This window comes from Clostridium ganghwense, assembly GCF_026735165.1.
In the GTDB taxonomy this organism is placed as follows: Bacteria; Bacillota; Clostridia; order Clostridiales; family Clostridiaceae; genus Clostridium_H; species Clostridium_H ganghwense.
This window is the reverse complement of record NZ_JAPQES010000005.1, coordinates 112,829-343,514: the sequence shown is the minus strand read 5'-3', so window position 1 is coordinate 343,514 and position 230,686 is coordinate 112,829. Positions and strand designations below refer to the sequence as shown.

The window sequence follows — 230,686 nt, the reverse complement described above, 5'->3', positions numbered from 1 at the left end:
AATTCAATTTTTTATAGGGAATGATAAATAAATTATCATTCCTTTAATTTTTCAAAAAATGAATAATCACAGCACTGATATTGCAAAAAAACTTTACTGTGGTTTGGTATATGTGATATAATGTTGTATATTTATGGTGCGTTATTAATAATAATGCTAATTTTGAAAAATACACTTTATAAAATTTCATGAAGCGTATAAAGACTAATATTAACAGCATCAATTGTATATTTAAATTAATATAAGTTTTTGATAAGTATAATAAAAAAATTTATATAAACACTAAATTTTATAGGGGGCTGAATGATAAATGGGATCAAATATTGTAGAAAAGATTTTAAAAGAACATTTAGTTATTGGAGAAATGAATAGGGGAAGTGAAATAGGAATTAGAATAGATCAAACTTTAACTCAAGATTCAACTGGAACAATGGCATATCTTCAGTTTGAAGCTCTTGGAGTGGATAAAGTTAAAACAAAAAAATCTGTTGCTTATATAGATCACAATATGCTTCAAACAGGACCAGAAAATGCAGATGATCATAAATATATCCAAACAGTTGCTAAAAAACATGGAATTTATTTTTCAAAGCCAGGTAATGGAATATGCCATCAAGTACATTTAGAAAGAGTTGGAGTACCAGGGCAAACTCTTGTTGGTTCTGACAGTCATACACCAACAGGTGGTGGAATAGGAATGCTTGCTATTGGTGCTGGTGGATTAGATGTAGCTGTAGCTATGGGAGGCGGAGAGTATTATATAAAATGTCCAGAAGTAGTAAAGGTTAATTTAACTGGAAGGTTAAATCCATGGGTTACTGCGAAGGATATAATACTTGAACTTCTAAGACGTCTTTCTGTAAAAGGTGGAGTAAATAAAGTATTTGAATATGCAGGAGAAGGAGTTAAAACATTATCTGTTCCAGAGAGAGCAACAATTACAAATATGGGAGCAGAACTTGGAGCTACAACTTCAATATTCCCAAGTGACGAAGTGACAAGAGCATTTTTAAAAGCACAAAATAGAGAAGAAAATTTTGTAGAGTTAAAAGCTGATGAAGATGCTGAATATGATCAAATAGTAGAAATTAATTTAAGTGAATTAGAACCATTAGTTGCTTGTCCACATAGTCCTGATAATGTAGTTAAAGTATCAGAATTGAAAGGAGTAAAGGTTGATCAAGTAACAATAGGAAGCTGTACTAATTCATCTTATGTAGATATGATGAAAGTTGCTGGGATTTTAGAAGGACATACAGTACATGAAGATGTATCACTAGTAATTGGGCCAGGTTCTAAACAGGTGTTAAATATGATTGCAGAAAATGGGGCGTTATCAAAAATGATTGCATCTGGAGCTAGAATAATTGAAAGTGGATGTGGACCATGTATAGGCATGGGGCAATCACCAGCAAATAATGCAGTATCACTTAGAACAATAAACAGAAATTTTGAAGGAAGATGCGGAACAGTATCAGCAGGAGTTTATCTAGTAAGTCCTGAGATTGCTGCAGTTTCTGCGTTAAAAGGATATATAACTGATCCAAGAGAATTTGGCAAAGGTGTTGAGGTTAAAATGCCTGAAAAATTCTTGATTAATGATAATTTAATTGCAAAACCAGCAGAAAATGGGGAAGATGTAGAAGTGGTTAGAGGTCCTAATATAAAACCATTCCCTAAAGCAGAAGAGTTAAAAGATACAGTAATGGGCAAAGTATTAATAAAGGTTGAGGATAATATAACTACAGATCACATAATGCCGTCAAATGCAAAATTATTACCATTTAGATCAAATATACCTTATTTATCAGAGTATTGTTTAACTCCTTGCAACCCAGAGTTCCCTAAGAGAGCTAATGAAAATGATGGAGGATTTATTTTAGGAGGAGAAAACTATGGTCAAGGTTCAAGTAGAGAGCATGCAGCATTAGTACCTCTTTATCTTGGAATAAAAGCTGTATTCGCAAAATCTTTTGCAAGAATTCATATGGCTAATCTTATAAACAATGGAATAATGCCATTAGTTTTTGAAAATTCTAATGATTATGATGATATAGATGAATTTGATGATATCGTAATAAATGATGCAATTAGTAGTATTGAAACAGGAAAATTTGTAATTGAAAATAAAACTAAAGAAAAGAGTTATTCAATGAAATTAGAAGTTTCAGAAAGACAAAAGGATATGATAATAAAAGGTGGACTTATTAATTCTATTAAAAATAAATAAGAATAAATTCAAGGGTTTTATTAAAAAAAGGGGGATAACAAAATGACTTATAATATTACACTAATACCTGGAGATGGAATAGGACCAGAAGTTATGGAAGCTACAAAGGAAGTTATAGATGCAAGTGGTGTTGAAATTAATTGGGAAGTAGTTGAAGCTGGGGCAAAGGTTGTTGAGGAATATGGAACACCTCTTCCTGATTATGTTATAGATAGTATTAAGAAAAATAAAATTGCGATTAAAGGACCAGTTACAACACCTGTTGGAAAAGGGTTTAGAAGTGTTAATGTAGGTCTTAGACAAGCGCTTAATCTTTATGCAAATGTAAGACCAGTAAAAACATATGAAGGAGTTCCTTCTAGATATGAGAATGTAGATTTAATTATAGTTAGAGAAAATACAGAAGGATTATACGCAGGAATTGAACATAATGTAGGAGCGGAAGCAGCTGAAAGCATAAAGGTGATAACTAAGAAAGCTAGTGATAGAATAGTTGAATTCGCTTTTAATCTTTCTGAAAAACAAGGAAGAAAAAAAGTTACTGCAGTGCACAAGGCAAATATTATGAAATTATCTGATGGGCTTTTCTTAAGATGTGCCAGAGAATCTGCAGAAAAACATAAGAGTGTTGAATTTTCAGATATGATAGTAGATGCTATGAGTATGAGACTTGTTCAAGGCCCAGAAAAATATGATGTACTTGTAATGCCTAATTTGTATGGAGATATATTATCTGATATGGCTTCAGGGTTAGTAGGAGGACTTGGCGTAGTGCCAGGTGCTAATATAGGAGATGATATGGCAGTTTTTGAAGCTGTTCATGGTTCAGCTCCTGATATTGCAGGACAAAATATAGCAAATCCAACAGCTGCAATTTTAAGTGGGGTTATGATGCTTAAGCATTTAGGGGAATATGAAGCAGCAAAAAAAATTGATAATGCAGTAGCTGAAGTTTTAAAGGAAGGCAAGATTGTAACATCTGATCTTGGGGGAAGTGCTAAGACTATGGAGTTCGCACAAGAAGTAATAAGTAAGATGAATGATTAATATTATAAAATTTGTTGAGATAAAAAAACCGAAAAACCGTATTTTCGGTTTTTTTTGTTTTGCAGAGAAAATTATGTAAATATATAAATTATTTTACATAAAATACTATAAATTCAACGAAAATGCGTTATAATTTAAATAGGAAGTATAATTAATATATGCAAATAAAGCATATTTGAAAAAGCTAATGGCTAGATAAGAGGAGGAAGACAGATGAAAAAATTTTTGAATAACCTGTCAATAAAAATTAAAATACGTACTATTCCGTTAATAATTATATTTATAATTATTACTCTAATTTCAGGGTTATCTGTAGGTATAGCTAAATCTAAGTTAGTTAAGCAAATGAAATTAGATGGATTAAACTTAGCAAAACAGGTAGCACATGAAATAGAAAAAAATAGTATGGCAGTGGATACTATTAATGAGGCCATAGAAGATAAAGTAAGAACTTTAGGAAGTTTTCTTACTAGTAGATCCCAAGAAGAGATAAATAATGATTATTTAGAGCAGATTGCAAAATATTTTAAAGTAGATGAAATAAATATTACAGATTCTAGTGGTAAAGTAATCTACTCTAATTTACAAAGTAGTATAGACGCGGTTTTTGGAAGTGATCATATATCATATCCTGTTTTGACAGGTAAGAAAAATGAGCTTATGGAGAATATAAGAAAATCTAGGGAAACAGATGATTATTATAAATACGGGTATATTGCAACAGAAAGCGGAGGGATGATACAGATAGGAATACTTGCCAACAAGGTAAATGAATTAAAAGCAAGTTTAAGTGTTGAAAAGTTAATAGATGGTTTGGTAAAAGATTCAAATATAGTTTATGCATATTTTGCAGATACAAATTCTAAAATTACAGCAGCTAGTGTTAAAGAAAGAATAGGAACAGTTTTGAAAGGTGAAGGAATAGAAGAGGTTGTTAAACAAAAGAAAATATATACTAATATATATGATTATAAAGAAAAAAATATAAAAGTATATGATGTTTTGGTTCCTGTTTATAAAAATAATGAACATGTAGGAGTAATAGCTATAGGATTATCTATGGAAAATGTATATAAAGCTGTAAATACAATTATAATTGTGTCAGTAATTTTAGCAGTCATTTCTTTTATAATTGTATTGATAATACTTTTATCTATATCAAAAAATATCATCAATCCATTATCGAAACTTGTTTATCTGGCTAAAAAGGTGGCAAAGGGTGAGTTTGATAATGATATATATATAAAATCAAAAGATGAGATAGGAGTACTTTCTTCTAGTTTTAAAGATATGTCAGAAAGTTTAAGAGATACTATAGGAAGCATAAAAGCACAAGCTGTAAAAACAGAGAATATGTCATCAAGCTTAACAGGTAATGCACAACAAATGACATCAGCAACTAACGAAGTAGCTAATGCAATACAAGATGTAACAAGAGGTGCGTCGGGACAGGCAGATGATTTAGTAGAAGTAGTAAATCATATAGAAAATTTAGGAGATCAGATTGAAAATATACAGGATAAATTATTAATTGTAAAAAATAGTTCAGATGAAACAAAAAATAAAGCTAATATAGGAAAAGAACAAATAGATATACTTTCAAAATCTATTGAAGAAGTTAAAGAAGCTTTTGAAATATCAGTACATAAATTAAATAATTTAAATTCAAGTGTATCTCAAATTGGAAATATAACGGATGTTATAAATGAAATATCGGAAAAAACTAATCTTCTTGCACTTAATGCAGCAATAGAGGCAGCAAGAGCTGGAGAAGCAGGTAAAGGATTTGCAGTAGTATCAGATGAAATTAAAAAACTTGCTGAACAATCAAAAGAATCAACAGAAGATATACAGAAATTAGTTCAGTCTATAAGCAGTGAAACAGGGGAGGTAATAAATAATTCAAATGAAGTTGATAATTTAGTTCAAACTCAAGTTAACATAGTTAAAAATACTGTACAAGCTTTTGAAGAGATATTAAAATCAATAACTGAAATATTACCTCATATTGATGATACTTATGTGTTGTTAAATAATACTATAAAATCAAAAGATTTAGTTTCAAATAAAGTAGAAACAGTATCATCTATTGCTGAAGAAACTTTTGCATCTTCTCAAGAAATTTCAGCTTCGTCAGAAGAAATGTTAACAAATACAGGGGAAGTATCCACATTTGCATTGCAACTTAATGAGGTAGCAGCTGAGCTTAAAAATGAAGTAAATAAATTTAAAATATAAATAATTATATACTATATAAGAGTAATTCTTGTATAAATATTTTGAGCTTGTTAGGCATAAAAAATGCCTACAAGCTCTTTTTATATAAATTTTTAAGTAGGTAAGATATGGTAAAGAGGTAATTTTTATAAAAATTATGTATAATTATAAAAATATATTGCATAAATATAAAGTGTGTTGTATAATCATTATATCGCAAGGGGGCATTAAATATATAAAATATCAAATATTATTCAGAAGGGGAAGGGTGAATAAATATGAAAAAAATATCAGTCATTTTATTGAGTGTTACTATAGGGGCTACTTTACTTGTAGGATGTGGAAGTAATAAAGCTCAAAATAAAGAAGGAAATAAACAAAGTGTGAATTCATTAGAAAAAGTTAAACAAGGAGGAAAATTAAAAATAGGTTTAGATGATTCATACCCTCCAATGGAATTTAGAGATAAAAAAAATAATCTTGTTGGGTTTGATATAGACTTTGCGAATGAAATAGGTAAAAAATTAGGAGTTGAAGTAGAGTTTGCACCAACAGAATGGAAGGGCATACTTTTAGCACTTCAATCTGGCAAATTTGATGCTATAATCTCAGGATTAAGTATTACAGAAGAAAGAAAGAAATCTATAGCATTTTCAGAGGCATATGTTATGGGAGGACAGGTTATTGCAATTAAAAAAGGAAATGATTCAATAAAGAAATTAGATGATTTAAAAGGAAAAGTACTTGCATGTCAAATGGGTTCAACAGGTCATAAAGCAGCAGAAAAGATGGATGAATTAAAGGAAGTAAAACCTTATGACAAAATAACTGAAGCATTTACTGAATTGTCAATAGGTAGAATTGATGCAGTAATAATGGATGCGCAAGTTGGGGGATATTACTTGGCTAAAAATCCAGGAAAGTTTGAAGTGTTGGAACAAAAAGTAAGTGAAGAACCTATGGGTATTGGATTTAAAAAAGAAGATAAAGAATTAAAAGAGGCGATACAAAAAGCTATTGATGAGTTAAAAGAAGATGGAACTTTATCTAAGCTTTCAGTAAAATGGTTTGGATTTGACGCATATAAAAAATAAATTTAAATTGTAAAAATTTAATATAAAATAATAAAGCCCTTGTATTGCAAGATACAAGGGTACAGTTTTAAAAAATATAAAGAGTACGTCAGGGGGAAGAGAATTTGGATACTAATATTTTAAAGGATATGTTTCCAATATTACTTAAAGGAAGCATGATAACTATAGAACTTACAGTAATATCAGTAGTTTTAGGAAGTATAATAGGTATTTTTGTATCACTGTTGAAATTAAGTAAAAATAAAATTGTAGTTGGAATTGCCTCTCTTTATACATGGTTGTTTAGGGGAACTCCTATGCTTTTGCAATTATTTGTATTTTATTATGGATTACCTTTCGTAGGGGTTGAATTGAGTCCTATGCAAGCAGCTATACTTGGATTGAGTTTAAATTCAGGAGCATATATGGCGGAAATTATAAGAGGGGGTATACTCTCTATAGATAAGGGGCAGTTTGAAGCTTGTAATGCTTTGGGATTTAATTATATGCAGACTATGAGAAGAGTAATTTTGCCGCAAACATTTAAAAATATTATTCCTCCAGTAGGAAATGAATTTATAACAATGCTTAAGGATACATCTTTAGTTTCGGTAATAGCTATGAGCGAGCTTATGCGAACAGCACAGCTGCAGCTATCTGCAACAGCTAGACCGGTAGAAGCGTTATTTATAGCGGGAGTTTTATATCTTTTTATGACAACTATATTTACAACTGTTTTTGGTGGGTTTGAGAAAAAATTATCAGTATATTAATAGGGAGGTTTAGTATGAATATGATGGAAACTAAAAATTTAACTAAAAAGTTCGGAAGCCTTACGGTTTTTGAAAATTTAAATATAAAAGTTAAAAAAGGAGAGGTTTTAGTAATTATAGGACCATCAGGATCAGGTAAAAGTACCTTTTTAAGATGCTTAAATCATCTTGAAGTACCTGAGAGTGGAGAAGTTTTAGTTGAAGGTGAAAAACTTAATATAAAAAATAAAAAGCACATGAGAGAGATAATTGAAAAAATGGGGATGGTTTTTCAAAATTTTAACTTATTTCCCCATATGACAGTTGAGGAAAATATTATGGAAGCTCCTATTACAGTAAAAAAAGAAAGTAAGAATATAGTATTAAAAAGAGCTGAGAAACTCTTAAAGAAAGTAGGATTAGAAGATAAAAAAGATTACTATCCATCTAAACTTTCAGGTGGACAAAAGCAGAGGGTGGCTATTGCAAGAGCACTTGCTATGAATCCAGATATAATGCTATTCGATGAGCCAACATCTGCATTAGATCCTGAACTTGTTGGAGAAGTTTTGAATGTAATGAAAGAACTTGCTGAGGAAGGCATGACAATGGTAGTAGTTACTCATGAGATGGGATTTGCAAAGGAAGTTGCTGATAGAGTTATTTTTATGGATGGGGGTAAAATTGTTGAAGAAGGACCTCCAGGATATATATTTAGTAATCCAAAAGAAGAGAGAACAAAAATGTTCTTGAAAAAGGTGTTGAAGTAACAAAAAACTTTGTATATTTATAAATGTATATTGCATAAATATAAATAATGATGTATAATAATTACATGGAAATTTTCCAAAAGTTATCAATAAATATACGTAATGCAGTGGAAATAATGATGTTTACAAGCTGCAAACGATAAAAAGATTAATAAATATACATAAAGTGTTTAAAAATAACTTCAAGGAAAATAAATAAAAATTTAGTATATATAGGGAAGGGGTTTTATAAATGAAAGATAAAGTTGTTTTAGCATATTCAGGAGGATTAGATACATCAATAATAATTCCATGGTTGAAGGAAAATTATGATTTAGATGTTATTGCTTGTTGCATAAATGTAGGGCAGGATGATGACTTTTCTGAAATAGAAGTAAAAGCATTGAAATCCGGATCAGAAAAAGTATATGTTGAGGATTTAACTTCAGAATTTATAGAGAATTATGTTTTCAAGGGTGTTAAAGCAAATGCTGTGTATGAGGGGAAATATTTGTTAGGAACATCCTTTGCAAGACCACTTATGGCTAAAAAACTTGTGGAAGTAGCACATGAAGAAGGAGCAAAATATATATGTCATGGATGTACAGGAAAAGGAAATGATCAAGTGCGTTTTGAAGTGGGAATAGCTTCAATTGATCCTTCAATAAAAATAATTGCTCCTTGGAGAATATGGGATATAAAATCAAGAGAAGATGCTATAGATTATGCTAATGCTAATGGAATTGAAGTACCAGTTACAAAGGAAAAGATATATTCTAGAGATAAAAATATATGGCATGTAAGCCATGAAGGTGGAGATTTAGAGGATTTAAAAAATGAGCATAAGCAGGATATGTACCTTATGGTTACTCCTCCGGAAAAAGCTAAGGATGAAGTTACTTATGTAGAAATTTACTTTGAAAAAGGTGTAGCTAAGAAGATTGATGGAAAAGAACTAAGTTCAGTGGAAATAATTACAACATTAAATAAACTTGGTGCTGAAAATGGTATTGGAGTTATAGATTTATTAGAGAATAGACTTGTAGGAATGAAGTCAAGAGGAGTTTATGAAACACCAGGAGGAACTATTTTATATGAAGCGCATAAGGAACTTGAGCACTTAACTCTGGATAAAGATACTTTCCAGTATAAACAGGGTATAGCACAAAAATATGGTGAATTAGTTTACGATGGTTTATGGTTTACTACACTTAAGGATTCCTTAGATGCTTTTATAGATAAAACTCAAGAAAATGTAACAGGTACTGTAAAGTTAAAACTTTATAAGGGAAATATTATGGTAGCAGGTATGGAATCACCATATGCTTTATATGATGAAGGAATATCATCCTTTGGAGCAAGTGAATTGTATGATCACAAGGATGCAGAAGGATTTATCAAGTTATTCGGACTTCCAAGTAAGATCAACGCTATGATTAATAAAGGAAAATATTAATAAAAGTTCATGTGCTAGTTAATTATAAATACATAAATATTAACTAGCACACTCTGTTTATTTACTGTAAATAATAAATCAATGTAATTTAAAAGATAAATGTTGGAGGAATTTGATATGAAGCTTTGGGGAGGAAGATTTAAAAATACAGAAAGTAAGCTTATGGAGGATTTTAATAGTTCTTTAAGCTTTGATAAAACTTTGTATTACGAAGATATAGTAGGAAGTATTGCACATGTTAAAATGTTATCTAAGTGCAGTATTTTAACCGAAGAAGAAAAGGAAACAATAATAAATGGATTAAATGAAATTCTTTCAGATATAGAAAGTGGCCAGTTGAAAGTTGAAGGGGATTATGAAGATATACACAGCTTTATGGAAGTAAACCTTATAAAAAAGGTTGGAGAAGTTGGCAAAAAGCTTCATACAGCAAGAAGTAGAAATGATCAAGTAGCAGTAGATATGAGATTATATTCAAAAGCTAAAGCTAAAGAAATAGTAAAAAAAATGGATATACTTTTGGAAACTATTAAAAAGCTTGCAGATGAAAATCATGTTATGATGCCTGGATATACTCACCTTCAAAGAGCACAGGTTGTAACTTTTACTCATCATATGATGGCATACTATAGCATGTTTAAAAGAGATAAACACAGATTGTTAAATGCTGTTGAAATTATGGATGAAAGTCCGTTAGGATGTTGTGCATTAGCTGGTACAACTTACAATACAGATAGAGAATTTACAGCTAAGGAATTGGGTTTTAAAAAACCAGTAGACAATTTTATGGATGGGGTAAGTGATAGAGATTATTTATTAGAGCTTATTTCAGATTTTTCTATAATAATGATGCATCTTAGCAGGTTAAGTGAAGAAATTATCATATGGAATAGTAAGGAATTTGACTTTATATATATAAGTGATGAATTTTCTACGGGCAGCAGCATAATGCCTCAAAAGAAAAATCCAGATGCAGCAGAACTTATAAGAGGAAAAACAGGAAGAGTTTATGGAGATCTTATAGGACTTCTTACTACTATGAAAGGTCTTGCACTTACATATAACAAAGATATGCAGGAAGATAAGGAACCTTTCTTTGATGCAAGTGATACAGTTTTAAAATGTTTAAAGATTATGAATGGAATGTTGGGAACTTTAAAAGTTAAGAAAGAAAATATGTATAAAGCAGTAAAAAAAGGTTTCTTAAATGCTACTGAAGGAGCGGATTATCTTGTAAACAAAGGAATGCCTTTTAGAGATGCACATGGTGTTATAGGAGCAATTGTTTTATACTGTGAAGAAAATGATAAAGCAATAGAAGACTTAAGCTTAGAAGAGCTTAAAAAGTTTAGTGATTTATTTGATGAAGATGTTTATGATTTTATTGATTATGAGAATACATTAAAAAGAGGAATAAAAAAATTATTATAAAATAATTCTTGACTATGTATAAATATTAATGTAAACTTGTAAACAAGTGAATATTTAAGTCGAAGATAGAGGCGCGGTCTTTAAGAGTACTGTTGTTGAGGTAAGCACAATGATGCAGCAGAAAAGGAAATACCGCCGAAGCGTATAACTGATGCTTTAAAGTTGTACAGCTGGGCTTGTATAGAATATATGCAAGACTGCCACAAATATTTTATTTGTGGAGGGCTATTAGTCAAACTTATTAAATACTTAATTTATAGTGTTTTTTAAGCCTTGGGTGAGAGCTCAAGGCTTTTATTTGTGTACTGATAATTATTTTTCTTCCACTTCAATTCACTTAATTGAATTCATATTAATAATTAGGGGGAAAACAAAATGAGAAAAAGAAGAACTTTAGTTGCCACATTAATGTTGATGGCCATTTTAATCTTAGGGTGTACTACAGCATTGGCGGTAGATCCAGAAGTAGCGAAAGCTAATGCAGATAAATTTGGTATTTGGACATTATTACCACCATTAATAGCAATTATTTTAGCATTCATAACTAAGAATGTAGTATTGTCACTTTTTATAGGAGTATTTTCAGGAACATTTTTATTAGCGTTGACTGGACACAATGTTTTATATGCAGTATGTCATGGTTTTTTAAATATAATAGATCATTTATTAGGTTCACTTGCAGATCCTTGGAATGCAGGTATTATACTTCAATGTTTAACCATTGGTGGACTTATAGCATTGATTACAAAAATGGGAGGTGCTAAGGCTGTAGCTGAAGCACTAGCTAAAAAAGCTAAATCACCAACAAGTTCTCAAATAATTACATGGCTTTTAGGGCTTTTTGTATTCTTTGATGATTATGCAAATTCACTTATAGTTGGACCTATAATGAGACCAATTTCTGATAAAATGAAAATATCAAGAGAAAAATTAGCTTTTGTAATAGATGCTACGGCAGCGCCTATAGCAGGTATAGCGGTTATTTCAACTTGGGTTGGATATGAACTTAGCTTAATAAAAGAAGGATATGAATCAATAGGTCAAAGTGTTAGTGCTTACAATGTATTTCTTGAAACAATTCCTTATAGATTTTACAACATATTAATTCTTTTATTTATAGTATTTACAGCATTATTTTTAAGAGAATTTGGTCCTATGCTTAAAGCTGAAAGAAGAGCAAGAACTACAGGGAAACTTTTAAGAGATGGTGCAAAACCTATGGCTTCAGATGAAGGTGAAGAATTTGAACCAAAAGCAGAAACAGTATTAAGAGTTAGCAATGCAGTAATTCCAATTCTAGTTTTAATAGTAGGTGCATTTTTAGGATTCTATTATAATGGATACAATGCTATAATGGGCGGAGAAGATAAAGCTTTAATTGCATTACTTCAAGATTCACCAGTTTCTTTTGCAGCAATAAGAGAGACTTTTGGAGCATCAGATGCTAGTATAGTTTTATTCCAAGCAGCACTATTTGCAAGTATAGTAGCAATGGTTATGGGAGCAAGTCAAAAAATATTCACTTTAGGGGAAGCTATAGATATATGGGTAAATGGGATGAAGTCATTAATCATTACAGGAGTTATATTACTTCTTGCTTGGTCATTAAGTGGTGTAATTAAAGAACTTGGAACAGCAAAATTCTTAGTATCTGTATTATCAGGTAATTTACCACCATTTATATTACCATCAATTATATTTATACTAGCTTCAATAATTTCATTTGCAACTGGTACTTCTTATGGAACAATGGGAATACTAATGCCACTTACAATTCCACTTGCATTTGCATTAAACCCAGCAAGTCATTCATATATGATTGGAGCTATAAGTGCGGTACTTACAGGAGCAATATTTGGAGACCATTGTTCACCAATTTCAGATACTACAATATTATCATCAATGGGATCAGCTTGTGACCATATAGATCATGTGAAAACTCAATTGTACTATGCTTTAGTTGTTGCAGCGGTAGCTATTTTAGGAGGATATATACCAGTAGGTTTAGGAGCACCTATATACTTAGTGCTTCCGATAGATATAGTTCTTATAGGACTTATAGTTAGATTTGTAGGAAAACCAATAGAAACAGAAGAAGCTTTTGGGAAAAACACTGCTAAAGAAGCAATGTAAAAAATGCAACATAAGTTATTAGTAACTTATGTTGCATTTTTATTTTATTTTGATTTTAATATTTCAAAAACTTGATTTACATCTTTGTCGCCTCTTCCAGATAGGTTTACAATTATAATTTCATCTTTAGAACATTGTTTAGCTAATTTAGTAGCATAAGCAACTGCGTGAGAACTTTCTAGTGCAGGAATAATTCCTTCTGTTCTAGATAACTCTTCAAAAGCGATCAATGCTTCTTCATCAGTTATTGATACATATTTAGCTCTTTTAGTATCTTTATAAAAAGAGTGTTCTGGACCTACACCAGGATAATCTAATCCAGCAGAAATAGAGTATACAGGTAGTGGTTCACCTTTTTTATCTTGCAGAACATAAGATTTAAATCCGTGTAGTATTCCAGGTTTACCAAGACTCAAAGTAGCAGCATGCATACCTGTTTCAATACCTTTTCCAGCAGGCTCAACTCCTATGAATTTTACTTCTTCATTATCGTAAAAAGGAGCAAATAATCCAATTGAGTTACTTCCACCACCAACAGCGGCTACAAGATAGTCAGGTAAGATGCCTTCAGCCTCAAGAACTTGTTCTTTTGCCTCAGTACCAATAATAGATTGAAAATAATTTACCATAGCTGGATAAGGGTCAGGACCAACAGCTGAACCTAACATATAATAAGTATGTTCATAATTCTCCATTAAATCTTTTAAAGCTTCGTCTACAGCTTCTTTTAAAGTTTTCATTCCATGTTTAACAGGAACAACTTTTGCTCCTAAAAGTTCCATTCTAAAAACATTAAGAGCCTGTCTTCTAGTATCTTCTTCTCCCATGTATATAATACATTCCATATCAAATAGGGAACAAACTGTAGCAGTAGCAACACCATGTTGACCTGCACCAGTTTCTGCGATAATTCTTTTTTTGTCTAGTCTTTTAGCCAATAATACTTGCCCCATGGTATTATTAATTTTGTGTGCTCCTGTATGATTTAGATCTTCTCTTTTAAGATAGATTTTTGCTCCACTCAGTTTTTGTGTTAATTTTTCAGCAAAATACAATGGAGAAGGTCTTCCAATAAAGTTTTTATAATAATAGTTTAATTGTTCTATGAATTCAGGATCATCTTTGCATTTATAAAATTCCTTTTTTACTTCATCTAAAATTTTGTTTAAATTATCAGGAACATAACGTCCTCCAAATTCGCCATAAAAACCTGTTCTGTTTTCTGACATAATAATTACCCCCTTGAATAATAATTAAAATTTAATAATTGTTATTTTGAAGCATTTATATCATTAAAAACCTTAACGTTTGAATATTTAAATGATACTTTTATAGCATTGAAAATTATAGCTGCAGCAAATGTGTTTATTAAAGTTGCAGGAAGTACTATACCTACATACAATGTAAATAAAGAACCAGGCAGACCTACTAAAACAGAAGCAGAGATTAAAAAAACAAGTCCGCTAATTAATGTTCCAGTTACAGTAAGTATAATAATTTTAATTTGACTTGTTAGTTTCTTTGATAAAATTTTTGTAAGAAAGTATATACAGTTAGCAGTTATAAATTTATCAATTACGTTAGGAATTTGTCCACCAGGGAAGCCGGTTGTAACAGCAGATAAAATACCACATACAATACCTGTTGTTAATGCAGTTTTATAATCATCATTTAAAAGTATAATTATAAATAGCATAGCTAATGAAAAATCTGGTTTCATACCCAAAAGTAATGGGGGCGTTATTTGGTGTAAAATAAATCCTACAGCTATAAGAAGCGAGTTAATAATAGTTCTTTTTAAATTCATAATAAGATTCCTCCTAATATTTGTTTTCTGTGTTAAATAAATTTTGTTTATAGACCAACCAGATAAATCTTCATTTCATATCATATTAACTCACCTCCTTAGAAATTTTTTGTATAAAAAAAACTCCACCCTAAATATTAGGGCGAAGTTATATTCGCGGTACCACCTAAATTATATTTAAATAATATGTAAAACATACAAGTTAGTATATATTTTATATATTATTTAAACACATCTTTTTCAGATACTAACATATCCTATCGCTGTAACGTGCGAAACACGGTAAATACTACTTTCTAAAACAAAATTTAGATTTCGGTTTACATCTAACAGGTCCATTCACTAAAGGATATCGTATTGAGATTCCACCATCCTCAACTCTCTGTAACTTAAAGCCAATAGCTACTCTTCCTGATCAACGATTTTTAGTATGCGTATTAATATAATTCATTTTAATATACTAAACTAATAAAGTCAAGGGAAAATAGAAAAACACCAAACAATTTTATTGCTTGGTGTTTTTGTGAATTATTTAACTTCACCAGTTTCTCTGTTTTTACCTAAGAAAGAAATAGCGTATAAGCCAGCAATACCTACTAAAGCGTAAACTATTCTGGTTAATGTTGACATGTCACCGAATAAAGCAGCAACAAGATCAAATCTAAAGAAGCCAATTAATCCCCAGTTTATAGCTCCTATAATAACTAAGATAAGTGCAGTACCATCTAATGCCTTCATAAAGTTATTACATCTCCTTTTAAATGATTTTTACAGAGTTATTATTTGCAATTTTAAAAAAAATATTAGTAAAAATATTAATAAAATATAAAAAAATTATATACAATGTAAAAAAACGAAAGATAGTATAAAGGATACTATCTTTCGCTTTTTCAAAATTTCATAAATTTTATAATTGAATATTTCTTTCAATTGGTTGTGATAAAGATATAAAGGTGTCTGTTCTTTGGATTTCAGGAATAATTTGAATCTTATTCATTAATAAGTCTTGAAGATCAGAAATACTTTTACATATAACCTTCATAAATATTGAATATTCACCTGTGGTATAGTGTAATTCTACTACCTCTTTTATCTTATCTAACTGACTTAAAACGTGAGTGAATGAAGAAGCTTTATCTAAGAATATTCCTATAAAACAGCATACATCATATCCTAATTTTGTATTGTCTAAAATAAGTTTAGTACCTTGAATTATACCCATATCCTCCATTTTTTTCATCCTGACATGGATAGTACCTCCACTTACGTGACATTTTCTTGCTATTTCTAGATATGGAGTTCTAGAATCCTTTATTAATATTTCCAAAATTTGAATATCTAAATCATCAAGTCCATTTATTTTTAAATTCATAGAAATCACCTCAGAAGATATAATATTTAATAACATTATAACAGAAGTTTTAACAGTTTATCAAAATCTTTGGCAAACAAATATACATAAATTAATGAAAAATAGCATTTTTACAAAACTAATAAAAAACAGGCAGAAATATTGAGAAAAATTCAAAATAATTGCTAAGGATTATTAATTTAATAATATAATAAAAAACTTCAGTAGTTATTGTTTATTTAAAAGCAAATTACCTATAAAGGAATTTATCGATAATTATTAAAAAGAAATTTTAAAATTTAAGCGTTATAACACGCAAACATCCTAAATTGTACATTATCAAATGACAATTGTCAATTGATAACATAGTTAACATTAAGTATAGAAACAAAAATGAATTTATTTTGAAAATATATGTATTAAACTTGATATATATATATAAATAAATGTATAATAAAATAATAGATAATTAGACAAAAGGAGGAAACAAGATGGCTGCATTTTTCAAAGCATTTTTACCAATGCTATTAATGGTTATCATCATTTTAATAGTGTACAATGTACTTAAAATTTACGTATTAGAAAAAATAAAAATAAATAAGTGGATAGTCCTTACTATAGCTCTTGTAGTATTACTTGTACCTAGTTTTGTATGGCCTCAAATAGCAAAAAGTTTTTGGTATTACATACAAACAGCTGTGTTTTTAATATTATTCTTATGGTTTATGGATTTGGCAGGATTGTCTAGAAAATCAACTCCTAATAATGGAAAGGATTCTATGATTAGAAGTAAAGCAAAGCCTAGTAGACTTAACAAGAACAATGATATGGAAATAATAAATAAAGGAAAGAAAAAGAAAAAAAAATAATTTGTTTACAAAACAGCAAAGCATTAAATGTTTTGCTGTTTTTTTAGGGGGGATTAATATGTTTGATACTCACGTACACACTGAATTTTCTACAGATTCTATAATGAAAATTGAAGATCTAATTAAAAAGTCTCAAAATTATAATTTGGGAGTTATAATTACTGATCATATGGATTTGAATTATTATAATAAAGACGAATTTAGATTTGATGTAGAAGATTATTTTGAAAAGTACTCTGCTTATAGGAATGAAAAAATTCTTCTTGGTGTAGAAATAGGTATGTGTGATAAGTATTTAGAAGAATATAAAAATATGTGTACTAAATTTCCTTTTGATTATGTTATAGGATCTGTTCATGATATGTATGATATAGATTTGTATTATGGAGATGAATTGTATAAAACTAAAAGTAAAAAACAACTTTATGAAGAGTATTTTAATTGTATGGTAAAATCTATAAATACTCATTCATTTATAGATAGCTTAGGACACATAGATTATATTTCAAGATATGCACAATATGAAGATAGCGAGATTTATTATGAAGAATATAAAGATTTTATAGATGAGGTACTAAAAACATTAATAGATAAAGGCATATGCATAGAGTTAAATAGCAGGAGGTTGAGTAATAAAAAAGCTGTATATAATCTTATTGAAATTTACAAAAGATTTAGTGAATTGGGAGGTAAGTATATAACTTTAGGCTCGGATGCTCATGATAAAGATAATATTGGTAAATATTTTCATATAGCTAGTAATATAGTTGAGCAGTGTAATCTAAAAACAGTGTATTTTAAAAATAGAAAAATGAAGTTTGTTAAATAAGTTTTTAAAATAGGAGTGTATGTATAAGTGTATATATACACTCCTAAAATATTTTTAAATTAAGGGCTTGTGAAAAACGGGGAAGAAATACCGTAGAGACCGTTTTTATGAGTTATTTTAATAACATACCATTTATTTTTCTCAAATGGTATACATAAATCCCATTTAACCTTAGTTTTCTCAGAAAATTTTTTCGATTTCAAAACTGTAGCTTCATTAGATATAAGTTCAATTTTATTTATAGGATTATTTTTATCTATAGCTTTTAGGTTGAAAATTATATTTTTATTTAATGGTAGTATGCTGCCCATCATGTAATTGTTAGCTTTAACAGTAAGTTTTAGTGTTCTAGTTTCTGTGGAGTAAGTTCGTCTGTTTTTTAGTGCATCTATAAAATCCTTTTCCTTTAATGATTTAGCTATTACTACAGTTAAATTATTACTATCTCCCCAATTTGCTCTATGATTATCTTGTCCATTTATTGCGCCTAAATGCCAACCTTTATCCAATAATTTATAATAATATTTTTCTCCATTTAGATATTTATTAGGTGGAGATCCGTTACCAACTTCAATAAAGTTAATATATTTATCTAATTGTGCATTATAATTAAAAGATTCTATATATTTATGAGGATGATTAATAGAAACTATAGGACTATCTTCTCTATTTAACCAGTAAGTAAACTCGTCAAAATTTTTAATTTTATACTTTAAATAATTTTTGCTTCCTATTATATTAAAATGTCCATAGTGATTAGAAGAAACTTCAAATCCCCTAAGCGCTAGAAAGTTATTGCTTTTTTTAGTGAAAGTTATTGCTTCTTTTTTTGTAAGTCCCCATTTAGATTCTTTAGACTTATTTCCTTTAGAGTGTTTTGATAGACTGCTAGAGTGATCTGTTATGATTAAAAAATTTAAAGCTTTATCAAAGGCATATTTAAAAGCTTCTGATGGAGTTCCTTTCCCTGTGGAATAAGAAGTATGGGCGTGTGGAATTCCATAATAAAAATTATATTTTAAATTATTTTTTTCAACATAAAAAGACCATTTTATTTTATTAACATTTCCGTTATTATCAGTAGTAGTAACTTTAACATAGTGATCTCCCGAACGAAGTTTTTTAGTTGGAATATAGCTGATTTTATTTCCTGTAATGGAATAATGGACTTTTTTACCGTCTAAATACATTTTAATTTTGGATAAATCGGAAGTTCTAGTACTAATTAATATTATTGATATTTCAGAAATTGGATTAGTGATTGATGAATTGTTTTTAGGTGTTAAAATAGAAAGCGTTTTAATCATTTTAGATTCCCCTTATATTGAAAATTCTCCTAATATTTATAATATTAAATTAAGTTCTAATAGTGTATCTTTTGAAAATAAATAAAATATATTATATAGTATGATATAATTTAACTATAATCATTTAGGACTTGTTATAAGGGGGGGACTATGATGAGACTTGAGTTCCTGCGAAATTTAAAGGGGGACGAAATTTTAGCTAAGGACATTTTGAACGGTAATGGAGAGGTCTTGCTTAAGGCTGGATATAAATTGAATAGTGGAGTAATAGCTAAGCTTAGAAAATGTGGTATATTTATTCTATATATTGAGGATGAAAGATTTTCTGATATTTCAATAGAAAATGATATGATTAAACAAAAAAAAGCTATTTTGAAACAAATGCCTAAATTATTTAATACATTGATAGATGGTCATAAATTTGCTGCAAAACAATCTATAGATATAATTGAAAAGCTTATAGATGAAATTATAAGTCTAAAAAGTATAAATGATAATTTGTATGAATTTAAGATTTATGATAACTACACATATATCCACTGTGTAGATACGGGTATAATGTCTGTATACTTAGGAGCATACTTGAAACTTAATAATTCGGAACTCAAGGAGTTAGGGTTAGCTGCTGTTTTACATGATATTGGTAAAATGAGAGTACCTAACGAAATAATAAATAAAACCACCAAGCTTATAAAAGAAGAATTTGAAGAAATAAAGAAACATCCTATATACGGTAAAGAAATTTTATCTAAAACTAATGTGGTTTCAGAAAAAATAATACATGGAGTTGTACAGCATCATGAAAGAATTGATGGTAAGGGTTATCCCTATGGACTTTTGGAACATGAGATTTCAGATTATGCAAAAATTATTACGGTAAGTGATGTTTTTACTGCAATAACTGCAGATAGAAGTTATAGAAAAAAAATTAATCCAAAAGAAGCCTATGAACTTATCTTAGGTGGAATGGGAACAAGATTTGATCAAAATGTGATTGAAGCTTTTAAAAAAAGTTTTGCTATTTATCCTTTGGGGTGTTGTGTAAAATTGTCAAACGGAGTAGAAGGATATGTAGTAAGGCAAAATAAAAATTTGCCAGATAGACCAGTAATAAGAGTTGTTTATGATAGCGTTACGAAGCAGTCAATACAATTTTATGAAATTGATTTAATGAAACATTTAACTTTAACAATTGAAGGTGTAGTATAATAATAGAGATAAAATTATTAATATTGGAGGAATGAATTTGAAGGTAAAAGAAGTTATGGCTACAGAAATTCTAAAATTTTCACCTACTACAACTATGAATGAAGCAAGTGATTTATTTGTTTCTAGTATCATTGATAGTGCTCCTGTTATTGATGAAGATAATAGAGTAATAGGAATAGTTACTAAAGATGATATGTTAAAAGCTTTCATGAATAATACGATCAAATCAGACTCTCCAATATCAGAAGTATGCACTAAAGATGTAATTACTGTATGTGAAAATGAATATATAAAAAACATAGATATATCTCAAAACACAAATATTCCTGTAATCAAAGAAAATGGGGAGTTAATAGGTATGCTTCCTAAGCTAAAACTTAATAAAGAACTAGCTTGTATTAAAATCAGACAAAGTAATGGCATTAAAAATTGTGAACTAACTTGTTTACAGCTAGATTCTATAATTGAATCGTCTTATGATGGAATATATATTACGGATGGAAAGGCTAATACATTAAGAATAAATAAATCTTATGAAGAAATAACTGGTTTAAAAAGAGAAGATATGCTAGGGAAAAACATGAAAGATTTAGAAAAAAAAGGATATATTTCCAAATCTGCTACTTTATTAGTTTTAGAAAGAGGCAAAAGTGTTACTATACAGCAAAAATATAAAAGTGGAAGAAAAGTAATGATATCTAGTAATCCCATATTTAATAAGAAGGGAGAAATTTCTTTAGTAGTAACTAATGTTAGAGATGTTACTGCCTTAATTGAATTGGAAGAACAACTTGAAAAAAATAAAGAACTTACAGAAAAATATTATTATGAACTAGAGCAAATGAGAGTTAAACTTTTAAATACAGCAGATATTGTAGCAGAAGATCACCATATGCTTGAAACAATAAAACTTGCAAATAGAGTTTCTAAGGTAGATACTACTGTGCTGATTTTAGGTGAGACTGGAGTAGGAAAAGAAGAAATTTCAAAATATATTCATAAAAATAGCAATAGAAAAAATAAGCAGTTTTTAGAAATAAATTGTGGAGCTATTCCTCATACTCTTATTGAAGCAGAGCTTTTTGGCTATGAAAAAGGTGCATTTACTGGTGCAAATAAGGATGGGAAAATGGGGCTATTTGAAGTAGCTGATGGAGGAACTTTGTTTTTAGATGAGATAGGAGAATTACCTTTAGACATGCAAGTTAAACTACTTAGAGTATTACAAAAAAATGAAATAACAAGAATAGGTGGAGTAAAACCTATAAAAATTGATGTCAGGATTTTAGCAGCAACAAATCGTAATTTAGAGGAAATGGTGAGGGAAAAGACTTTTAGGGAAGATTTATATTACAGGTTAAATGTTGTACCTATAGTAATTCCGCCTTTAAGAGAGAGAAAACAGGATATCATGCCTTTAATTAAATATTTTTTATCTCAGTTTAATAAGAAGTATGGTCTTAATGATTATTTTGATTCTAATGTGTTAAAGTGTTTCTATGAATACAACTGGCCAGGTAATGTTAGAGAACTTAAAAATATTGTAGAAAGACTTGTGATAATTAGTGATAAAGAAAAAATTACACTACAGGATTTACCTAGCAAGTATCTATCTTCATATAGTGGTGTGGAAATTTCTTCTCAAGATGATATAATTCCTTTAAAAGAGGGTGTTGAAAGACTGGAACAAAGACTTATTAAAAAATCTTTTGATAAATATGGTAATGTAAGGGATGCAGCAAAAGCTTTGTGTATAGATCCTTCAACTTTTGTTAGAAAAAGAAAGCGATATTCTGAAAAATATAAACAAAAACAATAGAAATTTTACAATGGCATGTTTATTGCTTGTAAAAAATATTGAATATTAGTAATAAATAGGAGGAATAAATATGAGTAACTTAGAAAAATTAAACAAAATAATTTGTGATGCTTTTGGTATTAGAGAGGTAGAAAGTATAAAGGATGAACATGGTCCAGATGAGATAGAAGGATGGGATTCTATGGCACATGTTGAATTAGTAACTCAACTTGAAGAGACTTTTGAGATAGCTATGGAAGTAATTGATGTATCAAGAATGTATACTATAGGAGATATTAAGAAAATACTTGTAAAGTATGATGTTGAACTATGATTTTCACGGATTATGTTTTTGAATTTTCATCTAAACTAGAGAAAACTGCTGTAATAGACAAAAGAGAAATTAGTTATAAAGAAGTATATAATGACATAAAGAATATAGCGAGTATACTTAAATATAAGAAATTCTCAAAAAAAGATAGTGTACTTCTCGTTTCTGAAAATTCATGTTTTTCCATTCAATGTTATTTTGGCATTATGAAAAATGGAAGTGTATGTATACCGGTAAATCCTTCTGTAAGCAGCGAGGAGATAAAGTATATTGCAGATATATTGAATATAAAATTAGTGTTTGCTCAAAAAAAATATAAAAAGAAAATAGAAGAGGTTCTTTCAAAAGAAGTAGAAATTTATACAGAAAATGAAGTGTATGATTTCATAAGTAGCTGTGATAATAACTGTTATGATAATGAAGTAAAAGCTGAATCTATAAGTGGAAATGATACAGCAGTAATGATCTTTACTTCTGGATCTACTTCAAAGCCTAAGGGAGTAATGCTAACTCATAACAATTTAATCCATAATACAGATTCTATAATAAAATATTTATCTCTTACTGAAGAAGATAGAGTAGAAGTGGTATTACCGTTTTATTACTGCTATGGTACTTCACTTTTACATACACACTTTAGGGTTGGAGGAAGTCTTGTGTTAAATAACCGATTTATGTTTCCTCAAACGGTAATAGAAGATATAAATAAATACAAATGTACAAGCTTTGCTGGAGTTCCAAGTACATATCAAATATTATTAAGAATGACTAATATGAAAGATACTAAATTTCCTTCTCTTAGATATATAACACAGGCTGGAGGAAAATTAGCAAATACATTTATAAAAGACCTTAAGGGAATTTTGAAAAGTACTGATATATATATAATGTATGGACAGACAGAAGCTACTGCTAGGCTGTCGTATCTTCCGCCGCATCTTATTGAAGAAAAAATAGGATCCATAGGAAAAGGAATTCCAGGTACTGAACTTAAAGTGTTAAATAAAGAAGGACTTCCTGTAAAAACTGGAGAAATAGGCGAAGTTGTGGCAAAAGGAAAAAATATAATGAAAGGCTATTTCAATAGTAAAGAAGAAACAGATGCAGTTTTAAAAAATGGTTATCTTTATACTGGGGATCTTGCTACTGTAGATAAAGACGAGTATATATATATAGTATCAAGAGAAAAAAATATTATAAAAAGTGGAGGAAATAGGACAAGTCCTAAAGAAATTGAAGATGTAATTGTTCAAATTCCACAAGTTGTTGAGTGTGCTGTTATTGGAGTATACGATGATATTTTAGGAGAAGCTGTTAAAGCTTTTGTAGTTCTCAAGGATAATAATACAAATATAGATGCTAAATTTATAAAGAGTTTTTGTAAAGAAAGACTTGCATCTTATAAAGTTCCGCAACATATAGAGTTTTTAAAAGGACTTCCTAAAAATTCTTCAGGCAAGGTTTTAATCCAAAAGCTTAAGGAAATGGAAAAAAATAAGTCTGGGAAATAGGTGAATTTAATGGAAAATTTTAATTTGGTAGATGATATTATATTAGGAGATCAATTTAAAAGAGAGAAAAGGGAAAAGGAAAAGATGCTTGTTGAAGCTATAAAACCTCAATTGAAAGAAAATGTGAAAAATTTAAATGTGAAGAGTTTATATGCTAAGGCAGGTATTAACATTGATGAAATAGAACGATTGGAACAAGTGCCATTTATACCTGTAACTATGTTTAAATATTTTGAACTTAAGACTTGTCGTGATGAAGATGTTGTTAGAGTTCTTAATTCAAGTGCTACAACAACAGGTATGCCTAGTAAAATATATTTAGATAAAAAAACTTCTATGCGCCAATCACAAGGATTAATATCTATATTAAAGAATTTTTTAGGCACCAAAAGAAGATCTATGCTAGTAATTGATAGTGATGATATTAATAAAAAAACTTCAACTATAAGTGCAAGAGGGGCTGCGGTAAGAGGTGTGAGTAGTTTTGCTAACAAAATAGTTTATGTTATGGACAAATATGAAGATGAGCTTAAAGTGAATATAGACAGACTTCGTGAATTTGAAGAGAAATATAAAGATAAAGAAGTTTTGGTTTATGGATTTACTTATATAGTATGGTCTAAATTTATTAAGGTTTTAAAGGAAAAAGGTATAAAGTTGAATATGCCCAATCTTAAACTTCTGCATAGTGGTGGATGGAAAAAGCTAACCTCAGAAAAAGTCGATAAAGATGAGTTTTCAAGAACAGTGGCAGAAGTTTTTAATACAAGTCCTAGCAATATAATAGATTTTTATGGAATGGTAGAACAGGTTGGTGTAGTGTTTATAGACTGTGAGTGTGGGTATAAGCATGTACCTGATTTTGCAGAAGTCATAATAAGAGATATGCTGACCTTAGAAGAAGTATCGGTAGGAGAGTCTGGGCTTATAGAAGTCATGAGTACTTTAGCTTCTAGTTATCCATCACAAGCTATTTTAACGGAAGATATTGGTGAACTAGTTGGAATAGATGATTGTAAGTGTGGAAGAAAAGGAAAATATTTTAAGTTTAAATCTAGAGTAGAAAAGGCAGAAGTAAGAGGATGTGGAGATACTTTTGCTGAAAGGGAGAATGGAAGATGATTAAGTGCTATACGCTAGATGGAGAATTTTATAAAGAAGAAATATGTTTTGGTAATTTCCACGAAATAAAGAATAGGTTGAAAAGTAATAGTCAATTTATATCTTCAATGCCTGTAGAAGCTATTGTACTTATTATGAACGAGTATAGCAAAAAACTTTCTTTAAATAAAGAAGCTTTAAGTATTGAAGGAGTACCTTTTTTATCTTTTTATTTGAAAAAAAATAATGTAAAAAAGTTGATTAGGCTAAATTTAGGTAATGAAGAATATTTAGATAATTTTTTAGAAGTAGAAGAAGGAAAATATATGAAAGCACAGCCTAGAGGGGTAGTGTGTCATTGGGTAGCTGGCAATGTAGCAACACTTGCCATATACTCAGCTTTTCAAGGATTACTGTGCAAAAATGCAAATCTTCTTCGTATTCCTAAAAAAAGTATACATGAAGTTATGAAGCTTTTGAGGCTTTTAGATAATATTGATGTTGACTATAAAGGGAATGTTTATTCATCTAAAAGTTTATTGAAGAATATATCAATTATATACTTTGATAGTAAAGATATAAAGTTAAATTCTTCTATGTCTCTAGAGGCTGATGCTAGAGTTGTATGGGGTGGGAAACAGGCTGTAGATGCTATTACAGCTTTACCTAAAAAAACTACATGTAAGGATTTGATATTTGGTCCAAAGTATTCTTTTTCGGTTTTTGATAAATCAGCTATTGAAAGTTGCGATATTGAAAGATATTTAGAAAATTTAGTGTCGGATATAATTGCTTTTGATCAAAAAGCATGTTCTTCACCACAAGTATTATTTATTGAAAGAAGTTGCATGTCACTTGAAGAAATAGGATGTAAATTAGCTAATAGTTTTGAAAAAATAAGTAAAAGATATCCTAATAATAATATAGAACAGTATATAGCTGCTAAAATTATAAATAAAAGAGGAGAGTATGGTTTAAGTCTTGAAAAAACTTTATATAGTAGTAAAGGGCTTGATTTCACAATTCTTATAGATAGAGAAGTTAAATTAGAAGAACCTGTTCAAGGAAGAACTATATTTTTGAAGGAAGTTGAGAGTATATTTGAAGTTACAAAATTAATTACATCTAAAATTCAATGTATTGGTGTAGCTTCAAAAGATAAAGAGAAGATTTTAAAATTTGCAGATGGGGTTACAAAACTAGGAGTTGACAGAGTAACGCAAATAGGATTTATGAATTTTTATGATTTTCCTTGGGACGGAAGTTTAGTGTTAAGTGAACTTGTTAGATGGTGTTCTTTGAATATTAAAGGGATGATATCTTAAGAGAAATTTAAAGAATAAATAAAAATCTTATATAAAATGATCAGTATGTATTGTAAAGTATATGATAATAATTTAAAATAATAATAAGGCGTTGCAAAAATGAAACGTGTTGCATTTTTGCAAACAAATGATGAAATACAAGCTAAAACAAACGTTGATAATAGAAAATGTTAAAAAATTATCAAAGTTTGTTGCTAAAATGCAACAAAAGGCTTCGTGAAACCTTAAAAGAGGAAAAATACTGCGGCAAAGAAGTATTTTATTTATTAAATAGTGAATTCTTAAACAATAGGAATGTTTGCTGTAAGTGGTTTTAAAAAAGTTAGAGTTGTATTAGAAATATATTTTCATAATACAGAAAAAAAATTAAAAAACGCTGAGAATGTTACTATGCAGTAAGTTGTAGAAATATTGGTGTGGTAATAATAAAAAAAATTGCAATGTTATGTTATTATAGGTGTAGATAAATATGAAGCTTGAATAAAAGACAGAATTAAATAATTATTTTTTGAAAAGATGTTTTGGCATAATAATTGCTGATATATAAGTATAAGGAATAAAAACAATTAAACAAAAGAAATATTTATTACGGAGGGAATGGTAAAAATGGCACTAATGACAGGAGAACAATATGTAGAAAGTCTTAGAAAACTTAATCTAAATGTCTACATGTTTGGAGAAAAAATAGAAAACGTGGTAGACCATCCAATACTTCGTCCATCACTTAACTCAGTTAAGATGACTTATGATTTAGCTGAAATGGAAGAATATGAAGATTTAATGACAGCAACTTCACACTTAAGTGGAGAAAAAGTTAATCGTTTCACAAACATTCATCAAAACACTGAGGATTTAGTTAAAAAAGTAAAAATGCAAAGATTACTTGGACAAAAAACAGCAGCTTGTTTCCAAAGATGTGTTGGTATGGATGCATTCAACTCTGAATACAGCACAACTTACGAAATAGACAAAGCTTATGGTACAAACTATCATGAAAGATTTAAGAAATTCTTAGAGTATGTACAAGCTAATGACTTAACAGTAGATGGAGCTATGACTGATCCAAAAGGAGATAGAGGATTATCACCAAGCAAACAAGCAGATCCAGATTTATATCTTCGTGTTGTAGAAAGAAGAGAAGATGGTGTTGTAGTTAGAGGAGCTAAAGCTCACCAAACAGGTATAACTAACTCACATGAAATCTTAGTAATGCCTACTATAGCTATGAGACCAGAAGATAAAGATTATGCTATATCTTTCTCAGTTCCAACAGATACTGAAGGAATAGTTATCATAATGGGACGTCAATCTTGTGATACAAGAAAGAGCGAAGAAGGAGCAGACATAGATGTAGGTAACTACAACTTTGGTGGACAAGAAGCTTTAGTTGTATTCGACGATGTATTCGTACCAAATGAAAGAATCTTCTTAGATGGAGAAACAGAATTTGCAGGAATGCTTGTTGAAAGATTTGCAGGATATCACAGACAAAGCTACGGCGGATGTAAAGTTGGAGTTGGTGATGTATTAATAGGAGCTTCTGCATTAGCAGCAGATTACAATGGAGCTGCAAGAGCATCACACTTAAAAGATAAATTAATAGAAATGACTCACTTAAATGAAACTTTATATGCTTGCGGAATAGCATGTTCAGCAGAAGGACATAAAACAGAATCAGGAAACTACTTAATAGATTTATTACTTGCAAATGTATGTAAACAGAATGTTACAAGATTCCCATATGAAATAGCAAGACTTGCTGAAGATATAGCTGGTGGATTAATGGTAACAATGCCAGCAGAAAAAGACTTCAGAGATGAAAAAATAGGACATTATGTAGATAAATATCTAGTAGGTGTTGCATCAGTGTCTACAGAAAATCGTATGAGAGTTTTAAGATTAATAGAAAACTTAACTTTAGGAACAGCAGCAGTTGGTTACAGAACAGAATCAATGCATGGAGCAGGATCACCACAAGCTCAAAGAATTATGATAGCAAGACAAGGAAACTTAGCTCATAAGAAAAAACTTGCTAAAGCAATTGCTAGAATAGAAGAGTAAAAAATATAACAACCTTATAAATTTATAACAAACTTACAAAAAACTTATACAAATTTACAACAAACTTATAACAAACAAACTTACAATAAACTTAAATTCCACAATATAAAACTAAAAGGGTGGTTATCACACCACCCTTTCTATAAGAATGGGGTGAAATTATGTTTGAAAAGGTAGAAAAAGTTCTCGAAGCAAAAGTAAGACCGGTTTTGGCAAAGCATTATGGAAATATAGAACTTATAAAAGTAGAAGATGGAATCGTTAAAGTTAAGCTTTTAGGACAATGTAGTGGATGTCCATCAGCCAAATATACTATTGAAGAAATCGTAGAAACTTCGTTGAAAGAGGAAATACCAGAAGTGAAAAAAGTAGTTTTGATACATGAAACAAGTGAAGAACTTATTGATATGGCTAGAAAAATTTTAAAGAAAAATTAATTGCAAGGTGATTGAAGTGAAAATAGGTGTTAAATACTGTGGAGGATGTAATCCTAGATATGATAGAGCGGAATTAGTTTCGCAGTTAAGAAAAGAGTTTAACAAAAAACATGAAATAGTATCGGCACAAGAAGGAATTATTTATGATTTAATTATTATCTTATGTGGTTGTACAAGCTGTTGTGCTGAACATGAGAAAATTCAAGCTAAATACGAAAAAATTGTCATTTCATCTGAAATGGATTATATAAAAATTACAAATACTATTGCAAAATATATGATTTAGAATAATAACAAAGAGGCGGAAGTTGTTTACAAAGCAGTTATGAGTAAGGCTGAATATGTAAAACCAGGAATTGAAAAACATTTCCGTCACAATGCTATTTTGCAAGAAATGCAACATATTATAGTATATGTGGTTGCTAAGATTAAAAACATTAAAAGATAAAGGGAAGAGCATTAATAAATATTGCTTATCCAAATTTTAAAATCAAGCCTTATAAAATAGTGAGAAACGAGATTTGATGCAGGGTTTCAAGAAAAATAAGGTTTTTTATTTACTTACAAATGTTAAAAAGTTAACAAGAATGTTAAAATAATAGCAAATAACTATATGAATTTTGAAAAAATTATGATATAATAATAGTATAGCAACAAAAAGGAGAAAATTTTGGCAAAAAATACGTCAAAATTATGGTAAACATGAGAAAATATAAAAAAAAGGAGAAGGAGAGATATGATTAAATTTGATGTAATTGCATGGCTTACTAACCCATTTATTTTAATGTTTGTAGCCGTTTTCACAGGACTACTATTTGGGAAAATAAAGTTTGGTAAGTTCAATTTTGGAGTTTCAGGAACACTTTTCACTGGTCTTATAATTGGTTGGTGGGTATACGGTTATGGAAATAAAATTGTATCAGCAGGTAAGGATGCACAAGGATTTAAAGTTGCAAAAAAGATGATGGATTCAGGTATTGTTTCTAAAGATTTCTTTATATTATTTTTGGTATTATTTGTTGCGGCTGTTGGTCTTTTAGCTGCAAAAGATATGGGAACAGTTTTAAAGAAATATGGAGCTAAATTTGTTATATTAGGATTTTTAATTACATTATTTGGAGCAGCAGGTACATATGGAATGACACATTTAAGTAAAGGATCAAGTCCATACGAAGTATCAGGAGTTTATACAGGAGCACTTACAAGTTCACCAGGACTTGCAGCGGCTTTAGAAACAGCTAAAGGTCATGCAGCAGATCGTGTTGAAAAATTTGATGAAATGACAGATGCAGAAAAAGATAAATTTTTTAGAATATTAGATCCTTCAGGAAAAATTAACAACGGAAACACTAAAGAACTTACACCAGAATTAAAAGAAAAGTTTATAGCAGCTGCTGAAGGTGGCGTTGGTGTAGGACATGCTATTGGTTATCCTTTTGGAGTTTTGATTGTTATACTTTCAGTTAACTTCTTCCCTAAAATATTTGGAATAGATGTTGAAGAAGAACAAAGGAAATTTAATGAAGAAATGAAAGCAGCTAGACAAGAAGCTGGTGGAAAAGAAATAAAGGAAGTAGCATTTGATTTAACAGCTTTTGCAGTAGCTTGTTTCTTGGGATATACAGTAGGAAAAGTGAAAATACCTATGGGACCACTAGGAGATTTTAGTTTAGGTTCTACAGGGGGAGTTTTATTAGGGTCATTAGTACTTGGACATATAGGAAAAATAGGACCATTAACTTTCAGAATGAATAATAAAATTCTTGGAGTAGTCAGACAACTTTCACTAGCATTTTTCCTTGCTATAGTAGGACTTAGATATGGATTTAAAGTGTTTGATGCATTACTTGGTTCAGGTGCTTATTTAGCATTAGTATCATTAGTAGTTGGAATTGTTGGAATGCTTCTAGGATTCCTTGTTGGAAAATATGTATTCAAGATAAACTGGATAATGTTATCAGGAGCTATTTGCGGAGGAATGACATCAACACCAGGTCTTGGAGCAGCTATAGATGCAGTTGGTAGTGATGATCCAGCGGCAGGATATGGAGCAACTTATCCATTTGCATTATTAGGAATGGTTATCTTTACAATAATTCTACACAAATTGCCAATGTAGTACATTTTAGCTTGTTTTTTTCTACTAAGTTGTGTTAAAATATTAACGAGAAGAGATTTTTATAATTACATTATAATTCTAGTAAAGATATAATTTTAACAATAATTACTTAACAGGCAGTATTGTCTGTTAAGTATACTGAATAAGGAGTGGGGATAAGATGAGTAATGAAAGAATAAGAAACAAAGAATTACTTGGGAAAATAATGTCAGCTGAAGAAGCGAGTACTTTAATTAAAGATGGTATGGTAATAGGTGCTAGTGGATTTACTCCATCAGGCTACCCAAAAGCAGTTCCATTTGCTCTTGCTGAAAGAGTTAAGGCAACTGATGAAAAGATGAAGTTAACTTTATATTCAGGAGCATCTTTAGGACCAGAAGTAGATGGAGCATGGGCTGAAGCAGGAATTATTGCTAAAAGACTTCCATACCAAACAAATGGTACATTAAGAAAGGAAATAAATGCTGGTAATGTTGAATACCTAGACATGCATTTAAGTCATTCTACTCAATATGTAAGCTATGGTGTACTTCCAAAGGTAGATGTAGCTATAGTAGAAGCATTAGCTATAACAGAAGAGGGACATATCATTCCTACAACAGCAATAGGAAACACTCCTACTTTTATAAAAAGTGCTGAAAAAGTTATAGTAGAAATTAATACATCAAAACCAATGGCACTTGAAGGAATGGCAGATATATATATGACAGAAAATCCACCATATAGACAACCTATTCCAATAACTAAGCCAGATCAAAGAATAGGAACAACGTACATAGAATGTGGACTTGATAAAATAGCTGCAATTGTTGAAACTGATTTAAAAGATAAAGCAAGACCACTAACACCAACTGATGATGTTTCTAGAAAAATTTCAGAAAATATATTAAAATTCTTCAGAAAAGAAGTTGCTGAAGGAAGATTACCTAAGAATTTACTTCCATTACAATCAGGTGTAGGTAGTGTTGCTAACGCTGTACTTTATGGATTATGTGATTCAGAATTTGAAAATTTAACATGTTATACAGAAGTTGTACAAGATTCTATGTTAGAATTAGTAAGATGTGGAAAAGCTAATTTGCTTTCAACTACATCAATAAGTGCATCACCAGAAGGAACTGAAAAATTTATAGAAGAAATTGATTTCTTTAAAGATAAAATAATATTAAGACCTCAAGAAATAAGTAATAATCCAGAAGTAGCAAGAAGAATTGGAATTATAGCTATGAATACTGCATTAGAAATAGATATATATGGAAATGTTAACTCTACTCATGTAATGGGTTCAAAGATGATGAATGGTATAGGTGGTTCAGGAGACTTTGCTAGAAACGCGTCTATTACAATCTTTACAACAGCAGCTACTGCTAAAGGTGGAGATATATCATCAATAGTTCCAATGGTTTCACATGTTGATCATACTGAACACGATGTTATGGTTATTGTAACTGATCAAGGGGTTGCAGACTTAAGAGGATTAAGTCCAAAGGAAAGAGCACTAACTATAATAAATAACTGTGTTCATCCGGATTATAAACCTATGCTTTTAGATTACTATAATAGAGCAATGGAAAATGGAGCTAAACATACTCCTCACATATTGGATGAAGCTCTTTCATGGCACTCTAGATTCCAAAAAACAGGAAGTATGAAAATAGAAAAATAAAGTAAAATAGTTTATATGTATTTAAATAAATTTTAAATACTTAATATAAAATAAATGAATATAAAAACTTGGGAGGAATTGAAAATGGATAACAAAGAATTTATATTAGGTCTTGTAGAAAAGGCAAAAAAAGCTCAAGAGGAATTAGCAACATACACTCAAGAAGAGTTAGATGCTATAGTTAAAGTAATAGCTAAGACTGTTTATGATAATGCAGAAGAATTAGCTAAAATGGCTGTTGAAGAAACAAGAATGGGAGTATACGAAGATAAAGTTGGTAAAAATAGAGGAAAATCAAAAACTATTTGGAACAACTTAAAAGATAAAAAATCTGTTGGAATAATAGATAGAGATGAAGCAAAAGGACTTGTTATGGTTGCTAAACCAGTAGGAGTAGTAGGAGCAGTTACACCAACTACAAACCCAATAGTTACTCCAATGTGTAACTCAATGTTCGCATTAAAAGGTGGAAATGCTATAATCGTTGCACCACACCCAAGATCACAAAAATGTAGTGCATATACTGTAGATTTAATAATGAAAGCATTAAAAGACCAAGGCGTAAAATGTCCAGAAGATGCTATCCAAGTTATCAGAGAATCTTCAATAGAAAAAACTAACGAACTTATGAAAGCTGTAGACGTTGTAGTTGCAACAGGTGGTATGGGAGTTGTTAAAGCTGCTTACTCAAGCGGAAGACCTTCATACGGAGTTGGAGCTGGTAACGTACAAGTTGTAATCGATAGAGATGTAGATTTCGTAGATGCTACTGCTAAAATAATAGCTGGTAGAAAATTCGATAACGGTATAATCTGCTCAGGAGAACAAACTATAATAGCTCCTGCTGAAAAATATGATGAAGTTGTAGCTGCAGCTGTATCAAATGGTGCTTACTACATCGATGATGAAGCAACAGTTGATAAGTTCAGAAAAGTAATTTTTGTAGATGGACACATCAACAAAGATGTTGTTGGTCAATCAGTACAAAAAGTTGCTGAACTTGCTGGTGTAGAAGTTCCACAAGAAACAAAAGTTATCTTATTAAAAGCAAACGGAATTGGTGCTGAAGATGATCTTTGCAAAGAAAAAATGTGCCCAGTAATGGCTGCTTTCAAATATGATACATTTGAAGATGCTGTAAGAATAGCTCAAACTAACTTAGACTTAGAAGGAAAAGGACACTCAGCTGCTTTACACTCAAACAACCAAGAACACATTGATTATGCTGGAGTTAACTTAACTGTAAGTAGATTAGTTGTAAATGCACCATCATCAACAACTGCTGGTGGATCATTAACTAACGGATTTGCTCCAACAACTACTTTAGGATGCGGAACTTGGGGTAACAATGCAATTTCAGAAAACTTCGATTACAAACACTTAATAAACGTTTCAAGAATTGGAATGGTTATTAAAGATGCTAAGGTTCCAACTGACGAAGAAATCTGGGCTTAATTAAAAGCTAAAAGTCAAATATATAAATATAAGCCGCTTTTAAAGCGGCTTATAAATGTAAATAAGAATAATTTAATTATTTGTTAATATCTAAGGAGGCCTTGGTATGAGATTACTAAAAATACAACCAGAACTTCATAAGTTTAATACATTTGTTGAGTTTGCTAAAGAATTTAACATAGGTGAAGGGGATTTTGTACTTACAAACGAATTCCTTTACACACCATTCATGAAAGAATTAGAGCTTAAAGCTGATTTCATGTTCCAAGAAAAATTTGGTTTTGGTGAACCATCAGACGAAATGATTAATGCTATAATGGCTGAAATAAGAGGAAAAGATTATAAGAGAATAATTGCTATAGGTGGAGGAAGTATTATAGATATTTCTAAACTATTAGTATTAAAAGATTCAGGAAACTGTGTTGATTTCTTTGAAAAAACTGTACCATTAGTAAAAGAAAAAGAACTTATAATAGTTCCTACAACTTGTGGAACTGGTAGTGAAGTTACAAATATTTCTATAGCAGAAATAAAATCAAAACACACAAAAATGGGTCTTGCTGTAGATGAATTATTACCAGAACATGCAGTATTAATACCAGAATTAGTAAAAGGACTTCCATTTAAGTTCTTTGTAACAAGTTCAGTAGATGCATTAATTCACGCTATTGAATCTTATGTATCACCTAAGTCTAATCCATATACTGAATTATTCAGTGTAAAAGCTATAGAGCTTATAATTAAAGGATATATGGATGTAGTAGAAAAAGGTGAAGAATACAGAACAGAAATCATAGAGGATTTTGTAATCGGAAGTAACTATGCAGGTGTTGCTTTTGGTAATACTGGTGTTGGAGCTGTTCATGCACTTTCATATCCATTAGGTGGAGTTTATCATGTTCCTCATGGTGAAGCAAACTATCAATTCTTTGTTGAAGTATTCAAGACTTACAACAAGAAGAATCCTGATGGAAAAATAAAAGAAATAAATAAAGTATTAGCTGATATCTTAGGTGTAGGAGAAGAAGGAGATGTATATGCTGAACTTGCAAACCTTCTTGATAAGTTATTAGCAAGAAAGCCTCTTAAAGAATATGGAATGAAAGAAGAAGAAATAGAAGCATTTACAGATAGTGTTATAGCTGGTCAACAAAGACTTCTAGTTAACAACTACGTTCCTTTCACAAGAGAAGATATTCTTAATGTGTACAAAAACTTATTTTAATAAGTTATAGATATTTTGTAGGTATTATTTAAAATTTAATAAAAGCAAGAAGCTTTGAAAAAAGCTCCTTGCTTTTATTTTATTAATTGATATTATATATAATATAAATATATTTAAAAGAAGGTGAAATATATGTTTGATAATAGTTTTATATACAAGAGACATAGTGTTAGAAAATTTAAAGATACTAAAGTACCTATGGAACATATAGAAGAGATAATAAAAGCAGGTTCATTTGCACCATCAGGTAAGAATATGCAAAACTGGCATTTCGTTGTTATTAATAATAAAGAATTAATTGAAAAAATAGCTAAAACTGTAGAAGAAAAAAATAAAGCTATAGCAGATAAGATTTTAGATGAAAATGTTAAGGAAAAATTCACTAAAGGAATTAGATACCAACTTGCATTTAAAAACGCTCCAACTGTAATTTTGGTTTATACAGGTAAATACATACCAACTGGTTATAATGAATTAAAGTTAGCCGGAGCACCACAGGAAGAATTAGAGGCTCTTTTAGCTACAGCTTCAGGAGTGCAAGGTGTATCTGCAGCTATAGAAAATATCATGCTTACATCTGCTAATATGGGATACGGAACATGCTGGATAACTGGTCCTGTTTATGCAGCAAAAGAAATAAGTGAAACAATAGGATTTAAAAAAGAAGGATACTCACTTATGGCCTTAACACCACTTGGTGTTCCTTTAGATGCTGAAGTGAAAAGCCCACCAAGAAAACCAGTAGAAGAAATAATGACTGTAATTGAATAGATTTTAGTAATAAAAAAACACATGTTTGAAACATGTGTTTTTTTATTATCAAAAATTACATAGCACCATCTAGGTATATTTTGATAGGGTATTTAATGGTTTCATAAAAATATTAAAAAATATTTTGGAATAAATCTCTTAACCTTTATTATATTTTATGTTTATCATCGCTACAAAAGCACATTTAAGCTATTTGTATATATTATAAACTAAAGTTTCCATGTAGAAAAATGTAGTGTTGTAAAAGTACAACACGTTGTATTTCTGCAACAGAATGTCTGAATATAGGAACTGTAAAGGATTGAATGTTAAAAAAATATCAATTCTTGTTGCTAAAATGCAACAAAACTTATTGAATTGAAAAATTTTCCTAATAAGTAAAAATAAATATCAATGATATAAAATATATAAAAACATACCTATAATATAACTCAATGCATAAAAAATACAATTTAATATACAATATTCTATAAAAAGAAAAAAATGGCATGACATATGCTTCATATAAAAGCGAAACAATACATATAAAAGAAAGGAATGGTAAAAATGGCATTAATGACAGGAGAACAATATGTAGAAAGTCTTAGAAAACTTAATCTAAATGTTTATATGTTTGGAGAAAAGATTGAAAATGTAGTAGATCATCCTATAATTCGTCCATCACTTAACTCAGTTAAGATGACTTATGATTTAGCTCAAATGGAAGAATATAAAGATTTAATGACAGCAACTTCACACTTAAGTGGGGAGAAAGTTAATCGTTTTACTCACCTTCATCAAAACACAGAAGACTTAGTTAAAAAAGTAAAAATGCAAAGATTGTGTGGACAAAAAACAGCAGCTTGTTTCCAAAGATGTGTTGGTATGGATGCATTTAATTCTGAATACAGTACAACTTATGAAATAGACAAAGCTTATGGTACAAACTATCATGAAAGATTTAAGAAATTCATGGAATATGTACAAGAAAATGATTTAACAGTAGATGGAGCTATGACTGACCCAAAAGGAGATAGAGGATTATCACCAAGCAAGCAAGAAGATCCAGATTTATATCTTCATGTTGTAGAAAGAAGAGAAGATGGTGTTGTAGTTAGAGGAGCTAAAGCTCACCAAACAGGTATAACTAACTCACATGAAGTTTTAGTAATGCCTACTATAGCTATGAGACCAGAAGATAAAGATTATGCTATATCTTTCTCAGTTCCAACAGATACTGAAGGAATAATTATGATAATGGGACGTCAATCTTGTGACACAAGAAAGAGTGAAGATGGAGCAAATATAGATGTAGGTAACCACAACTTTGGTGGACACGAAGCTTTAGTTGTATTTGACAATGTATTTGTACCAAATGAAAGAATCTTCTTAAATGGGGAAACAGAGTTTGCGGGAATGCTTGTTGAAAGATTTGCAGGATATCACAGACAAAGTTACGGTGGATGTAAAGTTGGAGTTGGTGATGTATTAATAGGTGCTGCTGCATTAGCTGCAGAGTATAATGGAGCTGCTAAAGCATCACACTTAAAAGATAAATTAATAGAAATGACTCACTTAAATGAAACTTTATATGCTTGTGGAATAGCATGTTCAGCAGAAGGATATAAAACACAATCAGGAAACTACTTAATAGATTTATTACTTGCAAATGTATGTAAACAAAATGTTACAAGATTCCCATACGAAATAGCAAGACTTGCTGAAGATATAGCTGGTGGATTAATGGTAACAATGCCATCAGAAAAAGACTTTAGAAGTGAAAAAGTAGGACATTATGTAGAAAAATACTTAAAAGGTGTTGCATCAGTATCTACAGAAAATCGTATGAGAGTTTTAAGATTAATAGAAAACTTAACTTTAGGAACAGCAGCAGTTGGTTACAGAACAGAATCAATGCACGGAGCAGGATCACCACAAGCTCAAAGAATTATGATAGCAAGACAAGGAAACTTAGCTCATAAGAAAAAACTTGCTAAAGCAATTGCTAGAATAGAAGAGTAGAAAAAAATATATAACAAGCTTATGAATTTATAACAAATTTACAAATAATTTATAACAAATTTATAGAAAATTTGAAAATAGATAACAAAGCTTACCGTTGATTAAGTAATAAAATTTAATTTATACAACATTAATTGGATAGGTGGCTATTATGCCACCTATTTTTATAAAAAATAGGTAAGATTATTAAATAATATAATAGGGAAGGAGAAAGAAAATGGATTGGAGAGAATTATATAATAGTAAGAGAGTTACCGCTAAAGAAGCAGTGACTAAAATAAAATCAGAAGATAGAGTAGTAGTGGGACATGCTTGTGCTGAACCAGTAACACTTATAAATGCTATGGTTGAAAATAAGGAAAACTACTCTGATGTTGAAATTGTTCATATGGTAGCTATGGGTGGTGCTGAATACGCAAAACCAGGAATGGAAAAATATTTCCGTCACAATGCTATTTTTGTAGGAGGAAGTACAAGAGAAGCAGTTAATGCAGGAAGAGCAGATTTTACAACTTGTTTCTTTCATGAAGTTCCTAAATTATTTAGACAAGGGTATATGCCAGTAGATGTTGCGCTTATTCAAGTCAGTTCACCAGATGAACATGGTAACTGCAGCATAGGTGTATCTGCAGATTATACAAAACCAGCAGCAGAGTGTGCTAAATTAGTAATTGCTGAAGTTAATGATAAAATGCCAAGAACACTGGGGGATTCTTTTATTCATATTTCAGAAATAGATTACATAGTAGAATCTTCGCATCCTTTAATAGAATTACAACCACCAAAAATAGGTGAAGTTGAAAAAGCAATAGGAGAACATTGTGCATCATTAGTAGAAGATGGTTCCACACTACAATTAGGAATTGGAGCTATTCCAGATGCAGTACTTTTATTTTTAAAGGATAAAAAAGATTTAGGAATACACTCAGAAATGATTTCAGATGGAGTAGTTGAGTTAGTTGAAGCTGGAGTTATAACAAATAAGGAAAAAACACTACATCCAGGAAAAATAGTTGTAACTTTTCTTATGGGAACAAAAAGATTATATGATTTTGTAGATAATAATCCAATGGTAGAAATGTATCCAGTAGATTATGTAAATGATCCTGTAGTTATTTCAAAAAATAGTAAGTTAATTTCAATAAATTCATGTGTCCAAGTTGACTTAATGGGTCAAGTGTGCTCGGAAAGTGTAGGAAGTAAACAAATCAGCGGAGTTGGAGGACAAGTAGACTTTGTAAGAGGAGCAACAATGTGCAAAGATGGTAAGTCAATAATAGCAATACCTTCAACAGCAGCAAGAGGAAAAGTATCAAGAATTGTTCCATTATTGGATGAAGGAGCAGTAGTTACAACATCAAGAAATGATGTTGATTATATTGTAACAGAATATGGAATTGCTCAACTTAAAGGAAAGACATTAAAAGACAGAGGAAGAGCTTTAATAAATATTGCTCACCCAGATTTTAGACCACAACTTATAGAAGAATGGGAAGAAAGATTTAAAGAAAAATTTTAAGCTATATGAAAGTTTTTACTAGTATATGTTAATTTATTAACAATATATAGGAGCAAATATAATCTCAGATATAGAATATGACATTTATTTGCTCTTATTAAATCTAGAATAATAAAGACGTAGGAGGAAGAAGTATGGCTATTAAAAGAGAATATGGAAAAGAACAACCATATATACCAGCAGGACCTTTTAAAATTCGTATTCCATTTGTTCACTATAAAATAGAATGGGCAGATTATCTGCAAGGATTACTTATGTGTGCTGTTTGTTTAGGAGCTATTCCTATGCTGCAAGAATATCTTGGAATGCCTTTTGAAATAGCTATGGCTATAGTGCTTTTAAATGGTGTATTTTATTGTGCACATGTATTTTTAGGTGATCCAGTAATTCCAGGATGGGTTACTCCAGCTATACCACTTCTTATGCTACATATAAGTCAATTTCCAGTTGGAGTAGAAAGAATGCATGCTTTAATTGCATTTGAGTTATTATTAGGTATTTTAGCAATATTTTTAGGCATTACAGGGTTAGGTAAAAAAATGGTTTCAATAGTTCCTAATGCTATGCAGTCAGGTATTATATTAGGGGCAGGAATTGCAGCAATAAATGTTATATTTGTTAAAGGGGCACGTTTTGATAAGTTTCCTATATCAATTATTATTTGTGTAGGTTTAGGATTTTACCTATTATTTTCTAATCATTTTAAGAGCATAAGATCCAATAATAAATTTTTAAGGATAGTATCAGATTTAGGTATTTTGCCAGTTATTTTATTAGCTGTTATAGTTGCTCCGTTAATAGGGGAAACACCTTGGCCTAATGTTCAATGGGGTATAACAAAGCCAGATTTTATTACATTATGGAAAGAATGGACTATATTTGGAATAGGATTTCCACCAGTAAGTATGTTTATAAAGTCAATTCCTATGGTACTATCAGCATATATAGTGCTATTTGGAGATATGATTCAGGCTAGTGCTTTGATTGAAGATGCTTCAAAATCAAGACCGGATGAAAAAATAGACTATAATGCAAATAGAACTCATCTTATTTTTGGATTACGTAATTCTATTATGTCAATTATAGGACCAGACTTAACTATGTGTGGACCGCTTTGGGCAGCTATGCAAGTTGTTATATGTGAAAGATACAAAAAAGGAAGAGAGGCTATGGATAGTATAAATGGTGGTGCAGCCTCTTTCCGTTTTGGAACATTAACAGGATATCTTTTATTACCAATAGTTACGCTTTGTAAACCAATTTTAGGAATTGCTCTTGCTTGTACAATGCTTATTCAAGGATATGTTTCGGTAAGAGTAGGAGTTATGAAGGCACGTACATTTAATGATTTAGGTATTGCAGGTATTATGGCTGCAGTTCTTGCAACTAGAGGAGCAGCTTGGGGACTTGCAGCAGGAATAGTACTTTGTGTATTAATACAATTAGGAAATAAACCACAATATGACAATTACATTTTTGAACAACCAGAAGGGTTAGAACAAACCGCTGCAGAGGTGGAATAGGTTTATATGAATATTAGAATAAAAGAATAATAAAAATAGAATATAGTATGAAATTATAATTTAAATCATTAATAAGCTCTATGTTAAAACATAGGGCTTATTAATGTACAAAAATAACTCTACAATCTGTTGCAAATTCGCAATGTGTTGTATTTTTGCAATAAATTATTGCTATTTTACATATTACTGGAGGTTACAAGAAAAACTGCGAAAAATATCAAAAATTGTTGCATAAATGCAATGAAATTTATTAATTTTAAGGTTTTTACTTGAAGATAATTTTGGTATAATTAATATATGTTAAAAAATAAACATAGAATCTAAGAGAAAATTATCAAAATTTTAGGTATTATAGAAAAATCACTAATAATTTATACATTGTTTAAAATAATGATGAATTGGCATGATTTTTGCTTGAAATGAAAAAGAGAAACCTATTATGAAGGGAATGGTAAAAGTGGCACTAATGACAGGAGAACAATATGTAGAAAGTCTTAGAAAACTTAATCTAAATGTTTATATGTTTGGAGAAAAAATAGAAAACGTGGTAGACCATCCAATACTTCGTCCATCACTTAACTCAGTTAAGATGACTTATGATTTAGCTGAAATGGAAGAATATGAAGATTTAATGACAGCAACTTCACACTTAAGTGGAGAAAAAGTTAATCGTTTCACAAACATTCATCAAAACACTGAGGATTTAGTTAAAAAAGTAAAAATGCAAAGATTACTTGGACAAAAAACAGCAGCTTGTTTCCAAAGATGTGTTGGTATGGATGCATTCAACTCTGAATACAGCACAACTTACGAAATAGACAAAGCTTATGGTACAAACTATCATGAAAGATTTAAGAAATTCTTAGAGTATGTACAAGCTAATGACTTAACAGTAGATGGAGCTATGACTGATCCAAAAGGAGATAGAGGATTATCACCAAGCAAACAAGCAGATCCAGATTTATATCTTCGTGTTGTAGAAAGAAGAGAAGATGGTGTTGTAGTTAGAGGAGCTAAAGCTCACCAAACAGGTATAACTAACTCACATGAAATCTTAGTAATGCCTACTATAGCTATGAGACCAGAAGATAAAGATTATGCTATATCTTTCTCAGTTCCAACAGATACTGAAGGAATAGTTATCATAATGGGACGTCAATCTTGTGATACAAGAAAGAGCGAAGAAGGAGCAGACATAGATGTAGGTAACTACAACTTTGGTGGACAAGAAGCTTTAGTTGTATTCGACGATGTATTCGTACCAAATGAAAGAATCTTCTTAGATGGAGAAACAGAATTTGCAGGAATGCTTGTTGAAAGATTTGCAGGATATCACAGACAAAGCTACGGCGGATGTAAAGTTGGAGTTGGTGATGTATTAATAGGAGCTTCTGCATTAGCAGCAGATTACAATGGAGCTGCAAGAGCATCACACTTAAAAGATAAATTAATAGAAATGACTCACTTAAATGAAACTTTATATGCTTGCGGAATAGCATGTTCAGCAGAAGGACATAAAACAGAATCAGGAAACTACTTAATAGATTTATTACTTGCAAATGTATGTAAACAGAATGTTACAAGATTCCCATATGAAATAGCAAGACTTGCTGAAGATATAGCTGGTGGATTAATGGTAACAATGCCAGCAGAAAAAGACTTCAGAGATGAAAAAATAGGACATTATGTAGATAAATATCTAGTAGGTGTTGCATCAGTGTCTACAGAAAATCGTATGAGAGTTTTAAGATTAATAGAAAACTTAACTTTAGGAACAGCAGCAGTTGGTTACAGAACAGAATCAATGCATGGAGCAGGATCACCACAAGCTCAAAGAATTATGATAGCAAGACAAGGAAACTTAGCTCATAAGAAAAAGCTTGCTAAAGCAATTGCTAGAATAGAAGAATAAATTAAACAAATATATGTATTCAAAAGGGTGGTTTAAAATCACCCTTTTATAAAATAGATATAATTTATTTATAGATCATATAACAAAGGAGGAAAAATTAATGAATTGGAGAGAACTTTATAAAAGTAAAATAGTTACTGCTGAAGAAGCTGTATCAAAAATAAAGTCAGGTAACAGGGTAGTAACAGGTCATGCGTGTGCAGAGCCAATAACACTTATAAATGCTATGTTAGAAAACAAAGAAAATTATACTGACGTTGAAATTGTTCATATGGTAGCTATGAGTGGTGCTGAATATGCAAAACCAGGAATGGAAAAGCATTTCCGTCACAATGCTATTTTTGTAGGAGGAAGTACAAGAGAAGCAGTTAATGCAGGAAGAGCAGATTTTACAACATGTTTCTTCCATGAAGTACCAAAGTTATTCAAACAAGGATATATGCCCATAGATGTAGCTCTTGTACAAGTAAGTGCTCCAGATGAACATGGTAACTGCAGTTTAGGTGTATCAATAGATTATACAAAACCAGGAGCTGAGTGTGCAAAAATAGTAATAGCAGAAGTAAATGATCAAATGCCAAGAACAATGGGGAATTCATTCATCCATGTTTCGGAAATAGATTACGTAGTAGAATCTTCACATCCAATAATAGAATTACAACCACCTAAAATAGGTGATGTTGAAAAAGCTATAGGAGAACATTGTGCATCATTAGTAGAAGATGGTTCTACACTACAATTAGGAATTGGAGCTATTCCAGATGCAGTACTTTTATTCCTAAAGGATAAGAAGGATTTAGGAATACATTCAGAAATGATATCTGATGGTGTTGTTGAGCTTGTTGAAGCTGGAGTTATAACAAATAAGAATAAGACATTAAATCCAGGGAAAATGATAGTAACATTCCTTATGGGAACAAAGAGACTTTATGATTTCGTAAATAACAACCCAACGGTAGAAATGCATCCAGTTGATTATGTAAATGATCCTGTAGTTATTTCTCAAAACAATAAATTAATTTCAATAAACTCATGTGTTCAAGTTGACTTAATGGGTCAAGTGTGCTCAGAGAGTGTAGGAAGCAAGCAAATTAGTGGAGTTGGAGGACAAGTAGACTTCGTAAGAGGAGCAACTATGTGCAAGGATGGTAAGTCAATAATAGCAATGCCTTCAACAGCAGCAAGAGGAAAAGTATCAAGAATTGTTCTTCAATTAGACGAAGGTGCGGTAGTTACAACAACAAGAAATGATGTAGATTACATTATTACAGAATATGGAATTGCTCAACTTAAAGGTAAAACATTAAAAGATAGAGCAAGAGAACTAATAAATATTGCTCATCCAAATTTCAGAGAAGAACTTGTAAAACAATTTGAAGAAAAATTCAAATGTAAGTTTTAGAACATATAAATAAGGTAACAGCATAATTAAGTGGAATACAAAGTTTGTATTCCACTTTTAATATACAAAATAAATAAAGAAAATTAGAAATTAATGTAAAATAAATTGAAAAATAAAATCAAATATGGTAAAATATGCATAATGCAAAGAAGTTAATTATAATAAAAATAATAACTTCTTTTTTTTGAGGGATATTGTTAAAAGGTTAACATATATTTGAAATTTATAATTTTACAAGGGGGATTTAGTTATGAGATTATTAAAATTACAGCCAGATGTTTACAAATTTGATTCATTTAAAGAATTTGCAGAAGAATTTAAAATAGGTAAAGGTGATTTGTTATTTACTCATGAATTTATTTATCAAGAGTTTATAAAGCAGCTTAATTTAGAAGCAGAAGTTTTATTCCAAGAAAAATATGGTACAGGGGAACCATCAGATGAGATGATAAATGCTATTTTTGAGGATGTAAACAAGTTAGAATTCAATAGAATTATTGCTGTAGGGGGAGGATCAGTAGTAGATATAGCAAAATTATTTGTATTAAAAGATGCAAAAGATGTACTAGAATTGTTTGAAAAAAGAGTTCCTCTTATAAAAGAAAAAGAACTTATTATTATTCCTACAACTTGTGGAACAGGAAGTGAAGTAACAAATATATCTATGACATCAATAAAAGCAAAGAAAACAAAAATGGGATTAGCAGTAGATGAGCTATATGCTGATTATGCTGTATTAATACCAGAACTTGTAAAAGGATTACCATATTCATTCTTTGTTACAAGTTCTATAGATGCATTAGTTCATGCTGTTGAATCATATGTTTCACCAAAATCAAATCCAGTTACAGAAATGTTTGGAGTAAAAGCTATGGAATTAATATTAAGTGGATATAAACAAATTCTTGAACATGGAAGAGACTACAGAACACAAATAATAGAAGATTTTGTTGTAGCTAGTAACTATGCTGGAATAGCTTTTGGAAATACAGGAGTAGGTGCAGTACATGCTATTTCTTATCCAATAAGCGGAATTTATCATGTTCCTCATGGTGAAGCTAACTACTTATTCTTTACAGAAGTGTTTAAGAATTATCAAAGAAAAAATCCTGAAGGAAAAATTAAAGAGTTAAATAAGATATTAGCTGGAATATTAAAAGTAGACCAAGAAGATGTATATGATGAAATAACAAGCATATTAGATAAATTACTTTCAGTAAAACCTTTAAGAGAATATGGAATGAAAGAAGAAGAAAAGAGAGCATTTGCAAAGAGCGTAATTGAAAATCAACAAAGATTACTTGTAAATAACTATGTTTCACTTTCAGAAGAAGAAATCTTTAGTATATATGAAAATTTATTTTAAAAATAGTAATAACCCCAAACCTAATTTAAGTTTGGGGTTATTACTATTTTTGTGTTAACTGCATCCAGTAGTTGATCCGCAATCTAAACATATTTTACATGTACCGTTTCTTACCATTCTTGTACTTGAACAAGTAGGACATATACTATCATATAAACGTTCGCCTATAGTTTTTTGTGATTGTGGTGGTGAATCAATAGCAATACTTTCATTAATATGATTATATTTATCAGGTTTAATTTGACATCTTGAAAAATCATCTAATTCTATATCAATTATTTTACTTATTAAATCTGAAATTGAAGTAACAGATTTTATAAAAGGATGTTTTTTCACAAAACCGTAGGGTTCATATTTTTGTCCTCTAAGCATTTTTGATATATCTTCTGGTGGTACGTGATATTGAAGCATAACCGAGATAGATTTGGAAAGTGAGTTTAAAAGTCCTGTAATTATAGTTCCTTCTCTATCAGTAGTTATATATATTTCTGATATTTCTCCTTTATCATTCCTATTAACTGTTGTATAAATTTTAACATCTTCTATTTGAGCAGGATGTGTAGTACCACGTCGAATTCCTATAAGTTTATCACGTCTTGAATAATGATGTTTAGCTTGAAGTTCTTTTGCGTTTTGTAAAAGTTCATTATAAGTTAAATCTTCTAACTGAGTTTTTTGGTCTTCAGCCAGACTTATATTAAGTGGTTGACTTACTTTTGAGGAATCTCTATATAAAGATATACCTTTAACTCCGAGTTTCCAAGAGGAGAGTACTACATTTTTAAAGTCTTCTACAGTAGCAGATTTAGGTAGATTTACAGTTTTTGATACAGCTCCAGAGATAAGTGGAGTAATAGAAGCAACTAGTTTAACATGGCCCATTGGAGAGATAAATCTCATGCCGCTGCCACATCTATTTGCTGTATCAAAGATAGCCAAATGTTCTTTTTTTAGATGTGGAGCTCCTTCAATTTTTCCATCTATTATTTTTTCATATTCAAAACCATTTTCAGTGATAGTTTCTTTTCTCATAATATATTCTACAATATCTTTAATTTCTTCATTAGAGTAACCTAAATTTTGCAGTGAGACCTCTAAAACAGGATTAACTATAGTCATGAAGCTTCCTCCAGATAGTTTTTTATAAGTTACATGACTGAAGAAAGGTTCTATTGAGGTTGCACCACAGTCCATAGCTAAAGAAATAGTACCAGTTGGAGCAATAACAGATACTTGAGCATTTCTATAACCGTAATCTTTACCAGATTTTAATGCTTTATCCCATACTTCTTTAAGGGTATTACTTAATTTATCAAATTTATTAATTTCAAGCAAGTTATGATTTATTATTACTGGCTCATAATTTAAATTTTCATATGAAGTATTATCAGCACCAGCTGTTCGTGCATGGTTTCGTATTACTCTTAGCATATGTTCTTTGTTAATTTCGTATTTAGGAAAACAACCTATTTCAGCAGCCATCAATGATGAAATATAATATGAGTATCCTGTTAATATTCCAACTAAAGCAGATACTAGATTTCTTGCATGTTCTGAATCATAAGGATACCCAATTGACATTAATAGTGAGGCAAGATTAGAAATCCCTAAGCCTGTAGTTCTAAATAAATAGGTTTTTCTAGCTATATCTTCAGTAGGAAATTGTCCCCAATGTATTGAAGCCTCTAAGGCAAGTTGAATTAAACCAATTATATGGAGATAGCCATCTACATCAAATTCTTTTGTGTTTATGTCAAAAAATTTATATATATTAATAGATGCTAAATTACATGAAGTATCATCTAAAAATGCATATTCACCACAGGGATTTGTAGAGTTTATTCTGTTGTGAGAAGTATTGAAATTTCCATCTTCACCACATGGACAGGTATGCCAAGTGTTGAATATATCATCAAATTGAGGTGCAGGATCAGCACATTCCCAAGCAGCTTCATTAAATGTATTCCATAATTTTGAAACCTTTATAGATTTATTTATATTATTGCTAACTCTACCTTTAAGCTCAATAGTTTCATTGGGATTAATATTCAGATTTTCTACTTTTTTCATGAATTCATCAGAAAATCTTACTGAATTGTTTCCATTTTGACCCGATACAGTTTCATAGGCTTCTCCTTCAAAACTTGTGTCGTACCCCATCTTACCAAGGTTTCTTACCTTGTTTTCCTCCTTAGCTTTCCACGTTATAAAATCCATTATTTCAGGATGATCAATATCGAGACACAACATTTTTGCAGCTCTCCTTGTAGTTCCGCCTGATTTAATAGCTCCTGCATTTCTATCAAGTCCTTTTAAGAAACTCATAAGCCCTGAAGATACTCCACCACCTGAAAGAGGTTCACCAATAGCTCTTATAGTAGAAAAGTTTGTTCCAGTGCCAGAGCCACCTTTGAATAGTTTTGTTTCTGTGACATATTGTTCAGAAATAGAATGATCACCTAAAAGTTTATCTTGAATAGAAAGAATAAAACATGCTGATGCCTGAGTTCTAGAGTAACTATCATCACTTTCTACCACTTTTTTCTCCTTCTCATCGAAATAATAGCTGCCTTGTTTAGAACCTTTTATGTTGTAGGAAAGGGCAAGACCAGTATTAAACCATTGAGGAGAGTTTGGAGCATACATTTGATTTAGAAGTCCATATACCATTTCATCATAAAAAATTTTTGCATCTTCTTTAGTTTGTATCAACTTTTCATCTCTTAAAGCTTGAAGCCAAAAATTCACTAGTCTATGGGCAACCATTTTCATGCTATTTTCATATCCTACATTGTTTGGTACTCCTGATTTCCTAAAATATTTTGAGGCTATAATATCACAAGCATTTTGAGAATAACTTTCGGGAAATTCTAAATTTTTCATATCCACAAGTACTTTATTAGTTTTATAGTCTTTTAGTATTACATTAACTTTTTTCCAATTAAATAAATCATAAACAGTTTTAGAACTATCTTTTTCTAACTCTTTAGTATAATATCTTTTGAAGATACTTTTTATAGAATTCATATAAATCCTCCTGTACATAATACTATATATAGTGATAAAAAAAACTAAAAACACTATATATAGTATTATATAGCAATAAGGTGTTGTACACAAGAAATTTATTCAAAAAATTTCCAAAAAATAAAAAGAATATTTATGCATAGATAAGGATTTTTATTGACAGTAGTATTGTGGTATGTTAAAGTTACAGTGCTAAATTGCAAATACTAGATAGAGGGGAAAAAATATGGAAAAACAAGTACAACTGAAAAAGGAGATAGGATTATTAACTGCAACCGCTCTTGTAGCAGGTAATATGATTGGATCAGGAATATTTATGCTTCCAACCACTTTAGCATCTATTTCTGGTCCTGGGTCTATCATGATAGCATGGTTAATAACAGGATTAGGTTCAATTTTTATTGCCCTTTCATGTGCAAATTTAGGTTCTAAAATAAGTGAAAGTGGTGGACCTTACCAATATTCAAAGAGAGCCTTCGGGAATTTTATTGGATTTTTAGTTGCCTGGTTATATTGGAATGCTGCTTGTATAGGAAATGCTGCTATTATTACCACTCTTGTAAGTTATACTATCCCATTGATACCAATAATAGGAGAAAACTCTACAATTGCTTTTATATATGCTAGTAGTGTTTTATGGATATTTACTTTCATAAATATTTTAGGAGTAAAAAAAGCCGGCTTTGCACAAGCAGCTATAACTATATTTAAAATTGTATTATTTGGTTCATTTATTGTTATTGCAGCATGTAATTTCAATGTAGAATTTATTACTCCAGCATTTCCAGCGAGGAGAGGATTAGAAACTTTACCAGCTGTAGTGGCATGTACTATATGGGCATTTGTTGGTTTTGAATCTGCATCAGTTACTGCAGGAGAAATATCTAATCCTGAACGAAATGTAAAGTTAAGTACTATATTTGGAATATCTATAGCTGTTATTATGTATATGTTAATTAGCTTTTTTGCAATGGGAGCTATGCCGCAAGATCAATTAGTTAACAGTGCGGCTCCAATAGTAGACATTCTTTCTCAGTTTTTGGGAAAAGGTGTTACTAAAATAATAGTAATATCAATGATAATTTGTGTGTTTGGAAGTATAATTGGATGGCTTTTAAGTACTGCACGTATGTCTTTTGCTGCAGGAAAGGATAAGATATTTCCACAGATTTTTGCCAAAGTACATTCCCAATATAATACTCCTCATGCAAGTTTAATAATTAATGCAATATTTACTAATATTGTTTTACTAATGAGTTATTCAAAGTCCATGATATCAGCATTTAATTTTGTAATACTTTTAACAACTTTAGCATATTTGCCAGTTTATGCATTAACTTCTTTGGCAGATATTAAATTCAAAATTAAAGAATCAAATCTTAATAAATTTAGTATAATAAAAAGCTGTATAGTGCCATTTTTAGGGTTTAGTTATGCCATATGGGCAATTTCAGGGCTAAACAAAGAAGTTATTCTATATGGAATGCTTTTAGCTATAATTGGTATACCGTTTTATTTTTATTGCAAATGGAAAAATAATAAAGAAGAAACTAAGAAATTTATTGGTGCAGCATAAAAAATGTAAATTTGACAAAAAACATCTCAGTATGAGGTGTTTTTATTTTTTTATTAATGATATTGGGTTATAATGTATAATAGATATTATTTTGGAGGGTGAGATTTATGATGCATAAATTTAATAATAAATATCCTAATATACATGAAAAGACTTTCTTAGCAAGTAGTTCAGATATTATTGGAGATGTTATTTTAAATGAAGATTCAAGCGTTTGGTTTGGAGCTGTTTTAAGGGGAGATGATAATCAAATTATAGTCGGAAAGGGTGTTAATATACAAGATAATTGTAGTATTCATTCTGCTGAAAAATATCCAACTAAAATAGGAGATTATAGTAATATAGGTCACAATTGTGTAATTCATGCATGTAAAGTAGGTAAAGAGTGTTTAATTGGAATGGGAAGTATTATTTTAGATGGTGCTGAAATAGGAGATAATACGATAATAGGAGCAGGTAGTTTAGTGACTGGTGGTAAGAAAATACCATCTGGAGTTTTATGTGTAGGTTCACCAGCTAAGGTTATAAGAGAGCTTACTGAAGAAGAGAAGAAACATATAATGGATAATACTAATCATTACATAAATCTTGCTGATCAATATAAATAAAAAGTTGAAAAGAAGGAAATTATTTTTCCTTCTTTTTTATAAGTTTGGATATTTCATTAAATAATAGAGGCATTAAACTTAAAATAATTATCCACATCCAATCGTATGCATTAAGGAAATATACTTTAAAAACATTTCTTAATGCTGGAATAAATAATATTATATTTTGAAGCAATATACCTAATAAAATAGATATAACTAGAGCTCTATTAGTGAAAAATCCTATTTTAAATATTGACTTATCTTTACTTCTCATATTTAGGGAATGTACCAGTTCGCTTATGCTCATTACCATAAAAGCCATAGTTTGTGCATGCATTAATGAACCGGAATATTTGGTCATTCCTATTTGAAAAGCTATAAGAGTTAAAGCACCTATTAGTAAAGCATTTAATGCTAAATACATAACTGAGCCTGTAAATATATTTTCTTTAGGACTTCTAGGTTTTTCATCCATAACACTTTTATCCTTTGGATCAATTCCTAAGGCTAAAGCAGGTAGTGAATCTGTAACTAAGTTAATCCATAAAATGTGTATTGAACGTAGTGGAGATGACCAGCCTAAAAGTATTGCTATAAATATAGCTATTAATTCACCTAAATTACAAGAAAGTAAAAATAAAATTGATTTTTTTATATTGTTATATATGTTTCTACCCTCTTCAATAGCAGAGACTATAGTAGAAAAGTTATCATCAGTTAATATCATATCTGATGCACCTTTTGCAACATCTGTTCCTGTAATCCCCATAGCAACTCCTATATCTGCAATTTTTAGAGATGGCGCATCGTTTACTCCGTCACCAGTCATAGAAACTATATTCCCTTTAGATTTGAAAGCTTTAACTATTTTTACCTTATGTTCTGGAGAAACTCTAGCAAAAACTTTTAAGTTATCTATTTTTTTATTAAGTTCTTCTTGAGATATACCATCAAGATCTACACCAGATATAGTTTCATTTTCATCTTGAGTTATATCTAAAGATTTTGCAATAGCAAAGGCAGTTGCTTTATGATCTCCAGTTATCATTACTGTAGATATACCAGCTTTTTTACATTCTGCAATGGAATCCTTTACCTCCAATCTAGGTGGATCTATCATACCAACTAATCCTATCAAAGTTAAATTATTTTCTAAGTTATCTATTTCTACATGGGCATTTGAAACTTTTTTATATGCAGCACCAAGAACTCTAAGTGCTTCTTTAGACATAGAAGCAGCTGCATCTAAAAAGGAAGTTTTAATTTCTTGTGTAAGAGGTACAACTTTACCATTTAAATAAATATTGTCACATATTTTTATTAGATTATCTACTGCACCTTTAGTCATTACATAAAATTCATCATTATATTTATTCACAGTAGTCATTAATTTTCTATCTGAATCAAAAGGAACTTCATTTATACGTGAATGTATTTTCTCAAGTTCATCTTTAAAAAGGTTAAATTTAATACCAGCATCTAAAAGTGCTATTTCAGTAGGATCTCCTGTTTTATTATTTTCAGAATATGTGGCATCATTACATAAAATTAAATTTTCTATAAGTAATTTGTGGGTTAAGTTATTTATATCTAATTTTTCAATATTTCCGAGAAATTTATCAGCAAAAAATTTTGTTACAGTCATTTTATTTTGAGTTAATGTACCAGTTTTATCAGAACAAACTATATTTACAGAACCAAGAGTTTCTACTGCTGGTAGTTTTCTGATTATAGCATTTTCTTTTATCATTCTTTGTACACCTAAAGCAAGAACGATTGTTACAATAGCAGGTAAACCTTCTGGTACAGCAGCTACAGCTAGACTAATAGCAGTTAAGAACATTTCAAATAAATCTCTTTTTTGTAAAAGCCCTATTATGAATATAATAGCACATACACCTAAAGCTCCTATACCTAATATTTTTCCTAATTGTTCTAATTTTTTTTGAAGAGGAGTTAGTTCTTTTTTACTTTCTTTAAGAAGAGAAGCTACTTTACCTATTTCTGTATTCATACCTGTTGCAACCGCTACACCCACTCCACGTCCGTGACTCACTAAAGTAGACATAAAAGCCATATTTTTTTGATCACCTAAAGGTATATTTTTATCTTCTAGTATTAAGCTAGAAGATTTATCTACTGGTACTGATTCACCAGTGAGAGCTGATTCTTCTATTTTTAAATTAGCTGTTTCTATAAGTCGTAAATCACAAGGAATATACCTTCCAGCATCTATAATTATAATGTCACCAGGGACAATATCTTCTGAAGAAATTTCTGTAAGCTCACCATCTCTTTTAACTATAGCTTTAGGAGTTGAAAGAGTTTTTAAAGCTTCTAGAGAATGTTCTGCTTTAGATTCTTGAATAATACCAATTACAGCATTTAATACAATTACTACAGCTATAATAATTGCATCACTAGTTTCACCTACTAAGGCAGAAATTACTGCAGCGGCTACTAGTATATAAATTAAAACATCATTAATTTGTGCTATAAAAAGCTGTAAAAGGGTTTGTTTCTTTTGAGAAGCTAATTTATTATCACCAAATTTTTTCTTACGTTTTTCTAATTCTTCAGAGGATAAACCTTTTAAGGGGTCAGAATTCAAGTCTTTTAATGTATCTTGAATATTTTTAGAGTAAAACATATTAATCACCTCGCTTATAGTATTTTATATAATTATTATTGTTTATATTAGTTTTTTTATTAAATTATTATTAAAAAAATAAAAATAAAGTAAGTACTAAATTAGCACTTACTTTTTATATTAGTTATTCATAGATAGATTATGTTTACATGTTAATAGCATACAAAACTCTCAATCTTCCTTAAATCTACTCCAAAGTAAACCCAGTAAAATCCATTCCATCTCCAACCAGCAACAGATTTTTTCCCTACATAAGTAAGCCATGCCCAGAAGGATTTGCCATTTTTTAACCAAATATATACATACCTATATTTACAAGGTCTAATTGCACCAGGATCAACAGCTTTAAGTTCTGCGTCAGCTTTAGATTTCTTAGGCGTAGTAGTTGGTGGAGGAGCCATTGGAGGACCACTTTGTTGATTACCTATAGGAGGTGGCATAGGAGGACCTTGACGGTAAAAATAGCTAAATGGGCAATACATACATTTAAAATGATCAAATTCGTTGAAGTTACGGAAATACATGCTTATACACTCCTTTTTAAAACTACACTTATATTATATGTATAAAAGGAGAAATGGTTATTAAATTAACACTGATAGTTAAAATGTAGGTAAAAAACCATAAAAGACAATTCCTAAAATTCCAGCTAGTATAATAATAAAAATAGGATGAAGCTTTGTTTTGAATAAAAGAATACCTATAAAGCCTCCAAGTATAATACTCTTTATGTCTTTTATAGAGTATGAATCCTTTGCAAGAAATAGAAAAGCGGATATTATTAAACCAATAACTGCTGGTCTCATCCCAAGTATAACAGCTTTTAGTATTTTAGATTCTTTAAATTTAATTATGTAGTGAGTAGCGATAGAAACTAGTATAAAAGAAAAAGTAACTACTCCTAAAGTTGCAAAAACACTTCCTAAAACACCGTTTACTTTAAAACCTACGAAGGTAGCTGAATTTATAGCTATTGGTCCAGGCGTCATTTGAGCGATACCTATTATATCTTTAAATGTTGAAAAATCAATCCAGTGATTATTATCTACAATCTCTTTTTTTATAAAAGGAAGCATAGCTAGTCCACCACCAAAACTAAACATTCCTATTTTTAAAAATGTGAGGAATATTTTTAATAAAAGATTCATTAATTCACCTTCTCTCTAAGAAATACAGCACCATAAATACCAGAAAGTAATATTATCAAAACTGGATGAATATTAAGTACAGATATTCCAATAATAGTGAAAATAATTATTATTAAATTAATGGTACTTTTGTTTATTGATTTTGATAGGCTAATTACAGCTACTAGAATTAGCATAGGAACTGCTGCAGAAATACCTTTGAAAACTAAATCTACAATTGGATTATTCCTAAATTGTAAGAAAAAGTGTGCTACTACAAGCATTATGAAAAATGATGGAAGAACAACTCCTATAAGAGCAAGCATGGCTCCTAATATTCCACCTATCCTGTATCCTATAAAAGTAGAGGAGTTTACAGCTAAAGCTCCAGGAAAGGTTTGAGAAATAACTATAATATCTAGAAATTCTTCTTTTTTTATCCAATGTTGTTTGTCCACAACTTCTGTTTCTATAAGTGGAATCATAGCATATCCGCCTCCAAAGGTAAAAGCTCCTATTTTAAGAAACGTTAAGAACATAGTCAAAAGTTTTTTCATGTTAACACCTCGTAAATCAAATTTAAATATCAATTGTATCTTATAAAAGACTAACTTATTTAATTATAACAAAAATAGCAAAAAAGTAAGCCGGCTTTTTAGCTAAACTTACTTTTTTATCTACATTTTTTTTATTATATTTCCTGTTCTTAAAGTGAATTTTTTATTTCGTGTAATATCTATAGGCTGAAATTTATTAGAATTAAAAGTTTTATAATAAGGAGCAGTATTATATGCTGTAGTGACTATACCTATATTAGGAATAATATTATTTTTTATCTTAACAGAATAACTTAGCGTAATATTATCACCACTTCCTAATTTTAAAATAGGAACTATAATCTTATCTGCTTCAATTTTTTCAGCTTTAAAGAAACCCGTTCCACTTACTACTACAGAATTTATATTTAAAATAAGATAATGTGAAAGAGTAGCTATCAAATTAAAATCAAAAGCATCTGCTTCAGTACCCAAAGTATTAGTATTGGTTATTTCTACAGTATAATTATAAATTTCTCCAAAATTTATAGAATTTATGTTAGGGCCTGTTACTTTTTTAGTTATTATTAAATTAGGTTTATTTATAGGAACTGATATTTTATCTCTAGTACTATAAGTTGTTGTATCAAACAATATAACACCTCCACTTAACTTATATTATGCTAATATTTAGTAGTTTAATATAGTTTTCTTTAAAAATATTGAATAATGTAATTATAAAATTAAATTTAATAACAATATTGAGTCTTTTGTGCCATAAATTGTTTTACAAAAATCATCATTATTAGCAATTATAGTACTTTGTTTTTATACTAAATTACTATATAATATACATGAAATGCTTTTTATGGAGGTGGGATTTGTGGAAATATCACGAGTAGGCAGAAATACTCCAGTTAAATCTGAAAAGAAAGTAGTAACAAGTAAAAAAAGCTTTTCTCAAAGCTTTAGTTTCGCTCAGCAAAGAAAATCTGAAGAACAATTAAAAAAGATGCTTGATGATATAAAGAAAAAAGGAAATAGGTTATCTATAACCAAATGTTATGCTGATGTAGCAGCGTATAAAAGAATGATAAGAGAGTATCTAGAATCTATACTTAATTATATGTACGGAGTAAAAAAAGATATAAGTTTTTGGCAAACTCAATACTTTATAACTGTTGAGACTATAGATGATAAATTAGAGGAACTTACCCAAATGCTTTTAAGTGATGAAAAAGAGAACTTAAATGTTGCTGCTACTATTGATGAAATAACAGGACTTATGGTTGATATATATAAATAAAGTATGAGATGAAAATATTATTGATAATATAGGACCAGTTATTTAATACATTTTCTTTTAAAAGTATAAAATGAACTGCCAACTCATAATTATGAGTGGCAGTTTGTTTTTTTAAATCCAAGCTTTATAGCTTGCATCAGATGGCATTCTCCAATCACCTCTTGGAGAAAGACTTATAGTTCCTACCTTTGGACCATCAGGTAAGGCTGAACGCTTAAATTGTTGAGTAAAGAAGCGTTTTACAAATTTATCAAACCATTTTTCTACAGTTTCATCATCATATGTATCCTTAAAGGCATATTTTGCAAGGAATAATATTTTTTTAGGAGTAGCTCCCTGTCTTATGAAATAGTATAAAAAGAAATCATGAAGCTCGTAAGGACCTACTATATCTTCTGTTTTTTGAGATATTTCTCCGCTATTATCTTTTGGGAGAAGTTCAGGACTAACTGGTGTATCTAAAATATCAAGAAGTATTTTAGATACTTTATTAGAAACTTCCTTATCTGCTACATAGTTTACTAAATATCTTACTAGAGTTTTAGGGATAGAGCAGTTTACTGAGTACATAGACATATGATCTCCATTGTAAGTAGCCCATCCTAATGCTAATTCAGAAAGATCACCTGTACCAACTAAAAGGCCGCCTTCTTTATTAGCTATATCCATAAGTATTTGAGTTCTTTCTCTAGCTTGAACATTTTCATATGTAACATCATGTTGTTCAGCAGGATGATTTATGTCTTTAAAATGCTGTAGGCAAGCATCTACAATATTTATTTCTCTAAATTCTGTATCTAATTCTTTACATAAATCTACTGCATTGTTATAAGTTCTATCTGTAGTTCCAAAACCAGGCATTGTTATTGTAATTATATTTTTACGAGGCAAGTTTAATAAATCGAAAGTTTTAACCATTACAAGTAATGCTAAAGTTGAATCTAGTCCCCCTGAAATTCCAACTACTGCTTTTTCAATTCCAGTATGATTCAAACGTTTTGCAAGTCCAGAAGCTTGGATATTGAAAATTTCTTTACAACGTTCTTCTCTTTCATGTTCATTTGAAGGTACAAAAGGATGTTTATCAACGAATCTATCAAAAATCTTAGGAGATACATCAGAAAAACTAAAAGATATTTCTTTAACTTCAAAAGGAAATAAGTTTGCATTACTACTAAAGCTTAAATTTTTTAAACGTTCGTTATTTAATTTATCAATATCAATTACTGACGTTATAACCTGATTTTCACGTTGAAATCTATCGTTTTCTCCTAATGTGATTCCATTTTCAGAGATTAACAAATGACCACTGAAAACTAAATCGGTAGATGATTCAAATACTCCAGCAGAAGAATAAACATATGAAGAAATACCTCTAGCACTTTGATTTTCAACTAAAGATTTTCTGTATTTAGTTTTGCTTACAAGTTCATTTGAAGCAGAGAGATTTCCTATTATATTTGCTCCAGCAAGGCTAAGATAAGAACTAGGTGGTATAACAGTCCATAAATCTTCGCATATTTCAAATCCAAATTTAAAAGTTCCACTAGAGAATATTAAGTTTATACCAAAAGGTACATTTTCTTGAAAAGAAAAATTTACGTTTTTATTTGTTATATTTATTCCCTCAGTAAACCAGCGTTTTTCATAGAATTCCGAATAATTTGGTACATAGCTTTTTGGAACAATTCCAAGTATTTTACCATTATATATTATATAAGCACAATTATATAAGCAATGATTATATACAAGGGGTGCACCTACTGCTATAAGGATATCTTTATTTTTAGAAAAAAGACAAAGTCTTCTTATGGCATAATTAGATTTTTCTATTAATTGTTGTTGAGAAAATAGATCTCCACAAGTATATGAAGTAATACAAAGCTCTGGAAATACTATAAGTTTACTATCTTGCTCTAGAGCTTTATTTATACAATCTTTTATATTTTCAAGATTAAAGTTAATATGTGCTACATTAGTTACAGGACATGCTGCAGCTACTCTAATAAAGTTCATTACATTCACACTCCAATTTCTAGTTTTTGTATAATACTAATTTTAAAACTAATTAAAATCTACACTTTCTAGGGCTTGTTTGTCAACTTATATTAAAACATAAGAAGGGAATTTAAGTAAAGATTTTATAAATAGATGAAAAGATTAGAAATTCTACGAAAAAAGCAATAGAAGAAAGAATAACTGTTAAAATGGTAACAAATAACTTATAATCAATCAAAATAAAACTTTTATTATTTTATAAAATACTATATTATATTAATATAACCACTAGATATATATGATTGAAATATTTTGAATATCATGTTAAAGTATTGCACAGTGATATATAATAAGATTAAGGTGATTATATATAATATCTTGGAAAGGAGTAGTATATATGATGTGGGCTCAATTAATACTATGGATTGTTATAGCAGCTTTTGCGTTGGCAGTAGATGCAGCTACTAGCAGCTTTTTATTTATATGGTTTACAGTTGGAGGAATATTGGCAGTAATATTGACTTTGCTTCATTTCCCTTTTTCAACTCAACTTATTACTTTTATTGCTTCAAGTGTGACTTTGATGGCCATTGGTTATCCTATAGTAAAAAAGACAATAAAAAAGACAGTTCCTATAACTCCAAGAATGGAAGAAGAGTATATAGGACAAGAATTTATCTGTGATAAAAATATTAAAGAAAAAGCTACAATAAAATTTGGTGGTATATACTGGACAGTAAAAAATGTTGGAGAGTATATAGATAAAGGAGAGAAAGTGAAAATTATTGGCATTGAAGGCAATAAGTTAGTTATTAAAAAAAATTAATATAAATAAAGAAAGGGGTATTTTATATGTTTGAGAGTATTTTAGGAGTAATATTGTTAGTTATAATTTTAGCAGCAGTTTTATCATCAATTAAAATTGTAAACACAGGATATATTTACATCGTTGAAAGATTTGGACAATATCATAGAAATCTTGAGCCAGGATGGCATTTTACAATTCCATTTGCAGATTATGTAAGACGCAAAATTTCAACAAAACAACAAATTTTAGATATTCAACCTCAAAGTGTTATTACAAAGGATAATGTTAAGATATCAATAGATAATGTTATTTTCTATAAAGTATTAGAACCTAAGGCTGCAGTTTATAATATAGAGGATTATAAATCAGGTATAGTTTATTCAACTATTACAAATATGAGAAATATAGTTGGAGAAATGTCTTTGGATGAAGTTTTATCAGGAAGAGATAGAATAAACTCCAAGCTGCTTGAAATAATAGATGAGATTACAGATGCTTATGGAATTAAGATTTTATCAGTAGAAATAAAAAATATAATTCCACCGTCAGAAATTCAACAAGCTATGGAAAAACAAATGAGAGCAGAAAGAGATAAGAGAGCAAGTATACTTCAAGCAGAAGGAGAAAGACAAAGTGAAATAGAGAGAGCAGAAGGTGAAAAGCAAGCTAGAATACTTAATGCAGAAGCTGAAAAAGAAGCTAATATTAGACGTGCAGAAGGTCTTCGTGAATCTCAATTACTTGAAGCTGAAGGTAAAGCTAAGGCTATTGAAATAGTTGCAAAAGCTGAGGCTGAAGCAATAAATAATGTAAACAGAGCAATAATTGAATCAGGAACAAATGAAACTGTTATAGCATTAAAACAAGTTGAAGCTCTTAAAGAAATGGCTAATGGACCTAGTAATAAGCTTATACTTCCAAATGAAACATTATCTTCTTTAGGAAGTATAGCTGCAATAGGAGAAATGATAAAAAAAGAAGAAAAATAATGCAAGAAAACAGTTAAATAAAGTTTTAAAAAGGATATTGTAGGACAATATCCTTTTTATTTTTTTTGTAGATTTATATTATTGACATTAGGGAATAAATGGCTTATGATACATATATAATATAGTAGTACATAATGTACTACTAAGCTAAAAGGGGAGGTATAATGAACATGAATAAAGTAGTAAACTTATTAGAAAAGTTGAATTTCTCAAAAACAGAAGCAGCAGTTTATATTAATTTATTAAAAAATTCAAGCTTAAATGGATATCAAATTGCTAAAAATTTAAACATGTCTCGTTCTTCGGTGTATTCAGCTTTAGATAATTTATACAAAAGAGGAGTTATATTTTTATTGCCAGGTGATTCTCAAATATATAAGGCAGAAAATCCTACAACCTTAATAAATAAAATGAAAACTGAATTTATTGAAACCGCTGATTTATTGGAAACGAAATTAAATCAATTAGGAAATTCGGATTCAGAAGAACGGTACTTAAATATAGAAGGATATGATAATGTTATTTCAAAAACAAGAGAAATACTTTTAACAGCAGAAAAAGAAGTTTATATAAATACTGATTTTAATCTTCAAACATTTTCAAAAGAGTTTATAGAATTAGGGAAAAGAGGAGTTAGAATAATTGTATTTTCTTTTGCTAAGCTTAATGGTAAAGATCTTCCGGTAGAAATATATAATCATTGCGATTCTAGTTGTTTTGGTAAGCAAACAAGAATAATGTTAGTTGTAGATTGTAAAAGAACATTAATTGCAGACAGGGGAAAACATCGAGAAGAATTTTTAGGAACTTTTACAGAGAATGTTCTTTTGGCTTCTATTGTTTCGGAACATATTCATAATGACATATATCTTCTAAGATTAAAAGATAAATATAAAAAGAATTTAATTGATGATGAAATAAAAATAAATACAATTTTAGAAAATAGATAAATTTAAATATATAAAATTTAGAGTAAGTGAACTTAGTTATATAAATAAAGGTAGGTGTATTATGATTAAAGGGTTTTTAAAAGATAAATATTATTATAAGACTATGTTAGCAATAGCTATACCTGTTTCTATTCAAAGTCTATTTCAAGCTTCTTTGAGTATGATTGATCAATTTATGATAGGACAGCTTGGAGAAGAGGCAATTGCGGCAGTGGGTTTAGGATCAAGATTTCCTTTTATCTTATTGATAACCTTAGGTGCTATTGCTTCAGTAACATCTATTTTTGCGGCTCAATTTTGGGGGAAAAAAGATACTCCAAATATAGGACGTACATTAGGGGGAACTTTTATATTTGGAGCGTTTATAACAACTATATTTACTTTAATTTCATTGATGTTTTCACAGCAAGTATTAAATCTTTATACTAAAGATACAAAAATAGTTGAATTAGGAAGTGTATATCTTAGAATTATTGCAGTGGGATATATACCGATGCTTTTCATTTCTATTTATTCATCAGTTTTAAGAAGTACAGAACATGTTAAGACACCAATGTATGCAGGATTATTTGCGGTTGGATTAAATACATTATTAAATTATTTATTTATATTTGGAAAATTTGGTTTGCCACATATGGGATTATATGGGGCAGCTTATGCTACAACTATTACTAGATTTGTAGAATGTGTTTTGATATTAATTATTACTTATGTAAATAAATATCCAGCTGCATTTAAGATTAATGAAATGTTTGATATTTCATTAGTATTTATGAAGAAAATTTTTATTGTGGCAAGTCCTTTATTAATAAGTGAATTTATGTGGGCATTAGGTGAAACAATGTATTCTATTGTATATGGAAGGATGGGGACTATAGAGGTTGCAGCAATGACTTTGACCTATCCTATACAAGGTTTAAGTATAGGATTATTTTCAGGAGTAAGTAGTGCAGCTGGAATTATGATAGGAAATAAGTTAGGTATATGGGATAACGAAGTTGCTTTTAAATATTCCAAAAAATTTATTAAATTAGGAATTGTTGGCTCAAGTATATTTGGAGTTTTATTAATAATTTGTTCAAATTTATATGTTTCAGTATTCAATGTATCTAGTGATGTAAAAGACTATACAATTAAGATTTTAGTAATGTTTAGTATAGTTTTATGGATTAAGGTTTCAAATATGATTATAGGTGGCGGAATTTTAAGAAGTGGTGGAAAGACTAAATATACCCTGTATTTAGATATAGTTGGTACATGGGGTATTGGTGTTCCTATTGGTTTCATTTCAGCTTTTGTGTTAAAGCTTCCAATTCAGTGGGTTTACTTAATAATTTCTGGAGAGGAGCTTGTAAGATTGATTATCGGATTGAAATTAGTGTATTCGAAAAAGTGGATGAAGAATATAACTGAAACTAAGTCAAAAATTGATATTGTAGAGTCTATTTAAAAATATAGAGATAGCACAAACACTTTAATTAAGTTGTTTGTGCTATTTTTATATATACATAATATGTAAATGATGTAACATTTAATTCTTACATAAATAATATAATTTAAATGTAGCTTATTTTTAATATTCAAAGATCTTGGTTAGAAGAATCTATAGAATTATACCAGTGAAGTTTATTTACAAATAATGGTTGAAAATATATCTTTATACATTATAATATATATTGTAGAAAAAAATGGTAATAACGAATTATGAAATTAACTATAAATCAAAGGAGTGTAATATATGAGAATATTAATGCTATCATGGGAGTATCCACCAAAGAATGTAGGGGGACTATCAAATCATGTTTATTATTTATCACATAGTTTAGCAAATAAGGGACATGAGGTTCATGTGATTACCTGTGAAGAAGGAACAGCTCCTATTAAAGAAAATGATAATGGAGTTCTAATTCATAGAGTATCTCCTTATAATCTAGAAACACAAGATTTTACAAAGTGGATTATGCAGCTTAATTTTGCAATGATAGAAGAAGGTATACGTCTAATAAATGATAAGGGAGAAATGGATATTATACATGCCCATGATTGGCTTACGACATATGCAGCCAAAACACTAAAATGGGCTTTTAATATTCCAGTAGTGAGTACAATACATGCTACAGAGTATGGAAGAAATAATGGAATAAAGACTGATATGCAAAGATATATATCATCAGTAGAATGGATGCTTACATACGAATCTTGGAAGGTTGTAGCATGCAGCAATTATATGAGAGAACAAATAAAAAATGTATTTTCTACACCTTGGGAGAAAATATGGGTTATTCCTAATGGAGTAGAAGCAAATGAGTTTCAATTAGATTTTGATACTCTTCAGTTTAGAAGAAAATTTGCTAAAGATGATGAAAAAATAGTTTTTTATGTTGGAAGACATGTTTTTGAAAAAGGGATACATATTTTAATAAATGCTGCATCTCAAATAATTAAAAAACATAATAAAACAAAATTTATAATTGCAGGTACAGGGCCAATGACAGACGAATTAAAGAAAAAGGTAAGAGATATAGGCTTATCTGATAAAGTTTTATTTACTGGATATATGGAAGATAATAGCAAAAATAAATTATATAAAGTAGCAGATATGGCTATTTTTCCATCTTTATATGAACCTTTTGGAATTGTTGCTTTAGAGGGAATGGCAGCAGGATGTCCAATAGTAGTTTCCGATGTAGGTGGATTTTCAGAAATAGTTGAACATAAGGTTAATGGAATGAAATTCATACCAGGCTCAGTTGAAAGTTTAAAGAAGAATGTTTTAGAACTTTTAAGTAATGAGGAATTATCAAAAAAATTAAAAGAGAATGCTTATAGATATATTCGTGAAAAATATTCTTGGGATAAAATAGCTTGTTTAACAGTACAAATGTATGAACAGGTTAAAAATGAGGCCAAAGAAACTGAATGGGAAGTAGAGAAGAAACAATAGATTAATTAAAAAGATATTAACATATAGGGGGGAGTTTATGAAAGCAGTAATTATGGCGGGGGGGCAAGGCACAAGGTTAAGACCGTTAACTTGTAATATTCCAAAGCCTATGATGCCAATACTGGATAAACCAGTATTGGAATATGCAATAGAACTGCTTAAAAAAAATGGCATAACTAACATAGCTGTAACGCTTCAGTACCTATCGGATGAAATTATAAGTTATTTTGAAGACGGAAAAAAATTTGGAGTTAATTTAAATTATTTTATGGAAGAAAATCCTTTAGGCACTGCAGGAAGTGTTAAGAATGCAGAAAAATTTTTAGATGATACATTTATTGTTATAAGTGGAGATGCATTAACTGATATTGATATATCTAAAGCTATTGCTTATCATAAAAAGAAAAAAGCAATAGCAACATTAGTATTAAAGGAAGTTCCAGTTCCTTTAGAGTATGGAGTTGTTGTAACAGATAAAGAAGGAAAAGTTACTGGATTTCTTGAAAAACCAAGTTGGAGCGAGGTTTTTAGTGACAAAGTAAATACAGGCATATATATATTAGAACCTGAAATTTTTGATTATTATGAACAAAATCAGAAATTTGATTTTAGCAATGATTTATTTCCTATTTTATTAAGTAATAATAAACCTGTATATGCATATGTGGCTGATGGATATTGGTGTGATATAGGTAATATAGAACAATATATTAAATGTCATTTTGATATTTTAAAAGGAATCGTAAAGGTAAAAATAAAAGGAGAAAGATATGGAGAGGGTATATGGATAGGGAAGAATTGTCAAATAAATCCTCAAGCTAAGATTACATCACCTTCGTATATAGGAAGTAATACAAAAATTTATGCTGGAGCTAAAATAGGACCTTATACTATTTTAGGAAAAAATAATATAGTTTCTTCAGATGCTACCATAAAGAGAAGCATAGCCTTTGACAATTGTTATATTGGTGATAATGCTGAAGTTAGAGGGGCTGTTTTATGTAAAAATGTACAGTTAGAATCAAGAAGTGCAGTTTTTGAAGAGGCAGCAATAGGTGATGATACTTTGATTGAAACTAAATCAATAGTAAAACCTGGAATTAAAATATGGCCTAATAAATTAATTGGTGCAAGTTCTGTAGTAAAATCAAATGTAATTTGGGGTGGAAAATTTTCTAAAGCTTTATTTGGTAAGAGAGGCATAAGTGGAGGAATAAATGTAGATATAACGCCTGAGTTTGTATCAAAGTTAGGATCTTCATATGGGTCTTTATTAAAATCTGGTGCTAAGGTTGCAATAAGTTGTAGTGATGACGGTGCAGCTCAAATGTTTAAATATGCATTAGCTACAGGGCTTATTTCTATGGGGATTGAAGTATATGATTTAAAAAGGATGACTACTGCAATGACAAGATATGCTGTAATGTTTTTTGGGGTTAGTGGAGCAATTCATGTTGTAGTAGATAGGGATGATCCACAAAGAGTTAATATCTTGTTTATGGATAAAAACGGAGTAGATATTGATAAAAATATGGAAAGAAGTATAGAAAATAGTTTTATAAGGGAAGATTTTAGGAGAGTTAAAAATGATGCTTTAAAGAAAATTACCCATCTATCAGATACAGTTGAATATTATATTAGAAGTCTTGTGAATAAATTGCAGGTTCATAATATAAAAATGCAAAAGTATAAGATAGTATTAAGTACAAGAAATACTTTAATAAATTCAGTAATGAAGAATATTTTGTCAGAGCTTAAGGTAAATGTTAAGTTATATGATGAAGCAAAAGATTTAAGAGGAATTAGTAGAGCGGTTATATTAAATGGTGCAAATTTAGGCGTATACATTTCTGATGAGGGTGATTCGGCTGTTTTAGTTGATGAAAAAGGCAAGATTATAAAAGATGATACATATGATGCCCTTAAAGCATTTATTATGTTAAAATCAACTGAACTTAAAACTTTAGTAGTACCAGTAACATCTTCTGGTTCTATGGAACAAATAGCTTATATGTGTGGGGCTAAATTCATAAGGACTAAAACTTCGCAAAATAATATATTAGAAGCATATATAAAGAACGAGAAAAATTTAAATAAAAGAGAGGTAGTTAATTCCTATTTAAATGTTCATGATGCTGTAGGAATAGTCATGCTTACTTTAAATTTAATGGCAAATTCTAATTTAGCGCTTTCTAAAATAATATCAAAATTCCCTAAGTATTATAAAAGGAAGCAAGAAATTGTATGTCCTTGGAATATGAAGGGAAAGGTTATGAGAAATTTAATTGAAGAAAATTCTTCAGAATCAGTAGAGCTTATTGAAGGTGTAAAGTTAAACTATCCTGATGCTTGGGCACTGGTTCTTCCAGATGCTGAAGAACCAGTATGTAGAGTTTATGCTGAATCAAAAAACTTTGATCAGGTGGAGAGATTAAGTAATGAATTAGCCAGAAAAATAAAAGATTTAGTTGGTGTGGATATAGAAGTATAGGTGAATTAGTAGATTCAAAAAAAGAATTAGATAAAAATAGAAAAAATCTATTTTTATCTAATTTTTTTGTTCCTTAAGAATAGATATAATATAAAGTTTTGTTACGAAGGAAAATCACGTTTAAATGTATAATTAAGTCTAATTCACAAAAAACATAGAACAATATGGAATAATGTGTATTAAAATAATTGATTTTACCAAAAAATACATATATACTATTATTAATTTATAAATACTTAAAAGAGTGAAAAATTAACATTTAAACCCTAGAAAATAAAATATATCGAGCTATACAGATTTTGAAAATGTCATATTACCATGTTCAGTGTTATCTGATGTATCATATATGGCTATCTGCTATTTTTTCATCAATACAATATATTTTATATTACTATTTTTAGTGATAATTTTAATTATAAACTTTGTTAAAAAATCAATAAATTTCATAATAATTATAGGAGGTATAAATTATGTTTAGAAACGTACATATAGTAGGAACAGGGAGCTATCATCCTAAAAGAATTGTAGATAATGATTATTATATTAAGCATTTTAGAAAATATGATTTGGATGTTAAATTAAAAGGCATGATGGAAAAACTAGGTAGAGATAAAAGGACTTTGGCACAAGAAAATGAAAATACTATAACTATGTCTGTAGAAGCAGCAAAAAAAGCATTAGAAGCTGCTAAATTAAATCCTAATGATATAGATATGATAATATCAGCTAGTGATACACCAGAATACCTTACACCTTGCTGTGCATTGATAATAAAAAATAAATTGGGTGCAAAGAATGTATCTGGTGTTTTTGATGTCAACTGTGATTGTATTGGAATGCTTCATGGTATAGACATAGCTACAAGATTTTTGAAGACAGATAAAAAATATAAAAGAGTTTTAGTAGTAAGTTCATTGTTAATTAGTCCTTTTGCTAGAGAAGACGACATGATAGTTTATTCAACTATAGCGGATGGAGGCGCAGCCATCATCTTAGAAGCGAGAGAAGAGGAAGAAGAAAGCGGATTTATAGGTTCTGAAATATTTACTGATGATAGTTACAATGAAACTATAAGATTTCCAGCTTGTGGATTATCCAACATGCCTAAAAATGAAATAAATGGGTATGATAGAATGATGGAATGGAAACCTTTTGCAGTTAACTTTTTATCTGAAAACTGGACAAAACTTATTACAAATCTTTTAAAAGAGCATAGTTATACTACTAGAGATGTTGATCATTATTTTATGTCTCAATTTTCCGAATTTGAAGTTGAAACTACTTTAAAGAAACTTGGGACAAACATGGACAAGACAACGTTTGTAGGAAATAAATATGGATATACTGGTCCAACTAGTCCAATTATGGCACTTGATGACAAATTGAAAGAAAAGTGCTTTGAAAAGGATGATATCATAGTATTTTGTTCTGTAGCTGGTGGATATACTATGTCAGCTTTATTATATAAATGGTAATTAAATATATGATTTTTACGGAGGAATATACATGGAAAGTAGCATAAGTGTAATCGAAAAATATCAATCTAAAACACTAAAATTTGTTATAGCTTTATATTCTATAAGTGCTTTTTGTGCGGGTATAATATTTTTTACATTTAAGTATTTTAATTTATTTGATACAATGAAATGGAATCAGGTTTGGACAATGATTATTTTATCCATAGTAGAAATTAGTATTTTCATGTATATGTATAAAAAAACTTTAGTTAATGGAAAGATAAACGAAAAAAATTTTAAAATCTTAAAAATTTTGATTCTTATAATTACATATGTTAATTATACTTATATAATTTATATACTGCCATCTAAAGAATTTTGGATAAGTATATTTTATTTTATTATAGTTGGGTCATTGTTTCTAGATATTAAAATGACTTGCAGTTCTATTGTTATGAGCATTATATCGCAGGCAATATTATTTATAAATAAACCAATGCTTCTACCAGGGGAGGAAATGTTTCTTAGTGAATTGTTAATGAGAATAATTGCTATAGCATTTGGTTCGTTTGGAATATTTATTATTACATATTTTTCTTCTAAGCTTTTAAAAGCAGTAGAAGAAAATGAAAAAGAGCTAAATGAAAGCAATGAAAATATGGTAAGAATATTCAATAAATTAGCAGAGTTTTCTCATACTCTTTTAGAAGCAAGCCAAGTATTAGCAAGTACTGCAGAAGAAGGTACATCTTCTATGCAGGAGATAGCAAGTACATGTGAACAAATAGTTAATGAATCTAACGTAATGCTTGATGAATCAACTAAAAATAGAGATGTTTTATATGAATTATTAGAAAATAACCATGAAGTATCAAAGAAAGCAGAAGATTCAAAAATAACTGCTAAAGAGGTAATAAATATATCTAATGATAATGAAAAATCTTTATATGAAGTTTTAAGCATAATAAGTGATATAAAAGAAAGTATAAAAACTACATTTAAGGCAACTAAATTATTGGAGGAAAAATCTCAAGAGATAGACGATATTTTATTAATTATTGGACAGATTTCAGAACAAACAAATTTATTGTCATTAAATGCCTCTATAGAAGCTGCTAGAGCTGGAGAAGCTGGTCAAGGTTTTGCGGTAGTAGCTGATGAAGTTAGAAAATTAGCAGAAAACACTAAAAAATCTTTAGGAGAAGTATCTATTATAACAAATGAATTTAAAGATAGAATAAGTGAAGTAGAGGAATTTATGACAAGTAATAATGATAAAATAGTATATGGGAACGATACTTTAAGCCAAACTGTAGAAAACGTGAAAAATATGATGCAAAAGTTAAATTATTCAGGAAAAAATATAAATGAGATAAATCAATTTATGAAGAAGCTTCTTCCTAAAACTAATAATGTTGTTCAATCAAATACTAATATCAGTCATAGTACAGAAAACTTAATAAACAAGTTTAATACAGTAAGTGAAACTGTAAATCAAAGTGCTGCTATGAGTGAAGAAATAAATGTTAATGTAGAAGAACTAAGGAATTTGGCTGAGGAAATAAATAATCTTATTAAAAAATAAATTATCAAGATTGAATAAATATATAAAACCTTCATGTTCTTTGCATGAAGGTTTTATATATTGCAGAAAGAAATAAATTTATTATAATCACAAAGGAAATGCTAAATTAATAATATAAGATTATATATATTGGTAAATTATCAAAAAAAAATATGTTTTTATAAAAAAACATATGAAAAACTATGTAATTTTTCTAAAATATATGGTATTATAATCAAAATAGGGTATGCAAATTTAAAAAGGGGGATTTACTATGAATACTAAAGAATATGTAGAAAAAGTATATAATGAAGTTTTGAAAAGAAATTCTGGTGAGGATGAATTTCATCAAGCTGTTAAAGAGGTTTTACACTCTTTGATACCAGTTTTTGAAAAACATCCTGAATATGTAGAAAATGGGATTTTAGAAAGGATAGTTGAACCTGAAAGACAGTTCATATTTAGAATTCCATGGGTAGATGATAATGGTCAAGTAAGAGTGAATAGAGGATTTAGAGTTCAGTTCAATAATGCTATTGGACCTTATAAGGGGGGACTTAGATTTCATCCAACTGTAAATTTAAGTATAATTAAATTTTTAGGGTTTGAGCAAATTTTAAAAAACTCATTAACTGGTCTTCCAATAGGCGGAGGTAAGGGTGGATCTGACTTTGATCCTAAAGATAAATCTGATAGAGAAATTATGAGATTTTGCCAGAACTTTATGACAGAACTTTATAAATATATTGGTCAAGATATGGATGTACCTGCTGGTGATATTGGAGTAGGTGGAAGAGAAATAGGATACTTATTTGGTCAATATAAGAAATTGAAAAGCTCATACGAAGCGGGAGTACTAACAGGTAAAGGATTGAATTATGGAGGAAGTTTAGTTAGAACGGAAGCAACAGGATATGGCTTAGTTTATTTTGTTGACGAAATGTTAAAGGGAAAAGGCATAAGCTTACAAGGAAAAAAAGTAGTTGTATCTGGTTCTGGTAATGTAGCTATTTATGCTATAGAGAAACTACAAGAGTTGGGTGCTAAAGTAGTAGCTTGTAGTGATTCAAATGGATATATATATGATGAAAATGGAATTAATTTAGATACAGTTAAGAGAATAAAAGAAGTAGAAAGAAAGAGAATAAAGGAATATGTTAAGTACCATAAAGAGGCAAAATATTATGAAGGATGTAGATCAATATGGACAATACCTTGTGATATAGCGCTTCCATGTGCTACTCAAAATGAGATAAATGATGAAGATGCTAAAGGTTTAATTAAGAATGGAGTAATAGCCGTTGGAGAGGGTGCAAATATGCCATCTACATTAGGCGCTGTTGACGCATTTTTGAAAAATGGAGTTCTTTTTGCACCAGCAAAAGCAGCTAATGCTGGAGGTGTTGCAGTATCAGCTTTAGAAATGTCTCAAAACAGTATAAGATATTCATGGAGCTTTGAAGAAGTTGATGAGAAATTAAAGAATATAATGAAGAATATCTATGACAATTCAGTAAAATGTGCTAAAGAATATGGATATGAAGATAATTATGTAATAGGAGCTAACATTGCAGGTTTCTTAAAGGTTGCAGATGCAATGATGATGCAGGGAATAGTATAAATCTATAGAAAATATAAGAACAGTAGAAGTGTTTTTTAGAAACATTTCTGCTGTTCTTTTTTCATTTTTAATAGGCTTTATTAAATTTATATTCTACAGTCCTTTGCAAATATTCAAATACTAATACGATTACCCAATATAATAAAGCTACGGCCAAATAACTTTCAAAAAATTTATATGATGCGGATCCTTCCATTTGAGCTTTACCCATAATTTCAGCTACACCTATTGTAAAAGCTAAAGAAGATCCTTTTATAATATCAATAAAATTATTAGCAAGAGAGGGGATTGCTATTCTTGCTGCTTGTGGAATAATAATTAGTTTTAGTGCTTGTAAATTTGTCATACCTAGAGATAAAGCAGCTTCCATTTGTCCTTTTTCAATAGAAGTTATAGCTGCTCTAATACTTTCTGCCATGTATGCAGAAGCATTTAAAGCTAAACATATAACTGCTGCATTATAAGCATTTAAATTTTTTAGTACAGGTATAATTTCAGGAAGTCCAAAATATAAAAGAAACAGTTGTGCTATAAAAGGCGTTCCTCTAAAAAAAGAAATATACACATTAGTAAAAAAATATAATCCTTTTATTTTATAAATTTTTATTAAAGCTAATAGTATGGCTAGAGTTATTCCTATAATCATAGAAAGTAATGAGATACTTAAGGTTACATGTATATATTTCAGTAATATATAAAATAAATTAATAATATATTGTATATCAAAGTTGTCCATTTATAATACACCACCAAGTTAGTACTTATTAGTAATATCTACTTTAACCCATTTTTCTGATATCTGCTTTAATGTTCCATCATTTCTCATGTCTTCTAAAATCTTATTAATGTTTTTTATTAATTCTTTGTTTTTACTGCTTTTAACAAATGGAAAGGAATTTTGATTTATATCAATAGGATCACCAGCTAATTGTAAGTCAAGCTTAGTCTTTTCTATTAAAGCTAAACTAGAACTTTTATCCATTAAAAATGCATCAAGTCTTCCTAATGCTACATCTCTTTCTAATGGACCTTCATCGTAAGTTATAATATTTATTTCATTGTTTTTATCATATTCTCTTAATATCTGTTCATAATTACTACCCAGGCTTACTCCTACTTTCTTTCCTTTTAAATCTTCAAGTCCTTTAATAGAAGTATTTCCTTTTTTTACAACTAATTGTGCTCCTGAATATACATAAGGATCTGAAAAATAATATTTTCCCTTTCTTTGTTCAGTAATAGATATTTGATTAGAAATTGTGTCTAGTTTTCCTGTATCTAACATACCGAATAATCCACTGAACTTAGCTGTTACAAATTCAACATCATAGTCCAATCTTTTACCTATTTCATTCCATACATCAATTTCAAAACCTTTAAGTTTATCATTTTCTACAAAGGTAAAAGGGAAATATCCTCCTGAACTTCCAACTCTTATGACTTTTTTATCATTAGATGGTGATGCCTGTGTATTAGCTGAAGTTTCATTTGATTTTTTAGAACCACATCCTACTAAAATTACCATTGCTGTTAATATGATTCCTGTTATTATTCTAATCTTGTTTTTCTTTAACATATGTATCACTCCTAGTTTAATATTTTTTGTAAATAATCTAACTAACAATCTTAAATATATACTATTCCTATAAATTTACTAGGTTTTTATTTAAAAAATTTAGTACTCATATATTTTTAGTATTAAAATGTTTTTAGTTAATGTTATAATTGTATTAAATCCTTTATAACTTCTCCACCAATTATCATACCTGCAACAGGAGGTACAAAAGATATACTTCCTGGAATTTGTCTCTTCACTGTACATTTTTTAGTACCACCTGTACATACACATCCTTCTTTACAAGTAATAACTTCATCTAATTTGGGTTTAATGGGTTTTTCTTCTGAATATAATACTTTTAAACTTTTTATTTTTCTTTTTCTTAGTTCATATCGCATAACTTTTGCTAATGGACACATTTGAGTATCATATATATCCGCTATTTTAAATTGTGTAGGATCCAATTTATTACCTGTACCCATAGAGCTTATTATGTTTATATTATGTTCTTTACACCATACTATAAGTGAAAGTTTAGATGAAACTGTATCTATTGCATCAACTACATAATCTGCATCTTTAGGTATTATTTCACTTATGTTATCTTCTTTTACAAAAGTTTGATGGATTTCAACATTACAATGAGGATTTATTTTTAAAATTCTCTCTCGCATAACTTCAACTTTTGGCTTGCTTATGCTATCAAAATTAGCATGGATTTGTCTATTAATATTGGTTAAACAAACAGTATCATCATCAATTAGTATTAAATTACCTACTCCAGCTCTAACTAAAGATTCAACAGTAAAACTTCCTACTCCACCTATTCCGAAAACAACCACTTTACTTTTGATTAATTTATCTAAGGATTTTTTCCCAATTAGTAACTCTGTTCTTGAAAGTGAATGCTGGGTCATATTTCCACTCTTTTTCCTAGTATTCTTATGTGTTTTATAGGATATATAATATATAATATTTAAGTAAAAGTCAACGTTTTTTATAAGTTATATTAAATTCCTCATAAAGTATTTTGAGTATACATTTAAATAAGTTGATTTTAAAATTTACAAACTGTTTTTATTTAGCAGTATTATTTAATTGACAAAAAGTATTTTTTTAATTTAAACTATATAGGGTATATGGGTATATATGATGTAATTTAAATATTTTATAAGGAGAAGTTATATGAGCATACTAACGGTTAAAAATATAAGTCATGGTTTTGGAGATAGAGCAATTTTTGAAGATGTCTCCTTCAGACTTTTAAAAGGGGAGCATGTTGGCCTAATTGGAGCAAACGGAGAAGGAAAATCCACCTTTATGAATATAATTACAGGGAATTTAATGCCCGATGAAGGAAATATAATTTGGTCAAATAAAGTAAGAGTTGGTTATATGGATCAACATGCAGTATTAGAAAAAGGTAAAACAATAAGGGATGTATTAAAAGAAGCTTTTAAATATCTTTTCGATTTAGAAGAAGAAATGATGAAAATAACTGAAAAGATGGGAAAAGCATCTCCAGAAGAACTCGAAAAATTATTAGAAGAGATGGGAAATATTCAGGAGATACTAGAGAATAGTGATTTTTATATAATAGATTCAAAGATTGAAGAAGTGGCTGGAGGTCTTGGACTTCGTGATATAGGGCTAGATAAAGATGTTACTGAATTAAGTGGAGGACAAAGAACTAAAATTCTTCTTGCAAAGCTGCTTCTTGAAAAACCTGATATACTTCTTTTGGACGAGCCTACCAATTATTTAGATGAGGAACATATTGAGTGGCTAAAAAAATATCTTCAAGCTTATGAAAATGCTTTTATATTAATTTCACATGATATTCCATTTTTAAATAGCGTTATAAATCTTATTTATCATGTAGAAAATAAAAAGTTAACAAGATATGTAGGAGATTATGAGAATTTTATAAGAATATATGAAGCTAACAAAAAACAATTGGAAGCAGCATATAAAAGACAGCAGCAAGAAAAAGCAAAACTAGAAGATTTTATAGCTAGAAATAAAGCAAGAATTTCTACCACTGGGCGTGCAAAATCAAGGCAAAAAAAGTTAGATAAAATGGAAATTATAGAATTACCGCAAGAAAAACCAAAGCCGGAATTTAATTTTAAACCTGCAAGAACTTCAGGAAAATTAATTTTTGAAACAACTGACCTTGTTATAGGTTATGATGAGGCATTGTCTAAGCCTCTAAATTTAAGAATGGAAAGAGGACAAAAAATTGCTTTGAGTGGTGCTAATGGACTTGGTAAGACAACCCTACTAAAAAGCTTAATGGGAGAAATAAAATCATTAAGTGGAGAAGTTGAACTAGGGGATTATCAACATATTGGATATTTTGAACAGGAAACAAAAAAAGATAATCGTAATTCTTGTATAGAAGAAATATGGAATGATTTCCCTTCTTATACTCAATATGAAGTTAGAGCAGCTCTTGCTAAATGTGGACTTACAACAAAACACATTGAAAGTAAGGTTATGGTATTAAGTGGGGGAGAACAGGCTAAAGTAAGACTGTGTAAGTTGATTAATAGAGAGACTAATATATTGATTCTAGATGAGCCTACAAACCATTTGGATGTGGAAGCAAAGGAAGAACTTAAAAGGGCTATAAAGGAGTACAAAGGAAGTATACTTTTAGTTTGCCACGAACCTGAATTTTATAGAGATGTAGTAACAGAAGTGTGGAATTGTGAAGAATGGACAACAAAAATAGTTTAAGCAGCTATATATTATAATGAGTAGAGTAGTATGTGCATAAATATAAATATTTAGTACGAAATGTAGTATAAATATTATGAGAAATATGTAGAAAAAAAGAACAAGTGTGATATAATTATTATTAAATAGTAAATATTATTTAGGAGTTGATAGATATGACAGAAGAAGGATATATAACTTCTATACAAGGAGATTATGCTTCAGTAATTGTCAAAAGAAAGTCAGGTTGTGGTGATAACTGTGCAAGTTGTAAAGGTGGATGCACACAACCATCAGTTACTACTGAAGTAAAAAATACTCTAGGGGCAAGTAAAGGTGATAAAGTAAAGGTTTCTATAGAAGAAAAGGCTTTAAATAAGTTGGTTTTTTGGGCATATGTTTTTCCTTTAATTATGATGGCTATTGGAATTGGTGGAGGAACTAGCTTTTTTAAAGGAGCAGGGTATGAAAATTATGAAATGTTAAGCTTTTTACTAGGAATGGTACTTCTTGCAGTTTCATATTTAATTTTAAAGATTATAAATGAAAAGAAAAGCCAAAATAAAGAAACTACTTTAAAAATGGTAGAAATAATTAGAGATTAAATATAAAAATCCTGTGATCAAAATACTCACAGGATTTTTATATTTAAAATTATTATTATATTAGGTCTATGGAGTGACAATTTACATTAAAATAATTGAAAGAGTATCTACATAATGGTAATATAAATAAGGGTAGTTTTAATCAAGAGTAAAAGTAATTTATACAAAATTTTTCATGTAAGGAGAAGTTTCAAATGATAGAATTTCAAAATGTATCATTAGAAGTTGGAGAACAAGATGAGAAAGTTAGCATTGTAAAGGATATCAATCTAAAACTAGAAAATAACAAAATATATGTTATTACAGGTCCTAATGGAGGTGGTAAATCTTCATTATGTAAGCTTATGATGGGTATTTATAAACCTACATCAGGGAACATTCTTTTTGATGGGGAAGATATTACCCAATTCGATATTACTGAAAGAGCAAAAAAGAAAATAGGATATGCTTTTCAACAGCCGCCTCATTTTAAAGGAATGACAGTTAGAGAATTATTAGAGCTTTCAAGTAAAAATAATAAAGAAAAAGTAGATATTGGTGAACTATTAGCAGATATGGGACTTTGTCCTAAAACTTATATAGATAGAGAAGTTAATGGAAGTCTCTCAGGAGGAGAATTAAAAAGAATAGAAATAGCTTCAGTTTTAGCTAGAGATTTAAAACTTGCCGTTTTTGACGAACCAGAAGCTGGTATTGACCTTTGGAGCTTCCAAAGACTTGTAGAGACTTTTAAGAATATGCATAATAAGTATAATTCAACAATTGTTATTATTTCACACCAAGAACGTATTATAGATATTGCAGATGAGGTTATAGTTTTATCAAATGGTTCTATTGAGAAAAGAACAAGCAGAGAAGAAATTATTAAAGAGATAAAAGATCAGGCAGCCTGTGACTATTGTGAAACTTGTGAGGGGAGAATGTAATGGATATGGTAAGTTCAGTTGAACAAAAGATATTAGAAAAAATTGATGATACTAATGAGCTTAAAAGTGGTGCACATAATATCAGAAGTAATGGTGAATCTATCAGTAGAAGCACTTCTAGAACTATAAGTATTAAAAATAAAGAAGATAAATCAGGAATAGATGTAATAATACAGCCTAATACTAAAAACCAAAGTGTACATGTTCCAGTAGTAATCTTAAATCAAGATATTACTGATACTGTTTATAATACCTTTGATGTAGGTGAAAATTCAGATGTTACTATTGTGGCAGGTTGTGGTATTCATAATTGTAATGCTCAAAAAACTGAGCATGTTGGAATACATGAAATCTTTATACATAAAGGATCAAAGGTTAAATATCTTGAAAAACATTATGCAGAAAGTACAGGTAAATCTCAAAAGATTTTTAATACGAAGACTACTATAGAGATAGAAGAAGAAGGAAGCCTTGAAATGGAATTAGTTCAAATAAAGGGTGTTGATGATGGTAATAAAGATATGGAAATTAATTTACATAACAATGCTCGATTGATTATTACAGAAAGAATATTTACTGAGCTTGAACAAGAAGCTAAATCTAATGTAACTATAAACCTAGTAGGAGAAGATGCTTCAGCTCAAATAGTATCTCGTACTGTAGCAAAGGATGAATCAAAGCAAAAATTTTATTTTATGATGAATGGTAAGAATAAGAGTAGAGGACATATTGAATGTGATTCTATAATTATGAGTAATGCTACTGTTACATCTATTCCTGCTCTTTCAGCTAGTTGTGAAGATGCAGAACTTATTCATGAAGCAGCAATAGGTAAAATAGCTTCAGATCAACTTATGAAGTTGATGTCTTTAGGACTTACTGAAGAAGAAGCTCAAGAGACAATATTACAAGGATTTTTGAAATAAGTATATCTAATCATGGTTTTTGATTACAGTGACTGGTTTTAAGGTATGGGTAACGAATAAGATAATTATATAATATTGATTAAAGAGCAATATTTAATTATACTGGTTTGAATATTTGAATTTAAATGATAAAGGTAAGATTTAGAGAATAAATCTTACCTTTATCATTTTTTGAACTAGATTACTTAAAAATATAAATTATTTTTTTACTGTGTGTATTAAACTTTTTATAGTGTGTAAAAGAGTGTGTAAAATATTGTAGATATGTTGTGTGTAACAGTGTGTAAAATGATACACTATTCATAGAGTGATACAAAAATAGGGCTTTTATAAAGTTGGCATTATTCTTGATATATATTAAAAGTGTAATAATAAATTTAATTTAGGAGGTATAGAAAATGAAAGTTTTAATGGTATGTTCAGGAGGAATGTCCAGTGCTATAGTTGTAAAGGCTATTAAAGGGGAAGCGGATAAACAAGGATTTAATTTGGAAATAAAAGCAGTAGGAACAGGAGAATTTGAAGAAGAGTTAAAAAATGGCAATTACGATATGGCTATTGTAGCACCGCAAGTTAAACACAGATTTAAAACTTTTCAAGAGCAATCAAAACCATATGATATTCCAATAGAAATGGTAGTTCCAATGGGATATACTCCAATAGGAGCACCTAAGGTTTTGAATCAAATCAAAAAGTATTCTAAATAGAATTAAGTAATTAAAGATTAAAGACATAAAACTAATTGAGGAGATGAAAAAATGGATAAGTTTTTACAATGGGTTGAAGAAAGACTTATGCCGCCTATGGCGGCATTGTCAGAACAAAGACATTTAAAAGCAATAAGAGATGGAGTTATTTCTACTTTATCACTAATTATAGTTGGAAGTTTCTTTTTGATAATTGCTTTTCCACCTATACCAGCTCTTGCAGATTTGGTTAAACCACATATAGGAAATATTTTAATTCCATTTAGAATGACAATGGGACTTATGTCACTTTATGCTTGTTACGGTATGGGTTATACTCTGGCAAAATCCTACAAATTAGATGGTATTTCAGGAGGAGTTCTTTCTCTTGCAGCTTTCTTATTAACGGTTATGCCAGTTAGTGTGAAGGATCCAGAAGGAATAGGCTGGGCACTTCCAATGGGACAGCTAGGTGGTTCAGGAATGTTTGTTGCAATTATAAGTATGATTTTTGCTGTAGAGGTTTTAAGAATTTTAAAAACTCACAATGTAACTATTAAAATGCCTGAACAAGTTCCGGAGTCAGTAGCAAGATCTTTTGAAGCTTTAATTCCTGCTTTTGTTATAATAACATCTGTTTGGGTTATAAGAGTATTATTAGGATTTGATATTCAAAAGGGAATAATGACTTTATTTAAACCAGTAGTTAATGCTGCTGGAGATACCTTAGGTGGGGTATTAGTACCAGTATTATTTATAACAATATTGTGGTCAGCAGGTGTACATGGAATGTCTGTTATAGGATCTCTTGTTAGACCTATATGGCTTGTATTGCTAGATGAAAACGTTGCTGCAGCTGCGGCTGGACAACCTCTTCCCCATATTGCACCAGAACCTTTCTTCCAATGGTTTATTTGGATTGGTGGTGCTGGAGCTACATTAGGTTTATGTATTTTATTATGCTTCTCAAAATCTGAGTATTTAAAGAGAGTAGGTAGATTTTCAATAATACCGGGACTTTTTAACATAAATGAACCATTAATTTTTGGAGTTCCACTTGTTATGAATCCAATAATTGCTATACCATTTATATTAGCACCAGTTGTGTGTGGTATAGTTTCTTACATGGCCACAGTAGCTGGTTTGGTTGGAAGAGTATCAATTTTAGCTCCTTGGACTTTACCAGCACCAATAGGAGCCTTTATGGCAACTAATGGAGATTGGAAAGCATTTGTATTAGTTATTGTAAATATAGCTTTATCAACACTTATATATTATCCATTCTTTAAAGCATATGAAAAGAAAATGATACAAGAAGAACACTCAGTAGAAGTATAAAATCAAGAAAATACTTATTAGTTTAGCCTGGAAATTCTAGGCTAAACTAAATAAAATAGTAGATATAATTAATGGAGGAATGAAAATGGAGACGCAAATATTTGAAATAATATCTCATGGTGGAGATGCTAGAGCATATGCTTATGAAGCCTTAGAAGCTGCTAAAGATGAAGATTTTCATAAGGTTGAAGAGTTGTTAGAAAAATCCCAGGAGGAATTGGATTTAGCTCACAATACACAAACTAAATTAATACAATCAGAGATTAATGGGGATAAACTAGAAATTAATTTATTAGTAATTCATGCACAAGATCAGCTAATGACAGCAATATCTGAAAAGAATTTAATTGAGCAAATGGTTAAGCTTTATAAAAAAATAAGTGAAAAGTAAGAGAGGAGATAATATGCTTGAAAAACTAATTTTTGCAATTGCAATGTTTGCAGTTGTGCTTGTAGGGGTTAAGTTAACACATATTTTAGTAAGCAAATTCAAAATAAACAGATGGGTACTAGCTTTTATATCCCCTTTAATACTAATAGTACCATCTATTGCTTTTCCTTCGTTAAATCCAATTGTATGGAAAATACTGCAGATCATCTTTTCTTTGACATGTATAATGTTTTTTGAGATAACTAGAATGATGATTGAAAATAATGAAATTAAGGGAATAATAAAATATGAAAGGAGTAATAGAAAATAATATAAGTAAGCTATAAGGCGGGATATACTATTGAGATATGAAGAAATTTATGAAACATTAAAACATATCTGCATTGAGCAGTTTAATACAGAAAATAAAGTTAAAGGAATGAGTACCAAGAAATTGGCAAAGTTTTTAAACATGCACAGAACCAACGTGTCTAGAGAGTTAGCAAGAATGGTTACAGATGGTAAAATACAAAAGAAACAAGGGAGACCTGTACTGTATTATATAGATGAAAAAACGTGGAGTGTGGAAAAAAACAATAAAATACAATATATGAAAAATTTCGAAAAACAAACACAATCCATAATTGATACTATTATTGGAAAAGATTACAGTTTAAAACATCCTATTGCACTAGCAAAGGCTGCAATTGTTTATCCACCTAGAGGGCTGCATACTCTAATTCTTGGAGATACAGGTGTAGGAAAATCATACTTTGCAAAGTGTATGTATAAATATGCTTTAGAGATAAATAGAATTAAGGAAGGAAGGTTTGTAGTTTTTAACTGTGCGGATTATGCTAATAATCCACAACTCTTAATATCACATTTATTTGGTGTAAAAAAAGGAGCATATACAGGTGCAAATGAGGATAGACATGGAATAATAGAAAAAGGTAGAGAGGGAATTATCTTTTTAGATGAAGTTCACAGACTACCACCACAAGGCCAAGAAATGTTATTTACTTTAATAGATGAAGGTGTTTATGTACCGCTTGGAGGCACAAAAGAAGTTAAGATAAATGTAATGATAATATGTGCAACTACAGAAAACATTGATTCTGTTCTTCTAAAAACTTTTACAAGAAGAATACCTGTTACAATTTCACTGCCAGATATTAAGCATAGAACAGGAGAAGAGAGATACAGCTTAATAAAAAGGTTTATAAAAGATGAAGAAGTTAGAATTAATAAGGAAATAGAAATAGATGAAGATGTATTGACTGCACTTTTAAATTACGAATGTCCAAATAATATTGGACAACTTAAGAGCGATATACAGATAGCCTCTGCTAAGGCATTTTTAAAAAACATGTTTAAGGAAGAAAAAGTAAAAATTAAGCTTGAAGATTTTTCAAATGAAATAAGAAGTGGACTTTTAATTTCAAAAAAAATTAATCCCATGGATTTAAAAATAAAAACTGGTGATATTAAAAATACAATTATAGAAGAAGATGTAAGTGATAAGTATAGCTTATCAAAAAACATTTATGAATTTATAGAAAAGAGAACAGAATATTTAACAAATAAGGGATTTGAGCAAAAAGATATTAAAAATAGATTAGTAAATGAAGTAGGTAATTTTATTAATGAATATTTGTCTAATATGCAGACTGAACATAAAGAGGATGATATTAAAAAGATAGTTAATAGTGAGCTTTATGATTTTTTAAGTAGTTTTATTCAATTGGCACAGTACAAATTAAAAAGAAAGATAACAAGAAATACCTTTTTAGGTTTATTGGTTCACATAGATACATTTCTTGGAAGGATTAAAGAAAATAGAAGTGTTGAAAATCCTAAGGTGGATGAAATAAGGAAAAAATATCCTAAGGAATTTAATTTAGCAATGCTTCTTGCAGATAAACTAGGAGAAAAATATAAGATTACAGTTCCTATAGGAGAAATCGCTTTTATTGCAATGTTTTTTTCTGTAGATAATCAAAAAGTTAAGGCTAAGGTAAATATAATTGTTGCAATGCATGGTAATTCTGCTGCTACATCCATAGCAGAAGTTTCTAATAATTTATTAAATGTAAATCATGCTATAGGATTTGATATGCCACTTTCTATGAAGCCAGAGACAGCACTATGTAAATTGGAAGAGATAATAAAAGAAAAACATGAGGGTAAAGGGATACTTCTTTTAGTGGATATGGGATCTCTTAAGTTTTTTGGTGAGATGATAAGTGAAAACACAGGTATAGAGATTAAAACAATTGATATGGTTTCAACAGCCACAGTAATAGAGGCTACACGAAAAGCTGTAATTTATCAAAGCTTAGATGAAATAATTGAAGCTGTAAATTTAGAAAGTAGATATTTAGGAGAATTCATTGATAAGCCAGTAGAAAATAAAAAGAAAAATATTATTATAACCGCTTGCTCAACAGGAGAAGGCACAGCTCAGAAACTAAAGGAAATAATAAAAGAAAAATACAGCGACAAAAACTATGAAGTAATAAATTTAAGTATAAATGATAAAAAGAAATTTAAAAAAGCTGTAGAGAATATTGAAAAAGACAAGAATATATCTTTTATAATAAGTGCTTTTGACCCAGAAATTAAGGATATTAAACATATAACAATGGAGAACTTTTTTAAAGAGGTTATGGGAGAAGAGTTCCATGAGTTTATAAATGATGAAGAAATAGTTAAGGGTGTAAAAGTTGTATATAAAGAATATTTGAATTTAGAAGAGAATGATTTCCTTGTAGATGAATTTATAAAAAGTCTTTCTACTATGAAGTGTATATACGGAATACATTTAGATAGAGACAAACTAAATGGCTTGTTAATGCATTTTGGATGTTTAGTAGAGAAATTATTAAATAGAGAAGAGACACCTAAATGTAAAACTCTACAGCTAATAACATCCAGGTATTGTGAGTTATTTAATTATTTAAAGGAGTCGCTGCAAATTATAGAATTTAGACTCCAAATAAAATTTACAGACCATGATATTGCTAATATTGTGGAGATTTTAGTAAATATTTAGAGGTGAATAAAAATGAAATACATTATTGGAGTTGATGGAGGGGGAACAAAAACAGAGGCTGCAGCTTATACTTTAGATGGTGAAGAACTAAAAACCTTTTATGGTGGATATGGAAATCTTGTATTGAATAAGCAAGTTGCTTTGAATAACATTGCTTCTATCATAGAAGAATGTATAAATTATTTTGGTAGAGAAGGGGTAATTTGCATAAGTTTAGGTCTTGCTGGAGTTGAAGCTGGAGATAATAAAAATATTGTAAAGAAAACAATAGAAGAAAAATTCAAAGTAAAAATCTTGGTGTATAACGATGCAGAAATAGCTATGGCCGCTCTTTTAAAAGGCGAAGATGGTATTTTAACTATAGCTGGAACAGGTTCTATTTCAATTGGTACTTTAGAAGGTAAAAAAGCTAAATCAGGTGGATGGGGACATCTTTTAGGTGATGAAGGCAGCGGGTATTATATTGGAATTGAAACTTTAAAGCTTATGATACAGGAAGATGATGAAATAAAAGAAAAAGGATTATTAACAAGAAGTATAATGAAATATTTAAATATTAAAGAAGCAGATGAAATAAAAGGCTTCGTATACTCATCAACAAAAGATGAGATTGCAGCACTTACTCCAGTCGTTGTAAGCTGTGCAGAAAAAGGCGATAATAAAGCACTAATAATATTAAAAAATGCAGGTGAAGCTCTTGGTATAACAACTATAAGAGTAGCTAAAAAGTTAGGAACAAAAGAAATTAAAGTTGGAATTAAAGGAAGTATTATAACAAGAATTAAAGTTGTAAGAAAGGCTTTTGAAAAAGAAATAAAAAAATATTCAAATAGTATACAAATTGTTGATGATAATATATCTTCTGCAAAGGGAGCCTATTATTTGGCAAGAAAAGGAGGGCTGATAGATGAATAAAAGTAAAGTGAAATATGCCGTTGGGCTTATGTCAGGAACTTCACTTGATGGGATAGATGCTGCTTTAGTAGAGATAAAGGGAAGCGGAATTAATACTAAAATTAATCTTATAGAATTTATTAATGATGATATTCCTGAGAAAGTAAAAAATGAGATAAGGAACTGTTGCAATGTTGAAAAATCAAATACAGAACTTGTCTGTAGCTTAAATTTTAAATTAGGATATTTATTTTCAAAGAGTGTTAAAAGGGTATGTTCAAAGGCGAACTTTGCTATGGAAAAATTAGATTTCATAGGTTCCCACGGACAGACAATTTATCATATCCCTAAAGAAGATGGAAGTTGTCTTAAATCTACACTACAAATAGGAGAACCAGCAGTTATTGCTTATGAAACTAATACTCTTGTGGTGTCAAATTTTAGAACTATGGATATGGCTGCAGGAGGAGAAGGTGCTCCACTCGTTCCCTATACTGAATATATACTTTATAGGGGAGAAAAAAATAGAGCACTTCAGAATATAGGAGGCATAGGAAATGTAACAGTTGTTCCTGCAATGTGCAACCTAGAAGATATGTATGCATTTGACACAGGTCCAGGAAATATGATAATTGATGAAATGGTTCAAAGACTAAAAGGCGTAAAATATGATAAAGGCGGAGAATTTGCTGCTCAAGGTAATGTTAATGAAGCTTTATTAAAAGAGCTAATGGAAATAAAATATATTACTTTGAAGCCACCCAAAACTACAGGAAGAGAACTATTTGGAAGTCAATTTGTAGACAAGTTACTAGATAAATATAAAGATATAGAAGATAATGATATGATAGCGACTGTTACAATGTTTACAGCTAAATCAATCCAGGAAAATTACAGGAGATTTATTTTTAATAAATATAAAATAGATGAAGTTATTTTAGGCGGCGGAGGAAGCTATAATAATACTTTAGTTAGATATATAAAAGAGCTTCTTCCAGAGTGTAAGGTTATGATTGGAGAAGATTTGGGATATTCATCAGACGCTAAGGAGTCTATTGCTTTTGCTATTCTTGCAAATGAGACTTTAAATGGAAATTATTCAAATGTTTTAGGGGCAACGGGAGCAAAGAAAAGAGTGATTTTAGGAAATATTACACCAATACCTAGGAGGGCTTAATATGAGAAAATTAGGAATTTCAGTGTATCCACATAGGGCTTCAGTGAAAGAAAACTGCAACTATATAGAGCTTGCACACAAATATGGGTTTCAAAGGATATTTACTTGTTTACTTTCGGTAGATGGGGATAAGGATAAGGTAGTAAGCGAATTTAAGGAAATAATAGCTTTTGCAAATAAATTAGGTATGGAAGTTATAGCAGATGTAAGTCCAAGAGTATTTGGTGAGCTTAATATAAGTTATAAGGATTTATCATTCTTTAATGAACTTGGTGCTTTTGGAATAAGGCTTGACATGGGATTCTCAGGAAATGAAGAATCTTTAATGACATTTAATGAGTATGGATTAAAGGTAGAATTGAATATGAGCAATGATACTGCATACTTAGATAATATAATGACGTACAAACCAAATAATGAAAATCTTTTAGGATGCCATAATTTTTATCCACATAGATATTCCGGTCTTAAATACGATCACTTTATAAAATGCAGCAAAAAATTTAAGCAATATGGACTTAAAACTGCAGCTTTTGTATCTTCACAAGATGCCCAATTTGGACCTTGGCCAGTAAATGATGGTTTATGTACAATTGAGTTGCATAGAGAAATGCCCATAACTGCTCAGGCAAAGCATTTATTTGCAACAGGACTTATTGATGATGTTATAATTGCAAATGGATTTGCTTCAGAAAGAGAATTAAAGGCATTAAGTAAGATTAATCCGGAAATTTTAACTTTAGATATAGAATTAATCAAGGATATTCCAGAAGTAGAGAAAAAAATATTGTTAGAAGAACTTCATTTTAATAGAGGTGATATTTCAGATTACTTAATAAGATCAACTCAACCGAGAGTTAAATATAAAGGACATGAATTTAAGCCTTTTAATACACTAAATATAAAAAGAGGAGATATAGTTGTTGAGACCTCATTATATGGGCATTATGCTGGAGAGATGCAGATAGCACTAAAGGATATGGAGAATTCAGGAAGAACAAATATTGTTGGACGAGTTGTCAAAGATGAATTATTTTTATTGGATTATATTGAAGCATGGCAAAAATTTAGGTTAGTTGAGAGAGAAAAATAAGGAGTGTATTATATGGTTGAAGATAAGATTACAAGCTTAGTAACTGAAGGCATAAATCCTAATACTATGAATATTGATGAAGTAAGTACTTTAGAAATGATAGAAATGATAAATAGAGAAGATAAGAGAGTTGCAGAAGCAGTTGAACAGCAAAATGAACAAATAGCTAAGGCTGTTGACCTTATAGCAGAAAGATTGTCAAAGGGTGGAAGGCTTATATATATGGGAGCAGGAACAAGTGGAAGAATAGGAATTCTTGATGCTTCAGAGTGTCCTCCTACTTATGGAGTAAGCAGTGAACTTATACAAGGAATTATTGCAGGAGGAAATACTGCAATATTTAAAGCCATAGAAGGAGCTGAAGATAATAAACAGCTTGGACATGAGGATTTGAAAAAGTTAAATTTAACCCCAAAAGATGTGCTTTGTGGAATTGCAGCTTCAGGAAGAACACCTTATGTAATAGGTGGTATGGAATATGCTAAGAGTGTTGGAGCGAGGGTCATTTCAATAACAATGAATCCAAACAGTGAAATGGCTAAAAAGGCGGAAATTTCAATTTCTGTAATTGTTGGACAGGAAGTGATCATGGGATCAACAAGAATGAAAGCAGGAACTGCTCAAAAGTTAGTCGTTAATATGCTGTCAACTGGGACTATGATAAAGCTAGGAAAAGTATATGGAAATCTTATGGTAGATGTACAACCTTCTAATGAAAAGCTATTAATTAGAGCTAAAAAAATAGTTAAATTAGCAACAGAAGCAGAAGAAAATTTCATAGAGGAAGTACTAAAAGAAACAAAATATAATGTTAAATTAAGTATAATTATGATAAAAGGTAAGCTTTCAAAGGAAAAAGCTGAAAGACTTTTACAAGAAAATGAAGGATTTATAAAGAAAGCATTAAACAATTTGTAATAAAAATAAATATACAAAAATAAAAAACATCTGTTATATTTTAATATAATACAGATGTTTTAAATTTTTATATTATTTAATTTACAATTTGGGAACTATATATTAAAAGTACGTAGTTGAAAAATTTTTGAAGTAAAATTATAATTATAGGTAGTAAAATTTATAATAAAAATAGAAAAGGAGAAATACAATATGAAAATTACTAAGGATATGACTATAGGAGAATTAATTAGACAGGATATGTCAAAAGCAGAGGTTCTTATGAGTTTTGGAATGGGATGTGTTGGATGCCCTTCAGCTCAAGGTGAAACTTTAGAAGAAGCAGCAATGGTTCACGGACTAGACTTAAATGCTTTACTAGAAGCATTAAATAAATAGAATTTTTAAGATAGTTAATAAATATTTAGTATAAAGAGCACTCGTAAAAGAGTGCTTTTTATACATTTTTTAGTCAAAAGTGGTAATTGATTTAGTCATATTAAGTAATTTACTAAAAAGAAAAAATAAATGAAGGAATTATGTGAAATTTATAGAAAATAAAAATAGTTAAGAAAGTATAAGATTTATACAAAATAAAAATATAAAACTATTTATTGAGAGGAGAAAGTAAAATGTTAAAGTTTGATTATTCCATTCCAACAAAGATTCATTTTGGTAAAGGTAGAATACAAATACTTGCAAGGACAATAAAACAATATGGTTCAAGAGTTCTGTTAACTTATGGTGGCGGCAGCATAAAGAAAAATGGTGTTTATGATAAAATTGTTGAGATTTTAAATAATAATGATATACCTTTTTTTGAACTTGGAGGTATAGATCCAAATCCAAGATTAAGTAGTGTAAAAGATGGAATTAAAATATGTAAAGAAAATAATATTGATTTTGTATTAGCAATTGGAGGGGGAAGTGTAATAGACTGCTCTAAAATAATCGCTGCAGGATGTTATTATGAAAATGATCCTTGGGATTTTTTTACAGGTAAAGCAAGAATAAAAGAGGCGCTTCCAATAGGAACAATTCTTACTTTAGCTGCTACAGGTTCTGAAATGAATGGTAATGCAGTTATAAGCAATTTAGAAACTGAAGAAAAATTACCTACAGCAGGTGAAGTTCTTAAACCTAAATTTTCAATACTAGATCCTTCTTATACTGCAACTGTTCCAGTTAAACAAACGGCAGCAGGTACAGTTGATATTATGAGTCATGCTTTTGAACAATATTTTAGTCCTACAGAAGGTGCATTTTTACAAGATAGATTAGCAGAAGCAGTGATTAAGACATGTATAAAATATGGACCAATAGCTATTAATAATCCAGAAGATTATGAGGCAAGAGCTAATTTAATGTGGGCTTCAAGTATTGCTTTAAATGGTTTATTAACATATGGAAAATTTACAGATTGGGCTACTCACGGAATAGAACATGAGTTAAGTGCTATATATGATATAACTCATGGTATTGGGCTTGCTATTCTTACTCCAAGATGGATGGAATATGTATTAGATGAATCTACAGTAGATAAATTTGTAGAATATGGTGTAAATGTTTGGGGAATACCGATGGAGGAAAATAAGTTTAATACAGCTAAAAAAGCTATTGAGAAAACAAAAGAATTTTTCATACAACTTGGAATTCCAATGACATTACAAGAAGTAGGTATAAATGAAGAAAGGTTAGAAGAAATGGCAGAAAAAGCTACTAAATTTAGACCTTTAGGTAGTTTTAAAAGACTTAAAAAAGATGATGTACTACAAATATTTAAAGCAAGTTTAAAATAGATATTTAGTATATATTGCATTAATATAAAAGGGATGTATGGAGGAAATAGGATGTTAAAATGGAAACAACAATATAGCTGTAATATTGTTGAAATTGACAAGCAGCACAAAACACTTTTTGAGTTAGGTCAAAAATTATATGATATCATTTCCCTTAAGGATGATTTTGATCACTATGATGAGCTAATGAATGCTTTAGAAGAAATGAAAAATTATACTATATATCATTTTAATTATGAAGAAAAGGTAATGGAACAATACAATTATCCAGAGCTTGAAAAGCAAAAGAAAGAACATAAGGCTTTTATAGATAAAATAATTGCTATGAAAAAAAAAGACATAGATGAAGACCAATATAAAGTTTGTATGGAAATGCTTATGTTTATAGCAGATTGGATTGAAAAGCATATCTTAAAATCTGATATGAATTATAAGAAATTTTTAAATGAAAAAGGAGTTTACTAATAGCAAGTGAAAAATTTAATATAAGAAAAAAGAAGTAAATAAAAGTAAAAAAACAGGATTAAATAAGAACATCAACGTAAATATACATTGATGTTCTTTTGTATTTTTTGGGTGTATGTAATAGAAAGAGTTTTTTCTAAATATATATTATAGTAGTAAGTTTATAGGAGGGATTATAATTGGGAAATTTTAATGCAGAATATGAAAGCTACTATAATTCCATTGTTAATAAAAGAAACAGTAGTACAGGATATTATAGTGGAATTTCAGAAAAAAAACCCCAAAAAAATAGAATAATTAAAAAAATAATTCAAGATTTATGTGGAGTTCTAGCTATGTTTATTTTTGTACTTATATGTAAAGTAGTTGTTACTCCACAAACAGCTGCAGCATACAAATACTGCAAAGGAGTTGTTAATAAAAATTATGACTATAAACAAATAATTTATCAAGTTAAACATGTGGATACAAGTAAAAATATACAAGATAAAATTGTAGATTTTATAGATAAAATAGAAAGTAACTTTACTGGTGGAGAAACAATAAAAAATAAAATAAAGGAAAAATTTGCTTTGCCCGTTCGTGGAAATGTAATAAAAAGCTCCCAAGAAGGAATAGATATAAAAACAATGGAAAACAGTAGAATTACTGCAAGTTATGATGGAAAAGTAAAAGAATGTGGCAAGGATGAAAATTTAGGACAGTATATTTTAATTGATCATGGTGATGGATTGGAAACAAGATATTCAAATTTAAATAATATAATGGTTAAAAAAGAAGATAAAGTAAAGAAAGGTGAAATTATAGGAGTAAGTGGAAAATATAATTCACAAGATACTGTTCATTTTGAAGTTTTATTTATGGGTCAAAATAAAGATTTAGAAAAAAATGTGGAAATGAAGAAATAATAGATGCAAAAACAAGGGCGTTTATTAATCAAGGTTAGCAAATTATTTATTCCTTATATTATTATACTCTTAATCATAGGGTTTAAAGGCAAGTTTTTAGTATCTTTTTTATTAGTTATTTTACATGAATTAATTCATTATTTAGTTGCAAGAAAATTGGGCTTTAAAGGATTTGATATAGAAATTCTTCCTATAGGTACTGTATTAAAACTTAAAGATTTAGATGATGCTGAGCCAAAAGAGGATTTAATAATATCTATAAGTGGACCTTTGTCAAATTTAATAATGGCAGGTATTTTCTATTTTTTAAATAAAAATTTTTCAAATGATTATTTAAATTTATTATATATGAGTAATTTAGCTTTAAGTATTTTTAATTTAATTCCAGCTTTCCCTCTTGATGGAGGGAGGATTTTAAGAGATATTTTAGCGTTAAAGACCTTTTATAAGAGAGCTAATAAAATTACTGTGAATATTAGCTTAATAATAGGTTTTTTAATAACAATTTCTTCAATAATTATGTTGGTTTTAGGTGATAGGAACTTAAGTATTGGAATTATTGGAGTTTTTATTATAGTTTCATCATATAAAGAAAAGGAAAGGATAGTTTATTTAATTATGGGAGATATTATAAGAAAGAAATATAAATTTATAAAAAGAGGATATATTGAAAATAGAAGTATATCTATGTATTATAAAAAAACTTTATTAGAGGCCTTAAGTATAGTTGATAAGAATAAATATAATATTTTCATTATACTAAATAAAGATATGAAAGCTATTAATATTATATATGAAGAGGAACTTATAGAAGGGCTTAAGGTATATGGAAATATTTCAATTGAAGATTATTTAAAGGCTACAGATGAAATAGACAAAATGGATAAATGGGCTAAAATTACTGTGGAAGAATGGAATAATTGGAAAGACGAAAGTACAAGTGAAGAGTAAAAGAAATCTTCATTTATAATTAGTTACTTTTAAAGATATATTATTTAATTTTTATAGGTAATGTGTTAAAATGTAGAAATGTATAAAACATGTAACCTAACTTAGGAGGAAGTTTAATGAACAAAATTTCGGATGATATACTATATAAGGTTGAAAAACCTGCCAGATATACAGGGGGAGAGTTAAATTCATTTTGTAAGGATAAAAATAACGTTGATATAAGATTTGCTTTTTGCTTTCCAGATGTTTATGAAGTTGGTATGTCTCATTTAGGGTCTAAAATACTTTATCATACATTGAACCAAAGAGAAGATACTTATTGTGAAAGAGCTTATGCTCCATGGCCAGATATGGAAAAGCAAATGAGAGAAAATAATATACCTATGTATACTCTAGAAACTAAGGATTCTTTAAAAGAATTTGATTTTGTAACATTTACTCTTCAGTATGAGATGAGTTATACAAATATACTTAATATGCTGGATATGGCTGATATAACTATAAGAGCCTCACAAAGAGGCGAAGAAGAGCCTATTGTTTTGTGTGGGGGACCTTGTGCTTACAATCCTGAGCCACTTTATGATATAGTAGACATTTTTGCATTAGGAGAAGGGGAAGAACAGCTTGATGAGTTAATGGAGCTGTATAAGGAATGTAAAAAGCAAGGATTAAGTAAAAAAGAATTTTTAAGAAAATCTGTAAAAGTAAGAGGAATATATATTCCGAGTCTTTATGAAGTTAGCTATAACGAAGATGGAACTATAAAAGAATTCAAGCCTAAATATGAAGATATTCCAGAAAAAGTTACAAAGGCTATAATCAATAATTTTAATGAAGTTGAATTTCCAGATAAGTTATTAGTACCATATAATGAAATAGTTCACGATAGAGTTACTCTTGAAACCTTTAGAGGTTGTACAAGAGGTTGTAGATTTTGTCAGGCAGGAATGATATATAGACCTGTTAGAGAAAAAACTACTGAAAAACTATTAGAGCAAGTTGATGAATTAATAAAAGTTACTGGGTATGAAGAGGTTTCACTAGTATCATTAAGTATTTGTGACTATTCAGATATTCAAAACTTAGTAATGTCATTAATAGAAAAATATAAAGATAAAAAGGTAGGAGTTTCACTACCATCAATTAGAATTGATGCTTTTTCAGTAGATTTAATAAAAGAAATTCAAAAGGTTAGAAAGACAGGGCTTACTTTTGCTCCAGAAGCAGGAAGTCAAAGAATGAGAGATATAATAAATAAAGGAGTTACAGAAGAAAATCTTCTAGAGTCTGTAACTAGCGCTTTCAAGTCTGGATGGTCAACTATAAAATTATACTTTATGATTGGGCTTCCTTATGAAAAAGATGAAGATATAATTGGTATAGCTGATTTAGGACAAAAGGTTGTTGAACAATATTATAGTGTACCTAAAGCAGAAAGAAAAAAAGGACTTAAGGTTACTTTAAGCACATCAATTTTTGTACCTAAACCTTTCACACCTTTCCAATGGGCTCCACAAGATAAAATGGAGGTTGTAAAGGAAAAAATTAGACTTCTAAGAGGGAAAATTAAAAGTAAGCAAATTACATATAATTGGCATGAGTCTCCTGTAAGCTATATGGAGGCAATATTAGCTAGAGGTGACAGAAGATTATGTGATGTTATAATTAAAGCTTTTGAAATGGGCGCAAAATTTGATGGATGGGCAGAACATTTTAGTTTTGAAACATGGTTAAAAGCTATGGAAGAGTGCGGAATAGACGGAGATTTTTATGCTTGTCGTGAAAGAAGCTATGATGAAATACTTCCTTGGGATTTTATAGATATCGGAGTATCAAAAGAATTCCTAATTAGAGAAAATGAAAGAGCTAAAAAAGAAGAACTTACAGTAGACTGTAGACAGGGATGTAAAAATTGTGGAATAAATACAAATGAAAACTTTAAAGAGGGGACGTGTTTTGAAAATGCGATATTTAATAAAGTACACTAAGGAAGACAACATAAAATATGTCTCTCACTTGGAGTTAATGAGAACTATACAAAGGATGATTAGAAGATCAGAACTTCCAGTGGAATATTCTAAAGGATTCAATCCCCATATAATACTATCTATTGCTCAACCACTTTCTGTTGGGGTATATTCAAAAGGAGAATATATGGATTTAATTTTTAGCAAAGAATCAGATCCTAATTATATCAAAGAGCAATTGAACATGAATTCACCTATGGGAATAAAAATAGTTGATGTAATAAAAGTTAGAGAAAAGATAGGTGATAAAAAAGCACCACAAGCAATGGCAGCAATTGAAGCTGCAGAATATAATATGAAATTAAAGTGCATTTATCCTCAGAATATAGAAAAAGAATTAAAAGAGTTAATGACACATGAAGAGTGGAATACTATAAAGAGAAGCAAAAAAGGCAGCAAAGAAGTTAATATAAAGCCTTTAATTAAGAAATTTAATTATAAGGTAAATGAAAGTATTTTAGAAATAAATACTTTAGTTACTTGTGGAAGTAAAGGGAATTTATCTGCTCAGTTACTTGGAGAGTATATAAAGGAAAAGATTCAAGGGATAGATAAAGAAGCTTTTATTCATATAGAGAGGCAAGATATGTTTGCTTATATGGAAAAGAAGCTACTTCCGCTTAATCAATACTTAAAATAATAGGGAAATCACGCTGAAGGATATAGAATATCTATTTTCAAGCGTGATTTTTATAGTTTTAGTATAATATATTTTTATATTTATATTTGTAGTAATTTTTATTTCGTGCAATCTTATTAAGCATTTTTATTAATAAGTCTATTTCGTTATAATTATTATATAAACCAAAGCTAATTCTAACCATTCCAGGAAGAGGAACATCATGGTTATTATGATAGTACTCTAAATCCTTATTGCTTAAATTTAATAATTTTTCAACATAAGGGTGGGCACAGAAAAGGCCATTTCTTACAGCAATTCCAGCTTCATTAGAAAGTATTACAGCTAATAAATTATGATGTATTCCTTTAATATTAAAAGATATGAGGCTTACTCTATTATCATCTTTTTTATCATAATAATATAATTCTATATCAGGAATGTTCTTTAATTGATTTATAGCATAATTAATTAAATTATATTCATATTCATGGAGAATATTCATTCCAATAGAAGATAGTGTTTTTATAGCTGCTGTTAATGCAGCTACACCCATAATATTAGGAGTTCCAGCTTCATCCTTTGAAGGAGGACTATCCCATTCAATAAATTGATGTGAAACTAATCTTACATCACCACCACCTTTATAAACAGGTGCTGTTTTTTCAAAAGTTTCTTTAGGACCTATAAGAACTCCAGTGCCAAAGGGAGCGTACATTTTATGTGCAGAAAACACAAGATAATCTATATGTTCTGGTGAATCATAAGGTTTCATATCAACAGACATATGAGGAACTAGTTGTGCCCCATCAACAAGAATTTTTGCTCCATATTTATGTGCTAATTTTGCAATTTTATATATAGGGTTTATATATCCTGTTACATTTGATGCTCCAGTAACAGTAACCAATTTTACTTTCCCATCATATTTTAATAATTTGTTCTCCAAATCTTTCATATAAAATTTTCCACATTTATCAATTTTAACATAATCAACTGTAAATTTATCTCTCCAAGGTAAATCATTTGCAAGATGCTCCATATCGGTAGAAAGAACAATTTGTTTTTTATCTTCTTCACATAATATATACGAAAGTATATTAATAGATTCTGTGGTGTTTTTGGTATAGATAACAATATCTTTGGATTTATCAGCATTTACAAATTTTTTAATAACTCTTCTACCTTCTTCATATAAATTTGATGACAATATTGATTTATATCCTTTCCCACGATGAATGGAAGAGTACCAAGGAGAAAAAGTCATAATTTCTCTCATAACAGAAAACAATGGTGGAGTAGTAGCGGCATTATCAAAGTTAATAGGAGTAACATATTCTCCAGTTATTAAAGGAATCTTTGTATCCATACCAATAACTAAATTCCTCAAATACGAACTTAATACTACATTATCCATATTATTCAAATCCTCCTATAATTAATGATCCATTTAGTGTAATGAATGAGTTATATTCAATGCGATTAATACATTATATTTTATAATCATATAAACCGTTACATATAGTACTTAGCAAGTTTTTATGAAGTGATTAGTTAGAAGAAATTTTCTTCTTTTAAGAAAAGTTTTACTTTATTTATAAATAGGGTATAATTAGTAATATGAAAAATTTGCAACACTTTTAGAGGGAGTATATACTTAATGAGTTTTTATTTTATAAACGACTTGGAAATGAAATTTGTTCCATATAGCTTACTAGCTATAGATTTTGAGTTTATAACTACAAGACGTATTAAAAATAAAGCTAAGAAATATTTTCAAGAAATCGTTGAAATAGGAGCAGTATTTAGAGATGAGGATGAAGTTATAGAATTTGAAAGTATTATTAAACCAAGACATTATATAAAGTCTAAAAATAAGCACATACATAGTATATATGCAGATCGGTTTTTAGAAAAAGAAATTGAAAACGGTATGGATTTAGATAATGCTTTTAAAGAATTAAAAAAATTATATGTTCCAAAAGAAACAATTTGGATATCTTGGGGAAAAGCAGAATATGATATTTTAAGAACTGTATGTAGAAGTTATAGTATAGGAATGCCATTTTTAAAAGAAGATTATTTGGATTTATCGATAGAATTTAAAAAATTTTATAATATACAGCAAAGTTTAACTTTAGATAAAGCATTAAATATATTAAATATTCCTACTCTTGATAGACATGAAGCATTGCCAGATGCAAGAGCTTTGATGAAAATAATTAAAAGAATGTTTATTGAAGGATATGAAATAGAAGAAAAATATTAGGTGATACATTAAAATAGATGAGGTGGATTACATTGGAAGAGGTTTTTATAGAAAGACAGAAAAACACTTTAAGAATTGCGCTTAGAGAAAATGACAATCTTAAAGAATGTTTTATAGAAGAAGAAAGTAAAGAACCATGTCCAGGCGAGATATACAAAGGAGTAGTTAAAAATATAGTGCCAGGAATTAAATGTGCTTTTTTAGATATAGGGTTTAAAAAAAACGCTTATATGTATCTTCATGAAAAGTTTGGAAATATGGATATAAAGACTGGTGATGAAGTGATATTAGAAGTTATGAAGGAACCAATTTTAGAAAAAGGACCTAAAGTTACTAGTCAGATAAGTATTCCAGGGAGATATGTGGTTATTGTAACCTATAATAATACTATTAATTTTTCAAAAAAAATTGAAGATAATGATAATTTTACGGAGTATATAGTAAATAATGTAGTGAAGCCAAATGATATAGGCATTATGATAAGAACCAATGCTTTAAATGCTGAAATTGAGGATATAAATAAAGAAATAGAAGAATTATATGAAATTTATAAAAGAATTATTAGAGATGGTACCTACTCTATAAAACCAAAGCTATTATATGATGGAGGAGGAAGTCTTGGAAGAATATTAATAGATATTTTAAGTGAAAATACAGAAAAAGTGATAGTAAATTCAAAAGAGGATTATGATTATATAAATGAGTTTATAAAAAATAAATCTGATTTACACATAAAGGTAGAATTATATTGTGAAAAGCAAAATTTATTTAGCTATTATAATATTGAAAGAGAAATTTTGTCTTTAAGAAATAGTAAAGTAGTACTTCAAAGTGGAGGAAATATTGTTATAGAAAAAACCGAAGCAATGTATGTAATAGATGTTAATTCAGCTAAAAATACAAAGCAAAATTCTATTGACAAAACAGTTTTAATTACAAATGTAGAAGCAGCAGAAGAAATTGCAAGACAAATAATGATAAGAAATTTAAGTGGTATAATTGTAATTGATTTTATAGATGTAAAAAACTACGAAAATAAGAAGAAAATTATGCATGCATTAAAAGATGGATTCAAAGATGATAAAAAGAAAACTGTAATTTATCCTTTTACAAAGCTTAATTTAGTTCAAATAGCAAGAAAAAGAAGAGGGAAATCCATATATGATTATATAGAGGAAGAATGTACTTTATGTAAAGGAAAAGGAAAAAGAATAAAGCTTTCCTATCTAAATAGTTTGATAAAAAATGAGATTATCAAGATAAGTAGTGCTTATGAAATTAATGATATATATATTGAAGTGGATGAGGTTTATGAAAAAGATATATTAGGAGATGTATTAGGATTTGTTAAAGAAATAGATGCTTTAGACAAAAAGGTATATGTGAATTTTATGGAAAACTTAGAGCATTTTAAGGTTGAAGCTCTATTATTTAGCAGTCAAGTAAAAAAAATTGAAAAACTAAAGAGATATGGATGATTTTTGCTTTACAAATATTAACCTATATGATAAAATGGCTTTTGTAAACCGCACACATAAGGTTTTCATGTAAACATAAAAGTTATTTTGTGTACCTAAGGTGGCGAGACTCTTATAAGGAGGTGTAGTTATGTACGCTGTAGTTAAAACTGGTGGAAAACAATACAGAGTTCAAGAAGGAGACGTTTTATTCGTAGAAAAGCTAAATGCTGAAGTGGATTCAAACGTTGAATTAAACGAAGTTATTGCTGTAAGCAAAGACGGAGAGTTAGTTATTGGAACTCCTGTAGTTGAAGGAGCTAAGGTTGTTGCTAAAGTACTTAAACAAGGAAAAGCTAAAAAAGTTATCGTGTTTAAATACAAGCCAAAGAAAGATTCAAGAAAGAAAAATGGACACAGACAACCTTACACTAAATTACAAATAGAAAAAATAGAAGCTTAATTATGACTAACATTATTTTTAAGAAAAAGGATGAAAATTTAATTTCTTTTAAGATAGATGGTCATTCAGGGTTTGACGAATATAACAAAGATATAGTATGCAGTGCGATATCAGCAGTTTCGCAAACCACTTTAATTGGTATTCTAGAAGTTCTAAAAATTAGTATGGATTATTGCATTGAAGATGGGTTTTTAAGCTTAAGTTTGGAAGAAAGTCCTGTAGAAGACATTGAAAAATGTCAGGTTTTACTTCAAGCTATGTTGCTTGGACTCAAAAGTATGGAATTATCTTATGGTGACTATATAAATGTGAAAGTAGAGGAGGTGTAAAGTATGTTATTAATGAACCTTCAATTATTTGCCCACAAAAAAGGTCAAGGTGCATCTAAGAACGGTAGAGATTCTGAATCTAAAAGACTTGGAACTAAATGTGGAGACGGTCAATTTGTTCTTGCAGGAAATATCTTAGTAAGACAAAGAGGAACAAGAATTCACCCAGGAAATAACGTTGGCAGAGGTGGAGATGATACACTTTTTGCTAAAGTTGACGGTATAGTAAAATACGAAAGAGTTGGAAGAAGCAAGAAGCAAGCAAGCGTTTATCCTGTAGAATTAGAACAAATAGCTGAATAGTTAAAGGCACCCAATAGGGTGCTTTTTTAAAACTCATTAATGGAGGATTATAATGGAGGAAGCTAGTAACATTATAGATTGTTTAAGAAAAGAAAGACATGACTTTATGAATGAGATACAGGTTATTTATGGGTATTTACAATTGAAAAAAAATGAAAAAGCTAAACAATACATAGAAGAAATGATTAAAAAGAATAGTTATATAAGTAGATTATATACTTTAGGTGATAAATATTTTGGATTTTTAATAGAAGAAAATTTAAAAAAATTATGGAACCAGGGAATTAAAATTGATTTGCACATAGAAATAGATTGTTTTTTAAAAATAGTATTTCAAAAAGAGTACAATAAAAAAAAGAATTTGGTAAATAATATATTTAATGAATTAGAAAATTACAAATTTAATTTTGTTTATATATATATATTTGAGGATGAATTAGGGCAAAGTGTACTTATAGCGAATAGAGAATCTTTGGCAGATGAATTAGAATGGATGGAAGAATGGCAGCAAATTAATTCAGATATTAAAGATATAAAAGTATATAAATATGCCTATGGCAGAGATTATGGTTACAGATTAACTTTTATATAGATAAAGGACAAGAATAAATAAACTAAGGTAGGGTGATGAAAATGTTTATAGATACAGCCAAAATATTTGTAAAGTCAGGAAACGGCGGTAACGGATGTGTTTCTTTTAGAAGAGAAAAATATGTTCCATTAGGAGGACCAGATGGTGGAGACGGTGGTAATGGTGGTAATGTAATTCTACAAGCTGATAGAAATTTAACCACTTTACTTGATTTTACATATAGTAAAAAATACTCTGCTGAAAATGGGAAAGATGGTACTGGGTCTAAATGCTTTGGGAAAAAAGGTGAAGAACTAATTATAAAAGTACCTATGGGAACTACAATTAAAGATGTGGAAAGTAATAAGATAATGGCTGATTTAGCTCATGATGGAGATACTTGTATAGTTTGTAGAGGCGGTAAAGGAGGTAAAGGAAATTATAATTTTGCAACTTCAACGAGACAGGCACCTAGCTTTGCAGAACCAGGAATGCCGGGAGAAGAAAGATGGATTTCATTAGAACTTAAATTGTTAGCTGATGTAGGGTTGTTAGGATTTCCTAATGTAGGTAAATCTACATTATTGTCTATGGTATCAAAGGCAAAACCTAAAATAGCTAATTATCATTTTACAACTTTAAAGCCTAATTTAGGAGTTGTAAAACCAGAGGGTACACCTGCTTTTGTTATGGCAGATATACCAGGTATAATTGAAGGAGCTGCAGAAGGAGTTGGACTTGGACTTGATTTTTTAAGACATATAGAGAGAACTAGACTTTTAATACATGTTGTAGATATATCAGGAATTGAAGGCAGAGATGCTGTTGAAGATTTTATAAAGATAAATGAAGAACTTAAGAACTATAGTGTAAAACTTTGGGATAGACCTCAAATTGTTGCTGCAAATAAGAGTGATATGCTATATGATGAGGAAGTTTTTGAAAAATTTAAGGAAGAAGTTAACAAAATGGGATATAAACATGTATTCAAAATTTCAGCTGCAACAAGAGAAGGGGTAGATGATCTTATCAAAGAAGCAGCCAGAATGTTAAGTACAATACCTGTAAAAGATTTAGAAATAAATGAAGCTGACATGTATGTAGAAGAAGAGAAACGCTTTACTTATGAGATAACTGTTAAAGATAATGTATATTCTATTGAAGGTAGCTTTGTAGATAGACTTCTTCAAAGTGTAAATGTATATGATCCAGATTCTTTAAGATACTTCCACAAGGTTTTAAAAAACAAAGGCATTATGGATGAACTAAAAGAGCTTGGAATTCAAGATGGAGACATTGTAAGACTTAATGATTTTGAATTTGAGTTCTTATTATAGGAGGAAAGACATGATAAGTAGTAAACAAAGAGCTTATTTAAGAAGCTTAGCAAACACAATTCAACCTATTTTTCAAGTTGGTAAAAATGGAATTGAAGAAACTTTTTTAAAACAAGTACAAGATGCATTAAAAAAAAGGGAACTTATTAAATTAAAGGTGCTTAATAATAGTGCACTTACAGCAAGAGAGGCTTCAGATATTATATGTGAAGAGATAAGATGTGAAGGAGTTCAGGCAATAGGAAGCATTGTTGTTCTTTATAAAAGAGCGAAGGAACCTAAAATAGAATTACCAAATAAATAAAAAGTAGGGAGGTTTTTTTATAACCTTCCTATTTTTTATTATTAAAATTTAATTATTTTTAGAAGAACTATTAAGTTTATATTTTATTAGAAATATAGTAAAAATAATTAAAGGAACTGCTATAAAATTTATTAGAGAAATGTAAATATAATAATCTAAAAATTTATAAAGTGTAAATATATTTCTAGATATAAAAAAAGATGATAATAAAACAGCACTGGAAGAAATGTATATATTATATTCATTACTTATATTGAATTCTTTTAGAAGATTCAAGAATGCATAGAAAGTTAAAATATATTTTATAAACCATCCACCTACCATCTGTAGCATTACAAAAAATTCTCCACTTTCTAAAAAACCAAAATAACTTACTAATTGAGTTTGAATTAGTTTTGGATACCATATAGAAAGTGCTCGTTTAGGTCCAAAAGTGGTTATTATTCCTGTCATGGATATTATCTGCATTTGAATAACTATTATTAAGGCTATAATACTGTTCTTTATTAATTTATGTCTTTCTTTTTTATTTATATCTACTAAAAAAGGCAAGAATATAGCAATACTGCTGTAACACCCTAAAGATTTTAATGTGCCAATCCAGAAATTTAAATCCAATCCATTCTCCAAAATAGGAAAAAGATACTTACTTTGTTTATATTTTGTTGTCATAATTCCTAGATTTATACCTGCAAACATTATGGTTATAATTGCAAAAATGGTTATCATAAGTAGAGCTCGTAATCCTTTATTTATAGAATATATTGCTATAAGTATAAAAAATAAAAGAATATACCAAGAAGGGGTATCTAAAAGCAGATTTTCACGTAATGCATTAGATTCAATTGAGGAACTTTCAATTAAAGTTAAAAATAAGGTTAAAATAAAAAAAAATAAGCAAATAGGACCTAGAATTTTTCCTAAAGCTGAATTGTATATTTCAGAAAGATTATATGTATTAGTTTTTTTACAAATCCACAATATATAAATAGTAAATAAAAAGATTAATACAGAAGCTATTGATACAGCTATCCAAGAATCTCTTACTGCATGTTGAATAATCAAATTTGGATAGGTCTTTAATCCAACTATGGTTGTTCCAAGAATTATAAATATAAAATGTCTACAATTCAATTTACTCATTTAATTCCCACCTTTTTAAAAATAAATGCATTAAATGAAAATTAATCATTTTAAGGAAATAAGAATAATAACTATTATAATATTATTTACCATAAAAATGAATAATATCCTTACGTATTACAAAAAATAAGGTTCAATAAAGAAAAGTATAAGGTGATGATTTCATGAATGAACAATATGTTGAAAATATAAAGGAAAAATTGAGGGATAGCTTTGATGTTAAGTATAGAGAAATTAAATGTTTAAAGGGATTAGCACATGCAATATATATTGATAACTTGTGTGACTCAAAATTTATAAGTGAATATATAATAGAACCTTTGATAAAAAATGATAAAATCGAGGATATTGAAAGCATAAAAAAAGAAGTATTATATGCTAATAATGTAGGAAAAGTTACTACAGAAGAAGATGCAATAAATCATATTTTATCTGGAGATGTAGTATTAGTATTTAATTTCGGAAAGACTATTCTTTATTGTGAAGCTAAAGGTTTTGTCAAAAGAACAGTTGGTGTTCCACCTACAGAGTCTGTACTTAAAGGGCCTAGAGAGGGTTTTACGGAGGTTATTGTTGATAATATTGCGCTTATCAGAAGAAAAATTAAAAATCAAAACTTGAAGTTTGAAAGCATGAATTTAGGAAATACATCAAATACTATAGTAGTTCTTTGTTATTTAAAGGGAGCAGCGCCTGAAAGTTTAATACAATATATAAAGAATAAAATTAAAAATATAAATGCAGATTTTATAATAGATATAAATTATATTGAAGAAGAATTAAAAAATAAACATACAGTTTTTGATACTGTTGGGTATACGGAAAAACCAGATATTGCGGCTTCTAAGCTATTTGAGGGTAAAGTAGTGGTTATGGTAGATGGAACTTCTTCTGTTATTACAGTACCTTTCTTTTTCATAGAAAATTTACAAGCAGCAGATGATTATTATTTAAACAAGTATTTTACAAATGTATCAAGAATTCAGAGGTGGCTTTCTTTTATTATAGCTATTATACTGCCTGGATTATATGTGGCTTTAAGTACATACCATTTTTCTCTTATTCCTGCAATTTTTGTAGTTAAATTAGCAAATTCAAGAGCAGGTGTTCCATTTCCCACTATAGTTGAAGTAATAATTATGATGGTATTTTTTCAATTGTTGAGAGAAGCAGGTATAAGGTTACCACAACCTACAGGACAGGCTATGAGTATTGTAGGAGCTCTTATATTAGGTGAGGCCGCAGTTGGAGCAGGATTGGCTTCAGAAAGTACTATTGTAATTGTAGCAGTAGCTTCAATATCTACTTTTTTAGTTCCCGACCTTTATAAAGCTGTTGTGATATGGAACATGATTATAATAATCTTTTCAGCATTACTTGGTCTTCCGGGATTATATATGGGATGCTTTTTGCTTATAACCCATCTAGCTTCATTGGAAACTTGTGGATATCCATATTTGTTTCCTCTGGGAACATTACAGGTTTATAAATATAGAGATATATTTATAAGAAGCAATCTCAATAAAATATCTAAGACTATATTTGATAAGGATGAAAATTCATGAGAAAAATAACATTGATTTTAATAAGTATTATTATCAACTGTATATTTATGTCAGGGTGTTTTAGCTATAGGGATATCAATAAGATATTATTTGTAACTGGAATAATTATAGATATAGATAAAGAAAACAATCCAATAGTATATTGTGAGGCTTTTAAAGGAAAGACTGGTCCAGCAAAAGGTGGTGGAAAAGAGGAAAAAATAATTTTCAAAGGTACTGGTAAAACATGCTTTGAGGCTATAAGAAATATAAGTTTAAGATCTAGTTATAAGCTAAATTATACTCAAAATAAGATAATAATATTTAGTGCTAAAGCTGCTGAATATGGTCTGGATAATTTTATAGACTTTTTTGATAGAGATCAAGAATTAATTATTAGACCTCTTATTTCAGTTTATGATGGAAATTGTGATATACTTATGCAAACACAATTAGATGAGGAGAACTATTTAGGTGTATATATTGTGCAACTTATAAAGAATGTTAGAACATCTTCTAGAGCCATAGAACTATCTTTACATAAATATCTAAATCAAAGATTAATTGGAGATAAGACTAATGTAGTTCCTGTTATAGAATTAAAAACTGATATGGGTAATAAGCTTACTATATCTGGAGGAGCTATTATAAAGGAAGATAAGATGGTTGGCGTTATTAAAAAAGAAGAAGGTCAAGGGTTTAATTTTTTGATGGATAGTGTAAAATCAGGGACGTTAGAGCCTAAAAATCCTCAGGCTAAAGGCAAATTCACAACCTTAGAAATTTTAGACAGTAACACTAAAACTGATATAAAATATGATGAAAATAAAATAAAGTTAATTAAGAATATTAAAGTCAAGACAAGTTTAGGTGAGGTGCAGGAAAAGTTTATAATAAGAGATAATAGTTTAAGAGCATTAAAAATGACAACAGAAGCTAATATTAAGAATGCATGTGAAACTATTTTTAATAAATACAAAGAAGAAGGAATAGATGTTTTCGATATACAAGAAGAATTTTATAGAAAATATCCAAAAGAAAAGATTGATGATGCTATCAAGGTAACCGACTTAATTGTAAATGTGGAAGTTGAAATTTTGATTTCTGGTGATACATCTGATTTTTTTTAATAAAATTATATAAGTGAATTAGGCAAGGGGTTTCTAATAGGAAACTTCTTGTCTTTAATTTTTATTTTTTTATGTTATACTTTTTATGATAGAAAGTACTAAATATACTGCTAGAAGAGGAATGATAAGATATGAATAAAAATGGAATATTCGGAGGAACTTTTGATCCAATTCATAACGGACATCTACATATAGCATATGAAGCTCTATATAGATTAGGTTTGGAGAAAGTTATATTTATTCCAGCTGGAAATCCTCCACATAAGACTAACAAAGGAGTGACTGATGCAGAGGTAAGATTTCAATTAGTTAAAAAAACTATAGAAAAGGAAAAAAAATTTGAGGTTAGTGATTATGAAATAAAAAAGAAAAATTTAAGCTATACATATGAAACATTGAAGCACTTTAAATTACTACAGTCGCAAATCCAATGGTACTTTATAACAGGTGTAGATTGTTTGATGGAAATAGATTCTTGGAAGAATGTGAAAGAAATTCTTGATTATTGCAAGTTTGTAGTCTTTAATAGACCTGGATATACCAAAGAAGATATAATTAGGCAAAAAAATAGTATAGAAAAAAAGTATAATAAAGAAATAATATTTTTAGACATACCGATTTTAGAAATTTCATCTACTCAAATAAGAGAAAAAATCAAAAAAGGTGAAAATGTAAGTTATCTAATTCCAGAAAAATTAAACTATTTGTTAACTGATATGAAATTATACAGATAATACAAAAGAACCAAGGGGGAGTCTCATACATGTGGTCTGAAGAACAAATTATTGAATATTTAAAGGAAAATTTAAAGGAGAGAAGATTTAAACACAGTTTAAGTGTTAGGGATACAGCAGTAAAGTTAGCTGAAATTTATGGAGTGGATATTGAAAAAGCAAGAATAGCAGGACTTGCTCATGATTGTGCTAAAAATATAAAAAATCAAGAAATGTTAAATATTGCAGAAAAATATGGGTATAATATAAATGATGTATGCATAAAATCTCCAAGTTTACTACATGGAGTTGTAGGTGCCTACATTTCTAAAAATATTATGGGAATTCATGATGAAAGTATATTAAATGCTATAGCCTATCATACTACTGGAAGAAAAAATATGAGTCTTCTTGAAAAAATAATTTACATGGCAGATTATATTGAACCTTTAAGAAACTTTCCAGGAGTTGAAGAAGTAAGAAAATTAACATATGAAGATATAGATGAAGCTCTAATTGTAACATTTAATAATACAATAAAATATATAATTAAAAATGGTCAACTTTTGCATAGTGATACAATTGAAGCAAGAAATTATATGTTATGTTTAAAACATATGGAGGAGTTATGAGCAAAAAAAGGAAACGTGGAGTGCTAAAAATTATATTAGTCTTTATAACTTTAACTTTATGTATAGCAGTAGTAGGGGGTACATATTTATATGATACCCTTTCAAAGTTAAGTGAAAATGCAGAGCTTAAAGATCACATAATAAATAATAAAGGTAGTATAAAGGAAAAAAATAGAGAAGAAAAAATAGATGATTCTATAAACGTACTAGCTTTAGGAGTAGATGTAGGAGACCCAACTTCTAAAAAACAGAATGATCCTAAGCGTACTGATACAATGATGCTTATTCACTACAATTCTGCTGAAAAATTAGTAAATGTGGTATCTATTCCCAGAGATACTTTAATAAGAATAAATAAGAAGGATGCTAAAATCAATGCTGCTCATGCTATAGGGGGAGTGTCTTATGCTATAGATGCAGTAGAAAAACTGCTTGATATAAAAATTGATTATTATGGAAAAGTAAACTATGAAGGTTTTAGAAAAATTATAGATTCCATTGGCGGAGTTGACATGAAAATAAGCAGAACAATGAACTATGATGATTATTCTCAAAATTTACATATTCACTTTAAAAAGGGAGAAACAGTACATTTGGATGGAGAAAAAGCTGAACAATTTTTTAGATGGAGAAAAAACAATAATGGTACTGGTTTATCAGAAGGAGATCTTGGGCGAATTGAAAATCAACATTTATTTATAGAAAAAGTTGTAGAAAATCTAAAAAGTCCTAAAATAATACCAAGGATACCTGGTATTTTAATGACTCTTCCTAAATATTGTGAAACAAATATGTCAGCAGATGAAATAATAAAATATGGTTATGAACTTATTATAGCAGATGAAGTTGAACTGCAAACTTTAAAAGGAGATTCACAATATATTAATGGTATTTCTTACTTTCTTTATGATAAAAGTTTGAATAAAGAAATTCTAAGAGAACTTCATGAGGAAAGAGTAGTTAAAATGAGTGGTAATTTTGATAAAAGTGCTATAAAAATAAAAGTTTTGAATTGTACTAAGAAAACAGGATTAGCTGCTCATTTCAGAAAGCAGTTAGGGCAAAAGGGATATAAAAATATTTCTATTGGAAATGGGAAGGCTAGCAATACTACAAAAATTCAATTAGAAGGATTTAGTAATAAACAAATTAATTACATAAAAGAAGAATTTGAGGTAAAAAAAGTTGAAAAAATTAGTGACAATTATGGAAAGTTTGATATAATAGTTATGTTAGGCGAAGATTATGCCAATAAAAAACATTAAAATTAGGAGGACTAAAAATGGAAAAACAAATTATAAACACATCAAATGCACCATCAGCAATAGGACCATATTCACAAGCTGTTAAGGTAGGAAATTTATTATTTACTTCAGGTCAAATTCCACTAAATCCACAAACAGGTGAATTAGTTACTGATAATATAGAAAATGCAGCAGAACAAGTAATGCAAAATTTAAAAGCTATTTTAGAAGAAGCAGGAACTAAATTTGAAAACGTTATAAAAACTACTGTATTATTAAGAGATATAAACGATTTTGGTAAGGTAAATGAAGTATATGCAAAATACTTTAGCTCAGAACAACCTGCAAGATCTTGCTTCCAAGTAGGAAAACTTCCAAAGGATGCATTCTTAGAAATTGAGGTTACTGCAATAGTTGAATAGTAAAGACCCTGGATTAATATTTAAAGTTAGAGAAGAAGAACAGGGGTTAAAGCTTAATGAATATCTTAGAAGTGTAGTAAGATTTTCCAGTAGATTTACTCAAAAGGTTGTTAGAGACGGAGGAGTTAAAGTAAACAATAATAGAGCAACATTATTCTCAAAATTGAAAAGTGGAGATGTAATAGAAGTACAAATTGAAAAAGAAGAGGAACAGGATATTATTCCAGAAAAAATGGAGTTAGATATAATCTATGAAGATCAAGATATCATAGTTGTTAATAAACCATATGGAATGATTGTTCATCCAACAAAGAATTATGCTTGTGGAACCTTGACTAATGGACTTTTATATCATTTTAAAGAGAATGGTGAAAGGTGTATAGTTAGGTTGGTAAGCAGACTTGATAGGGATACATCTGGGCTTATTCTTGTTGCTAAAAATGCTTTTAGCCATATGTCTTTGGCAAGAGATATGAATAGAGAGGAGTTCCAAAAAACTTATTTGGCTATAGTTCATGGAAACCTTTCTAAAAAAAATGGTGTTATAGATAAGCCAATATACAAAGTTGATGATGGTAGCTTAAAGCGAATTATTGACGAAAGAGGTCAGAGAAGTATAACTCATTTTGAAGTTGTAAAGAGATTTAAAGATGCTGATTTGATAAAGCTTATTCTTGAAACTGGACGTACTCATCAAATAAGAGTTCACTTGAATAGTATGGGAAATCCTATATATGGAGATACACTATATGGAAATAAAGAGGATGAATACATAGAAAGACAAGCTTTGCATGCATGCAGATTGCAAATTATTCACCCTAGAACTGAAGAGATACTAAAGTTAGAATGTGATTTACCAGAAGATATGAATAAACTTCTAAGTAAGCTAAAATAAACTTGTATAAAAGAACAAAAGGTCAGATTACATGAAATAATTATTGTAATCTGACCTTGATTTATTTGCTTCTAGTTTTAGAATTATACATATAAAGTGTATTTTCTTTTCTATTTTTTCTTCTTTTTCTATCTCTTATTTTTTTTCTTATTCTTAAGATAAATACAATTGCTAATAATACTGAAACAACATATCCTGATATTTTTAATATATTTAGGAATTTGTCATCATAGTTATTTCCTAAAGGCATTAAGAAACTTTTAGGTGAATAATTCACTCCACTAGCTATTTTTAAAGTACCAATAGCTTCATTATTATATGTTACAGCAGCTGTTAAAATATTGTCACCTCTTTTAAAGGATTCTTTATTTAAATCTTTATTATTTATTTTAAACTGAGGAACTTCTGTAGAAGTATTACCTTTTACATAATAAAAATTTTCTGCACATAAAAGTGGTATTTTGGTATTTTCATTTAAAGTATAGTCGCCTAAAGAATCTCCCTCTAAGTAAAAAGATTCTAAAGTAAAGTTATCAAAACCATAGTCAAATAATTTTCTAACGTCTGACCAATAGGTACGTTCAGAGTCATGAAGCAGTATGGCTATAAGTCTTTGCCCATTTCTTGAAGCTATAGCTACGTAAGAATGTTTAGATTGAATAGTATAACCAGTTTTTCCACCTTCACATCCTTCGTAATAATATTTAGAGTTTTTTTGAATTAATTTATTTTTATTCCAAAGAGGACGTTTTTCTTTACTTTTAGCTGTTGGTTCTATGTAGTACATTGAAGTAGTGGATATTTCTTTATATTCAGGGTATTTAGTTAGTTCTTTTAGAATTAAAGCTAAATCTAAAGCGCTAGTTCTATGATTATCATCGTATAATCCATGGGGATTAACAAAGTTAGTATTTTTACATCCAAGTTCTGCTGCTCGTTTATTCATTAGTTTTGCAAATTCTTCTGTTGAACCAGAAATGTGTTCTGCTAGAGCTTCTGCACAATCATTAGCTGATTGTAAAAGCAGTCCATATAGTAAATCTTTTACCGTTAATTTTTCATCTTTCAATATACATATTTTACTTCCATCGGCAAAAGGAGGTTTTTTACCTACTGTTACAACATCATCTAACTTACAGTTTTCAAGTGCTAAAAGTGCGGTCATGATTTTAGTAGTGGAAGCTGGTGGATATTTAGAATCCTTATTTTTAGAATACAAAATATCACCTGTAGTTGCATCCATTAAAACTACACCATCGGCAGATACTTTAGGGGGTGAGCTTTTTGCTTTTGTATTATGTGATATTAGTGAGATGAATAATATAAATGTTAGTAAGAATATGAATATTTTACGCATTGGTTACCTCCTAGGTTTTATAAGAATAGTATATCAGAATATTAAAAACAGTGCAAAGTTTGTCAATAAAAGGACAAATAAATATATACAATAGTTATTAATTACTAGAGAAGTGTCAATAATTTAGGTAATGAGATATAACTATTGGAGGATTAGAAATGGATAAGAAAGAAAAGTTAATCGGTTCTATAGTAATGGTAGTTGGATGTTTAATCTTTTTAGTGGTTGGGTATTTTTCATCTAAGCCTAAAGCATATAATAGTGATAATGTTTTTAAAAAGCAGAGTATAGGAAATAAAAGTGGAGAAGTAATTGTGAATAATTCAAGAGATTCAGATAATAATTCATCCAAAGCTGATTCAAATGATTACAAGACAATCATTGTGGAAATTAAAGGACAGGTTAGAAAACCAAATGTATATGAAATGAAGTTTGGAAGTAGAGTTTATGAGTTAATTCAAAAAGCTGGGGGATATACTCCAAATGCTGATACATATAGTGTAAATGGTTCGATGAAACTAAATGATGAAGATTGTATTGTTATATACAGCAAAGATGAAATGAAAAATTCTAAAATACCTAATACATTAAATAGGGTACATTCTACAGCAGGAAGCCAAGAAAAAGGAAAAATTAATATAAATATTGCTACTAAGGAAGAATTAAAAACTTTATCAGGAGTAGGGGATGTAACAGCTCAGAAAATAATAGATTACAGAGAACAAAATGGAGGTTTTTCATCAATTAATGAGTTAACAAAGATAAATAGAATTGGAGAAAAGACCGTTGCAAAATTTAAAGATAAAATTGAAGTGAGATAATTTTTTAGTGAATAGTAATTATTAACCTTCTTTCAATGTTAGTATATCCTAAATTAACATTTTTATTTACAAAATGACCTAGAAAATAATAGATTCTAGGTCATTTTATACAATCATTGATATTATATCTTACTATTAGTCATCTAATTCATAAGTGTAGGGATATACTTCATCAACAGTTTTATCTAGTTTTTTTGCGAAATTTTCTACGTCTACTTCTTCTACTACTCCATTATCTTTATAAATTTTTGCATTCCATACTTGACCATTTGACTTAACTAATAATTCAGCAGGATATTCAGAACCATCATCAAATTTAATTCTACCTTTTTTCCATACCATTATAAATATCTCCTTTATAAAATTTTGTTTATAGAATTTTAGTTTATATATAGATATATTTTTAATTTAACCAATTCTAGAAAATATATAGTGAGAGTTTTGATAATTAATACCATGAAATGGTATTAGAATCAAAAATCAAATTAATAAATTGTTAAAATAAAAATAAGGATATTAAGACATATTCAACAATGAAGGTTAAAGTTTCTCAAAAATATGTTTTGGTTTTAGGAGACAACAGAATAGATAGTGTTGATAGTAGAAAAATAGGGTTTATTCCAATAGAAAATATTAAACGACATGCTTTATATAGATTCAATATTTTTAAATTCTCAGCAAATAAATTAGAATAACATAGCTTAATATGTATATAGAAATAAATTTTACAAAAATAGTACTGATTAATATTAGTGCTATTTTTTATTTGTAACGGTTGTATTTGAATACTGCATAGTATATATTATAGCCTTACTTGTTTATAAGGAGGTATAGTGTTTTCAATATGGAATCAATTTTGGTTAAATTAATTTTTGCAGCTACTTTAGTAGATGTGTTGGTAGAATTTGTAAAAGTTGTATTTGATGGGTATTTTAAAACTAAAAATATTAAATATAAAAATATTGTTTTAAGAAGTATAAGTATTATAGTAGGCATCGCATTGAGTATAGTATATCAATTGGATTTCCCAGCTATGTGGGGGTTAAATAGTAGAATAACTGTTGTAGGTGAAATTATAACTGGACTTTTAATTTCACGTGGTTCTAATTTTATTCATGATATTGTAAAAAAATTAGGTATAAACACTAAACTTTAAACAAAAGCATGAAGTGTTATTTTTAATACTTCATGCTTTATCTGCATATTGAATATATATGTATTATAATCTTAAAATTACATCTACCATTGGTTTAAAAATTTATATAAAGCAGGATATACATTTAAAGCTTTCATTAAATTATGATATTCATCCATAGCTTTTAAATCTTCATCTTTAACTTTCATGGCTCTAATCATAAGATTTTTAGGGGTTTCTAATGGAGATATATATTCTACTACAGAAACATCATATCCCTTAGCTTCAAGCATAGTTGCACGCATGCCATCTGTTAGTATATCAGCCATTCTGGATTTCAAAATTCCATGTTTTGTTATACTTTTAAAAGGGTCATAAGAGTACTGATTTAAAAGTTCTCTATGGCAACATGGAACTGCAATAATAACATCAGCATTTACTTTTATACCTAGAGCAAGTGCCATATCTGTGGCAGTATCACAAGCATGAAGAGATAAAACTATATTTATTTTTTTATCAGCTACATAATCTTTTATATCTATAGCATGAAATTCCATATTTCTATAACCAAGATTATTTGCCATTTTCTTTGAAGATTCAATTACATTTTCTGAATAATCTAGTCCTATAAAATGACATTTTATCTTTTTAACTTCTGTTAGATAGTAGTTAAGTACAAAGGAAAGATATGATTTCCCACAGCCGCAGTCTAGTAAAGTTAATGTTCCATCTTTAGGAAGTTTATTAAAGATTCCATCTAAAAGTTCTACATAATGATCTATTTGATTATATTTTCTTATCTTATCGTTTTTAATTTTACCGTCTTTAGTCATTATATTAATCTCTTTGAGAAGTCTATCGGCTTTTCCTACCTTAATGTAATAATCTCTATTTAGTAGAGTAGATGTTCCTTCTACATGATGACAGGCAGCTTTTGATAGAGTAGTTTTTTCTTTTCTTTTTATATTATTATTGGAAGCTTCTTTTATTTCTATATTTTTCATAGTGACATTTTTGTTGTCAGCACAAATTAAAATATCAGTACCTCTTTCACTATAGATAACTTGTAATGAATCAAATTTCTCAGCATCACTATATATTTTTTCAAATACACTCTTTAAGTTTTGGGTTTCTGTAATTCCATTAAAATTAAATTTGATATTTCCATTATCGTAAGTACCATGACCATTAAATTCTTTTAAACCAGCTTTAAAACTTACATTTATACTTTTAAAAATAAAACTATTTTCTGAGAATCTGTTATCTAAACCCATGAAAAAAAGCTTTAATTTAGTTAAACTTTGTTTATTCATATGTATTCTAAATTCCTCCATTTTCGTTAATAGTAAAATAATTATATCAAAACAGTATGATATAATTCAATTCTATATAAAACATCTTTTCCATTTAATATAATTTTCATTATAAAATTTTGAATTAAATGAATAAAGGTGATATAATATTGTCCATGCTAAAATGTAATAAGTAATTTAATATTAATTAATATCAAAAATATTTTATAAAAAGGAGTTTGGATTAATGCAAGAGATACAAGAAATGCAAGAAATGGAAGAAATAGAAGAGCTAGAAGAGTTAGAAGGTATGGAAGGTATGGAAGAAATACAAGAAATGGAAGAGAAACAAGAACTTATTAAACCTATCAAAAAAGTAATCTTTAAAAATAATACTCAAGAAAAATTAGGAGTTAAAGTAAATTTAACTAAAGATAAAGAATATGATGTATTAAGTGTAAAAGTACCAGTACAATATGATATTAAACCATCAGTAAATAATTCTACTTTGTATTTAATAGAAGATGATAATGGAGAAAGAAAGTATTTTAGATCAAACTATTTTAGAAACAAAGAACTTTAGTAAAATTAGTGAGTCTTTATAAGACTCACTAATTTTTATTATTATAGTTTAAAATATGATATAATTGAAGTATATATTTATATCAATTACTATGGGGGAATATGAAATGAGTGAGCTAACAGAGAAGGATAAATCTGGAATAGGAATAGGAGATATTATATATATTTTTATTCTTTATATGACTATTATTGCAGGAGTAATAGAATCTATCTTTCTTTTAATCACAAAAGTACCTTATTTTAATACTAATCCAACGATAGTTCCATACATTAATCTTATAGGAGAGATTATAACAAAAGTAATTGTATTGTCTCTTATCTTAAAAAAAGTATATGATAAGAATCTAAAAACTTTAAATTACAAAGGGAATTTTACTTTAACCTTATTTATATGTACTATAGGTTTGATAGGGGGATACTTCATATTTGCACAAAATTCCATTCATTTATTATTGAGGAATGTTAAAGTTAATGAAGTTGTTGAAGAAGCATTTAGAAAATTAGCTCAAAATGAATTCGTTTTTTTTACTAGTATTGTTATAGTAGCTCCAATATATGAAGAACTACTTTTTAGAAAAATATTTTTAGGCGGAATGTCAAAACGATATAAAAAAGTAACTGCATTAGTTCTTTCATCATTAATTTTTGGAGCAATGCATTTAAATATACCTCAATTTGTAAATGCATTTTTCCTAGGACTTATTTTAGGAGTAATATACTTAAAAACAGAATCTTTAACTTTATGTATGATTGCTCATGGATTTAATAATTTAATAGCTCTTTTTATAAGTACTCCAGAGAAGTTTAACGGCGTAGGACTTACAATTGGAATTATTATAATTATAATTTTTGCTGTTTTTTTTCATAAGGAAACTAAAAAGAATAAATTTGGAACACAAAGTTCTTATAGCTATATGGTTAGGGAAAATCACTATATGGATAAATAGAATTTTTTATAAAGTAAAATATAAGCGATTGTGGGGAAAGTTTCACAAAACTGTTGACAATTTGGTTGGCAGTTTTTTTACTTTAAATAACAATAGATATACTATATTTACCCATATTTTCATTAAAGTCTTTAATGTTATATACGACTATAAAAAAGAGACTATAGTATTTTTTGCTAATAAATTAGGGTACTATAAAATTAGATAATAAAAAAATGAGGGATATTTTATGATAGAATGGTATAATTATAGCTGGAATGATGTAGTAAACGAGCTGCAAAGTGATGTTCATAGAGGACTTAGTAAGGAAAAAATTGAAGAAAACAAAATCAAATATGGAAAAAATAATACTTTAAGTATAAAAATAAAAAGCGGCATTTTTTTATTTGCAAAGCAAATGATTAACTTGTATGTATTAGCAGGAATGGTGATTTTTACATTATTATTTTATATTAGAGAAGTACGTACTGCTATTATTTTGGGTATGTTAGTTTTTTTATGTGTTATATTACATACTATAAAAGACTATAAGAATGAAAAAAACTTAATGGAACTTGAAAAAATAACTCCAAAAGAGGCTATAGTAATAAGAGAAGGTAGAGTACAAAAAATTGAATGTGAAGAGCTTGTGATAGGTGATATTGTTTATCTTGAAAGAGGAGATATAGTTCCAGCAGATTTAAGATTAATAAACTGTGAAGAGTTAAAGATAAAAGAATCAGCTTTAACAGGTAATAATGATATTATTGAAAAATATTCAACAAAAATTGAAGATAAAGAAATATTATTAAGTGAAATGAAAAATATGGCATTTAAGTCTTCCTTTGTAATGGATGGAAGTGCTACAGCTATAGTTACGGCTATAGGTGAAAACACTCAGATAGGAAAAATAACAAAAGATTTGCTTGAGGGAAAATGCGAAAAAAATGTATTGGAAAAAAATATATCAAGCATAATTAATGTTTTGACAGTAGTGTTTTTTATATTTTCTTGTTTAACATTAATATACTACTTTAGGAATAAGGAAAGTATAAAAGACTACGTATACTTAATATCTACGGGATATTTAACCATAGTGTCTATACAGATAATTTTAGTTATTGGAATAATTTCATTGATTGTTAAAAGAAAAATGGAGAATTGGGGAGTTTATTTCAACGGATTATCATCTTTACAAAGATTATCTAGTACTAACATAATTTTTGTTGATAAAGTTGGTACATTAACTGAAGATAAAATGTATGTGGATAAGATATATACTAATAGTATGATACTTGAAAATGATTCAGAGCAAATAGAAGAAAATAACCATAATGTAGATAGAATATTGAATATTGGTTTGCTCTGTAATGATACTAAAAGGGATATGAATGGAGAAGTTGTAAAAGGAAATTTAATAGATATAGCACTAGTAAATCATGGAATGAGAAATTCTATTGATAAAAAAGTATTGGATAGAGAACAAGAAAGGATTTTTCAGATACCATATGATACAGATAAGAGAATAAAAACTACTCTAAATAAAATAGAAGATAATTATAGAGCTAATGTTAAGGGAGCAGTAGATAAACTTTTGACAAGATGTACACATATAATGAAAAATGGTATAGAAGTGGAAATTACTGATAAGGATAAAACTGAGATACGAAATGCAGATTTGATTCTATCTAAACAGTCACTTTATGTTGAAGGATTTGCTTATAGAAATTTTAGTTATGAACCTAGTATCAACGAAAATATTGAAAGTAACTTGGTATTTGTTGGTCTAGTAGGATTTGAAAATCCTATTAAAGAGAATGCACAAAAGTATTTGCATCATTGCAAGTCTCTAGCTATAAAACCTACAGTTATAACTGAAGATAATAAAATTACAGCAGAGGCATTTGGAAGAAAAATTAAAATTTTAAATAGAAATGATATTGTACTGTCAGGAGTAGAAATAGATAATATGGAGGATATAGAACTAGAAAGATATATTGAAAGAGTAGGAATATATTCAAAAATTTCTTCTAAAAATAAATGGGCAATTTCTAGCATTTTTAAAAAACTTGGATATAATTTAGCAGTTACAGGGAATAAATTTACGGATTCTCCAAGTTTTAGAATAGCTCATGTTGGAGTTGCTACAGGTAAGAAGTGTACTAATATTACTAAAAAATTAGGTGATATATATATAGAAGATAATGATTTTATGAAGCTTCTTTCAGTTATAGAAGAGAGTAGGAAACTAATAAAACTTCTAAAAGATGAAGTGAGATTTATTTTAACAATTGTTCTAGGTGAATTTGTAAGCTTAATATTACCTATAATTTTAGGATATGAACCAATAATAACTCCTATAAAACTTTTATTAACGAATTTTATAACTATTATATTAAGTTCAATATATATATATAGCCAGCATGAAAATATTAAAATAAAAAATTACGAAAGAGTAAGTATAGATAAAACTATTTTTAAAGATTTTACTTCTGGTATGGTATTGTATGGAGTTTTTGTGGGAATAATATCTACTTTAGCTCTTTACTTAGGCAATAAAAATAGTTTAGCCTTAGGGATAGCTAATGCATTTATTATCTTAAATTTAAGTCCAATAATATTTTCTAATTATTTTGTAGAAGTAAAAAAATGTATTAAAAATAAAACATCAAATTTATTGTTTATAATAAACATAATTTTCAGTATATCTATATTTAGTATAATTTTTAATAAGAATTTATTGATTTTATTATCAAGTAATTTCAGAAATTTAACAACTGTTATTATTATTTTAGTAGTACAGGTTATTGTAATTATGTTTATGAAAGAGGTTGAAAGAGCATAAACAAAGAAAAGACAATAGGGAATGATTAAACCTCCATATATTTGGTTAAATTAATATATGGAGGTGTATTTTTATGCTTGATAATATTTTTGAAACTATTGTAGTTGGTAGTAATACTGAGTTTTTGGACATACCAGAAAAAGATTTTTTCTTGAATTATGATAAAGTAGATGAAGAATCAGCACAGGATTTGGCAGATAAGTATTTTGCTATGCGTGAAAAAGAGGGTATACCTCATGCTAAAGATATAAAAATGGATAATTCAACCCATAGAGTGAAAATTACAGTAGAAGTACACAAAAACAGAAAAGAAAAATCTGAAAATTTTTTATAAGGTATTAGTATCAAAATATGAAAAGACCCTTATTATATTATTCAGTATCGGTATTTATAGGATGTTTTTCTATATTTGTTTTAGATGGTAATATTTTCTGTGGTGCAATTTTATTTGTATCGTTTTTGGGTATTACATTTTTTACATTAGATAGAAAAGAATTTATTATTGTATGTACATTTTTTATTATGGGCTGTTTAAATTTTTATATGTATTTTAATATAAATTTAATAAATGAAGTAGAATTTAGAGTAGTAGAGAGAAAAAATTACTATTGTATGGCTAGCTATAAAGGTAGAAAAGTATATCTTTTAGGTAATACAAATGGTCTGAAAAATGGAGAAAGAATAAAGGCATATGGGAGTTTTAAGAAAGATATAAATTATGTTAAGGGAAGTATAGGGTGTTATAAAATTAATTTTTATAAAAATAAGAAAGAAGATTGGATTTATAAAATATGTGAATTTAAAGAAGAATTATTTGAAAAATATTCAAAAGAACTTGGTAAGAAAAAAGCAGCTTTAATTATGGGGACTTGTTATGGAGAAACTAAATATTTATCTCTAAATCAAAAAGAAAATTTCAAAAAGTTAGGTATAACTCATATAATTAGTGTTTCAGGATTTCATATGGCAGTAGTATATAAGCTTTTAGAAAGTATTTTTGGAATGAATTTAAGTTTATTATTATCTTTTATATATTTATTATTTACAGGCGCAAAGGCCGCTACATCAAGAGCATATATAATGATATTAATTTTAAAGTTATCTAAGATTGTTTATAAAAGATATGATAGTCTTTCAGCTCTTGGATTAGCAGGTTTTTTGTTATTATTTATAAGACCATATTACATTTTAGATATGGGTTTTATCTTATCTTTTTTAGCTGCCCTAGGAATAATATTATACAATAAAAAATTTCAGAGGTATTTATATAAACTGCCTCGAAAACTTAACGAAAGTTTAAGTATAACTTTAAGTGCTCAAATTTTTGCAATGCCTTATGTTATGTGTGCACTTAATAACATAAGTCTGTTTTTTATACCTGCAAATTTAATTTTAATTCCTTTGTATTCAATGCTTGTATTTTTAGGCAATATAGTACTGCTGATTTTTAAAATTCCAGTAATATTTAGATTTGTGATATCGATATTATATTCCTTAACTACAGCCATAGAAGGTGCTAATTATATTTTGTTAAGTATATGTCCAAGTGTTGGTGTATATAATTATTTTTATGGAGTAGCTTTATTAGGCATATTCATGAGTTATTTGTTTTACAAGCATGGATATACTGAATTAAAGTACTTTCCAGTAGTTTTGGTATATTTTATTCTTTTATATAACGTGATATAATAATATGGCTATGTTTAGAATAGATCCAATTAGTTAGAAAATGGGGGACGAGACTTGATTGATTTTTTACAATTAGAAAATAAACTAAAGAATAATGAAATAAGTAATTGTTACATATTTTGCGGAAGTGATGAAAAGAGCATTAAAAATAGTATAAAGACTATATTGGACAAAACTGTAAATAAGGACTTTTTAGATTTGAATTATGCTCAATTAGATGGACTTACTGTTGATATTAATGGAATTATTAATGCTTGTGAAACTCTACCTTTTATGTGCGAAAAAAAGGTGGTTACTGTTTATAGGGCTAATTTTCTTCGTGATAAATGCGATAAAGCTATGGAAAAAGTACATAAAGATATAGCACAGTATCTAAAAAATTTACCTGAAGAATGCATTCTAATAATGTATTATATTTTTGAAAATGATAGAGAAAAAGAGAGCTATAAGTTAAAAAAACTAGATAAATTAGCTACTGTTGTTAAGTTTTCAAAGCTAAAAGGTGCAATGCTCCAAAAAAAAATTAAGGCTATTTTTGATAAAAAAGATAAAAAGATAGATAAAACTGAACTTGCATTATTTTGCAGCTGTGTAGAAAATAATATGGATATAATAGAAAATGAAGTGGAAAAGTTGTGCTGCTATACCTATGGAAGAGAAATAACTTCGAGAGATATTACAGAAATTATAAGTGCTAAAAATGATAATGATATATTTAATTTAGTTGATTATTTATCTCAAAGAAAACCGCAAAAGGCGTTAGATATTTTAAATGAATTAATATTTAAAGGAGAGTCTATAACTACTATCTTAAGAATGATAGAAAGACAGTTTAAAATACTTTTTGATATAAAATTAGGGGTAGAAGGTGGAAGTACAAAAGAAATATTAGCGAGAGAGTTAAAACTTCATCCATTTATCTGTGAAAAGATGATGATTCAAAGTAAGAAGTTTACTCTACAGCAAATTCAAAAGAGTATAGAATTGAGTTTGGAAACTGAAAAAATTTTAAAAAGTAGTTCAGTAAATTCAAAAACGGAAATGGAACTTTTAATCATAAATACAGCAAGAGCATAATTAAAATGTATAATAAAAAACCGGTGAAATTCACCGGTTTATTTTATTAAGCGCTTAAGCCGTTTAATTTTGAAGCTAATCTTGATTTTTTTCTTGCAGCTTTGTTCTTATGTATTACTCCTTTTGAAGTAGCCATGTCTAAAGATTTAACGCAAGAAGCAAAAGCAGCTTTAGCTTCTGCTACATCATTGTTAGCAACAGCTGTTTCAAAATTCTTTATAGTAGTTTTTAATGCTGATTTAATCATTTTATTTCTAAGAGTTTTAACTTTAATTACTTTAACTCTTTTCTTAGCTGATTTTATATTTGCCATTTCTATTTCACCCCCTTGTGATTTTAGTAGGGTTAAGCAGCTTTGGGGAATTCGTAATTGAATTGCCTTACTCAACAAATGCTATTATAGCATTATTTGTTAAGTACTTCAAGTAGAAATTTTCAAAAATATAATGAAGGATAAACCAGTATTTTTAAATTTGTTATATATTTTTTTATGAATTATTAAAAAAGAAATAGGAGAAGATATTAATAAAAAGTTAGAGAGGAAGTGCATATATGACTAGTGTAAGAACAGATTTAGCTGTAGAAGCAAAAGAAATTTATGAACAGCAGAATCAAGGGGGAATTTCAGGGGTTGAAATCAATGAGTATATAGAAAATGGAATGAAAGTTACAGATGTAAGGATAGTTGATGAAATTGGAGAAAAGAATATGGGGAAACCTATAGGGAAATATATAACCATAGATATGCCAGAATTTGTTCATTATGACAAGGATATTATGGATGATGTGAGTAAAGGGCTTGCTAAGACTTTATCAGGCATTATAAAACTTGATAAAAGTATGACAGCTTTAGTTGTAGGACTTGGAAATTGGAATGTAACTCCAGATGCTTTAGGTCCTAAGGTTATCTCAAGATTAATGGTTACAAGGCATTTAAAAGAATTAGTTCCAGATAGTATAGATGAAAATATTAGACCAGTATGTGCTATGTCACCAGGAGTATTAGGAATTACAGGAATTGAGACTGGAGAGATAATAAAATCTGTTGCAGACAAAATTAAACCTAATTTGATTATTTGTATAGATGCTTTAGCTTCAAGAAAGACAGAAAGAGTTAATACAACTATTCAAATTGGGGATAGTGGAATATCTCCAGGGTCAGGTATAGGAAATAAAAGAATGGAAATTAGTAAAAGAACATTAGGTATACCAGTTATTGCTATAGGTGTACCTACAGTAGTGCATGCTGCAACTTTAGCTAATGATACAATTGATTTGGCAATTGATGAAATGATAAATCAATCTACTGAGGGAAGTGGATTTTACAATATGTTAAAGTCTCTTGATAAAGGTGAAAAAGAAAGACTCATTAATGAGGTCTTACATCCTTATGTTGGTGATTTAGTTGTTACTCCAAAGGAAGTTGATATGGTTATAGATTCTATTTCTAAGGTAATTGCTAATGGTATAAATATTGCACTTCAACCAGCCTTGAATTTAGAAGACATAAACAAATATGTAAATTAGGAATATTTTAAAAATGGCTCCTCATATATATAAAGTAAACAAGGGAGGGGTCGTGATGAACAGTAAGAAAAGTGGCATGGAAAGAGAAAAATTTACTTTATTAGTAAGTATTTTAATATTTTTAATAAGTATACTTTTGGCTTTAGTTTTATTTGGTCAAGTGAAAAAAGTAATGATGAAGAGTACTGGAAGAGAAATTAGTTTTTATTGTAGTATTTTGGATTATAGTGCACCAATTTTATGTAACAATCTTTCAGAAAAAGAAGAAAGAGAAATGAATGAACTAGTTAGAAATAACATTTTAAATTTAATAGGGATAGGCAATGAAAAATCCTTATCTATTGTTGGAAAAGAGATATCTTACTTAAAAACAGATGAAAATTACCAAGTTGCTTTGAATAGTAAGAGCAAAAATGGAACCCTAAAAAGAGATCCTGAGCATATTTTTGATAAATTTACTTTAGCAGAGGATCAAGTTTTTGAAGAAAAAAATCAGGTTGGAAATAATACTAATATTAAAACTACTGTGTATAATCCAAAATTAAAGAAAGAACTATCTTCCAAACCAGAAATTCTTATTTATCATACACATACCTGTGAAAGTTATAAACCAAATGGAATTAATACTATGGATAAGACTCAAAATGTATGTGCTGTAGGTGAGGAATTAAAAAAAGAATTAGAAGAAAAATATGGAATATCAGTAGTGCACGATACAACAGTACATGATGCAGCAGCTTATGCAAAAAGTTACGATAGATCTGGAGTAACTTTAGATAAATATATGAAAAAATATGGAGATTTTAAACTGATAATTGATTTGCATAGAGATTCAGTGGAAAACAAAAAAGCAGTAACTGCCAATATAAATAATGAAAATGTTGCCAGGTTTATGTTTGTTATGGCAAGAAAAAATCCTCATTTTAATAAGAATATGCAGATAGTAAATAAAATGATAAATATATCAAATAAGTTATATCCTAGCTTATGTAAAGGCACATTTTATTATAATTATGGAAGAAAATTTTTTAATCAAGCTGTTAGTAATAATGCTGTTTTATTAGAAGTTGGATCCCATATTAATACAATAGATGAAGCTAAGGCATCATCAAAGTATTTAGCTAGAATAATTGCTGAATATCTAAATGGAAAGAATTGAATAAAAATATAAAAAAAGTACATCCTTATAAAAAAGGAGGTGCTTTTTTTATGAAAAAGTTGAAAATAATTTTAATGAGTATAATTATGTTTTTAATATTGGGATATGGCATTTTTTGTGTAAATATAAATCTTAACAGACAAATATATAATAGTATAGTGGGAGATATAATTTGTTATGGAGATGATAAAAAAACATGGAATTTAGATAATATGCAGCAGGTTTTAAATAATCCATGTAGATATAAATCAAAAAATATATCCAAGGATAAAGAAGAAGGATGTGTTCCTAAAATTAGAATATTATTTAATAATAATCCCTTTGATTTTAGAATAGATACACATAATTATGTATTTTTTATTAATAACAATGTAATTACTAAATTTAAATCTAATATATTTTTTAATAATTTAAGAGAAAATACTTTCAAATTAATTGAAGTAATAAAAGAGAATATTGGAATACTATATAATAATACAGAGTTTTTATTGACATATATACAGAGTTATATGCTATAATTTAGTTTGATTTATTATGTGCAATGGGGGTAAAGAAACAAATGCAAAATGATAAAAAAAAGTATATAAGAAATTTTTCAATTGTAGCACATATCGACCATGGTAAGTCTACACTTGCAGATAGATTACTTGAAGCTACAGGTACATTGACTCAAAGAGAGATGGAAAATCAAGTTCTTGATAATATGGAACTTGAACGTGAAAGAGGAATTACTATAAAATCTCAAGCTGCAAGATTAGTTTATAAAAGAGAAAATGGAGAAGAATATGTACTAAACTTAATTGATACTCCTGGACATGTAGATTTTGCCTATGAAGTTTCAAGAAGTTTAGCTGCTTGCGAAGGAGCATTACTTGTAGTTGACGCAACTCAAGGTATACAAGCACAAACATTAGCTAATTGCTATCTTGCTTTAGATAATGATTTGGAAATAGTGCCAGTTATAAATAAAATTGATTTACCAAGTGCAAGACCAGATGAAATAAAACAAGAAATTGAAGATGTTATAGGGATAGAAGCTCAAAATGCACCTTTAGTTTCTGCTAAAACTGGTCTTAATATAAATGATGTACTGGAGACTATAGTTGAAAAAGTACCATCACCTGAAGGGGATGAAGAGGCGCCTTTAAAGGCACTAATATTTGACTCTTATTATGATAGTTACAAAGGCGTAGTATGTTATGTAAGAATTAAAGAAGGAACAGTACGTCCAGGAACTAAAATAAGATTCATGGCAAGTAAAAAAGAGTATGAGGTAACAGAGGTTGGAATTTTTGCTCCAAATTTTGTTCCTATGAAGGAACTTAGTGCTGGAGAGGTGGGATATATAACAGCTTCTATTAAGAATGTTAGAGATGCTGGTGTTGGAGATACTATAACAGAAGCTGCAAGACCTGCTGATGAACCTCTACAAGGATATAGACCAGCAATTCCAATGGTATATAGTGGTATTTATCCTGTGGATGGAGCAAAATATGATGAATTAAAAGAGGCTCTTGAAAAATTGAAAATAAATGATGCTGCGTTAGGATTTGAGCCAGAAACATCTATAGCTTTAGGTTTTGGATTTAGATGTGGATTTTTAGGACTTTTACACATGGAAATAATTCAAGAAAGAATTGAAAGAGAATTTAATCTTGATATTATTACTACAGCACCATCTGTTATATACAAAATATATAGAAATAATGGTGATATGTTAGAAATCACCAATCCTACTAACATGCCAGATCCTACAGAAATAGAACATATGGAAGAACCAGTTGTAAAAGCATCAATAATAACACCTTCAGATTATGTTGGTGCAGTTATGGATCTTTGTCAAACTAGACGTGGTACTTTCATAGATATGGAGTATATTGAGACTACTAGAGTAGTACTTAACTACTATATACCGCTAAATGAAATAATATATGATTTCTTTGACACTTTAAAATCGAAAACAAGAGGATATGCTTCTTTAGATTATGAACTTCATGGATATCAGCAAACTAAGCTTGTTAAGCTTGATATGCTTTTAAATGGAGATGTTGTAGATGCATTGTCAATGATTGTACCAGAAGAAAAAGCTTACCACAAAGGAAGAGCTATAGCTGAAAAACTTAAAGAGGTTATTCCAAGACAAATGTTTGAAATCCCAATACAAGCAGCTGTTGGTTCTAAGATTATTGCAAGAGAAACTGTAAAAGCTATGAGAAAAGATGTTCTTGCAAAATGTTATGGTGGAGATATTTCAAGAAAGAGAAAGCTTCTTGAAAAGCAAAAGGAAGGTAAGAAGAGAATGCGTCAAGTCGGTAGCGTAGAAGTACCTCAAGAAGCATTTATGTCAATATTAAAGGTTGATTAGGTAAAGAGAGGAAAGTGTATATGAGTAAAGGTATAGCATTATATATTCATATTCCATTTTGCAAGCAAAAATGCCTGTATTGTGATTTTCCATCTTATTGTGGAAAAGAAAATAAAATGGTTAGCTATGCAAAAGCCCTTTCTAAAGAGATAGATACAATAAAAGATAAAAGAATTAAAACAATATTTATAGGTGGGGGTACTCCCACCTATTTATCTTTAGAGGGATGGAGTATTATAAAAAAAAGTATAGATAAATTGAATAAGGATATAGAGTTAGAATTTACAGTAGAAGGCAATCCAGGTACTTTTAATGAGGAAAAACTAAAATTTTTAAAGGATATGGGTGTAAATAGATTAAGTATAGGCCTACAGGCATGGCAGAATAAACATTTAAAAAGTTTAGGAAGAATACATTCATCTGAGGATTTTGAGAAAAGCTTTTCATTAGCTAGAATGCTAGGATTTAAAAATATTAATGTAGATTTAATGTTTGGACTTCCTGAACAAAATATACAAGATTGGAAGGAAACTTTAAAAAAAGTCACAGAATTGCATCCAGAACATTTGTCTTGTTATAGTTTAATAGTTGAAGAAGGAACAAAATTTTATAATTTATATAGACAAAATAAATTAAATCTTCCACATGAAGACACAGAGAGAGAAATGTACTTGTATACTTTAGAATATTTAAGGGAAAAAGAATATTATCAGTATGAAATATCAAATTTTTCAAAAATAAATAAGGAATGTAAGCATAATTTAGTTTATTGGAATTTAGAGGAATATATAGGATGTGGGGCTGCTGCCCATTCTTATATAGATGGATACAGATATAGCAATGAAGTAGATATTGACAATTATATAACAATGATGGAAAATAAATTTTCGGCCATTATAGAAAAGAAAGAGAATTCTAAAAAAGATGATATGGAAGAATTTATGTTTATGGGGCTTAGAAAGATAAAGGGTATATCCGTAGAGAAATTTAACAAAAAGTTTAAAATTTCTCTAGCTGAAATATATGGGGATATTATTGAAAAACATAAAGGTAATAAATTCTTAATTGAAGAAGATGGACGTATATTTTTGTCTTCTAAAGGAATAGAGATTTCAAACAGCATAATGAGTGATTTTATCCTGGATATCTAAAAAATAGAGAGAAGTACAAAAAAAAAGAGTAATTTAAAGAAAAATATAAATATTTGAGAAAATTACTCCAAATAGATAAATTATGCAAATAACAAAATCTTGACAAAAAAATACTGGAGTGATAATTTAAAAGCGTAGTAATTAGCACTCAACAAGATAGAGTGCTAATAAAAGAGGTGATTCAGTAAATATGAATTTTGATATGGAGGAAAGAAAAATTAAAATACTTGAGGCCATTATCCGTGATTATATCTGTACTGGAGAGCCTGTAGGGTCAAGGACAATTGCTAAAAAGTATGATTTGGGTGTAAGTTCAGCTACTATAAGAAATGAGATGTCTGATTTAGAGGAAATGGGTTTTATTGAACAACTGCATACCTCCTCTGGTAGAAAACCATCAGACAAAGGATATAGATTGTATGTTGATAAATTAATTCAATTTCAAAAACTAACGCCTGAGGAAGAAATTAGAATTAAAACTGAACTTATAAATCAAGCCTTATATGAAGTAGACAAAATGGTAAAGAGAGCAACTTTATTGCTTTCAGAACTTACCAGCCTTACTTGTGTAGTTAAAACGCCATCTGTAAGAAATAGTTATATTAGAACAATTCAGCTGATACCTATAGATAATAACAATATTCTTGCTGTAATAGTTACACAAGATGGGATAATAAATAACAACATCATAAGAGTAAACAGAGCACTAGAGACAGATTCGCTTCATAAGCTATCAAATATATTAAATAGTAAGCTGAAGAATCTAACAATTCAAGATATAAACTTAAAGATTATAAATGATTTAAAAAATGAATTGAAAGGATATGAAAGTATTTTTGATGGTATTATTTCTGCACTTTATGAAGCGTTGAGCAAAGCTGATGATAGTGAAATCTATTGTGAAGGTGCAGCTAATATATTTAACTATGCTGAATACAATGATGTAGAAAAAGCAAGGAAATTTTTAGCCTTACTGGATAATAAAGAGGTAATAGGGCAATTATTTAATAAGAAACCCCTTATTCCTAATGATGGTGCTAAAATTTCAATCAGTATAGGTAAAGAAAACTTTGTTGAGGATGCTCAAAATTGCAGTATAATTTCCGCAGTTTATAATTTGGGTGGAAAGCCTGTAGGAACTATAGGTGTTATTGGACCTACGAGAATGCAATATTCAAAGGTTATTTCTATGCTTACTCAATTTGTGAGGGAACTAGATAAAAGTATAGGGCAAAATTATTTTGATGATAGACAGAGGTGAGTTTATGGAAAATAAAGAGAATTTACAGGAAACTTTAAAAGAAGAAACAGAAGTAAATAACAATGAAGAAGTAGAAGAAGTAAAGTCAGAAGAAATTAAGTTTGAAGAAGAGATTAGTGAGTTAAAAGATAAAAATAAAGTATTAAAAGATGAAAATAAAAAACTTGAAAATGAATTGAATTCTTTAAAAGACAGATTTTTAAGAATGAATGCAGAGTATGAAAACTTTAGAAAGAGAACTGAAAAAGAAAAGAAAGCTATTTATACTGATGCATGTTCTGATGTACTTAACAATATGTTCCCTGCATTTGATAATTTAGAAAGAGCTATTGTAGCAGAAGGAAATGCAGAGGATCTTAAAAAAGGAATTGAAGCTGTAATGAAACAATTTATAGAATCTTTAAGCAAACTTGATGTTGAAGAAATTGGAGCAGAAGGTGAATTTGATCCTAACTATCACAATGCTATAATGCATGTAGAGGATGAAAGTTTAGGTGAAAATCAGATTGTAGAAGTTTTTCAAAAAGGGTTTAAAAGAGGAGATAAAGTTTTAAGATACAGTTTGGTTAAAGTAGCTAATTAATTTAATATTATTAATCATTGACTTAAAACTAAAAATTTAAATCAACTTACTTTTAGGAGGTAAACAAAATGGGAAAAATTATAGGAATAGACTTAGGAACAACTAACTCTTGTGTATCAGTTATGGAAGGTGGAAATCCAACTGTTATAGCAAATGCAGAAGGTGCTAGAACTACACCATCAGTAGTAGCATTCAAAGGTGATGGAGAAAGACTTGCTGGTCAAGTTGCAAAAAGACAAGCAATCACAAATCCAGATAAAACTATAATTTCTATAAAAAGACATATGGGAACTGAATATAGAGTAGATATAGATGGAAAGAAATACTCACCAGAAGAAATATCAGCAATGGTACTTCAAAAATTAAAAGCTGATGCAGAAGCTTATTTAGGTGAAACTGTAACTGAAGCAGTTATAACAGTTCCAGCATATTTTAATGATAGTGAAAGACAGGCTACTAAAAATGCTGGTAAAATAGCAGGACTTGATGTAAAAAGAATCATAAACGAACCAACAGCTGCTTCACTTGCTTATGGACTTGACAAAATGGATACTACTCAAAAGATTTTTGTATATGATTTAGGTGGTGGTACTTTCGATGTATCTATCCTAGAACTTGGAGACGGAGTATTTGAAGTTAAAGCTACAAACGGAAATACTTCTTTAGGTGGAGATGATTTTGACCAAAAAGTAATGGATCATATAGCTGAAACTTTTAAAGCTGAAAATGGAATAGATTTAAGAAATGATAAGATGGCGCTTCAAAGATTAAAAGAAGCAGCAGAAAAAGCTAAAATAGAATTATCATCATCAACAACAACTAATATTAACTTACCATTTATAACAGCTGATGCAACTGGTCCAAAACACATTGATATGAACTTAACAAGAGCTAAATTTGATGAATTAACTCATGACTTAGTAGAAGCTACAATAGAACCAATGAGAAAAGCATTAAGTGATGCAGATATGTCAATAAATGAAATTGATAAAGTTGTATTAGTTGGTGGTTCAACAAGAATTCCAGCAGTTCAAGAAGCTGTTAAGAAATTTACAGGACAAGAACCAACTAAAGGTGTTAATCCTGATGAATGTGTTGCTATGGGTGCAGCAATTCAAGCAGGAGTATTAACTGGAGAAGTTAAAGATATTTTACTTCTAGATGTAACTCCATTAACACTTGGAATAGAAACAATGGGAGGAGTAGCTACTCCATTAATAGAAAGAAACACAACAATACCAGCAAGAAAGAGCCAAATATTCTCAACAGCTGCAGATAATCAAACTTCAGTTGAAATTCACATAGTTCAAGGTGAAAGAAAAATGGCTGCTGGAAATAAGACTCTTGGAAGATTCCAATTAACTGATATACCACCAGCACCAAGAGGAATACCTCAAATTGAAGTAACTTTTGATATAGACGCTAATGGTATATTAAATGTTTCAGCAAAAGATAAAGGAACAGGCAAAGAAGCTAATATTACGATTACAGCTTCTACTAACCTAAATGATGAAGAAATAGATAAGGCTGTTAAAGAAGCTGAAAAATATGCAGAAGAAGATGAACAAAGAAAAGAAGCTATAGATACTAAGAATAATGCTGATTCTGTTGCTTACCAAACAGAAAAAACATTAAAAGATCTTGGAGATAAAGTTTCACCAGAAGATAAGAAATCTATTGAAGATAAATTAGAAGAACTAAAGAAAGTAAAAGACGGCGAAGATATAGAGGCTATTAAAAAAGCTACTGAAGAATTAACTGAAGCATTCCATGCTGTATCTTCAAAGATGTATCAACAAGCAGGAGCACAAGCAGGACCAGATATGGGAAATATGGGTGGAACTGATGCAAATGCAGAAAAAGCAAGTGATGATAATGTAGTAGATGCTGATTTCAAGGTTGAAGATGATAAATAATTTGTATATAATAGAATAGTTGTACCATTTAAGGGATGGGTAATTACCCTTCCCTTAATTTTGGTAATTGAAGATATAGTTGTATTTCTCTAAAACAATAAACATTAGGTGGTGAAAAAACAGGGATGGCAAATAAAGACTACTATGATATTCTCGGAGTATCAAAGGGTGCTAGTGATGATGAAGTAAAAAAAGCATATAGAAAACTTGCAATGAAATACCATCCAGATAGAAATCCAGACAATAAAGAAGCTGAAGATAAATTTAAGGATATAAATGAGGCTTACCAAGTATTATCAGATCCTCAAAAGAAATCACAATATGATCAATTTGGTACTACTGATTTCAATGGTGGATTTGGTGGTACTGGTGGTTTTGATTTCTCAGGTATGGGTGGATTTGAAGATATTTTTGATTCATTCTTTGGTGGTGGATTTTCATCTAGAAAAAGAAAAAATGGACCTGAAAGAGGAGCGGATCTTGAATATACTTTAAACTTAACTTTTGAAGAGGCTGTTTTTGGAGTAGAAAAAGAGATATCAGTTTCAAAAAATGAAAAATGTGATACGTGTAATGGTACAGGTGCAAAACCAGGAACAAACTCTAAAACCTGTGAACAATGTGGAGGGACAGGTCAAGTTAGATATCAAAGGAATACTCCACTTGGAAGTTTTGTAAGCACTGGTACTTGTGATAAATGTAATGGAACTGGTAAAATTATAACTGATCCATGTTCGCATTGTCATGGAAAAGGTACTGTTAGAAAAAATAAAAAGATAAAGATAAAGGTACCAGCAGGAGTAGACACAGGTAATGTATTACCTCTTAGAGGGCAGGGTGAACCAGGAAAAAATGGAGGACCATCAGGAGATTTATACATTAATATCAGAGTTTCACCACATAAATTATTTAATAGAAAAGGCTTTGATATATATATAGAGCACCATATAAGCTTTGCAAAAGCAACTCTTGGAACAGAACTTAAGGTTGCTACTGTAGATGGTGATGTAAAATATAAAGTTCCAGCTGGAACACAACCAGGAACTATCTTCAGATTAAAAGGTAAAGGTGTACCAAGGGTTAATAGCCATGGTAGAGGCGATGAGTACGTTAAGATTATAGTAGATGTACCTAAAACTCTGAATCAAAAACAAAACGAAGCTTTATTAGCATTTATGGAAGCAAGTGGCGAAAAAATGGAAGATTCACAAAAAAAATCTTTTGTGGATAAAATAAAAGATAGCTTTAAATAAAAAATGTTTCTCTCTTTCAATGAGAGAAACATTTTTTTATTTTTTATATTTAGGTATTACTATTCCGCTAGATTCTAAATTTTCATATGCTATGGTTTCGGTATCATTTTCGTTATTCAAAATATAGGATGCTGAAATACAACCAGATTTACTTGATATTTTAATATATTTTTTATAGTTAGTCTTATTATTTATATGTTTCATAAGGTTAACTCCTCTCTTATCTTAATTGTCTCCAACCTTGTTCAGTTATATTTATACTATCTAATGAATTTTTTACATTAGGTATTTTGGGAATATTTCCTTCAAATATATATCCATCAGTATAATAATTACTTTCTATTATTCCACAGCATACAGAAAATTTACCATTAGGTGTTAAAATTTGTTCAGGAGCAAAAGGCCTATCAAGAAGTAAATCATTTTCATAAGTTTTATAGAGATTCCACATATATTTTTCAAGGTCATTATCACAATAAGTTATAGGAAGCTTTATTAGATTTTTTGCTTCTTGTCTACTTATCATATAACTATGAGAATGTAGATTTTCTGTTAAATTTTCTATGATTTCATTTATTTTGTATTTTTCTGAAGGATTTATATGTTTTAGTAAAAGCTTATTTGCTATAGAACGAATCATTGCATGACTTCTATATACACTTCCAATAGCTAAAGGATGAACATGCTCAGAAAGTAGAGAAAAAACTTTTACAAGTGAATCATCTGTTTTAAGACCCATTTCATCAGTAGCTATATTAAAAAATGAATAAACATCTTCAACACTAATGGGAAGTCTAACATTTGGATTATTAGAATCTAGAGGATTAAAAGTACTTGTTACATTGGGATCTATAGGACTTAGTTCAGCAAGTTTTGTCATAACTATTTCTGAAGCACCAAGACTTATTAAAGTTCCAGCGCTATACGATTTATAAGGTATTAAAACAGAAAAATCATCAGTATATTCATACAATAATTCAACTAATCTTAATGCAGTTAGAACATCTCCACCTTTAGTAAATAAAAACAAATCTATTTTTGATGATTTGCCCATTTTTTCTAAGTGTTTGTAAAATACAGGTATAATATCAGGGGCAATTCTGATGCTCATATTTTGTCTATCTCCACCAATATACGATATGACATTTGAACCTCTAAGTTGAGATATATGGTTTATAAGATCAGTTCTATAATTATTCATATTAGGAATCCTTCCTTTATAATTTATATTTATTACTATATCTTATTTTGATGAATATTAAAGATTTATATTCAATATTATGCTGTATGTTAATTTGAATAATTGAATCTTAAGGAGGGTAGAATATGAATTGTAATAATAGTTTAAAAATTAGGAGGTTTATATAATGCAAGTAACTAATAATTGGGCATCAACAAATCAAGTACGTTTATTACCTGTATCTAATTGGGCAGGTAAAACAGTAACGTATGCATATAATAATAATACAATGGCATCAGGAACTTTTGCTAATGTAAATCAGCTAACATCTCCTACAGCAGGAAGCGTTGTGACAACAGCTCAATATCCTCAGCAATTCGTAACAACTGCAGCAACTCCAACAGTAGTTTCATCAACAAGTCCTACAGCAATAACATCAGGAATTACATCATTTGTTTATCCAACTGTAGATATTTCAGAAACATCTAGTGATATAGTTGTTTCAGCATATGTTGGAAACAGGAATGTTGATGATGTAAGTTTAAGTGTTGCTGAAGATTCATTAACAATATCAGGATCTACTAATGCTTTAACTGGAATTCAAGTATTCAATAGAACAGTAGCATTATCTACAATTATAAGAGCTGATTTAGCAGATGCAACTCTAAAGAGTGGAATACTTGAAATAAGATTACCCAAAATAGAAAAATATGAAAAAAATGTAACTTCCACTACTGCTGTAGTTAGATAAAACTAATAGAGTGGTAAACAAGAGGGATAATTATTATTTATCCCTCATATATTTTGAATTATACATAAAAAATTAAGGAGGATTTTATAATGATAGTAAATAATGAACAAGTGCCTAATGCTACAGATAATGTAGCAGAAATTCATTTAATACCAATTTCGAAAAATATTTCAAAGACAGGAACAACTGTTACCTATGCGCTTAACAATACTGAAATTACTTCAGGAAATTATATAAATACAAGTGAAGTTACTAACAGTGAAGATTTTGGGGTAACTGCACAATACCAACAACAACCATCTTCAATGACACTAAACCAAATGGCTTTTGAACATATGATTCATCCAGCTATAGAGCTTTCAGAAACATCAAGTGATTTAGTTGTTTCAGCTTGTCTAGGAAATGAGAGGATTGATGATGTAAGTCTAAGTGTTGTAGATGATTCATTAACATTATCTGGTGTTGTGACTAATATGAATGGAAGTCAAAGATTTAATAGAGTAGTAGCTCTTCCTACTCTTGTGAAAGCAGATTTAGTAGATGCAAGAATTGAAAGTGGCATAGTTGAAATTAGATTACCCAAAGTGGAAAAACTAGCTGAGAATTTAATTGACTCAAATAATATGATGAAATAAAAATAATAAAAGGGCTTAGATGATTTAGTACATCAAAGCTCTTTTGTTTTATTAAAATATTTAAAGTTTACAGTTTTGGGGTATTTGCATTATAATGAGATATGTTGTGATGTAAAAGAATTTTTGGTATAAAAAGGAGTGCTTTTAAGTAATGGATAAAGATTGGTTAGAGGTAGAGATTATTACTAGTAGTGAAGCTACAGAAGCTGTAACTGGAATATTATATAATACAGGAGTACAAGGAGTTTCTATTTTAGATTCTGAAGATGTTCAGTTTAAGAAGAAAAATCCAGGTCAATTTGATTGGTTTGATGAAACTATAATAAATGTTAAAGAAGGAGCTATAATAAAAGCATATTATAAACAAGATAATAAATTTGATGAATATGTGAAATACATAAAAGAAAGTATCACAAATTTAGATAAGTTTGGTCTAGACAAAGGTGAAGGAATAGTTACTGTAAATAAAGTAAATGAAGAAGAATGGGAGAACAATTGGAAAAAGTATTATAAGCCTACAAAAGTAGGAGGGAAAACAGTAGTTAAGCCTATTTGGGAAGAATATAAACCTAATAATAATGAGATAGTTATTGAACTAGATCCAGGTATGGCTTTTGGTACAGGGACACATGAAACTACTAGATTATGTGTTAAGGCTCTTGAAGAATATATAAAAGAAGATTCTACTGTTTTTGATATAGGAACGGGTTCTGGTATTCTTGCAATTACAGCTGCAAAGTTGAATGCAAAAAAAGTTGTTGGAGTAGATCTTGATCCAGTAGCTGTAGAATCAGCAAAGCAAAATGTGGGTTATAATGATGTTGATAATATAGAAATATTATATGGAGATTTAATGGAAGTAGTAGAAGGTAAAGCTGATATTGTTGTTGCAAATATTCTTGCTGATGTTATAAAAATATTAGCAGAGGATGTTAAGAAATTTATAGTGGATGGAGGATATTTTATATCTTCAGGAATAATATTAGACAGAAAAGAAGATGTTATTGAAAAACTTGAAGAATGTGGTTTTGAAATTGAGAAAACAAATATAGATGGAGAATGGTGCTGTATAATAGCAAGAGCATAGAAAAAAGGAGAGTTAACTATGCATAAATTTTTTGTACACCAAAATAAAATATTTGATAATAAAGCCCTTATTGAAGGTGAGGATGTAAAACATATTTATAAGGTTTTAAGACTTAAAGAGGGGGAAAAAGTAAATATAAATGATTGTAATGGGAAAGAATATTTAGGAAGAATAAAATCTGTAAATAAAGTTAAAGTAGAGGTAGAACTTTTAGAACAACTTGAAGTTAATAACGAAAGTCCTATAGATGTTTATCTTTATCAGGGGTTCCCAAAAGGCAGTAAGATGGATTTAATTACTCAAAAATGTACCGAACTTGGTATAAAAGATATAATTCCAGTAATAACTTCAAGAGTATTATCTTCTATGGGAGAGGTAAGACGAGATAGTAAAAAAATTGAAAGATGGAACAGGATTGCTTTTGAAGCTTGTAAGCAAAGTAAAAGAAGTTTAATACCTGAGGTAAAAGACATTATCGATTTTAATGAACTTATGAATCAATTAGAAGAAATGGATTTAATTGTTGTACCTTATGAAAATGCAGATAATTATGGTGTTAAGAGTATGATTAAAAATTTAGATAGAGATATAAAGAAAATTGCTATAATAATTGGACCTGAGGGAGGCTTTGAAGAAGAAGAAATAGCAGCATTAAAGGAAATAAATGCTCATATAGTTACCTTGGGGCCGAGAATACTTAGAACAGAAACAGCTGGATTTACATGTCTTAGCTTGCTTATGTATGAATTAGGAGATTTAGGAGGAAAGTATTAATGAAAGTTGCTTTTGCCACATTAGGCTGCAGAGTGAATCAATATGAATCTGAAGCTATGGCTGAAAAATTTATAAAAAGTGGATATGAAGTAGTACCTTTTAGTGAAATAGCTGATGTATATGTAATAAATACATGTACTGTTACAAATATGAGTGATAAAAAGTCTCGTCAAATGATATCTAGAGCTAGAAGATTAAATGATAATTCTACAATTGCAGCTGTGGGATGTTATACTCAAATTGCTCCTGAGAAGGTTTCGGAAATATCCGATGTAGATGTTATATTAGGAACGCGTAACAAGGGAGAAATAGTATACTGGGTAAATAGAGCTAGAGAAGAAAAAAAACAAATAGTTGCAGTTAATGATGTCCTTAAAAATAAGATTTTTGAGGATTTAAGAATAGAAGAGTATCAAGATAAAACAAGAGCTTTTTTGAAAATTCAAGATGGATGTAATAATTTTTGTTCTTATTGTTTAATTCCTTTTGCAAGAGGTGCGGTTTGCAGTAAGAAACCAGATAGAGTCATAAATGAAGTTAAAGAGCTTGCAGATCATGGGTTTAAAGAAGTAATTTTATCTGGTATTGATATATCTTCTTATGGAGTTGATTTAGAAGAGGATTACAGCCTTGTTAAAATTCTACAAGAAATAGATAAAATTGAAGGAATAGAAAGAGTTAGAATAGGATCTATTGGACCAGAATTTTTTAATGAACATATTATAAAAGAGATGAGCAAATTAAATAAGTTATGTCCTCATTTCCATCTTTCACTTCAAAGTGGATGTAATGAAACACTAAAAAGAATGAATAGAAGATATACTATAGAACAATATAAAAATATAGTAGACAGTCTTAGAGATAAGATTAAGGATGTTTCTATAACTACAGACATAATTGTTGGATTCCCAGGAGAAACGGAAGAGGAATTTAATAGAACCTATGAATTCTTAAAAGAAATAAAGCTTTCTAAAATGCATATATTCAAGTATAGTCCTAGAACAGGGACCAAAGCTTCTAAAATGAAAGAGCAGGTAAATGGTACTATAAAAGAAAGTAGAAGTAAAAAGCTTATAAAGCTCAATGAAGAAAATGAGAAAGAATTTATGAGTGAATTTATTGGAAGAGAAATGCACGTTTTATATGAGCAAAAAACAGATAAATATGAGGAGAGCTATGAAGGGTATACTCCTAATTATATAAAAGTTATATCAAATTCCAATGAAGATATAACAGAAAAAATTATAAATACATCGTTAAAAGAAGTCAAAGCTGAACATATACTTGGTATAATTAAATAAAGTTATAAAAAATATTATTTTTAGAAGGAATTTTATATGGTTATGTTGAATACTACATAGTACAGGTAAGGAGGTGAGAAGCATGGAAGAGTGCATATTCTGCAAAATAGTAAAAGGCGATATACCATCTAAAAAGGTTTATGAGGATGATATGGTATTAGGCTTTGAGGATATTAACCCGGCAGCACCGGTTCATGTTCTCGTAATACCTAAAAATCATATTAAAAGCTTGAATGAAGTAAGTGATGAGGATTCAAAGATAATATCACATATTTTCTCTGTAAGCAAAGAGATTGCTAAAAAATTAAATATATCTGAAAGTGGATATAGAATTGTTATGAATTGTGGAGAAGATGGAGGACAAGAAGTTCCTCATATCCATTTTCACATTATAGGTGGAAGAAATCTTTCTTGGCCACCGGGCTAATTTTAAGAGAAATTTGGCCAATGCTGTGAAAACAGTTGACAGCTTGTAAAATAATGTTGTATAATTACCAATGTGCTATTTTGCCCTCAGCAACTGCAAACAACTTAGGTTTGAATACTGCTAGGGAGGGAGGGATAATCGGTGTCAGAAGTTAAAATTAGAGAAAATGAAACTTTAGAGAGTGCTTTAAAAAGATTTAAAAGATCTTGCGCTAAAGCAGGTGTTTTATCTGAAGTAAGAAAAAGAGAACATTACGAAAAGCCAAGCGTTAAAAGAAAGAAAAAATCAGAAGCTGCAAGAAGAAGAAAGACAAAAGTTAGATAGAATAAATTATCAAATAAATTGTAAGTAAGAAGGTACCTCAAGTATGTCTCTTAAGAGAAGGTTGCTTTGCAAACTTAGTTATAAATAGAGATTTTATTAGAGTACCTTCCTAAGCAGTTGACCGAAGATGAAATTGCTGAAATAGTTCGTCAGTAGGTTGATGAAAACGGGGCAGATAGTATAAAAATATAATAGGCTTTATGTTTGATATTGTATCTTAACTAAGTGATATACATGTAGATGGCATATAAGCTGAATAGTTAAAAACTTTAAACTAAAATTACAGTCTTTTAAGACTTAACTTAAGAACCAGTTAAAAACTGGTTCTTTTTATTTTCATTAAATGTAGTAATTTATTAAAGTTAAAATTCATAAATTAGTATGAAAGCAATTATTAGGAGATATAAATTGAAAGAAAAATTTGATATGACCAAGGAAAATGTAGCACAAAAGCTTGATTTGCCAAGAGATGTGGTTTTAAATATACCTAAAATAACGATAACTGGAAATAACGAAATAATAATTGAAAATCATAAAGGAATAATAATATTTGAAGAAAAGGAAATAAAAATAAATTCAAATGTGGGCGTGATATCAATAAAAGGAGAGGGACTTGAAATACTATTTATTGGGGGAAGTACTATAATCCTAGGAGGGAAATTTAAAGGGGTAATATATGAGGGGATTGGTCTATGAGTAAATTTAATTTTGCTAAGTATAAAAAAGGAATTATAAGAATAGAAGTTCAATCGATTACGCCTGAGAAATTTATAAATTTATTATGGAAAAATAATGTTTATGTAAAAAATATTAAGAAGATAAATATTACTACTATATCTATGGATGTTAATTTAAAGGACTATGAGAAGATAAAAGATATTTCTAAAAAAACAAGTACAAAGATAAAAATTGTTGATAGAAAAGGGATATCTTTTTTTATGATTAAAACTAGAAAGAGAAAAACTTTAATAGGTGGTATAATTATATTTGCTGGAATAATTTATTTTTTATCTACTTTTATATGGTCAATAGATATAACTACAGAAAAAAATATTACACCTTTTGAACTTAGAAATCAATTAAAAGATTTAGGGATTACTGCGGGCATTAATAAAAGAAAAATTAATGTATACGAATTAGAAGAAAAAATTGTAAAAGAAAATGAAGATATAATGTGGGCTAGAGCTAGAGTTGAAGGCTCTAGATTAAATATAAATATTGCAGAAAGACAAGAACCACCTAAATTTAAAAATGATGATGGCCCTTGTGATATAATAGCAAAAAAAGATGGAGAAGTTGTTAGAGTTTATACAACAGCTGGAACTGCTATAGTAAAAAAAGGTGATATAGTAAAAAAAGGTGATATACTTGTAAAAGGAGAACAAGGAAAAGAGGAGAATGTATATACTGTTCATGCAGAGGCTAATGTTATTGCTAAAACTTTTTATGAAAGAATAAAGGAGATTTCTACTAAAAAAGTTGAAAGAAAAAGAACTGGAAGACAACAAAAAAGTATATATTTGAATGTATTAGGAAAAAATATTTGTCTAAAAAAAGCAAAAAATAATTTCAAAAATTATGATAAAATAGTAGTAGATAAATCATTAATTAAGCAGGAGATTTACTATGAGGTAGAAGAAAAGACTAAAATATTAGATAAAAATAGTGTAATACAAGATACTGCTGAAGAACTTTCTTCAGATATAATTGTAAAATTAGATAAATCTGTTAAAATAGTAGATAAGATACTTGATGTTGAACCAGTAGGAGAAAAATATAGAGTGAGAATTGTATTAGTAGTAGAAGAAAATATAGCTCAAGCTCAGAAAAGAGAAATGGATAATGAAGAATCTAATCCCACTTAAGATAAGCTAGAATAAAAACTAAGGGACGTGATGAGAAAATGGGTAAATTTAGAGAGGCAATAGATAGTAGTAATGCTAAAAAGATAATAACTTTTTTACTTACTTTTGTTTTTATTGTAGGTATATTAATAACATCTTTGGTAACTAAAAAATATGATTTGAGTGAAGGTGAAATTGCTAAGTTTGACATTAAGGCAGCCAGAGAAGTTAAAGATGTATTAAAAACTAGAGAAAAGGAAATACAGGCTGAAGAATCCGTAGGAGAACAATATAACAAAAATTTAGAAATAAAAAAACAAGCTCTAGAGGAGATAAATAATTTATTCTTTCAAGTTGCTAAGTTACTGGAAAGTGAGTTAGATGAAAATGCTAAGATAGATGCTTTGAAAAAGCAATTTCATATGAATTTATCAGAAGAAGATACAAGAACCCTTGTTTCTTTAAATAAAGAGCAACTGGCACTTCTTAAAAAAAATGTAGTAGATATTATGGAAAAAGTACTTGATTATGATATAAGGGAAGATAGTGAAGAAGATATAAAGAAAGCCCAAGATACTATAGATGTAAAATTTAATGCAGCAAAGCTTCCTAAAACTTTAAGAGAACTGGGAAAAAGTATTGGATATTCAGAGGTTAAACCTAATTTTTTCTATGATGAAGAAAAGACCAATCAATTAAAAGCAGAAGCAAGAAAAACAGTACAGCCAATTATGATTAAAAAAGGTCAAACTGTAATTAAAGAGGGTGAACCTGTAACAGCTAGAGATTTAATAATTCTTAAAGATTTAGGATTATTGGACAATGAAGATAACAAATACATTTATATAGCAATAATTGTATTAGTGCTTTTCATACTTTTTATACAATGGTTTTATCTTTATAAATATTATAGAGAAATTTATAAAGATACAAGTAAGTTGATTTTAATAAGTATACTCACATGCTTATCAGTTTTATTTGCAAGAACACTAAATGTAGTATCTCCATTTTTAATACCTCTTGCATGTGTACCTATGTTGTTTACACTTTTAATAAATCATAAAATATCATTGAATTTAAATATAATCAATTGTATTCTTATAAGTGCTGTTGTTCAATTTAATATTGAAATAACTTTATTGGCTATATTGAATAGTATATTAGGTGCAATTGCTCTGAAAAAACTACAGCAGAGAAATGATATTTTGTATTCTTCATTATTCATTGGAAGCATGAATGTAGTTTTAACTTTTACAGTTGGTTTTCTATTAAGTAATAATGTCTTTGAAGTTATGAAGAAAACAGGATTTTCATTTGTGGCAAGTGTTTTAGCAGCAGTATTAACTATTGGTTTTCTACCTTTTTTTGAAAGTACTTTTGATATTGTTACAACTATTAAGCTTTTAGAATTGTCAAACCCCAATCATCCTGTACAAAAAATGCTTCTATTGGAGGCACCAGGTACATATCATCATAGTGTACTTGTAGCTAACTTAGCTGAAGTTGCTGCAGAACAAGTTGGAGGGAATCCAGTACTTGCTAGAGTTTCTGCTTATTATCATGATATAGGAAAAATAAAAAGACCTATGTTCTTTAAGGAAAATCAAATCGGAAAAGATAATCCTCATGATAAGATAAACCCTAATTTAAGTACATTAATAATTACATCTCATGTGAAGGATGGATTAGAGATTGCAAAGGAACATAAACTTCCTAAAGTTATTCAAGATGCTATAGAACAACATCATGGAACATCTCTTGTTAAGTATTTTTATATTACAGCAAAAAATACAAGTGAAAAACCAGAAGAAGTAAAAGAAGAGGATTTTAGATATTTAGGTCCTATTCCAGAGAGTAAAGAAATAGCTATTCTAATGTTAGCAGATAGTATTGAAGCTGCTGTAAGATCTATAAGTGAACCGACAAAGGGAAAAATAGAAGAAATGGTAAATAATATAATAAAAGCTAGGCTTAATGAAGGTCAGCTAGATAATTGTGACTTAACCCTTAAAGATTTGGATAAAATAAGAAAGGCTTTCCTTAAAGCTTTATCTGGAATATATCATCAGAGAATAGAATATCCTACTGAGAATATTGCTATAAAAAAACAAAAGGAGAATGATGAATGATATATATAGATAATAGACAAGATAAAATTGAAGTTACAAATAAACTTGTAGAAAAAGTGGAAGAAATAATTAATTATGCTTTGAAGGAAGAAGAGGTACATATCTCTACTGAAGTAAGTGTAATTTTTATAGATAATGAAAATATAAGAGAACTAAATAAAGAACAAAGAAATATTGAGAGAGTTACAGATGTTTTATCCTTTCCTATGTTAGATTACTCCGAAGGGCAAGTCTATAAAGAAGTGTATGAACATAATAACTTTCATGATGCAGATTTACATGAAGGCCAGCTTATACTGGGAGACATTGTGTTATCATTAGAGAGAGCTAAGGAACAAAGTGAAGAGTATGGACATTCTTTTATGAGAGAAGTGTGCTATCTTACTGTTCATTCCGTACTCCATTTATTAGGTTATGATCATATGATAGACGAGGATAAGATAAGAATGCGAAAAAGAGAAGAAGAAATTTTAGAAAATTTTAATATTACTAGAAATTAAAATATAAATGGCATGCAGCATTATAAAAGTTGCATGTCAATATTTTATATAAAGGGGGAATTTCTATTAAAAAGGTAAAAAAACTTGTAGATAGTTTTAATTATGCTATTGAGGGAATGATATATACTGTAAGAACTCAAAGAAATATGAGAATACATATGATTGCTGCTTTATTTGTATTAAGTGCATGTTTTTTTTATGATTTGAGTAAAATAGAGTTACTTACTATAACTATAACTATAACTATGGTTTTAGTATGTGAAATGATCAATACAGCTATAGAATGTACAATAGATGCCACTACCAATTATTATCATCCATTAGCTAAAATTGCTAAAAATGTTGCAGCAGGTGCTGTTTTGGTTTCTGCCATAAATGCGGTATTAGTCGGATATATAATATTTTGGGATAGAGTAACACCTTTTACCCTGGTTGTGATAAGCAAAATTAAGAATTCAAGTCCATATATGGTTTTCTTTAGTCTAGTTATTGTATCTTTAGTTACTGTTATTGTAAAAGCGATTTTTGGTGAAGGAACACCTCTTAAAGGAGGAATGCCTAGCGGACATAGCGCTATAGCATTTTCTATTGCAACAACAATAGCATTGCTTACAGAAGCACCAGTAGTTATTGTTTTAAGTTATCTTATGGCTTTGCTAGTTGCACAAAGTAGGGTGGATTCAGAAGTACATTCGATTTTTGAAGTAATTGCTGGAGGTGCTTTTGGTATTTTATTAACTTTACTAATTTTTAGGGTTTTTGGATAAAAAATTTGAAATGTTAATAAGACGTGGTATAATTTATATACTACTAATTATAGAGAAAATAAATCCTATGGAGGAAAAGTTATGGATTATACAGAATTAGTGAAAAAATCATTAGAATTCAGAGAAAAAGCATATGCACCTTATTCAAATTTTAAAGTAGGTGCAGCAGTACTTATGGATGATAATAAAATTTATGGAGGATGCAATATTGAAAATGCCTCTTACGGTGCTACTAACTGTGCAGAGAGAACAGCTATCTTTAATGCAGTTTCTAAAGGAAATAGAAAGCTTAAAGCTATAGCATTGGTAGGAGATGTATCTACTCATACATATCCTTGTGGTATATGCAGACAGGTTATTAGTGAATTTAGTGATAAAGATACAGATATAATACTTGTGAAGAATGAGAATGATTATTTAATAAAAAAATTAGATGAAATACTTCCCGGAGCATTTACAAAAAACGATTTAGAGAAATAAGGAGGTTTTATGTTTAAATCAGGATTTATAACAATTATAGGAAGACCTAATGTAGGAAAATCTACTCTTACTAATAAAATAGTAGGTGAAAAATTATCTATTGTATCATGTAGGCCTCAAACTACAAGGAATAATATACGTGCGATTTTAACTAAGGATGAATATCAGCTTGTATTCGTTGATACTCCTGGTATTCATAAGCCTAGACATAAATTAGGAGAATACATGGTTAAAGTTGCTGAGGATTCGGCTAAAGAAGTTGATTTAATAATTTTCATGACTACACCTCAAGAAGAAATTGGTAAAGGCGATGAAATGATACTTGAGGGACTAAAAAATAGTAAAAAGCCTGTTTTTTTAGTAATTAATAAAATTGATGAGAATTCTCCAGATGTGGTTGCAAATACTTTGCAGAAATATTCTTCTTATATAGATTTTGCAGAAATAATACCTATTTCTGCTAAGAAAGATAAGAATATAGATACTTTACAAGAGTTAATGGTTAAATATATACCAGAGGGACCTAAATATTATCCAGATGATATGATTACTGATCAACAGGAGAGATTTGTAATCTCAGAAATTATAAGAGAAAAAGCTTTAAAGCTGTTATCGGAAGAAGTTCCTCATGGTATTGCTGTAGAAATACTATCTATGAAGAAAAATGATAGAGGAACGTATCATATTAATGCAAACCTTCTTTGTGAAAAAGATTCTCATAAAGGTATAATCATAGGCAAAGGCGGACAAATGTTGAAACGAATTTCTACTTATGCAAGACAAGATATGGAGAAATTTTTAGAGCATAAAGTTAATCTTAAAGTGTGGGTTAAGGTGAAAAAAGAGTGGCGAGATAGTAAGTTTATGCTTAAGGAGCTTGGATACAAGGATAAATAAAAGTTAACTAAAAAGTAGTAGGCGATTTTAATATATACATAATAAGTTATTTCCCTATATAAATTGTATTAAGAATACACAAAAAATATTTTTTAGAAAAAATTTACAAAAAAATCTGTTATTTCTTTGGGGAAATAGGTTATAATATATATAGATAGAATAATTGTCATCTGATAACTTTAAAAGTTAATTGTTCAGAATAGGGGATGGTGTTCTGTCGATATTTAAAACTAGAGCATTGGTATTGAAAACTCAAGACTATAAAGAGAATGATAAACTTGTATGGCTCTTTAGTGAAAAATTAGGTAAAGTTTGTGCATTAGCTAGAGGTGCAAAAAAAGGAAAAAGTAAATTTTTATCATCGACTCAATCCTTTTGCTTTGGTGAATATATACTTTACAGGGGAAAAAGTCTATATACGATAAATGAAGTGGAAATAATAGACTCTTTCCAAAGCATACTGAAAGATATAGACTCAATAACTTATGGTTCCTATTTTTGTGAACTAATACTAATTGCACTGCAGGATGAAGAAAGTAATAGAGAGCTTTTTAAAGATTTTGTAAAAACCTTTTATCTTTTGAAAAGTAAAGCTGTTGATGTGGAAGTTTTAGCAAGAATGTTTGAAATGAAGCTTTTAGATGTTACAGGATATAGGTTTAATTTTGAAAGATGCAGCGTATGTGGTAAGAAAATAGCAACTTCTAATTATATAAGCTTTCAATATCATGGAGGAATTTGCAATGAGTGTGAGAGAAATAATGGTACTATTATAAGTTATCCTGCTTATAATATATTAAGATTTTTAAATAAAACACCTGTAGAGAATATAAATAGAATTGCAGTATCAACAGAGTTTAAAGAAGAAATATATAAAGTGCTAAACATATTTATTTCTCAAAATTATGCAAAAAAGCCCAAGAGCTTGGAGATTTTTAATTGTTTAAAAGGGAGTGAATAAAATGAATGATATATCTTTAGAAAAAATTGATATAGTAAGAGAGAGAACAGGTGTAACTTATACTGAAGCAAAAGAAGCGTTAGAAGCTTGTGAGGGGAATGTTGTTGACGCTTTAATTTATATTGAAAGAAATCAACATAATATTAAAGAAGATTTATATACTACTAAAGAAGAATTTGCAAAATGGCTTAAAGATACTGTAAAAAAAGGCAATGTTAATAGAATAGTAATTAAAAAAGATGAAAAAATAGTTGCAGATATACCAGTTAATGCTGGAGTTGCAGCAGGAATAGTTGCTCTTGCAATTCCATCTCTTGCAGTTATAGGTGTATTAACAGCAGTTTTCACAAAGATTACTGTTGAAATAGTTAAAAGTGATGGTACTGTGGAAGTAGTAAATAAAATTATAAAAAACAAAGCGCAAGATGTAAAAGAAAAAGTTGATGATTTTGCAACTGATATAAAAGAAAAAATTGACAATAAAAGTGAGGCTCATGAAGAAGAAAATGTATATCAATATACTGTAACTTTCGAAGAGATTGATGAGAAGAAAGAAAAGAATAATGACGACAGATAATACTGTCGTTTTTATTTTTAAAATATAGGCATTCTACATTTAATACATAAAATACATAGAAAAAGTTAAATATAGTAGCTCAAATACAGAAAAAGTATAACAAACTAGAGAAAAGAAGAGAAAAGCATAACATATACCAGAATAATTTTAAATAATGAGTAACAAATAAATAAAAGTGCTATACTGTTTCCAAAGGATACATGTTATAATGTACTAGTGTTAGCACGAGGGAGGTTGGAAACAATTAATCTATCATCTAGACAAAAAGAAATTATTGAATTGGTAAAACACCATGGACCAATAACTAGTGAGCAATTAGCAAGTAAAGTTGGAGTTACAAGGGCAGCATTAAGGCCGGATTTAGCTATACTTACTATGACGGAAATATTAGAAGCCAGACCTAAAGTTGGATACATTTATTCTAAAAAGCCAGCTTCTAGTTTAGTTTACGATTATTTAAGGAAAATTAAGGTTAAAGATGTAATGTCAAAACCTGTTACCGTAGATGAGCAAACAACTGTATATAATGCTATAGTAAATTTATTTTTAAATGATGTAGGAACAATTTTTGTTGAAAATAAAGGCTGCCTAGTTGGTGCTGTGTCCAGGAAGGACTTTTTAAAAACAGCTATAGGGGGAACTGATATTAATAAAGTTCCAGTAGGTATAATTATGACAAGAATGCCTAATATTATATATGTAGATGCAGAAGATTCAGTTTATGTAGCAGCAAAAAAGATTATTGAACGTGAAGTTGATAGTCTACCAGTTGTAGAAAAAATTCCAAAAGAAAATGAGGATAAGATAAAAGTTATAGGTAAACTTTCTAAAACAAATATAACACGTCTTTTTGTCAAAATGAATGAAAATGATTAATACGCTTATAACGAGGAAACTCGTACTATAAAAAATGACAAATTTGCAAAGGGGATGTTTAGTATGGAACAAAAGTATGTTTACCTTTTTAGTGAAGGCAATGCAACCATGAGAAATCTTTTAGGTGGAAAAGGAGCTAATTTAGCTGAAATGACTAATCTTGGAATTCCCGTTCCACAAGGATTTACAATAACAACGGAAGCTTGCACTAAATACTATGATGATGGCGAAGTTATAGCTGATACAATAATTCAGCAAATAACAGAAGCTTTGAAAAAAACAGAAGAAATAACAGGTAAGAAATTTGGAGATAAGAACAATCCTCTTCTTGTTTCAGTAAGATCAGGTGCAAGAGTTTCTATGCCTGGAATGATGGATACTATACTAAACTTAGGACTAAATGATGAGTCAGTACAAGGCCTTGCAGCTCTTACAGGCAATGAAAGATTTGCTTATGACTCTTATAGAAGATTTATTCAAATGTTTTCAGATGTTGCAATAGGTATTGAAAAAAGAAATTTTGAAAATATCTTAGATAGTGTAAAAGAATCAAAAGGTATTGAATACGACACAGATTTGACTGCTGAGGATTTAAAAGAAATAGTTATTAAATTTAAAAAACTTTATTTAAAAGAAATGGGAACTGAATTTCCACAAGATCCTAGACAACAGCTTATGGAAGCTGTAAAGGCTGTCTTTAGTTCATGGAATAATCCTAGAGCTATAGTGTATAGAAGATTAAATGATATACCTTCAAGTTGGGGAACAGCTGTAAATGTTCAATCTATGGTATTCGGTAATATGGGTGACAATTCTGGAACTGGAGTTGCGTTTACTAGAGATCCTGCAACAGGAGAAAAGAAAATCTTTGGTGAGTATTTAATTAATGCTCAGGGGGAAGACGTTGTTGCTGGTATTAGAACACCACAACCAATTTCAAAATTAGAACAAGATCTTCCAGAGTGTTATAAGCAATTTATGGAGATAGCTCAAAACTTAGAAAGTCATTATAAAGATATGCAGGACATGGAGTTTACAATAGAGCAAGGTAAATTATACTTTTTACAAACTAGAAATGGAAAAAGAACAGCCCCTGCTGCTTTAAAAATTGCAGTAAGTTTGGTTGAGGAAGGCGTATTAACAAAGGAAGAAGCTTTATTAAAAGTTGAACCTAAACAACTAGACTCTTTACTTCACCCAGCTTTTGATCCAGAAGAATTAAAGAAATCTTCTGCTATAGCTAAAGGGTTACCAGCATCACCAGGAGCTGCATGTGGTAAAATTTACTTTACTGCTCAAGATGCAAAAGCCCATCATGAAAAAGGTGAAAAAGTAATTTTAGTAAGACTTGAAACTTCACCTGAAGATATTGAAGGTATGGTTGCTGCTGAAGGAATACTTACAGTAAGAGGAGGAATGACATCACATGCTGCAGTTGTAGCTAGAGGTATGGGAACATGCTGTGTAGCAGGATGCGGATCTCTAAAAGTAAATGAAGAAGAAAAGAGTTTTTCAGTTGATGGAAAGATGTATAAAGAGGGAGATTACATATCTCTTGATGGAAGTACAGGAAATGTATACGGAGGTGCTATAAAGACAGTAGCTCCAGAAATAACTGGATATTTTGGAACTTTTATGGCGTGGGCTGATGAAGTAAGAGCATTAAAAGTAAGAACTAATGCAGATACTCCAAGAGATGCTGAGCAGGCTGTTGGTTTTGGTGCAGAAGGTATAGGACTTTGCAGAACTGAACATATGTTCTTTGATGAAGATAGAATACCTGTGGTTAGAGAAATGATAGTTTCTGAAAGTGAAGAACAAAGAAGGAAAGCATTAGAAAAATTACTTCCAATGCAAAGAGAAGATTTTGTAGGAATTTATAAGGCTATGCAAGATAGACCTGTAACAATAAGATTTTTAGATCCACCACTACATGAATTCCTACCAAATGAAGAGGCTGATGTTAGAGCGCTTGCAGAAGAAATGAGCTTAAGGTATGAAGACTTAAAAGCTACAGTTGAAAGTTTACATGAATTTAATCCGATGATGGGACATAGAGGATGCCGTTTAACAGTTTCATATCCTGAAATTGCAGAAATGCAAACAAGAGCAGTAATTGAAGCTGCAATTAAAGTTAAGGAAGAAATGGCGTATAATATAGTTCCAGAGATAATGATTCCATTAGTTGGAGAAATAAAAGAATTAAAATATGTTAAAGATATTGTAGTTAAAACTGCAAATGAGATAATTGAAAATGAAGGTGTAGACTTACAATATAAAGTAGGTACAATGATTGAAATTCCAAGAGCATGTTTAACTGCAGATGAAATAGCTAAAGAAGCAGAGTTCTTCTCATTTGGAACTAATGATTTAACTCAGATGACTTTTGGTTTCTCAAGAGATGATTCTGGTAAATTCTTAAATGACTATTATGAAAAAAATATATATGAATTTGATCCATTCCAAAAATTAGATCAAAATGGAGTAGGTAAGCTTGTTGAAATGGCTTCTACTTTAGGAAGAAAAACAAGGGAAGATATTAAAATTGGAATTTGTGGAGAGCATGGTGGAGATCCAGCTTCAGTTGAATTTTTCCATAATACAGGACTTAACTATGTTTCATGTTCACCATTTAGAGTTCCACTTGCAAGACTTGCTGCAGCCCAGTCTCAACTTAAAAATCCAAGAAAATAAAAAAGTAAAAGTCACTGATTCATATATCAGTGACTTTTTTAGAGGAATGACTAAATTTATTTCCAATATGTTTTTTAAAAATATCTACAAATTTTATTTGTGAATCAAAGTTAGTGCAAGACTTAAGTAGTATTTCTCTAAAGGCTTTTTTATTACATTTTTTTATGTTTCTATAGTAATCTCTAGAAATTTTCCAATATCTTTGAGGAAAAGCTAAATATCCTAGTAAATAATTATATTCATCTATATTTAGAGGACGTATTTGTTCATAGGCATCTAGACACATTAAGGCAATATCAATGTTCCAATTGGTATTCTCTCTTTTTAATAGTCGTCTAAAATAATAAGATAAATCATGAACTGTATAGTCTATTCTACATTTATCAAAGTCTATAATCCAAATATTACAATTGTTGTCAAAAATAAGATTTTTGTTAACATAATCCATATGACAAAGAGATATACTTAAATTATTTTGATTAACTTTACTTAGAGCTTCACTGGATTCTTTTGCAAGATTAATACCTTTATCAAAACTTTTTAAGTATATCTTTGAAAAATGGTCTCCATATTTAAATGCTAAATTAGAGTTTATTAATAATTGTTCAAAATGTTTGTTTATTGATGTATATAAGTTATTGCAACCTTTTCTATCTGTACTTCCTTCAATTGGTGTAAAGTTATTACACTTATTATGCATTAAGGCTAAGGTAGTACAAGTTTTGGTAATATGAATATATGAGTCATAATCACATTTTTCTCCATCAATCCAAGGTGTTAGAATAAATAACATATTCTCATAGTTAACAAATCTACCTTTATATTTATTAGGTAGTATTCTTGGAACTTTAATATTGTTTCTATATAACCATTCTATAGCTGAATATATAAATAATAATTCACCTTTACCAAAATAAACCTTTTTTAAACAATAGTGTTTATTATCATATTCTACTCTATAAACAGCTCTTTGTTTGTCTGTATTTTTAAATTTTATTGCAGTAATCTGAGCATTTTCTAAGTTATAATATGGGAGAACAAATTTTTTTACGTTTTCTTCTGATAATAAATTTATATTGTATAATTTAGCTGATTCAGGCATAACAGCCCCCCTAAAAAAAAGATCTCAATATAAACATATTAAAAAAAAATAGAGATTATACATTCATGCTATAAAAAAGGAATTTTATATTGATGTATAGAAATAATAATTATGAAAACAAAAGTAGTACTACATTGGAAAGGAGCTTCTAAATGAATATTCGAAATAAAATAGAAGAAAATGAAAAAAAGATACTAATTCCTTATGCTACTTATTCTTCAAAAACTAAAGGCAGAAAATATTTTGAAAAGAAAGATGAAATAAAAACAGATTTTATGCTTGATAGGGATAGAATAATTCACAGCAAATCATTTAGAAGACTTAAACATAAGACACAAGTATATATAAAGACTTGGGGAGATCACTATAGAACTAGACTTACACATACTCTAGAAGTAGCACAAATTGCAAAAACTATAGGTAAAGGTATAGGACTTAATGAAGATTTAATTGAAGCAATAGCTCTAGGACACGATATTGGTCATGTTCCATTTGCTCATAATGGGGAAGAAGTTTTAGATAAGCTAGCACCTAATGGATTTAAACATAATGAAAATAGTGTGAGAATTCTTACCAAAATTGAAAGGGAGGGAAAAGACCTAAATTTGACTAATGAGGTTTTAGATGGTATATTACATCACAGTGGCTTTTCAAAAGATTCTAAAAAACCTTTTACTTTAGAAGGGCAAGTTGTAAGATATAGTGATAAAATTGCATATGTTAATCATGATATAGATGATTCTATAAGAGCTGGTTTATTGAATCAACAAGAAATACCTAAAGAATTTTTAGAACAATTAGGGGACACTCATGGTAAAAGAATAGATACCCTTGTGCAAGATTGTATTTATACTACTCTTCATAATATAGGAAATAGAAATATAGTAGTAGCTTTAAGCAAAAGTGGTGAAAGTAATTTATCACAACTGAGAAACTTTATGTTTGATAATATTTATAAAGGTGAAATACTAAAGAAAGAAAGAAAAAAGGCTAAATTTGTTTTAGAACAAGTTTATAGGTATTTTTTAGAAAATCCTAAAAAGATGCCCAAATTTTATTGTGATATTGTAGAAAAAGAAGGACTGTATACTGGGGTTACAGATTATATATCTGGTATGAGCGATGATTATTGCTTATTTTTGTTTAATGAACTGTATGTTCCTAAAGTTGTAATATATTAAATCCATGAATAATTTTTACAAAGATATGGAAAAATATATGTGTACATAAAATAAAAAAAATTGAAGGAAATTTGTATTTTATAAAGAATATATATAGAGAGAGAAAAAAGTAAAAAAACATAGAAGGATAATCTGTTTTTTTGTCGAATATATATAAAGTTGCTTCAAAAATTAATAAGTAGTAGGTGGGAATGCTTTATTGATAAGTGAAGAATTAATTCAAAAAATTAAAGAACAAAATGATATAGTTGATGTTATCTCTGAAAGTGTTAAACTCAAAAGAGTTGGAAGAAATTTTGTAGGAATTTGTCCATTTCATAATGAGAAGACACCTTCTTTTAGCGTTTCTCAGGATAAGCAGATATATAAATGTTTTGGATGTGGTGAAGCAGGTAATGTAATAACTTTTGTTATGAAGACTAAAAATATGTCTTTTATTGAAGGTGTAAAGTATCTTGCAGAAAAGGCTAATATAGAACTAAATATTCAAGGAACAAATAAGGAACAGAGAGATAAAAATGAAAAGCTGTTTAAAGTTAATGTAGAAGCAGCTAGATATTATTTTAAGAAACTCCAAAATGAGAAAAAAGTTATTGAATATTTTACACTCAGAGGAATTTTAAATAATACAATAAGAAAGTTTGGATTAGGATATGCTCCTAAAGGATGGCATAATCTTATGAATTATTTAAAAGCAAAAGGATACTCTGAACTTGACTTGTTAAACGCAGGATTGATAGTTAGAGGAAAAAATAATTCTTTATACGATAGATTTAGGGATAGAGTTATATTTCCTGTTTTTGATTATAAAGGTAAAGTAATAGGGTTTGGAGGAAGAGTATTAGATAATTCAAAGCCTAAATATTTAAATTCACCTGAAACAGAGATATTTAAGAAGGGAACAAATCTTTATGGATTAAATTTTTCTATAAAAAATTTAAAAGATAGAACAATAATTATTGTAGAAGGTTACATGGATTGTATATCTTTACATCAATATGGGATAACTAATGTTGTGGCCTCATTAGGTACAGCACTTACATCTGAGCAGGCAAAATTATTGAAAAGATATGCTGATAAAATAATCATATCTTATGATGCAGATTTAGCAGGAAGAAGTGCAACAATACGAGGATTAAAAATATTAAGGAAACAGGGATTTGACCTAAGAGTACTAACAGTTCCGCAAGGAAAAGATCCTGATGAATTTATTAGAAATAATGGTAAAGAAGCTTTTATGAAGCTTATAAATAATTCATTACCTTTTATTGATTATAGAATAAAAATGGCAAAATATGGCCTTGATTTAAAAAATAGAGAAATGGTTATGAAGTACATCAATAAAGCTTGTGAAATAATTTCGGAGTTGGATCCTGTAGAAATGGATCTCTATATAAGGAAGTTATCAGAAGAAACAGGCATAAACGAACAAGCAATTTATGATTCCCTAACCACAAAAAATCAAAAAAATGTAAAAAAATCACAGCACACGTATACTGAGAATGATTTTGGACAAAAATTATACTTAGAGCCTGCATATATGAAGGCTGAAAGAAACTTGCTTAAAATTATGTTGCAAGATATGGATAGTTATAGATATATTATTGAAAATTTTAATAAAGAAGATTTTATACTAGATAGTCATAAAAAAATATTTAGCTTAATTGGTGAAAGCATAGAAAATAATATAGAAAATATAGAAAAGCACATAGAGGCTAAATGTGATGATGTAGAAAGTTCTAAAGAATGGATTAAAGTTCAACAAATTGAATTTATCGATGATGATTATAAAGAACTTATAAATGACTATATTAGAGAAATTAAAAAATTTAAGCTAGAGGAGTCGAAAAAAGAAATTATGAAGAAAATTAAACACTATGAAGCAAAAGGTTTTTTTGAAGAATCCTTAAAGCTTGTAAAACAACTCCAAAAAATTCAAGCAGATATAATGCAAATGAACAATAACGAAAGGAGGTAATCAAATGCCAGAGAAAAACAAAAAGAAAGAGCCTAATAAGAAAAAGAGCATGAAAGACAATAATGAAAAAATGAGAATAATAAAAAGTCTCATTGATAAAGGTAAGAAAAAAGGTAGTTTAACATACCAAGAAATAATGGATGAATTAGAAAATGTGGAATTAAGTCCAGAGCAGATAGAAAAAGTATATGCAGTTCTTGAATCTATGGATATTGAAGTAATTGGGGATATGAAAGAAGAACAAGAGGCTGAAGAAGAAGAAGAATTAGATTTAAGTATACCAGAAGGTATATCTATAGATGACCCTGTAAGAATGTACTTAAAAGAAATAGGTAAAGTACCTCTTTTATCATCAGAACAAGAAATTGAATTAGCTCAAAAAATTGAAGAGGGAAGCATGATTGCTAAGAAAAAATTAGCAGAAGCAAACCTTAGATTGGTTGTAAGTATTGCCAAAAGATATGTAGGACGTGGTATGCTTTTCCTTGATCTTATTCAAGAAGGTAATTTAGGACTTATAAAAGCAGTAGAAAAATTTGATTATAGAAAGGGTTACAAGTTTAGTACTTATGCTACATGGTGGATAAGACAGGCAATAACTAGAGCAATAGCCGATCAAGCTAGAACTATTAGAATACCTGTTCATATGGTTGAGACAATAAATAAGCTTATTAGAGTTTCAAGACAACTTCTTCAAGAGTTAGGACGTGAGCCGCAACCAGAAGAAATAGCAAAAATGATGGAAATGCCTGTAGATAAAGTAAGAGAAATTATGAAAATAGCTCAAGAACCAGTATCATTAGAAACTCCTATTGGAGAAGAAGAAGATAGTCATTTAGGAGATTTCATTCCAGATGATGAAGCTCCAGCACCAGCAGAAGCAGCAGCATTTACAATGTTAAAAGAACAACTAATAAATGTTCTAGATACATTAACACCAAGAGAAGAAAAAGTTTTAAGATTAAGATTTGGTTTGGATGATGGAAGAGCTAGAACGTTAGAAGAAGTTGGAAAAGAATTTAACGTAACTAGAGAAAGAATAAGACAGATAGAAGCGAAGGCTTTAAGAAAATTAAGACATCCAAGTAGAAGTAAAAAGTTAAAAGATTATCTAGATTAGATTGCAAAAAAGAGTAAAGTTTAACTTTACTCTTTTTTTATGATATAATACCTTTAAAGAGGGTGATAATATGAAAGCATATAAGAATAAAAAAGGCAAAGGAGTTTACAGTATACTTTCTTATATTATAACAGTAAATTTATGTACATTATTATTAATTAATTTAATAGATATATATGTGATACTTTCATTAATTAAAGTATTTTTAATATTAGCTAATGTTTATGGAATTTATTATTTGTTTTTGAATTTCACATTAAAATATTTATTAGATGATGAAAATTTATATATTGTAGGATTATGGGGACTTAAAAAGATAATAATTCCATTCAGCAGTATAGAAGGGTACAAATGTTCTAAAGATATAATTCATGGAGTTAAATTGTCAGGAATTGGAAGAAACAATTTTGCTTTAGGAAGATTTGTGGTGGACAAGATAGGAACAACTAGAATGTTTGTAACTTGTAGTAAGGGAGTAATATATTTAAAAACAGAAGATGTAAATTATGCTATTTCACCAGAAAATACTGAAGAATTTAAAAAACTTCTAGAGAAAAAAGGAAGTGAATATTTAGATTGGGAATATAAGCCAAATAAAGAGCTGAGTCTACATAAAGAAAAAGAGTTTATGCTACCTTTTATCTTAGTGAGTGTAATTATAGTAATATTTACACTGACTCCGTTCATTTTATACTTAAAACAAATGCTTCCAGCAGAAATGCCAATAAACTTTAATGCAAAATTTGAAGCAGTAAAAATGGGGACAGGCAAACAATTTGCTTTTAAACAAATGACATATGGTGTATTAAATATGGCAATTTTATTTTGCATGTATTATGCAGCGCATTTTCACGCAAAATATGATAAAAAGAGTGCTCATAGATATATTTACGCATCACTTATTATATCTTCAGCATTTTTTCTAATGCAGATAAAGACATTATTACAATTTATATAGGAGACAAACGATGAATATAAGTAATAGACTAAAAGTAATTGGAGAAATGGTAGACAACTGTGAAGTAATATGTGATATAGGTACTGATCATGCATATTTACCTATATATTTAATTAAAAAATACGTTTGCAATAAAGCTGTTGCATCAGATATAAATAAAGGACCAGTAGAAAAAGCAAAATTCAATGTTAAGAGAGAAGGATTAAGTGATAAGATATCCTGCAGATTAGGGGGAGGATTTACTACTATTAAGCCTTTTGAGGTTGATGGTGCAGTGATTGCTGGAATGGGTGGAAATTTAATAAGAGATATAATAGAAGAAAGAAAAAATGTGTTTCAAAGTTTGAAATTTGTAATACTTCAACCTGTTCAAAACCCGGAGATTTTAAGACAGTATATTTATGAGGTAGGATATGATATAATTGATGAAGAACTATGTTTTGATGAAGACAAATATTATGAAATAATAAAGATAAAATATAATAATAAACCTATTAAGGTGGAGAGTATATATTATGAAATAAGCAAAAGACTAATAGAAAAAAAGCATCCACTTATAGGGGATTATATTAAATTTAAAATAGAAAAATATACAAATATTTTAAAGTATATAGGTAATGAAACTCAATCAGTAAAAAAGAGAAAAGAAGAAGTTGAGGATAAGATAAAAAAATTGGAGGAATTGCTATTATGTCTTTAAAAGTTAAGGATATAAAAAATATTATGGAAGAATTTGCACCAATAAAGTTTAAAGAAAGTTATGATAATGTTGGACTTATGGTGGGCGATAGCAATGAAGAGGTAACATCTATTTTAGTAGCCTTAGATTGTACATTAAAGGTTATTGAAGAAGCAAAAAAGAAAAAGTGTAATTTGATTTTGACTCATCACCCTCTTTTATTTAGAAAACCTTCTTCAATAACTACTGAAACTCTTTTTGGTAAAAAAATAATAGAGCTGATTAGGAACAATATAAGTGTATATTCAAGCCATACAAACTTGGATTCTGTTAAAGGTGGAATAAATGACGTAATTATGGATATATTAGGATTTGAAGGCTCAAAAACTATAGATCTTTCACCTAATAGAGAGACTGGAGACAATAATAGTGGTATAGGTAGAGTTGCTGAGTTAGATAAAAACATAACTTTAAAAGAGTTATGTTGTAAGATAAAGGCAGCTTTGGGTATTCCTTATTTAAGGTATGCAGGTGAAGATTCTATGACTATAAAGAAGATTGCTGTAATAAATGGAAGTGGGCAGGATTATTTTTATTCAGCAAAAAAGCTAGGTGCAGATTGTATACTTACTGGAGATACAACTTATCATTATGTTAGTGATTATAGTGAAGAAGGAATAGGAATAATTGATGCTGGACATTTTGGAACAGAATGGGCATGTATTAAAGTTGTTGCTAAAAAATTAGAAAATAGAATAAAAGAAATGGGTTTTAATAATGATGTTATAATATCAGAATCTACTAAAGACCCTTATAAATTTAAATAGAAATAAGTTTTAATGCTTATTTCTATTTTTTTATATATAAAATTAAATTTTTATTAGATCACAATATGAGAATCCCACATTAAGAGAATATAAATAAAAAACAGGAGGAATTTATATGAAACATAATTTACAGAAGTTAATTCAATTAGAAGAAAATTACAATAAGATTAGTGAAGGAAATAAGATAATAAAAGATGGAACTCATATGTATTTATTAAACAAGATGAAAAGGGAGTTCAACACGCTAAAGATAAAATATCTAGAAAAAAAAGAACAAATTGAAGAAATAAGAAATGAATGTGTAAAGATAAATAATAAAATTAATATAGAAAAGAAAGAATTAGAAAATATAGAAGAAAAACTGTATAATAAATGTGGAAGTAATGTAAAATTAATAGAAAAATATGAAATAGAAGTTAAAAAGCATAAATTAGTTGTAAAAGAAATGGAAGATAGCTGGATGGAACTTTTAGAAAAAGAGGAGGCATTAAAAGCTGAAAAAGAAAAAATAAGGCAGCAATTGTCTAGTATAAAGAACAGTTTTGATAACTATAAAGAAGGTGTTACAAATAAGTTGAGAGAAGCAAAGATAAAAGTTGGGGAAGGCGAAAAGGCTATAGATATATTAAAAAATGAAATTCCAAAAGAAATATTATTAGAATATAATTCAATAAAGAAATGTAAGGATAAAGTAATAGTCCCAGTGAAGAATGGTGTATGTAGTGGGTGTAAAATAAGGTTATCATCCATGACAATAAGCAAATTAAATAAGAGTAAAGAAGTAGTTTATTGTGATAATTGTGAAAGAATAGTTTATTTACCACAAAAATAAATTTGATTTTTATTTATTAGTATGTTATTATTATATCTGCGAGTAAGCCAGATGGTCGCTGCTGCAAATTTTGCAGGAGAGGAAAGTCCGAGCTCCATAGGGCAGGGTGCTGGGTAATACCCAGTGGAGGCAACTCTAAGGAAAGTGCAACAGAGATATACCGCCAAAGTTTACTTTGGTAAGGGTGGAAAGGTGAGGTAAGAGCTCACCAGCGCAATGGCGACTTTGCGGCTATGTAAACCCCACTTGGAGCAAGATCGAATAGGGGGACATATGGGGCTGCCCGTCCCGTCCCCGGGTAAGATCGCTTGAGCCTATTGGTAACAATAGGCCTAGATAGATGACCGTTTAACACAGAACTCGGCTTATAGACTTAGTCGCATACAATGTAGATAACTCAAGGTATTTTACCTTGAGTTTTTTGCGTGGATTCAAGAAGGAATATGAGATGATAAATACATAACAAACCAAACTAATTGCTTCTAGATATCAATTTAAAAGTGTTTCAGAGCAATTTCTTTTTTAAATCAAAATTATTAATTATATTATAATACTACTATTTTTATGTATAGAATTCAGCTTGTAGGTTTGGGTATGCATTATAAATACTACCTTTTGGGGTAGTTATTTTGTTATAATAAGGTTTAATATGATATAATTTAATATGAAATAGTGTCGTAAAATTTATATCAGTAATTTGAACTTTTCTGTATTTTGTTTCGTCTATATATGGGAAGGGATAATAAAGTGCGTCGGAAATAAGATAATCTGTATTATATAAAATAATAAGAAATTATATGAGGTGATATTATGAAATTTTCCTGTAATCATTGCGAATTATATGATAATATAGAAAAATATAGAATAGAGCTAAATGATTTGATAGTTAAAAAAAATCATAAATTACTTGATCAGGAAATTATTAATTTAAGTCAATCTTTAGATGATTTAGTATATAAATGTGTGTTTTGCAATAAAAACTTAAATGATTTTTCAAAATTAAATCTAAAAAATATATTTGGAACACACTCAACTTTTTATTACTACGGAGATCAACATCTGTTTGCTAGTATGTATTTCTATATAACTGAAGGTATTAATAATAATGAACTTATTTATATTTCTATGCAAGAAAGTCTCTATAATAAATTGATAGCTTTTCTGACAATTAATGATGTTCTTGTTGAATATATTAAATTTAGACCTGTAAAAGAATTGATTATGAGCAATAGACATGGTGGTTTAACTCAATTAAAAGAAAAAATTAATAATATTTGTTTAGAAAATGAAGTGAAAAGATATAGTGGTATTAGATGGATTGGTCAACCAACTTATGCTATTCAAACTACTTCACAAAAAGACTTTCTAGATTGGGAAACAAACTTAAGTGAAGCTCTAAAGAATACTAACACATCGTTAATTTGTATATATGATGCCTACGATTATATACATAAAAGTGAATTTATAAATGAAACAGTAATAAAAAAATCTCTAGATACTCATTCTCACATTTTAAAGCACTCAGTTTTAAAAGAAATAAATTAATTTTTTATTGGTAAAGGAATTTATATGATGATATTGATTACGTTATTTTGATACACAAGGAGCTGCAGTAGCTCCTTAATTATTTATATAAGTATTTTTGTTTTTACAATGGAGGGAAATTTATTATATGAAAATAAACAAAGATGATTTGGAGTCTTTAACAGAACATGTATATTCAAGACGAAAATTTCTAGAAGCAACTTATGGATTAAGCACTATGGCTGAAGAGGTGCAGAGCATATCTATGTGTATTGTAGATGGATCATACAGATATATGATGCTTAACAATAGGCATAGAGTATTTATGAAAAAGTTAATGGGAATAGAAGTTAAAATAGGTATGAATCTTTTAGATATTATTGAAAACATTAAGGAAGAGAACTTTAAGAAGAATTTAATTGCAAGAATTAAAGAAAAAATAGAACATACTTTAAAAGGTAATAAGTTTGTTACAAATGAAGAAATATTAATTAAAAAAGATAAAATTGAATATTATAGATTAGAATTTACACCTATTAAAAGTTTAAATAATAAAATTATAGGGGTAGGTATATGTGCTTTAAATATAACAGAAAATATCTACATAATGAAGCAATTGTTAAAGATGAAATTAGACATGACGGCTGAAGAGAGAGAAAGAGCAAAATTTTTAAGTAATATGAGTCATGAAATGCGAACTCCTATGAATGGTATTATTGGACTTGCGGATATTATGTTAAAAGGAGAATTAGATGAAAAACAGAGGGAATATATAAAGTCAATTAAAGAGTCAGCAAATTCACTATTAAAAACTATTGATAATGTATTAGATACTTCGAGAATAGAAACAGGTAGATTTGAAATTGTTAAGAAACCGTTTGATTTCTATAATTTGATGGAAAGATTAAGGAATATGTTTTCGGTTAATGAAAATCAGAAGAAAATCAAGCTTGAATATGAAATTGACAATAATATTGCTGAGTGGATAATTGGAGATGAATTAAGACTTCAGCAAATTATTATAAGTTTTATTAGTAATGTCTTAAATCTTGCTGATAAGAATAAAATTAAAGTACATATAACAAAAAATAAGAACATATATCATAAAGCAAATACATTAATTAAATTAAAATTTGACATAACATATAAAGGTAAAGAATTTAATGAACAAAATATCAACAATATTGTTAAAGTATCTAATAAACCACAATTACAGGATACTAAATATAGTGAAATATCACATGGTTTTGCAATTGCAAAAAAGTTGCTAAAAACTATGGGAGGACATCTTAACATAAATAATAATAATTTTGAAAATAAGGTTATTTTTCAATTACCTTTTGAAGTATTAGATGACAAAATAGAAAAAAATGAAGTATCAGAAAAAAGTGAAAATAAATGCAAAGATAAAGTTTCACAGGTAAAACAAAAGGAATGTAATAATATAAAAATACTAGTAGCTGAAGATAATTTAGTAAATCAGATGGTAATTAGTGAATTAATACAAATAAATGGTTGGTCAAAAAACATAGTTAAAAATGGTAAAGAAGCAATACAGGCTTTGGAAAAGGATAGTTATGATTTAATATTAATGGATATTTCTATGCCAGTAATGGATGGATTAGAAGCTGCAAAAATAATTAAGAGGAATAAAGAGTGGGGAGATATTCCTATTATAGCCTTAACAGCACACGCATTGGTACAAGATAAAGAAAAATTTATTCAATTGGGGATGGATGATTATTTGCCGAAACCAGTAGATGGAGATAAATTATATTCTATGGTAATAAAGCAGTTAAAATTACATAGTAATATTTCCACAAAAGAAGTGAAGTGTTTAAATAAAGGTGAGTTTGATGAGGGATTTGAAAGGTTAGAAAAAATCTTAGATGGAAATACTGAATTAATAATTGATTTAGGACAGAAAATAGTTGATATGTTTTCAAAGGAGGAAATGAATAAAATTATTTATCTTTCACAAAATGGAAATATAGAAGAGTTAAAAAATATAATACATAAATTAAAAGGAGCAATATCAAATTTTAAATTAATTAAAATAAATAATATTTTAAGAGAAATTAAAGGAAAAGCAATTTGCGGAGATATAAAAGCTATATATGAATTGATTGACAAAATAAATAAAAATATACAGATATTTAAAGAAAAACTTACAGAATATGAACATAAATGCCAATAATAGCAAAATATAATGGTAAGTAAAAATTGAACTAATTAACATTATAGTGTAAAATTGATTTGGTTTGAGTTTAAAATTATCGTTTTAATGTATTGATAAAATCAATAGAGAATAAGTATTTATTTTGCTAAAGGTATATCAATATGAAAAGATTCAATGTTAAATTATAATGTATAAAAAGTAAATAATGTACTGGTACGATGGATAGAGAATAGAAGCCTATTCTGCTAGATGTAAGCCAGCATAATTAGTTTTTAATTGCTTTATTATGATAAATGAGCAGTTAAATTGATTATGTTGGCTTTTTTGTTTAGCTATATATTTACAAAGAAAGAAGGTGTTTAAATAGATGAGTGAATTAAGATTTTCATTGAAGAATGATTTTAAAGTTATAAAAAATGAAAGTCTAAATTTAGAAACAGTTTTACATAGTAAAAGAGTGGCAATTTACGCAAAACAGCTTGCACAGCAGATGAATTATACTTCCAAGCAAATTAATTATTTGGTTTTAGCAGCATTAAACCATGATATTGGAAAATGTAAAATACCCCAACATGTACTTAATAAAAAAGGGAGATTAACACAGCAAGAATATGAACTAGTCAAAAATCATGCAAAATATGGTTCTAATATATTAACAAAATATAAATTCTCAAATGATTTTTGCAATATTGTGAAATTTCATCATGAAAATTTCGATGGTAGTGGATACTATGGAGTAGTTGGAAATAAAATTCCAATAACATCTCGCATTATCCATATTGTAGATGTTTATGATGCTTTAATATCAAATAGATGTTATAGAAAAGCTTATACAAAAGAGAAAGCTCTGGAAATTATAGAGAATGAAAGAGATACATATGATCCCTATATATTCCATGTGTTTATGAAAATTATGGATAAGGATTTATAATAATACTTATGCCTATAAGAATACTTTTAAATTATAAATTTAAAAAAGAATATAAGTGGTGTTAATGAAAAGCATATGATGAAAAAGCATTGTATGCTTTTATTAATTACATAATATTTGAATATTATACTTAAATCTGATAAAATTAACTTGGAATTGTTATATTATAATACAACAATTCATCAAAAAAATAAAAAATTAAGTGAATTTTATAGTATCTTTTACAATATATTTAATGAGGTGTTTACTAAAATATGGAGAACGTTGGACGAATAATAAATAATATTAAGGTACTGTATGTTGAAGATGAAGAAATAACGAGAATTGTTACTAAAAAGATATTAAAAAAAGTGGTTGGAAAGTTATTTATAGCAAAAGATGGACAAGAAGGTTTTGAATTGTTTAGAAAATACAGACCTGATATTGTTATAACTGATTTAAGAATGCCTATTTTAGACGGAATTGGTATGATAAAAAAGATAAGAGATTTTGATCAAGAATGTGGTATTATCATAAATACCGAAGTTGAAGATATGGATTATATTTTAAAAAGTGTAGATATAGGTATTGACAAGTATGTATTAAAACCCATAGAACAAGAAGAAATGTTAGAATCTTTACAAAATGTTCTCTTTAAAGTAATTAAGCGAAAAAAAGATAAGAATAAATTATATGAAATTTTAAAACTAAGTAAAGAAGAAAAGAAAAAAATTGAAGATGAAATAAAAGTAAAAGTGCCTTCTTTTATAAAACAGTCAACAGGAAAAGGTCCAAGAGATGTTCAGGTGTTTTGTGGTGGAAGTGTAATTGAAGTTAGGATATATGATGTATTGACTCCTATGGAAAAAGTTTTACTTGATGACAAAAATAATTTAATACTAGTTGAATATTATAGAAAATTATTTTATAAACAGATACATAATCAATTGGTAAATCTAGTTAAAGCAATCATAAAAACAGAAATTATAATTAGTAAGATTAATATAAATGTATTAGAAAACATGGAACAAATTGTTTTTGAAATTAAATTTGATGAAACATTTAAATTAAATTATTTATAACTAGATTTAGAATTTTAGATAATAGATACCTATTACTATGAAAAATAGTAGTAGGTATATTTATATATTAGGTATTAGATATGATTACAATAAACTTAAACAATATTTTGGGAGGGATATTAAAATGATTGAAAGACAAATTAAGTTAGGAAAAAAATATAAGCATTTTAAAGGAAAAGAGTATTTAGTGTTACATGTAGCAAAACATTCTGAAACCCTTGAGAAAATGGTTGTATATAAGGCTTTATATGGTGAAAGGGGCATATGGGTAAGACCTTTAAGTATGTTCTTAGGTAAAAAAGAAGTAAACGGTAAATTAGTTAACAGGTTTGAGGAAATTAGTGATTAAATTTTAAATAAAAATATTGTGTTTTGATGGTAGGGGGAGATAAAGGAATGAGTACAGCATTTAAGATTTTACTAATAGTACTAGGTATTGTTGAAATTATTTTAGCTTTAAATATGGAGAAGTTTACAAAGAAAAAATATGCATCTATAAAAGTGAGGAATATCAAAGGTTTAATACAATGGGAGAAGATAACCACTATTTTAATGGGAATTGCAATATTATTTTTTGCTTGTTTAAGTTTTTGGGGAGTATATGCCAAATATAATACTATATTGACTATAGCAATTGCTTTATTGATGATTATCACGTATGTAGGTAGAAAAAGATTTATATAGCCACAAGAGATTTTTACACCTACTAAGAGAAAAAAGTAAGAAATATAATATGGAATAGTAAAATAATTACTTGTAATAAATAAAATTATCAAGTAAAATATAAATCAAAATAAATTTTGCAATTAAAGGCAGAGTAGGCATTTGTGCGTTAAGTGCTAGTAGAACGGGAAGTTGTCTATTAGACGAAAAATGAACATTCATTTGCGATACATATACCGCATTCCGCTGCCATAAAGGTATAAATGTATTACCCTCTTTTTGGCGTATTGCAAGTTAAGAAAGGAGGGAGAATTATTGAATAAGGTTAATAAAATAGTGTATATGGGGTTACTTATAGCTTTGGAAGTAATTTTAACTAGATTTCTCTCTATACAAACTTTAATTGTAAGAATAGGTTTTGGATTTTTACCTATTGCAGCAGCAGGAATAATGTTTGGACCAATTTTTGCAGGCATGATAGCAGCAATAGCAGATATCCTTGGAATAATTATATTTCCAAAAGGAGCGTATTTTCCAGGATTTACGCTAAGTGCTTTTGTAAGTGGCCTAATTTATGGAGCTTTGCTTTGGAAAAATTCAATGTCTGTAGTTAGAACTGCAATGGCGGTTGGTTTGATAATAGTTTTTGTAGACTTAATAATGAATACCTATTGGCTAACTATTATAACTGGTAAGGCAGCTCAAATTTTGCTTGCACCAAGATTGATAAAATCAGCTATAATGTTTCCAATACAAACAATTCTAATTTACACTCTATGGAGAACTGTTAATAAATTAGAATTCATTCCTAAATTATATAAACTATAATTTTACTAGAACTTATAAAAAATAGGAAGCTAAAGCTTCTATTTTTTATATTAAGTTTTGCATGGAGTAAAATATTTTAATATACAATTAGATTAACGATATAATGAATGTTTTAGATATCTATATTACAGTATCTATTAAAATAATTTGTATATTTTTTGAGAAAGAACTTGTATTTTTATACAAAGTTTATTATAATAGTAAACAAAAATAATAAAAACTTAAGAAGTGTTCGGATGAAGGTAGTAGGAGAGAGATGTTTTATACATCCACCGAAGAAGTCAATCTTTCAGGTGCCTAATGATTTAGGCAAGGACTGTTACTGGACGAGCCTCTGGAGAGAGCCAATTTATTTTGGACACCGAAGGAGAAAGATAGCAAATAATATGCTATTGAAACTCTCAGGTAAAAGGACAGAGGATAGGATTATTTCATAATAATTCGTATTCTCCTCCGCAATTAATTCATATCATAAGGAGGATGACAACATGTCAAACGTATTAGAAATTTTTAACAAAATCGATCAGGTGGTTTGGGGACCACCACTACTCATTTTATTAGTAGGAACAGGTATTTATTTAACAATACGACTTGGACTACTACAAATTTTAAAACTACCCTTAGCTTTAAAATATTTATTTGCAAAAGATAAGGATTCACAAGGTGAAGGTGATGTATCTAGTTTTGCTGCACTTTGCACAGCATTATCTGCAACAATTGGTACAGGTAATATAGTAGGTGTAGCTACGGCAATAAAAGCCGGTGGACCTGGTGCATTATTTTGGATGTGGATAGCAGCATTTTTTGGAATGGCTACTAAATACGCCGAAGGAGTACTTGCAGTAAAGTATAGAACTGTTGATGAAAATGGACAAATGTCTGGAGGACCTATGTACTATATAGAAAAAGGTCTTGGAAATAAAGTATTAGCAAAAATGTTTGCTGTATTTGGTATAGGGGTTGCTTTCTTTGGTATTGGTACATTTGCACAGGTAAATGCAATAAAAGATGTAGCTAAAGATTCTTTTAATATGCCAATAGTAGCTACAGCAATAATACTTACACTATTAGTAACACTTGTAACTGTTGGAGGTATTAAAAGTATAGCAGGAGTTGCAGAACGTACAGTGCCGTTTATGGCAGTATTTTATATAGCTGGTTCAATTATAATTTTGGCAGCAAACGCTAGTTTAATTCCACAAACTATTTCTTTAGTAATTAAAAGTGCATTTACTCCTACAGCAGCAGGTGGTGGATTTTTGGGAGCTACAGTTATGATGGCTGTTAGAAGTGGTGTAGCTAGAGGAGTTTTCTCAAATGAATCAGGACTTGGTAGTGCACCAATTGCAGCAGCGGCTGCTAAGACAAAGTCATGTGTTAGACAAGGACTTATATCAATGACAGGTACTTTCTTTGATACTATTATAGTTTGTACTATGACAGGGCTTGTGTTGATATTAACAGGTGTTTGGCAATCAGATCTTGAAGGTGCAGTTATGACAAGTACGGCTTTTAAATCTGGATTATCAATTCCGATGGTAGGTCAGACGATTGTTACAATAGGACTTATATTTTTTGCATTTACAACTATACTTGGATGGAATTATTATGGAGAAAGATGTACAGAATATTTATTTGGAGTTAAAGGAATAAAACCTTATAAGGTTATTTATATAGTATTGGTTGCATCAGGATCATTCTTAAAGCTTGATTTAATATGGGTAATAGCTGATATAGTAAATGGTTTAATGGCAATACCAAACTTAATAGGACTAATTGGATTAAGTGGTGTGGTAGTTGCAGAAACAAAAGCTTATTTTAAACAATTAGAAGATAAAAAAAATATGCAGGTAAATATGAAAGTAGATTTAAATAACTAAATTATAAATGTAACAAAAATCCGTATCTTTTTAAAGGTACGGATTTTTATTGTATTTATAATAGAATAATTTCATGTATTGAGTAATAGTATTTTGTACAAGGATAAATTAATAAAAGCAAAGTTATAGTATAGAGGAGGGGTTAAATATGAACATTGATTATTTAAATAATAGAGACGTTTATGTATGGTGTATGTGAAAAAAGTTTTAAGAGGAGGATATTTAGTTACACTAAGAAGTGGTATAAAAGTTATCAAAAGAATGATAAATGATAAACTAAGTAAAGAAAGTATTATAGTTGCTATAGGTGCTTTTATTACTTTTATATTATTTACAAAATTTGATATTTTTGAACTATTAAATACAGTCTGCAGAAAGTATGAAAAATATGAGATTGATGAAATTATTTTGGTTTTAATAATTGTATCTATAACTTTCTCTTATTTTTCTATTAAAAGGTGGAGAAAACTTAAAATAGTAACAAATAGATTACAGCAGGCAGTTGTGAGAGACAAACTTACAGGATTATTAAATCGTAGAGGAGTTTTTTCTATTGCTGAAAAACAATTTAAAATAGCTAATATTGTTGAAATGCCAATATGTATAATGTTCATTGATTTGAATAGATTTAAAAAAATTAATGATTCACTAGGACATAAAGTTGGCGATTTAGTATTGCAAGAAGTAGCGAAAAGACTTAAAGCTAATATAAGGGAAAGTGATATTGCAGCTCGATTAGGTGGAGACGAGTTCTTGATTATGTTTCCTAATATGAATGAAGAAGAGTCTGAAAAAATGGCTTTAAGGATAACAAAGTTTTTTTCATTTCCGTTTTTATTAGATAGCAATGAAATATCTATTGGTGCTAGTATTGGTATTAGTTTATATCCCAATCACAGCACTAATTTTGAAAAATTGATTCAGTATTCAGATATAGCCATGTATAATGCAAAAAAAAGAAATTTAAATTATAAGATTTATAATGCTAAAATAAGTAATGAATTCAAACGAGAATTTCTTAAATAATATGAAGTGGAAAAAGATTCTAAATAAAACTTATAGGCTTAGTGCTTATAAGTTTTTTATTTAGTATAAATAAAAAATCAATTAAGTAGTTGAGGTGTTTAAAAATTCAAGCAAATATGGAATGTTCGCATTACAACGAACGTTTGTAGAAAAATGAACAGCATAAAGAACGTTACGTAACGAAATATAAAATGAATATTCGATTTAATGATTGACTTTTAAAAAAGACAGTGATATATTAAAAACAACAAAGTGAAAAATATAAAAACGCAAATAAATTTTAGCTACCATTTAGTTCCATACATTTACATAGAAAAATAAGGAGGAGTTATTATGAAAGTAGCAATTATTTTCGGAAGTAAGTCTGATATAGATAAAATGAAAGGTGCAGCAAATATACTAAAGGAATTTTATGTAGAATACAAAGCATATGTATTATCTGCTCACAGAATCCCTGAAAGACTATCTCAAACAATAAGAGAAATAGAGAAGGATGGATGTGAAGTTATTATAGCAGGTGCAGGTCTTGCAGCCCATCTTCCAGGTGTCATTGCCTCTCAAACAATTTTACCAGTCATAGGAGTTCCTATAAATGCTGCGCTACAAGGATATGATTCACTTCTATCAATGGTTCAAATGCCTAAACCAATTCCTGTTGCAGTTGTAGGTATAAATAACAGTTATAATGCTGGAATGCTTGCAGTTCAAATCTTATCTTTAAAATATCCAGAATTAAAAGAAAATTTAATTAAATACAGAGAAAATATGAAAGAAAAATTTATAAAAGAAAATGCTGAAGGAGTGGAATTATAATGAAAATGTTATATGAAGGTAAGGCTAAAAAAGTTTATGAAGCTGAAGATAGAGATCACGTTATTATATACTACAAGGATGATGCAACAGCCTTTAATGGTGTTAAAAAATCAGAGATAGGTGGTAAAGGTATATTAAACAATAGTATTACATCAATGATTTTTGAACTTCTCCATAAAAATGGAATTGAGACACATTTTGAAAAAAAGATGAATGACAGAGAACAGCTTTGCAAAAAGGTTGAAATAGTTCCATTGGAAGTTATCGTAAGAAATGTTGCAGCGGGAAGCATGGCAAAAAGACTTGGTATTGAAGAAGGAACGGAATTAAATACAACTATTTTTGAAATATGCTATAAGAATGATGAATTAGGAGATCCACTTATAAATGATTATCATGCTGTAGCTATGGGAATAACAAGTTTTGAGGAATTAGAAACTATTTATAATACTACAGCTAAAATAAATGAAATATTAAAAGAATTTTTTATAAAGCAAAATATAAAGCTTATAGATTTTAAACTTGAATTCGGAAGATTTAATGGAAAAATAATTTTAGCTGATGAAATATCACCAGATACTTGCAGATTTTGGGATGCTGTTACAAATGAAAAGTTAGATAAAGATAGATTTAGAAGAGATTTAGGAAATGTTGAAGATGCATATGCTGAAATATTGAAAAGAATAGATAATGCCAATAATTAACTTAAAAAGTTGAGGGGTAAAATAATGATTAATAAAAAAGACATGATAGATAACGAAGTATTTAATGATAAGTTTAAAGAAGAATGTGGAGTTTTTGGAGTATATTCAAAATCAAACTTAGATGTTGCCGCAATGACTTATTATGGTCTTTATGCTCTTCAGCATAGAGGACAAGAAAGTGCAGGAATAGTAGTTTCAGATGGAAATAAGCATATTTGTCATAAGGATATGGGACTTGTCAGTGATGTCTTTAATGAGAATATATTAAAAACTATGAATGGGAAAGCAGCAATTGGTCATGTTAGATATTCTACTACAGGTTCAAGCAAGGCTTCAAATGCACAACCACTTTTAGGACAATTTAAGCTTGGAGATATTTCAATAGCACATAATGGAAATTTAGTAAATGCAGATATTATAAGAGAACTTTTAGAGGATGCAGGAGTTTTATTTCAAACATCTATAGATTCAGAGGTTATACTAAATTTAATTGCAAGAAAAGCTAAGAAAGGTATAGAAACAGCTGTTATTGATGCCATAGGAGCAATTAAAGGATCATATGCAATAGTTATACTTACTAAAGATAAGCTTATAGGTGTTAGAGATCCAAATGGTATAAGACCTATGTGTATTGGAAAGATAGAAGAAGATTATATACTTTGTTCAGAAAGCTGTGCGTTAGATGCTGTAGGAGCTGAATTTGTGAGAGATGTAAATCCTGGAGAAATTGTTATAATAGATGATAGTGGTATTAAATCTATTCAATTTGCTGAGAGAACTAAATGTATGACTTGTGCTTTTGAATATATTTATTTTGCAAGACCTGATAGTGTTATAGATGGAATAAATGTTTACAATTCAAGAGTAGCTGCTGGTGAACAGCTTTATAAGGAGGCTCCTGTAGAGGCGGATATAGTAATAGGAGTTCCGGATTCAGGAATACCAGCAGCAGTTGGATATGCTAAAGCTTCTGGAATTCCTTATGGAATAGGCTTTATAAAAAATAAATATGTGGGAAGAACTTTTATATCTCCATCACAAGAAATGAGAGAAAGAGCAGTTTCTGTTAAGTTAAATGTTCTTAAAGTAAATATAGAAGGAAAAAGAGTTGTTATTATAGATGATTCTATAGTAAGAGGAACAACAAGCAAAAGATTAGTACAAATTTTACGTAAAGCTGGAGCAAAAGAGGTGCATTTTAGAGTTGCGTCTCCTATGGTAAAATATCCTTGCTATTTTGGAATTGACACACCCTATAGGAAGGAATTAATAGGAGCTCAAATGCAGGTAGAAGATATAAATAAATTAATTGGCTCAGATAGTCTTAGATATATAAGTACAGAAGGCTTACTAAGCACTTTTAAAAATAAAAAAGGTTTTTGTTTAGGGTGCTTTAATGGAGAATATCCAATGTCAGCTCCTATTGAAAATTCAAAGGATTATCTGGAAAGGTAGGTTATTATGGCAACTTATAAAGAAGCAGGAGTAAATATTGAAGAAGGTTATTCAGCAGTAAAGCTTATGAAAGAACATGCAGCTAAAACTTTTAACAGTGGAGTACTTAATAATTTAGGTAGTTTTGCAGGAATGTATGAATTACCTAATTACAAAAATCCTGTTCTAGTATCAGGTACAGATGGAATAGGTACTAAACTAAAGATAGCTTTTCAAATGGAAAAGTATGATACTGTTGGTATAGATTGTGTAGCAATGTGTGTAAATGATATACTTTGCCATGGTGCAAAGCCATTGTTTTTCTTGGATTATATTGCTTGTGGAAAGCTTAATGCAAAAAATGCAGCGGATTTGGTAAAAGGAATTAGTGATGGATGTCTTCAAGCTGAGAGTGCTTTGATTGGTGGCGAAACTGCTGAAATGCCAGGTTTTTATAAAGAAGGAGAATATGATGTAGCTGGATTTTGTGTTGGGATAGTTGAAAAGGAAGAAATAATAGATGGAAGCGATATTAGTGCTGGAGATGTATTGATAGGTATTGAATCCTCTGGAATTCATAGCAACGGATATTCTTTAGTAAGAAAGCTTATTACCAACTTAGATGAAGAATTAAATGGAGAGAAGCTTGGGAATATACTTTTAGCACCTACGAAGATATATGTAAAAACAGTTTTGAACTTATTGAAAAAGTACAAAATAAAAGGAATGGCTCATATTACCGGTGGCGGTTTTTATGAGAATATTCCAAGAATGTTTAAAGCGGATTTTACAGCAGTTATAAACAAAGGAAGCTTTGAAGTGCCAGCCATTTTTAAATATATAATGTCTTTAGGAGTTGACGAAGAACATATGTATAATACCTTCAATATGGGTATAGGATATGTTTTGTGTGTAGATAAAGAAAACTCTAGAGAAATTATAAATGAAATTGAAAAGATGGGAAACAAAGCTTACGAGATAGGCCATATAGAAGCTGGAGGCAAGGGAGTATGTTTAAAATAGCAGTTCTTATATCTGGTGGTGGAAGTAATCTTCAGACAATAATAGATGGTATAGAAAATAATCATTTAAACTGCAGTATAGAGTATGTAATTAGTGATAAAGCGGGGACCTTTGGAATAGAAAGAGCAAAGAAACATAATATAAAAACTTTTGTCTTTGAAAAAAAAGAGTATGGGGATGCTCTTTCAGGCAAAATTTTAGAAGTATTAGATGGGAAAGTGGACTTAATAGTTTTAGCTGGATATTTATCTATTTTAAAAGGAGATATTATAAAGAGGTTTAAAAATAGAATTATAAATATTCATCCATCCTTAATTCCATCCTTTTGTGGAAAAGGAATGTACGGTATAAAGGTTCATGAAAAAGCTCTTGAGTATGGGGTTAAAATAACTGGCTGTACTGTTCATTTTGTGGATGAAGGTACAGATACAGGAAGTATAATTATTCAAAAGGCTGTAGAAGTTCATGATAATGATACTCCAGAAACTTTGCAAAAAAGAGTGTTAGTTGAGGAACATAAGGCTTTACCGGAAGCTATAAAGTTAATATCAGAAGAAAAAGTTAAAGTTGAAGAAAGACGGATATTAATTAATAGATAAAGCTCAAAGAAAATAATGATTCTAAACAGAGTGATTCATTGTATAATTTAGTTATTTAAAGTAGTAGAATACTGAATTGAAAGGGGTATAAAATATGATAAAAAGAGCATTGATAAGCGTTTTTAATAAAGAGGGAATAGTAGATCTTGCAAAATTTCTTGTAGATAAAGATGTAGAGATAATATCAACAGGAGGAACTTTTAGACATTTAAAAGAAAATGGAATACCTGTTACAGAGGTTAATGAAGTTACTGGTTTTGATGAAATTTTAGATGGAAGAGTAAAAACACTTCATCCAATTATACATGGAGGAATACTTGCTATTAGAGAAAATCAAGAACATATGCAGGTAATTGAAGAAAAAGGTATAGAGCCTATTGATATGGTAGTTGTAAATTTATATCCTTTCTTTGAAAAGGTAAAAGAAGATTTAGAGTTTGATGAGAAAGTAGAATTTATTGATATTGGTGGACCAACTATGATTAGGTCTGCAGCAAAAAACTTTAAGGATGTAGCTGTACTTACAGATACTAAGGATTATAAAAATATTATGGAACAAATAGAAGCTAACGGTGACGTAGATTATGAAACAAGAAAAAAACTTGCAGGAAAAGTCTTTAATTTAATGTCAGCTTATGATTCTGCTATAAGCAATTTCCTTTTAAATGATGATTCATATCCGGAATACCTTTCACTTTCATATAAAAAATCAATGGACTTAAGATATGGTGAAAATTCACACCAAACTGCTGCTTATTATACATCTACTGATGGAAAAGGAGCAATAAATAATTTTGAAATTTTAAATGGAAAACAATTATCTTACAATAACATAAAAGATATGGACATAGCTTGGAGAACAGTATGGGAATTTGATGAAATAGCCTGCTGTGGACTTAAACATAACACTCCTTGTGGAGTTGCAATTGGAGAGGATGTAGAGACTGCTTATGTTAAGGCATATTCCTGCGATCCTATTTCAATTTTTGGAGGAATTGTGGCTTTAAATAGAAAAGTAAATAAAGCTGCAGCGGAAAAAATGATAGAAATCTTTTTAGAGATTGTTATTGCACCGGATTATGATGAGGATGCTCTAGAAGTGTTAAAGAAGAAGAAAAATTTAAGAGTAATAAAATGTGCTGTTAAACCACAAGATGAATTCAATATAGCTAAAGTTGATGGTGGAATTTTAGTTATGAGTGAGGATAATAAATTTGCTGATAAAATAGAAGTTGTAACAGAGAAAAAACCAACTGAAAATGAAATGAATGATATGATATTTGCTATGAAGGTTTGCAAATATGTAAAATCTAATGCTATAGTAGTAGCTAGAGATGGCATGGCTACAGGCGTTGGTGCTGGACAGGTTAATAGAATATGGGCAGCCAAGCAGGCTCTTGAGAGAGCAAAAGATGGTTTGGTATTAGCCTCTGATGCCTTTTTCCCATTTGATGATGTAGTAAAAGAAGCTGCTAAATATGGAATAAAAGCTATAATTCAGCCAGGTGGTTCTATAAGAGATAAAGATTCCATAAAGGCATGTGATGAAAATGATATGTCAATGGTATTTACAGGCATTAGACATTTCAAACATTAAAGAGTAATTGAGAGTTAAAAATTGAAAGTTGAAAGTGATATAAAGTTTTGATAGGGAGTTGAAGTTTAAATGAAGGTACTAATAGTTGGTTCTGGTGGACGTGAACATGCTATTGCATGGAGGGTTTCACAAAGTCCCTTAGTAGAGAAAATATTTTGTGCTCCTGGAAACGGTGGTACTGAAAAAGAAAATAAATGTGAGAATATAAAGATAGAAAAGATAAATGAACTTGCAGAATTTGCTAAAAAGGAAGAAATAAAGCTTACTATAGTAGGACCTGAAGCACCTTTAGTAGATGGTATTGTAGATGCTTTTAAAGAAAATAACTTAAAAATTTTTGGACCCTCAAAAAAAGCTGCAGCTTTAGAAGGAAGTAAAATAGTTGCTAAGGATTTTATGAAAAAATACGGAATTAAAAGTGCTGAATATGCAGTTTTTTATGAAAGAGAAAAAGCACTAACATATATAGAACATTGTTCTTATCCAACGGTTATAAAAGCTGATGGACTTGCTGCAGGTAAAGGAGTTATAATCTGCCAAAATAAAAAAGAAGCAGAAGAAGCAATAAACAGTTTTATGCTGCAAGATATATTTAATGGAGCGGGGCTTAAAATTGTTATTGAAGAATTTTTAGAAGGGGTAGAAGCATCAATTCTTTCTATAACTGATGGAAATACTATTATTCCTTTTATATCTAGCAAGGATCACAAACAAATTTTTGATGGAGATAAGGGACCTAATACTGGAGGAATGGGAGTTATTGCCCCTAATCCTTACTGCAGTGAAGAGGTATTAAATTCCTTTGAAAAAGATATTTTAGAGCCTACATTAAAAGGAATAAAAGAAGAAAAAATGGATTATGTAGGTACAATATTTTTCGGACTTATGATAACTAAAAAAGGAGTATATCTTTTAGAATATAATGTTAGAATGGGAGACCCTGAGACTCAGGCAGTATTATCACTTATGGAAAGTGATTATGCAGAAATTATGTTAAAGGCTTTAGATAATACTTTAGAAGAATGTGAGATAAAGTGGAAACAAGGAAGTGCCTGCTGTGTAACAGCGGTTTCAGAAGGTTATCCTGGAAAATATAAAAAAGGTTTGAAAATAACGGATATGGATAAGGTAGAAAACAAGATTTTTATAGCAGGAGCTCAAATTAAGGAAGAAAAGCTGTTAACAAGTGGTGGTAGAGTTTTATCAGTAGTATCAGTTGGAGATAGCTTAGAGGAGGCTAGGGAAAAGGCATATAGAGATATTGAGAAAGTTTCTTTTCAGGGAATGTATTATAGAAAAGATATAGGAAAAATAAAGTCTATATAAAATATATATTAGATAAGGAGAAGAGACAATGGAAACTAAGGTGAGAAGAATATTTGCAGAAAAGAAACTTCATTTTGATGTTGAGGCAAAAGGGCTTCTTAAAGATCTTAGAGAGAATTTAAACATAAAAGGTCTAGAAAATCTAAGAATTTTAAATCGCTATGATATTTCTGGAATAGAGGAAGAAGAACATATTAGAGCTAGAAAGATAATATTTTCAGAGCCTACTGTAGATTATGTTTTTGATGAAAGTATAGAGTTAGAAAAGGATGAAATAGTGTTTGCTGTTGAATATTTACCAGGACAGTATGATCAAAGAGCAGATTCAGCAGCTCAATGTATACAAATATTAACTCAAAAAGAAAAACCTTTAATTAAATGTGCCAAAGTCATAGTATTAAAAGGAAATATAAAAAAAGAAGATATTGAAAAGATAAAACACTACTATATTAATGCTGTAGATTCAAGAGAAGCTTCTTTAGAAAAGCCTGAGAATTTAAAAATTGAAAGTAATATACCTGAAGAAGTAGAGATACTGGAAGGTTTTATATATAAAAATAGAGAAGAAATTGAAAAATTTAAAGAAAAACATGGTTTAGCTATGAGTTTTGAAGACTTATTATTTTGCCAAAAATATTTTAAGGATCAAGAAAAAAGAAATCCTACTATTACTGAGATAAAAGTTATTGACACTTATTGGTCAGATCACTGTAGACACACAACTTTTAATACTAAAATTGAAAAAGTAGAATTTGAAGATGGAAAATATGTTGAACCTATCAAAGAAGCGTACAATGAATATTTAAAATCTAGAGAATTTGTATATGGAGATAATCCAAAGAATATATGTCTTATGGATATGGCTGTAATGGCTATGAAAGAGCTTAGAAAAAAAGGTGAATTAGACGACCTTGAAGAATCAGATGAAATTAATGCTTGTAGTATTGAGTGTGATGTAGAGATTGATGGAAAATTAGAAAAGTATTTAGTTATGTTCAAAAATGAAACTCACAATCATCCAACAGAAATAGAACCTTTTGGTGGAGCTGCAACTTGCTTAGGAGGATCAATACGTGATCCATTATCAGGCAGATCATATGTCTATCAAGCTATGAGAGTTACAGGAAGTGCAGATCCAACGAAACCTATAGAAGAAACACTGCATGGAAAACTTCCTCAAAGGCAGATAACAATAAATGCAGCTCATGGTTATAGTTCTTACGGAAATCAAATTGGACTTGCTACTGGACATGTGGCAGAGGTTTATGATGAAGATTTTGTAGCAAAGAGAATGGAAGTTGGTGCTGTAATAGCGGCTGCTCCAAAAGAAAATGTAGTTCGCAAGAAACCTATAAAAGGAGATGCCATTATCCTAGTAGGTGGAAGAACAGGTAGAGATGGATGTGGTGGAGCTACAGGTTCATCAAAGGAACATGATGAAACTTCAATTTTACAATGTGGAGCAGAAGTACAAAAAGGAAATGCACCTACTGAAAGAAAGCTGCAAAGGCTTTTTAGAAACCCTAAAGTTAGTAAAATGATTAAGAAATGTAATGACTTTGGTGCTGGTGGTGTTTCTGTAGCTATAGGAGAGCTAAGTGATGGTCTTAATATAAATCTAGATTTAGTTACTAAGAAATATGAAGGTTTAGATGGAACGGAGCTTGCCATATCTGAATCTCAAGAAAGAATGGCAGTAGTTGTAACTGAAGAAGATAAAGAAAAGTTTATAGAATATGCAAAAGAGGAAAATCTTGAAGCTGAACAAGTTGCTGTAGTAACAGATGATGATAGACTTGTAATGACATGGAGAGGAAAAAGAATAGTAGATGTAAGCAGAAAATTCTTAGATACTAATGGTGTTACACAAATAACTAATATAAAAGTTAAGAATCCATGCGAGAAAACTTATTTTAATACAAAAGTTAGTGAAGATATTTCTAAAACATGGACAGAAACTCTTGAAAATTTAAATATCTGCAGTCAAAAAGGATTAGTTGAAAGATTTGATAGTTCTATAGGAGCGGGAACTGTGTTGATGCCTTTTGGAGGCAGATATCAAGCTACTCCAGCAGAAGCTATGTGTGCTAAAATTCCTGTTATGAATGGAGAAACGTCAACAGGAAGCATTATGGCTCATGGGTATAATCCTAAAATAGGTAAATGGAGTCCTTTCCATGGTGCCTTATATGCTGTAGTTGAGGCAGTAACTAAAGTGGTTGCAGCTGGAGGAGATTATAAGAATATAAGACTCACTCTTCAAGAGTATTTTGAAAAGCTTTATGATGATCCCCAAAAATGGGGAAAGCCATTCAGTGCTTTACTTGGAGCTTTTTATGCACAAAAGGCTTTTGAGATACCTGCTATTGGAGGAAAAGATAGTATGTCTGGTACTTTTAAAGATATAAATGTACCTCCAACATTAGTGGCTTTTGCTGTAGATGTTGTAAATACTGATAAAGTTATCTCCCCTGAATTTAAAAAAAGTGGAAGTAGAATTATTCTTCTAAAACCATCAGTGGATGAAAATCTTATTCCAAACTTTGAAGAACTAAAGAAAAATTTTGATATAGTAAATAAGCTTATTAAAAAGGAGAGAGTTTTAGCAGCTCATACTGTAAAAAGTGGTGGAATTGCTGAGGCTATATCAAAAATGAGTTTTGGTAATAAAATAGGAATGAATTTTTCTCATAATATAAAAAATGAAGATTTATTTAGTGCAGATTATGGTTCTATAATTTTAGAAATTGATGATAAAGTAGAATTAAAAGAAGCTTTTAGTAATACAAACTATACTTTGATTGGTTTTACTAGCTCAAAGCCAGAGATAAAAATTGATGATATAAAAATATCTATAGATGAACTTTATAAAAAATGGCAAAGTCCATTAGAACGTGTTTTTGCTACTAAAACGGGAGAAATTAAAGATAAAATAAAGATAAATCTTTTTGATAAACAATTTTCTAAAGGTCCAAAGATAAATGTGGCTAAGCCTAAAATATTCATACCAGTATTTCCAGGTACAAATTGTGAGTATGATTTAGAAAAATCTTTTAAAAAGGCAGGTGGAGAAGTGGAGATAGGAGTTTTCAGAAATATGACTCCACAGGATATTGAAGATTCTATTGAGAATATGGTTAAATCTATTAATAAATCTCAAATAGTTATGCTGCCAGGAGGCTTTAGTGCAGGAGATGAGCCAGATGGTTCTGGAAAATTTATTGCAGCAGCATTTAGAAATCCAAAAGTCAAAGAAGCTGTAATGGACTTACTTAATAAAAGGGATGGACTAATGCTTGGAATATGCAATGGATTTCAAGTGCTTATAAAACTTGGGCTTGTGCCTTATGGACAAATAAGAGATATGGATGAAGAGTGTCCAACTTTAACATTTAATAAAATAGGAAGACACATGTCTAATATAGTAAATACAAAAGTAGTATCTAAATTATCACCATGGTTTAATAAGGTTGAACTAGGAGATGTTCATAGTATAGCTATTTCTCATGGAGAAGGACGCTTCGTATGCAATGAAAAATTAGCCAAAGAATTATTTGAAAATGGTCAGATAGCTACTCAGTATGTCGATTTTAATGGAAATCCTAGTTATGATATAGAGTTTAATCCTAATGGTTCTATGTATGCTGTAGAAGGAATAACAAGTCCTGATGGAAGAATCTTAGGTAAAATGGGTCATTCAGAAAGAATAGGAAAGAACGTTTATAAGAACATTATAGGTGAAAAGGATCAAAAAATATTTGAAAGTGGAGTAGAATACTTCAAAATTTAAAATTAAAATATAGAAAAATTTAAGCATATAAATTTCAATGAAAAATCTTTTGTTGAAATTTATATGCTTTTGTTTATGTAAACTTTTATTAAATTCATCCATTGCTTATTTAATACATATTATGTAATATATCCATATTTTGGAGGGATAATATGAGTTTACTGCAAAAATCTATTGATAGAGACTTATGTTCGTATTTTTCAGATTTTAAAGAAAGGGCAGAAGAGTTATTATTAATATTAAAAAGTATTACTTCTACACAAGAAGAGGGAGTTTTCATGTCTAAATTAGTTTCTTCTAGTGATGATAGTAAAGTTGAGGCTCACATAACTAATAGGGCGGAGGTAGGAATTTATAATATTAAAGTTTTAAAATTAGCTTCTAGTCAGAAAAATTTAAGTGATGGCTTGTATATAAAAGAATTTTGTTTGTTGGATGAAGGAAAACATATTTTTACTTTGCTTTATGGACAAAAATCCATAGATATTTCAGTAGATATTAAAGACGAGGACAAAAATGATACTGTGTTAGAAAAATTATTACAAGCTATAGAAAAAGCAAATGTAGAAATATATGGTAACATTGAATGTTATGGTAAGTATAAAGAAAAATTGGTATTAAATGGTAAAAACAAAGGAAGGAGTAATAGTTTTAAGTTATTTGATAAGGATGGAAGAATTATTTCATATACTGGTATATGGAATGTTGCTAGAGAGGCGAAAAATGCTGAATTTATTATAAATGATATAAGCTATGAAAATGAAGAGAATATAGCTATTTTGCAAGATGAAGATATAATTTTAAAATTTAATGAAGTTTCAAAACGGAATATAGAAATAAAAATATGGAACGATGTAAGAAAAGTTGAAGAAAATATAGAAAGTTTTAAAAAAAAATATAATCTTTTCTTTAAAAGGTTAAAAAAAATAAAATCATATAAAGAAATAGAAGATGAAATAAAAATTTTAGAAGAAAAGGATATAAAAAAATTAAATGAAATAGGATTAAAAGCAGATAATATATATTATATAAAATTAAATAAGAACATATTAAGAAAAAATTTAAAAGATAATTATGAAAAAGTTAAAGAAGTTTTTATGATAAGAAATGACTTTTTATTAGAATTGACTAAGTTTTGTAGTCAACTTGTAGAAAATAAATTTACTATAATAAAGGATAATTTCACTGTAGAAAAAAATAATGAAGAAATAAATTCAAAAGCAGTATATACAAATGAAGGTAAAATTGCATTTACCAAAGAGGAAATAGGTAAAAAAATGGACTATATCTGTTAAAAAAACAATAAAAAATGTTGACTTATGTAAAATAGGGTGATATCATACCTAATAAGAAATTAAATAGTATTATATACCTCATATAATTCCGATAATATGGTTCGGGTGTTTCTACGAGAAAACCTTAAAGTTTCTCACTATGGGTGAATCTGTATATGTTTATACTAAATTCTAGTATCGGATTTGCTTATATCCGTTTACTAGAATTTTTTTATATAAAGGGGAGGCAAAATGAAATGGAAACTACAAACGTAGGAAAAAAATCAATATTAGAAACTTTCTTTAAATTATCAGAGAATGGTACAGATGTAAAAACAGAAATTTTAGCAGGATTTACTACTTATATAACAGTAGCTTATGCTTTGCTAGTCATTCCTAACATATTGAAAATGTCAGGAATGAATGCGGCAGGATTAAAAGGTGATGAAGCAGCATTACTTACTATTTTAAATGATCCTATAGTAGGTTCAGCTTTCGCATCAACTTGTATAGCAGCTGCCATTGGAACATTAATAATGGCATTTTATGCAAACTTGCCTTTTGTATTAGCACCTGGAATTGGACTTACAGCATTCTTTTCTTATAGTGTTTGCTTAAAGCTAGGATATACATGGCAGCAGGGATTAACAGCAGTTTGTATTTCAGGATTTATATTTATTTTAATAACTCTTACGTCTATAAGAGAAAAAATAGTTGATGCTTTGCCACAAAATTTAAAGCTTGCTATAACAGGTGGTATCGGACTTTTTATAGCACTTATAGGACTTAAAAGTGGAAGTGTTATAGTTGCAAATCCAGGAACTTTAGTAAGTTTTGGAAGCTTTACAAATCCACATACTGCATTAACTATAATCGGTATAGTTATAACAGGAATACTTGTGGCTCGTAAAGTAAAAGGTTCAATGTTAATAGGAATTATTTTAACTACTATAGTAGGTATACCGATGGGAATAACTCAGACAAGCGGTTTTAAATTATTTTATGTACCTCCAATAGGAAAGACTTTCTTTGCTTTTGATTTTCCAGGACTATTAAGTCATGGAGGAAGTGGAGTTATTGGTGCAATAATAAGTATTGTAATGGTTGTTGTAACTTTCAGTTTAGTAGATTTATTTGATTCTATAGGAACATTAGTAGGAACAGCTCAAAAATCAGGAATGGTAGATGAAAATGGAAGAGTTAAAAACATTAGAAAAGCTTTATTCGCTGATGCTTTTGCTACAACTTTAGGAGGAGCTTTAGGGACAACTACTTTGGCAACAGTTGTAGAATCAGCAGCAGGTATTGCAGAAGGTGGAAGAACAGGACTTACAAATGTGGTAGTAGGAGTATTATTTATTATTTCTATTTTCTTTGGAGGAGTAATAGGAATTGTACCAGCAGAAGCTACATCACCAGCTCTTGTAATTGTTGGAGTTCTTATGTTAGGAGCTGTTTCAGACATAGAGTTTAATGATTTTACAGAAGCACTTCCAGCTTTCTTTACAATTGCAATTATGCCTTTTAGCTATAGTATAGCTAACGGTGTAGCAGCAGGAATCATATTCTATCCTATAATGAAGGTTGTTACAGGAAGAAAAAAAGAAGTACATCCTATAATGTACATAATGGCATTCTTATTTATATTAAGATTTATATTACTTCCAGAATAAAATATAAAAACTTTTAAGGTTTTCTAAAAGTTTTAAGTCAGATATTATGGCTTCTAAACTTTTAGGAAACCTTATTTTTTATAACAAAGTAGTTTTGTAAAAATTGACATTTTTGATTACGAGGTGTAATATTATATATAAAGAAATTGTTAAAAAATAAACAATAAAACATGGAAGAAAATAAGATGACAACATATTGAAGATAAATAAATCATTATAAAATACCATGAAAAACTTATTATATGGTATTGTTCTCAATATAAAAGGTTAATATTTCATCTTAAATAGAAAAAGGTTTGAGAACGTTTGTTAAAAAAATGTCAATATGTAAATGAATTTTGTATATTTTGGGGGGGATGTTATATGAAGTTTAAACAAGAGAATATGGAGGAATTAATGCAAAATGTATCTAAAAACCTTGATAATATTTGCAGTGATAATAGAATAATTAGGGTGACTTTAATAGAAATTTTGGTTGATTTTAATAGCCATATAAATGAAGAGAATTTTTTACAGTATCTAATAGAAAAGAATAGGGGCTTTGTAGATAAATATACAAAGGTAAAGATTAGATTTAAAGATATGCCAAAGGATACAGCAATCATTAGCGAAGTTGATGGGGATAAAATGTAAAGAAAAAGATAATAAAATTAGTATATATAAACCATAATAAAATGTGATAAAATCAAGTATAGTTAAAAATTACACATAGGAGGAGAAGTTATGAAAATAGCGGTTATGTCAGATATACATGGAAATATTACTGCATTGGAAGCTGTACTAGAGGATATCAAAAAAAGAGATGTAGATACAATGGTATGTCTTGGAGATTTGGTAGGATATGGTCCTTTCCCAAATGAAGTTATAGATTTAATAAGAAAAGAAAATATTTTAGTAATTATGGGGAATTATGATGCTGCAGTAGTTAGCAATGATATAAAATATATACAAGATAATGAATTAAACAGAAATTTCGCACTACCTTGGTCTGTAAATGAAGTAAATGAAAAAAATAAAAAGTATTTAAAAAGACTCCCAGAAGATATTACTGTTGTAGATAAAGGAAGAGTTATTACCTTTGTTCATGGAAGTACAAGAAAAATAAATGAATATTTAAAAGAAAATTCTAAAGAAGCACAAGAGGTAATGGAATCATATGATAGAGAGGTACTAGTATGTGCACATACCCACGTACCATACGAGAAAAAATATGGTGAAAAGCTTTTAGTTAATGATGGCAGTGTTGGTAAACCTAAAATAGGAAGACCTAACTGCACATATAGTATTTTAACATGTGATGAGAATACTGTAGATGTAGAGATGGTTGAAGTTCCTTATAACTATGAAAAAATTATAAAGGCTATGGAAGAAAGAAACTTTCCTGAAAAATTAATAGAGTCCATAAGAACAGGAAATGCTTAAGGAGTGAAACAAATGAGGATAGCACTAGGGCAGATTGATGTTGCTTGGAAAAACACAAGTAAAAATAAAGAAAAGTGTGAAGAGTTTATACAGAAGGCTAGTGAAAATAAAGTAGATATGATTATCTTTCCAGAGATGACTATAACAGGTGTTTCAAATAATGTTCCATATTTACTTGAAGCTAATGAAGAAATTGTTCAGTGGTTTAAAGATAGAGCTAATAAATATAATATAAATATATGTTTTGGATATGTTAAAGAGGCTGATGACAAAGGCCAAAACAATTTATTAGTAGTCTCACCTAAAAAAGAAAAAATTGTGGAATACACAAAAATACATCCTTTTTCTTATGCAAATGAAGATAAGTATTTTAAAAGGGGAGAAGAAATAAAATTCTTTAATATTAATGAAATGATTTTTTCACCTTTTATTTGCTATGATTTAAGATTTCCAGAAATATTTCAGATAGCTTCTAAAAAAGCACATGCTGTTATTGTAATTGCAAATTGGCCTAAGAATAGAAGGGAGCATTGGATGGCTCTTTTAAAGGCAAGAGCTATTGAAAATCAATGTTATGTTTTTGGAGTAAACAGAGTTGGAGAAGTTAAGAGTCTTGTATATAGTGGAGATTCTATGATTATAGACCCTCTTGGCAATGTTATTGAAACTATTTCTGAAAAAGAAGAATTGATTATTGCAGATATTAATTTAAAAGAGGTTGAAAATATTAGAGAAAAATTTAATATAAAAAATGATAGACGAGAAGAGTTTTATGCAGAATTCATAAAATAATATGAGGAAAATCCCCTAAGTTTAGGGGATTTATTGTTTTCTAAAGTAATAAAGTTTTCCATCCTCAATAGAGCAATCTATCAAATCTAAATCATAAAGGTATGATAAAAAACCAGAAAGAGAGCATAAGTCAAGTAAGTATTCTTTCACATCTACAGAAATATCGTTTAATATAATTATATTTTCTAAAATATCTTCTTTTGTGCAAGGTTGATCTAATAATTCTAATATTGTATTTGAAGTATCTTCTATATTTTTTATATTGCGTTCAATCAATATATTTAATTCATCTTTGTTCAATATATCTTTACCATGACTTATTACAAAATAATCTGAGTCCACATCTCTTAAGGTGTTTAAAGTTTTAAGAGTTTCTTCAATATTAAATAGATATGGAAAAGGATATTTGTCTAAAGTTTCATTACTAAAAATAGAATCTCCAAGAAAACACACTTTTTCAGGTGTAATAATTCCTATATGCTCGTGGGAATGTCCGCTTAAAGATAAAATTTCGAATTTTTCATCGTTAATTTTGTTTATTCCGTATTCCAAAGTATAATCCACTTCAAAAGGTTTTTTAGTTTTAAATAATCTTTTTGGAGTAGTACCCGAATTTGATATTAAAGAGTGTAAAATTGGATTTTCCATATATACTCTTTCTTCTTCAGAAGTATATACAAGAGTACCAGAATAATTCTCTTTAAAATAATGATTACCTCCACAGTGGTCTATATGGCTGTGAGTATTAATTATGTATTTAGGATGCAGATTATTATCTTTAAGCACTTCATCTATTTTTCTTGCAATTGTATTATTTATCCCACTATCTATTAAAAGACAGAATTTATTTTTATATACATATACTCCAATATTAGTATTTGAAGGTATGTAATAGGTGTTTCCTTTTATTTTAACTAATTCCATAGTTATCACATCCTTTGTTTAAATTACCAATAAAAATATATCATAATTGAAAACAAATAACAAATTCATAATTTTAAAATGGCATTTGCCACAAAGTAAAAAATGGTGTATAATATATTTGGCATATGCCATAATAATAATGTGGAAAAAATTCAATATTATGCATAACACAAGGTTATGTAAAATTAGGAGGAAGTAAAATGAAAATATTAGTATCAGCTTATGGTAAAGAAAAAAATGATCTTTTAGATTCTAGATTTGGTAGATGCAGTTATTTTCAAATTTTTGATACAGAAACTAATGAACATACAGCTGTTGAAAATAAAGGAGTTACATCATCACAAGGTGCAGGAATAACAGCAGCTCAGCAAGTAGTTGATAATGAAGTAGAAGTTGTAATTACTGGTAGTGCAGGTCCTAATGCTTTCAGAATATTAAACAGCTCTGATATAAGAATATTTAAGGCAGCAGAGGAAAAGGTAGAAGACGTTATAAATGCATACATGCAAGGAAAATTAGAAGAAATTTCAGGTGCTGGAGCTGCTCATAAAGGAATGGCGAGATAGGAGTTGAGTTCATTGAATATAGCAATATTAAGTGGTAAGGGTGGAACAGGTAAAACAACTGTATCCACAAATTTGGCTAGAGTTTTAAAGGCGAACTACATTGATTGTGATGTAGAAGAGCCAAATGGATTTATATTTCTAAAGCCTGAGATAGTTAAAAAAGAAGATGTTAAGGTTATATATCCTGTAATAGATGATGATAAGTGCATTATGTGTGGTAAATGTGCAGAGATATGTCAATTTAATGCTCTTGCAAAGACAAAAAAAGATATATTGTTATTTCAAAAATTATGCCACGGCTGTGGAGCTTGCCAAATAGTTTGTCCTAATAATGCTATAAATTATGAAGAAAGAACAACTGGTATAGTTGAAGAAGGAAAATCAGAAGATATAACTTGCATGAGAGGATTATTAGATATTGGAGAACCTATGGCTGTACCTGTAATAAAAAAGCTTTTAAAGAGTGTAAAGGAAGGTGTTAATATAGTAGATTGTTCTCCAGGAACTTCTTGTAATGTAGTAAATATTCTTCAACAGGTAGATGCAGCGGTGCTTGTTACAGAAACAACAGAGTTTGGATTGCATGATTTAAAGCTTGCAGTGGAACTTGTGAGGAATTTTAATATACCTTTTGGAATAATTATAAATAAAGAAATGAACAGGGAAAATATAATAAGAAATTATTGCAATGAGGAAAATATTAAAATAGTAGGAGCAATACCTTATAATAGAGAAATTGCTGAAATTTATTCAAAGGGAAAAATGCTTTTAGATGAGCAAAAATATAAAGATGTATTTGAGGACATAGCTGGAGAAATAAAGGCGGTGATACCTTGGAGTTAGTAGTTATAAGTGGAAAAGGTGGAACAGGTAAAACAACTATATCAATAGCCTTATCTGAGCTTGCAAAAGATGTAGTAAAGGCAGATTGTGATGTAGATGCTCCTAATCTTTATCTGATGTATAGGGGCGAGGATGTAGAGGAACATGACTTTATCACTGGAAATAAGGCAATTATAAATAGTGATAAATGTATTAGATGTGGAAAATGTGAAGAGGTATGCCGATTTGATGCCATAAAAGACTATAAAATAAATGAATATAAATGTGAAGGTTGTACAGCGTGTTCTTTGATATGTCCTAATAACGCAATTGAAATAAAGGATGATATTGGAGCTAAAACAATAGTGACTAAAACTTCTAAAGGAATCATATCAAGAGCAAAGATGGAAATAGGTGCAGATGGCTCTGGAAAATTAATAACTGAAGTTAGAAAAAATGCAAAAAAGTATGCAGGTAACAATATCATAATAATTGATGGTTCACCTGGAATAGGATGTCCAGTCATTTCATCTATAACTGGAACAGATGTGGCATTGGTAGTTACAGAACCTACAAAGTCTGGACTTGAAGATATGAAAAGAGTTTTATCAGTATGTGATTATTTTAGTGTTAAGGCTTTGGTATGTATAAATAAATCTGATATAAATAAAGAAATTACAGAAGAAATAAAAAGCTTCTGTAGAAAAGAAAATTATGAAGTTGTAGGAGAAATTTCTTATGATGATACAGTAATGAAAGCTATTAATGAGCTTAAGGCTGTAACAGAATATAAGGAAAGTAAAGTAAATTTAGAAATAATTAAAATGTGGGCAAAAATAAATAAAATTTTATATAAATAAAGAGGAGGAATTTTAAATGAAAATAGCAATAGCAGCAGATGGTAAATTTGTAAGTGGACACTTTGGACATTGTGAGGGTTTTAGACTTTATGATGTAGAAAATAATAAAGTTGTAGGAAGTCAAATGGTTCCAAATCCAGGCCATAAACCAGGTTTTTTACCAGTATTTTTAAAAGAACAGAATGCTGATGTAATAATTGCTGGAGGAATGGGAGCAACTGCTCAAGAGTTATTCACTCAAAATGGTATTAAAGTTGTTGTAGGTGCTAGTGGAGAAACTGATAAAGTTATAGAAGGATATTTAGAAGGAACAGTAAAATCTACCGGTTCAGTATGTAGTGAACATGCACATGAAGGACATTGCGAAGAATAAAAAAAAAGGGTGATTTTATCCCCTTTTTTTATTATAATAAAATTTATAGAATTTTTATTATAATAAAAGGAGGTTTACGATGCCAAGACCTATTAAATGGAGAAGAGTTCAATTTGTTCCTGAAGATACTTATTTTATACCATTAAATAAGAGAAAGTGTGAACTAGAGGAAATCGTACTTAAAATAGAAGAATTAGAAGCCATGAGACTAAAGGATATCGAAAAATTAAATCAGGAACAATGTGCTGAAAAAATGATGGTATCAAGGCAGACTTTTCAAAACATTATTGATGAAGCAAGGCGTAAAGTTGCTCAGGCTTTAACTGAGGGAAAAGCTATCAAAATAGAAGGTGGAAATTATACTATAAATATCTGTGCTTTGAAATGTTTGGAGTGTGGAAATGTTTTTGAAGTGAATTATGAAAATAAAGAGAGAAAATGTCCCAAATGTGGTTCAATGGAAGTTATATGTGTTAAAAAAGAGAATTTCTGTAAGAAAAAATGTTCACGTATAAATATAGAATAGAATATCTCATTACTAAAGTAGAATTCAAAAAATTCAAAACAGGATTTATAAGTGAGTATAATAGGATGTATAACTTTTTATAATATAATATATACACTTGTGTTACACGATTTTAAAAAATATATAACAGAAAATATTATGGGTAAAAATAAATTTAAAATATGTGTTGACAGTTTGCATTAAAAGAGGTATATTATACTTGTAAACGCAGTAAAACATATATAGGGAACGATTGAATTACTTGGCAGTTGACCGGAGAGGCAATTGACATAGATAATCTCGAATATAGGCAGGCAGTTGACCGAAGAGGCAATTGACCTGCTTATTGGTTATTCTTAACAACTAAAGGGAGATAGGGGACTATATTAAAATAGGAGGAGAATTTTATGAAAGTAGTAAAAAAAGATGGAAGGCTACAGGAGTTTGATATTAATAAGATTAAGACATCTATTATGAGAGCATCCGATGATTTAAATGAGCCTTTAAATACATCAGACATTGATAATATAGCTCACAGCATAGAAGATAAAATTAAAAAATATAATAGATATTCTATGGAAGCCCTAGAAATTCACCAAATTGTTGTAGAAGAATTGAAAAATAATGGTTTTCAGCATATTGCAAAAGCGTATGACGAAGGAACTAAATAATAAATTACTTTACCTCTAGCGTGTTTGCTAGAGGATTTTTAGTTATAGATACTTTACATATACAAAATACTGATGCATAATTAGTTTATGCGTGTTCAAGATTAACCTTATGACTTAGAGGAGGTAACAAATATGTTAGAACAAAATAAAGAAGAAGAGAATATTAAAGCTGTAGTAGAAGCTGATGAAGAACAGTTGCAAAACCAAAGTGAAAAAGTTGAAATACAAGATTATGAAGCTAAAGATAAAATAAGCTTTTTAGATACATTTAAAGCAAATTTAATTGATATAATTGCTACTGGAGTAATTTCAATTGCAGCATTATATATATTTGACATACTACTTAGAGCAACTGCTGGATATTATGTAAAAGAAAAAATATCAATGCTAGCTATTTTTTATTTAATTTCATCATTACTCTATACAAGTATTATGGAAAGTAAAAGTGCAGATACTATAGGAAAAAGAGTATCTAAAATAAAAATACATAAATAAAGTAATTTAGGAGTGAACATATGAGAAAAAGAAAGGTATACGAATTTAATATAGAAAGCACTGAATTCCCAGGATTTGGAGTTGCTTATCACGATGAACAAAAGGTTTTAATAAAGAATGCACTTCCAGGACAAAAAGTTAAGGCGTTTGTACATAAATTTAAAGGTGGAAATGCACAGGCTAAGATAAATGAAATTATTGAGGACGCAAACTATAAGGTAGAAGCGAAATGTCCTGTGTTTGAATTGTGTGGGGGATGTTCTCATCAATTTATTTCTTATGAAAAACAATTAGAATTTAAAAAAGAACAGGTACTTAAATTATTTCAAGATGCAGGTATTGAAGGTTTTGAATTTTTAGGTATAGAAGGAAGCCCAGAAGAATGGGAATATAGAAACAAAATGGAGTTTACCTTTGGAGATATGGAAAAGGGTGGAGAACTTTGTCTTGGTATGCATTTAAAAGGAAAGAGTTTTGGAATTGTTTCAGCTGATGTATGCCAAATAGTAGATGAAGATTTTAGAGTTGTTTTAAAAACTGTATTAGATTATTTTAAAGGAAAGGGATTTCCACACTATAGAGTCAGAAGTCATGAAGGATATTTAAGAAACCTAGTTATAAGAAAAGGTAAGAATACAGGGGAACTTCTTATAAGTTTGGTAACTACATCTCAAATAGATTTTGATATGAGTGAGATTGCAGATATATTAAAGAACTTAAGTTACAAAGGTGAGTTAAAAGGAATACTACATATAATTAATGACTCTCTGTCAGACGTGGTTCAAGCTGATAGAATAGAAGTCCTTTACGGACAGGATTATATAATGGAAGAATTATTAGGACTTAAATTTAAGATATCTCCATTTTCTTTCTTCCAAACAAACTCTAAGGGCGCAGAAAAATTATATACTTTAGTTAGAAATTTTATGGGAGATGCAAAGTCTAAGACAGTATTTGATCTTTACTGTGGAACAGGAACTATAGGCCAAATAGCAGCTAACAATGCTAAAAAGGTTATTGGAATAGAACTTATAGAAGAAGCAGTTGAAGCAGCCAATGAAAATGCTAAACTTAACGGATTAAATAACTGTGAATTTATTGCAGGTGATGTAGCTAAGGTAATAAAAGATGTAACGGCTAAGCCAGATATAATAATCTTAGACCCACCAAGACCAGGAGTGCATCCAGAGGCATTAAAATATGTAATTAAATTTGATGCTAAGGATTTAATCTATGTATCTTGTAATCCTAAGACTCTAGTAAATGATTTGAAAGTTCTTATAGAGGCTGGATATAAGGTTGAAAAGGTTATAGCTAAGGACATGTTCCCTCACACGCCTCATGTGGAGACTGTAGTGAAGTTATATAAGTAAAATCAACATTTATAAAAAATTAAATAGGTCAATTTTACTCATTTGCCACCCATTTGCCACCGCTTTTTTGCATTGGGTGGCAAATTATTTTATTGTAGAAATAACAGACTCAAATTTATCTACACTATCTTGTTTTAATTGTTATGAGCAAAGGAAATATGATTATGATGAATTGGAGAAGAAACTTCTAGGATTAGATGAGGAAAAGGAAAGAGAAGAGGATAAAGAGAATAATATGGAAGAAGCAGTGTGAAGAGCTAAGGTAGCTCTTCTTTTTTATTTATGTAAAAATATGGTTAAGACAACCCCTTGTAAGGGGCTTATAAGGGGCTTATAAACACCTTGGTAGTAAATAAGTAATAAGTAATAAATAAAAAACAAAAAATAAAAAGTACAAAATAATAAATAATAAATATAAAAGTAATAAATAAAGAATAAACAGGAGCAGCAGAAAGGCAACTTCTTTTTTATCACTGAATTGTTTATAATATGTTAAGATGTTATAATATGTATTATAGTGTAGAAGTTTGAAAGTGATATTTTGATGATGGGAATACACTAGATATTTGAAATTCAAGAATTATGGAAACTTATTATCACGTAGCTAGAAATACATAGGAGATAGTAAAATATGTCTAAATTATAGTGTAATTATGCCTATAATCACAACTTAATTGTAATGTTGGTTAGTCCAAAAGAGAAAGAGCGTAGAGGATAGAAAGTTAGAAAATGAAAAATATAGCAGCTAACGAGAAGTCTATGGGATTTGAGGATTTTTAGATATTATAAACTAGACAGAAGTTGAGAAATTATAATTTATAGTAAGTTCAGAATAACTCTTAACTAAGGTCCTAGTTAAGCCTGAAATTTTTTTATAGTACTAGGATCTAATTATTCATAGAAGCTTCAGCAGTAGGTGAATGTAATCGTGTGACGAAAGGATTAGTAAGGATTAGTAAGAATTAGTTAGGCTAATTTGAGCACATTTGGTAAGGGAGGATGATGTATGTTTGGTACAGTAATTATTGATGCTTATAGAAAAGATGAAGCAAAGGAAATCGCTGAAGCTATTGATGATTTATGTAGTCCGAATGACAATTATGGTTGGGCTTCAGCAGGAATATATTGTTTTTGGGATTACTACATTGAAGAAGTTCTTTATATAGGTTTAGCTAGTGACTTATGTGAAAGATTTAAACAACATAATGGTATTCTACCCATTGATGAAGCTTCTTCCAAGCAAAAGCAAATTGAAGCTTATTTTGAGTGTAAGGAACGTTTAGGATATACTATTTTTGTTCAATCACCATTATCTCAACCATTGACTTATAGAAATAAATCTATATATGAAAAATTTGCAAAACAAAGAAATGCGCCAATTGAAGACATGCTAAGTGAGCAAGGGAAAAAAGATATAAAAAGGGTAGAAGGAATATTAATAGAAGCTTATCGAGCTAAACATGGACATTTTCCACCTTGGAATAAGGTGGGTGGCTCAGTAGATGGTCAAAAAGTAGTTATGAAGAATAATTATAATATAGTTAAGAGCTTCTGCAAACCTGATGATTTTATGTTAAATCCAATAGTATCTAGGTCAACATTGAGAGAATTATCAGACAATCCACAATATGAAGGATTCGAGAATTTTCTTCATGCAGTAAGAATGAACATACTTATTCATGGAATGAATTATCAAGAGGCTCTTGAATTCACTAATAAAAATGATACATTTGGCTATTATAAGCAAATTGAAGAAGCTAGATATAATAAGAAGAGGTTGGTAGTGTAAGGGAGTTGGTATGAGAAATTGGTTTACACTACTATTTAGGTATTCCCTCATTTTTTCTTGAAAATAGATATAGCTTACATTTTATTTAAAAATAAGATTTTTAAACTAAATATTATAGGGGAGATATGATTATGAGAGATAATTTTAGTTCCAAAACAAAAGACACTCTATTTAAAAGGGCAGGTGGGCGTTGTTCAAATCCTAATTGTAGGAAACCAACAAGTGGACCTCATACCGAAACGAATAAAATAGTTAATATTGGAGTTGCTGCGCATATTACTGCAGCGGAAAAAGGTGGACCAAGATATGACTCAAATATTACTTCAGAAGAGCGTAAGGCAGTAGAAAATGGAATATGGTTATGCCAAGGATGTGCAAAATTAATTGATAGCGATGAAAAAAGGTATACTGTTGATTTGATAAAAAAGTGGAAAGAAATTTCAGAAGAAGCTGCTTTACTAGATATTGAAAATTGGGATGAAGTTCATAGTAAAACAACTAATGATAAGGAGATAATCAGATTTTTTTCCCAATGTTTTGATAGACCAGCATTCCAAGATAAATTTTCACAAGAAGGTTCAAATGAGGCATTTGATAAAGCAATTGAAGATACCATAATAGCTATAAATACTGGTTGCTTAAGGGATAGAAATGGTAATGTTTTATTCAAATCATATGGAAAATCATATCTATTAGATTTTGAGTAACGAGATAAGATGGATACCATAGTTGACTTGTTAAGAGCTATTAAATCAAGATATAAGTTGGCTATACAACTTGGACAACTAAGTGTAGGAAAAGAATATGAAGGACGACAATGTTATTGCTTTAATTATCCCCATGATGAACTATCCAAATGGTTTGATGATACGAGAAATGAAGTTATTAATATATTTTCTGATATTTGTAAAAAATTTAAAATTCCATGTTTGAAATTTCCTAGAAAGCATAGCAAATGGTTTTAAAACATGTTTTTTATAAAATATAGATATCACATACATATAATAGTCAGCTTCTAATTATCCATATACCTATTAGGTTAATAATATGAACCTTAATTAACTGAACAGTTTATAACAGGAAAACTAATATATTTTCAGAGATGAATATTTTTATATAAAAATATTGGTTTCAAAAGTAGTTTGTAAAAATTATGATGTAAGGGGGAAGGAGCAATGTTGAAAAAAATAGCAATAAAAAATGTGGCTACATATGATGAATCAGGTATGGTTGTTGATAATCTTAATAAAGTTAATTTTATATACGGAGCTAATGGAAGCGGAAAAACTACAATTAGTAAATTTATAGATAATTGCAATAAAGAGGAATATAAAGATTGCGAAATAGAATGGTCGGATAATATTGAAATTAAAACATTGGTGTATAACAAGGAATTTAGAGATAGAAATTTTGGAAAAAGTGATATTGCCGGTATTTTTACACTAGGACAAGCTACTAAAGAGGAAATAGAAAAGATACAAGAGAAAAAAACAAAGTTGACAGATATAAAAAATGAAATGGTGCAAAAGAAAAAGACAATAACAAAACAAAACGAAACGCTACAAACTGAAGAAGATAGTTTTAAAGAAGTTATTTGGAGAGATATATTCAAGAAAAATGAAACTATGTTTAAAGAAGCATTTAAAGGATTTATGACTAAACAAAGATTTAAGGATAAGGTATTAGATGTTTATAAAAGTTCTAATGGCACAACTTTAAAGAAAGAAGAACTAGAAGAAAAAGCGAAAACTATCTTTGATGATGAACCTGAAAAAATAGATATGATTACTGAGATTCAATATGGTAAAATTAAGACTATTGAAGAAGATGAGATTTGGAATGCTAAAATAGTGGGTAAACAGGATATTAATATAAGTAAATTGATTCAAAAACTTAATAACGGTGACTGGATAAATACGGGACGCAAATACATACAGGAAAGTGATATTTGTCCTTTTTGCCAACAACATACAATTACGAACGAATTCAAAAAAAATATTAGTGAATTTTTCGATGAAGAGTTTGAGAAACAAATTGATACTTTGAACTATGCAAAGAACCAATATGACACAATAGCATCTGAAATACTTGAAAGAGCGAAAACTTCGTTTGATAAAGAAAAATCTATGAAGGCGCAAAGTAAGTTAGAAGTAGATAAATTGAGTATATATATAGAATCACTAAATGTACAGATTGAAAGTAATAAAGAACTAATTGAAAAAAAATGCAAAGAACCTAGTATCAGTGTAGATATAGTTAAACTAAAAAGTATTATTGAAAGTATAAATAAACTGATCATTAATGCAAATTGTAAAATACGAGAAAATAATAGGATAGTAGATAATTATCATAGTGAAAAAAGCAAATTAGTAGATAATATATGGAGTTATTTAGTTACTGAGAATAAGACTATTATTGATAAATACGAAAAGAAGAAAAATGGTTTAAAAAAAGGAATTTCAATGATTGAAGAGAAATATAAAGATTTACAAAATCAACAAACAACACTGGATGTAGAAATTAAAAGAGATTCGAAAAATGTAACAAGTGTACAGCCTTCAGTCGATGAAATTAATAGATTGCTTAAGGCTTATGGATTTGAGAATTTTATGATTGTGCCTTCAACTACAACTGCTAACCACTATCAAATTCAAAGGCAAGATGGTAGTTTGGCAGAATCTACATTAAGTGAGGGTGAAGTTACTTTTATTACATTTTTGTATTTCTTGCAATTAGCAAAAGGAAGTATGGATGACCAACAGATTACAGAGGACAGAATTTTAGTTGTTGATGATCCAATTTCAAGTCTTGATAGCAGTGTGCTTTTTATTGTAAGTTCGTTATTAAAAGAAATAATTATTGATATACAAAGTAATAAAGGTTCAATTAAGCAAATTATAGTATTGACTCATAATGTTTATTTTCATAAAGAAATATCATTTTTTGGAAATGGTAATGAGGCTAGAAAAGATACATGTTATTGGATGCTTAGAAAAAAGGGTAATGTGACCAATATCGAATGTTTTAGACGTGAAAATCCGATTAGTTCGTCTTATGAATTACTATGGAAAGAATTGAAGGAAGTAAATAAAAATTCAGGAATTACCATACAAAATATAATGCGTAGAATTCTTGAAAATTATTTTAAAATATTAGGAAGATTTAAAGATGATGATTTAATACTTAAGTTTGATGATGTAGAAAGCCAAAGAATATGTAGATCATTATTATGCTGGATTAACGATGGCTCACATTGTATGCCAGACGATTTATTTGTAGAGTGTCCTATGGATACTATTGAGAAGTATCAGGATGTATTCAAAGATATTTTTTATAATATGGGGCAAATTGAACATTACAATATGATGATGGGTATCAAAAGAGGTGCCTAGCATAAGTAATTATTTAAGAGTAAATGTATAATAGTTGAAATGATTATATAACTCCAAGAATAAAATCTTAGAAATTTTAAATTATTGTTTGATATATACATATTCTCCTGGTGGGCGGGGGGGCGATTTAATTCAATTATAGACATGCCAAGGACGGCTTGTTTATAATTTCCTATTTGATGCCCCTAGAGGAATACATACAAGGGGTGGAACTGCCTTGCTGCTCAAGAGTTATGTACATGTCTTTTCAATGCATGTACATGAGGAGTGAAGCTGGAAGCAAGTCCACCCCTACGCACTCTGCCGGGTACCCAAATAAAGGACTAGCTAAAGTCGTGGAGTTCTTAGAGCGTAGAAGGCTCGGAATTAAGGGAGAGACTTTTACACTCTTAGAGATACTAGACAAGAGCCTGTACTTTTTGGGGTGGCAGTTAAAGTGCCAGTGGTTAAAAAAATAGGTATAGCAGTATTAACTATAATAGAGTAATTTTAAAATTAAATAGTGATAATTATATTACGAGTTTTAGGTAGAGTTATAAAATCAGTCAATCTGATTAATCTTATAAATATGAATATGAAAATAAAGTATAAAAATATAAAGGTATATGAATTAATAGAAGTAAAAATATAATTATTGACAGTAATAATATAATAGTTAGTTAGGTTGGACAAGCTTTTGTGACAATTTATTGTGACAGTAAAAGCTTGTCCAACCTATAGACCCTATAGGAATACCTTAGCAAAGACCACAAGGAAATGCCTAGCTGATACAATTTTAACATGGAGGTACGGAAGGTTAAAGTTGTATCAGCGGAGATAGGACCTGTGAGGAATGCTGAAGGGGATGGGGTGCGTGAAAAGCGAGAGCTTTTGACGCTTATTTTTATTTAATAAAAATTATATTTTAAATTGTAGTGTATTTGATTTAATAAATATAAATTTGTAGTAAAGAGCTAAGAGAGTTAAATGTATCAAAATATAGCAGTTGCTATGTATTTAATCTTAATAATCTAGATTGTAAAGCATATGAATATAATTTTAAATGTTGGGTTGAACATTATGAAAGTGTAGAAGATGGTGTTTTTAATGGAGATAGAAAATCATTAGAAAATTTATTAAAGAATGATTCAGTGAATATTATTAAATGTTCAATAGTAAAACATACTAAAGCATAGGAAAGATAAAATCAAATATTTGAAAATAAATATAGACCGTTTAAATTAATATTTTATTAGGCTATAATATAATTAAGGATATTATTTATTGGAGGAATTGTTATGAAAAAAATAATTTATATGGCCAATTCTTACAATAATTTAAGGAGATAGCTGTTATGGACGAAAAGATATTAGAATTTACTATATTTTGCATTGAAAGCTTAGCTGAACAATTGGGAATGAGTGCAAAAGATATATATAAATTAATTAATAGTGATACAGATATTTTGCAAAGTTACATTGTTCCTTGTTATGAACCATTACACTCTCAAAGTAAACACTATATAGTAGAAGACTTGATAGAGGTACTTAAAGAGAGAGGAGCATTAAAATGATAGTATATCATGGATCTTATTGTTTAGTTGATAATCCTCATGTATCTTTTTCAAGAGAAGCTTTAGATTTTGGAAAAGGATTTTATGTAACAGGAATCGAAGAACAAGCAATTAATTGGACAAATAGGTTTAAGAGAAGAGGTAAAAAAGGCTATTTAAATATCTATACATTACCAATAGAGGAAATTAAGCAAATTTATAAAGTTAAAGAGTTTTTAAGTTATGACCTTGAGTGGTTAGACTTTATATTAGATTGTAGAGCAGGAAGTAATCTTTATTTAAATTACGATATGATTATAGGTGGAATAGCTGATGATAGGGTATATAACACAATAGAACTTTATAAAGATCAGCTAATTGGTAAAGATGAAGCTCTTAAAAGATTACAGTATTATAAGCCTAATCATCAAATTTGCATTATTAATCAAGAAATTATAAATAGATATTTAAAGTATGAAGAAAGTAGGGAAGTGTAAGTATGGAAGCAAATAAAATATTACTACAATCTTTATATAAAGATATAATACTTGAATTTTCAAAAGAGACTGGTAAGGGATTAGACGAAAGTATGGATTATTTTTATAAATCTGAAACTTATGAATTAATTAGTGAAGGTGTTGGGGACTTGCATTGTAGAGGAGTTAAATACCTAACACAGGAACTAATGCTAGAGTATGGGTTAATGAAACACAAAAGTTATCCAAAGGATTTTGTGCATTAGGGAAGTTATTTAATATGGTTGCATTTTATGATATTTTTCTTAATTTTTAAATTGTGTAGACATATCTGCACAATCAAATATGAAATATATCTAAATAGATGGTAGAAAACTATAAAATAAAAGAAACAGTAAGTGATTAATTTAACTCACTTACTGTTTTTTCTTAAAATCATAAAAAAATCTTATAGCAGCATCTACAATATCATTGTATTTTATGTATGGATCATCATATATGAAAACCTTAAGCTCCTGAAGCATTTTTACGGTAGAAGGTCTTAGGGTATAGCTTCTTTTTACTGAAAGAGTTTCTTCAACAGTTTCCTTTGAATTTATGTCTAATTTTTCTGCGTCTTCATCCTCTACATTTACATTTAGTACAGGTGTATTATTCGAGTTGAAGCTAAACTGCTTCTCTAACTTAGCATAGCAAGGCATCCCTAAGGGTCTGATATTTACAGTAAAAAATTAAATGATAAATAAAATGAACTTATAAAATTAAGAAAGCACTAGGTACTTAACCACCTAGTGCTTTAACTTATTTGAGTCTCTATATTGCCAGTGTAAAGCTACCAGAGCACATTACTGCAAATAAAAATATGAATATTATACGCAAATGGGCATTCGCTTGTATCGGAAGCTTTAATGCTTATCTTGTAGAAATATGTAAATAAATATATAATTACAGTAAGAATGGAAAATTTATTCATGGATACATTTACTAAAATATTATATAGGAAGTAGTAGATAAATTGAATACGGAAGAATTAAAAGAATATATGAAAAGAAGTAAAGGAGAAACAGCATAATGAAATATTGTTTAGATAATTTAAGAAAAAATTTTCAGAAGGGTATTAAAAATGATTTTTTATTTTTCTGGGGACATCAACCAAGTAAAGATGGGAAAATAGGTATGAGCTGCTTAAGTCAATGGTGGAATGTAGAGTTTGAAGTTGATAATTTAAAATTTTATTCTGCTGAACAGTTTATGATGGCTGAAAAAGCAAGAATATTTAATGATATGGATATTCTTAAGAAAATACTGCTATCACCATCTCCACATGAAGTTAAACAATTAGGACGACAAGTAAAAAATTTTAATGAAGAAATATGGAAAAAAGAAAGATATGAAATAGTTAAAAGAGGAAATATGGCTAAGTTCTCACAAAATATAGAACTAAAAAACTATTTATTAAGTACTGAAAATAAAGTGTTAGTAGAAGCAAGTCCTTATGATAGAATTTGGGGAATAGGATTAGATAAGAAAAATGAAAAAGTACACAATCCACTTTTGTGGCAAGGTCAAAATTTACTTGGATTTGCATTAATGGAAGTTAGAGATGCATTAGAAATGGAGAAGAACAGATGAATAATAAATTAAATATAATAATGGATAACTTTACAAGATTTATGAAAGAAGGCTTTGAAAAGATTGGTGATATAGAAGACAAAAATAACTTTTTTTATAAAAGTGAGATTTTGGAATTGGTTAAGTATTGTAACACAAATAAGGATATGATAAATGAGGTACTATCCCAAATATCAAAGGAATTTCATACATATAACGAACTTAAGGCAAACCTTCTTTGTCATGTATGTGGTGCTTTAGTTGAATTTGGTGGTAATCAAGACATAATAATTTCTCATGTAATTGAAAAACTTAAGGACGCGTTAACACGTATAGGAGAAAGCATAATAAAAAAAGAAGAGGAGCAGGATGTATATAAAAAGGTAGGTATTTATGTAAGTTTTCAAATTATAGATTATTTGATAATGGCTTCTATGACAATGCTTGCAAGAAACTCATTAGAACGAGAAAAATTTAAAAATGATGAAGATATACAGGTTTTATTAAACTTTGTCACTACTGATGTGGTAAAAAATATATATTATATTCAAAAAATAATGGGACTTACAGATAACTTAGAAATGACTGTAATACATGTGGGTAAAAAGAAAGGATATAAAGTTAAAGTAGATGGAGTGCAAAACTATTTTCACTTCTTTACCTTATTTCAAGGTGAACTCATAGAAAAGGTTAGTGATGAGTTAGGATTGGATAAAGCTTTATTAAACAAAAATGCAGTAGATATTGCAAGAGCAGCAAAAATTTCTGATGGTTCTGAAAAAGCAGAGGATAAGGCTATATTTAGCTATTATATATGGACTGCCCTTAGTTCAGATAAAACACTAAGTAAAAATATACCTCTTGAACAGTGGGTTTATGGAGAATTAATGCCAAAACATACACCAACCATTCTTGGTGAAAAAGTAGTATTAATTGGAGATAATGTATTAGCAGAGCGCAGCTGGGATAGATCATTTTTTTCTCCATTGCATGATGCACTAAAACCACAGGTTTCAATCCTATCACATTTAACTGAAACTGAAGTTGAAGAGTGGCTGCATAAGATAGTTTTGGAAAAAAGTAAAATAGAACAAACTAGTACAAGTAATGAAAGTGTTAAAGAGATAAAAAAAGATGAAGAAGTAAAAACAGAAACTAAAGTTGAAAATAATGAAAAGAGATTTAAGAAATTTTTTAAAAAGTTATTTGGTAAATAGTTTTGAATAGTACAAGCTTTGTGTGAAATAAGAAAGGGGCAATAACAATAGATTACAGATTGTGATTAAATAAGATTACTAAAAAGGAGATACAAAATGAAATATGACAAACTTAATGAAATATATAAAACTCATATACCTTTAGAAATTTTAGAAGCATTAGAGGAACATAGGTATAAACAAGAGAAAAGTGAGTTTTTTATTAGATTAATGAAAATGGATGAAATATTGGAAATGAAGCAATTTCTTGATAAATTTGAAGTGTTTAAAAACTTAATAGCAATATGGACTGACGATAACTCTAATTATATTTGTATGTATTATTCTGGACCACTAAAATATAGAATTTGTTATTTAAATCATGAAGAAACTGATGTGTCACCTCAATTTAGAAATGTAAAGACATTTATTAACGAACTTGAAAAAGATGAGGAATGTGACTGGGATGAGTTAGTGAAAGATTATCCAAATGAATGTGATATTAGTAGAAATGATATGGAAACAGATTTAAATGCAATCAAGGAGTTAAACTCAATGCTGAATAACAGTGATTTAGATGAGGATTTCAGAACTCAAATAATATATTCTATTCTAGCATTAACTCCATATGACTATTTAGATAGCATAATTAAGTATTTAGATGATGAAGATGACTATGTACAAGAAAGAGCTTGTGACATAGTTGGATTTCACAGATATAATTCAGCTATCTGTAAGCTAAAAGAACTTTGTATAACTGGAAAGATTAATGTTCCAGGTGCGGCTGAGAGAGCATTGAGACAAATGGGACATAAGATAAAATAAGTTAAAACTTAGAAGGATTATGAGTGGAAAAATAGAGATTATATTATGTTGAACATAAAAATTATTTAGTGGAATTAAGTAGTGATAGAAAAGGAATCAATAATATGTGGGTACAATTGCTATAAAATTAGATCCATCAAAGATGGAAAACCCTGATTTAGATTTAAGATATCTAATTCCAGAAAGAATTGAGGAATTAACAAATGGAAAATTGTTTTTTTGAATTTGAAATTAATAATGAAGATAAGTTTAAAAAGTTACAAGAATTTTATTACGCCATAAAATTAAGTAAGGATGAGGAAAGAATTATACCAAATGATTCGAAATGGATTGATTATTTTGATGAAGATACTCTTATGAAATTTTGGTGGCCTTCATCAGAGGAGGTTGAAGAGTATGGAAGGTTATGGACAGAAACTCCAGTAGAAGAACGCTTTACATGTGAAGCATTGCAGCATCCATGGGATTTTGAATCAATGATAGATGCATTCGCTAATGGAGAGTATCATTTCATATCATGTGAAATGATATCTAAAAGAAAAGGAAGAATTGAATATAATCCATGGTGTTGGCCATACGGTGGAGCTGATTCTTTTAGAGCATTAATAGAATATCATGGATTTAAAATACTTAGAGAAAATATTTAAGAGAGATATATTAGACATTGTATGAATTTATGAAGAAGCATGAAAATATATAATTAGTTTTTAGAAAGGAATGATGCATATGAAAAGCAGCATTATTTTTTCCTACGACATTGCAGATGAATTTTGCATAGGACAAGTTGTTGGACTTACAGCTAATTCCGCTGTAGTTCTTGCCGAATCGAATGATACAAGAGAAGTAAATTTAATACTTCTTGAAGGGGATAAATATTACCCTAGAAATATCTCAAAAGAACTTCCTGCTTTAGATAAATATAAAATAGGAATTAAAACCTTAATGTATAATATTGTGATTTTTAAGTATAATCAGGGGTTTGGTTTGCTCATTCATGATTATCTGTATTTATGGGATACATTCTATTCTAATTATACTGAGTATAAGATTAGAAATCATTTTGAAAAAGATGTTCATAATAGAGTTATTGGACCAGTAAGGGCTTCAGCTATTGAAAATAGCAATGAAATATTAGTCACATTATCTGATTATGACTGCTGTCTTGATGTAGCCAGATATTACTGTACATTAAAGATACAAAATGATTATGCTGAATGGTTAAGACCTGAGAGACAGTTGAAGTTAGAGCAATTTTCAATAGAAACTGCTTCAACGCGAAAGTGGAGTGTAATTCAAGATGCCGTATTCCAAAATAATATGTATTATATACACACTATTGGAGAAGACATGAATCATTATAAATTTGGAATGAGTTGCTCAGTATTATGCGATAATGACATAAACGGTAAAGTTGTAAAGACCAGGAATATTGAAAAGGGTTTTGGATTCTTTTCATCCATGAAAGAGTATTTAATAGTTCATTCATTAAAAAACAAGTCAAAGTTATACTTTTACGGAATTACGAAGGAGTTTGAAGATATTTTATCTTTAACACCAAAGCAAAATTTAGGAAGTGGGGACAAGTATTTTATTAAGTGTGATGCAATAGAGAATACCTTATGGATATACAATGCTCAAATGTTGAACTGTTGTAAATTAAAAATTAAGTAGTTGGAGATGATTTTTTATGCTTAAAATTAGTAAGGATGGAGAAGAAGTTTATTGGGATAAAATTGTTGACTTAGGTGTTATGGGTAAGTTTGATAGTATATCTATAGATTTATATGGATGTGAAATTGCAGGAGTGCAAGATGATATGTCAGAAGAACAGAAATTCTTAAGAATTTCAAAATACTATGGAGATAGATTTAAAGAATTAGAAGCAGATGTGAACTACATAAATGAGCAATTTTTAATGTGGATTATAACCCACCTATGTGATATAGAATATCCTTTTTGGGAGTTTGGATTTAGAGATAAAGGCAGTAAGAAGTATCCAGATTACATAGTTGAAGAAGAAATGAAAAAGTTTGAAGATGAAAATGGACATGTAATGCATGATTTACAGAATCCAAGTCTTGTTTATAAAAAAATACAGGAATATAATGTGTATACCAATAAAGATAATTTAACCAGTTATGAAATAGTAGCTAAATATTTGCAAATGCTTGATTTCAAAAAACTTATAGATACAATTGAAGCTGACAGCCTTGATACTTACGAAGATGAAATACATTTTCAAGTTAGTAGCAAGGTTTGTGGTGGTATGTTACTTTGTGCTACTTATGGAACTATATATGAAAACAATAAGTTAGAAGTTACACATAATTGCTAAGTTATAAATTTATTGAGAAGGAGTTAATTTTATTGAAAGTAAACTATATTCATGATTTTAATCAAAAGACAGAAGAAGAGTTTTTAAATATACAAAACAATTTAAAAGTGAAAATTAATATTACAAATAAAATAGATTTACAAAACATAAAAGTTTGTGCAGGGATAGATATTGCTTATTGGGACAAGAATAATGAAACTTTTGGGGCTTGTAGTATAGTAATTATTGATTTTCAAACTAAAGAGGTGTTAGAAAAAGTTTATAGTGTTGGAAAGATATCTGTTCCTTATGTTGCAGGATTTTTAGCTTTTAGGGAATTACCTTTAATATTAGAAGCTGTAGAAAAAATTACAGTTGAGCCAGATGTTTTTATATTTGATGGTAATGGATATCTTCACCATAATAATATGGGTATAGCTACGCATGCAGGTTTATTTTTAAATAAACCTACTATGGGAGTAGCAAAAACATATTTAAAAATAAATAAAGTAGACTTTATTATGCCAGAAAATCAAATAGGAGCGGATACTGATATAATTGTAAATGATAAGGTCTATGGAAGAGTTGTAAGAACTAGAAAAAATGTAAAGCCTATATTTGTTTCTTGTGGTAATAACATAGACATAAATAGTTGTTATGAAATAGCAATGAATTTATTATCTAAAGACAGTAGAATACCAATCCCAACAAGACTTGCTGATTTAGAAACACATGTTTTAAAAAATAAATTTTGCAATGAAAGTGTTGCTAGTAAATAAAATATTTCTATTTTCCTAAAATTGAGTATGAAAAGCTGCTGCAAATTTTATATTTACAGCAGTTTAGCTATTTTTTTGCACATTATTATGATTTTGTTACATCTTTGCACAATATCTTGTAATTGGTAATTTATTCCTTGTGGAAAAGTTTGTATTATATACATAGATATATGTATATTAAATTTACTTAGTTAAAGGGGAGAAGAATTATGGGAAGTTATCAAAATATCAACACTTTAAAACCTGAAGGAATAGAAAATAAAAAGGCATATCTAATTGGTGGTGGTATCGCTTCATTAGCTGCTGCTGAATACTTAATACGTGATGGGCATATGAACGGTAAAAATATTACTATTTTAGAAGAAACTAATATTTTTGGTGGTGCCATCGATGGTTTTGGAAATGCAGAAGAGGGATATGTTGCACGTGGTGGAAGAGAAATGGAAGAACATTATGAATGTACTTGGGACTTATTTGGAGGAGTACCATCATTAGAAGAACCAGGAAGAACTGTTTTAGATGAATTTAGAGAACTAAATATTGATGATCCTAACTATTCTAACTGTCGTGTAATTGCTAATCGTGGAGAAAAACTTGATTTTTCAAGTCTTGGACTAGGTGAATCTCATATTAAGCAACTTACTAAGTTATTTCTTGCTACAGAAGACTCTTTAGGTGCAACTACTGTTGAACAATTTTTCGATGCTACATTCTTAGAAACTGATATGTGGTTATATTGGAGAACTATGTTTGCATTTGAACCTTGGCACAGTGTTGTAGAAATGAAACGTTATATGCATCGTTTTATACATTTAATGCCAGGAATGAGCAAAATGGAAGGGCTAGTATTTACTAAATATAATCAATATGATTCAATGATTCTTCCATTAAAAAAATGGTTAGAAGCACAAGATGTAGTATTTGACTTAAATACACAAGTAACTGATTTAGATATAGATATAACTGCAGATGAAAAAACAGTTACAGGAATTCATTTAACTCGTAATGGTGAAAAAGAAAAAATCATAAAAACTACTAAAGATGATTTAGTATTCTTCACTAATGGATCTATGACAGAGAACTCTACACTTGGAAGTATGGATAAAGCACCTGTATTAGACAGAAGCGAAGGCGGATGCTGGAGTCTATGGAAGAAAATAGCTAAAAAAGATGCTTCATTCGGAAAACCAGAAGTATTCTGTAGCGATATTGATAAAACCAAATGGGAATCATATACAATAACTGCAAAAGGCCCTAAAATGATTAAACTTATTGAAGAATTTTCAGGTAGGAATATTATTCCACATAAAACTATAACAGGCGGAATAATAACAGTTAAAGACTCAAAGTGGTTATTAAGTGTTACGGCTAATAGACATCTTCAATTTACTAATCAACCTAATGATGTGATAGTGCTGTGGGCATATGCTTTGTTCCCTGATAATGAAGGTGATTTCATTAAAAAGAAAATGAGCGACTGTACTGGTAAAGAATTATTACAAGAACTTTTATATCATCTAGGTATTGATGAAAAAGATATGCATGAATATATTGATACATCAATTGTAATTCCTGCTATGATGCCTTATGTTACAAGTCAATTTATGCCTCGTGTTAAAGGCGATAGACCACAAGTAGTACCTGCAGGTAGTACAAACCTTGCATTTTTAGGTCAATTTGCAGAAATTAAAGGTGATTGTGTGTTTACTGTTGAATATTCAATTCGTTCTGCTATGATGGCTGTGTATACTTTACTTGGACTTGAGAAAAATCCACCTGAAATATATGCTAGTCAATATGATATACGTGTTATTGCTAATGCAACTAAAGCACTATATAGTGGAAGACCATTACCAGCTGAAGCAATTATTAAAAAGTTATTAAAAGATACAACTTTAGATGGTTTGATATAAATAGATGGTGTAGTTAAAATTGTAAAAGGGAAGTCATTTTAATTTGACTTCCCTTTTTTTTCATATTTTAATAATGCTCTATAAATATCTCCACCTATTATTTTGTCAAGATTATCAATAATTTTTTCGGGATATTCAGTCATATTATTTCTTATCCAATCGCTTATTATACCTACAAGTGCAATTTCATAAAATTTCACTATATATTTTTTATCTTCTGCTGATACATTTAAATCTTTAGCGAGCTCATTTACAACTTCTAAAATAAGATTAAATATTTCATTATGTAAATGATTTTCTAAACAATCTCTATCAATAGAATTATAGGTATTCAACACTACTTTCTGATTTTCACATAAATATGAAAGAATTTCCAAAAATCCTTTTTGCCATGTCCCGTAAGTCTTATTTTTACCAAGAACTTTTTTAATTTCAGTTTTAAAAATCCATTCTAGAAGATCATAAATATCACGAAAATAATAGTATAATGTACGTCGATTTAATCCACATTCATCAACAACATCGTTAACTGTAATTTTTGCTAATGGTATTGTCTGCATTTGTTTTTTTAATGACTCAGCTAAAGCTTTTTTCGTAATTTCTGACATATTATTCACCTCTTTATGTCAATCATCAACTTCAAATATTTCTTGATAATTTAATTTTTATTTTAATACATGAATTAATTATACAGTTTTTATTTTTACAATTCAACTGTTGGAATTTGTAGGTTTGTATAAAGTTCTAGTTGGAATTTTTTTCGAATCTGTTCATTCTTTATTCTTGCTTTTTATGTCTTCTATCCTGAGTTTTTAATATATATATATAATAAATGCAACTGAAAGAGCTGCCCATATTCCTTATGATGAAGCTAGTTTCAAAAGTTGATTTCCCACAAAACACCTTCTCTAATTTTAAAATTTACTAGGTGCTTAGGATTATTTTTTTATTGGTAAAGATGTATCATTTTGTTATAATAAGGTTTAATATGATATAATTTGATATAGAGTGATGCTGCAACATATAAAGAAATTGTGCATTAACAGGCATAAATGTATTAAAACATAATTGTATAATAGTGTATACATAATTAAGTAAAAATTATTTATATTAGATGAGGGAGATTTTATTATGACAAAAGAAGGCGAAGGACAAGGAAAAATATCACTTATGATATCAGCTCTGATTTCAATCATAGTGGCGGTATTCAATATAAAATCCAAACACTATTTTTATGGGATTATCATGTTAATAGTGTTTGTTTTGATATCTATTGAAGTATTAAGAAAATTTAAAAATGTACATATTACTTAAAACGCATTTTTCTTAAATTATGGGGTAAACAGTATTTATGATACATCTAAGTTCCTGTAGCTAAGGGAGTTCTTTATTTATTAAATTTAGATTTAGTTATTCAAGGACAAGGGCATATAAGTTTTACCTATAATCATTTGGGGATAATTAGAATATATTTTTTGGAACTTTTAACTTCTTTAGGGTATTATTTAAATATATAGGTTATAGGAGGATGATGCTTTCATGTCTATAGATGAACAACTACAAAATTTAGATAGGACAAAAATTGATTTTTCACGTGAAAAAAATAATTTACTTAATACAGCACTTAGAAAAATAACTATTAATCTAATTAAGCAAGGTATGGATAATGAATTTATAAAAAGAACTTGTGAATTGGAAGATCAAGAAATAAATGAGTTAAGAGAAAAATTCAAAAAATTAGATATGGCAAGACAAGAAAAAGTTGCTCTTAATCTAATTAAACATGGACTAAACAACGAATTTATAATAACAACTACTGAATTACAAGAAGAAGAAATAAATGCTTTAAAAGAAGCATTAAAAAAAGGAAAAATAGAAATAATAGTGGAGCAATTAAATAAGAAGTTTGGAATTGTATCAAATGAATATGTTGAAAAATTAAAGTTATTATCTAATAAAGAGTTAAACAAAATAGGCGTTAAAATACTTGATTTAGAAAATCTTAGAGAGTTAGATAGGTATTTGATGGATTGTGCAGATTGACTAAGAGATAGAACAGCAGAAGAACTAATAAAAAATAACTCGATTAAATGATTTTGAGTTAAGCGTAATCAAAGAAGAACCTGAGTAGGCAGATATGAGGAAGCTATTGAATATGGAAAAGAGATACTAAAAATTAAACCTAATGAAATAAATACATATGAATCTATAGCTACTAATTATTCTAGTTTAGGTAATTATGATGAGGCATTACAATACTATGATACGGAAATAGAATTTGATGTTTTACAAAAACCTAGTATAGACGACCCTAAATATAAAATACGAATTTATAAAGGAACAAGTAAAAATGTAATAAATAAAAGTAACGATGTAATAGTTACTTAGGTTAGACAATTTAATGTAATGAATATTTTTGAAGACTATGTGAGAAATTATAGAAGAGTTAGGATACTTTTCTTTTGTATAAGATACAATGCATTTAGCATGGTGGAAGACAGATGAAAGAATTGATAAAGAATATTTTACTAAATTAGTTTTACATTTAGAAAGAGAAAATTTATGAAATATTGTAGATAAGGTTATGTCTGACTATATAAAAAGGAAAAATTGGATTAGGGATAACGGAGCGAGTTTGGATATTTAATTTGGAGGAATTTGAAATGGCAGATATTAAATACGAAATAAAAGAAAATATAGGAATAGTTTCAGAATCACCAAAAGGATGGACTAAAGAATTAAATATAATCAGATGGAATGGAAGAGATCCTAAGTTTGATTTAAGAGATTGGGCACCTGAACATGAAAAGATGGGGAAGGGAATAACTCTATCAGCTGAGGAATTGAAAAAGTTGAGAGATATATTGAATGGTATGGAGCTATAGAAAATAAGATAAAAATAAAAAATCTCTACTTAATTAGCGGAGATTTTTTACACATATGCTTAACAAAGAAACATAACTAATGAATTTTTAGCCATTATGATTTATTAAAGCATTAACTTGTCCTTTGAAAGGCAGCCATTCTTTATAGCTTTCAGCAGTATTAGGTATAAGTTTCATTCTGTTAAAGCCTTCACGAGTTGATTTGTATTCAGATATTAATTGATTTTTATTTTCATAAACATTAGTTTCTGTGATTAATCCTACTGATTTTAGTGCTAGAATATGTGTTTTTATAGTTTTATCACAGCACTGTTTTTCATTACCATATTCTAAATTAATTAGGTTTATAATTTCATGTGTATTTATTATTTTAAGTTGAATACTTCTTTCACAAATTAATTGAAGTATTCTAAATTTCATTGGTAGTTTCATTTTCATAATTATTACTCCTTATATTCTCTTAATCTTAGCATTTCTTTTGGGTTCCCTGAAACTAAAATTGCTCCAAACACAATTATTAAACATCCAATTATCAAATTTGGAGAAGCTTGCACACCTGTTATCAACCATTCTAATATTATAACCCAGAGAGGATAAGTAATATTAAGAGCCATAGCTCTACCTACTCCAGTCATACTTAAGCCAAAGTACCAAGTTATATAAGAAACACTACATAATATACCTGCTAATATTAAAATTATCATATTAGAAGCTGTAAAGGAATTAAATAATATTTTAAATCCTTTTATAAATGGAATAACACAAAATATATACATGAAGAAGGAAGCTGTTTGTCGAACTGAAATAGCTATTTCAGGATCTACAATGTCCATAACATAAGCACCAAAAACACCTTCTAAACCCCAGCCTAGTGCAGCAATAAAAGCAAATATTATTCCTAAATAAAACTTAGGATATAATATATTAGTTGGTGACATATATCCTGTAGCTATGGCTCCCACAACACATAACAAAATTCCTATTAAAGTTCTTTTATTTAATTTTTCTTTAAGAAATATTACAGCTAAAACTGTTCCTATTGCAGGATAACTAGAAGTTATAACTGCTGCATAGGAAGCTCCTGCCATATTAATTCCAAGTAAATATCCTGACATTGCTAATGGTCCACTACATATTGCACAAATAATAATAAGTATACCAGCTTTACTAAATAGACATCTACCAAATTCTTTAATTTTACCAGTATAAAAATTGTAAAGTAAAATAAAAAAAGATGAAAATCCTGTATGTATGCAGGCTGCTATAAGAGGTGCTTGCATAGCAGTATTAGTATCGTTAAATGGATAATTAGTTAATAAATAACCAAGCAGTATAGCATCTATTCCCCAGGTTATACCTGAAATTAAACAATTAGCTATACCGTTTTTAGCATAATGCAAATCTCTTTGTAATGTTAAACTAGCTATATTTTTCAATATTAATCGGTCCTTTCATATATAGAAGGTACTTTGTTTAATAACAAAGTACAAGATTTAGATAGTTTTATTCGTATTTTCAATTTAGCTTGAAGTACTTTGAACTCTTAAAAGACTTTCACTTATTTTTTAGTGAAAGTCTTGATTAAACGACTTTTATTATTCTTTATCAATATATTTTATTATTTTACAAGGGTTCCCAGCAGCGACAACATTGGATGGAATATTCTTTGTAACCACACTGCCTGAACCTATTACGCTATTATCACCAATGGTTACACCGGGATTTATTATAGATCCAGCACCAATCCATACATTATTTCCGATAGTTACAGATTTTGTATAATCAGCATTTTTAGGTCTTAACTTAGGATCGATTAGATGAGTTGCAGTAAGTATGCTTACATTAGGTGCAATCAATACATTGTCTCCAATTTTTACAAGTCCATCATCTAAAACTAAAAAATTAAAATTTGCATAAAAATTTTCTCCAATTTCCATATTAGTGCCATAATCACAATGAAAAGGAGGCTCTATTTCAAAATTATCTCCTATTTTTCCAAATAAATTTTTGAGAATATTTATTCTTTGTTCTGTTGCCTCAGGGTCTGTGCTATTGTATGCTTTTGTAAGATGTCTAGCTTTATTTCTTAAAAGTATTAAATTTTCATCATAGGCATTATATATTTCACCATTTAACATTTTCTGTTTTTCACTCATTTTATACACTCCTTATTTAGTGCGCGCCTGAAACATTATAGCATAGTTGTATAAACAATATGGTCAAACAGTTCATAAAGCTAAATATAGAAAGTAAAGTGTTTAAAAATTGAACTATGTGTTATATGTTTAAAGCACATAGGATATATTAGGAATAATAGGTTCATTTTACAATAATTTTGAGAAATAATTGTTGTAGAAACCTGGTGTTAGTATAATATTGTAGACACAAAAAGCCGAACACTTTAAAATATAAAAAAGAGAAGTTACAAAAAATACTTGAAATATAAAGGAGTATGAAATGAAATTTATACCTGCAAAAACAATTATAACAAAAACAAACAATATAGATTGGTTTGGCACTGAGTATAATATGAATATATATAAAGGTTGCTGTCATGGATGCATTTATTGTGATTCAAGAAGTGAATGCTATCAAATTAAAGATTTTGATACTGTTCGTGCAAAGCAGGATGCTATTGAAATAATAAATAGGGAACTTAAATCAAAACGTAAAAAAGGGATAGTTGCTACAGGATCAATGTCAGATCCGTATAATCCTTTTGAAGCTGAGTATGAGTTTACTAGAAAAGCATTAAAACTTATAAATAAATATAATTTTGGGATTGCCATAGCAACAAAAAGTGATCTTGTTACAAGAGATATAGATATATTGCAAGATATAAAAAAGTATTCCCCTGTTATTGTTAAAATCACAATTACAACAGGGGATGACAGTCTTTGTAAAAAGCTTGAACCTAATGTGGCAGTAGCATCAAAGAGATTTGATGCAATAAAAAGGCTTTCTGCAAGTGGTATTTTTACAGGTATATTGCTAATGCCTGTACTATCTTTTATTGAAGATAGTGACGAAAATATATTAAATATTATAAGGTTAGCAAAGGAAAGTGGTGCAAAATTTATTTATCCTGCTTTTGGGGTAACACTTAGACAAAATCAAAGAAATTATTTCTTTAAAAAGTTAGATGAACAGTTCTATGGTACAACTCAGAGGTATATAAAGGAATATGGATTTTCTTATGAATGTCGTTCAAAACGCGCAACTGCATTGTGGAAACTCTTTAAAGAAGAGTGTGATAAAGCAAATATACTATATAAAATGCAGGATATTATAACTGCTTATAAGAAAGACTATGAGAAAAAGCAATTAAGTTTATTTTAATCTTTCATTTATAATCTTACATAGTTTCATAATCGCAAATTTATAATCCTCATCATTTAAATATGAAACTGAAATTCTTATTTCATTATGGTGGGGATGTAGTGGATAGCAGATAGCTCCCGGTAAAAATGTAATTCCTTTATCATAAGCACATTCAAATAGAATATTCGCTGTATTTATTTCATTAGGAAGTTTAAGCCAAATATTGAATCCGCCATTTGGAACTATGTACTTTACTTTTTTATTTAAATTCTCTCTTAAAATTTTTATTGTAAGTTGCATTCTTTGTTGAACAAAATCCTTTATATTTTGAATATGAGTATCAATCTTTGGACTATTTAAAACTTCAGATAGTAGTCTTTGCGTTAATAAAGCTGTTCCTAAATCGGCGCAAGCCTTTGCTTTTTCAATAGTATTAGTGATATTTTCAGAGGCTGAGAGAAGGCTTACTCTATAACCAGCACCTAAAATTTTACTAATCCCTTTGATGTATATAACTCTATTATTTTTATCATAAGCTTTAATAGGTAATGGAGGCTCTTTCTCAAAACTAATTTCTCCCCAAGGATCATCTTCGATAATATGAAAATTGAAAGATTCAGCAATATTTAAGAGTTCAAGACGTTCTTGTTTTGACAAGCAATATCCTGTTGGATTACTGTAATTTGGTGTTAGATACACAAATTTTGGAGGTCGCTGATCACATTGTTTTAAAAGTTCGTTAAGAGAAAGTCTGTTATTACAAATTGGTAATGCTTTTATCACAGCACCAGAACTTTTAAAGGCATCTATTGCACCAGTATAAGATGGAGACTCTATCATTATAAGGTCTTTTGAATTTGTAAAAACAGATGCTATTAAACTTAGACCTTGTTGTGTGCCAGAAATAATTATCATCTCTTTAGAATTTGTATTAATACTTCTATATTTAGATAGATATTGAATAAATGATTTTTTTAACTTTGAATCTCCAGAGGTCTCTGTATAAGTCATTAGTGCTTCAGGCTGAGTAGATAAAACATTCATAAATATATCTTTAACATCTAGACATAAACTCGTAGGCAGCATAGCATATGATAAATTGTATTTTTTCTTGATTAAAGTATTTTTTAAAAGATTTAGCGTAAGAGCCCTAGGTTGATAATCTTCGATAGAACTATACCATGAGGATATTATTTTTGTATTAGAAGTTGGGCAGAGTACAGAAGAATTAACAAAAATACCTTTACCATGAATTTTTACTATCATCTTATCTTTTTCAAGTAACTCATAAGCTTTAACAATAGTCATATGACTTAATCCAAGATTCTTAGATAATTCTCTAACGGAAGGTAATTTCATATTGTTTGAAAATTCTGCTGACAGAATTTTGTCTGTAATACCATGAGCTACTTGTTTATAGAGTGGTTCTTTCTTATTTCTATCAAAAGATATAAACATTGAATATTCTCCCTTTTAACTGTTATGCTTTTGTTTTGACTGTTATATATAATTTACTTTATAATATAACAAATTTACCAAGTATTCAATCATAAAACTAGTTTAAAGATTATTAGAGTAAATTAATTATATCTTTGAGAGGAGAGATACAATATAAAATGAATAAGAATTATTTATCAGAAATTAAGGCAGGGTTTCAAGCTGGGGCGTCTATAGCATTAGGATTTATTCCTATTGCCATGACATTTGGAATTTTAGCTAAATCCAGTGGCATTAGTTTAGCAGAATGTGTAGGGTTTTCAGCAATTGTTTATGCAGGTGCATCACAGTTTGTTGCACTAGAGTTATTAAATTCAGGAGCAGGTGTATTGAGTATAATATTCACAACATTGCTTTTTAATTTCAGGCATTTTATTATGGGAGTCTCACTTAGTACTAAACTTAATAAAAATTGTTTGAAATGGCGTCCTTTAATAGCATTTTGGATGACAGACGAAACATATTCTATATCATATTTAAAACAAGAATCTGTTGGAGTATATTTTTATTTGCCTATGGCTGCAACTGCATATTTATCTTTATCACTAGGTTCTTTGTTAGGATTTCAACTAGGAAGTATAATCTCAAGTGCATTAAGTCAAAGTATGGGAATAGCTTTATATGCTATGTTTTTAGCAATATTAGCACCAGAGTTTAAAAAATCTTTTAAAACTATTGGCATTGTAGTAACTTCAGGCATCCTAAATTTATTAATTCACAATATTAAATTTATTCCTCAAGGATGGCACATCATAATAGTTATAGTATTAACTGTTATGATATGGAATGTAATAGATGAAAAAAATAATGAAAATGAGGAGAAATGTTATGAATAAGATAATGCTATTAATTATAGGAATGATGCTAGCAACATATATACCGCGAGTTTTACCTTTTTATATTGTTGAGAGATTAAATTTTTCAGATAAGGTGAAAAGAAGTTTAACATACATACCTTATGCAGCTTTAGGAGCTATGGTTATACCTGGCGGATTTTCAGCTATAGATGGACATCCTTTGATTTCAATATGTGCGTTAGGAATTGCAATACTATTAAGCGCTATCAAAGAGAAATTATTTATTGCAGTAACTGGTTCTGTTTTATTTACTTATATATGTTTACTTATGATTTAGATGATTAGATATTCAAGCAGATGGTGGAACACGTGATATCATTTTTTTGTATACTATAGTGAGGTTAATATATTATGTTAACCTAATAGTTGGGGGTGACTAAAGATGATACAGAAGGAAAATAATAGTGAATATAATAGGATACAAATGGAAAAAGATATTGACAACAATATATATGCACATACCTTTTATCTTATAAACAAAAAGGCCACACGTTCTTTAAGTGGTTATAATCCAACACAAATTAGAATGCTTCCTTTCACTGGTTATCATCCATCACAAATTAAAAAGGGTTATTATTTTGACAGATGTTTTATTGGTGAAGGCCAGACCGTTGCTATTGTTACAGCTTTCGATCATCCTAATATAGAAAATGATTTATGTGTGTTCAGTAACATGTTTAATCTACCGAAGGCTGATATTACAATTGCTTATCCCGATGGGCGACCACCAGTAAATCCTGGGTGGGCACTAGAAACTGCTCTTGATGTTCAGTGGGTTCATGCTTTGGCTCCAGGAGCAAAAATATTGGTTGTAGAAGCTAAATCAAACTCATACCGCCATATGTTCTCTGCTGTTGATTATGCCGTGAAACAAGGTGTACAAGTTGTTTCTATGAGCTGGGGAGGAAAAGAATTTAGCCTTGAATGGGTATTTGACCATCATTTTCAACATGAAGATATAGTATTTGTGGCGTCTTCAGGTAATGATGGCATACCAATATATCCGGCAGCATCATCTTATGTTCTGAGTGTAGGAGGAACTTCTCTGAAACTCAGCAAAAAGGGGAAACGTATATGTCCCGAGATCGCCTGGTCCGGTTCTGGCGGAGGTATAAGCCAGTTTGTACCCGAGCCTTGTTGGCAAATTACTTTTGGTATAACCAACGAAAATCAAAAACGCCGCATTCCCGATGTTTCATTTGTTGCTGACCCTAGTATGGGAGTTTGGGTTTATACTAGTGTTCCTATCCAAGGCAAATGGGGATGGACTGTTCTGGGAGGCACCAGCTTTGCAGCTCCTGCATGGGCAGCTGTGATAGCTTGTGCGGGACAGGGATACGGACCGATTACAAATTGCAGTGAGCGTCTTTACGCCATTGCTGGAAAAACTTCTTATTCAATTCCTCAGTATAACTTCTGTGATATAATAAAAGGTTCAAATGGTTTTCATCGTGCATCAAAAGAATATGATTATGTCACTGGGTTGGGATCTCCGATTGTGTACCGTTTAATTAGAAAACTCCGATGTTTAAAATAGATTGATAATTTAAAAATGTAAATCGCTATTATAAAAGCATTATGAACCACTGATATCATTTTTTTATATACTATAGTGAGGTTAATATATTATATTAACCTAATAGTTGGGGGTGACTAAAGATGATACAGAAGGAAAATAATAGTGAATATAATAGGATACAAAAGGAAAAAGATATTGGCAACAGTATGCAAGTGCACACCTTTTATCATATAAACAAAAAGGCCACAAGTTCTTTAAATGGTTATAATCCATCACAAATTAAAATGCTTCCTTTTACTGGTTATCATCCATCACAAATTAAAAAGGCTTATTATTTTGACAAATGTTTTATTGGTGAAGGTCAGACAGTTGCTATCATTACAGCTTTCGACCATCCCAATATAGAGCATGACTTATGTGTGTTTAATCGCATGTTTAATCTACCGAAGGCAGATCTTACAATTGCTTACCCAGATGGGCGACCACCAGTACATCCTGTTTGGGCGCTAGAAACTTGCCTTGATGTGGAATGGATTCATGCTTTGGCACCAAGAGCAAAAATACTGGTTGTAGCTGCTAAATCAAACAGATTAGTCGATATTTGCTCTGCTGTTGATTATGCCGTGAAACAAGGTGTACAAGTTGTTTCTATGAGCTTTGGAGGAGAAGAATTTAAGGGGCAATATCTTTTTGACCATCATTTTGTGCATGAAGATATAGTATTTGTGGCGTCTTCAGGTGATTATGGCATACCAGTGTATCCGGCAGCATCATCTCATGTTCTGGGTATAGGAGGAACCTCTCTGAAGCTTAGCAAAAAGGGGAAACGTATATGCCCCGAAATTGCTTGGTTTGGTTCCGGCGGAGGTATAAGCCAGTTTGTACCCGAGCCTTGCTGGCAAATTACTTTTGGTATAACCAACCAAAACCAAAAACGCGGTATTCCCGATGTTTCATTTCTTGCTGACCCAGGTACGGGAGTTTGGGTTTATATTAGTATTCCTGTGGAGGGTATGATAGAATGGGTTGTTTTGGGAGGCACTAGCTTTAGCGCTCCTGCATGGGCAGCTGTGATAGCTTGTGCGGGCCAGGGATACGGCTCGATTACAAATTGCAGTAAGCGTCTCTACACCATTGCTGGAAAAACTTCTTATTCAATTCCTCAGTATAACTTCTGCGATATAACAAAAGGTTCAAACGGTTTTTATCGTGCGTCAAAAGGCTATGATTATGTCACTGGGCTAGGATCTCCGATTGTATACCGTTTAATTAGAAAGCTTCGTTGTTTAAAATAGATTGATAATTTAAAAATACAAATTGATATTAAAAAGCATTATGCACCACTGATATCGTTTTTTTGTATACTATAGTGAGGTTAATATATTAGGCTAACCTAATATTTGGGGGTGACTAAAGATGATACAGAAGGAAAATAATAGGGAATATAATAGGATACAAAAGGAAAAAGATATTGGCAACAATATATATGCACATCCCTTTTATCTTATAAACAAAAAGATTACAAGTTCTTTAAAAGGTTATAATCCATTACAAATTAAAACTCTTCCTTTCACTGGTTATCATCCATCACAAATTAAAAAGGCTTATTATTTTGACAAATGTTTTATTGGTCAAGGTCAGACTGTTGCTATTATTACAGCTTTCGATCACCCTAATATAGAAAATGACCTATGTGTGTTCAGCAACATGTTTAATCTACCTAAGGCCAACATTACAATTGCTTATCCCGATGGGCGACCACCAGTGGATCCCTTATGGGCCCTAGAAACTTCTCTTGATGTGGAATGGATTCATACTTTGGCACCAAGAGCAAAAATACTGCTTGTGGCTGCTAAATCAAACACATTCACCAATCTTTTCTCTGCTATTGATTATGCAGTAAAACAAGGTGTACAAGTTGTTTCTATGAGTTGGGGAAGAGAAGAATTTTATGGTGAATGGGTTTTTGACTATCATTTTCAACATGAAGGCACAGTATTTGTGGCAGGTTCAGGCGATGCAGGTATGCCATTGTATCCGGCAGCCTCACCTTATGTTCTTGCTGTAGGCGGAACCTCTCTGCAGCTTAGCAAAAATGGGAAACGTATATGCCCCGAGGTCGCCTGGTCTGGTTCTGGTGGAGGTATAAGCCCGTTTGTCCCCGAGCCTTACTGGCAAATTATTTTTGGTATAACCAACCAAAACCAAAAACGCGGCATTCCCGATGTTTCATTCCTTGCAGATCCTAAGACGGGAGTTTGGATTTATATTAGTATTCCTTTTCATGGATACGTAGGATGGATTGTTCTGGGAGGTACCAGCTTTAGCGCTCCTGCATGGGCAGCTGTGATAGCTTGTGCAGGACAAGGATACGGCCCGATTACAAATTGCAGTGAGCGTCTTTACACCATTGCTGGAAAAACTTCTTATTCAATTCCTCAGTATAACTTCTGTGATATAACAAAAGGTTCAAATGGTTTTCATCGTGCATCAAAAGGCTATGATTATGTCACTGGGTTGGGATCTCCGATTGTGTACCGTTTAATTAGAAAGCTTCGATGTTTAAAATAGATTGATAATTTAAAAATGCAAATTGATATTAAAAATAACTACCCGCTTAGCGGGTGGTTTTCTTTGATACTATAAGGAAAATAGATTTTCTTATGTATTTAAAAGTAAAAAAATAGAGTAGCCTCTAAGAGAAACTACCCTATTTTCATTAAATAAAAATCAAAACTAAAGGAGATATTCAAAAATTACCTAGTAGGTTTTTGAAATTATATTTATATTTTAATAAAAAAAGCATATAAAATTCAATGTAGTTTAGATGGAAGTATTGGTGTTATTATACAAGTAAAATATAAAAAAATTAACATTAGCTTAAACAGAATATTACATACATTCATTATAATTTAATTAATAATTGTTAAAAAAATACATAGAATTTAATAAAAAATACGTCTTTATTTAATACTATGTTGTATAATAGTATTAAAGAGATAAAGGATGTGATTAAATGATCATTTTAAATGATAGTAATTACCTCATAAAGAAAAGTAAACGTGGATATGTAGTAATTAATTTAAAAGGACTTTATAAAAATCACAGTCACTTTAAGAATATTGGAACAGCAAAGAAATGTATATATTTAACTAAGAATAGGATAGTTCCAAAATCATTTTACATGATGGTAGCCTGTATAAGGTTATCTACAGATGAATTATATATAAGGAAAATACAAAAATTAAAAGAAGTAAAAGAGAATAAACAAAATATTAAATATAAAAATAAAAAAGTATCAGACAGAAAAAGTAGTTATGCTTTAGCATAGCTACTTTTTACTTTGGAAATATCGTTTCTAGCGTTTTGATATCAACAAAAGTAAACAGAATGAAGTAGGTATTTTAACAATAGCATTAACATAACATATATGCTATTATATATTGGTAATAATTATATATAATACTTTAAAAAAACATGTATAAATGTAGAAATCTGGTTTGAATATAAGCAGAGTAACAAATATAGTAACAATAAGAAAAAGGAGTAGGTGTATGGATAAAACAACAAGATTGAGAGAAGAAAATATAGGAAGTTTATTATTGAAATTTTTTATACCAGCTATTGTTGGAAACGTGGTAAATGCTTTATATAATATTGTTGATAGAATATATATTGGTAGAGGGGTAGGAGATTTAGCTTTAGCTGCATTGAGCATTATTTTCCCTATTATGATAATTACTTCTGGATTTGGTATGCTTATGGGGATTGGTGGCGGAGTGTTACAGTCTCTTAATTTAGGAAAGGGAGATAAAGATAAAGCAGAAAAAGTATTAGGAAATACATTTATCTTGCTTATTATTGCGTCAATTATAGTAAGTATATTATGCTTTATAATTAAAACTCCATTATTAAAAGCTTTTGGTGCAAGTAAAAACACTATTCAGTTTGCGGAAGAATATCTATCAATTATTTTACTAGGTACTATAGTTCAAAATTTAGGATTTGGTTTGAATAATTCCATTCGTTCTGAAGGAAATGCCAATATTGCTATGATAACTATGATTATAGGTGCTGTATTAAATATAATTTTGGATCCCTTATTTATATTTGTTTTTAAGATGGGAATAAAAGGAGCAGCTATAGCTACAGTTATTTCTCAAACGGCTAATACAATATGGGTTATTGCACACTTTAGAAGCACTAGAAGTGTATTAAAATTAAAAAAAGAGAATTTTAAATTGAATATTGAAATTGTTAAAGGCATTGTTGCAATAGGTATGGCTCCTTTTGCAATCCAAGCAGCTGGTGGGGCTGTAAATATTTTATTAAACAAACAATTAATAAGATACAGTGGAGATTCAGCTATTGGTGCTATGGGGGTTATAACTAGTATTTCTATGCTTATAATAATGTCTATAATATCTATAACACAAGCAGCTCAACCTATTATAGGTTATAACTATGGTGCTAAATTGTATTTTAGAGTTAAGAAAACTTTAAAATTAGCTGTTATTGGTGCTACTATTCTTGGGATTACAGCAGATATAATAATTCAGTTATTCCCTGAGCATATAATTGGATTATTTAATAAAGAACCTCAATTAATGCAAATAGGTTCTGTTGGATTGAGAATTACCTTGTGTATGCTGCCAATTATAGGATATCAAATAATAGGCGGTAATTATTTTCAGGCTATAGGAAAAGCTAAGACTTCTATGATTCTTTCAATGTTAAGACAGGTACTTGTTTTGATACCATTATTAATAATTTTACCTAAGTATTTAGGATTAATTGGGGTGTGGATTGCTGCTCCAATATCAGATATTATTTCGTTTTTTATAACAGTTTTTTTGTTTAACAAAGAAGTTAAAAAGTTAGATATATATGAGTTGGATAGTTCAACATTAGATAATAAAATTGTTGCATAAAATAGTAAATTTACAGTTATTAATGAAGATAGCTAATGAAAAGTTTTTAATGAAGTAATTAAAATGATTTTGGAGTGAAGTGAAATGATCGTAAAAGTAAAACCTTTAAAAACGGGTATATTACAAACTAAAGCTCCTTTTGAAGATATAAAATGTATTTTTAAGGATGAAAGAAATAATCTTTCAAATAGAAGCTTAATTAAACCAGTTCTTTTTTGTAGATATATAGGTATGAATTATAATGAGAGTGATTATATTAATAAATTAAAAGAGTTAGACAAGTATTTGCAATCAATTGAAGTAAGTTATATTAAATTCACAAACGGTTTGGAAAAAGTTTTAGATATGAATGAAATAGAAAAAGCTAAGAAAATTATGGACAATTATATTGAGTTAGAAAATGACAAGCATATAAATCCGTATAAATTATTCACTTTAAATATGGGCTATGAAATAAAAAATGAATGTTTAGAATGGACAAAAAAACAGGCTTTTAAAGAAATAATGGACTTGTATGATGCAAACAATATTAGTAAAAGTGAAACTGCCCGAAAAAATTTTGGTGTGAAATTGTTATTATGGATGAACAAATATCTGAAACAGCTGTTTGCAAATGAGTGTAATATTAATATAATACATAAGATTATATTTTACGGAACTATTAAAAGACATGAACTATATTTCTTGATACTGTTATCTAAGTTAGGGTGTGATGTAATCTACATAAATCCAAAAGAAGATATAGATTGTGAAATTCCAGAAGTAAAACATTATTCAAATGTCATAAGATGCAGCAAAATGCATAATAAAGTAATACAGTTTCCAGTACATAGGTCCAAAGTACAAGATGTAAGAATAGAAGAAAGTGTACATAAAAATTTTGAGGAAAAAGTAAATAAACATATGTCAAATATTAAAGTACAGGTCGAAAAAAGTTGTGAAGAACTTTCTAAATTGGCTGAATCAGTAGTAATGATAAATGTATATGATAATAATAAACAATTACTTGGTAAAGGATCTGGAGTTGTAATAAGTGACGAAGGGTTTATTATAACGAATTTTCATGTGGTAAATAAAGGAGTATTATTTGGTGTTGTTTTTGAAAATGATAACAATGAATATATGGTATACAACATTGTAAAATATCATACAGACTATGATTTGGCTTTAATAAAAGTGGACAAGAGAACAAAATCCATTGAATTGAGTAAAAAGAATTTAGTGAGAGGACAGAAGATTATAGCAATAGGTAGTCCTTTAGGTTTGTTTAATACTATTTCAGAAGGTATTGTATCAGGATTTAGAAAATTTGATTATGTAGAAATGGTTCAAATAACGGCACCTATTTCTTCCGGAAGTTCAGGAGGAGCATTAATTGATATGTATGGAAATTTGGCAGGGATAACAACGTCAGGATTCGATGGACAAAATTTAAATATGGCTGTGTTATCACAATGTATACAACAATTTGCTGGAAATATATTAAAGTTTACATAAAAAGGTAATGATGTTGAGTGTAGTTTAAACTAAGAGATGGAAATAGCCAACTCTTAGTTTTTATTTTATATTCTTTTATTTCCACCCTAAAAGCTTTTTTTCAAGCTCATCAAAATCATATTTTCTTTGTTCATAGTTGTTAAAAGAATCTACCTTTTCTTTTGGTATAGGAGGTTTGAAGTCTTCTTTTAAAGCTTTTATAATCCAAGGAACTAAACTTTTAATTTTTTTCTGATTTTTAGCTAGCAAATACTTTTCTTTTATTAAATATATATTCCCGTTAGCTGTTTTATGTATTTTTTCTGCTTCAAGAGGGGTTATATCTTCATCAAATATATTTTTAACCTGTTCTATGTAATTATTATTTTCGATTTGGAATATAGCGTTATTTTGATTCGTAGTATTAGTTATTATAAATTTTAGAGCTGTTACCTTTCTACCGTTTTTTATTTGCTCAAAATCAAAGGAGAGGTCTGTTTTAACGTTTATTTCTTTTTGTGCTTTTAAGATAACTTTCCTTTTAAAATCAGCATATAAAGTATATCTATCTTTTTCTATACCAAGAATACACTTTAATTCTTCTAAATCAAAGGTTCTTTGACCTATTCTCTCGTATTGTTTTAGAAGTTCATATATTCTAAAAGCATAGCCGCTTTTAAGTTGTATAATGTTTGTTAAATTATAGCTTGTGAATCTTGATTTTAGTTGCAATAAATAAGGTTTTAAATTAGGATCAAATCGCAATACTACTATTCCTTTGCCTTTTAGGTATGTTACAGAAGATAGCCAGGATAGTTGAATTTCTCTATCTTCTTCTTTAATGGTAAAAACTTTTCTCATTAACTCTTTAGTTACTTGAGGTACTTCTGCATATTTTGCTTGATTTTTTATTCCTAGTAGTTTTATAAAATCTTTTATTTTAAATTCATAGTCTTTAAACTCTTCATCCTCAGGTTTAATTTTAGAAGAAAGAGTTAATATAATTTTTTGTTCTCCAGCTGTTAATTTATAAGAAGCTTCTATTAATTTATTAGATTTTACAATTAGAGTATTGTTTTCTTTTGTTATCATGTAATCACCTCATGCATACAATTATATCTTTTTATGACTAGGAAGTAAATTGTCATATTATGCTATGAAATAGTCATATTTAATATTTTTTACTATAATTAGGTTACAGCACACTATGAAAAAGTCATATTAAAAAATGTATAATACTATGGAAAAGTCATATTAAAAAATGTATAACGCTATGAAAAAGTCATATTTTAAAGATATAGCATACCATAGAAGATTCATAGTACACTATGAAAAAGGCATATTTGAAGATATATTATCCTATGGAAAGGTCATAATCACTATGAAAAAGTCATGTTTGAAGATGCATTAGGCTATAGAAAGGTCATAATATACTATGGAAAGGTCGTATTTAAAATGTATTATACTATGAAAAAGGCATAATATACTATGAAAAGGTCATATTTCTTATTAAAAAACCTAGTGATATCAATACTTTAGAGGGAGCGTAAAATATTTAAAATTAGTTGTTTATATAAAATATTTAAAACAACTGTTGTAATATACTATGAAAAAGTCATATTTAATTATATAAATTTATAAGAAGTAACTTAAAACTAGATTCTAAAAATTTAAACTTAGAACCTGATTTTTATTATTTAAAAACTTAAGTTTAATTTTAAATTAAATTTGTAATAGTATTCTAGGGTAAATTATATTTACTATGAAAAGGTCATATTTAAAATTTGGTTTTACTATAGAAAGGTCATAATTTATATTAGCATAATAGATATTATGACTATGAAAAGGTCATATTAAAAAATATGTTTGTATAAAAGGTTACTATAGTTAAAATATGAGAGGAGTACACTTATATATTGAGTCTTATTTTTGAAAAGTTTCTTTTGTAGAATTTTGTTGAAATGTGTTGAAAAATAAGGTAATATTCCATATATAATAATATTTTTATGGAGGAATTTTATGCGGAGAAAAAAAATATCTTTTTTGGTTTGTACAGTTTTAATTTTCTTTCTAATTTTATTGGGGAGGCAAGCATTTATTTCAAAAAAAACAACTGAGATATCATTAAAAGAAAATAGCAGTTCAATATATAAAGTTTATTGTGGAAATGGAAAAATGGGACACAAAGATGGTAACAGATTAGAAGCAGAGTTTTTGTTTAATTATGGAATTGCTTTAGATAAAGCAGGAAATTTGTTAGTTGCAGATTCTTATAATAATAGAATAAGAAAAATATCTAATGATAAGGTTACAACGTTAGCAGGGTATTCAGATAAGAAGGATAGATTTAATTTTCCCTTAGGTGAATTTATAGATGGAGATGTTGACAAAGCTAAATTTAATAAGCCTAGAGATTTAGCTGTAGACAAAGAAGGAAATCTATATATTTCAGATAGTGGAAATAATGTAATAAGAACAATAATAAAAGGACAAGTATATACTTTTGTAGGCACAGGCAAGGAAGGATATAAGGATGGTAAAGCACAAGAAGCTCAATTTGCTTTACCATCAGGAATAGCAGTAGATGATAAAAAAAATATTTATATAGCTGATACATTAAATCATGTCATACGTAGGATATCTCCAAAGGGTGTGGTTTCCACTTTTGCTGGTGTTAAGAGCAAAGATGGTGGTTATAAAGACGGAGATTTAAAGGAAGCTATGTTTAATGAACCTTCAGATATAGTTATAGATAAAGATGGAGCAATATACATAACTGATAGTGGAAATCAAAGAATTAGAAAAATACATAAAGGGAAAGTTGTAACTATTGCAGGTTCTGAAAAGGAGATTATAAAAGGAACTTCATATATAAAAGGTGGGTTCGCTAATGGCCAGGCTCTACAAGCAAAATTCAATTTTCCAAAGGGCTTATGTTTAGACGAACAAGGAAATATATATGTAGCGGATACATTTAATCATAGTATAAGAGTTATAAAAAGAGATGGAGCAGTTTCTACACTATTAGGTGATGGTAAGTCTGGTATGTATAATAAAGAGAGATTTAATCATCCTACAGCTGTATTATATAAGGATGGTTATTTATATGTATCAGATAATAAAAACAACATTATTGGAAAGATAAAAGTTAAATAGGAGGCTATTAATGAGAATAAAAAAATATATATTTTCGCTATTCCTTACTTTATTAGTTGCGATTACTGGATTTGCAGGTTTGTTTGATGGTATAGAAAATAATGTAAGAGATAGCGTGTTTCAATATAAAGAGAGAAATGTAGATTTAGAAAACATAGTTATTGTAGGAATTGATGATCGCAGCTTAAACAAGATTGGTAGATGGCCATGGGATAGATCTGTTCATGCGGAGCTTATAGAAAAGTTAACAGAGGGAGAAGCAGTAGTTATTGGTGTAGACGTAATCTTATCTGAAACCTCTAAAAAAGAAAGTGATGATGTATTAGTTAAGGTGGTTAAAAATGTGGGGAATGTAGTATTTCCTATAGTAGGTAATTTTAATTATAAAAAGTTATCAGCAAATATAGGAATAGATAGAATTAAGGGAGATGTAAAACCTGATAGTATTATTGAAAGCTTTAATGAATTAAAGAAGGTATGTGCTGCGGGTCACATCAATGTTTTGGAGGATCCTAATGATGGAGTGGTTAGAAGTGCATTAGATTCTTTTAAATATAATGATAAAGAAATAAAAAGCTTTGATTATACTATAGTAAAAGAATATGAAAAAAGAACAGGAAAAAAAATCTTAAATAGAGAAATTCCTAAAGATTTTTTTAATAGATATTATATAAATTTTAATGGAAAGCCAGGAGCGTTTAAAGCAATATCATATTATGATGTTTTGAGTGGAAAAGTACCTTCAATATATTTTAAAGATAAAATTGTTTTGATTGGTCCATATGCTGAAGGATTTCCAAATGATAGTTTTTATACTTCTATACAAAAGAATGCTAAGATGTATGGGGTAGAAGTCCATGCAAATATTATTCAAAATATATTTCATAATAATTTTAAACAAGAAATTTCAGAGCTTATTAAAGCATTAATAATAATAATTTTAGGGATAGCTGCACACCTTATTTTCAATAAGATAAATCCTAAGTTTTCTTTTATAATATTTGGGGTAATATCAGCTCTTTATTTATTTGTTGCAAGATTTACATATTCTAAGGGATATATTTTAAATATAGCATATCCAATAATACTATTAGCACTACTTTATATATCTAGTATTGTATATAAATATCTAAGCGAATTTGCAGAAAGAAGAAGAGTTACAAATGTCTTTGGAAAATATGTAGCACCTGAGGTAGTTGATGAGATATTAAAAGGTGAATTAAAAACACTTAAATTAGGTGGAGGGAAAAGAGAAATTTCAGTTTTATTTGTAGATATTAGAGGATTTACGCCGTTGTCAGAAAAGGTACAGCCAGAGCAAGTAGTTGAAATTTTAAATGAATATTTAACTTTAACCTCAGAATCTATATTTAAATTTGGTGGAACATTAGACAAATTTATTGGGGATGCTACAATGGCAATTTTTAATGCTCCTTTAGATCTGGAAGATCATCCATTAAAAGCTGTGCAGGCTGCATTTGCAATGAAAAAAGGATCAGAAGACCTTAAGAAAAAGCTGGAAGAAAAATTTGGAATATCTGTCGAATTTGGAATAGGTGTTAATACAGGTTATGCAGTTGTGGGAAATATAGGTTCAAAAACAAGAATGGACTATACAGCTATAGGAGACACAGTAAATACTTCTGCTAGATTGGAAAGCAATGCAAAAAGAGGACAAATATTATTAAGTGCCTCAACCTATGAAAGAGTAAAGGAAAAGGTTACAGCAAATTATCTAGGAGAAATGAAGGTAAAAGGAAAAGAGAAGATGATTCCAGTTTATGAACTTAAAGATATTCATATAGATTAGAAAAGAGGTGATGTATTGGCGCAATATAAATTTAAGAAACGATTAAAAGCTTTAATTGCAAAAGTAAGTATAGTTATTTATATACATAGTATGCTTTTTGGAAAAATGATTTTTGCACAAGAGCATAGGAATACTCAGATTATCAAGCTTAGTGGTGATGCAAAAGTGTTTATACAGGGCGGCGAGCGATCATTTGATGCTTTTGAAGGGATGAGCTTAGTAGAAGGAGATAGTATTGTTGTAGGCAAAAATTCACAGATGACACTTTTAATAGATACTGATAAACAGATAATTCTTTCAGAAAATAATCAATTAACCTTAAGTGAATTATCGGGAAAAGCATCAGAAGGACAAACTGAAATATCACTTTGGGTGGGTAAAATATGGACAGATATTAAAAATAAGTTAAAAGGATCAAGTAAATTTGAAATTAAAGCCTCTTCCACAGTGATGGGAGTAAGAGGAACAAAGTTTTATGTAGATTTTAATGATAATAATATTAATGTTGGTGTTTTAGAAGGGATTGTTAGTTCTATTACATCAATAAATGTTAAAGACAAGGATGGAGAAAGAATTGTTAAGGAAATTGAAACTCTATTAAAGAAGAATGAACAAGCAGTTGTTAATTCAGATGTGAATAATAAAGAAAATTTAGCTATGAAGGAAGTGACAAAAGAGTCACTAGATTTATTTGTACTTGAAATAATTAAAGATAATCCTGAGAAAATAGATAAAAAGCTGCTGGAAGGAATAGAGGAAGTTATAGAAAAGAAAAAGCAGGAGAAAGACAAGAAAGTCAACAGAAAAGAGAAACAAAATAAAGAACAAGCAAAAAAACTATATTTGATAGAGGAAGATAATACATCTATTATAAATAACACTGATAGAGTAGATAATAATCCACCAGATAATAATAACCCACCAGATGGTAATAATCCACCGAATGAAAATACTATACCAGATGAAAATACTATACCAGATGAAAATACTATACCAGATGAAAATACTATACCAGATGAAAATACTATACCAGATGAAAATACTATACCAGATGAAAATACTATACCAGATG

The 230,686-nt window shown here is 29.2% G+C and carries 217 protein-coding genes, 1 other RNA gene, 4 riboswitches and 1 other annotated feature (1 of these 223 only partly in view); of the genes, 186 read left to right on the top strand and 32 right to left on the bottom strand.

Translation table 11 applies throughout. The annotated features are described in order from the left end of the window. From OXH55_RS15020 to OXH55_RS14975, 10 genes are all read left to right on the top strand, one after another. Nucleotides 1–31 carry the 3' end of a hypothetical protein gene (locus OXH55_RS15020; RefSeq protein ID WP_268050843.1) on the top strand. 434 nt of this gene lie to the left of the window's left edge, so the window shows 31 of its 465 coding nt (coding positions 435–465); the start codon falls outside the window, past its left edge; it ends in the stop codon at nt 29–31. A 279-nt stretch (nt 32–310) separates the two neighbouring features. Next, on the top strand, nt 311–2,230 hold the full coding sequence (locus OXH55_RS15015; RefSeq protein ID WP_268050842.1) for an aconitate hydratase: 1,920 nt from the start codon (nt 311–313) through the stop codon (nt 2,228–2,230). Between the two features lie 42 nt (nt 2,231–2,272). Beyond that, nucleotides 2,273–3,277 carry an isocitrate dehydrogenase (NAD(+)) gene (locus tag OXH55_RS15010; protein ID WP_268050841.1) on the top strand — a complete coding sequence of 335 codons (1,005 nt, stop codon included), beginning with the start codon at nt 2,273–2,275 and terminating at the stop codon, nt 3,275–3,277. A gap of 213 nt (nt 3,278–3,490) precedes the next feature. Further along, nucleotides 3,491–5,515, top strand: coding sequence for a methyl-accepting chemotaxis protein (locus tag OXH55_RS15005; RefSeq protein WP_268050839.1), 2,025 nt, complete (start codon nt 3,491–3,493; stop codon nt 5,513–5,515). A 257-nt stretch (nt 5,516–5,772) separates the two neighbouring features. After that, nucleotides 5,773–6,588 (top strand): ABC transporter substrate-binding protein, encoded by an 816-nt coding sequence (locus OXH55_RS15000; RefSeq protein ID WP_268050838.1) that lies wholly within the window; start codon nt 5,773–5,775, stop codon nt 6,586–6,588. Between the two features lie 104 nt (nt 6,589–6,692). Then, entirely contained in the window at nt 6,693–7,340 is a 648-nt protein-coding gene (locus tag OXH55_RS14995) for an amino acid ABC transporter permease (RefSeq protein WP_268050837.1), read from the top strand. 14 nt (nt 7,341–7,354) lie between these two features. Next, nucleotides 7,355–8,089 carry an amino acid ABC transporter ATP-binding protein gene (locus OXH55_RS14990; protein WP_272509073.1) on the top strand — a complete coding sequence of 245 codons (735 nt, stop codon included), beginning with the start codon at nt 7,355–7,357 and terminating at the stop codon, nt 8,087–8,089. Nucleotides 8,090–8,321: 232 nt separating this feature from the next. Continuing rightward, on the top strand, nt 8,322–9,524 hold the full coding sequence (locus OXH55_RS14985; RefSeq protein ID WP_268050836.1) for an argininosuccinate synthase: 1,203 nt from the start codon (nt 8,322–8,324) through the stop codon (nt 9,522–9,524). Nucleotides 9,525–9,641: 117 nt separating this feature from the next. After that, complete coding sequence (argH, locus tag OXH55_RS14980) at nt 9,642–10,955, top strand: argininosuccinate lyase (RefSeq protein WP_268050835.1); 1,314 nt, start codon at nt 9,642–9,644, stop codon at nt 10,953–10,955. Between the two features lie 58 nt (nt 10,956–11,013). Beyond that, nucleotides 11,014–11,191: riboswitch (Lysine riboswitch) on the top strand. A 139-nt stretch (nt 11,192–11,330) separates the two neighbouring features. After that, nucleotides 11,331–13,088, top strand: a complete 1,758-nt coding sequence (locus tag OXH55_RS14975; RefSeq protein ID WP_268050834.1) for a Na+/H+ antiporter NhaC family protein — start codon at nt 11,331–11,333, stop codon at nt 13,086–13,088. Between the two features lie 44 nt (nt 13,089–13,132). Here OXH55_RS14975 and trpB read toward each other — a convergent pair whose 3' ends face one another. From trpB to OXH55_RS14955, 4 genes are all read right to left on the bottom strand, one after another. Then, nucleotides 13,133–14,323, bottom strand: coding sequence for a tryptophan synthase subunit beta (gene trpB, locus OXH55_RS14970; protein WP_418921848.1), 1,191 nt, complete (start codon nt 14,321–14,323; stop codon nt 13,133–13,135). A 35-nt stretch (nt 14,324–14,358) separates the two neighbouring features. Then, the gene (locus OXH55_RS14965) at nt 14,359–14,895 is read right to left on the bottom strand and encodes a tryptophan transporter (RefSeq protein WP_268050832.1); all 537 of its coding nucleotides are present in this window, start codon (nt 14,893–14,895) and stop codon (nt 14,359–14,361) included. Nucleotides 14,896–15,030: 135 nt separating this feature from the next. Continuing rightward, nucleotides 15,031–15,323: a binding site (T-box leader), on the bottom strand. Between the two features lie 100 nt (nt 15,324–15,423). Further along, nucleotides 15,424–15,633 (bottom strand): DUF378 domain-containing protein, encoded by a 210-nt coding sequence (locus OXH55_RS14960; RefSeq protein WP_268050831.1) that lies wholly within the window; start codon nt 15,631–15,633, stop codon nt 15,424–15,426. A gap of 169 nt (nt 15,634–15,802) precedes the next feature. Then, the gene (locus OXH55_RS14955; protein ID WP_268050830.1) at nt 15,803–16,267 is read right to left on the bottom strand and encodes an Lrp/AsnC ligand binding domain-containing protein; all 465 of its coding nucleotides are present in this window, start codon (nt 16,265–16,267) and stop codon (nt 15,803–15,805) included. A 470-nt stretch (nt 16,268–16,737) separates the two neighbouring features. Between OXH55_RS14955 and OXH55_RS14950 the strand changes: the two genes are divergently transcribed. Together OXH55_RS14950 and OXH55_RS14945 are read left to right on the top strand one after the other, a co-directional pair. Then, complete coding sequence (locus OXH55_RS14950; RefSeq protein ID WP_268050829.1) at nt 16,738–17,115, top strand: hypothetical protein; 378 nt, start codon at nt 16,738–16,740, stop codon at nt 17,113–17,115. A 58-nt stretch (nt 17,116–17,173) separates the two neighbouring features. After that, the gene (locus OXH55_RS14945) at nt 17,174–17,944 is read left to right on the top strand and encodes a histidinol phosphate phosphatase (RefSeq protein WP_268050828.1); all 771 of its coding nucleotides are present in this window, start codon (nt 17,174–17,176) and stop codon (nt 17,942–17,944) included. 59 nt (nt 17,945–18,003) lie between these two features. On the opposite strand, the gene OXH55_RS14940 is transcribed toward OXH55_RS14945, so the two are convergent. Beyond that, nucleotides 18,004–19,251 carry a CehA/McbA family metallohydrolase gene (locus tag OXH55_RS14940; protein ID WP_268050827.1) on the bottom strand — a complete coding sequence of 416 codons (1,248 nt, stop codon included), beginning with the start codon at nt 19,249–19,251 and terminating at the stop codon, nt 18,004–18,006. A 153-nt stretch (nt 19,252–19,404) separates the two neighbouring features. On the opposite strand from OXH55_RS14940, the gene OXH55_RS14935 reads away from it, so the two are divergent. The 21 genes from OXH55_RS14935 (at nt 19,405) to OXH55_RS14835 (ending at nt 45,983) form a co-directional block, all read left to right on the top strand. Beyond that, complete coding sequence (locus OXH55_RS14935; RefSeq protein WP_268050826.1) at nt 19,405–20,460, top strand: HD-GYP domain-containing protein; 1,056 nt, start codon at nt 19,405–19,407, stop codon at nt 20,458–20,460. 37 nt (nt 20,461–20,497) lie between these two features. Continuing rightward, a complete protein-coding gene (locus OXH55_RS14930) occupies nt 20,498–22,279 on the top strand; it encodes a sigma 54-interacting transcriptional regulator (protein ID WP_268050825.1) in 1,782 nt (593 codons plus the stop codon). Between the two features lie 70 nt (nt 22,280–22,349). Then, nucleotides 22,350–22,592: an acyl carrier protein gene (locus tag OXH55_RS14925; protein ID WP_268050824.1), complete on the top strand. Its 243-nt coding sequence runs from the start codon at nt 22,350–22,352 to the stop codon at nt 22,590–22,592. After that, a complete protein-coding gene (locus OXH55_RS14920; protein ID WP_268050823.1) occupies nt 22,589–24,100 on the top strand; it encodes an AMP-binding protein in 1,512 nt (503 codons plus the stop codon). The genes OXH55_RS14925 and OXH55_RS14920 overlap by 4 nt, the downstream gene beginning before the upstream one ends. Before the next feature lie 9 nt (nt 24,101–24,109). Then, complete coding sequence (locus OXH55_RS14915; protein WP_268050822.1) at nt 24,110–25,222, top strand: LuxE/PaaK family acyltransferase; 1,113 nt, start codon at nt 24,110–24,112, stop codon at nt 25,220–25,222. Next, nucleotides 25,219–26,526 carry an acyl-CoA reductase gene (locus OXH55_RS14910; RefSeq protein ID WP_268050820.1) on the top strand — a complete coding sequence of 436 codons (1,308 nt, stop codon included), beginning with the start codon at nt 25,219–25,221 and terminating at the stop codon, nt 26,524–26,526. Before OXH55_RS14915 ends, OXH55_RS14910 begins: the two co-directional genes overlap by 4 nt. Before the next feature lie 606 nt (nt 26,527–27,132). After that, nucleotides 27,133–28,587, top strand: a complete 1,455-nt coding sequence (locus OXH55_RS14905; RefSeq protein WP_268050819.1) for a 4-hydroxyphenylacetate 3-hydroxylase family protein — start codon at nt 27,133–27,135, stop codon at nt 28,585–28,587. Nucleotides 28,588–28,748: 161 nt separating this feature from the next. Next, a complete protein-coding gene (locus OXH55_RS14900) occupies nt 28,749–29,024 on the top strand; it encodes a NifU family protein (RefSeq protein WP_268050818.1) in 276 nt (91 codons plus the stop codon). 7 nt (nt 29,025–29,031) lie between these two features. Then, nucleotides 29,032–29,310, top strand: a complete 279-nt coding sequence (locus OXH55_RS14895; protein WP_268050817.1) for a hypothetical protein — start codon at nt 29,032–29,034, stop codon at nt 29,308–29,310. A 39-nt stretch (nt 29,311–29,349) separates the two neighbouring features. Continuing rightward, nucleotides 29,350–29,472 carry a hypothetical protein gene (locus OXH55_RS14890; protein WP_268050816.1) on the top strand — a complete coding sequence of 41 codons (123 nt, stop codon included), beginning with the start codon at nt 29,350–29,352 and terminating at the stop codon, nt 29,470–29,472. A gap of 288 nt (nt 29,473–29,760) precedes the next feature. Continuing rightward, nucleotides 29,761–31,143 carry an aspartate-alanine antiporter-like transporter gene (locus OXH55_RS14885; RefSeq protein ID WP_268050815.1) on the top strand — a complete coding sequence of 461 codons (1,383 nt, stop codon included), beginning with the start codon at nt 29,761–29,763 and terminating at the stop codon, nt 31,141–31,143. A 160-nt stretch (nt 31,144–31,303) separates the two neighbouring features. Beyond that, the gene (locus tag OXH55_RS14880) at nt 31,304–32,809 is read left to right on the top strand and encodes an acetyl-CoA hydrolase/transferase family protein (RefSeq protein WP_268050814.1); all 1,506 of its coding nucleotides are present in this window, start codon (nt 31,304–31,306) and stop codon (nt 32,807–32,809) included. Nucleotides 32,810–32,893: 84 nt separating this feature from the next. After that, entirely contained in the window at nt 32,894–34,264 is a 1,371-nt protein-coding gene (locus tag OXH55_RS14875; protein ID WP_268050813.1) for an aldehyde dehydrogenase family protein, read from the top strand. 106 nt (nt 34,265–34,370) lie between these two features. After that, nucleotides 34,371–35,489, top strand: coding sequence for a 4-hydroxybutyrate dehydrogenase (locus OXH55_RS14870; RefSeq protein WP_268050812.1), 1,119 nt, complete (start codon nt 34,371–34,373; stop codon nt 35,487–35,489). A 132-nt stretch (nt 35,490–35,621) separates the two neighbouring features. Further along, a complete protein-coding gene (locus tag OXH55_RS14865; protein WP_268050811.1) occupies nt 35,622–36,260 on the top strand; it encodes a nitroreductase family protein in 639 nt (212 codons plus the stop codon). A gap of 546 nt (nt 36,261–36,806) precedes the next feature. Next, nucleotides 36,807–38,261, top strand: coding sequence for a 4-hydroxyphenylacetate 3-hydroxylase family protein (locus OXH55_RS14860; protein WP_268050810.1), 1,455 nt, complete (start codon nt 36,807–36,809; stop codon nt 38,259–38,261). Nucleotides 38,262–38,478: 217 nt separating this feature from the next. Continuing rightward, nucleotides 38,479–39,780: an acetyl-CoA hydrolase/transferase family protein gene (locus OXH55_RS14855; RefSeq protein ID WP_268050809.1), complete on the top strand. Its 1,302-nt coding sequence runs from the start codon at nt 38,479–38,481 to the stop codon at nt 39,778–39,780. Between the two features lie 134 nt (nt 39,781–39,914). Further along, nucleotides 39,915–41,303 (top strand): hypothetical protein, encoded by a 1,389-nt coding sequence (locus tag OXH55_RS14850; RefSeq protein ID WP_268050808.1) that lies wholly within the window; start codon nt 39,915–39,917, stop codon nt 41,301–41,303. A gap of 457 nt (nt 41,304–41,760) precedes the next feature. Beyond that, entirely contained in the window at nt 41,761–43,215 is a 1,455-nt protein-coding gene (locus tag OXH55_RS14845; protein ID WP_268050819.1) for a 4-hydroxyphenylacetate 3-hydroxylase family protein, read from the top strand. A gap of 100 nt (nt 43,216–43,315) precedes the next feature. Continuing rightward, on the top strand, nt 43,316–44,617 hold the full coding sequence (locus OXH55_RS14840; protein ID WP_268050807.1) for an acetyl-CoA hydrolase/transferase family protein: 1,302 nt from the start codon (nt 43,316–43,318) through the stop codon (nt 44,615–44,617). 250 nt (nt 44,618–44,867) lie between these two features. Continuing rightward, nucleotides 44,868–45,983: a 4-hydroxybutyrate dehydrogenase gene (locus tag OXH55_RS14835; RefSeq protein ID WP_268050806.1), complete on the top strand. Its 1,116-nt coding sequence runs from the start codon at nt 44,868–44,870 to the stop codon at nt 45,981–45,983. A gap of 54 nt (nt 45,984–46,037) precedes the next feature. Here OXH55_RS14835 and OXH55_RS14830 read toward each other — a convergent pair whose 3' ends face one another. Then, nucleotides 46,038–49,010, bottom strand: a complete 2,973-nt coding sequence (locus OXH55_RS14830; protein WP_268050805.1) for a vitamin B12-dependent ribonucleotide reductase — start codon at nt 49,008–49,010, stop codon at nt 46,038–46,040. A gap of 226 nt (nt 49,011–49,236) precedes the next feature. Here OXH55_RS14830 and OXH55_RS14825 point away from each other — a divergent pair, with 226 nt between their 5' ends. Together OXH55_RS14825 and OXH55_RS14820 are read left to right on the top strand one after the other, a co-directional pair. Beyond that, a complete protein-coding gene (locus OXH55_RS14825) occupies nt 49,237–50,586 on the top strand; it encodes an APC family permease (protein WP_268050804.1) in 1,350 nt (449 codons plus the stop codon). Between the two features lie 107 nt (nt 50,587–50,693). Continuing rightward, nucleotides 50,694–51,194 carry a gamma carbonic anhydrase family protein gene (locus tag OXH55_RS14820; protein ID WP_268050803.1) on the top strand — a complete coding sequence of 167 codons (501 nt, stop codon included), beginning with the start codon at nt 50,694–50,696 and terminating at the stop codon, nt 51,192–51,194. A 19-nt stretch (nt 51,195–51,213) separates the two neighbouring features. On the opposite strand, the gene OXH55_RS14815 is transcribed toward OXH55_RS14820, so the two are convergent. From OXH55_RS14815 to OXH55_RS14795, 5 genes are all read right to left on the bottom strand, one after another. Continuing rightward, a complete protein-coding gene (locus OXH55_RS14815; protein ID WP_272509071.1) occupies nt 51,214–53,826 on the bottom strand; it encodes a calcium-translocating P-type ATPase, PMCA-type in 2,613 nt (870 codons plus the stop codon). A gap of 152 nt (nt 53,827–53,978) precedes the next feature. Next, a complete protein-coding gene (locus OXH55_RS14810; RefSeq protein ID WP_268050802.1) occupies nt 53,979–54,350 on the bottom strand; it encodes a hypothetical protein in 372 nt (123 codons plus the stop codon). Between the two features lie 78 nt (nt 54,351–54,428). Then, a complete protein-coding gene (locus OXH55_RS14805) occupies nt 54,429–54,974 on the bottom strand; it encodes a chromate transporter (RefSeq protein ID WP_268050801.1) in 546 nt (181 codons plus the stop codon). Further along, a complete protein-coding gene (locus OXH55_RS14800) occupies nt 54,974–55,510 on the bottom strand; it encodes a chromate transporter (RefSeq protein WP_268050800.1) in 537 nt (178 codons plus the stop codon). The genes OXH55_RS14805 and OXH55_RS14800 overlap by 1 nt, the downstream gene beginning before the upstream one ends. Before the next feature lie 120 nt (nt 55,511–55,630). Next, the gene (locus OXH55_RS14795) at nt 55,631–56,143 is read right to left on the bottom strand and encodes a hypothetical protein (protein WP_268050799.1); all 513 of its coding nucleotides are present in this window, start codon (nt 56,141–56,143) and stop codon (nt 55,631–55,633) included. Nucleotides 56,144–56,372: 229 nt separating this feature from the next. Here OXH55_RS14795 and OXH55_RS14790 point away from each other — a divergent pair, with 229 nt between their 5' ends. Further along, the gene (locus OXH55_RS14790) at nt 56,373–56,795 is read left to right on the top strand and encodes a YaaR family protein (RefSeq protein WP_268050798.1); all 423 of its coding nucleotides are present in this window, start codon (nt 56,373–56,375) and stop codon (nt 56,793–56,795) included. 111 nt (nt 56,796–56,906) lie between these two features. Here OXH55_RS14790 and OXH55_RS14785 read toward each other — a convergent pair whose 3' ends face one another. Then, nucleotides 56,907–58,811, bottom strand: a complete 1,905-nt coding sequence (locus OXH55_RS14785; protein WP_268050797.1) for an NAD(+) synthase — start codon at nt 58,809–58,811, stop codon at nt 56,907–56,909. Between the two features lie 382 nt (nt 58,812–59,193). On the opposite strand from OXH55_RS14785, the gene OXH55_RS14780 reads away from it, so the two are divergent. From OXH55_RS14780 to gdhA, 9 genes are all read left to right on the top strand, one after another. Next, nucleotides 59,194–59,619 carry an NfeD family protein gene (locus tag OXH55_RS14780; RefSeq protein WP_268050855.1) on the top strand — a complete coding sequence of 142 codons (426 nt, stop codon included), beginning with the start codon at nt 59,194–59,196 and terminating at the stop codon, nt 59,617–59,619. 26 nt (nt 59,620–59,645) lie between these two features. Then, nucleotides 59,646–60,590, top strand: a complete 945-nt coding sequence (locus OXH55_RS14775) for an SPFH domain-containing protein (RefSeq protein ID WP_268050796.1) — start codon at nt 59,646–59,648, stop codon at nt 60,588–60,590. A 170-nt stretch (nt 60,591–60,760) separates the two neighbouring features. Then, nucleotides 60,761–61,540 carry a TrmB family transcriptional regulator gene (locus OXH55_RS14770; protein WP_268050795.1) on the top strand — a complete coding sequence of 260 codons (780 nt, stop codon included), beginning with the start codon at nt 60,761–60,763 and terminating at the stop codon, nt 61,538–61,540. 61 nt (nt 61,541–61,601) lie between these two features. Further along, nucleotides 61,602–62,990, top strand: a complete 1,389-nt coding sequence (locus OXH55_RS14765) for an MATE family efflux transporter (RefSeq protein ID WP_268050794.1) — start codon at nt 61,602–61,604, stop codon at nt 62,988–62,990. A 288-nt stretch (nt 62,991–63,278) separates the two neighbouring features. Beyond that, entirely contained in the window at nt 63,279–64,484 is a 1,206-nt protein-coding gene (locus OXH55_RS14760) for a glycosyltransferase family 4 protein (protein ID WP_268050793.1), read from the top strand. 37 nt (nt 64,485–64,521) lie between these two features. Beyond that, complete coding sequence (locus OXH55_RS14755) at nt 64,522–66,975, top strand: sugar phosphate nucleotidyltransferase (RefSeq protein WP_268050792.1); 2,454 nt, start codon at nt 64,522–64,524, stop codon at nt 66,973–66,975. Nucleotides 66,976–67,445: 470 nt separating this feature from the next. Beyond that, complete coding sequence (locus OXH55_RS14750; RefSeq protein ID WP_268050791.1) at nt 67,446–68,450, top strand: ketoacyl-ACP synthase III; 1,005 nt, start codon at nt 67,446–67,448, stop codon at nt 68,448–68,450. A 31-nt stretch (nt 68,451–68,481) separates the two neighbouring features. Continuing rightward, complete coding sequence (locus OXH55_RS14745; protein ID WP_268050790.1) at nt 68,482–70,017, top strand: methyl-accepting chemotaxis protein; 1,536 nt, start codon at nt 68,482–68,484, stop codon at nt 70,015–70,017. 253 nt (nt 70,018–70,270) lie between these two features. Continuing rightward, nucleotides 70,271–71,617 carry an NADP-specific glutamate dehydrogenase gene (gene gdhA, locus OXH55_RS14740; protein ID WP_268050789.1) on the top strand — a complete coding sequence of 449 codons (1,347 nt, stop codon included), beginning with the start codon at nt 70,271–70,273 and terminating at the stop codon, nt 71,615–71,617. A gap of 67 nt (nt 71,618–71,684) precedes the next feature. Here the strand turns inward: gdhA and OXH55_RS14735 are convergent, their stop codons facing one another. From OXH55_RS14735 to OXH55_RS14725, 3 genes are all read right to left on the bottom strand, one after another. Continuing rightward, the gene (locus OXH55_RS14735; RefSeq protein ID WP_268050788.1) at nt 71,685–72,353 is read right to left on the bottom strand and encodes an amino acid ABC transporter permease; all 669 of its coding nucleotides are present in this window, start codon (nt 72,351–72,353) and stop codon (nt 71,685–71,687) included. An 18-nt stretch (nt 72,354–72,371) separates the two neighbouring features. Next, nucleotides 72,372–73,193 carry an amino acid ABC transporter substrate-binding protein gene (locus tag OXH55_RS14730; protein ID WP_268050787.1) on the bottom strand — a complete coding sequence of 274 codons (822 nt, stop codon included), beginning with the start codon at nt 73,191–73,193 and terminating at the stop codon, nt 72,372–72,374. Nucleotides 73,194–73,336: 143 nt separating this feature from the next. Further along, a complete protein-coding gene (locus OXH55_RS14725) occupies nt 73,337–74,092 on the bottom strand; it encodes a tRNA threonylcarbamoyladenosine dehydratase (protein ID WP_268050786.1) in 756 nt (251 codons plus the stop codon). Between the two features lie 268 nt (nt 74,093–74,360). Here OXH55_RS14725 and OXH55_RS14720 point away from each other — a divergent pair, with 268 nt between their 5' ends. From OXH55_RS14720 to OXH55_RS14625, 20 genes are all read left to right on the top strand, one after another. Beyond that, nucleotides 74,361–75,917 carry an ABC-F family ATP-binding cassette domain-containing protein gene (locus OXH55_RS14720; RefSeq protein WP_268050785.1) on the top strand — a complete coding sequence of 519 codons (1,557 nt, stop codon included), beginning with the start codon at nt 74,361–74,363 and terminating at the stop codon, nt 75,915–75,917. Nucleotides 75,918–76,072: 155 nt separating this feature from the next. Beyond that, entirely contained in the window at nt 76,073–76,501 is a 429-nt protein-coding gene (locus tag OXH55_RS14715; protein ID WP_268050784.1) for a SoxR reducing system RseC family protein, read from the top strand. 194 nt (nt 76,502–76,695) lie between these two features. Next, nucleotides 76,696–77,427, top strand: coding sequence for an ABC transporter ATP-binding protein (locus tag OXH55_RS14710; protein ID WP_268050783.1), 732 nt, complete (start codon nt 76,696–76,698; stop codon nt 77,425–77,427). Between the two features lie 5 nt (nt 77,428–77,432). Beyond that, nucleotides 77,433–78,353 (top strand): SufB/SufD family protein, encoded by a 921-nt coding sequence (locus OXH55_RS14705; RefSeq protein WP_268050854.1) that lies wholly within the window; start codon nt 77,433–77,435, stop codon nt 78,351–78,353. 398 nt (nt 78,354–78,751) lie between these two features. After that, nucleotides 78,752–79,060: a PTS sugar transporter subunit IIB gene (locus tag OXH55_RS14700; RefSeq protein ID WP_268050782.1), complete on the top strand. Its 309-nt coding sequence runs from the start codon at nt 78,752–78,754 to the stop codon at nt 79,058–79,060. 51 nt (nt 79,061–79,111) lie between these two features. Further along, a complete protein-coding gene (locus OXH55_RS14695) occupies nt 79,112–80,377 on the top strand; it encodes a PTS sugar transporter subunit IIC (protein WP_268050780.1) in 1,266 nt (421 codons plus the stop codon). An 85-nt stretch (nt 80,378–80,462) separates the two neighbouring features. Beyond that, nucleotides 80,463–80,768: a PTS lactose/cellobiose transporter subunit IIA gene (locus OXH55_RS14690; RefSeq protein ID WP_268050779.1), complete on the top strand. Its 306-nt coding sequence runs from the start codon at nt 80,463–80,465 to the stop codon at nt 80,766–80,768. Next, nucleotides 80,758–81,078, top strand: coding sequence for a hypothetical protein (locus OXH55_RS14685; RefSeq protein ID WP_268050778.1), 321 nt, complete (start codon nt 80,758–80,760; stop codon nt 81,076–81,078). The genes OXH55_RS14690 and OXH55_RS14685 overlap by 11 nt, the downstream gene beginning before the upstream one ends. 30 nt (nt 81,079–81,108) lie before the next feature. Beyond that, on the top strand, nt 81,109–83,802 hold the full coding sequence (locus OXH55_RS14680; RefSeq protein WP_268050777.1) for a sigma-54-dependent transcriptional regulator: 2,694 nt from the start codon (nt 81,109–81,111) through the stop codon (nt 83,800–83,802). Between the two features lie 12 nt (nt 83,803–83,814). Further along, a complete protein-coding gene (locus tag OXH55_RS14675; RefSeq protein WP_268050776.1) occupies nt 83,815–84,717 on the top strand; it encodes an N-acetylglucosamine kinase in 903 nt (300 codons plus the stop codon). Then, the gene (gene anmK, locus OXH55_RS14670) at nt 84,710–85,873 is read left to right on the top strand and encodes an anhydro-N-acetylmuramic acid kinase AnmK (protein ID WP_268050775.1); all 1,164 of its coding nucleotides are present in this window, start codon (nt 84,710–84,712) and stop codon (nt 85,871–85,873) included. Before OXH55_RS14675 ends, anmK begins: the two co-directional genes overlap by 8 nt. A gap of 1 nt (nt 85,874) precedes the next feature. After that, the gene (locus OXH55_RS14665; protein ID WP_268050774.1) at nt 85,875–86,966 is read left to right on the top strand and encodes a DUF871 domain-containing protein; all 1,092 of its coding nucleotides are present in this window, start codon (nt 85,875–85,877) and stop codon (nt 86,964–86,966) included. A 12-nt stretch (nt 86,967–86,978) separates the two neighbouring features. Next, nucleotides 86,979–87,884: an N-acetylmuramic acid 6-phosphate etherase gene (gene murQ / locus OXH55_RS14660; RefSeq protein ID WP_268050773.1), complete on the top strand. Its 906-nt coding sequence runs from the start codon at nt 86,979–86,981 to the stop codon at nt 87,882–87,884. Nucleotides 87,885–88,076: 192 nt separating this feature from the next. Beyond that, nucleotides 88,077–88,262: a DUF1858 domain-containing protein gene (locus OXH55_RS14655; protein WP_268050772.1), complete on the top strand. Its 186-nt coding sequence runs from the start codon at nt 88,077–88,079 to the stop codon at nt 88,260–88,262. Nucleotides 88,263–88,495: 233 nt separating this feature from the next. Continuing rightward, on the top strand, nt 88,496–89,662 hold the full coding sequence (locus tag OXH55_RS14650) for an iron-containing alcohol dehydrogenase (RefSeq protein WP_268050771.1): 1,167 nt from the start codon (nt 88,496–88,498) through the stop codon (nt 89,660–89,662). Between the two features lie 51 nt (nt 89,663–89,713). Then, complete coding sequence (locus OXH55_RS14645) at nt 89,714–90,127, top strand: bacteriohemerythrin (protein WP_268050770.1); 414 nt, start codon at nt 89,714–89,716, stop codon at nt 90,125–90,127. Nucleotides 90,128–90,306: 179 nt separating this feature from the next. Further along, on the top strand, nt 90,307–91,035 hold the full coding sequence (locus tag OXH55_RS14640; protein WP_268050769.1) for a murein hydrolase activator EnvC family protein: 729 nt from the start codon (nt 90,307–90,309) through the stop codon (nt 91,033–91,035). Between the two features lie 3 nt (nt 91,036–91,038). After that, complete coding sequence (locus OXH55_RS14635; protein WP_268050768.1) at nt 91,039–91,986, top strand: M50 family metallopeptidase; 948 nt, start codon at nt 91,039–91,041, stop codon at nt 91,984–91,986. Nucleotides 91,987–92,102: 116 nt separating this feature from the next. Next, on the top strand, nt 92,103–93,974 hold the full coding sequence (locus OXH55_RS14630; RefSeq protein WP_268050767.1) for a TIGR03960 family B12-binding radical SAM protein: 1,872 nt from the start codon (nt 92,103–92,105) through the stop codon (nt 93,972–93,974). After that, nucleotides 93,943–94,653, top strand: a complete 711-nt coding sequence (locus OXH55_RS14625; RefSeq protein ID WP_268050766.1) for a TIGR03936 family radical SAM-associated protein — start codon at nt 93,943–93,945, stop codon at nt 94,651–94,653. The genes OXH55_RS14630 and OXH55_RS14625 overlap by 32 nt, the downstream gene beginning before the upstream one ends. 58 nt (nt 94,654–94,711) lie before the next feature. On the opposite strand, the gene OXH55_RS14620 is transcribed toward OXH55_RS14625, so the two are convergent. Beyond that, a complete protein-coding gene (locus OXH55_RS14620) occupies nt 94,712–96,049 on the bottom strand; it encodes an aminotransferase class V-fold PLP-dependent enzyme (protein ID WP_268050764.1) in 1,338 nt (445 codons plus the stop codon). 273 nt (nt 96,050–96,322) lie between these two features. Here OXH55_RS14620 and OXH55_RS14615 point away from each other — a divergent pair, with 273 nt between their 5' ends. The 8 genes from OXH55_RS14615 (at nt 96,323) to yhbY (ending at nt 101,665) form a co-directional block, all read left to right on the top strand. Next, on the top strand, nt 96,323–96,901 hold the full coding sequence (locus OXH55_RS14615; protein WP_268050853.1) for an exonuclease domain-containing protein: 579 nt from the start codon (nt 96,323–96,325) through the stop codon (nt 96,899–96,901). 32 nt (nt 96,902–96,933) lie between these two features. Further along, a complete protein-coding gene (locus tag OXH55_RS14610) occupies nt 96,934–98,379 on the top strand; it encodes an Rne/Rng family ribonuclease (RefSeq protein WP_268050852.1) in 1,446 nt (481 codons plus the stop codon). 130 nt (nt 98,380–98,509) lie between these two features. Further along, complete coding sequence (gene rplU, locus OXH55_RS14605; RefSeq protein WP_268050763.1) at nt 98,510–98,821, top strand: 50S ribosomal protein L21; 312 nt, start codon at nt 98,510–98,512, stop codon at nt 98,819–98,821. A 2-nt stretch (nt 98,822–98,823) separates the two neighbouring features. Further along, entirely contained in the window at nt 98,824–99,150 is a 327-nt protein-coding gene (locus tag OXH55_RS14600; RefSeq protein ID WP_268050762.1) for a ribosomal-processing cysteine protease Prp, read from the top strand. Nucleotides 99,151–99,153: 3 nt separating this feature from the next. Further along, nucleotides 99,154–99,453 (top strand): 50S ribosomal protein L27, encoded by a 300-nt coding sequence (rpmA, locus tag OXH55_RS14595; protein ID WP_268050761.1) that lies wholly within the window; start codon nt 99,154–99,156, stop codon nt 99,451–99,453. A gap of 52 nt (nt 99,454–99,505) precedes the next feature. Then, on the top strand, nt 99,506–100,045 hold the full coding sequence (locus OXH55_RS14590; protein WP_268050760.1) for a Spo0B domain-containing protein: 540 nt from the start codon (nt 99,506–99,508) through the stop codon (nt 100,043–100,045). 41 nt (nt 100,046–100,086) lie between these two features. Continuing rightward, the gene (gene obgE / locus OXH55_RS14585; RefSeq protein ID WP_268050759.1) at nt 100,087–101,361 is read left to right on the top strand and encodes a GTPase ObgE; all 1,275 of its coding nucleotides are present in this window, start codon (nt 100,087–100,089) and stop codon (nt 101,359–101,361) included. A 10-nt stretch (nt 101,362–101,371) separates the two neighbouring features. After that, nucleotides 101,372–101,665: a ribosome assembly RNA-binding protein YhbY gene (gene yhbY, locus OXH55_RS14580; RefSeq protein ID WP_268050758.1), complete on the top strand. Its 294-nt coding sequence runs from the start codon at nt 101,372–101,374 to the stop codon at nt 101,663–101,665. 48 nt (nt 101,666–101,713) lie between these two features. On the opposite strand, the gene OXH55_RS14575 is transcribed toward yhbY, so the two are convergent. Beyond that, on the bottom strand, nt 101,714–102,808 hold the full coding sequence (locus OXH55_RS14575; RefSeq protein WP_268050757.1) for a GerAB/ArcD/ProY family transporter: 1,095 nt from the start codon (nt 102,806–102,808) through the stop codon (nt 101,714–101,716). Nucleotides 102,809–102,972: 164 nt separating this feature from the next. Here OXH55_RS14575 and OXH55_RS14570 point away from each other — a divergent pair, with 164 nt between their 5' ends. From OXH55_RS14570 to OXH55_RS14540, 7 genes are all read left to right on the top strand, one after another. Further along, nucleotides 102,973–104,373 (top strand): spore germination protein, encoded by a 1,401-nt coding sequence (locus OXH55_RS14570; RefSeq protein WP_268050756.1) that lies wholly within the window; start codon nt 102,973–102,975, stop codon nt 104,371–104,373. Then, entirely contained in the window at nt 104,370–105,482 is a 1,113-nt protein-coding gene (locus OXH55_RS14565) for a Ger(x)C family spore germination protein (RefSeq protein ID WP_268050755.1), read from the top strand. Before OXH55_RS14570 ends, OXH55_RS14565 begins: the two co-directional genes overlap by 4 nt. Nucleotides 105,483–105,613: 131 nt before the next feature. Beyond that, on the top strand, nt 105,614–106,216 hold the full coding sequence (gene nadD, locus OXH55_RS14560) for a nicotinate-nucleotide adenylyltransferase (RefSeq protein ID WP_268050754.1): 603 nt from the start codon (nt 105,614–105,616) through the stop codon (nt 106,214–106,216). A gap of 29 nt (nt 106,217–106,245) precedes the next feature. Beyond that, nucleotides 106,246–106,827 (top strand): bis(5'-nucleosyl)-tetraphosphatase (symmetrical) YqeK, encoded by a 582-nt coding sequence (gene yqeK, locus OXH55_RS14555; protein ID WP_268050753.1) that lies wholly within the window; start codon nt 106,246–106,248, stop codon nt 106,825–106,827. Then, complete coding sequence (locus tag OXH55_RS14550) at nt 106,824–108,092, top strand: LCP family protein (protein WP_268050752.1); 1,269 nt, start codon at nt 106,824–106,826, stop codon at nt 108,090–108,092. Before yqeK ends, OXH55_RS14550 begins: the two co-directional genes overlap by 4 nt. A 17-nt stretch (nt 108,093–108,109) precedes the next feature. After that, nucleotides 108,110–108,493: a RidA family protein gene (locus OXH55_RS14545; RefSeq protein WP_268050751.1), complete on the top strand. Its 384-nt coding sequence runs from the start codon at nt 108,110–108,112 to the stop codon at nt 108,491–108,493. Then, nucleotides 108,486–109,388 (top strand): RluA family pseudouridine synthase, encoded by a 903-nt coding sequence (locus tag OXH55_RS14540; protein WP_268050750.1) that lies wholly within the window; start codon nt 108,486–108,488, stop codon nt 109,386–109,388. The genes OXH55_RS14545 and OXH55_RS14540 overlap by 8 nt, the downstream gene beginning before the upstream one ends. A gap of 61 nt (nt 109,389–109,449) precedes the next feature. Here OXH55_RS14540 and OXH55_RS14535 read toward each other — a convergent pair whose 3' ends face one another. Further along, on the bottom strand, nt 109,450–110,745 hold the full coding sequence (locus OXH55_RS14535; protein ID WP_268050749.1) for a D-alanyl-D-alanine carboxypeptidase family protein: 1,296 nt from the start codon (nt 110,743–110,745) through the stop codon (nt 109,450–109,452). A gap of 158 nt (nt 110,746–110,903) precedes the next feature. Between OXH55_RS14535 and OXH55_RS14530 the strand changes: the two genes are divergently transcribed. Then, nucleotides 110,904–111,566, top strand: coding sequence for a helix-hairpin-helix domain-containing protein (locus OXH55_RS14530; protein WP_268050748.1), 663 nt, complete (start codon nt 110,904–110,906; stop codon nt 111,564–111,566). Between the two features lie 135 nt (nt 111,567–111,701). Here the strand turns inward: OXH55_RS14530 and OXH55_RS14525 are convergent, their stop codons facing one another. After that, on the bottom strand, nt 111,702–111,908 hold the full coding sequence (locus tag OXH55_RS14525) for a hypothetical protein (protein WP_268050747.1): 207 nt from the start codon (nt 111,906–111,908) through the stop codon (nt 111,702–111,704). A gap of 173 nt (nt 111,909–112,081) precedes the next feature. Here OXH55_RS14525 and OXH55_RS14520 point away from each other — a divergent pair, with 173 nt between their 5' ends. Next, on the top strand, nt 112,082–112,261 hold the full coding sequence (locus OXH55_RS14520) for a S26 family signal peptidase (protein ID WP_336296785.1): 180 nt from the start codon (nt 112,082–112,084) through the stop codon (nt 112,259–112,261). A gap of 149 nt (nt 112,262–112,410) precedes the next feature. Further along, nucleotides 112,411–112,722: a hypothetical protein gene (locus OXH55_RS14515; protein ID WP_268050745.1), complete on the top strand. Its 312-nt coding sequence runs from the start codon at nt 112,411–112,413 to the stop codon at nt 112,720–112,722. 83 nt (nt 112,723–112,805) lie between these two features. On the opposite strand, the gene OXH55_RS14510 is transcribed toward OXH55_RS14515, so the two are convergent. Next, complete coding sequence (locus OXH55_RS14510) at nt 112,806–114,014, bottom strand: class I SAM-dependent methyltransferase (protein ID WP_268050743.1); 1,209 nt, start codon at nt 114,012–114,014, stop codon at nt 112,806–112,808. 226 nt (nt 114,015–114,240) lie between these two features. Between OXH55_RS14510 and OXH55_RS14505 the strand changes: the two genes are divergently transcribed. The 6 genes from OXH55_RS14505 to holA all read left to right on the top strand — a co-directional run bounded on the left by OXH55_RS14505 (nt 114,241) and on the right by holA (nt 121,112). Beyond that, nucleotides 114,241–114,576 (top strand): hypothetical protein, encoded by a 336-nt coding sequence (locus tag OXH55_RS14505; RefSeq protein WP_268050742.1) that lies wholly within the window; start codon nt 114,241–114,243, stop codon nt 114,574–114,576. A gap of 106 nt (nt 114,577–114,682) precedes the next feature. After that, nucleotides 114,683–115,522: a CPBP family intramembrane glutamic endopeptidase gene (locus OXH55_RS14500; protein ID WP_268050741.1), complete on the top strand. Its 840-nt coding sequence runs from the start codon at nt 114,683–114,685 to the stop codon at nt 115,520–115,522. Nucleotides 115,523–115,751: 229 nt separating this feature from the next. Next, nucleotides 115,752–118,346 (top strand): cation-translocating P-type ATPase, encoded by a 2,595-nt coding sequence (locus OXH55_RS14495; protein WP_268050740.1) that lies wholly within the window; start codon nt 115,752–115,754, stop codon nt 118,344–118,346. A gap of 73 nt (nt 118,347–118,419) precedes the next feature. Continuing rightward, nucleotides 118,420–118,680 (top strand): hypothetical protein, encoded by a 261-nt coding sequence (locus tag OXH55_RS14490; RefSeq protein ID WP_268050739.1) that lies wholly within the window; start codon nt 118,420–118,422, stop codon nt 118,678–118,680. 17 nt (nt 118,681–118,697) lie between these two features. Further along, a complete protein-coding gene (locus tag OXH55_RS14485) occupies nt 118,698–120,035 on the top strand; it encodes a ComEC/Rec2 family competence protein (protein ID WP_268050738.1) in 1,338 nt (445 codons plus the stop codon). Nucleotides 120,036–120,089: 54 nt separating this feature from the next. After that, nucleotides 120,090–121,112, top strand: a complete 1,023-nt coding sequence (gene holA, locus OXH55_RS14480) for a DNA polymerase III subunit delta (protein ID WP_268050737.1) — start codon at nt 120,090–120,092, stop codon at nt 121,110–121,112. Between the two features lie 46 nt (nt 121,113–121,158). Here holA and rpsT read toward each other — a convergent pair whose 3' ends face one another. Further along, the gene (gene rpsT / locus OXH55_RS14475; RefSeq protein ID WP_268050736.1) at nt 121,159–121,425 is read right to left on the bottom strand and encodes a 30S ribosomal protein S20; all 267 of its coding nucleotides are present in this window, start codon (nt 121,423–121,425) and stop codon (nt 121,159–121,161) included. Nucleotides 121,426–121,664: 239 nt separating this feature from the next. Between rpsT and gpr the strand changes: the two genes are divergently transcribed. From gpr to dnaJ, 9 genes are all read left to right on the top strand, one after another. Next, nucleotides 121,665–122,639, top strand: a complete 975-nt coding sequence (gpr, locus tag OXH55_RS14470) for a GPR endopeptidase (RefSeq protein WP_268050735.1) — start codon at nt 121,665–121,667, stop codon at nt 122,637–122,639. A gap of 55 nt (nt 122,640–122,694) precedes the next feature. Beyond that, nucleotides 122,695–123,798 (top strand): stage II sporulation protein P, encoded by a 1,104-nt coding sequence (locus tag OXH55_RS14465; RefSeq protein ID WP_268050734.1) that lies wholly within the window; start codon nt 122,695–122,697, stop codon nt 123,796–123,798. 50 nt (nt 123,799–123,848) lie between these two features. Next, entirely contained in the window at nt 123,849–124,316 is a 468-nt protein-coding gene (locus tag OXH55_RS14460) for a hypothetical protein (RefSeq protein ID WP_268050733.1), read from the top strand. A gap of 41 nt (nt 124,317–124,357) precedes the next feature. Then, complete coding sequence (gene lepA / locus OXH55_RS14455) at nt 124,358–126,163, top strand: translation elongation factor 4 (protein WP_268050732.1); 1,806 nt, start codon at nt 124,358–124,360, stop codon at nt 126,161–126,163. 20 nt (nt 126,164–126,183) lie between these two features. Continuing rightward, nucleotides 126,184–127,314, top strand: coding sequence for a radical SAM family heme chaperone HemW (gene hemW / locus OXH55_RS14450; RefSeq protein ID WP_268050731.1), 1,131 nt, complete (start codon nt 126,184–126,186; stop codon nt 127,312–127,314). Nucleotides 127,315–127,504: 190 nt separating this feature from the next. Continuing rightward, a complete protein-coding gene (gene hrcA / locus OXH55_RS14445) occupies nt 127,505–128,575 on the top strand; it encodes a heat-inducible transcriptional repressor HrcA (protein ID WP_268050730.1) in 1,071 nt (356 codons plus the stop codon). Nucleotides 128,576–128,579: 4 nt separating this feature from the next. Continuing rightward, on the top strand, nt 128,580–129,158 hold the full coding sequence (grpE, locus tag OXH55_RS14440; protein ID WP_268050729.1) for a nucleotide exchange factor GrpE: 579 nt from the start codon (nt 128,580–128,582) through the stop codon (nt 129,156–129,158). Between the two features lie 68 nt (nt 129,159–129,226). Beyond that, nucleotides 129,227–131,074 (top strand): molecular chaperone DnaK, encoded by a 1,848-nt coding sequence (gene dnaK / locus OXH55_RS14435; RefSeq protein WP_268050728.1) that lies wholly within the window; start codon nt 129,227–129,229, stop codon nt 131,072–131,074. Between the two features lie 125 nt (nt 131,075–131,199). After that, entirely contained in the window at nt 131,200–132,327 is a 1,128-nt protein-coding gene (gene dnaJ, locus OXH55_RS14430) for a molecular chaperone DnaJ (RefSeq protein WP_268050727.1), read from the top strand. Between the two features lie 36 nt (nt 132,328–132,363). On the opposite strand, the gene OXH55_RS14425 is transcribed toward dnaJ, so the two are convergent. Beyond that, complete coding sequence (locus OXH55_RS14425) at nt 132,364–132,531, bottom strand: hypothetical protein (protein ID WP_268050726.1); 168 nt, start codon at nt 132,529–132,531, stop codon at nt 132,364–132,366. A gap of 16 nt (nt 132,532–132,547) precedes the next feature. Then, a complete protein-coding gene (locus tag OXH55_RS14420; protein WP_268050725.1) occupies nt 132,548–133,528 on the bottom strand; it encodes an SDH family Clp fold serine proteinase in 981 nt (326 codons plus the stop codon). A 166-nt stretch (nt 133,529–133,694) separates the two neighbouring features. On the opposite strand from OXH55_RS14420, the gene OXH55_RS14415 reads away from it, so the two are divergent. From OXH55_RS14415 to ppdK, 18 genes are all read left to right on the top strand, one after another. After that, a complete protein-coding gene (locus OXH55_RS14415; protein WP_268050724.1) occupies nt 133,695–134,258 on the top strand; it encodes an Hsp20/alpha crystallin family protein in 564 nt (187 codons plus the stop codon). An 89-nt stretch (nt 134,259–134,347) separates the two neighbouring features. Next, on the top strand, nt 134,348–134,893 hold the full coding sequence (locus OXH55_RS14410) for an Hsp20/alpha crystallin family protein (RefSeq protein ID WP_268050723.1): 546 nt from the start codon (nt 134,348–134,350) through the stop codon (nt 134,891–134,893). A 151-nt stretch (nt 134,894–135,044) separates the two neighbouring features. Next, nucleotides 135,045–135,980, top strand: coding sequence for a 50S ribosomal protein L11 methyltransferase (gene prmA, locus OXH55_RS14405; RefSeq protein ID WP_268050722.1), 936 nt, complete (start codon nt 135,045–135,047; stop codon nt 135,978–135,980). An 18-nt stretch (nt 135,981–135,998) separates the two neighbouring features. Next, entirely contained in the window at nt 135,999–136,754 is a 756-nt protein-coding gene (locus OXH55_RS14400) for a 16S rRNA (uracil(1498)-N(3))-methyltransferase (protein WP_268050720.1), read from the top strand. Beyond that, nucleotides 136,754–138,055, top strand: a complete 1,302-nt coding sequence (gene mtaB, locus OXH55_RS14395) for a tRNA (N(6)-L-threonylcarbamoyladenosine(37)-C(2))-methylthiotransferase MtaB (RefSeq protein ID WP_268050719.1) — start codon at nt 136,754–136,756, stop codon at nt 138,053–138,055. Before OXH55_RS14400 ends, mtaB begins: the two co-directional genes overlap by 1 nt. Before the next feature lie 82 nt (nt 138,056–138,137). Beyond that, on the top strand, nt 138,138–138,482 hold the full coding sequence (locus tag OXH55_RS14390; RefSeq protein ID WP_268050718.1) for a histidine triad nucleotide-binding protein: 345 nt from the start codon (nt 138,138–138,140) through the stop codon (nt 138,480–138,482). A gap of 141 nt (nt 138,483–138,623) precedes the next feature. Beyond that, on the top strand, nt 138,624–138,806 hold the full coding sequence (gene rpsU, locus OXH55_RS14385) for a 30S ribosomal protein S21 (RefSeq protein WP_268050717.1): 183 nt from the start codon (nt 138,624–138,626) through the stop codon (nt 138,804–138,806). A gap of 426 nt (nt 138,807–139,232) precedes the next feature. Then, the gene (gene yqfC / locus OXH55_RS14375) at nt 139,233–139,502 is read left to right on the top strand and encodes a sporulation protein YqfC (RefSeq protein WP_418921847.1); all 270 of its coding nucleotides are present in this window, start codon (nt 139,233–139,235) and stop codon (nt 139,500–139,502) included. After that, entirely contained in the window at nt 139,499–140,671 is a 1,173-nt protein-coding gene (gene yqfD, locus OXH55_RS14370) for a sporulation protein YqfD (RefSeq protein WP_268050715.1), read from the top strand. Before yqfC ends, yqfD begins: the two co-directional genes overlap by 4 nt. Nucleotides 140,672–140,709: 38 nt before the next feature. Beyond that, complete coding sequence (locus OXH55_RS14365; RefSeq protein WP_268050713.1) at nt 140,710–142,779, top strand: HD family phosphohydrolase; 2,070 nt, start codon at nt 140,710–140,712, stop codon at nt 142,777–142,779. Next, nucleotides 142,776–143,279, top strand: coding sequence for an rRNA maturation RNase YbeY (ybeY, locus tag OXH55_RS14360; RefSeq protein ID WP_268050712.1), 504 nt, complete (start codon nt 142,776–142,778; stop codon nt 143,277–143,279). The genes OXH55_RS14365 and ybeY overlap by 4 nt, the downstream gene beginning before the upstream one ends. A gap of 116 nt (nt 143,280–143,395) precedes the next feature. Next, on the top strand, nt 143,396–144,046 hold the full coding sequence (locus OXH55_RS14355; RefSeq protein WP_418921846.1) for a diacylglycerol kinase: 651 nt from the start codon (nt 143,396–143,398) through the stop codon (nt 144,044–144,046). A gap of 81 nt (nt 144,047–144,127) precedes the next feature. Then, nucleotides 144,128–144,526 (top strand): cytidine deaminase, encoded by a 399-nt coding sequence (locus OXH55_RS14350; protein ID WP_268050709.1) that lies wholly within the window; start codon nt 144,128–144,130, stop codon nt 144,524–144,526. Between the two features lie 9 nt (nt 144,527–144,535). After that, a complete protein-coding gene (gene era / locus OXH55_RS14345; protein WP_268050708.1) occupies nt 144,536–145,423 on the top strand; it encodes a GTPase Era in 888 nt (295 codons plus the stop codon). Between the two features lie 199 nt (nt 145,424–145,622). Then, a complete protein-coding gene (gene recO / locus OXH55_RS14340) occupies nt 145,623–146,384 on the top strand; it encodes a DNA repair protein RecO (RefSeq protein WP_268050851.1) in 762 nt (253 codons plus the stop codon). 1 nt (nt 146,385) lies between these two features. Continuing rightward, the gene (locus tag OXH55_RS14335; protein WP_268050707.1) at nt 146,386–146,961 is read left to right on the top strand and encodes a DUF4342 domain-containing protein; all 576 of its coding nucleotides are present in this window, start codon (nt 146,386–146,388) and stop codon (nt 146,959–146,961) included. Nucleotides 146,962–147,195: 234 nt separating this feature from the next. After that, a complete protein-coding gene (locus tag OXH55_RS14330; protein WP_268050706.1) occupies nt 147,196–147,837 on the top strand; it encodes a transcriptional regulator CcpN in 642 nt (213 codons plus the stop codon). Between the two features lie 63 nt (nt 147,838–147,900). Beyond that, nucleotides 147,901–150,531, top strand: coding sequence for a pyruvate, phosphate dikinase (gene ppdK / locus OXH55_RS14325; RefSeq protein ID WP_268050705.1), 2,631 nt, complete (start codon nt 147,901–147,903; stop codon nt 150,529–150,531). Between the two features lie 19 nt (nt 150,532–150,550). Here the strand turns inward: ppdK and OXH55_RS14320 are convergent, their stop codons facing one another. Beyond that, complete coding sequence (locus tag OXH55_RS14320) at nt 150,551–151,633, bottom strand: CotS family spore coat protein (RefSeq protein WP_268050704.1); 1,083 nt, start codon at nt 151,631–151,633, stop codon at nt 150,551–150,553. A gap of 152 nt (nt 151,634–151,785) precedes the next feature. Here OXH55_RS14320 and OXH55_RS14315 point away from each other — a divergent pair, with 152 nt between their 5' ends. The 30 genes from OXH55_RS14315 to OXH55_RS14170 all read left to right on the top strand — a co-directional run bounded on the left by OXH55_RS14315 (nt 151,786) and on the right by OXH55_RS14170 (nt 185,747). Continuing rightward, nucleotides 151,786–152,814 carry a deoxyguanosinetriphosphate triphosphohydrolase gene (locus OXH55_RS14315; RefSeq protein WP_268050703.1) on the top strand — a complete coding sequence of 343 codons (1,029 nt, stop codon included), beginning with the start codon at nt 151,786–151,788 and terminating at the stop codon, nt 152,812–152,814. A gap of 199 nt (nt 152,815–153,013) precedes the next feature. Next, entirely contained in the window at nt 153,014–154,792 is a 1,779-nt protein-coding gene (dnaG, locus tag OXH55_RS14310) for a DNA primase (RefSeq protein WP_268050702.1), read from the top strand. 4 nt (nt 154,793–154,796) lie between these two features. Continuing rightward, on the top strand, nt 154,797–155,912 hold the full coding sequence (rpoD, locus tag OXH55_RS14305) for an RNA polymerase sigma factor RpoD (RefSeq protein ID WP_268050700.1): 1,116 nt from the start codon (nt 154,797–154,799) through the stop codon (nt 155,910–155,912). Between the two features lie 70 nt (nt 155,913–155,982). Next, nucleotides 155,983–156,870, top strand: a complete 888-nt coding sequence (locus OXH55_RS14300; RefSeq protein WP_268050698.1) for a PH domain-containing protein — start codon at nt 155,983–155,985, stop codon at nt 156,868–156,870. Nucleotides 156,871–156,880: 10 nt separating this feature from the next. Then, on the top strand, nt 156,881–157,570 hold the full coding sequence (locus OXH55_RS14295) for a tRNA (adenine(22)-N(1))-methyltransferase (protein WP_268050697.1): 690 nt from the start codon (nt 156,881–156,883) through the stop codon (nt 157,568–157,570). Then, the gene (locus tag OXH55_RS14290; RefSeq protein WP_268050696.1) at nt 157,561–158,376 is read left to right on the top strand and encodes a Nif3-like dinuclear metal center hexameric protein; all 816 of its coding nucleotides are present in this window, start codon (nt 157,561–157,563) and stop codon (nt 158,374–158,376) included. Before OXH55_RS14295 ends, OXH55_RS14290 begins: the two co-directional genes overlap by 10 nt. Nucleotides 158,377–158,491: 115 nt before the next feature. Beyond that, entirely contained in the window at nt 158,492–159,208 is a 717-nt protein-coding gene (locus OXH55_RS14285) for a zinc ribbon domain-containing protein (RefSeq protein ID WP_268050695.1), read from the top strand. A gap of 39 nt (nt 159,209–159,247) precedes the next feature. Next, nucleotides 159,248–159,592: RNase P RNA component class A (gene rnpB, locus OXH55_RS14280), an RNA gene on the top strand. A gap of 426 nt (nt 159,593–160,018) precedes the next feature. Beyond that, complete coding sequence (locus tag OXH55_RS14275; RefSeq protein ID WP_268050694.1) at nt 160,019–160,753, top strand: MEDS domain-containing protein; 735 nt, start codon at nt 160,019–160,021, stop codon at nt 160,751–160,753. Nucleotides 160,754–160,880: 127 nt separating this feature from the next. After that, a complete protein-coding gene (locus OXH55_RS14270) occupies nt 160,881–162,929 on the top strand; it encodes a response regulator (RefSeq protein WP_268050693.1) in 2,049 nt (682 codons plus the stop codon). A 349-nt stretch (nt 162,930–163,278) separates the two neighbouring features. Further along, on the top strand, nt 163,279–163,842 hold the full coding sequence (locus OXH55_RS14265; RefSeq protein WP_268050692.1) for an HD-GYP domain-containing protein: 564 nt from the start codon (nt 163,279–163,281) through the stop codon (nt 163,840–163,842). A 254-nt stretch (nt 163,843–164,096) separates the two neighbouring features. Then, nucleotides 164,097–164,903 (top strand): Na-translocating system protein MpsC family protein, encoded by an 807-nt coding sequence (locus OXH55_RS14260; RefSeq protein ID WP_268050691.1) that lies wholly within the window; start codon nt 164,097–164,099, stop codon nt 164,901–164,903. 124 nt (nt 164,904–165,027) lie between these two features. Further along, the gene (locus OXH55_RS14255; protein WP_268050690.1) at nt 165,028–165,252 is read left to right on the top strand and encodes a DUF1653 domain-containing protein; all 225 of its coding nucleotides are present in this window, start codon (nt 165,028–165,030) and stop codon (nt 165,250–165,252) included. 47 nt (nt 165,253–165,299) lie between these two features. Further along, the gene (locus OXH55_RS14250) at nt 165,300–165,587 is read left to right on the top strand and encodes a hypothetical protein (protein ID WP_268050689.1); all 288 of its coding nucleotides are present in this window, start codon (nt 165,300–165,302) and stop codon (nt 165,585–165,587) included. 127 nt (nt 165,588–165,714) lie between these two features. Continuing rightward, nucleotides 165,715–165,817, top strand: a riboswitch (THF riboswitch). Between the two features lie 64 nt (nt 165,818–165,881). After that, nucleotides 165,882–166,394: a folate family ECF transporter S component gene (locus OXH55_RS14245; RefSeq protein ID WP_268050687.1), complete on the top strand. Its 513-nt coding sequence runs from the start codon at nt 165,882–165,884 to the stop codon at nt 166,392–166,394. A gap of 324 nt (nt 166,395–166,718) precedes the next feature. Next, nucleotides 166,719–166,821: riboswitch (glycine riboswitch) on the top strand. A 61-nt stretch (nt 166,822–166,882) separates the two neighbouring features. Further along, a complete protein-coding gene (locus OXH55_RS14240; RefSeq protein ID WP_268050685.1) occupies nt 166,883–168,274 on the top strand; it encodes an alanine/glycine:cation symporter family protein in 1,392 nt (463 codons plus the stop codon). A 195-nt stretch (nt 168,275–168,469) separates the two neighbouring features. Then, nucleotides 168,470–169,300, top strand: a complete 831-nt coding sequence (locus OXH55_RS14235; RefSeq protein ID WP_268050684.1) for a GGDEF domain-containing protein — start codon at nt 168,470–168,472, stop codon at nt 169,298–169,300. Nucleotides 169,301–169,633: 333 nt separating this feature from the next. Next, nucleotides 169,634–170,113: a 5-(carboxyamino)imidazole ribonucleotide mutase gene (purE, locus tag OXH55_RS14230; protein ID WP_268050683.1), complete on the top strand. Its 480-nt coding sequence runs from the start codon at nt 169,634–169,636 to the stop codon at nt 170,111–170,113. Further along, nucleotides 170,113–170,817, top strand: coding sequence for a phosphoribosylaminoimidazolesuccinocarboxamide synthase (gene purC, locus OXH55_RS14225; RefSeq protein WP_268050681.1), 705 nt, complete (start codon nt 170,113–170,115; stop codon nt 170,815–170,817). The genes purE and purC overlap by 1 nt, the downstream gene beginning before the upstream one ends. Nucleotides 170,818–170,859: 42 nt before the next feature. Continuing rightward, nucleotides 170,860–172,272, top strand: a complete 1,413-nt coding sequence (gene purF / locus OXH55_RS14220; protein WP_418921845.1) for an amidophosphoribosyltransferase — start codon at nt 170,860–170,862, stop codon at nt 172,270–172,272. Between the two features lie 6 nt (nt 172,273–172,278). Continuing rightward, on the top strand, nt 172,279–173,274 hold the full coding sequence (purM, locus tag OXH55_RS14215) for a phosphoribosylformylglycinamidine cyclo-ligase (RefSeq protein WP_268050678.1): 996 nt from the start codon (nt 172,279–172,281) through the stop codon (nt 173,272–173,274). Further along, complete coding sequence (purN, locus tag OXH55_RS14210; protein ID WP_268050677.1) at nt 173,262–173,873, top strand: phosphoribosylglycinamide formyltransferase; 612 nt, start codon at nt 173,262–173,264, stop codon at nt 173,871–173,873. Before purM ends, purN begins: the two co-directional genes overlap by 13 nt. A 94-nt stretch (nt 173,874–173,967) precedes the next feature. Then, a complete protein-coding gene (gene purH / locus OXH55_RS14205) occupies nt 173,968–175,470 on the top strand; it encodes a bifunctional phosphoribosylaminoimidazolecarboxamide formyltransferase/IMP cyclohydrolase (protein WP_268050675.1) in 1,503 nt (500 codons plus the stop codon). Nucleotides 175,471–175,539: 69 nt separating this feature from the next. After that, a complete protein-coding gene (gene purD, locus OXH55_RS14200; RefSeq protein WP_268050674.1) occupies nt 175,540–176,796 on the top strand; it encodes a phosphoribosylamine--glycine ligase in 1,257 nt (418 codons plus the stop codon). 28 nt (nt 176,797–176,824) lie between these two features. After that, on the top strand, nt 176,825–180,586 hold the full coding sequence (locus OXH55_RS14195; RefSeq protein ID WP_268050672.1) for a phosphoribosylformylglycinamidine synthase: 3,762 nt from the start codon (nt 176,825–176,827) through the stop codon (nt 180,584–180,586). Between the two features lie 152 nt (nt 180,587–180,738). Next, nucleotides 180,739–181,881, top strand: coding sequence for a flagellar filament capping protein FliD (fliD, locus tag OXH55_RS14190; protein ID WP_268050671.1), 1,143 nt, complete (start codon nt 180,739–180,741; stop codon nt 181,879–181,881). Between the two features lie 58 nt (nt 181,882–181,939). Then, nucleotides 181,940–182,041, top strand: a riboswitch (purine riboswitch). A 76-nt stretch (nt 182,042–182,117) separates the two neighbouring features. Next, entirely contained in the window at nt 182,118–183,533 is a 1,416-nt protein-coding gene (locus OXH55_RS14185; protein WP_268050670.1) for an NCS2 family permease, read from the top strand. Nucleotides 183,534–183,896: 363 nt separating this feature from the next. Continuing rightward, complete coding sequence (locus tag OXH55_RS14180; protein ID WP_268050669.1) at nt 183,897–184,166, top strand: hypothetical protein; 270 nt, start codon at nt 183,897–183,899, stop codon at nt 184,164–184,166. A 90-nt stretch (nt 184,167–184,256) separates the two neighbouring features. Then, on the top strand, nt 184,257–184,955 hold the full coding sequence (locus OXH55_RS14175; RefSeq protein ID WP_268050668.1) for a metallophosphoesterase family protein: 699 nt from the start codon (nt 184,257–184,259) through the stop codon (nt 184,953–184,955). A gap of 12 nt (nt 184,956–184,967) precedes the next feature. Beyond that, complete coding sequence (locus tag OXH55_RS14170) at nt 184,968–185,747, top strand: carbon-nitrogen family hydrolase (protein ID WP_268050666.1); 780 nt, start codon at nt 184,968–184,970, stop codon at nt 185,745–185,747. Nucleotides 185,748–185,777: 30 nt separating this feature from the next. On the opposite strand, the gene OXH55_RS14165 is transcribed toward OXH55_RS14170, so the two are convergent. After that, on the bottom strand, nt 185,778–186,671 hold the full coding sequence (locus tag OXH55_RS14165; protein ID WP_268050665.1) for an MBL fold metallo-hydrolase: 894 nt from the start codon (nt 186,669–186,671) through the stop codon (nt 185,778–185,780). A 200-nt stretch (nt 186,672–186,871) separates the two neighbouring features. Here OXH55_RS14165 and OXH55_RS14160 point away from each other — a divergent pair, with 200 nt between their 5' ends. The 16 genes from OXH55_RS14160 to OXH55_RS14085 all read left to right on the top strand — a co-directional run bounded on the left by OXH55_RS14160 (nt 186,872) and on the right by OXH55_RS14085 (nt 199,790). Beyond that, complete coding sequence (locus OXH55_RS14160; protein WP_268050663.1) at nt 186,872–187,237, top strand: NifB/NifX family molybdenum-iron cluster-binding protein; 366 nt, start codon at nt 186,872–186,874, stop codon at nt 187,235–187,237. Nucleotides 187,238–187,249: 12 nt separating this feature from the next. Further along, nucleotides 187,250–188,080 (top strand): ATP-binding protein, encoded by an 831-nt coding sequence (locus tag OXH55_RS14155; protein ID WP_268050662.1) that lies wholly within the window; start codon nt 187,250–187,252, stop codon nt 188,078–188,080. Continuing rightward, nucleotides 188,071–188,919, top strand: a complete 849-nt coding sequence (locus tag OXH55_RS14150) for an ATP-binding protein (protein WP_268050661.1) — start codon at nt 188,071–188,073, stop codon at nt 188,917–188,919. The genes OXH55_RS14155 and OXH55_RS14150 overlap by 10 nt, the downstream gene beginning before the upstream one ends. A gap of 16 nt (nt 188,920–188,935) precedes the next feature. Further along, nucleotides 188,936–189,292 carry a NifB/NifX family molybdenum-iron cluster-binding protein gene (locus tag OXH55_RS14145; protein WP_268050659.1) on the top strand — a complete coding sequence of 119 codons (357 nt, stop codon included), beginning with the start codon at nt 188,936–188,938 and terminating at the stop codon, nt 189,290–189,292. 79 nt (nt 189,293–189,371) lie between these two features. Continuing rightward, nucleotides 189,372–189,818: a DUF134 domain-containing protein gene (locus OXH55_RS14140; protein WP_268050658.1), complete on the top strand. Its 447-nt coding sequence runs from the start codon at nt 189,372–189,374 to the stop codon at nt 189,816–189,818. A 386-nt stretch (nt 189,819–190,204) separates the two neighbouring features. Then, entirely contained in the window at nt 190,205–190,468 is a 264-nt protein-coding gene (locus OXH55_RS14135) for an ATP cone domain-containing protein (RefSeq protein ID WP_268050657.1), read from the top strand. Nucleotides 190,469–190,600: 132 nt separating this feature from the next. Continuing rightward, the gene (locus tag OXH55_RS14130; protein WP_268050656.1) at nt 190,601–190,963 is read left to right on the top strand and encodes an RDD family protein; all 363 of its coding nucleotides are present in this window, start codon (nt 190,601–190,603) and stop codon (nt 190,961–190,963) included. A 20-nt stretch (nt 190,964–190,983) separates the two neighbouring features. After that, on the top strand, nt 190,984–192,336 hold the full coding sequence (gene rlmD / locus OXH55_RS14125) for a 23S rRNA (uracil(1939)-C(5))-methyltransferase RlmD (protein ID WP_268050655.1): 1,353 nt from the start codon (nt 190,984–190,986) through the stop codon (nt 192,334–192,336). A 76-nt stretch (nt 192,337–192,412) separates the two neighbouring features. Then, nucleotides 192,413–192,589, top strand: coding sequence for a hypothetical protein (locus OXH55_RS14120; protein ID WP_268050653.1), 177 nt, complete (start codon nt 192,413–192,415; stop codon nt 192,587–192,589). Nucleotides 192,590–193,342: 753 nt separating this feature from the next. Continuing rightward, complete coding sequence (locus tag OXH55_RS14115; protein ID WP_268050652.1) at nt 193,343–194,125, top strand: hypothetical protein; 783 nt, start codon at nt 193,343–193,345, stop codon at nt 194,123–194,125. Nucleotides 194,126–194,256: 131 nt separating this feature from the next. Next, nucleotides 194,257–194,832: an HNH endonuclease gene (locus tag OXH55_RS14110; RefSeq protein ID WP_268050651.1), complete on the top strand. Its 576-nt coding sequence runs from the start codon at nt 194,257–194,259 to the stop codon at nt 194,830–194,832. 9 nt (nt 194,833–194,841) lie between these two features. Further along, the gene (locus tag OXH55_RS14105; protein ID WP_268050650.1) at nt 194,842–195,090 is read left to right on the top strand and encodes a hypothetical protein; all 249 of its coding nucleotides are present in this window, start codon (nt 194,842–194,844) and stop codon (nt 195,088–195,090) included. 210 nt (nt 195,091–195,300) lie between these two features. After that, nucleotides 195,301–197,517, top strand: a complete 2,217-nt coding sequence (locus OXH55_RS14100; protein ID WP_268050649.1) for an AAA family ATPase — start codon at nt 195,301–195,303, stop codon at nt 197,515–197,517. A 1,333-nt stretch (nt 197,518–198,850) separates the two neighbouring features. Beyond that, nucleotides 198,851–199,069, top strand: coding sequence for a DUF3791 domain-containing protein (locus OXH55_RS14095; protein ID WP_268050648.1), 219 nt, complete (start codon nt 198,851–198,853; stop codon nt 199,067–199,069). Continuing rightward, nucleotides 199,066–199,545 carry a DUF3990 domain-containing protein gene (locus tag OXH55_RS14090; protein WP_268050646.1) on the top strand — a complete coding sequence of 160 codons (480 nt, stop codon included), beginning with the start codon at nt 199,066–199,068 and terminating at the stop codon, nt 199,543–199,545. The genes OXH55_RS14095 and OXH55_RS14090 overlap by 4 nt, the downstream gene beginning before the upstream one ends. Before the next feature lie 2 nt (nt 199,546–199,547). Further along, on the top strand, nt 199,548–199,790 hold the full coding sequence (locus OXH55_RS14085) for a hypothetical protein (RefSeq protein WP_268050645.1): 243 nt from the start codon (nt 199,548–199,550) through the stop codon (nt 199,788–199,790). Nucleotides 199,791–199,940: 150 nt separating this feature from the next. Here OXH55_RS14085 and OXH55_RS14080 read toward each other — a convergent pair whose 3' ends face one another. Beyond that, entirely contained in the window at nt 199,941–200,225 is a 285-nt protein-coding gene (locus OXH55_RS14080) for a hypothetical protein (protein ID WP_268050644.1), read from the bottom strand. A gap of 370 nt (nt 200,226–200,595) precedes the next feature. Between OXH55_RS14080 and OXH55_RS14075 the strand changes: the two genes are divergently transcribed. The 8 genes from OXH55_RS14075 (at nt 200,596) to OXH55_RS14040 (ending at nt 208,162) form a co-directional block, all read left to right on the top strand. Next, a complete protein-coding gene (locus tag OXH55_RS14075) occupies nt 200,596–201,156 on the top strand; it encodes an NADAR family protein (RefSeq protein WP_268050642.1) in 561 nt (186 codons plus the stop codon). Further along, complete coding sequence (locus OXH55_RS14070) at nt 201,153–202,352, top strand: hypothetical protein (RefSeq protein ID WP_268050641.1); 1,200 nt, start codon at nt 201,153–201,155, stop codon at nt 202,350–202,352. Before OXH55_RS14075 ends, OXH55_RS14070 begins: the two co-directional genes overlap by 4 nt. Before the next feature lie 96 nt (nt 202,353–202,448). Continuing rightward, the gene (locus OXH55_RS14065; RefSeq protein ID WP_268050640.1) at nt 202,449–203,156 is read left to right on the top strand and encodes a hypothetical protein; all 708 of its coding nucleotides are present in this window, start codon (nt 202,449–202,451) and stop codon (nt 203,154–203,156) included. Nucleotides 203,157–203,359: 203 nt separating this feature from the next. Then, nucleotides 203,360–203,803 carry a hypothetical protein gene (locus tag OXH55_RS14060; protein WP_268050639.1) on the top strand — a complete coding sequence of 148 codons (444 nt, stop codon included), beginning with the start codon at nt 203,360–203,362 and terminating at the stop codon, nt 203,801–203,803. A gap of 70 nt (nt 203,804–203,873) precedes the next feature. Beyond that, nucleotides 203,874–204,827, top strand: a complete 954-nt coding sequence (locus OXH55_RS14055; RefSeq protein WP_268050638.1) for a hypothetical protein — start codon at nt 203,874–203,876, stop codon at nt 204,825–204,827. Between the two features lie 16 nt (nt 204,828–204,843). Continuing rightward, nucleotides 204,844–205,491: a hypothetical protein gene (locus OXH55_RS14050; protein ID WP_268050637.1), complete on the top strand. Its 648-nt coding sequence runs from the start codon at nt 204,844–204,846 to the stop codon at nt 205,489–205,491. Nucleotides 205,492–205,523: 32 nt separating this feature from the next. Further along, nucleotides 205,524–206,249 (top strand): endonuclease V, encoded by a 726-nt coding sequence (locus OXH55_RS14045; protein WP_268050636.1) that lies wholly within the window; start codon nt 205,524–205,526, stop codon nt 206,247–206,249. A 209-nt stretch (nt 206,250–206,458) separates the two neighbouring features. Next, nucleotides 206,459–208,162 carry an oleate hydratase gene (locus tag OXH55_RS14040; RefSeq protein ID WP_268050635.1) on the top strand — a complete coding sequence of 568 codons (1,704 nt, stop codon included), beginning with the start codon at nt 206,459–206,461 and terminating at the stop codon, nt 208,160–208,162. 38 nt (nt 208,163–208,200) lie between these two features. Here the strand turns inward: OXH55_RS14040 and OXH55_RS14035 are convergent, their stop codons facing one another. Further along, nucleotides 208,201–208,770 (bottom strand): TetR/AcrR family transcriptional regulator C-terminal domain-containing protein, encoded by a 570-nt coding sequence (locus tag OXH55_RS14035; protein ID WP_268050633.1) that lies wholly within the window; start codon nt 208,768–208,770, stop codon nt 208,201–208,203. 523 nt (nt 208,771–209,293) lie between these two features. Between OXH55_RS14035 and OXH55_RS14030 the strand changes: the two genes are divergently transcribed. The 4 genes from OXH55_RS14030 (at nt 209,294) to OXH55_RS14020 (ending at nt 211,047) form a co-directional block, all read left to right on the top strand. Further along, nucleotides 209,294–209,476 (top strand): hypothetical protein, encoded by a 183-nt coding sequence (locus OXH55_RS14030; RefSeq protein WP_268050632.1) that lies wholly within the window; start codon nt 209,294–209,296, stop codon nt 209,474–209,476. A 225-nt stretch (nt 209,477–209,701) separates the two neighbouring features. Then, complete coding sequence (locus OXH55_RS14025; protein WP_268050631.1) at nt 209,702–210,205, top strand: DUF4351 domain-containing protein; 504 nt, start codon at nt 209,702–209,704, stop codon at nt 210,203–210,205. A 105-nt stretch (nt 210,206–210,310) separates the two neighbouring features. After that, complete coding sequence (locus OXH55_RS20225) at nt 210,311–210,550, top strand: hypothetical protein (RefSeq protein ID WP_418921844.1); 240 nt, start codon at nt 210,311–210,313, stop codon at nt 210,548–210,550. 275 nt (nt 210,551–210,825) lie between these two features. Then, nucleotides 210,826–211,047 (top strand): YdbC family protein, encoded by a 222-nt coding sequence (locus OXH55_RS14020; RefSeq protein ID WP_268050630.1) that lies wholly within the window; start codon nt 210,826–210,828, stop codon nt 211,045–211,047. Nucleotides 211,048–211,134: 87 nt separating this feature from the next. On the opposite strand, the gene OXH55_RS14015 is transcribed toward OXH55_RS14020, so the two are convergent. From OXH55_RS14015 to OXH55_RS14005, 3 genes are all read right to left on the bottom strand, one after another. Continuing rightward, nucleotides 211,135–211,485 carry a hypothetical protein gene (locus tag OXH55_RS14015; RefSeq protein ID WP_268050629.1) on the bottom strand — a complete coding sequence of 117 codons (351 nt, stop codon included), beginning with the start codon at nt 211,483–211,485 and terminating at the stop codon, nt 211,135–211,137. 5 nt (nt 211,486–211,490) lie between these two features. Continuing rightward, entirely contained in the window at nt 211,491–212,483 is a 993-nt protein-coding gene (locus OXH55_RS14010; protein WP_268050628.1) for a DMT family transporter, read from the bottom strand. Nucleotides 212,484–212,642: 159 nt separating this feature from the next. Then, a complete protein-coding gene (locus tag OXH55_RS14005; protein ID WP_268050627.1) occupies nt 212,643–213,203 on the bottom strand; it encodes a sugar O-acetyltransferase in 561 nt (186 codons plus the stop codon). Between the two features lie 301 nt (nt 213,204–213,504). Here OXH55_RS14005 and OXH55_RS14000 point away from each other — a divergent pair, with 301 nt between their 5' ends. Beyond that, nucleotides 213,505–214,386, top strand: a complete 882-nt coding sequence (locus tag OXH55_RS14000; protein WP_268050626.1) for an SPL family radical SAM protein — start codon at nt 213,505–213,507, stop codon at nt 214,384–214,386. On the opposite strand, the gene OXH55_RS13995 is transcribed toward OXH55_RS14000, so the two are convergent. Next, the gene (locus tag OXH55_RS13995; RefSeq protein WP_268050625.1) at nt 214,378–215,826 is read right to left on the bottom strand and encodes an aminotransferase-like domain-containing protein; all 1,449 of its coding nucleotides are present in this window, start codon (nt 215,824–215,826) and stop codon (nt 214,378–214,380) included. The genes OXH55_RS14000 and OXH55_RS13995 overlap by 9 nt on opposite strands. A 158-nt stretch (nt 215,827–215,984) precedes the next feature. Between OXH55_RS13995 and OXH55_RS13990 the strand changes: the two genes are divergently transcribed. The 8 genes from OXH55_RS13990 (at nt 215,985) to OXH55_RS13955 (ending at nt 224,669) form a co-directional block, all read left to right on the top strand. After that, the gene (locus OXH55_RS13990) at nt 215,985–216,701 is read left to right on the top strand and encodes an AzlC family ABC transporter permease (protein WP_268050624.1); all 717 of its coding nucleotides are present in this window, start codon (nt 215,985–215,987) and stop codon (nt 216,699–216,701) included. Further along, the gene (locus tag OXH55_RS13985; protein ID WP_268050623.1) at nt 216,694–216,999 is read left to right on the top strand and encodes an AzlD domain-containing protein; all 306 of its coding nucleotides are present in this window, start codon (nt 216,694–216,696) and stop codon (nt 216,997–216,999) included. Before OXH55_RS13990 ends, OXH55_RS13985 begins: the two co-directional genes overlap by 8 nt. Nucleotides 217,000–217,104: 105 nt before the next feature. Beyond that, nucleotides 217,105–218,259, top strand: coding sequence for a S53 family peptidase (locus tag OXH55_RS13980; RefSeq protein WP_268050621.1), 1,155 nt, complete (start codon nt 217,105–217,107; stop codon nt 218,257–218,259). Between the two features lie 122 nt (nt 218,260–218,381). After that, entirely contained in the window at nt 218,382–219,536 is a 1,155-nt protein-coding gene (locus OXH55_RS13975) for a S53 family peptidase (protein ID WP_268050620.1), read from the top strand. 121 nt (nt 219,537–219,657) lie between these two features. Beyond that, nucleotides 219,658–220,812 (top strand): S53 family peptidase, encoded by a 1,155-nt coding sequence (locus OXH55_RS13970; RefSeq protein ID WP_268050619.1) that lies wholly within the window; start codon nt 219,658–219,660, stop codon nt 220,810–220,812. Nucleotides 220,813–221,257: 445 nt separating this feature from the next. Then, a complete protein-coding gene (locus tag OXH55_RS13965; RefSeq protein WP_268050618.1) occupies nt 221,258–221,572 on the top strand; it encodes a hypothetical protein in 315 nt (104 codons plus the stop codon). Between the two features lie 223 nt (nt 221,573–221,795). After that, nucleotides 221,796–223,172: an MATE family efflux transporter gene (locus OXH55_RS13960; protein ID WP_268050617.1), complete on the top strand. Its 1,377-nt coding sequence runs from the start codon at nt 221,796–221,798 to the stop codon at nt 223,170–223,172. 84 nt (nt 223,173–223,256) lie between these two features. Further along, nucleotides 223,257–224,669: a serine protease gene (locus OXH55_RS13955; RefSeq protein WP_268050616.1), complete on the top strand. Its 1,413-nt coding sequence runs from the start codon at nt 223,257–223,259 to the stop codon at nt 224,667–224,669. A gap of 75 nt (nt 224,670–224,744) precedes the next feature. Here OXH55_RS13955 and OXH55_RS13950 read toward each other — a convergent pair whose 3' ends face one another. Further along, the gene (locus OXH55_RS13950; protein WP_268050615.1) at nt 224,745–225,740 is read right to left on the bottom strand and encodes a replication initiation protein; all 996 of its coding nucleotides are present in this window, start codon (nt 225,738–225,740) and stop codon (nt 224,745–224,747) included. 927 nt (nt 225,741–226,667) lie between these two features. On the opposite strand from OXH55_RS13950, the gene OXH55_RS13945 reads away from it, so the two are divergent. The 3 genes from OXH55_RS13945 to OXH55_RS13935 all read left to right on the top strand — a co-directional run. Beyond that, on the top strand, nt 226,668–227,804 hold the full coding sequence (locus OXH55_RS13945; RefSeq protein WP_268050614.1) for an NHL domain-containing protein: 1,137 nt from the start codon (nt 226,668–226,670) through the stop codon (nt 227,802–227,804). A gap of 10 nt (nt 227,805–227,814) precedes the next feature. Then, complete coding sequence (locus tag OXH55_RS13940; protein WP_268050613.1) at nt 227,815–229,614, top strand: CHASE2 domain-containing protein; 1,800 nt, start codon at nt 227,815–227,817, stop codon at nt 229,612–229,614. Nucleotides 229,615–229,629: 15 nt separating this feature from the next. Continuing rightward, the coding region (locus tag OXH55_RS13935; protein WP_268050612.1) for a FecR family protein at nt 229,630–230,686 on the top strand (1,057 nt) is incomplete at its 3' end.

Coding starts and splice junctions, on each gene's coding strand:
- OXH55_RS15015 (WP_268050842.1), top strand. CDS start 311: ATGGGATCAAATATTGTAGAAAAGATTTTAAAAGAACATTTAGTTATT.
- OXH55_RS15010 (WP_268050841.1), top strand. CDS start 2,273: ATGACTTATAATATTACACTAATACCTGGAGATGGAATAGGACCAGAA.
- OXH55_RS15005 (WP_268050839.1), top strand. CDS start 3,491: ATGAAAAAATTTTTGAATAACCTGTCAATAAAAATTAAAATACGTACT.
- OXH55_RS15000 (WP_268050838.1), top strand. CDS start 5,773: ATGAAAAAAATATCAGTCATTTTATTGAGTGTTACTATAGGGGCTACT.
- OXH55_RS14990 (WP_272509073.1), top strand. CDS start 7,355: ATGAATATGATGGAAACTAAAAATTTAACTAAAAAGTTCGGAAGCCTT.
- OXH55_RS14985 (WP_268050836.1), top strand. CDS start 8,322: ATGAAAGATAAAGTTGTTTTAGCATATTCAGGAGGATTAGATACATCA.
- argH (WP_268050835.1), top strand. CDS start 9,642: ATGAAGCTTTGGGGAGGAAGATTTAAAAATACAGAAAGTAAGCTTATG.
- OXH55_RS14975 (WP_268050834.1), top strand. CDS start 11,331: ATGAGAAAAAGAAGAACTTTAGTTGCCACATTAATGTTGATGGCCATT.
- OXH55_RS14965 (WP_268050832.1), bottom strand. CDS start 14,895: ATGAATTTAAAAAGAACTATTATTAACTCGCTTCTTATAGCTGTAGGA.
- OXH55_RS14960 (WP_268050831.1), bottom strand. CDS start 15,633: ATGAAGGCATTAGATGGTACTGCACTTATCTTAGTTATTATAGGAGCT.
- OXH55_RS14955 (WP_268050830.1), bottom strand. CDS start 16,267: ATGAATTTAAAAATAAATGGACTTGATGATTTAGATATTCAAATTTTG.
- OXH55_RS14950 (WP_268050829.1), top strand. CDS start 16,738: ATGGCTGCATTTTTCAAAGCATTTTTACCAATGCTATTAATGGTTATC.
- OXH55_RS14945 (WP_268050828.1), top strand. CDS start 17,174: ATGTTTGATACTCACGTACACACTGAATTTTCTACAGATTCTATAATG.
- OXH55_RS14940 (WP_268050827.1), bottom strand. CDS start 19,251: ATGATTAAAACGCTTTCTATTTTAACACCTAAAAACAATTCATCAATC.
- OXH55_RS14935 (WP_268050826.1), top strand. CDS start 19,405: ATGAGACTTGAGTTCCTGCGAAATTTAAAGGGGGACGAAATTTTAGCT.
- OXH55_RS14925 (WP_268050824.1), top strand. CDS start 22,350: ATGAGTAACTTAGAAAAATTAAACAAAATAATTTGTGATGCTTTTGGT.
- OXH55_RS14920 (WP_268050823.1), top strand. CDS start 22,589: ATGATTTTCACGGATTATGTTTTTGAATTTTCATCTAAACTAGAGAAA.
- OXH55_RS14915 (WP_268050822.1), top strand. CDS start 24,110: ATGGAAAATTTTAATTTGGTAGATGATATTATATTAGGAGATCAATTT.
- OXH55_RS14910 (WP_268050820.1), top strand. CDS start 25,219: ATGATTAAGTGCTATACGCTAGATGGAGAATTTTATAAAGAAGAAATA.
- OXH55_RS14905 (WP_268050819.1), top strand. CDS start 27,133: ATGGCACTAATGACAGGAGAACAATATGTAGAAAGTCTTAGAAAACTT.
- OXH55_RS14900 (WP_268050818.1), top strand. CDS start 28,749: ATGTTTGAAAAGGTAGAAAAAGTTCTCGAAGCAAAAGTAAGACCGGTT.
- OXH55_RS14890 (WP_268050816.1), top strand. CDS start 29,350: ATGAGTAAGGCTGAATATGTAAAACCAGGAATTGAAAAACATTTCCGT.
- OXH55_RS14885 (WP_268050815.1), top strand. CDS start 29,761: ATGATTAAATTTGATGTAATTGCATGGCTTACTAACCCATTTATTTTA.
- OXH55_RS14880 (WP_268050814.1), top strand. CDS start 31,304: ATGAGTAATGAAAGAATAAGAAACAAAGAATTACTTGGGAAAATAATG.
- OXH55_RS14875 (WP_268050813.1), top strand. CDS start 32,894: ATGGATAACAAAGAATTTATATTAGGTCTTGTAGAAAAGGCAAAAAAA.
- OXH55_RS14870 (WP_268050812.1), top strand. CDS start 34,371: ATGAGATTACTAAAAATACAACCAGAACTTCATAAGTTTAATACATTT.
- OXH55_RS14865 (WP_268050811.1), top strand. CDS start 35,622: ATGTTTGATAATAGTTTTATATACAAGAGACATAGTGTTAGAAAATTT.
- OXH55_RS14860 (WP_268050810.1), top strand. CDS start 36,807: ATGGCATTAATGACAGGAGAACAATATGTAGAAAGTCTTAGAAAACTT.
- OXH55_RS14855 (WP_268050809.1), top strand. CDS start 38,479: ATGGATTGGAGAGAATTATATAATAGTAAGAGAGTTACCGCTAAAGAA.
- OXH55_RS14850 (WP_268050808.1), top strand. CDS start 39,915: ATGGCTATTAAAAGAGAATATGGAAAAGAACAACCATATATACCAGCA.
- OXH55_RS14840 (WP_268050807.1), top strand. CDS start 43,316: ATGAATTGGAGAGAACTTTATAAAAGTAAAATAGTTACTGCTGAAGAA.
- OXH55_RS14835 (WP_268050806.1), top strand. CDS start 44,868: ATGAGATTATTAAAATTACAGCCAGATGTTTACAAATTTGATTCATTT.
- OXH55_RS14830 (WP_268050805.1), bottom strand. CDS start 49,010: ATGAATTCTATAAAAAGTATCTTCAAAAGATATTATACTAAAGAGTTA.
- OXH55_RS14825 (WP_268050804.1), top strand. CDS start 49,237: ATGGAAAAACAAGTACAACTGAAAAAGGAGATAGGATTATTAACTGCA.
- OXH55_RS14820 (WP_268050803.1), top strand. CDS start 50,694: ATGATGCATAAATTTAATAATAAATATCCTAATATACATGAAAAGACT.
- OXH55_RS14815 (WP_272509071.1), bottom strand. CDS start 53,826: ATGTTTTACTCTAAAAATATTCAAGATACATTAAAAGACTTGAATTCT.
- OXH55_RS14810 (WP_268050802.1), bottom strand. CDS start 54,350: ATGTATTTCCGTAACTTCAACGAATTTGATCATTTTAAATGTATGTAT.
- OXH55_RS14805 (WP_268050801.1), bottom strand. CDS start 54,974: ATGAATCTTTTATTAAAAATATTCCTCACATTTTTAAAAATAGGAATG.
- OXH55_RS14800 (WP_268050800.1), bottom strand. CDS start 55,510: ATGAAAAAACTTTTGACTATGTTCTTAACGTTTCTTAAAATAGGAGCT.
- OXH55_RS14785 (WP_268050797.1), bottom strand. CDS start 58,811: ATGAACTTTATTAGAGTAGCTGCAGCATGTCCTGTAACTAATGTAGCA.
- OXH55_RS14780 (WP_268050855.1), top strand. CDS start 59,194: ATGTGGGCTCAATTAATACTATGGATTGTTATAGCAGCTTTTGCGTTG.
- OXH55_RS14775 (WP_268050796.1), top strand. CDS start 59,646: ATGTTTGAGAGTATTTTAGGAGTAATATTGTTAGTTATAATTTTAGCA.
- OXH55_RS14770 (WP_268050795.1), top strand. CDS start 60,761: ATGAATAAAGTAGTAAACTTATTAGAAAAGTTGAATTTCTCAAAAACA.
- OXH55_RS14765 (WP_268050794.1), top strand. CDS start 61,602: ATGATTAAAGGGTTTTTAAAAGATAAATATTATTATAAGACTATGTTA.
- OXH55_RS14760 (WP_268050793.1), top strand. CDS start 63,279: ATGAGAATATTAATGCTATCATGGGAGTATCCACCAAAGAATGTAGGG.
- OXH55_RS14755 (WP_268050792.1), top strand. CDS start 64,522: ATGAAAGCAGTAATTATGGCGGGGGGGCAAGGCACAAGGTTAAGACCG.
- OXH55_RS14750 (WP_268050791.1), top strand. CDS start 67,446: ATGTTTAGAAACGTACATATAGTAGGAACAGGGAGCTATCATCCTAAA.
- OXH55_RS14745 (WP_268050790.1), top strand. CDS start 68,482: ATGGAAAGTAGCATAAGTGTAATCGAAAAATATCAATCTAAAACACTA.
- gdhA (WP_268050789.1), top strand. CDS start 70,271: ATGAATACTAAAGAATATGTAGAAAAAGTATATAATGAAGTTTTGAAA.
- OXH55_RS14735 (WP_268050788.1), bottom strand. CDS start 72,353: ATGGACAACTTTGATATACAATATATTATTAATTTATTTTATATATTA.
- OXH55_RS14730 (WP_268050787.1), bottom strand. CDS start 73,193: ATGTTAAAGAAAAACAAGATTAGAATAATAACAGGAATCATATTAACA.
- OXH55_RS14725 (WP_268050786.1), bottom strand. CDS start 74,092: ATGACCCAGCATTCACTTTCAAGAACAGAGTTACTAATTGGGAAAAAA.
- OXH55_RS14720 (WP_268050785.1), top strand. CDS start 74,361: ATGAGCATACTAACGGTTAAAAATATAAGTCATGGTTTTGGAGATAGA.
- OXH55_RS14715 (WP_268050784.1), top strand. CDS start 76,073: ATGACAGAAGAAGGATATATAACTTCTATACAAGGAGATTATGCTTCA.
- OXH55_RS14710 (WP_268050783.1), top strand. CDS start 76,696: ATGATAGAATTTCAAAATGTATCATTAGAAGTTGGAGAACAAGATGAG.
- OXH55_RS14705 (WP_268050854.1), top strand. CDS start 77,433: ATGGTAAGTTCAGTTGAACAAAAGATATTAGAAAAAATTGATGATACT.
- OXH55_RS14700 (WP_268050782.1), top strand. CDS start 78,752: ATGAAAGTTTTAATGGTATGTTCAGGAGGAATGTCCAGTGCTATAGTT.
- OXH55_RS14695 (WP_268050780.1), top strand. CDS start 79,112: ATGGATAAGTTTTTACAATGGGTTGAAGAAAGACTTATGCCGCCTATG.
- OXH55_RS14690 (WP_268050779.1), top strand. CDS start 80,463: ATGGAGACGCAAATATTTGAAATAATATCTCATGGTGGAGATGCTAGA.
- OXH55_RS14675 (WP_268050776.1), top strand. CDS start 83,815: ATGAAATACATTATTGGAGTTGATGGAGGGGGAACAAAAACAGAGGCT.
- anmK (WP_268050775.1), top strand. CDS start 84,710: ATGAATAAAAGTAAAGTGAAATATGCCGTTGGGCTTATGTCAGGAACT.
- OXH55_RS14665 (WP_268050774.1), top strand. CDS start 85,875: ATGAGAAAATTAGGAATTTCAGTGTATCCACATAGGGCTTCAGTGAAA.
- murQ (WP_268050773.1), top strand. CDS start 86,979: ATGGTTGAAGATAAGATTACAAGCTTAGTAACTGAAGGCATAAATCCT.
- OXH55_RS14655 (WP_268050772.1), top strand. CDS start 88,077: ATGAAAATTACTAAGGATATGACTATAGGAGAATTAATTAGACAGGAT.
- OXH55_RS14650 (WP_268050771.1), top strand. CDS start 88,496: ATGTTAAAGTTTGATTATTCCATTCCAACAAAGATTCATTTTGGTAAA.
- OXH55_RS14645 (WP_268050770.1), top strand. CDS start 89,714: ATGTTAAAATGGAAACAACAATATAGCTGTAATATTGTTGAAATTGAC.
- OXH55_RS14635 (WP_268050768.1), top strand. CDS start 91,039: ATGCAAAAACAAGGGCGTTTATTAATCAAGGTTAGCAAATTATTTATT.
- OXH55_RS14630 (WP_268050767.1), top strand. CDS start 92,103: ATGAACAAAATTTCGGATGATATACTATATAAGGTTGAAAAACCTGCC.
- OXH55_RS14620 (WP_268050764.1), bottom strand. CDS start 96,049: ATGGATAATGTAGTATTAAGTTCGTATTTGAGGAATTTAGTTATTGGT.
- OXH55_RS14615 (WP_268050853.1), top strand. CDS start 96,323: ATGAAATTTGTTCCATATAGCTTACTAGCTATAGATTTTGAGTTTATA.
- rplU (WP_268050763.1), top strand. CDS start 98,510: ATGTACGCTGTAGTTAAAACTGGTGGAAAACAATACAGAGTTCAAGAA.
- OXH55_RS14600 (WP_268050762.1), top strand. CDS start 98,824: ATGACTAACATTATTTTTAAGAAAAAGGATGAAAATTTAATTTCTTTT.
- rpmA (WP_268050761.1), top strand. CDS start 99,154: ATGTTATTAATGAACCTTCAATTATTTGCCCACAAAAAAGGTCAAGGT.
- OXH55_RS14590 (WP_268050760.1), top strand. CDS start 99,506: ATGGAGGAAGCTAGTAACATTATAGATTGTTTAAGAAAAGAAAGACAT.
- obgE (WP_268050759.1), top strand. CDS start 100,087: ATGTTTATAGATACAGCCAAAATATTTGTAAAGTCAGGAAACGGCGGT.
- yhbY (WP_268050758.1), top strand. CDS start 101,372: ATGATAAGTAGTAAACAAAGAGCTTATTTAAGAAGCTTAGCAAACACA.
- OXH55_RS14575 (WP_268050757.1), bottom strand. CDS start 102,808: ATGAGTAAATTGAATTGTAGACATTTTATATTTATAATTCTTGGAACA.
- OXH55_RS14570 (WP_268050756.1), top strand. CDS start 102,973: ATGAATGAACAATATGTTGAAAATATAAAGGAAAAATTGAGGGATAGC.
- OXH55_RS14565 (WP_268050755.1), top strand. CDS start 104,370: ATGAGAAAAATAACATTGATTTTAATAAGTATTATTATCAACTGTATA.
- nadD (WP_268050754.1), top strand. CDS start 105,614: ATGAATAAAAATGGAATATTCGGAGGAACTTTTGATCCAATTCATAAC.
- yqeK (WP_268050753.1), top strand. CDS start 106,246: ATGTGGTCTGAAGAACAAATTATTGAATATTTAAAGGAAAATTTAAAG.
- OXH55_RS14550 (WP_268050752.1), top strand. CDS start 106,824: ATGAGCAAAAAAAGGAAACGTGGAGTGCTAAAAATTATATTAGTCTTT.
- OXH55_RS14545 (WP_268050751.1), top strand. CDS start 108,110: ATGGAAAAACAAATTATAAACACATCAAATGCACCATCAGCAATAGGA.
- OXH55_RS14535 (WP_268050749.1), bottom strand. CDS start 110,745: ATGCGTAAAATATTCATATTCTTACTAACATTTATATTATTCATCTCA.
- OXH55_RS14530 (WP_268050748.1), top strand. CDS start 110,904: ATGGATAAGAAAGAAAAGTTAATCGGTTCTATAGTAATGGTAGTTGGA.
- OXH55_RS14525 (WP_268050747.1), bottom strand. CDS start 111,908: ATGGTATGGAAAAAAGGTAGAATTAAATTTGATGATGGTTCTGAATAT.
- OXH55_RS14515 (WP_268050745.1), top strand. CDS start 112,411: ATGGAATCAATTTTGGTTAAATTAATTTTTGCAGCTACTTTAGTAGAT.
- OXH55_RS14510 (WP_268050743.1), bottom strand. CDS start 114,014: ATGAATAAACAAAGTTTAACTAAATTAAAGCTTTTTTTCATGGGTTTA.
- OXH55_RS14505 (WP_268050742.1), top strand. CDS start 114,241: ATGCAAGAGATACAAGAAATGCAAGAAATGGAAGAAATAGAAGAGCTA.
- OXH55_RS14500 (WP_268050741.1), top strand. CDS start 114,683: ATGAGTGAGCTAACAGAGAAGGATAAATCTGGAATAGGAATAGGAGAT.
- OXH55_RS14495 (WP_268050740.1), top strand. CDS start 115,752: ATGATAGAATGGTATAATTATAGCTGGAATGATGTAGTAAACGAGCTG.
- OXH55_RS14490 (WP_268050739.1), top strand. CDS start 118,420: ATGCTTGATAATATTTTTGAAACTATTGTAGTTGGTAGTAATACTGAG.
- OXH55_RS14485 (WP_268050738.1), top strand. CDS start 118,698: ATGAAAAGACCCTTATTATATTATTCAGTATCGGTATTTATAGGATGT.
- rpsT (WP_268050736.1), bottom strand. CDS start 121,425: ATGGCAAATATAAAATCAGCTAAGAAAAGAGTTAAAGTAATTAAAGTT.
- gpr (WP_268050735.1), top strand. CDS start 121,665: ATGACTAGTGTAAGAACAGATTTAGCTGTAGAAGCAAAAGAAATTTAT.
- OXH55_RS14465 (WP_268050734.1), top strand. CDS start 122,695: ATGAACAGTAAGAAAAGTGGCATGGAAAGAGAAAAATTTACTTTATTA.
- OXH55_RS14460 (WP_268050733.1), top strand. CDS start 123,849: ATGAAAAAGTTGAAAATAATTTTAATGAGTATAATTATGTTTTTAATA.
- lepA (WP_268050732.1), top strand. CDS start 124,358: ATGCAAAATGATAAAAAAAAGTATATAAGAAATTTTTCAATTGTAGCA.
- hemW (WP_268050731.1), top strand. CDS start 126,184: ATGAGTAAAGGTATAGCATTATATATTCATATTCCATTTTGCAAGCAA.
- hrcA (WP_268050730.1), top strand. CDS start 127,505: ATGAATTTTGATATGGAGGAAAGAAAAATTAAAATACTTGAGGCCATT.
- grpE (WP_268050729.1), top strand. CDS start 128,580: ATGGAAAATAAAGAGAATTTACAGGAAACTTTAAAAGAAGAAACAGAA.
- dnaK (WP_268050728.1), top strand. CDS start 129,227: ATGGGAAAAATTATAGGAATAGACTTAGGAACAACTAACTCTTGTGTA.
- dnaJ (WP_268050727.1), top strand. CDS start 131,200: ATGGCAAATAAAGACTACTATGATATTCTCGGAGTATCAAAGGGTGCT.
- OXH55_RS14425 (WP_268050726.1), bottom strand. CDS start 132,531: ATGAAACATATAAATAATAAGACTAACTATAAAAAATATATTAAAATA.
- OXH55_RS14420 (WP_268050725.1), bottom strand. CDS start 133,528: ATGAATAATTATAGAACTGATCTTATAAACCATATATCTCAACTTAGA.
- OXH55_RS14415 (WP_268050724.1), top strand. CDS start 133,695: ATGCAAGTAACTAATAATTGGGCATCAACAAATCAAGTACGTTTATTA.
- OXH55_RS14410 (WP_268050723.1), top strand. CDS start 134,348: ATGATAGTAAATAATGAACAAGTGCCTAATGCTACAGATAATGTAGCA.
- prmA (WP_268050722.1), top strand. CDS start 135,045: ATGGATAAAGATTGGTTAGAGGTAGAGATTATTACTAGTAGTGAAGCT.
- OXH55_RS14400 (WP_268050720.1), top strand. CDS start 135,999: ATGCATAAATTTTTTGTACACCAAAATAAAATATTTGATAATAAAGCC.
- mtaB (WP_268050719.1), top strand. CDS start 136,754: ATGAAAGTTGCTTTTGCCACATTAGGCTGCAGAGTGAATCAATATGAA.
- OXH55_RS14390 (WP_268050718.1), top strand. CDS start 138,138: ATGGAAGAGTGCATATTCTGCAAAATAGTAAAAGGCGATATACCATCT.
- yqfC (WP_418921847.1), top strand. CDS start 139,233: ATGACCAAGGAAAATGTAGCACAAAAGCTTGATTTGCCAAGAGATGTG.
- yqfD (WP_268050715.1), top strand. CDS start 139,499: ATGAGTAAATTTAATTTTGCTAAGTATAAAAAAGGAATTATAAGAATA.
- OXH55_RS14365 (WP_268050713.1), top strand. CDS start 140,710: ATGGGTAAATTTAGAGAGGCAATAGATAGTAGTAATGCTAAAAAGATA.
- ybeY (WP_268050712.1), top strand. CDS start 142,776: ATGATATATATAGATAATAGACAAGATAAAATTGAAGTTACAAATAAA.
- OXH55_RS14355 (WP_418921846.1), top strand. CDS start 143,396: ATGATATATACTGTAAGAACTCAAAGAAATATGAGAATACATATGATT.
- OXH55_RS14350 (WP_268050709.1), top strand. CDS start 144,128: ATGGATTATACAGAATTAGTGAAAAAATCATTAGAATTCAGAGAAAAA.
- era (WP_268050708.1), top strand. CDS start 144,536: ATGTTTAAATCAGGATTTATAACAATTATAGGAAGACCTAATGTAGGA.
- OXH55_RS14335 (WP_268050707.1), top strand. CDS start 146,386: ATGAATGATATATCTTTAGAAAAAATTGATATAGTAAGAGAGAGAACA.
- ppdK (WP_268050705.1), top strand. CDS start 147,901: ATGGAACAAAAGTATGTTTACCTTTTTAGTGAAGGCAATGCAACCATG.
- OXH55_RS14320 (WP_268050704.1), bottom strand. CDS start 151,633: ATGCCTGAATCAGCTAAATTATACAATATAAATTTATTATCAGAAGAA.
- OXH55_RS14315 (WP_268050703.1), top strand. CDS start 151,786: ATGAATATTCGAAATAAAATAGAAGAAAATGAAAAAAAGATACTAATT.
- rpoD (WP_268050700.1), top strand. CDS start 154,797: ATGCCAGAGAAAAACAAAAAGAAAGAGCCTAATAAGAAAAAGAGCATG.
- OXH55_RS14300 (WP_268050698.1), top strand. CDS start 155,983: ATGAAAGCATATAAGAATAAAAAAGGCAAAGGAGTTTACAGTATACTT.
- OXH55_RS14295 (WP_268050697.1), top strand. CDS start 156,881: ATGAATATAAGTAATAGACTAAAAGTAATTGGAGAAATGGTAGACAAC.
- OXH55_RS14290 (WP_268050696.1), top strand. CDS start 157,561: ATGTCTTTAAAAGTTAAGGATATAAAAAATATTATGGAAGAATTTGCA.
- OXH55_RS14285 (WP_268050695.1), top strand. CDS start 158,492: ATGAAACATAATTTACAGAAGTTAATTCAATTAGAAGAAAATTACAAT.
- OXH55_RS14275 (WP_268050694.1), top strand. CDS start 160,019: ATGAAATTTTCCTGTAATCATTGCGAATTATATGATAATATAGAAAAA.
- OXH55_RS14270 (WP_268050693.1), top strand. CDS start 160,881: ATGAAAATAAACAAAGATGATTTGGAGTCTTTAACAGAACATGTATAT.
- OXH55_RS14265 (WP_268050692.1), top strand. CDS start 163,279: ATGAGTGAATTAAGATTTTCATTGAAGAATGATTTTAAAGTTATAAAA.
- OXH55_RS14260 (WP_268050691.1), top strand. CDS start 164,097: ATGGAGAACGTTGGACGAATAATAAATAATATTAAGGTACTGTATGTT.
- OXH55_RS14255 (WP_268050690.1), top strand. CDS start 165,028: ATGATTGAAAGACAAATTAAGTTAGGAAAAAAATATAAGCATTTTAAA.
- OXH55_RS14250 (WP_268050689.1), top strand. CDS start 165,300: ATGAGTACAGCATTTAAGATTTTACTAATAGTACTAGGTATTGTTGAA.
- OXH55_RS14240 (WP_268050685.1), top strand. CDS start 166,883: ATGTCAAACGTATTAGAAATTTTTAACAAAATCGATCAGGTGGTTTGG.
- purE (WP_268050683.1), top strand. CDS start 169,634: ATGAAAGTAGCAATTATTTTCGGAAGTAAGTCTGATATAGATAAAATG.
- purC (WP_268050681.1), top strand. CDS start 170,113: ATGAAAATGTTATATGAAGGTAAGGCTAAAAAAGTTTATGAAGCTGAA.
- purF (WP_418921845.1), top strand. CDS start 170,860: ATGATAGATAACGAAGTATTTAATGATAAGTTTAAAGAAGAATGTGGA.
- purM (WP_268050678.1), top strand. CDS start 172,279: ATGGCAACTTATAAAGAAGCAGGAGTAAATATTGAAGAAGGTTATTCA.
- purN (WP_268050677.1), top strand. CDS start 173,262: ATGTTTAAAATAGCAGTTCTTATATCTGGTGGTGGAAGTAATCTTCAG.
- purH (WP_268050675.1), top strand. CDS start 173,968: ATGATAAAAAGAGCATTGATAAGCGTTTTTAATAAAGAGGGAATAGTA.
- purD (WP_268050674.1), top strand. CDS start 175,540: ATGAAGGTACTAATAGTTGGTTCTGGTGGACGTGAACATGCTATTGCA.
- OXH55_RS14195 (WP_268050672.1), top strand. CDS start 176,825: ATGGAAACTAAGGTGAGAAGAATATTTGCAGAAAAGAAACTTCATTTT.
- fliD (WP_268050671.1), top strand. CDS start 180,739: ATGAGTTTACTGCAAAAATCTATTGATAGAGACTTATGTTCGTATTTT.
- OXH55_RS14185 (WP_268050670.1), top strand. CDS start 182,118: ATGGAAACTACAAACGTAGGAAAAAAATCAATATTAGAAACTTTCTTT.
- OXH55_RS14180 (WP_268050669.1), top strand. CDS start 183,897: ATGAAGTTTAAACAAGAGAATATGGAGGAATTAATGCAAAATGTATCT.
- OXH55_RS14175 (WP_268050668.1), top strand. CDS start 184,257: ATGAAAATAGCGGTTATGTCAGATATACATGGAAATATTACTGCATTG.
- OXH55_RS14170 (WP_268050666.1), top strand. CDS start 184,968: ATGAGGATAGCACTAGGGCAGATTGATGTTGCTTGGAAAAACACAAGT.
- OXH55_RS14165 (WP_268050665.1), bottom strand. CDS start 186,671: ATGGAATTAGTTAAAATAAAAGGAAACACCTATTACATACCTTCAAAT.
- OXH55_RS14160 (WP_268050663.1), top strand. CDS start 186,872: ATGAAAATATTAGTATCAGCTTATGGTAAAGAAAAAAATGATCTTTTA.
- OXH55_RS14145 (WP_268050659.1), top strand. CDS start 188,936: ATGAAAATAGCAATAGCAGCAGATGGTAAATTTGTAAGTGGACACTTT.
- OXH55_RS14140 (WP_268050658.1), top strand. CDS start 189,372: ATGCCAAGACCTATTAAATGGAGAAGAGTTCAATTTGTTCCTGAAGAT.
- OXH55_RS14135 (WP_268050657.1), top strand. CDS start 190,205: ATGAAAGTAGTAAAAAAAGATGGAAGGCTACAGGAGTTTGATATTAAT.
- OXH55_RS14130 (WP_268050656.1), top strand. CDS start 190,601: ATGTTAGAACAAAATAAAGAAGAAGAGAATATTAAAGCTGTAGTAGAA.
- rlmD (WP_268050655.1), top strand. CDS start 190,984: ATGAGAAAAAGAAAGGTATACGAATTTAATATAGAAAGCACTGAATTC.
- OXH55_RS14115 (WP_268050652.1), top strand. CDS start 193,343: ATGTTTGGTACAGTAATTATTGATGCTTATAGAAAAGATGAAGCAAAG.
- OXH55_RS14110 (WP_268050651.1), top strand. CDS start 194,257: ATGAGAGATAATTTTAGTTCCAAAACAAAAGACACTCTATTTAAAAGG.
- OXH55_RS14105 (WP_268050650.1), top strand. CDS start 194,842: ATGGATACCATAGTTGACTTGTTAAGAGCTATTAAATCAAGATATAAG.
- OXH55_RS14100 (WP_268050649.1), top strand. CDS start 195,301: ATGTTGAAAAAAATAGCAATAAAAAATGTGGCTACATATGATGAATCA.
- OXH55_RS14095 (WP_268050648.1), top strand. CDS start 198,851: ATGGACGAAAAGATATTAGAATTTACTATATTTTGCATTGAAAGCTTA.
- OXH55_RS14090 (WP_268050646.1), top strand. CDS start 199,066: ATGATAGTATATCATGGATCTTATTGTTTAGTTGATAATCCTCATGTA.
- OXH55_RS14085 (WP_268050645.1), top strand. CDS start 199,548: ATGGAAGCAAATAAAATATTACTACAATCTTTATATAAAGATATAATA.
- OXH55_RS14080 (WP_268050644.1), bottom strand. CDS start 200,225: ATGCCTTGCTATGCTAAGTTAGAGAAGCAGTTTAGCTTCAACTCGAAT.
- OXH55_RS14075 (WP_268050642.1), top strand. CDS start 200,596: ATGAAATATTGTTTAGATAATTTAAGAAAAAATTTTCAGAAGGGTATT.
- OXH55_RS14070 (WP_268050641.1), top strand. CDS start 201,153: ATGAATAATAAATTAAATATAATAATGGATAACTTTACAAGATTTATG.
- OXH55_RS14065 (WP_268050640.1), top strand. CDS start 202,449: ATGAAATATGACAAACTTAATGAAATATATAAAACTCATATACCTTTA.
- OXH55_RS14060 (WP_268050639.1), top strand. CDS start 203,360: ATGGAAAATTGTTTTTTTGAATTTGAAATTAATAATGAAGATAAGTTT.
- OXH55_RS14055 (WP_268050638.1), top strand. CDS start 203,874: ATGATGCATATGAAAAGCAGCATTATTTTTTCCTACGACATTGCAGAT.
- OXH55_RS14050 (WP_268050637.1), top strand. CDS start 204,844: ATGCTTAAAATTAGTAAGGATGGAGAAGAAGTTTATTGGGATAAAATT.
- OXH55_RS14040 (WP_268050635.1), top strand. CDS start 206,459: ATGGGAAGTTATCAAAATATCAACACTTTAAAACCTGAAGGAATAGAA.
- OXH55_RS14035 (WP_268050633.1), bottom strand. CDS start 208,770: ATGTCAGAAATTACGAAAAAAGCTTTAGCTGAGTCATTAAAAAAACAA.
- OXH55_RS14030 (WP_268050632.1), top strand. CDS start 209,294: ATGACAAAAGAAGGCGAAGGACAAGGAAAAATATCACTTATGATATCA.
- OXH55_RS14025 (WP_268050631.1), top strand. CDS start 209,702: ATGTCTATAGATGAACAACTACAAAATTTAGATAGGACAAAAATTGAT.
- OXH55_RS14020 (WP_268050630.1), top strand. CDS start 210,826: ATGGCAGATATTAAATACGAAATAAAAGAAAATATAGGAATAGTTTCA.
- OXH55_RS14015 (WP_268050629.1), bottom strand. CDS start 211,485: ATGAAAATGAAACTACCAATGAAATTTAGAATACTTCAATTAATTTGT.
- OXH55_RS14005 (WP_268050627.1), bottom strand. CDS start 213,203: ATGAGTGAAAAACAGAAAATGTTAAATGGTGAAATATATAATGCCTAT.
- OXH55_RS14000 (WP_268050626.1), top strand. CDS start 213,505: ATGAAATTTATACCTGCAAAAACAATTATAACAAAAACAAACAATATA.
- OXH55_RS13995 (WP_268050625.1), bottom strand. CDS start 215,826: ATGTTTATATCTTTTGATAGAAATAAGAAAGAACCACTCTATAAACAA.
- OXH55_RS13990 (WP_268050624.1), top strand. CDS start 215,985: ATGAATAAGAATTATTTATCAGAAATTAAGGCAGGGTTTCAAGCTGGG.
- OXH55_RS13985 (WP_268050623.1), top strand. CDS start 216,694: ATGAATAAGATAATGCTATTAATTATAGGAATGATGCTAGCAACATAT.
- OXH55_RS13980 (WP_268050621.1), top strand. CDS start 217,105: ATGATACAGAAGGAAAATAATAGTGAATATAATAGGATACAAATGGAA.
- OXH55_RS13975 (WP_268050620.1), top strand. CDS start 218,382: ATGATACAGAAGGAAAATAATAGTGAATATAATAGGATACAAAAGGAA.
- OXH55_RS13970 (WP_268050619.1), top strand. CDS start 219,658: ATGATACAGAAGGAAAATAATAGGGAATATAATAGGATACAAAAGGAA.
- OXH55_RS13965 (WP_268050618.1), top strand. CDS start 221,258: ATGATCATTTTAAATGATAGTAATTACCTCATAAAGAAAAGTAAACGT.
- OXH55_RS13960 (WP_268050617.1), top strand. CDS start 221,796: ATGGATAAAACAACAAGATTGAGAGAAGAAAATATAGGAAGTTTATTA.
- OXH55_RS13955 (WP_268050616.1), top strand. CDS start 223,257: ATGATCGTAAAAGTAAAACCTTTAAAAACGGGTATATTACAAACTAAA.
- OXH55_RS13950 (WP_268050615.1), bottom strand. CDS start 225,740: ATGATAACAAAAGAAAACAATACTCTAATTGTAAAATCTAATAAATTA.
- OXH55_RS13945 (WP_268050614.1), top strand. CDS start 226,668: ATGCGGAGAAAAAAAATATCTTTTTTGGTTTGTACAGTTTTAATTTTC.
- OXH55_RS13940 (WP_268050613.1), top strand. CDS start 227,815: ATGAGAATAAAAAAATATATATTTTCGCTATTCCTTACTTTATTAGTT.